The organism is Xanthomonas sp. NCPPB 901, assembly GCF_056725085.1.
Genome location: NZ_CM161511.1, coordinates 3,601,083 through 3,824,885, shown reverse-complemented (window position 1 = coordinate 3,824,885; position 223,803 = coordinate 3,601,083). Strand labels below are relative to the sequence as shown.

Sequence of the window (223,803 nt, the reverse complement as noted above, 5' to 3'; positions counted from 1 at the left end):
GGTACTGCTGGTCGACCAGTTGCGCGGCGCGGTCGTGGATGGAGGTGAGGATAGCGCTGGGGCTCATCCCGTCCGGCGCCGGCGGCAGCCCGAATTCCTGCGCGTGGCGCACGGTGGCGGCGCGGATCTCGAAGAACTCGTCCAGGTTGGTGCAGGAGATGCACAGGAAGCGCAGCCGCTCCAGCAACGGCACCTGCGGGTCCTGCGCCTGCGCCAGGACCCGGAAATTGAAGTCCAGTTGCGACAGTTCGCGGTTGATGTACAGCGCCGGATCGCGCAGCGGATCGCTGGGAATGTCTGGTGGCGGCGTGGGCGGCAGGGCGGGGACGCGGCGGGGCATGGCGGTACTCGTTAGACGGGGGTCAGGGTGGCATGGTCGTGCCGCGGATGCACGCGCCCGGCGCCGAAATGGCAGGAGAAGGTGCTGCCCTTGCCGACTTCGCTCTCGATCTCCAGTCGCGCCTGGTGCAGGCCGAGCACGTGCTTGACGATCGACAGGCCCAGGCCGGTCCCGCCGCTCTCGCGCGAGCGGCTGCTGGAGACGCGGTAGAAGCGCTCGGTGATCCGCGGCAGGTGGTGCGCGGGAATGCCGTAGCCGCTGTCGCGCACCGACAGCACCGCGCCGTCGCCCTCGCGGGCGAAGCTGATGCGGATGGTGCCGCCGGCCGCGGTGTAGCGCACCGCGTTGGTGACCAGGTTGGAGAAGGCGCTGTGCAGTTCCTTGTTCGATCCGACCAGGTCGCAATCGGCGTCGTCGTGGACCTCGATGCGGTGCCGGCCCTGGCTGTGCGCCTCGGCCTCGCGGCGCAGCGTGGCCAGCATCGGCGCCATCGCGATCGACTCCTCGTTGGCGTGCTCCTGCGATTCCAGCCGCGATAGGGTCAGCAGGTCCTCGACCAGTTGGGTCATGCGCTGCGACTGCTTGCGCATCTCGGCGATCATCGGCCCCGAGTCCGGGAAATCCTCCGGATCGAGCATGTCCAGGTAGCCGTGGACCACGGTCAGCGGCGTGCGCAGTTCGTGCGAGACGTTGGCGACGAAGTCGCGGCGCACCTGCTCCAGTTGCAGCAGCTTGCTGACGTCGCGCGCGACCAGCAGCCAGTGGTCCTCGGAGTAGGGAATCAGGCGCAGGTTCAGGCGCAGGCGGTCGTCGACCGGCGAGGGCATGTCCAGCATCGGCTCGGCGTTGCGCCCGCCGCTGAGCCAGTGCGCCAGCGGCATCGGCTGCAGCCGCTCGACCACTGGCGCGCCGAGATCGCCAGGATGGCGCAGGCCGAGCAGGGTGCCGGCGGCCTCGTTGAACCACTGGATGCGCTGGCTGTTGCGGTCCACCACCACCACCGCGTCCGGCAGCGCCGCGGCGGCGGCGCGGTAGGCGCGCAGCATGTCCAGCAGGCGCCGCTTGCGCACGCGCATTTCTGCCTGGCTGCGGTACAGCAACCGGTCCAGTTCGTTCCACACTCCGGTGCCGGCCGGCGGCTCCCAGCGCTGGCGCGCGGTCAGTCGCCGCAGCACCCGCCGCAGGCGCCAGTAATGCCAGCCCATCACCCCCAGCGACATCAGGGTCAGCGCCATCCACACGTGGCCGCCGATCCAGCCGATCAACAAGGCCAGCAACAGCAGGCCGGCGAGCGTGCCGAGGGTCTTCAACCAGGCGGAGCGGATGTGGCGGGGCATCGGGAACGCACTCTGTCGCAAAGGATCGTGATCCGTCCGCCGTTATAGCAGGCCAAGCCGGCGGTCAGATGGACGCAGAGAAGCGATAGCCGGAACCGCGGACGGTCTGCACCATGTTTTCCACCGCGAACGGCTCCAGCGTCTTGCGTAGGCGGCGGATGTGCACGTCGATGGTGCGCTCTTCCACGTAGACGCTGCCGCCCCAGACGTGGTCGAGCAGCTGCGCGCGGCTGTACACGCGCTCGGGATGGGTCATGAAGAAGTGCAGCAGGCGGTACTCGGTCGGGCCGATCGGCACCGGCGCCTCGCCGGCGAACACCCGGTGCGCGGCGCCGTCGATGCGCAGGCTGCCGACCGAGACGCTGCCGTCCTCGTCGTCGTCGCGGGTGCGGCGCATCACCGCGCGGATCCGCGCCAGCAGCTCGCGCGCGGAGAACGGCTTGACCACGTAGTCGTCGACGCCGGCCTCCAGGCCGCCGACGCGGTCGTTCTCCTCGCCGCGGGCGGTGAGCATGATGATCGGCACTTCGCGGGTCATGGCATCCTTGCGCCAGCGCCGGGCCAGTTCCAGGCCGCTGGTGCCGGGCAGCATCCAGTCCAGCAGGATCAGGTCCGGGACCCGGTCGGCGATCGAAGTCTGCGCTTCGCGGGCATCGCCGGCATGCACCGGCTCGAAGTCGCCCTTGCGCAGGGCGAAGGCGACCATGTCGCGGATGGCCGGCTCGTCGTCGACGATCAGGATGCGTTTCTGCACAACGGCACCGTGGAACTGGGGAGGAAGGTCGCCAGTAGACTACGGTTTTATTACGTTTAAGTGACGCCTGCCATGGGCGCGTTTCAGCGCCGTTGCATGTCCGGGTCCTGCACGCCCTGGCGGCGCAGTTCCAGCACCGTCGGCGTGATCGCGGCGATGCGCGCGTCGATGCGCGCGCGCGCCACGTAGTCCAGGTCGCTGCGCTTTTTCAGGTTGTTGAGCTGGATCAGGGCCTGCTCCGGGTGTCCGTTCAGGTAGGCCGCCTCGGCATAGGCCTCGCCGGCGCGGGTGTCGTCGCCGGCCAGTTCGCAGGCGCGGGCGAAGGTGCGCTGGAACACCGGATCCTCCGCCGCCGCCCCGAGCAGCGGCCGCAGCACCGCCTGGGCGCGCTGGCCGGCCTGGCGGCCGCCCTGTTCGTTGAGGGCGCCGGCATAGCTCAGCGCCACCGCGCGGTTGCTGGGCATGCGCTTGACCAGCGCCTCGAAGCGCTGGTCGGCGGCCTGGTTGTGGCCGGCCTTGGCCTCGGCCTCGGCCACCGCCACGGTCAGCCACCAGTTGTCCGGGTGCGCCTGCAGCAGCCCCTCCAGCGTCTGCGCGACGTCCTGCGCGCTGCCGCCGGCGCGCAGCCGGGCCAGCGCCAGGCCGTAGCGCTGGGCATCGCTCAGGCCCTGCTTGCTGCCCTGGCGCAGGCCTTCGTACTCGCGGATCGCATCGGCCGGGGTGTTGGCGCTGAACACGCGCAGCCGCTCGCGGGCCCACTCGAACTGGCCGCTGGGGCCGCGCGCGTAGTTGGCGAACGGCAACTGCAGGCCGCCCGGCAGCAGCGGGTTGCTGGGCGCGCCCAGCGGCTGGCTCAGCGACACGTCGTTGGGATCGACCCGCTCCTGCAAGCTGCCGCCGGGCACGCTGGTGGTCAGGGTCAGGGTGTTCTTCTTCATCTGCTCGGCGCGCTCGCGCGCCTCGCTGATGCGGGTGGTGGTGACCGGGTGGGTCATCAGGAAGTCCGGGGTGCTGTAGCCGCCCTGGTTGCCGCGCATCGCCAGCGACATGCGCTCGAAGAACCCGGCCATCGCATCCACGTCGTAGCCGCTGCGCGCCAGGGTGCGGATGCCCAGGCGGTCGGCTTCCGACTCGTTGGAGCGGGTGTAGTCGATCTGCCGCTGCTGCATCAGCCCCAGGCCGCTGGCGATCGCTGCCTGGGTGGCGTCGCCGCTGGAGCGCCCGCCGGCCTGTTGCGCCGCGACCACCGCGGCGAGCATGCCGAGCAGGATCGGGATCTGGTCGCGCTGCGCCCGCTCCACCCCGCGCAGCACGTGCTGCTGGGTGACGTGGGCGATCTCGTGCGACAGCACCGCGGCCACCTCGTCCTCGCGCTCGGCGGTCAGCACCAGGCCGGCGTTGACCGCGACGTAGCCGCCGAGGGTGGCGAAGGCGTTGATCTGGCGGTCGCGCAGCATGAAGAAGGTGAACTTCTGCTGCGGCTGGTCGCTGTTGGCGCCGAGCCGGGTGCCCATGGTCTGCAGCCAGTCGTCGATCAGCGGGTCCTCGAGCACGTAGCCGTAGCTGCGCAGCTCGGCCAGCATCATCTTGCCGTACTCGGCCTGGCGTGCCGGGGTCAGCAGCTCGCCGGCCGAAGAGCCGATGTCCGGTAGCTTGTTCTCCTGGGCCGGCGCCACGGCGCAGGCGGTGGCCAGGGTGATCGCGAAGGCGAGCGGCGGCAGGCGCAAGACGGGCTCCAGGAGGGCAGGCGGACGCCGGGGGGCGTCCGGGACGACGGTGAATCCGGAATGGTTCGCAGTGTTGCGGCAGCGGCCTCGAAAATCCACCCGGCCGCTACCATAGTCACTTGGACCCTCGACATCGCCCGGAGTTTCCCGTGGACAACCCAACTGCCGACACCGGCCACGCCGGCGGCGCGCCGATCACCCTCTATTCCACCGCGATCTGCCCGTATTGCGTGGCGGCCAAGAACTTCCTCAAGAGCAAGGGCCGTACCTGGAACGAGGTGCGGATCGACCTGGACCCGGCCGAGCGCGAGAAGATGGTCGCGCTGGCGCGGCGCACCAGCGTGCCGCAGATCTTCGTCGGCGACGTCCATGTGGGCGGCTACGACGACATGATGGCGCTGCACCGCGCCGGCAAGCTGGAGCCGCTGCTCGACGGCCGCGCCCCGGAGGCGCAGGCATGAGCGGCGCCGCGACGGGCGAGGGCGGCGCCTCCGGCCAGGACCGGGTGCGCGAGTTCACCGAGTTCCGCCAGCGCATGAACCAGCGCATCCTGGCCGAGCCGAACCAGGTGGTGCGGCGCTTCTTCGCGCTCGACACCCAGACCTATCAGGCCGGCGCGCTGGACGTGAAGACCAAGGAGCTGCTCGGCCTGGTCGCCTCGCTGGTGCTGCGCTGCGACGACTGCATCAGCTACCACGTGGCCCAGTGCAAGGAGGCCGGGGTCGGCCGCGAGGAGTTCTTCGAGACCTTCTCGGTCGGCCTGGTGGTCGGCGGCTCGATCGTGATCCCGCACCTGCGCCGTGCCGTGGACTTCCTCGACACGCTGGAGGCCGGCGAGGCCGCCGCCCCGGCGCAGCACGCGCACGACTGACGGACACATCTGGCCACTCCGGGAGGCGTCCTGTGGGAGCGGCGTCAGCCGCGACGGGGCGTTCCCGGTCAAGCCTGTCGCAGCTGAGGCCGCCCCTGCAGGGCAAGCTGGATCCGGCTTGCGTGTCGCCGAAGCGGGCGGTTCCAGGTGCCCTCCACCCGCCGCGGCCTGCCGCCGGCGGCGGCCCGGTTTTGGGCGCCTTCACCGGCTTCGGGCATAATTACCGCTGAAACCTCCTTGCGCCTGCAGCCCCGGTTCCCGGGTGGCGCTCCCCCCTCTTGTACGGAAACCGCAACCCTATGACGCAGACAATCACGGTCATCCGTGGCGATGGCATCGGCCCGGAGATCATGGACGCCACGCTGTTCGTGCTCGACGCGCTGAACGCCGGCCTCACCTACGAATACGCCGACGCGGGCCTGGTGGCGCTGGAGAAGCACGGCGACCTGCTGCCGGCCGCCACGCTGGAGTCGATCCGCAAGAACAAGGTGGCGCTGAAGAGCCCGCTGACCACGCCGGTGGGCGAGGGCTTCAGCTCGATCAACGTGGCCATGCGCCGCCAGTTCGACCTGTACGCCAACGTGCGTCCGGCCAAGTCGTTCCCGAACACCAAGTCGCGCTTCGGCGCCGGCGTGGACCTGATCACCGTGCGCGAGAACACCGAAGGCGCCTACCTGAGCGAAGGCCAGGAAGTGTCCGCCGACGGCGAGACCGCGGTGTCGATGGCCAAGGTGACCCGCAAGGGCTCCGAGCGCATCGTCCGCTACGCCTTCGACCTGGCCCGCGCGACCGGCCGCAAGAAGGTCACCGCGGTGCACAAGGCCAACATCATCAAGTCCACCTCGGGCCTGTTCCTGAAGGTGGCGCGCGAGGTGGCGGCGCATTACCCGGAAATCGAATTCCAGGAAATGATCGTCGACAACGCCTGCATGCAGCTGGTGATGCGTCCGGAGCAGTTCGACGTCATCGTCACCACCAACCTGTTCGGCGACATCCTGTCGGACCTGTGCGCCGGCCTGGTCGGCGGCCTGGGCCTGGCTCCGGGCGCCAATATCGGCGTGGACGCGGCGATCTTCGAAGCCGTGCACGGCTCGGCCCCGGACATCGCCGGCCAGGGCAAGGCCAATCCGTGCGCGCTGCTGCTGGGCGCGGCGCAGCTGCTGGACCATATCGGCCAGCCGCAGAACGCCGAGCGCCTGCGCAACGCCATCGTCGCCACCCTGGAAGCCAAGGACGGGCTGACCCCGGACCTGGGTGGCAGCGGCAACACCATGGGCTTCGCCAAGGCCATCGCCGGCCGCCTCTGAGCCCGCCGGAAGATCGCACAAAAAGAAAGGGCGCCCTAGGCGCCCTTTCTTTTGCTGGGAAATCGGAACGTTGCCCGAAGCCACTCCCGCTCATCGATCGTGGGGCGCCGCTGTTGCGATTCCCCAATCCCCAATCCCCGATTCCCGACTCCCGGCTCAGTTCCGCGACTGCAGCTTCGACAGCAGCCGCAAGAACTCCACATACAGCCACACCAGGGTCACCATCAGGCCGAACGCGCCGTACCACTCCATGTACTTGGGCGCGCCCTGTTCGACGCCGCTCTCGATGAAGTCGAAGTCCAGCACCAGGTTCAGCGCCGCTACCACCACCACGAACAGGCTGAACACGATGCCGACCGTGCCGGAGGCGTGGATGTAGGGGATCTGGATGTTGAACAGGCCCAGCACCATGGTTGCCAGGTACACCAGGGCGATGCCGCCGGTGGCCGCGAACACGCCCAGCTTGAAGTTCTCGGTGGCCTTGACCAGGCCGCTGCGGTAAGCGAACAGCATCGCGAACAGGGTGCCGAAGGTCAGCAGCACCGCCTGCAGCACGATGCCGTTGAAACGTTGCTCGTAGACCGCAGAGATCGACCCCAGGAAGAAGCCTTCCACCAGCGCGTACAGCGGGGCGGTGATCGGCGACCATTCCTTCTTGAAGATCGTGATCAGGGCCAGGATGAGGCCGCCGATGGCGCCGCCCAACGCGTAGCCGGCCACGCCCGGGGCAATCGTCGCGTTGCCCGCGGCGTCGACCGAGAGCGACTGGCTCCAGGCGAACACCGCGGTGAGCACGGTCAGCATCAGCAGGATGCCGGTCTTGTTGGCGGTACCGTTCAGTGTCATCGCGCCGCTGTCGCGCGCGGCGACCGCGCTGCTCCCGGGCGAGACCACGGTGCCGCTGCGCAGGTCGAGGAAGGTGGATTCCTTCAGGGCGGGATTGCCGCTGCGAAGCATGCTGTTTTCTCCTTCAAAATGGCGCTCGGCCGATGCCGATGGCAAGGCGTGAGCATAACGCAGGCGATGTTGCGGACATGCGACGTTGACAGCGGGCCGCAAGCTTCCCACAATAGCCGACCTTTCCGGCCTCGGCCGCGAGGGATGTTCCGCCGGGGTATAGCGCAGTCTGGTAGCGCGCCTGCTTTGGGAGCAGGATGTCGGGGGTTCGAATCCCTCTACCCCGACCAATCCGATGTCCAACGGCGGAAAGGAATGCGACAATCCAGCCAGGGCGCCCGTAGCTCAACTGGATAGAGCACCGGCCTTCTAAGCCGGCGGTTACAGGTTCGATTCCTGTCGGGCGCGCCAACACCGGCGCCAGGCGGGAGATGCAAGGTTTCAATGGTGGCTGTAGCTCAGTTGGTTAGAGTACTGGATTGTGATTCCAGATGTCGGGGGTTCGAGTCCCCTCAGCCACCCCATTGATCGCGTGACCCGATGCTTCGCGGGGTGTTGCAACGAAGCAAAAAAGCACATAGAATGTGCGACTCAGTTTCAGGGCCGTTAGCTCAGTTGGTAGAGCAGTTGACTCTTAATCAATAGGTCCAAGGTTCGAATCCTTGACGGCCCACCAAAACGAAAGGCACCTGCTCCGGCAGGTGCCTTTTTCTTTGCCGGCCGGCCTGCAACAATGTGCCGGCGGGCGCCTTCCGGCGCCGCAGCGCGAAAGTGGCGGAATTGGTAGACGCCCTGGTTTTAGGTACCAGTGCCGCAAGGCGTAGGGGTTCGAGTCCCCTCTTTCGCACCATCCAGCCCCCTGCGGCCCCTGGCGCCGACGGTGGGTTCGGCGTCGCCACGGCGGCCTCCCGACCCTGCGCTGGCAGGCGCCGCGGGAATAGGCGAAACTATCCGGCTGCGGCGGCTGTCCCGTGCCCGCGCCAACCCGTACTTTTCTACATCGTGCCGAGAGCCGTGGGCTCCCGGTGGCAGGAGTCCACATGCAAGCTTCGATCGAAACCACCGGTACCCTGGAACGGCGTCTGACCTTCACCCTGCCGGAGGATCGCCTGGAAAACCACGTCGGCGGCCGCCTGCGCGAAGTCGCGCGCACCGCGCGGATCAAGGGCTTCCGTCCGGGCAAGATTCCGGCCAAGGTGATCGAGCAGCGCTTCGGGCCGCAGATCCGCGCCGAGGCGCTGGACGGCCTGCTGCGCGAGACCTTCGACTCGGCCGTGCGCGAGCACGAACTGCGCCTGGCCGGCAACCCGCGCATCGACCGCGCCGGCGACAACGAACTGCAGTTCGTGGCCACCTTCGAAGTGGTGCCGGACTTCGGCGACATCGACGTGTCCACGCTGCAGGTGATCCGCCACACCGCCGAGGTCACCGACGCCGACATCGAGCAGATGATCGAGAACCTGCGCCTGCAGCGCCGCACCTGGCAGCCTGCCGCGCGTTCGGCGCAGGAAGGCGACCTGGTGACCCTGGAGACCTGGTCGCAGGTCGGCGACGAGCGTCTGCCGGCCGAGGGCGTGGAGAAGGGCAGCAGCGTGATCGGCTCGGGCGTCATGTTCCCGGCGATCGAGCAGGGCCTGGTCGGCCTGTCCAAGGGCGAGGAGAAGACGCTGACGGTCGACTTCCCGGCCGACTGGCGCGTGCCGCAGTTCGCCGGCAAGCAGGTCCAGGTCCACGTGAAGGCGGTCGACGTGGCCGCGCCGGTGCTGCCGGAGGTGGACAAGGAGTTCATCAAGAGCTTCGGCGTGAAGAGCGGCGACGCCGAGCAGTTCCGCAAGGACATCCGCATCAACCTGGAGCGCGAGCTGAAGGGCGCGCTGATGAATCGCCTGCGCCGCGAGGTCGGCGAGCAGCTGATCGCCGCCTACGCGGCGGTGGAAATGCCGCCGCGCCTGGTCGAGAACGAGGCGCGTGCCATGCTGGCGCAGCAGGTCGAGCAACTGCGCCGGTCCGGCCGCGACCCGGGCCAGGTGCCGGACGACGCCCACCAGGGCTTCCTGGACGCCGCGCGCAAGCGCGTGCTGGTCGGCCTGCTGGTCGGTGAGGTCGCCCGCCGCAACGAGCTGCGCCTGGACCCGAAGCGGGTCTCGGAGACGCTGCGCCTGATCGCCTCGACCTACGAAGAGCCGGAGCAGGTCATTGAGATGTACCGCAACGATCCCCAATTGATGGGAGGACTGCAGAGCCGTGTGATGGAAGAGCAGGTGATCGACTGGATCGCCGAGCGCGCCCAGCACACCGAACAGGCGATGTCGTTCCAGGACGCGATCCGTCAATAAAACGACGCGTCGCCGCCCCGCGCATCCCGGCATGCGCGCGGCGGATCCGGTTCCACCTCCCCGCGGCGGCGGGGCGCAAGACGATGCCAAGCCCTGTACATCCCCGTACAGGCACGACCCCGAGCAGCAGGAGATCACCGCGTGGACAATGTGACCAAGGCCTTGAATCTGGTTCCGATGGTGGTCGAGCAGACCAGCCGCGGCGAGCGCGCCTACGACATCTATTCGCGCCTGTTGAAGGAGCGCCTGATCTTCCTGGTGGGCCCGATCGACGACCACATGGCCAATGTGATCGTGGCCCAGCTGCTGTTCCTGGAAGCGGACAATCCGGAAAAGGACATCAGCATCTACATCAATTCGCCGGGCGGCGTGGTCACCGCTGGCATGGCGATCTACGACACCATGCAGTACATCAAGCCGGACGTGAGCACCATCTGCGTCGGCCAGGCCGCCTCGATGGGCGCGCTGCTGCTGGCGTCGGGCGCGGCCGGCAAGCGCTATGCGCTGCCGAACTCGCGGGTGATGATCCACCAGCCGCTGGGCGGCTTCCAGGGCCAGGCCACCGATATCGACATCCACGCCCGCGAGATCCTGACCCTGCGTGCGCGGCTGAACGAGATCCTGGCCAAGCACACCGGCCAGTCGCTGGAAACCATCGCCCGCGACACCGAGCGCGACAACTTCAAGAGCGCCGTCGACGCGCAGGCCTACGGCCTGGTCGACCAGGTGCTGGAGCGTCGCCCGGACGAGTCCATCCAGCCGGCATAAGGCTTGCATGTACTGCAAAACGCAGCGTATTCCGCAGGGCCGGGGTCGGGCTAGCGTCCTCCCGGCCCTGTGCTATTCTCGAAATCGAACCCCCGTTCATCGGGTGGGGTAACTGGGTAAGCGAAGCAATGAGCGAAGACCGGCAAGGCCGTTCCGGCGACAGCAACAAGATCCTGTACTGCTCGTTCTGCGGCAAGAGTCAACACGAGGTCCGTAAGCTGATCGCCGGGCCCAGCGTGTTCATCTGCGACGAATGCGTCGAGTTGTGCAACGACATCATCCGCGAGGAGCTTGAGGAGAAGGCGCAGTCGGCACGCAGCAGCCTGCCCAAGCCGCGCGAGATCCTGGAAGTGCTCGACCAGTACGTGATCGGCCAGCAGCGCGCCAAGCGCACGCTCGCCGTGGCCGTGTACAACCACTACAAGCGCATCGAGAGCCGGCAGAAGAACGACGAGGTCGAACTGGCCAAGTCCAACATCCTGCTGGTCGGTCCGACCGGTTCGGGCAAGACGCTGCTGGCCGAGACGCTGGCGCGCCTGCTCAACGTGCCGTTCACCATCGCTGACGCGACCACGCTGACCGAAGCCGGCTACGTCGGCGAGGACGTGGAAAACATCATCCAGAAGCTGCTGCAGAAGTGCGACTACGACGTCGACAAGGCGCAGCAGGGCATCGTCTATATCGACGAGATCGACAAGATCTCGCGCAAGAGCGAGAACCCGTCGATCACCCGCGACGTGTCCGGCGAAGGCGTGCAGCAGGCGCTGCTGAAGCTGATCGAAGGTACGGTCGCCTCGGTGCCGCCGCAGGGCGGACGCAAGCATCCGCAGCAGGAATTCCTGCAGGTGGACACCAAGAACATCCTGTTCATCTGCGGCGGCGCGTTCGCCGGCCTGGACAAGGTGATCCAGCAGCGCTCCAACGATGCCGGCGGCATCGGCTTCGGCGCCAAGGTCAAGAGCGCCGAGCGCAAGCGCGAGGTGGGCAAGATCCTGGCCGAGGTGGAGCCGGAAGACCTGATCAAGTTCGGCCTGATCCCCGAGTTCGTCGGCCGCCTGCCGGTGGTCGCCACGCTCGAGGAGCTGGACGAGCCGGCGCTGATCAAGATCCTCACCGAGCCCAAGAACGCCATCACCAAGCAGTTCAAGAAGCTGTTCGAGATGGAAGGCGTGGAGCTGGAGTTCCGCCAGGACGCGCTGCTGGCCATCGCCAAGAAGGCGCTCAAGCGCAAGACCGGCGCGCGTGGCCTGCGCACCATCGTCGAGTCGGTGCTGCTGGACACGATGTACGAGCTGCCGTCGCAGGAGAACGTCAGCAAGGTGGTGGTGGACGAGTCGGTGATCGAGCACAAGTCCGAGCCGTACCTGATCTACCAGACCCCACCGGCGCCGCCCAAGGTCGCCTCCGCGGAGTGACCCCAGGCCGGCGGTGCGCGGCGCCCCCGTCGCGCGCCCCGTGCCTGCCGGTAAGTCGCTGAAACATAAAGGGGTTCTGCGCTCCCCTTGCATCGTCCAGCCGATGGCCCCATAACGGGGCCATCGGCGTTTTTATGGCCGCCCGCACTGCGTTCCCGCCTCCCAAATCGGAATCCTCATGGCCCAGTCCCAATCCGAAGTCCTCGACCTGCCGGTCCTGCCGTTGCGCGACGTCGTGGTCTTCCCGCACATGGTCATCCCGCTGTTCGTCGGTCGCGACAAATCCATGCGCGCGCTCGAGCACGCGATGGAGGCCGACAAGCGCATCCTCCTGGTCGCGCAGAAATCCGCCGAGACCGACGACCCGGCGGCGGCCGACCTCTACACCGTCGGCACGCTGGCGCAGGTGCTGCAACTGCTGAAACTGCCCGACGGCACCATCAAGGTGCTGGTCGAGGGCCTGTCGCGGGTCAGCGTCGACAAGGTCGCCGAGCGCGACGGCGCGCTGCAGGGCGAGGGCCGCGAGATCGACGCCGCCGAATCGCGCGAGGAGCGCGAGGTGGAGGCGATCGCGCGCTCGCTGATGTCGCTGTTCGAGCAGTACGTCAAGACCAACCGCAAGCTGCCGCCGGAACTGCTGCAGACCCTGTCCGGCATCGATGAGCCCGGCCGCCTGGCCGACACCATCGCCGCGCACATCGGCGTGCGCCTGGCCGACAAACAGCGCCTGCTAGAAACCCTGGAAGTGGGCGAGCGCCTGGAGACGCTGGTCGGCTTGGTCGACGGCGAGATCGACGTGCAGCAGTTGGAGAAGCGCATCCGCGGCCGGGTCAAGTCGCAGATGGAGAAGAGCCAGCGCGAGTACTACCTCAACGAGCAGATGAAGGCGATCCAGAAGGAGCTGGGCGACCTCGACGACGCGCCGGGCGAGCTGGAGGAACTGGCGCGCAAGATCGCCGAGGCCGGCATGCCCAAGCCGGTGGAGACCAAGGCCAAGGCCGAACTCAACAAGCTCAAGCAGATGTCGCCGATGTCGGCCGAGGCGGCGGTGGTGCGCAACTACCTCGATTGGCTGCTGGGCGTGCCGTGGAAGAAGCGTAGCAAGGTGCGCAAGGACCTGAAGGTCGCGCAGGAAACCCTGGACGCCGACCACTACGGCCTGGAGAAGGTCAAGGACCGCATCCTCGAGTACCTGGCGGTGCAGTCGCGGGTGAAGCAGATGAAGGGGCCGATCCTGTGCCTGGTCGGGCCGCCGGGCGTGGGCAAGACCTCGCTGGGCCAGTCGATCGCCAAGGCCACCAACCGCAAGTTCGTGCGCATGTCGCTGGGCGGCGTGCGCGACGAGGCGGAGATCCGCGGCCATCGCCGGACCTACGTCGGTTCGATGCCCGGGCGCATCGTGCAGAACCTCAACAAGGTCGGCAGCAAGAACCCGCTGTTCGTGCTCGACGAGATCGACAAGATGTCGATGGACTTCCGTGGCGATCCGTCCTCGGCCTTGCTGGAAGTGCTCGACCCCGAGCAGAACAACGCCTTCAACGACCACTACCTGGAAGTGGACCTGGACTTGTCCGAAGTGATGTTCGTGGCGACCTCCAATTCGCTGAACATTCCCGGCCCGCTGCTGGACCGCATGGAAGTGATCCGCATCCCCGGCTACACCGAGGACGAGAAGCTCAACATCGCCACCCGCTACCTGCTGCCCAAGCAGCTCAAGGCCAATGGCCTGAAGCAGGACGAGCTGGAAATCACCGCCGATGCGATCCGCGACATCGTGCGCTACTACACGCGCGAATCCGGCGTGCGCAACCTCGAGCGCGAAGTCGCCAAGATCTGCCGCAAGGTGGTCAAGGAAATCGCGCTGGCCGGTCCGCAGCCGCCGGCGCCGGCGAAGAAGGCCGCGGCGAAGAAGGGCGCCGCGCGCAAGGACAAGGCGCGGGTCAGCGTCGGCTCGAAGAACCTGGACAAGTACCTGGGCGTGCGCCGCTACGACTTCGGTCGTGCCGAGGAGCAGAACGAGATCGGCCTGGTGACCGGCCTGGCCTGGACCGAGGTCGGCGGCGATCTGCTGCAGATCGAATCGACCCTGGTCCCGGGCAAGGGCGCGGTGATCCTGACCGGCCAGCTCGGCGACGTGATGAAGGAGTCCGCGTCGGCGGCGCTGTCGGTGGTGCGTTCGCGCGCCGAGCGGCTCGGCATCGAGGCGGACTTCCTGCAGAAGCACGACGTGCATTTGCACGTGCCCGATGGCGCCACGCCGAAGGACGGCCCCAGCGCCGGCATCGCGATGGTGACCTCGCTGGTGTCGATGCTGACCAAGGTGCCGGTGAAGGCGGACGTGGCGATGACCGGCGAAATCACCCTGCGCGGCCGCGTCTCGGCGATCGGCGGGCTCAAGGAGAAGCTGCTGGCCGCGCTGCGCGGCGGCATCCGCACCGTGCTGATCCCCGAGGAGAACCGCAAGGACCTGGCCGACATCCCGGACAACGTGACCCGCGACCTGAAGATCGTGCCGGTGAAGTGGATCGACGAAGTGCTGGATCTGGCACTGGAGCGTCCGCTCGCGCCCAAGCCCGCCGCCGACGCCGAACAGGCACCGTCGCGGCGCAAGCAGAAAGCATCCTCGAACGCGCGCGTCAAGCACTGACGCGCGCTGAACCGCACCCGCGCAAACGGCTCAAACCCGCGCCGTTGTTGGCTTTTCGGCTTGCGCGGGTATGGGCCCGCTGGTATAAATGCAGCGCTTGCGAGCACCGCGAACGGGCGTGCTTGGTAGAGTGCAAAACATATCCATCGGGGTCTCGCTCAAGCGAGGCAGGCCACGCCGACACCCGATCCTCAATCCGCGGTCTTCTGCCGCACATGGAGTCATCAAGAAATGAATAAAGCCGAACTGAACGACGCGATCGCCGCTGCCGCCGATATCTCCAAGGCCGAAGCCGGTCGTGCCATCGACGCCTTCGTGTCGGAAGTGACCAAGGCCCTGAAGAAGGGCGACAGCGTCACGCTCGTGGGCTTCGGCACCTTCCAGGTGCGCGACCGTGCCGAGCGCACCGGCCGCAACCCGAAGACCGGCGACTCCATCAAGATCGCCGCGTCGAAGAATCCGACGTTCAAGGCTGGTAAAGCGCTGAAGGATGCCGTAAACTAATCGACTCGCTAGGGTGCTTAGCTCAGCGGTAGAGCGTCTCCTTTACACGGAGAGGGTCGGGGGTTCGAAACCCTCAGCACCCACCAGAGCACCGAGCGACAGGTTTCAAAAGCGGAGTGGTAGTTCAGTCGGTTAGAATGCTGGCCTGTCACGCCGGAGGTCGCGGGTTCGAGTCCCGTCCACTCCGCCAGTTGTACCGAAGCCCCCGAGCGATCGGGGGTTTCGTTTCTCGCAGTCGCCGCCGCGCTATCGCGTCGGAATGGCGGCTCCGGGAAAGCGGGCCTCGCGCCCGCCTCCGTTCAAACGCGGAGTGGTAGTTCAGTCGGTTAGAATGCTGGCCTGTCACGCCGGAGGTCGCGGGTTCGAGTCCCGTCCACTCCGCCATTTGCACGCGAAACCCCCGAGTGATCGGGGGTTTCTTTTTTTCCGCTTTCCCCCCGTTTTCGCCCCTGTTCTTGCCGCCGATGCGCCGCCGCGGCGCATGCGCGGCGCGGGCCGCGGGGCCGCCGGTTCTGCCGCAGGCCGTGAAGCGGGTTAAACTGCGCGGCTCGCCAATAGGCCGTCGGTTCCCAATGCTGCAGAAACTTCGCGAAAAGACCTCGGGCTGGATCGCCACCGCGATCATCGGCTTGTTGATGATTCCGTTCCTGTTCGTCATCGACAACAGCTACCTCGGTGGCGTCGGTGCCAACAATGTCGCCAAGGTGCAGGCGCCGCCGTCGTGGTGGTCCTCGGCGCCGTCGTGGTGGCCGGTGTCGCTGCTGTGGCAGCACCACGAAGTGAGCACGGAACAGTTCCGTACCCGCTTCGAGCAGGCGCGCATCCAGGCGCGCGAGCAGCAGGGCGAGGATTTCGATCCGCGCGCCTTCGAAAGCATCGACAACAAGCGCAAGGTGCTCGATCAGCTGATCGACGAGCAGGTGGTGAAGCTGTCGGCCGAACGCGCCGGCGTGGTCATCGGCGATGCCGCGGTGCGCGATTACATCAGCACCATTCCGGCCTTCCAGAACGACGGCAAGTTCGATCCGGAGCGTTACCGCCTGGCCCTGGCCTCGGGCACGCCGCCGCGCACGCCGACCATGTTCCAGCAGCTGGTGCGCGATGCGCTGCAGCAGTCGGTGATTCCGACCGGCCTGGCCGAATCGGCGTTCGCCACCAAGCAGGAAACCGACCGCCTGCTGAAGATGCTCGGCGAGACCCGCGACGTGGAGATGGTGCTGTTGCCGGAAGTGCCGGCCGACACCGCGCCGGTCAGCGACGCGCAGGTGCAGCAGTGGTACGACACGCACAAGTCCGACTTCAAGCAGCCGGAAACGGTGACGATCGAGTACGTCGACCTCAACGCAGCCAACCTGCCGCCGGCCAAGCCGGCTGACGAGGCCACGCTGCGCAAGCGCTACGACGACGAGAAGGCGCGCTTCGTCGAGCCCGACCAACGGTTGGCCTCGCACATCCTGATCAGCGCCGGCAAGGACGCCGCTTCGCAGAAGGCGGCCGAGGCCAAGGCGGCCAAGCTGGCGGCCGAAGCCAAGCAGCCCGGCGCCGATTTCGCCGCGCTGGCTCGCGCCAACTCCGACGATCCCGGCTCCAAGAACGCCGGCGGCGATCTGGGCTGGGTGGAGAAGGGCGTGATGGTGAAGCCGTTCGAGGACGCGCTGTTCGCGATGAAGCCCGGCGAGATCGTCGGGCCGGTGAAGAGCGAATTCGGTTACCACGTGATCCAGCTGCGCCAGGTCAAGGGTGGCGAGGGCAAGTCGTTCGAGCAGGTCCGCGATCAGCTCGCCAGCGAGCAACTGAAGGCTGACAACGAGAAGGCCTTCAGCGAACTGAGCGGCAAGCTGGTGGACCTGGTCTACAAGAACCCGACCGCGCTGGCCTCGGCGGCGAAGGAAGTGGGGCTGCCGGTGCAGACGCTGGGGCCGTTCTCGCGCGCCACCGCCAGCGGCATCGCCGCGCAGCCGGCGGTGCTGCGCGCCGCCTTCTCCGACACCCTGGTGCAGGACGGCACGGTCAGCGACCCGATCAACCTGGGGCCGAACCACAGCGTGCTGATCCGCGTGACCCAGCACCAGCCGGAGCAGATCCAGCCGCTGGCCAAGGTGCACGAGCAAGTGGTGGCCGCGGTGCACGCCGACCGTACCGCCAAGGCCGCTGCGGCCAAGGCCGACGCGCTGCTGGCGCGCCTGCGCAAGGGCGAGACCCTGCAGGCCCTGGCCGCGCAGGAGAAGCTGCAGATCAACCCGATGCCGGGGTTGCCGCGCAACGTGCCGATGCCGAGCGCGCAGGCCAGCCAGGCGATCTTCAGCGCGCCGCAGCCGGTCGACGGCAAGCCGTCGGTGGGCAAGGTCGAGCTGCCTGCGGCGCCGGGCACGGTCGGCAAGCGCTATGCGCTGTTCGCGGTCACCAAGGTGACGCCGGGCGACCTGAGCAAGGTGCCGGCCGAGCAGCGGACCATGTTCGAGCAGCAGCTGGCGCGGATCTATGGCGACGCCGATGCCAAGGCCTACGTCGATGCGATGCGCAAGCTTTACAAGATCAGCGTGCAGGAATCGCAGCTGTAACGGCGGCGTGCCCGCGCAGCGTCATGCAACAGGCCCGGCATTGCCGGGCCTGTTGCGTTTCCGGAACTGCGTGTCGTTGCGGGCGTGATGCCGGCGGCGACGGCACGCCTGCGCGTGAGGTGCCACGTCCGGAGCAGGGGGGGGGGGGGCGTGCTGGCCCGTAGGAAGCAGCGCCGTGTGCCGGCGCGGGCAGCCGGCGTGTGCGTGCTCATGCAGCGTGCGCCCATACGCCCGCGGTCGCGCGTCGCTGCAGACGTGGTGCCTGTAGCGGCGGCGTGCGCGTGGTGCATGGAGCAGGACAAGAGCGTGCTGGCCGGCGGAGGGCAGCGCCGGCGATGGGCACGGGCAGCCGGCATGTGTGCGCTCGCGCAGCGTGCCGCCGCACGACCCGTTGTCTTCGACCATGGATCACGCATTCCCGCCGTCGCGGGATGCGTCAGTCCTCGTAGCTCAGCACCATGCCGGGGCGCAGCACGCTGCGCGCGGACAGGCCGTTCTTCATCAACAGCGCCTGCACGGTGATGCCGTAGCGCTTGGCGATGTTCCAGGCGGTGTCGCCGTCGCGCACGGTGTGCGTGTGGCGGGAGCGGGCGCCGGTGCGCACGCTGCGGCTCGGTGCGGGGCTGTCGTCGGTGCTGGCCACGGTGGCGACGACCGGGGCGTCGTCCTGCACCGGCGGCGCGCTGTCCTGGGCCAGCACGGGGCCCCCCGCGCCGCGCGGCGCCAGCACCGGCAGCGCGCGCTTGGCGCTACGGCCACTGCCCAGCGCCGGATTCAGTCGCGCGAGCTCATTGCCCTGCAGCGCCTGGCGCCGTGCCCAGTCGTCCAGCGCCATCCCGGCGGGCAGGGTCTGCGCCTGCAGGATCGGCACGTCGCGGTCCAGCGAGGCCATCCATTCGTCGCGGGTCTGCGCCTGTTCCAGCACGCAGGCCAGCGCATGCAGCTTCTCGACGTAGGCGTAGGTGACCGAGGACAGCCCGGGCAGCTTGTCCGGCTGCGCGTTCTGCGCATTCATGCCGGCGCGGCGCATGGACTGCAGCACACGGTACTCGCCGGCGTTGTAGGCCATGATCGCCAGGCGCCAGTCGCCGCCGAACATGCCGTGCAGGGTCTTGAGGTAGCGTACCGCGGCGCGGGTGGAGTCCACCGCGGACAGGCGGCCGTCGTAGCCGTTCTCCAGCGGGACATCGTGGTTGCGCGCGGTGCCGGGGATGAATTGCCACAGGCCGGCCGGGCCGCCGCTGTTGCGCGCGGCCGGGCGGTAGCCGCTCTCCACGAACGGGATCAGCGCGAACTCGGTCGGCAGGTTGGCCGCGCGCAACTCGTCGACCACGTAGCCGAACAGCGGCAGCACGTCCTCGTCCTCGTCGGCCAGGCGCGACGGCGCGCGCGAGAACTGCTGCTGCCAGCGCGCATCGGTGGCGCCGGCATCGCAGCGCGCATCCGCCAGGCCCTCGCGGAAGCGGGCAAGGATGTCGTGGCCGTTACGCGTGGTCGGCGGCGGCAGCGCCGCCGCATCGGTCGGCAGGCCGTTGAGGCCGGCCACGGTTTGTTCCAGTGCCGCCGCGAGCGGGGTCGCGGCCGCCGCGGGGGGCGCCGCCGACGCCATCGCCAGCGTCAGCGCCGCCGTCAACGCCAGCGCCCTCATGCGCGGAAATCGTCTTTCCAGCGCCTCAGTTCGGCGAAGACTTCCACCTCGTCGGACACCCCCCGGCCGAGCCGGGCGCCGATCGCCTGCTGGATCGCCGCCGAGGCGGTGCGCAGGAACGGGTTGGTCGCCAGTTCGCTGGCGAGTGTGACGGGAACGGTGGGACGGGCAGCATGACGCATGGCCTGGGCTTCCTGATGGCGCTGCCGCAGGGCAGCGTTGGTGGGATCGACCGTGACGGCGAATGCCGCATTGGCCAAGGTGTATTCGTGTCCGCAGCACACCAGCGTCTGCCCCGGGAGGGCGGACAGGCGCTGCAGCGAACCCAACATCTGGGAGGGCGTACCTTCGAACATGCGCCCACAGCCCAGGCTGAACAGCGTATCCCCGCTGAACAGATGACCGTGGCCGACATAGGCCAGGTGCGAGCGGGTATGGCCGGGCACGGCCAGGGTATCGAACTGCCAGTCCAGCACCTTCACGACATCGCCGTCGCCGATCCGGTCGCACGCGAATCCGGCGATCCGCGGGTCGTCCGGCGCGTACACCGGCAGGTCGGGCCAGCGCTCGCGCAGCGCGGCGACGCCGCCGATATGGTCGTCGTGATGGTGGGTGAGCAGGATGGCGGCCGGCTGCAGGCCTTGCGCCGCCGCTTGCAGCACCGGCTCGGCCTGGCCGGGGTCGACCAGCAGCGCACGCCCGCCGTCCGTGGCGATCGCCCAGATGTAGTTATCCTGGAATGCGGGCAGGGCGATCAGTCGCATAGAATTGGCACCATGCCTGCCGTGTCGCTCCCTCGTCAAGCCAACGTCTCATCCTGGTTTGATACAGCCGGGGCGCAGGCGCTGCTCCAGGCCGAGCAGCCGTTGATCCTCGACGCCTTGCTCAAGCGTCCCGCGCAGCCCTGGCTGTGGCTGGCGCCGGTGCCGCTACCGCCGCCGGGACGCGAGCTGCCGGGGCGGGGCGTGCGTCTGCACCGCAGCGCCCGCGGCTATGCCGGCGACCTGGTGTGCACGCTGCCGCTGCCGCTGCCCTCCGAGAGCGTCAATGCCATCGTCCTGCAGCACGTGCTGGCCGCCGATGCGGCGATGCTGCTGGAGGAATGCGAGCGCATCCTGATGCCGGGCGGGCGCCTGTGGCTGTTCGCGCTCAATGCGATGAGCCCGTACCGGCTGCGCTGGCGCCGGCAGGGCCTGGTGGCGCGTCCGCCGGGCAGCTGGCGCGGCCTGCTGGAGCAGGTCGGCCTGCCGTGCATCGAGCAACTGCGCTATCTCGGGCCGGTGTGGCCGACCCGTGGCGGCGTCGGCCCGGCCACCTCCACCGCACCGCTGCGCGCGGTGTGCCTGCTGCAGGCGGAAAAACGTACCGCTGCCGGCATCGGCCCCATTCCATTGCGCGCGCCGGTCCGCTGGCGCGGCTCGGTCGCTTCCATCTGATTCGCGGAGTTTCATGAAGACTGTCGATATCCATACCGATGGCGCCTGCCTCGGCAACCCCGGCCCCGGCGGCTGGGCCGCGCTGCTGCGCTACAAGGGACTGGAGCGCGAGGTGGCCGGCGCCGAGGCGCACACCACCAACAACCGCATGGAGCTGATGGCCGCGATCATGGCCCTGGAGACGCTCACCGAGCCGTGCCAGATCGTGCTGCACACCGATTCGCAGTACGTGCGCCAGGGCATCACCGAATGGATGCCCGGCTGGGTGCGGCGGCAGTGGAAGACCGCCGGCGGCGATCCGGTCAAGAACCGCGACCTGTGGGAACGGCTGCATGCCGCGGCGCAGCGGCATACGATCGACTGGCGCTGGGTCAAGGGCCACAACGGCGACCCGGACAACGAGCGGGTCGACCAGCTGGCGCGCAACCAGGCCCTGCACGTGCGCGCCGGCGGCGCCGCGGTCGCGTCCTGATGTCGTCTTCCTTTTCCGCTGCGAGTCCCATGCGCCAGATCATCCTCGATACCGAAACCACCGGCCTGGAATGGAAGAAGGGCAACCGCGTCGTTGAAATCGGCGCGGTGGAGCTGCTCGAACGCCGCCCCAGCGGGCGCAACTTCCACCGCTACCTGCGCCCGGACTGCGATTTCGAGCCCGGCGCGCAGGAAGTCACCGGCCTGACCCTGGAGTTCCTCGCCGACAAGCCGGAGTTCCACGAGGTCGTCGACGAATTCCTGGAGTTCATCGACGGCGCCGAGCTGATCATCCACAACGCCTCGTTCGACCTGGGCTTCCTGGACTACGAGCTGTCGCGGCTGGGCGCGTCCTACGGCCGCATCCTCGACCGCGCCACGGTGATCGACACCCTGCTGCTGGCGCGCGAGCGCTTCCCCGGCCAGCGCAATTCGCTGGACGCGCTGTGCAAGCGGCTGGGCGTGGACAACTCGCACCGGCAACTGCATGGCGCGCTGCTCGATGCGCAGATCCTCAGCGACGTGTACATCGCGCTGACCTCCGGCCAGGAGGAGATCGGCTTCGCCCTGGCCGAGGACGGCGCCGGGCACGCGGCGGCGCAGGGGCCGGCGTTCGACATGACGATGCTGCTGCCGCGGCCGCGGGTCGTGGCGACCGCATCGGAGCTGGAGGCGCACCAGGCGCGGCTGGAAAAGCTGCGCAAGAAGGCCGGCCGCGCGCTGTGGGATGACGTCGAACCGGTCGTGGCGGAAGCGGTGGCCGCCGGCTGAAGGGTACCTCCAATAACGGCGCGACGGATGGCGTAGGAGCGGCTTCAGCCGCGAGGGGACGTTCCCCGTAAGGCCCCGTCGCGGCTGAAGCCGCTCCCACAGGGCAACCTGGAGCCGGCTCGCGTGTGGCGAAACCGCTGATTCGAGGCGCCCTGGAGTCGTTTGCGCGGACGCCAGCGGCGGCCGCGCCGCACCGCCCTAGTGGCAGCGCACCAGGATCGCGGTGATGTTGTCCGAGCCGCCTTCGTCGAGCGCGGCGGCGACCAGCATGTCCACGCACTCCTGCGCGCTGCAGTCGTCGTGGCTCAGCGCGTTGGCCAGGCCGGCGTCGTCCACTTCCTCGGTCAGCCCGTCGCTGCACAGCAGCAGGCGCATGCCCGGGCGCAGCTCGCCGGTCATCGTGGCCACGTTCAGGTGCTGCGGATCGGTGACGCCCAATGCCTGGGTGACCACGTTGCGGTGCGGATGCGCGCGCGCCTGCTCGGCGGTGAGCGCGCCCTGCGCGATCAGTTCCTGCACGTAGCTGTGGTCCTGGCTGAGCTGGGCCAGCTTGCCGTCGCGCCACAGGTAGGCGCGGCTGTCGCCGACCCAGGCTACCTCGAAGCGGTTGCCCTGCACCCGCGCGGCCACCACCGTGGTGCCCATCGGCAGGGTGTCGTTGCGGCGCTGCGAGGCGCGGATGATCTCCTCGTCGGCGATGCGGATGGCCTGCGCCAGCGCGGTGCCGCCGCGCACTTCGCGCACGATGGCCTCGCGCGCCAGGGCGCTGGCGACCTCGCCGCAGGCGTGGCCGCCCATGCCGTCGGCGACCAGCCACAGCCCCAGCTCGTGGTCGCCGTAGTAGGTGTCCTCGTTGAGGTCGCGGCGCAGGCCGACGTGGGTGAGGTGTCCGAATTCGATCATTGCGCGCCTGCGGCCGGCCGGTGTCTTTCTGGGGTCGAAGGGCATCATCGCGGTCGCGCGCGGATCAGGCAATCGCCAGCCGCGGCGCGGCGCAGGCGGGGTTCATCGCCCAGCGCCGCCGGGCGCGCGCGGGGCGCTGGCGGCGGGCCGCTTGTCCGCGCGCGGCGGGAACCGTATGATGCACGCCCCCGGTCCGCCGGGGACCACCCGGGAAGGTGGCAGAGTGGTTGAATGTACCTGACTCGAAATCAGGCAGGCGTTTATAGCGCCTCGGGGGTTCGAATCCCCCCCTTCCCGCCAGTTTCGCATCGGGCCCCGTCAGGGGCCTTTTGCTTTTCGGCGCTCGCGACAGCGTGCCGACGCCGGCTTAAGGCGTGGCCGTTACACTTTCCCTTCTCTCGTTTGTGGTGTCTGCCATGTCGGAAATCCTGGTGCCCGTGTCCTTCGGCGAACTGCTCGACAAGATCGCCATCCTGCAGATCAAGTCCGAGCGCATCGAGGATGCCGGCAAGCTGGCCAACGTGCGTGCCGAGCTGTCGGCGCTGGAAAAGACCTGGATGGCGCATCCGGCGGCCGGCGGCGACGTGGCGCGCCTGCGCGCGGACCTGAAGGCGGTCAACGAGCGCCTGTGGGTGATCGAGGATGAGATCCGGATCAAGGAGAAGGCGCAGGCCTTCGACGAGGAGTTCATCAAGCTGGCGCGCAGCGTGTACTACGAAAACGACGAGCGCGCGCGGCTCAAAAAGGAAATCAACCTGGCGCTGGGCTCCAGCTACGTGGAAGAGAAGTCCTACCAGGACTACCGCAACGCCTCGGCGTGAGGGCGGTGCCCGGGACGCGCAGTGCGCTCCCGGGCACCGGACGAACTCAGTCGCGCGCGACCAGCAGGCCGGTCAGGCGCCGCACCATCGGCAGCACCAGCAGCAGGGTAGGGAAGGCGACCAGCCAGGACAGTGCCCAGGCGCCGAGCCAGAGCGCGCCGACGCCAGGCGCAAGCCCGACGCTGCGCAGGGTGCTGATCATCGAGACGATGCAGGTCATCAGCACCGACAGCAGCAGCGGGCTCACCCAGGCAGCATGGCGCGGGGACAGCTTGCGGGAAAACAGCGGGGAACGTGACATTGCGGGACTCTCCGTAAGCCGGTCGATCGAAGGCGCCACCCACCGCGGCCTGCCAGGCCTGGGCGGGAAACAGCCCCGGACGGATCCGGCGCAGTTGGCGCGTTGATTGACGTAAACGCTTACGGCGGCTCCTGCGGGCCGGGGTGGGCGGCAGGACGCGCGGCGGATGGTAGGGCGGCGGCGCGCGCGGCGCAAGCGGTCTCAGTGGCCGTGGTCGGCGCGGTAGCGCTCGAAGGCGGCGATCGCGTCGTCCACGGCGATCAGTTCCATCACCCCGTCGAATTCGATCTTGCTGCCCCATTTCAGCTGCTCGGCCGGCTTGCCGAGGTACTTGCGCGCGGCGGCGTCGTACTTGTCCACGCAGTAGCGCAGGTCCGAATACGGCCCGCTGCGGCGCGGGTTGCTGGCCGCATGCAGGCCCAGCACCTTGGTCCCAATCGCGTTGGCGATGTGCATGGGACCCGAATCCGGGGTCATGACCAGCGCCGCGCGCTGCAGCAGCGCCGGCAGTTGCTTGAGCGTGTCGCGGCCGACCAGGTCGAGCACCGGCGTGCGCGCCGCGGCGACGATGGCGTCGGCGGTGCTGCGCTCCAGCTCGCTGCGGCCGCCGCACAGCACCACCCGCCAGCCCTGCGCGGCGGCGTGGTCGGCCACCGCGGCGTAGCGCTCGGCATACCAGTTGCGGCGCTGGTGGCTGGAGCACGGCGAGATCAGCAGCGCCGGGCGGCCGTCGTCGGGCCATTGCGCGCGCGCCCAGGCGTGGGCGTCGTCGGGCACCGGCAGGTCCCAGCGCACCTCGGTCTGGCGCAGCCCCAGCGGCTCGCAGAAACTGCCGATCGCATCCAGCACGTGGATGCCGGGCCGATCGGGGATGCGTTCGTTGACGAACAGGCCGTGCAGATCCTTGGAGCGGCTGCGGTCGTAGCCGATGCGCCGGCGTGCCGGCACGAACGCCGACAGCACGTTGGCGCGCAGCGCCACCTGCATCTGCAGCAGCGCGTCGAAGCCCTGCGCCGGCAGCGCGCGGCGCAAGGCGCGCATGCCGGCCAGGCCGCTGCGCTTGTCGTAGGGATGGAACACCACCCCCGGCAGGCCGTCCAGCAGCTTGTGTCCGGCCTTGTCGATGATCCAGTGCAACGCTGGCGCCTGCGGCCAGGCGCGCTGCAGGGTCCGCACCAGCGGCACCACGTGGGTCACGTCCCCCAGCGCCGACAGGCGCAACAGGCACAACGAAGGGAGCGTTGCCGGCATGGTGTTGTTAGACTCGCTGGATGGTTGCATTCGACGCCACCGAAGCGCTGACGCCGTACCGCGAGGGCCGCGGCTACGGGGCCATTCTGTTCGACCGCGAACGACTGCGGCAAGCCGAACCGACGCTGTTCTCCGCCGTCGCCTGGGGCGACCGCGCCCGCCCGGTGGATGCCGGCGGCCGCGGCGGCGCCTGGTTCGTCGAAGCGCCGTTCGGCAGTTGCGTGCTGCGCCAGTACCGCCGCGGCGGGCTGGTGGCCAGGCTGGTGCGCGACCGTTATCTGTGGACCGGCGCCGACCGCACCCGCAGCTTTGCCGAGTTCCGGCTGATGCGTGCGCTGATCGCGCGCAAGCTGCCGGTGCCGCGGCCGCTGGCGGCCTGCTATCTGCGCCAGGGGCTGCGCTACCGCGCGGCGATCCTGATGGAGCGGCTGGAGGGCGTGCGCTCGCTGGCCGACCGCGCGCATCTGGCCGGGCGCGGCGCGCCGTGGGAAGAGGCGGGACGGCTGATCGCGCGCTTCCATCGCGCCGGCCTCGACCACGCCGACCTCAATGCCCACAACATCCTGTTCGACGGCAACGGCCGCGGCTGGCTGATCGACTTCGACCGCGGCGTGCTGCGCATTCCCGCCACCCGCTGGCGCGAGCGCAACCTCAAGCGGCTGCGTCGTTCGCTGCTGAAGCTGCGCGGCGAGCGCAGCGTCGACGCGGTGGAGAAGGACTACGCGCGCCTGCGTCGTGCCTACGACCTGGCCTGGGAGCGCGGCTACTGATGACGGACTGGGCGCTGCGCTTCCAGGGCGTGGGCAACGCCTCGGCGGTGGCGTTGGGTTCGCCGATGGCCACCATCGAGCGCGATGGCCGGCCGTGGCTGACCATCGACTGCGGCGGCGAGGGGCTGACCGCCTACCAGGCGCACTACGGCGCCATGCCGCAGGCGCTGTTCGTCACCCACGTGCATCTGGACCACGTCGCCGGCTTCGAGCGGCTGTTCGTGGACAGCTATTTCTCCGCGCGCCGCGGCAAGGTGCGGCTGTACGTGCCGGCGACGGTGCTGCCGCTGCTGCACCGCCGGGTAGCCGACTACCCGAATGTGCTGGCCGAGGGCGGCGCCAATTTCTGGGATGCCTTCCAGTTGATCGCCGTGGGCGATGCGTTCTGGCACGAGGGCGTGCGCCTGGAGGTGTTCCCGGTGCGCCACCACTGGCCGGAGACCGCCTACGGCCTGCGCCTGCAGGGCGCGCTGGTGTGGAGCGGGGACACCCGGCCGATCCCGGAAATGCTGAACCGGTATGCCGACGACGGCGAACTGGTGGCGCACGACTGCGGTCTTCACGGCAACCCGTCGCATACTGGGGTCGACGATCTGGAGCGGGAGTACCCCGCCGAACTGCTGCGACGGACCATGCTCTATCACTATGCCAGCGCCGAAGATGCCCAGGCCCTGCGCGCGCGCGGTCACCGCGTGGCGCAGCCGGGCGAGCGCGTGGCGCTGGCCGCGCCGCGCGCGCCGCAGGTGCCGACGGGATGAACGCGCTGCCGCGCCCGCCGCTCGCGTCGGCGACGCCGGCGGACCGGCGCGGGCGACCGTTGCGCGACCTGCGCCTGTCGGTGATCGAGGCCTGCAACTTCCGCTGCGGCTACTGCATGCCGGCCGACAAGGTGCCGGACGATTATGGCTTCGACGCCGCATCGCGGTTGTCGTTCGCGCAGCTCGAGACGATGGCCCGTGCCTTCGTCCGCAACGGCGTGAACAAGCTGCGCCTGACCGGCGGCGAACCGCTGCTGCGCCGCGACCTGCCCGAGCTGGTGCGGCGGCTGGCGCGCATCCCCGGCGTGGACGATCTGGCCATGACCACCAACGGCACGCTGCTGGCGCGGCATGCGCAGGCCTTGCGCGAGGCCGGCCTGCGCCGGGTCACGGTCAGCCTCGACGCGATCGAGCCGGCCCTGTTCCGGCAGCTGTCCGGCGGACGCGGCGAGATCGCGCAGGTGCTGGAGGGCATCGAGGCGGCGGTCGCGGTCGGGCTGGGGCCGGTCAAGCTCAACTGCGTGGTCCAGCGCGGCATCAACGACGACCAGGTGTTGCCGTTGCTGGCGCATTTCCGCGGCAGCGGCCACGTGCTGCGCTTCATCGAGTACATGGACGTGGGCACCTGCAACGCCTGGCGTCGCGAGCGGGTGGTGCCTGCCGCCGAACTGCGCGACCGCATCGCTGCGCGCTGGCCGTTGCAGGCGCTGGCGCCGCACTACCCGGGCGAGGTCGCCGCGCGTTACGCCTTCGCCGACGGCGGCGGCGAGATCGGTTTCGTCACCTCGGTCAGCACGCCGTTCTGCGGCGATTGCCATCGCGCCCGGGTCTCGGCCGATGGCCATCTCTACACCTGCCTGTTCGCGGGCGAGGGCACCGATCTGCGCCCGGCGCTGGCCGGCGGCGAGGATGCGCTGGCCGAGCGCGTGCGTGCGCTGTGGCAGCGCCGCGACGATCGCTACAGCGAACTGCGCGGCGCGGCGCCGGCCACGCGCGGCAAGCACGTCGAAATGTTCCTGATCGGCGGTTGAGCGATGGACGCCGCGTTGCAAGGCGCCCTGGTCGCGCTGGAGCTGGAATTGCTGGAGCCGGCGGTGCGCGCCTCGGCCGAGCGTGTGGCCGCGCTGCTCGACGACGGTTTCGTCGAGTTCGGCGCCTCCGGCCGCCGTTTCGACAAGCCGGCAGTGCTGCGGGCGCTACCGGCCGAGTCGGGAGCCTTTCGTTACCGCGCCTTCGACATCCAGGTGCAGTCGCTGGCACCGGATCTTGCGCAGGTGCGCTATCGCAGCGAGCGCCGCGCTGGCGACGAACCGCCGCGGCAGGCGCTGCGCAGTTCGCTGTGGCAGCGCCGCGACGGCCGATGGCGCATGCTGTTCCATCAAGGTACGCCGATCTCCGGCAATGCCTGAACATCGCGCCGTGGGAGCGGCAGCGCAGTCCATGACCAAGAAAACCTCCGCCACGTCCGCGCGCGTCGCCGCGCCGGCGCTGACCCACCTGGACCCGCAGGGGCTGCCGACCATGGTCGACGTCTCCGCCAAGGCCGCCACCGCGCGCGTGGCGGTGGCGCAGGCGCAGGTGCGCTTTCCCGCGGCGGTGGCCGCGCAGTTGCGCGCCGATGCGTTGCGCAGCGCCAAGGGCGGCATCGTCGACACCGCGGTGATCGCCGGGACCATGGCGGTCAAGCGCACCCACGAACTGATCCCGTTCTGCCACCCGCTGCCGATCGACGGCTGCCGCTTCGCCATCGACTGGGCCTCGCCGCAGGTGCTGGGCATCGAATGCACGGTGCGCACCGTGCACCGCACCGGCGTGGAAATGGAGGCGCTGACCGGCGCCAGCGTCGCCGCGCTGACGGTCTACGACATGTGCAAGGCGCTGACCCACGCGATGACCATCGGCCCGGTGCGGCTGGTCGGCAAGCGCGGCGGCAAGCGCGACGTCGGGAGCGTGGCATGAGCGCCGCGGTGACCGTGCTGTATTTCGCCAGCCTGCGCGAGGCCGCGGGCATGGAGCGCGAACAGGTGCGTACCGCCGCGCCCGACCTGCGCGCCCTGTACGCCGAACTTGATGCCCGCCATGGCCTGCGCTGGCCGGCGCAGCGGTTGCGGGTGGCGGTGGACGGCGCCTTCGCCAGCTGGGACGACGCGGTGCGCGACGGCAGCGAAGTGGTGTTCATTCCGCCGGTCTCGGGAGGCTGAACCATGTCCACCGAACCGCGTTTCCGGCTGGCCGACCGGCCGCTCGACATCGCCACGTTGCGCGCCCCGCTGGCGCACGCCCAGGCCGGCGCCTATGCCAGCTTCGAAGGCTGGGTGCGCGACCACAACGACGGCCGTGCGGTCGACGGCCTGCACTACGAGGCCTACGCCGCACTGGCCGAGGCCGAGGGCCAGCGCATCGTCGACGAAGCCTTGGCCCGCTTCGCCATTCTCGACCTGCGCTGCGTGCACCGCATCGGCGAACTGGCGATCGGCGACCTGGCGGTGTGGGTTGGCGTGGTCGCCGCGCACCGCGACGCCGCCTTCGGCGCCTGCCGCTACGTCATCGACGAGGTCAAGGCGCGCGTGCCGATCTGGAAGCGCGAGCGCTATCGCGAGGGCGATGCGGGCTGGCTGCACCCGGAGACGCCAGCGCCGTCGCGCGAATAGCGGTGCGCACGATCAGGCCTTGATCGCGGTCTTCGTAGGAGAGGGTGGTAACCCCGCCGGCTGACCTCGGCGCCCGCGTCGATCGATACCGTTGCTGCCTTCCGGCCCTGGCGGGGTTTTCGACCTAGCGTCGCGAGGGGCCGACGGGGCCACCATAGAGACGAAACCGCGCCAGTGGCGCGGTCTTTCCCTTTGAGTTCTTGCGCCAGCGGCGAAGCGACTCTGCGAGGGAAGCGCAATTCGAATCTGGCGGAGAGAGGGGGATTCGAACCCCCGAAGCGCGGTTTAGACGCTTACACACTTTCCAGGCGTGCTCCTTCAACCACTCGGACACCTCTCCGGGTCTTGCGCGGGCCATGCGGTCCGGGCAAGGGCGGGAATTCTAGCCGTCATGGCCGCCGTTCACAAGGCGAGCCACCGCCGTTGCGTGAACTGCGCTCATCTTCGCCCTGTTCATCGTCGCAGGCAGCCCTGCGCCGAAGGCGGCGCGCGCGTGACGGCGGCTGACCGGATGACTGAACGATCGCGGTGGCCCGGCGTGGCACAATGGTGGTTCAGATGAAGACGGTCGCCTGATGTCCTATCTCGTTCTCGCCCGCAAGTGGCGCCCCAAGCGTTTCGCCGAGCTGGTGGGGCAGGAGCATGTGGTCCGCGCGCTCACCAACGCGCTGGACAGCGGCCGGGTGCACCACGCGTTCCTGTTCACCGGCACCCGCGGCGTCGGCAAGACCACCATCGCGCGCATCTTCGCCAAGTCGCTGAACTGCGAGCAGGGCACCAGTGCCGATCCGTGCGGCCAGTGCGCGGCCTGCCTGGACATCGACGCCGGCCGCTACATCGACCTGCTGGAGATCGATGCCGCGTCCAACACCGGCGTGGACGACGTGCGCGAGGTGATCGAGAACGCGCAGTACATGCCCTCGCGCGGCAAGTTCAAGGTCTACCTGATCGACGAAGTGCACATGCTCTCCAAGGCGGCGTTCAACGCGCTGCTGAAGACGCTGGAAGAGCCGCCGGAACACGTGAAGTTCCTGCTGGCCACCACCGACCCGCAGAAGCTGCCGGTGACGGTGCTGTCGCGCTGCCTGCAGTTCAACCTCAAGCGCCTGGACGAGGAGCAGATCCAGGGGCAGATGACCAAGATCCTGGCCGCCGAGCAGATCGAGGTGGATGCCTCGGCGATCGTGCAACTGGCCAAGGCCGCCGACGGCAGCCTGCGCGATGGCCTGTCGCTGCTCGACCAGGCCATCGCCTACGCCGGCGGCGCGCTGCGCGACGACGTGGTACGGACGATGCTGGGCACGGTCGACCGCACCCAGGTCGGGGCGATGCTGGAGGCGCTGGCCGATGCCGACGGGCAGCGCTTGCTGCAGGTGGTGGCCGGCCTGGCCGAGTTCTCGCCCGACTGGGGCGGGGTGTTGGAGGCGCTGGCCGAGGCCCTGCACCGCATCCAGGTGCGGCAGCTGGTGCCGGGCGCGGCCACGCCCGCGCTGGACGGACTGGATCCGGCGCCGTTGGCCGAGCGCCTGCGGCCGGAGATCGTGCAGCTGTGGTACCAGATGGCGCTGAACGGGCGCCGCGATCTTTACCTGGCGCCGAGCCCGCGCGCCGGGTTCGAGATGGCGGTGCTGCGCATGCTGGCGTTCCGTCCGATGGGCGCTGCGGCGCTGCCGGCCGGCAGCGCGACCGGTGCGGCCACGCAGGGGCAGGGCAATGCCTCGGCGGCGTCCGCCAGTGCGCCCGCCGCGGCGATGGCCGCACCTGCCGCGGTCGCGCCCGCTGCCCCTGTCGCGCCCGTGGTCGCCGCGCCTGTGCCGGCGCCCGCCGCACCCGCGACGGCCGCGACGGCCTCGCCCAGTGCGGCGGCGGCCCCGTTGGATCCGCCCTGGGATCCGCCGGCACCGCCGGCGGCGCGTCCTGCGCCGTCCGTGTCGGTCGCGGCGCCGGCGCCCACGGTCGTACAGGCCGCGGCCGCCGAACCGGAAATGGCGATGGTGCCGCCGCTGGCGCAGACGCCGCGCACGCATGCCGCCGTGTCCGACCTGCCGCGCGCGCTGCACAGCGCCGAGGACTGGCTGGAACTGGTCGCCGATTGCGGCCTGACCGGCCCGTCGCGGCAGCTCGCGGCCAATGCCGCCTTCGTCAGCCATGCCGAGGGCGTGCTGCGCCTGTCGCTGTCGCCGGGCTTCGAGTACCTGCAGTCCGAGCGCTCGCTCGGCGAACTGGCCGGCGCCCTGGCCGAGGCGCTGGGCCAGCGTCCGAAGATCGTCATCGAAAGCGGCATCGCGGTCGATGCCGAAACCCTGCACGAGCGCTCGCACCGGCAACGCGGCGAGCGCCAGAACGCGGCCGAGGTCGCGTTCATGAACGACCCGGCGGTGCAGGCGCTGATCCAGCAGCAAGGCGCGCGGGTCGTTCCCGATTCCATCCGTCCCTACGATGAGTGAACCACGATGCGCGGCAATATCGCCCAATTGATGCAACAGGCGCAGAAGATGCAGGAAAACCTGCAGCGCGCCCAGGAAGAACTGGCCAAGCTGGAAGTCACCGGCAGCGCCGGCGGCGGCATGGTCAACGTGACCCTGACCGGCGCCAAGGAGTGCCGCAAGGTGCGGATCGATCCGAGCATCCTGGCCGACCAGGAAATGGCCGAGGACCTGATCGCCGCCGCCTTCAACGACGCCTCCAACAAGATCGACGCCGAATCCAAGGCGCGCATGGGCGCGGCCACCGCCGGCATGCCGATCCCGCCGGGCATGAAGCTGCCGTTCTGAGGGGCTGGGATTCGGGATTCGGGAGTGGGGATTCGCGGTTTTCGCCAGTGCGCTGCCTCTCCTGCCTCGGTGAATTCCCTGCGTAGGAGCGGCTTCAGCCGCGACGGGGCTTTACTGGTAACGCCCGTCGCGGCTGAAGCCGCTCCTACAAGAACATCGCGTGACAGCGATGTTCCCCCTACGAATCCCCACTCCCGAATCCCGAATCCCCAGCCACATGAGTTCGCCGCTGCTCGAACAACTCATCGATGCGTTCCGCGTGCTGCCTGGCGTCGGCCAGAAGACCGCGCAGCGCATGGCCTACCACGTGCTCGAGCGCGAGCGCGAAGGTGGGCTGCGCCTGGCCGAGCGCCTGCACGAGGCGATCGAGCGCATCGGCCATTGCGCGCAGTGCCGCGATTTCAGCGAAACCGAGGTCTGTGCGATCTGCGCCAGTCCTGCCCGCGACCGCCAGCAACTGTGCGCGGTGGAATCGCCGGCCGACCGCCTGGCGATCGAGCACGCCACCGGCTACCGCGGCCTGTACTTCATCCTGCAGGGCCGGTTGTCGCCGCTGGACGGGATCGGTCCGCGCGAACTGGGCCTGGACCGGCTGGGCGCGCGGCTGGCGCAGGGCGAGGTGACCGAACTGATCATCGCCACCAATTCCACGGTCGAAGGCGAGGCCACCGCGCATTACCTGGCGCAACTGGCGCGCCAGCACGGCGTGCGGCCGAGCCGGCTGGCGCAGGGCCTGCCGCTGGGCGGGGAGCTGGAGTACGTGGATCGCGGCACGCTGTCGCATGCCTTCGGCAGCCGCAGCGAAGTGCCGCGCGCCGGCAGCGGCGAGTAGCCGCCGCACGCGGCTGCGGGGCGACGCCGAATTGGGCTATAACGGCGGCCCCTTCTTTCGTTCCGGGCGCGCTCCATGGACACCATCTTCGGCAAGATCATCCGTCGCGAAATTCCGGCCAGCATCGTCTACGAGGACGACGCCGTGCTCGGCTTCAAGGACATCGCGCCGCAGGCGCCGGTGCATGTGCTCTTCATCCCCAAGCAGGTGGAGATTCCGACCCTGGACGACCTGGCGCCGGAGCAGGCGACCCTGGTCGGCCGGCTGGTGCTGGCCGCGGCCAGCTACGCGCGCGAGCAGGGCCTGGCCCAGGACGGCTACCGGGTGGTGATCAACTGCCGCGAGCACGCCGGGCAGACCGTGTTCCATCTGCACCTGCATCTGCTCGCCGGCGCGCCGCTGGGGCGTTTCGGCACGCCCTGACGCGATGGCGGTCGGCGCCGTGCAGCCATAAAAAAACGCCGCTGGATCAGCGGCGTTTTTCGTTGCGGCAAAACCGCAGGGCTTACCACCAGCCCCAGCGCGGGCCCCACGGACCCCAGGGGCCGCCCCACGGACCGTACGGGTAGGCCGGCACCACTTCGACCTGGCGCACCACCGGCCACAGGTAGACCACGTCCGCGTCCATCTTCGGCAGGCGGTAGTCGTAGTCGCCGATGCGGGTGTTGTCGTAGCCGGACACGTGGCCGATGAAGGTCACCTCGCGGCCGGGTTCGAACACCGCCGGGTCGTAGAAGCCGGCGCGGCAGGCGATGAAACGGCCATCGCTGGCGTCGGCCGAGTCGCTGTCCGGGCGGCCGCTGGCATTGAGCGGGCGCGACAGCATCTGGAAGCAGGTCTGGCCCTGGCCGGGCGTGGTCTTGATGATCTTGCCGCCCCAGCGCACCGGCGCGCCGGGCTGCTGGCCGGCGACCGAGTCGCGCGGGCTGATGGGCGCGAACTGGCCCTGCAGCGGCTTGGGGGCAGTGGCGCAGGCGCCGAGCGCCAACGCAGCGATCACGGGGAACAGCAGGCGAATCTTCATCGGGATGCTCCAGTGGGCGGACGGTGCCTGCGCAGGTCGCGCAACAGTGAAGCGCTGTCCGAATCCGCGCCAGCGTAGCGCGCATCGGCGAAACGCTGGCTGAGTGAAATCAGGCTCGCATCGCCGGTTTCCCGCTGCACGCGCGCCGCCCACGCCAGTGCCGGTTCGTGCGGTTCGCGGCCCTGGCCGCGCTTGGCGTAGCGCCGGCCCAGGCCGCGCCAGGCACGCAGCAACGGATCGCGCTCGCGCTCGCCACGGGCCAGCCACCACGCCATCGCGCCCAGCAGCAGCGCCGCGAATCCGGCGAACAGCGCCACCAACTGGCCGGGGTCCAGCCGGGCGATGCCGAACTGGCTGAGCAGGCGCTGCTGGCGGTTGGCATCGAAGGACAGTACCAGGTCGTTCCAGCCGCGCCGCGCCCAGTCGGCGAGGTCGCGCCAGCGCCAGTCGGCGTCGCCGCCCTGTGCGCCGGCGCCGCTGCCCAGGCGGTCCTCCAGGGTGTCGTAGATGCGTTCCGGGGCCACCGCCGCGGTCGGGTCCACCCGCACCCAGCCGCGTTGCGGCAGCCACACCTCGGCCCAGGCGTGCGCGTCCATGCGCCGCACCACCCAGTAGTTGCCGAACGGATTGCGGGTGCCGCCGGCATAGCCGGTGACCACCCGCGCGGGAATGCCGGCACCGCGCATCAGCACCACGAACGCCGAGCTGAAGTGCTCGCAGAACCCGGCCTTCTGCTGGAACAGGAATTCGTCCACGCCGTCGCGGCCGGGCAGCGGCGTCTGCAGGGTGTAGGCGAAGTCGCGGCGGATCCATTGCAGGGCGCGGGCGACGATCGCCGCATCGTCGGCGCCGGCCTGTTGCCGCCACTGCCGGGCCAGCGCCAGGGTGCGCGGGTTGTAGCCCGGCGGCAGCGCCAACGCACGCTGCCGCTGCGCCGGGCCGAGATCGGCCTCGACTCGCTGCGGCGGTGCCGAGCGCAGCCGCCAGCGGGTCAGTGCGCTGAGCGGGCGCTCGGTCTGCAGCACCGCGTCGGCGCTGAGCCGGGTGCCGGCCGGCGCTTGCAGCGGCAGGTCCAGCGCGACCAGTTGCCGGCGGTCGGTCGGCTCCACTTCGAGTTGGTAGTCCCAGCCGCCCGGCGCGAACTGCACCGCCGGTGCCGGCGCCCAGGCGTTGCTGCGCAGTGCGCGCCAGGTGCGGCCGTCGAAATCCCACAGCACCGGGCCGCGCCAGTAGCGCTGCGCCGGTGCCGGCACCGGGCCGAAGAACTGCACGCGCAGCGCCGGGGTGTCGTCGGCCATCAGGTCCAGCCATTGCCCCGGGCTCATCGTGTCCGACAGGCCGGGGCGGCCCATGGCGCGTTCCGGCACGCCCCACAGCGGCGAGCCCAGCCGCGGGAACAGCCAGAACGCGGCCAGGGCCAGCGGCAGGCCCAGCGCCAGCAGGCGGCCGACGCCGCGCAGTTGCCCGCGCAAGGGACGGCGCATGCTGTGTCCTTCCTGGTCGGCCAGGCGCTGCATGCACAGCAGCGCCGCGATCACCGCGGCCAGCCCCAGCGCCATCGTCAGCGGCCCCTGGTCGAGCAGGAACGCGGCGAACGGCGCGAACAGGGCGAAGCCGAGCAGGCTGCGCGCATCGCGCAGGCTCTTCAGTTCCGAGGGCTTGATCGCCAGCATCGCCGCCAGCAGCGCACAGCCGGTATCGCGGCCGAAGCGCAGGCCGACCTGCCAGTACAGCGCCGCGAGCATCGCCGCGACCAGGGCCAGGCGCAGCAGCGCCGGCATCGGCCGCCACGCCGAACTGGCGCCGACCAGCAGCGCGGACAGCGCGATCAGCCAGGCCAGCGTGGCGGGCAACTGCAGCAGCAGCGGCAGCAACGCCAGCAGCGCCGCGCCCAGCGCCCAGGCGCGGCTGGCGGTGTGCAGCGCGGGCGAACGCGGCTCAGTCATGCGGCAGCAGCGCCAGCGCGCGCAGGCACAGATGCCGGTGCTGCGGGCCGCGGCCCGGCCCCAGCGCCGGCTGCCCCGGCAGCAGCAGGCGGTAGCGGCGGCCGTCGCGCTCGGCGTCCTCGACCCAGCGCGCCAGCCGCGCGATGCGGCGTTCGTGCGGCAACCCCGGCAGCGCGCGCCAGTCCAGCACCACGTCCACCCCGATCGGGCGTTCGTACTCGCGCACCAGCAAGGTGTCGCGGCGTGCCGAGTGCTTCCAGGCGATCGCCCGCGGCGCGTCGCCGGCGCGGTAGGGACGCAATTGGTGCAGTTCCTCGCCGAGCGCGTGCAGGCGGGTCTGGGTCGGGGTGCCGGCACCGGTCGGCAGCGGCGGACCGTCGGCTTCCGGTTGCGGGTAGACCAGCAGCGGGGTGTCCGGCCAGAACCAGGCCCAGGCGCGCAGCAGTCCCAGCGGCTGGGTGGTGGAGACCTGCACGCGCTGCAGGTCGAGCCAGCCGCGGCGTTCGGTGGGCACCTCCAGGTCGGCCTCGTTGCGGTCGTCGCGGTGCAGGTCCAGGTAGGTGTGCGCGGCGCCGTGGCGCACGCGCAGGCCGCGCCGGCGGCGGCCGTCGGCGGTGGCCAGCGCCAACCGCAGGCGCAGCGGTTGTCCGGCCGGGACCGGCTCGGCCGACAGCGCCTCCAGCCGCAACCCGGACAACTGCAGGTGGGCGACGATGGCGCTGGCCATCGCCGCTGCGCCGAGCAGCATCGCCAGCAGCAGCGCCGGGTTGTTGTTGTAGTTCAGCGCGCCGAGCAGCATCGCCGCCAGCAGCAGCGCCAGGAAGCCGCCGAACGGAGTCGGCAGGATGTAGATGCGGCGCCGATCCAGATGGATCGGCAGCGCTTCCGGCGCGCGCGGCGCGGCGAGTTGCGCCAGTCGCTGCCGCCAGCCCGGCATGCGCGTCAGTCCACCGCGACGCTGTGCAGGATCGCCTTGGCCAGGGCCTGGCCGGAGGCCGATTCCTGTTCCGCCACCAGGCGGTGCTCGGCGACGGCGACGAACAGCGCCTGCACGTCGTCGGGCAGCACGTGGCCGCGGCCGAGCAGCAGCGCATGCGCCTTGGCCGCGCGCAGCAGGGCGATGCCGGCGCGCGGCGACAGGCCCACGCGCACGCCCGGATGCTGGCGGCTGCGCGCCAGCAGCGCCTGCACGTAGCCGACCAGCGCCGCGCTGGCATGGATCTGCTCCACGCTCTGGCGCAGCGTGGCCATGTCGGCCTCGCCGAGCAGCGGCTGCGCCTGCGCGATCAGGTCGCGGCGGTCGCTGCCGCTGAGCAGCGCGCGTTCGGCCTCGGCATTGGGATAGCCCAGCGCCAGGCGCAGCAGGAAGCGGTCCAGTTGCGAGTCGGGCAACGGGAAGGTGCCGGACAGGTCCACCGGATTCTGCGTGGCGATGACGAAGAACGGCGACGGCAGCGGATGGGTGGTGCCGTCGAGGGTGACCTGCTGCTCGGCCATCGCTTCCAGCAGTGCGCTCTGCGTGCGCGGCGGCGCGCGGTTGATCTCGTCGGCGAGCAGCACGTGGGTGAACACCGGGCCCGGATGGAATTGGAACTGGCGCGACTGCGCGTCGTACACCGATACGCCGAGCACATCCGCCGGCAGCAGATCGGAGGTGAACTGCACGCGCTGGAAGCCCAGCCCCAGGCTCGCCGCCAGCGCATGCGCCAGCGTGGTCTTGCCCAGGCCGGGCAGATCCTCGATCAGCAGATGTCCGCCGGACAGCAGGGCGACAAAGGCCATGCGCACCTGTTGCGGCTTGCCCAGCACCAGCGCGTTGACCTGCTGCTGGGCGCGCGTGAGCGCCTCGCGCAGGGGATCGGTTAGCATTTCCGGCAAGCGGGGCGGACTGGACATCGCATTCTCGCAACGGTTTCAGGGAGTTTACGGGCAATGCAAGGGGAACAACGTGCACGCGGCGTCTTCATCGTGCTGTGGACGCTCGTCACCGCCGCCAAACTGCTGGTCGCCGCGCGCCTGCCGTTGTTCGTCGACGAGGCATTCTATTGGCAGGAAGGCCAGCACCTGGCGCTGGCCTACTCGGACCTGCCCGGGCTGACCGCGTGGCTGGCGCGGCTGGGCGTGGCGCTGGGCGGCGATCACCTGCTGGCGCTGCGGGCGCCGTTCCTGCTGCTGGGCGCCGCGCTGCCCTGGTTGATCGCACGCATCGCCACGCGCTGGTTCGGTGCGGTAGCCGGCTGGCGCGCCGGCAGCCTGGCGTTGCTGATGCCGCTGTCCGGCACCCTGGGCATCCTGGCGCTGCCGGACGTGCCGATGGCGCTGGCGACGATCCTGTGCATCGACGCCACGGCGCGGCTGCTGCGCCAGACCGAGGCGCTGAGCGCGGTGGAACTGGCGTTGGGCCTGGTGATCGGCGCACTGAGCCATTACCGCTTCGTCGGCGTGATCGGCGTCGGCGCGATCGCGCTGCTGCTGATCCCGCAGGGCCGGCGCATGCTGCGCGATCCGCAGGTGTGGGTCGCGCTGGCGCTGGGCATGGTCGCCTGGCTGCCGCTGCTGGCCTGGAATGCGGACAACGGCGAGGCCGGGCTCAAGTTCCAACTGGTCGATCGGCATCCCTGGAGTTTCCAGCCTGCCGGCATCGCCTTCGTGCTGATCCAGGTGGTGCTGGTCACGCCGCTGCTGGCGGTGGCGATGACCAAGGTGGCGCTGATGGCCACGCGCGTCGGCGGCAGCGGCGGCACCCGGGTGCAGTGGCGCTATTTCGGCCTGCTCGGCGGCGTGTCGACGCTGGGCATCTTCCTGCTCGGCTTCTTCACCGATGCCGAGCGGGTCAGTTTCCACTGGCCGCTGCCGGGCTATCTGGCGCTGCTGATCGCTACGCCGGTGATCCTCAACGGCTGGAGCAAGCCGCTGCGCCGCGCCACCTGGCTGCTGGCCGGGCTCGGCCTGATCGGTGCGTTCGGCTACTACCTGGCGGTGTCGGTGCCGGCGGTGCGCGAGCACACCGCTGGCGACAAGTACTACCCGCGCAACTTCGCCGGGTGGCGGCCGCTGGCGGCGGCGGTGCGCCGCGAACTGGCGACGCTGCCGGCCGGTACCCAGGTGCTGGCGGACAACTTCAAGGTCGGCGCCGAACTCGGCTTCGAACTGCGCGACCCGAACATCCAGGTGCTGCCGCATCCGTTGAACGACAAGCACGGGCGCAGCGCGCAGCTGCAGCAGTGGGGGCTGCTCAGCGACGGCCGCCGCGACGGCCCGCGCCTGCTGGTGCTCTCGCCCAGCGACATGAAGTACCGCTTGCTGCTGCAGCGCTACCACGCGGTGTGCGACCTGGTCGGGCCGCTGCCGCCGCCGCGGGTGGTGTCCAGCGACCATGGCAGCCAGCGCTTCCTGCTGTTCGTGCTGCCGGCGCAGCGTGCCTCCGGTCCTTGCACCACGCCGGCGATGGCCTGGTTCAACACGCCGGACGTGGACGCCACCGTCGGCCGCCGCTTCGACGTCTCTGGCTGGGCGTTCAAGGACGGCGTGGGCCTGGACCGGGTCGAGGTGCTGCTCGACGGCAAGGTCGTGGCGCAGGCGCACTACGGCGACGTCTACGACGTGACCAAGTTCTGGAAGATCTCCACCGACCCGCGGCATCCGAACATCGGCTTCCGCGCCACCGTCGACGCCAGTGGCCTGGCGCCGGGGACGCATTGGCTGGGCCTGCGCTTGCATGGCCGCGACGGCAGCGTCGAGGACTGGTGGGAACAACCGATCGTGCTGCGCCCGCAGTGAGCTAGGATGGCGCGCCCTTCCACGCCGTCGCGCAGGACCGCACGCCGCCCATGTCCAGTTCCCCTTTCGACCGTCCCGCCGCCGCGCCACGGATCGCGGTGCTGGTGCCCTGCCACAACGAGGCGGCCACCATCGGCCGGGTCGTGGCCGAGTTCGCCGCGCACCTGCCCGGCGCGCAGGTCCACGTGTTCGACAACAATTCCAGCGACGCCACCATCGCGCAGGCACGCGCGGCCGGCGCGTCGGTGCGCGAGGTCGCGCTGCAGGGCAAGGGCAACGTGGTGCGGCGCCTGTTCGCCGACGTCGAGGCCGACGTCTACGTGCTGGTGGACGGCGATGCGACCTACGACGCGGCGATGGCGCCGGCGCTGGTCGAGCGCCTGCTGCGCGACGGGCTGGACATGGTGGTCGGCGCGCGCCGCAGCGACGAGGCGGCGGCCTACCGCGCCGGGCACCGCACCGGCAACGTGCTGCTGACCCGCTGCGTGGGCTTCCTGTTCGGGCGCAGTTTCGACGACATGCTGTCCGGCTACCGGGTGTTCTCGCGGCGCTACGTGAAGTCGTTTCCCGCGCATGCCGCCGGTTTCGAGACCGAGACCGAGCTGGCGGTGCACGCGCTGCAACTGCGCATGCCGGTGGCGGAGGTCGACACCGCCTATGGCGCGCGTCCGGAAGGGTCGCAGAGCAAGCTGCGCACCTGGCACGACGGCGCCCGCATCCTGTTGACCATCCTGCGCCTGTTCAAGACCGAGCGGCCGTTGCTGTTCTTCTCGCTGGGCTTCGGCGCCTGCGTGCTGCTGGCGCTGGCGCTGGCGGTGCCGTTGCTGCAGACCTACCTGCAAACCGGCCTGGTGCCGCGGTTTCCCACCGCGATCCTGTGCTCGGCGCTGGTCCTGCTCGGCGTGCTGCTGCTGGCCTGCGGGCTGATCCTGGACACGGTCACGCGCGGCCGCATCGAGGCCAAGCGCCTGGCCTACCTGGCGATCCCGGCCTGGCCTGCGCATGCGCAGGGTGCGCAGCGGGGTGACGCCGCATGAGCGCGACCATTTCTGCTGCCGCAGTGCCGCGTCCGACCCGCCGCCAGCGCCTGCTGGCCGCGCTGGATCGCCGCTTCGCCTTCCACAGCCGCGGCAACGTGGTCGCCGCCGGCGTGGCGGTCGCGGTGCTGGGCGGACTGTTGTCGCTGTGGCTGGGCCAGGACGCCAACTGGGACCTGCGCAACTACCACCTGTACAACGGCTACGCCGCGCTGCACGGCCGCCTCGGCGTGGACCTGGCGCCGGCGCAGATGCAGAGCTACTTCAATCCGCTGCTGGACGTGCTGCATTACGCGCTGTTCACCGGCTTGCCGGCGCCGCTGGCCGGGTTCGCGATGGGCGTGCTGCATGCGCTGGCGTTCCTGCTGCTGGCCGGCATCCTCTGGCAGGTGCTGGACCCGCGACTGGACCGCGCGCGGCTGGTGCCGTGGCTGGCGCTGGCCGGGCTGTGCAGCGCCGCGTTCCTGTCCGAGTTCGCCGTGACCATGGCCGACAACACCAGTGCCTTGCCGGTGTTGGGCGCGCTGCTCGCCGCACTGCACGCGCAACGCCGCCAACAGGCCGCGGGGCAGGGCGTGGCGTTGGGCTGGTGGACGCTGGCCGGCGCCCTGCTCGGGCTGGCGATGGCCTGCAAGCTGACCAATGCCCTGTTCGCGCTGGCTCTTGGCGTGGCCGCGCTGGTCGCCGGCGGGCGCGCGCGGCAGCGCATCGGCGGTGCCGCGGTGCTGACCGCGGCCGCGCTGCTCAGCTTCGCGCTGCTGGCCGGGCCGTGGCTGCTGCGGGTGTGGCAGACCTTCGGCAATCCGCTGTTCCCGCAGTTCAACAGCCACTTCCTGGCGCCGCTGGCGCAACCGGGGGCGCTCAGCGACACGCGCTGGTTGCCGAAGACGCTGTGGGAATGGCTGACCTGGCCGGTGCAGTTCTCGCTGGCGCCGAACCGGGTCAGCGAGGTGCGCCTGCGGCAACTGGTGTGGCCGCTGCTGTATCTGCTGGGCCTGGCCGCGCTGCTGCGCTGGGGACTGCGGCGTCCGCGCGCCTCCGCGCCGGCGGAGGTGGTCGCGCCGGCGTGGCGCGCGGTGCTGGTGTTCGTGCTGGTCGGGTTCCTCGCCTGGCAAGCGGTGTTCAGCATCCAGCGCTACCTGGTGGTGCCGGAGCTGCTGGCGCCGCTGCTGCTGTGGGTGGGGCTGCGGCGGTTGCTGCCGGCGCGGATCGCCGCCCCGGCGGCGCGCTGGACCCTGATCGCCTGCGCGGCCTTCGCGCTGTACGGCTGGGGCGACTGGGGCCACGAGCGCTGGGCGCGCGAGGCGTTCCGGGTACAGGCGCCGCCGCTGTCGCAGCCCGAGCGCAGCCTGGTGCTGCTGGTCGGCGATGCGCCGGAGTCCTGGCGCATTCCGTTCCTGCCCGGGCAGGCGGCGTACGCGTCGGTCGCCTCCAATTTCCCGGAAACGCCGGCCTACGCCGCGCGGGTCCGCCAGATGCTGGCCGCGCGCGGGCAGGGCTATGCGCTGCTGCCGGCGGAGGTGGATCGCAATGTCGAGCGCCTGCAGCGGCTCAATGCGGTGGCCGCGCGCCTGGGCCTGGACCGAGGCCCCGACTGTGCGCTGATGCGGCGCCTGGCGCACCGCCCGGTGCGTGCGGGCGTGGACGTGGAGGCCGGCCGCTGCCGTTGGGTGCTGCTGCCGGAACGGGCCGTGGATGTCGCCGCCGCGGACCGCCAGACCCAGGCGCTGGCCGCGCAGCAACTGGCCCGCTACGGCCTGGCCCTGCAGCCGGGGTCCTGCCAGCTGTACCAGTCCTGGGTCGGGCAGGCGCGCTTCCCGTACCAGTGGTGCCGGTTGCAGTGAGTTAGGGCAGGGTGTAGCCGGCCTCGCGCAGCAACTCGGACAGCGCGATCAACGGCAGGCCGATCAGCGCGGTCGGATCCTGGGTGTGGATCGCGCGGAACAGGCTGATGCCCAGGCCTTCGCACTTGAAGCTGCCGGCGCAGTCCAGCGGCTGCTCGGCGGCGACGTAGCGGGCGATGGCGTCGGCGTGCAGGTCGCGGAACCGCACTTCGGTGAGGTCGCAGGCGTGCAGGGTGCGCGCGCCGCGTTGCAGGCACACCGCGGTGTGGAAGCGCACGCTGCGCCCGGACATGGCCGCCAGCTGCGCATGCGCCGCGGCGACATCGCCGGGCTTGCCCAACGGTTGGCCGTCCAGTTCGGCGACCTGGTCCGCGCCGATCACCCAGGCCTGCGCCGCGGCGGCCGCGACCGCCGCGGCCTTGGCCGCCGCCAGCCGTTGCGCCAGCGCCAGCGGCGCCTCGCCGGGCAGCGGGGTTTCGTCGACCTGCGGGCGCACGCACTCGAAGGGCAGACGCAGCCGTTGCAGCAGGTCGCGGCGGTAGGCGGAGGTGGAAGCCAGGATCAGCGGCGGCATCGGCGGTGGGGCGGGGCGGCGGCGGGCCGGGGCCGGCAGTCTGCGGCGGCCGGCGCGGCCCGGCAAGCCGGCCCGGCGCCGCGCTGGGGGCGGTTTGACAGCGGCGCCGGCAGTCCTTAACATTCTGCGGCTTATGTCCGCGAACGTGCCCGAACTGTTGGATGCCTGGCGGATGGTCGCAGCGCGCAGGGTCTTCGAAGACCGCCTGCCGCTCTCGGCGATGACCCGTCTGCAAGGCAGCCTGGCCGACACCGAAGGCGAATGCCGCTACACGCTGGAATTCGGCCGCGACGCTGTACTGCAAGTGTCCTACGTCGAACTGAAGATCGAAACCGAGCTGCCGCTGATCTGTCAGCGCAGCCTGCAGCGCTTCCTGCTGCCGGTGTCGAGCGTGCAGCGGCTGGGGCTGATCCGCAGCGAGGAAGAAGAAGCCGCGCTGCCGCCGGATCACGAGGCCTTGCTGGTGCCGGACGACGGCATGCTGCGGCCGGCCGATCTGGTCGAGGACGAGTTGGTGCTGGCGGTGCCGCTGGTGCCGGTGGCGCCCGGAAGCGAGGCGGTCGATCGCGACTGGCCGGCGACCGAGGAAGAAACGAGCAAGGCCAGCCCGTTCGCGGCGCTGGCGGCGCTGAAGAAACAGTAGCGGTCGGTCCGCCTGCCGCTGCCTGAGGTTGTTGCCGGACGCGCGCGTCCTGCGCGACGTAATGACGACAGATGTAAACGAACCGAGTTTGGAGCAATCCCATGGCTGTGCAGAAATCCCGTGTCACCCCGTCCCGCCGCGGCCAGCGCCGTTCGCACGACGCCCTCAGCGCCAAGCAGTTGTCGACCGATCCGACCAGCGGCGAGATCCACCTGCGCCACCACGTCACCGCCGACGGTTACTACCGTGGCAAGAAGGTGATCGCCACCAAGACCGCGCAGGTCGAAGAAGATTGATCCGTGCCCGTTCGCCGCGCTGCGGCGGACGGAGTCACCCATCTTCACAGGCCGCGCCGCACCGGGGCGGCCTGCGTAACAGGCAACAGGAACCAGCATGAGCAAGCGGATCTATTCCAGGATCGCGGGCACCGGCAGCTATTTGCCTGAAAAGGTGTTGACCAACGACGATCTCGCGCAGATGGTCGACACCAGCGACGAATGGATCCGCAGCCGTACCGGCATCCGCGAGCGGCACATCGCCGCGCCCGGCCAGACCGCCGGCGACCTGGGCTACGAGGCCGCGCTGAAGGCGATCGAAGCCGCCGGCATCGAGGTCGCCGAGCTGGACATGATCGTGGTCGGCACCACCACGCCGGATCTGATCTTCCCGTCCACTGCCTGCCTGATCCAGGCGCGGCTGGGCGCGGTCGGCTGCCCGGCGATGGATGTCAACGCCGCCTGCTCGGGCTTCGTCTACGCGCTCAGCGTGGCCGACAAGTTCATCCGCAGCGGCGACGCCAAGACCGTGCTGGTGATCGGCGCCGAAACCCTCAGCCGCATCGTCGACTGGACCGAGCGCACCACCTGCGTGCTGTTCGGCGATGGTGCCGGCGCGGTGGTCCTGCGCGCCGACACCGACACCGGCATCCTCAGCACCCATCTGCATGCCGACGGCAGCAAGAAGGAGTTGCTGTGGAACCCGGTCGGCATCTCCACCGGACTGGGCGACGGCACCGGCGACCCGGCCGTCGGTGGCATCCAGATGAAGGGCAGCGAGGTGTTCAAGTACGCGGTCAAGGCGCTGGACGCGGTGGTCGACGAGACCCTGGATGCCAATGGCCTGGACAAGCACGACCTGGACTGGCTGATCCCGCACCAGGCCAACCTGCGCATCATCGAAGCCACCGCCAAGCGCCTGGACCTGCCGATGGAGCAGGTGGTGGTGACGGTGGACATCCACGGCAACACCTCCTCCGCCTCGGTGCCGATGGCGCTGGACGTGGCGGTGCGCTCGGGCCGCGTGCAGCGCGGCCACCTGCTGCTGCTGGAAGCCTTCGGCGGCGGCTTCACCTGGGGCTCGGCGCTGCTGCGCTACTGAGCCTGTTGCCGGCGCCTGCGCGGTAGGTGTCTTCGCGACACGCTGCGCTGGCCGACCGCAGCCTGCATGCCACCAGCGCGTCCGCCGCACTTGCGACGGCGCGCTGTCGCGTGCCTGCTCGGGTGCGGCCTGTGCGCTGCCTGGACATCGGCATTCGCGCGCTGCCATCTCCCGTCGGCGACCACGCCCGGACGCGAGCCGCGGTTCGACCCGGGCGGCTGCTGGTGCATGCGCGCGTGGCGCTGCCAGATCCGTGCCGATCCCGTATCCTTCGCGCTGCAGTGCCGCCGGCCTGCGCCATCTCCGCATCGCCCCGCCTTGCCCAGTGGCATCGCCTTCCGTCGTGTGCGTGTGGCCCGCCAGCCATGCTGTCGGCGTGACGTCGGGCATGGCGGAGCGGGGGGTGTTGCGGGTGCCGCGCGGCGCGCCAGCCGCCATGTCACATACGCCCGGGTACAGACGCCCGACCGGTTTCGCCCGTATCATCGCCGCTCGATTTTCGCAGGGCCAACCGCGTGACCGATTCCACACTCGCCTTCGTCTTCCCCGGCCAGGGTTCGCAATCGCTGGGCATGCTGGCCGAACTGGCCGAGTTGCATCCGCAACTGCGCGACAGCTTCGCCGAAGCCTCCGACGGCGCCGGCGTGGACCTGTGGGCGCTGAGCCAGGGCGGCCCGGAAGAGATGCTCAACCGCACCGAGTACACCCAGCCGGCGCTGCTGGCCGCGAGCGTGGCGCTGTGGCGGCTGTGGCTGGCCGAGGGCGGGGCGCGTCCGGCGCAGCTGGCCGGGCACAGCCTGGGCGAATACAGCGCGCTGGTCGCCGCCGGCGCCCTGTCGCTGCACGACGGCGCGCACCTGGTGCGGCTGCGCGGGCAACTGATGCAGGACGCCGCGCCGGCCGGCGTGGGCGCGATGGCCGCCGTGCTCGGCGCCGAGGACGCGCTGGTCGAAGAGGTCTGCGCGCAGGCCGCCGGCAGCCAGGTGGTGGTGCCGGCCAACTACAACTCGCCGGGGCAGGTGGTGATCGGCGGCGATGCCGCGGCGGTCGACCGCGCGCTGGCGTTGCTGGCCGAGCGCGGCGTGCGCAAGGCGGTGAAGCTGGCGGTCAGCGTGCCCTCGCACACCCCGCTGATGCGCGATGCGGCCAACCGCCTGGCCGAGGCGATGCGCGGGCTGGCCTGGCATGCGCCGCAGCTGCCGGTGGTGCAGAACGCCGATGTGCAGGTGCACAAGGGTGTGGAGGCGATCCGCCAGGCGCTGGTCGAACAGTTGTACCTGCCGGTGCGCTGGACCGGCTGCGTGCAGGCGCTGGCCGCCGGCGGCGCCACCCGCCTGGCCGAGTGCGGCCCGGGCAAGGTGCTGACCGGGCTGGTCAAGCGCATCGACAAGTCGCTGGACGGTCGTGCCCTGGGCACGCCTGCCGAGTTCGCCGGCGCGCGCGAGGCCTGGGCCTCCTGATCGCCGGCCGCCGCGCGGTGCGTGTCGCGTCCGCGCCGGCCTCCCTCCTTCCCCGCGGCGCCATGCGCCGTCCGTTTCCAAGGAAAAGCAGATGAGCAAGCCATTGCAGGGCGAGATCGCGCTGGTCACCGGCGCCAGCCGCGGGATCGGCGCGGCCATCGCCGACATGCTGGCCGCGCAGGGCGCGACCGTGATCGGCACCGCCACCTCCGACACCGGCGCGCAGGCGATCGGCGCGCGCCTGGCCGACCATGGTGGCCATGGCCGCGCGCTGGACGTCACCGACGCCGCCGCGGTCGAGGCGCTGGTCGAGGCGATCGCCAAGGAATTCGGTGCGGTCTCGATCCTGGTCAACAACGCCGGCATCACCCGCGACAACCTGCTGATGCGGATGAAGGACGACGATTGGCAGGCGATCATCGACACCAACCTGACCAGCGTGTTCCGCACCTCCAAGGCGGTGCTGCGCGGCATGATGAAGGCGCGCAAGGGCCGCATCGTCAACATCGCCTCGGTGGTCGGCGTGACCGGCAACCCGGGCCAGACCAACTACGCCGCGGCCAAGGCCGGCATCATCGCCTTCTCCAAGTCGATGGCCAAGGAGATCGGATCGCGCGGCATCACCGTCAACGTGGTGGCGCCCGGTTTCATCGATACCGACATGACCAAGACGCTGCCGGAGGCGCAGCGCGCAGCGCTGATGCAACAGATCGCGCTCGGCCAGTTCGGCCAGCCGTCGGACATCGCCAATGCCGTTGCGTTCCTGGCCGGCCCCGGCGCCGGCTACATCACCGGCGAAACCCTGCACGTGAACGGCGGGATGTACATGCCGTGAGCCTGTGGCGCAGCGGACGCGCCTAAGTGGCTGATCGGCCGGCATTTGTACAGCGCTGCAAGGGCCAGTCGGTTTCCACTACACTATCCAACGCGGCCATCGCAGCCCGATGGCGTTTTTGAACCACCACTACTCCATCTGGAGCGATATCCCAATGAGCACCATCGAAGAACGCGTCAAGAAAATCGTCGTCGAACAGCTCGGCGTCAAGGAAGAAGAAGTCACCAACAACGCATCGTTCGTCGATGACCTGGGTGCCGACTCGCTGGACACCGTCGAGCTGGTGATGGCCCTGGAAGAAGAGTTCGAGTGCGAGATTCCGGACGAAGAAGCCGAGAAGATCACCTCGGTGCAGCAGGCCATCGACTACGTCAAGGCGCACGTCAAGAGCTGATGCGGCGTTCTCGATCGCCATCGGCGCCTGCGTGGGCACGATGCGCGTGACAATCCCATGGGGCCGCGCATGCGGCCCTGTGTTTTTACAGCGTCAAGGCCGCGCGTATCGCGGTGAGGAGATTTCGCAATGAGCCGTCGTGTCGTCGTAACCGGCATGGGCCTGGTGTCGCCGTTGGGCAATGACCTGGCCAGCAGTTGGGAAGGGATCGTCAACGGACGCTCCGGCATCGGCCCGATCACCCAGATCGATGCGTCTCAGTTCACCACCAAGATCGCCGGCGAGATCAAGGATTTCGATCCGACCAAGTTCATTTCGTCCAAGGACGCGCGCAAGATGGATTCGTTCATCCATTACGGCGTCGGCGCCTCGTTCATGGCGCTGGACGATTCCGGCCTGGAGATCACCGAGGCCAATGCCGAACGCATCGGCGCGATCCTCGGCTCCGGCATCGGCGGCCTGCTCGGCATCGAGGAGCAGACCATCAAATTCCACGAGGGCGGCGCGCGCAAGATCTCGCCGTTCTACGTGCCCAGCACCATCATCAACATGCTGCCGGGCCAGGTGAGCCTGATCAAAGGGCTGAAGGGGCCGACCTTCTCCGCGGTCTCGGCCTGCGCCACCTCCAACCATTCCATCGGCACCGCGATGCGCATGATCCAGCACGGCGACGCCGACGTGATGCTGGCCGGCGGCGCCGAGCGCGGTTCGTCGCCGACCTCGGTGGGCGGCTTCTGCTCGATGAAGGCGATGTCCACCCGCAACGACGACCCCGCCGCGGCCTCGCGGCCGTGGGACAAGGAGCGCGACGGCTTCGTGCTGGGCGACGGCGCCGGCGTGCTGGTGCTGGAAGAGTACGAACACGCCAAGGCGCGCGGTGCGCGCATCTATGCCGAGCTGGTCGGTTTCGGCGCCAGCTCCGACGCCTTCCACATGACCGCTCCGAGCGAGGACGGCGAAGGCGCCGCGCGCAGCATGGTGGCGGCGATGAAGGACGCCAAGCTCAATCCGGACCAGGTCGATTACCTCAACGCGCACGGCACCTCCACGCCGCTGGGCGATCTGGCCGAGACCCTGGCGATGAAGCGCGCGCTCGGCGATCACGCCTACAAGACCATGGTCAGCTCCACCAAGTCGATGACCGGTCACCTGCTCGGCGCCGCCGGCGGTGCCGAGGCGATCTTCTCGGTGATGGCGATCCACGCCGGCATCATTCCGCCGACCATCAACCTGCACGAACCGGGCGAAGGGTGCGATCTGGACTACGTGCCGAACGTGGCGCGCGAGAAGAAGATCGACGTGGCCATGTCCAATGGGTTCGGCTTCGGCGGGACCAATGGCACGCTGCTGTTCAAGCGGGTCTAGGAGCCGGGATTCGGGAATCGGGATTCGGGAATCGTCACAGCCGGCGCCTCACTCCCGTCGCGCGCGTCCATCCATCGAGCGGAGATCGAGCGGCGCGCGTGAGGTCCGCGCGCGTTGCTGCGGTGTCGCTTAGAGCGCGTCTGGCGACGCCTCCCGTTCCCTGACGTTTCTTTCAATCTTCCAGCGGATCTTCGATGCTGCGTACCGTTCCCTTGCCGGCCGAGGTCGATCTGCTGGCGCTGCATCGCCTGGCGCCGCAGCGGTATCCGGTGCTGCTGGAATCGGCGGCCTCGGGCACCGCGCAGGGGCGCTGGGATCTGTTGCTGGTCGCCGACGGGCAGGGCCTGCGGCTGGATCGCGATGGCGTCACCCGCGAGCTGGAGGGTGCGGCGGTCGCCGGGGATTTCCTGAGCGCGCTGGACGCGCACTGGCAGGCCGAACGCTGCGAACGCGACGAACCGCGCTGGCCGTTCCGCGGCGGCTGGGCGCTGCTGCTGGACTACGAACTGGCCGCCCAGGTGGAGCCGGTGCTGCGCTTGCCGCAGTCCGCCGCGGCCACGCCAACGGCACTGGCCCTGCGCTGCCCTGCAGCGCTGCTGCGCGACCATGTCAGCGGCGACTGCGTGGCGCTGACCGAGCCCGCGCATGCGGCATTGCTGGACAGTGTGCTCGCCGATCTGCAGGCGCTGCCTGCCGCGGCGCCAGCGCCGGCCTGGCAGGCGCCGACAGCGATCGAGGAAGACCCGCCGCAGCGCTTCGTCGACGGCGTGCGCCGCATCCTCGATTACCTGCGCGCCGGCGACGTGTTCCAGGTCAACCTGTCGCGGCGCTGGTCGGCGCGCTTCGCCGCGCCGCTGGCGCCGGCGGCGCTGTACGCGCAGCTGCGCCGCGCCAACCCGGCGCCGTTCGCCGGCCTGTTCGTCGGCCACGGCCGCGCCGTGGTCAGTTCCTCGCCGGAACGGCTGGTATCGGTGCGCGGCGACGTGGTCGAGACCCGGCCGATCGCCGGCACCCGCGCGCGCGCGCCGGGCGACGACGAGGCCGCGCGCATCCGCGAACTGGTCGGGCACCCCAAGGAGCGCGCCGAGCACGTGATGCTGATCGACCTGGAGCGCAACGACCTGGGGCGGATCTGCGCGCCGGGCAGCGTCGAGGTCGACGAGTTGATGACGGTGGAGAGCTACGCCCACGTGCACCACATCGTCAGCAACGTGCGCGGCCGGCTGCGCGCCGGCACCACCCCCGGCGAGACGATCCGCGCCACCTTCCCCGGCGGCACCATTACCGGTTGCCCCAAGGTGCGCTGCATGCAGATCATCGCCGAGCTGGAGCAGACGCCGCGCGGCGCCTACACCGGCGCGTTCGGCTGGCTCAACCGCGACGGCGACATGGACCTGAACATCCTCATCCGCACCGCCGAGGTGGAGGGCGCGCAGGTGCAGTTCCGCACCGGCGCCGGCATCGTGTTCGACTCCGACCCGGAGCGCGAACTCGACGAGACCCGGGCCAAGGCGCGCGGCCTGCTGCGCGCGCTGGAGCCATGAGCCAGCCGCGCCGATACCGGGCGATGCCGGCCGCGCGGTATCCTGCATGCCATTGAATTCGCTTCGAGGTGGCCGTGGCTTGGGCTAAACGCGGGTGTCTGACCCTGCTGGCGATCGTGCTGGTGCTGGCGCTGCTGTTGGCCGCGGCCGGCGCCTGGTGGTGGCACGGGTATCGCGCCTTCGCCGAGCAGCCGCTGCAGGCGACCCAGCCCAGCGTGGAGGTGGCGCGCGGCGCCTCGCTCAATGGCGTGCTGCGCAAGCTGCGCGCCGCCGGCGTCACCCAGGGCAGCGACCTGCAATGGCAGGTGCTGGCGCGCGAGCTGGGCGTGGCCGGCAAGCTCAAGTTCGGCGAGTACGCCCTGCAGCCGGCGCTGAGTCCGCGCGAGCTGCTGCTGCGCATGCGCAAGGGCCAGGTGATCCAGTACCGCTTCACCATCGTCGAAGGCTGGAACGTGCGCCAGTTGCGCAGCGCCCTAAACGCGGCCACGCCGCTGGTGCACACCACCACCGACCTCAGCGACAGCGAACTGATGGCCAAGCTCGGCCAGCCCGGCCAGCACCCGGAAGGCCGCTTCCTGCCCGAGACCTACCTCTACCAGCGCGGCGATACCGACCTGCAGCTGCTGCGCCGCGCGCATGCGGCGATGGACAAGGCGCTGGCCGAGGCCTGGGACACGCGCGCCAGCGACCTGCCGCTGCAGTCGCCGGAGCAGGCGCTGACCCTGGCCTCGATCGTGGAGAAGGAGACCGGGCTGGCCGCCGAGCGCCCGCAGATCGCCGGCGTGTTCGTGCGCCGCCTGCAACTGGGCATGAAACTGCAGACCGACCCGAGCGTGATCTACGGCATCGGCAGCGCCTACGACGGCAACATCCGCAAACGCGACCTGGAGACCGATACGCCGTACAACACCTACACCCGCACCGGCCTGACCCCGACCCCGATCGCCATGCCCGGGCGCGACGCGCTGCGCGCGGCCACCCATCCGGCGCCGGGCGACAGCCTGTACTTCGTGGCCATCGGCGACGGCAGCGGCGCGCATGCGTTCTCCTCCAGCTACGCCGAGCACACCGCCGCGGTGGCGCGCTACCTGCAGCGCCTGCGCCAGGCGCGCAGCGACGCGGCGGTGACGCCATGAGCGAGGCCGTGCTGCGCCACCATCGCTTGGTCAGCCTGGAAGGCGGCGAGGGCGCCGGCAAGACCACTGCGATCAACGCGATCCGCGACTGGCTGCAGGCGCAGGGCCACGAAGTGGTACTGACCCGCGAGCCGGGCGGCACGCCGCTGGCCGAGCGCATCCGCGCGCTGCTGCTGGACAGGACGCCCGGCGAGATTGCCGAGCCGCTGGCCGCCGAGACCGAACTGCTGCTGGTGTTCGCCGCGCGTGCCCAGCACGTGCGCGAGGTGATCCGCCCGGCGCTGCAGCGCGGTGCCTACGTGGTCAGCGACCGCTTCACCGATTCCAGCTATGCCTACCAGGGCGAGGGCCGTGGCTTGGACCGCGCCTGGATCGCCGACCTGGAGCGGCGCGCGGTCGGCCTGCAGCCGGGGCTGACCCTGCTGCTGGACCTGGACGTGCAGATCGGCCGCGCCCGCACCAGCGGCCGCGACCTGTGGCCGGACCGGATCGAGAGCGAGCAGGACGATTTCTTCCAGCGCGTGCGCGCCGGCTTCCGCCAACGCGCCGCGCAGGACCCGCAACGCTTCCGCGTCATCGACGCCAGCCAGCCGCCGCAGGCGGTGGCGCAGGCGGTCGCCGCCGCGCTGGCGGCGTGGGTGCAGCAGCAACAGGAGCCGACCCCATGAGCGATCTGCCGTTTTCGCCGTGGCAGCAGCGCGCCTACGACCAGACCGTGGCCGCGCTCGATGCCGGCCGCCTCGGCCACGGCCTGCTGATCTGCGGGCCGGAAGGCCTGGGCAAGCGCGCGGTGGCGCTGAAGCTGGCCGCGCACGTGCTGGGCCAGGGCGAACCGGCCGCGGCCCTGCGCAGCGCACAGCTGATCGCCGCCGGCACCCATCCCGACCTGCAGTTGATCTCGTTCATTCCCAACCGTACCGGCGACAAGCTGCGCACCGAGATCGTCATCGAGCAGGTGCGCGAGATCTCGCAGAAGCTGGCGCTGACCCCGCAGTACGGCGTGGCCCAGGTGGTGGTGGTGGACCCGGCCGACGCGATCAACCGCGCCGCCTGCAACGCGCTGCTGAAGACCCTGGAGGAGCCGCAGCCCGGCCGCTACCTGTGGCTGATCAGCGCGCAGCCGGCGCGCCTGCCGGCGACCATCCGCAGCCGCTGCCAGCGCCTGGAATTCAAGCTGCCGCCGGCCGAGGAAGCGATCGCCTGGCTGCTGGCCCAGGACTTCCCGGAGAAGACCGCGCGCGAAGCGCTGGACGCCGCGCGCGGCCATCCCGGCCTGGCTGCGCACTGGCTGCGCGAGGACGGATTGAAGCTGCGCCGGCAGGTGGCCGCCGACCTGGAGCAGGTCGCCGCCGGCAAGCTCGGCACGCTGGAGGCCGCGCAACGCTGGAGCGGCGACGCCCTCGCCGAGCAGCGCCTGGGCCATGCCGCCGACCTGGCGCTGGCGCAGGCCTCGCAGGCCGGCTTGACCGACCCGGCGCGATTGCACAAGCTGGCCGCGTGGTTCGACGCCGCCAATCGCACCCGCGACCTGCTGCGGACCACCGTGCGCGCCGACCTGGCGATCGCGGAACTGTTGCTGGCCTGGCGCGATGGCGATCGCCCGGCCCGGAGAGGGGCACAACGATGAGCGCGATGAGCGGACGCCAGGGCATCCTGTCGCTGGCGGTGAAGGACAAGGCGGCGCTGTACAACGCCTACATGCCGTTCGTGAAGAACGGCGGCATCTTCGTGCCCACGCCCAAGCGCTACTTCCTCGGCGACGAGGTGTTCCTGCTGCTGACCCTGCCCGATTCCAGCGAGCGCCTGCCGGTGGCCGGCAAGGTGATCTGGGTGACCCCGGTCGGCGCCCAGGGCAACCGCGCCGCCGGCATCGGCGTGCAGCTGCCGGACAACAGCGAAGGCGAGACCATCCGCACCAAGATCGAGACCCAGCTGGCCGGCATCCTCAACGCCGACAAGCCCACCCAGACCATGTAGTGGCCGCGTGGCGGCGTCGCGCCAGGGACCTCGCAAGGACCCATTGACGCCGCGCGCCACAGCCCTATAATGTGCGGCTCGCGACACGGGCGGTTAGCTCAGCGGTAGAGCATTGCCTTCACACGGCAAGGGTCGCAGGTTCGAACCCTGCACCGCCCACCACGAATTTGAGCGTCAACGAAAAAGCCGGCCTAGTGCCGGCTTTTTTTGTGGCTGTGTGGTGGCAGTTGCCTAACGGGCGTGGCAACGCCGAATTGGTCAGAAAATAGCCTAATCCTTGCTATTGAGTTTGCTCATCTCGTGCCTCACAGGGCAGTCTTCACCTGGGGCGTTTGGCACGTCACTCTCTTCTTGCAGTAGTCTCTAGGTGACAACTGCGGCTTCTCGATTAGCTCTCATTGGATGGGGTCAGGGGGTACTGTGGAAGTAAAGTCTGGGGAAGATCAGTTTTCGGGTGAGTCCGGGGATACGGCGAAGCCAAATTTTACGGAAGAACAGTTCGCCGAAAAGCTGCTTTGGCTAGCAGCTCCTAAGATTGCAAAACAGAACGAATCTTTTAGTGAAAAATGGGCCTTAGGCACAGCAGCAACGCTAGGACTCATAGTCTCCCAAGTGGCAGTTTTGAAGGACATTACCAGCTTAGGAAACGTGATCATCTTTGCGCTGATAGTCCTCGCATCTTTAGTTTGCTACATGGTCGTCAGGTATTCAGCCAATGCCGTGGAGGTCTTGGCTGATGTGCAACCAAAACAGGAAGGAATGATCCATGTCATGGGACAGGCAGGCCTTTTCGCGGAATTTGATATGGGTAGGCTGAACAAAGCCTTTGTGGATATATCAATTGCGCCTGTTAGTTGGTTTATAAAATTTAAATTAAGCAAAGAAGAAAAGCCGACTCTTGCAAGATCAATAATTAATAGTGCTCAGAAGGCAGCGCGCTGGATGATTTTTCAGATACTGCTTTCGTTTGTTGGACTTGTCTTCTTTTTTGCAACTCTGGATATTAATAAGCCTCAAAATCAAATAAATTCAACTACGCCTGCGCGATGTGATGGCCCGCAGCTCTTGCAATTCATAAAAAAATCTGATTAGCACATATTTAGTTGTACGCATTTAATATTGCGTAGGCCTCGTGCTAATTAGGTTGCTAATTCGTCAGCCCTCACGCCTCGCCGCATCCGCCTTGAATTGGGCGATGGATTCCAGTACGCGCTGCGCATTCTTAGTGCTGTGCAGTAGATATACGGTTTCTTGAATCGATTTGTAGTTCTCCAGCGACAGCACGACCACAGCTTGCTTGCGGCTGCGCGTGATGATCACTGGCTCGTGGCTGTTGGCCACGCGTTCCATGATGTCCGCAAGAAACGAACGTGCGGCGCTGTAGCGGATGGTGTCCATTTTTTGCTCGGTGTCGTACAAGAATTTGTACGCTTGTTCGGAGGGCTATCAACGGACATTATCAAACGGACAATGTTTTTTGGCTGGCGATCTTCGGTGGATCGAATATTGCTGTAGTTGGGCGCGTTAGGCTCACAGCCTGCTCACGGCAGCGCTCGATACTGGGCCATGCCCGAAGGCCCCTCAATTGTCATCCTCAAGGAAGAAGCCGCCGCGTTTGCCGGGCGCAAGGTGTTGCGGGTGTCCGGCAACAGCAAGCTGGACCTGGGGCGGATGCGTAATCGCAAAATTCTGTCGCTGCGCAGTTGGGGCAAGCATTTTCTGATCGAGTTCGATGCGTTCAGTGTGCGCATCCATTTCCTGCTGTTCGGCAGCTACCGGATCAATGCGCGCAAGGACGCGTCGGCGCGCTTGAGCCTGGGCTTCGCCAAGGGTGAGGAGCTGAATTTCTACGCATGTTCGATCAAGTTCATCGAGGGTCCGCTGGATACGGCCTACGACTGGACCGCGGATGTCATGAACCCCGATTGGGATGCGGCGCAGGCGCGGCGCAAGTTGCGGCTGCGGCCGCATCTGCTCGCCGCCGATGCCTTGCTGGATCAGGATGTGTTCGCCGGGGTCGGCAACATCATCAAGAACGAGGTGTTGCACCGGATCCGTGTGCACCCCGAGAGCGAAATCGGGGCGTTGCCGCCGCGCAAGCTGGGCGAACTGGTGGCGCAGGCGCGCGAGTACAGCTTCGATTTCTATCGCTGGAAGAAAGCCTGCGAACTGAAGAAGCACTACCAGGTGCACACCAAGACGGTCTGTCCGCGCGATGGTCAGTTGCTGACCTATCGCAAGCAGCTCGGCAAGGCGCAGCGGCGTGCGTTCTTCTGCGAGCATTGCCAGCGGCGGTACGTGATGGACGAGACAGCGGCGTAGCTCGGCGTCGGCGTACGGCGCGTTGCGCCAGGCGGTGCGATAAGGCGCTTGCGTCCGCGATGCGCATTGCTGGCGATGCCGCCATGCATGTGGCTTGGCTTTAGGGTTCCAGCGCCACCGCTTCGTCTTCGCACCGGCGAATGCCCAGTTCGGCGAGCAGGCCGGCCCAGCCGAGATCGGTGACTACCAGTGCACGCGAGCCGTCGACGCGGCGTAGCCAGTGGCGGGCGGAGAGCTGGTCGAGCAGGGCGGCGCCCAGCGCGCCGGCGAGGTGGTGGCGACGTTCGGTCCAGTCCAGGCAGCGCCGGGCCAGGGCGCGGCGGCCTTGGGCGAGGTGCGGCAGATCCACGCCCATGCGCGCGAACCATGCCGCGCCTGCGGGGGAAACGGCGTAGCGGCTGGCGTCGTGGGCGGTGAGCCATGCGCGCTGTTCCAGCGCCTCGGCGACCGCCACGCCGAGGCGTCCGGCGAGGTGGTCGTAGCAGCAGCGCGCCAGGCGCAGCGGCTGGATGCCGCGCTGCGGGCTGCGGACCCGGGATGCCTGCGGCGGTGTCAGAGTGGCCAGGGTTTCGAGCACGGCGGCGACGTGCGCGCTGGCCAGGCGGTAGTAGCGGTGGCGGCCCTGGATCTCGACCGCGAGCAGGCCGCCGTCCAGCAGCTTGGCCAGGTGCGCGCTCGCGGTCTGCGGGGTGACGCCGCCGGCGAAGGCCAGTTCGCCGGCCGGCAGTGCACGCCCGTCGACCAGCGCCATCAGCATGGCCGCGCGGGCGGGGTCGGCGATCAGGAAGGCGGTCGCTGCCAGCTTGGGTCGTTCCAGATGCATCGCCGCGCTCCCGATGGACGTGGCCATCATAGGACCGCCCATGCCGCGACGTTTCGCTGCGTATCGAAACGATGCGACAGGCGGATTCCTAGACTGCGCGGATTCCCACCGGAGCCTGCCGATGCAGACGAACGAAACGTCATCGACCCCCGCCGAGCGCGATGCGCATGTCGTGTTCGAACGCTGGCATCAATATGTAGTCGCGCGCGATCTGCCGGGGTTGATGGCGCTGTATGCGTCGGATGCCCAGTTGGAATCGCCGTTGGCCTATGTGGCCTCGGCGCCACGGCAGGATGGGCGGCTGCAGGGCCGCGACGCCATCGCGGCGTTCTTCGCCGCGTCCTTCGCCCAGCCAGAGAACGGCCTGGGGCGCTGGTATCGCAGCGGCCACTGTCATGTCGCCGGGCGGCAACTGGTCTGGGAGTATCCGCGCGACACGCCGCAGGGCGATCAGGTCGATCTGGTGGAAGTGATGGACCTGGACGCGGCCGGATTGATCGCCTGCCACCGCGTGTACTGGGGCTGGAAAGGCGTGCAGACGTTGTTGGCTGCGCTTGGCAAACAGCCCTGAACTTGCGAAGGTCGCGGTCGGCGGCAGCGAGCGTGACGGCATGCGCGCAGGCGTCGCATCGAGCTGCGCGTCGCCGCGGCGCCACCTCAATGAAAATCCCGGCTGCGGATATCCAGGCCGAGCAGCATGGGCGTCAGGTCTTCGAGATGGCCGGCGATCAGGTGGCGCACGCCATCGGCGGTTTCCATGCGGCCGCGTACCAGCAGCAGCCGCGATTCGAGCAGCGCCTGGCGCTGGCGGTCGGCCAGGCGTCGCCACACCACCACGTTGACCAGGCCGTGCTCGTCCTCGAGGGTGACGAAGGTGACGCCGCTGGCGGTCTGCGGGCGCTGGCGCATGGTCACCAGGCCGGCGATGGCGACCGCGCTGGCATGCGGCAGCGTGCGCAGTTCGCCGGAATGGCGGTAGCGGCGCGCACGCAGTTGCGCGCGCAGCAAGGTCAGTGGGTGCTTGCCCAGGGTGGTTCCGATCGTGGCGTAGTCGGCGCGGATGTCTTCGCCCTGGCTGGGTAGCGGCAGCGCGACCTGCTGCTCGGGCGTGGCCGCGAGCGCTTCGAACAGCGGTCGCTGCGCTTCGACCCCGGCCACTGCCCAGCGTGCGCGGTGGCGATGGCCGGCCAGCGCTTTCAACGCGCCGGCATCGGCGAGCGCGGCGCGGGCCTTGTCGTCGAGCGCGGCGCGGTGGCACAGGTCGGCGAGGTCGTGGAACGGGGCCTGCGCGCGCGCTTGTTGCAGGCGCAGCGCGGCATCCTCGGCCAGGCCGCGGACCAGGCGCAGGCCCAGGCGGATCGCCGGCTGCACCTGCGGATCGGGGCTGTACGCTTCCAGGCTGCAGTCCCAGTCGCTGTAGCGCACGTCCACCGGCCGCACCTGCAGGCCGTGGCGGCGCGCGTCCTGCAGCAACTGGTCGGGGCTGTAGAACCCCATCGGCCAACTGTTGATCAGGGCGCAGGTGAACGCCGCCGGTTCGTGGCACTTGAGCCAGCAACTGGCATAGGTGAGCAGGGCGAAACTGGCGGCATGGCTTTCGGGAAACCCGTAGCTGCCGAAGCCCTTGATCTGTTCGAAGATGCGTGCGGCGAATTCGGCGCTGTAGCCTCGCTCGAGCATGCCCTCTAACAATTTCTCGCGATGCGGTTCCAGCCCGCCGTGGCGTTTCCAGGCCGCCATCGAGCGGCGCAACTGGTCGGCCTGGCCCGGCGTGTAGCCGGCGGCGACCACCGCGAGTTGCATCACCTGCTCCTGGAACAGGGGCACGCCAAGCGTGCGCTTGAATACCTCGCGCAGCTCTTCAGGCAGATCGTCGGTGGCTTCCTCGCCGCTGCGCCGGCGCAGATACGGATGCACCATGCCGCCCTGGATCGGCCCGGGGCGCACGATCGCCACCTGGATGACCAGGTCGTAGAACTCGCGCGGCTGCAGCCGCGGCAGCATCGCCATCTGCGCGCGCGATTCGATCTGGAACACGCCGATGGTGTCGGCGCGCTGGATCATCGCGTAGGTCTGCGGGTCTTCGGCGGGAATGGTGGCGAGCGTGTAGGCGCGGCCGCGATGCGCGCGCAGCAGGTCGAGGGTGCGCCGCAGCGCGCTGAGCATGCCCAGCGCGAGCACGTCGACCTTCATCAGCCCGACCAGTTCCAGGTCGTCCTTGTCCCACTGGATCACCGTGCGCTCGGCCATGGTCGCGTTCTCCACCGGCACCAGGGTGTGCAGCGCATGCTCGGAGATGACAAAGCCGCCAGGGTGCTGCGACAGGTGCCGCGGGAAGCCGATCAGTTGGCTGGCGAGCACCAGCAGCCGGCGCATCACCGGCGTGTCCGGATCGAAGCCGCGTTCGCGCAGCAGCTCCTGCGCCGACTCCACCGGATCGCGCTGGCCCAGCGCGGAGGACAGCGCATCGACGGTGTCGCTGGGCAGGCCCAGTGCGCGCGCCACGTCGCGCACCGCGCTGCGCGTGTGGTAGCTGATCGCCACCGCCGCCAGCGCGGCGCGCTCGCGGCCGTAGTGGCGGAAGATGTACTGGATCACTTCCTCGCGGCGGTCGTGCTCGAAATCGATGTCGATGTCCGGCCGCTCCTTGCGCTCTTCGGAGATGAAGCGTTCGAACAGCATGCCGATGCGGTCCGGATCGATCGCGGTGATGCCCAGCGCGTAGCACACCGCCGAGTTCGCCGCCGAGCCGCGGCCCTGGCACAGGATGTCCTTGGAGCGCGCGAAGCGCACCAGGTCGTACACGGTGAGGAAGTAGGACTCGTACTGCAGCCGCTCGATCACCCCGAGTTCGTGCTCGATCAGGCGCCGCGCCTTGTCCGGCACGCCCTGCGGCCAGCGCTCGGCCGCGCCGCGCTCGGTGAGCAGGCGCAGCCATTGCGTGGGCGTGTGCCCGGGCGGCACCAGTTCGTGCGGGTATTCGTATTGCAGTTGGCCGAGGTTGAAGTCGCAACGCTGGGCGATGCGCACCGTCTCGGCCAGCAGCGCGGGTGGATACAGCGCCGCCAGCGTGGCGCGCGGGCGCAGGTGGCGCTCGCCGTTGGGATACAGGTGGGCGCCGGCTTCGTGCAGCGGCAGGCGCTGGCGGATCGCGGTCAAGGTGTCCTGCAGCGCGCGGCGGCCGCGTGCGTGCATGTGCACGTCGCCGCTGGCCACGGCGGGCAGGTGCAGGCGCTGCGCCAGTTGCAGGCGCGCCTGCAGCAGCGCGGCGTCGTCGGGGCCGCGCAGCAGTTCCACCGCCAGCCACAGCCGCTGCGGGAAGCGCGCCTGCAGCCAGGCGCCGTCTGCCGCGTCGTCGCCGGCGCCGCGTGGCAGCCACAGGCACAGCAGGCCGGCGCCGTCGTCGGCGCTGGCCAGGTCCTCGCGCAGCGCGCGATAGGTCCCTTTGTCGGCGCGGCGCCGGGCCAGGGTGATCAGCCGGCACAGCCGCTGGTAGCCGTGCAGGGTCTCGGCCAGCAGCACCAGCTTGGGGCCGTGCTCGAACTGGATCTCGCTGCCGACGATGAGGTGCAGGCCCATGTCCCGGGCCGCCTGCCACGCGCGCACGATGCCGGCCAGGCTGCATTCGTCGGTGATCGCCAGGGCGCGGTAGCCGTGGCGCAGCGCACGTTCGCACAGTTCCCACGGGTGCGAGGCGCCGCGTTGGAAGCTGAAGTTGGACAGGCAGTGCAGTTCGGCGTAGTCGGGCAGCGTGGGGTCCGCCGGCGCGGGCGGCGCGCTGGTGGCGGGTGCGTTGGTTTGTGCAGGGGCCGGCGTCGGCAGCAGCCGCAGGCGCGGCGGCATGCGCGGATGCGGCGGGGTGTGGCTCATGCGAACCAGCCGTGCAGCATCAGCGCGTCCGGCGCGTCGGCCGGGGCGAAGGCCCAGGCGCGCTGGCCCTGGCGGGTGCGCACGACGTAGTAGTCGCGGCGCACGTCGCCGTCGTCCCACCAGCCGCTCTCGATGCGTTCCGGCCCGGCCAGGCGCTCGGGCGCGCGTTCGCGCAGCGGCACCGGCCGCGGCAGCAGCCAGCCGGGGCGTGGCGGTGCCGCGGCGGCGGGCGCGGCGGTGCTGCGGGTGGCGGCGGATTCAGCGCGCCAGGCCAGTTCCGGGCGATGGTCGGCGTGCGCGCGCAGGCCGTGCACGGCGTCGTCGCCCAGGCGCGCGCGCAGGCGTTCGCGCAGTTGCTCCCAGGGCAGGGCCTGCTGCGCGCGCTCGTCGAACAGTTCGCGCGCGGCCGGCACGAACGGCGGCAGTTCGTCGGCGCACAGGCGCAGCGCCTGCACCGGTGCCGGCACGCTGGCTTGCTGCAGGCGCCCGCGCGCCAGTTCGAACAGCATCGCCGCATCGCGCTCGGCGGCGAGCAATCCCACCGGCACCACGCTGGGCTCCAGGTCCTCGTGTTCGAGCAGCAGGCGGAAGCGCTGCACGCCGCCGTCGCGTCCGGCCAGGAACGCCGCCAGGTCCTGGGTCAGCCGGCGCAGCGGGAACAGCAGCGCCTGGTTGGATTCGGTCACATAGCCCAGTTCCACACGTGCATCGAAGCGGTCCGGCGGCAGGTAGTACTGCAGCGGCAGCGGCACCTGCCCGCGCAACGCGTCCAGGTGCTGCAGCAGGGCCGGCGGATAGCGCCGTGCCAGCGCGGTGCGCGGCAGTGCGAACAGCTGCTGCAGGCGGCGCAGGCCCATCCGCGCGAAGCCGTCGGCCAGCGCCAGCGGCAGCCCGGCGCGGGCGATCGGCAACTGCCCCAGCGCGCGCTGCAGTGCGGCGTTGTCGAGCAGGGCGATGCCGTCGTGCGCATTGACCAGCGCACGCGCGGCCAGCGGATGCGGCGCGACCACTAGGCGGTGGCGGAAGCCCAGCGCGGTCAGTTCCTCGCGCAGCCGCGCCTCGAAGCGCGGCCATGGCCCGAACAGGCCGAGGCTGGCCTCGATCTCCAGCAGCAGCGCGCCGGGGTAGTCGGTGCTGACCAGCGAACTGAAGCGGTACGCCCACGCCGCGAGGAACTGCTGGCTGCGGCGGCTTTCTTCGGCATCGTGCAGGGCGGTGGCGAAGCGGTCGCACAGCGCCTGCGCGGTGACCAGCGATTGCCCGGGACGCAGGCCGCGGGCGCGCGCGGCGGCGTTGACCGCCTTCAGCGTGCGCCGCTGCGGCGGGCCGTCGAGCAGCGCCAGCGGCTCGTCCGGCGTCGGCCAGCGGCGCAGGACGGTGTCCAGCGCCAGTTGCGGCAACAGGATGCAGGCCCAGCGCATGGGGCGGCCTCACCCGGCCGCCAGGGCGGACAGGGCGATCGGCTGCGCCGGCGGCAGGCCACCGCGGCACTTGAGCACGCGCAGTTGCGCCGGTGCGGCGTCGATGGCCAGGCGCAGCGCGGCCGGCGACGGATTGGCCGCGGCCTTCAGCGGCCGGTAGGCGAAGCCCAGGGTGCGCCCGGTCTCGGCCGCTACCTGCAGCCGGCGCAGGGTCTTGTCGGCGGCCAGTCCCGGCCAGCACAGCACCGCCGCGCAACTGCCCGCGCGCAGGCATTGCTCGGCGGCCCAGGCCGCGTCCGCGCCGGCGCGGACGATCTGCACCTGCGCCAGCGCCACCCCGGCCTGGGCCCAGGCGGCGGGGTAGGGCAGGTACGGCGGATCGACCAGCACGATGCGCCCGCCGCCTTGCGACAGCCGCGCCAGGGTCGGCCACAGCACCTGCAGTTCGCCGATGCCGTCGGCGGCGTGCAGCAGTTCGGTCAGCGCCATCTCCGGCCAGCCGCGCGCCGGCAGCACCGCGTCCAGCGCGGCGTGCCCGGTGGGCTGCGCGCTGGGCGGCAGCGCGGTCGGCTGGCCGCGCCAGACCCGGCGCTCGGCCAGCAGGCGGTCGAGGGCGACGACGGCGGCCATCAGCCGGGCCGGATCAGGCCGCAGTAATGCCCTTCGATGGCGAAGTCCTGCCCGGGGCCGACCACGATCGGCGCATAGGCAGGATTGCGCGGCAGCAGCGCGATGCCGTCGCCATCGGCGCGATAGCGCTTGATGGTGAGTTCGCCGTCCAGCCGCGCCACCACGATCTGGCCGTTGCGCGCGTCAGCGGCGCGACGCACGCCGACCAGGTCGCCGTCGAGGATGCCGTCGTCGATCATCGAGTCGCCCTGCACCCGCAGCAGGTAGTCTGGACGTAGCGCGAACACCGCACGGTCCAGGCGCAACTGCTGGTCCAGGCCGATGTCGGCGCCGATCGGCGCACCGGCGGCGACCCGGCCCAGCACCGGCAATTGCAGCAGTTCGCTGCGGTTGCCGGCTTGCGCGGGGCGCAGGCTGCGCGCCTGCTGCGGCACCTGCGCCAGCAGCCCGGCCTCGACCAGCGCCTGCACGTGCTTGCGCGCGGCATTGCGCGAGGCGAAGCCGAAGCGTTCGGCGATCTCGGCCAGGCTCGGCGGCCGCCCGTCCTGCTCGATGCAGGCGTGGACGTAGGCGAGGATGGCGGCGCGCTGCGAGGACAGGGGGAGCATGGTGTACATTTGTACACCGCGAGCAAGGCCTTGGCGAGGTGGCCTTGCTGAACGTGTTGGATGGCGCGGTTCTTCCGATGCGCCGGCGCAATCCGTTGGTCAGGCTGGCTCGTTCACGTGGCATTGGGAGGGCGGCGACTGCGCTCAGGTGCCGATGCCGGCCGAGGTCTTGGTCTTTGCCGTTGGCGGTTTTTAGATACACCTGCAGGCCGTACCTGTCTACTTGTCGCCGAAGCGCGTTTGGCGTGTCCCGGCCGTTGTCTCAGTCGCGCGCGCCACCATCCTCCGGCATCGCCCCGGTGTAGCGCGCCCGTGGCCGGATCAGCTTGCCCAGGGCCTGTTGTTCCAGGGCGTGCGCCAGCCAGCCGGCCTGGCGGGCGGCGGCGAACAGCACCAGGGCGTGCACGGCGGGCAGGTCGTGGACGAAGCAGAGCGCGGCCAGCAGGCAGTCGATGTTCGGGCGCTGGCCGCTGCAGTCCTGGGCGGCGGCGATCACCGCTTCCACGTGCTGCATGCGCGCGCTGCCGGCGCAGCGTGCGCGCAGCAGGCGCAGCACTTCGGCCGCGCGCGGATCGCCGTCCGGGTACAGGGCGTGGTGGAAGCCGGGCAGGTCGTCGCCGCGCTGCCAGCGTTCGGCGATCAGGGCGGCGGCGCTGGGCGCGTCCTGGGCGTCGCGCAGCAGGGCGTGGGCACGTGCGGTGGCGCCGCCGTGGCGCGGGCCGGACAGCGCGGCCAGGCCGGCGCTGACGGTGGCGTGCAGCGGCGCGCCGGTGGAGGCGACCACGCGGGCGGCGAAGGCGGAGACGTTGAGTTCGTGGTCGGCGCACAGCAGCAGCGCGGCGCGTACCAGTTCGGCGAAGCCGGCGTCGCCGGGACGCCAATGGTCGGCGATCAGGCGATGCACCGGGCGCGCGTCCGCTGCGGTGCCGACCAGCAGCGCGGCGGTCTGCAGCAGCAGGGTGGCGGCGCTCTCGCGGCGCACGCCGGGGGCGGCGTTGAGCGACTGGCGCAGGTGCAGGGCCAGCAGCGGGATGCAGGCCATGGCGCGTTCCAGCGGCGGCAGCGCGGCATGCCCGGCCAGCGGCGCCACCACCGCCGGCCACGGCGCGACCGGTGCGCTGGCGAACGGGTCTTCGCCCTCCGGGCAGTCCCACAGCAGCCGCGCGACGTCCTCCAGGCTGGCGCCGGCGCGGACCATGGCCACCGCCGAGCGTCCGCGGTAGTAGGGGCCGTCGGGGCGGATCAGCGAGATCCGCGTCTCCAGTACCGGCAGGCCGCGGTCCAGGCTCTGCGCGGCGCCACGCGCGGCGCCGCGGCCGGCGCGCTTGCGCTGCGCCAGCCGCTCCACTTCCGCGCGCAGGTAGGCGCGGCTGCGGTGGTCGGCGCCGGCGCGCGAACTCAGCAGGCCGCGGCTGACGTAGGCGTACAGGGTGGCGCTGCTGATGCCGAGCAGGGCGCAGGCCTCCGCGGCGGAGATCAGGTTGCGGTCGGGGCTGTCGGACATGAAGGGATGATAGGTTGATTCATTGAATCAAGATTGATCCGTGCCGGCGAGAGTGCCAGATTGGCGCCCATCGCGGAACGCCCGGCGGGCGCCGCCGCCTCTTCGTCAGGAGCCGTCCATGTCCCTCGTTTCCCCCGGCGCCGGTTTCCGCGCCGCCCTGGCCGCCGAAGCGCCGTTGCAGGTGATCGGCGCGATCAACGCCAACCATGCGCTGCTGGCGCAGCGTGCCGGCTACAAGGCGATCTACCTGTCCGGCGGCGGCGTCGCCGCCGGCTCGTTGGGCCTGCCGGACCTGGGCATCAACACCCTGGACGACGTGCTGATCGACGTGCGCCGCATCACCGACGTGTGCCCGCTGCCGCTGCTGGTGGACATCGACACCGGCTTCGGGCCGAGCGCGTTCAACATCGAGCGCACGATCAAGGCACTGATCAAGGCCGGCGCGGCCGCTTGCCACATCGAGGACCAGGTCGGCGCCAAGCGCTGCGGTCACCGTCCGGGCAAGGAGATCGTCAGCCAGGGCGAGATGGTCGACCGGGTCAAGGCCGCGGCCGACGCCAAGACCGATCCGGACTTCTTCCTGATCGCGCGCACCGACGCGATCCAGGCAGAGGGCGTGGACGCGGCGATCGAACGCGCCATCGCCTGCGTGGAAGCCGGCGCCGACGGCATCTTCGCCGAGGCCGCCTACGACCTGGACACCTACCGCCGCTTCGTCGACGCGGTGAAGGTGCCGGTGCTGGCCAACATCACCGAGTTCGGCAAGACCCCGCTGTTCACCCGCGACGAACTGGCCGCGGCCGGCGTGGCGATCCAGCTGTTCCCGCTGTCGGCGTTCCGCGCCGCCAACAAGGCCGCCGAGGACGTGTACACGGCGATCCGTCGCGACGGCCACCAGCAGGCGGTGCTGGAGCGCATGCAGACCCGCGAGGAGCTGTACGAGCGCATCGGCTACCACGCCTTCGAGCAGCGCCTGGATGCGCTGTTCGCCGGCAAGGGCGCATGATCGGCGGCGATTTTCCTGCCCGAGTGCGTCCATGAATACCCAAGCCAGCGCGTCTGCATTCCTGCGCAGCCGCATCGACCGCCGCCAGACCGCGCGGCACCTGCTGCAGACCGAACTGGACACGCTGTCCGAGGCCGAGCGCGAGGTGGTGGAGCGCTTCATCGCCAAGCGCCACGTGGCCCGCGACATCGTCAAGCAGGCCGACCGCGAGCGTTCGCTGGGCGAGCGCATCGCCGACCGCGTCGCCGCGATCGGCGGCAGCTGGGGCTTCATCATCGGCTTCGGCGTGGTGCTGCTGGGCTGGATCGCGCTCAACAGCCTGGTGCTGGCGCACGCCTTCGATCCGTATCCCTACATCCTGCTCAACCTGTGCCTGTCGTGCCTGGCGGCGATCCAGGCGCCGGTGATCATGATGAGCCAGAACCGCCAGGCGGCGGTGGACCGCCTGCACGCGCAGAACGACTACGAAGTGAACATCAAGGCCGAGCTGGAGATCCTGCAGGTGCACGAGAAGCTCAACCAACTGCGCGAGCAGGACTGGGCGACGCTGGTGGACCTGCAGAACCGCCAGATCGCCATGCTGCAGCAACTGCTCGAGCGCGCCGGGGCCTGGCCGCCGGCGCCGCACGCCCCCTGATCCACTGCGTCCATCCGACCGCAACACCGGGAGATTCGCCATGAACGACACCGCTTCGCAGACCGCCCCTGCCTTCAAGCCGAAGAAATCGGTGGCCCTGTCCGGCACCGCCGCCGGCAACACCGCGCTGTGCACGGTGGGCCGCAGCGGCAACGATCTGCACTACCGCGGCTACGACATCCTGGACCTGGCGCGCAGCAGCCAGTTCGAGGAGATCGCCTACCTGCTGGTGCACGGCAAGCTGCCCAGCAACAGCGAACTGCGCGGCTACAAGGCCAAGCTGCGCTCGCTGCGCGGCATTCCGGCCGCGGTCAAGGCCGCGCTGGAGCAGTTGCCGCCGTCGGCGCATCCGATGGACGTGATGCGCACCGGCGTGTCGGTGCTGGGTTGCGTGCAGCCGGAGAAGGACGACCACAACCATCCCGGCGCGCGCGACATCGCCGACAAGCTGATGGCCAGCCTCGGTTCGATGCTGCTGTACTGGTACCACTACAGCCACAACGGCCGGCGCATCGAGGTGGAAACCGACGACGACTCGATCGGCGGGCACTTCCTGCGCCTGCTGCACGGCTTCAAGCCGCACGAGGAATGGGTGCAGGCGATGCACACCAGCCTGATCCTGTACGCCGAGCACGAGTTCAACGCCTCCACCTTCGCCTGCCGGGTCATCGCCGGCACCGGCAGCGACATGTACAGCGCCATCGCCGGCGGCATCGGCGCGCTGCGCGGGCCCAAGCACGGCGGCGCCAACGAGGTCGCCTTCGAGGTGCAGAAGCGCTACGACACCCCGGACGAGGCCGAGGCCGACATCCGCGCGCGGGTCGAGCGCAAGGAAGTCATCATCGGCTTCGGCCACCCGGTGTACACGGTGTCCGACCCGCGCAACCAGATCATCAAGGACGTGGCGCGCGAGCTGTCCGAGGCGCAGGGCAGCCGCAAGATGTACGACATCGCCGAGCGCCTGGAAACGGTGATGTGGGACATCAAGAAGATGTTCCCCAACCTGGACTGGTTCAGTGCGGTCAGCTACCACATGATGGGCGTGCCGACGGCGATGTTCACCCCGCTGTTCGTGATCGCCCGCACCGCCGGCTGGAGCGCGCACATCATCGAACAGCGCGTCGACGGCAAGATCATCCGCCCCAGCGCGAACTACGTGGGGCCGGAGGATCAGGCGTTCGTGCCGATCGACCAGCGCAAGTGATGCGCCGACACGCCCTCTACTCCGAGTGACACTCCCCTCTCCCTCCGGGAGAGGGGGCGGGGGTGAGGGTACGAGCGCAGCCTCGTGGTGTTCGAGGCTGCGCTCGTGGCCTCATCCGCCCTCATGAAGGATCTGACGGCATTAGGCTTCGCCCGTACCCTCATCCGCCCTCATGAAGGATCCGACGGCACCAGGCTTCGCCCGTACCCTCATCCGCCCCTTCGGGGCACCTTCTCCCGGTGGGAGAAGGGTCCTGTCTTCGCTTTTTCTACTGTAGCCAGCCATGAACAGCCACTACCGTAAATCCCTTCCGGGGACCTCGCTGGACTACTTCGACGCGCGCGCCGCGGTCGATGCGATCAGTCCAGGCGCCTACGCCGGCTTGCCCTATGTCTCGCGCGTGTTCGCCGAGAACCTGGTGCGCCGCTGCGATCCGGACCTGCTGCACGCTGCGCTGCTGCAACTGATCGAGCGCCGCCGCGACCTGGATTTCCCGTGGTTTCCGGCGCGCGTGGTGTGCCACGACATCCTCGGCCAGACCGCGCTGGTGGACCTGGCCGGGCTGCGCGATGCCATCGCCGAGCAGGGCGGCGACCCGGCCAAGGTCAATCCGGTGGTGCCGGTGCAGTTGATCGTCGACCACTCGCTGGCGGTGGAGTGCGGCGGCGACGATCCGCAGGCCTTCGCCAAGAACCGCGCGATCGAGGATCGCCGCAACGAGGACCGCTTCCACTTCATCGACTGGAGCAAGCGCGCGTTCCGCAACGTGGACGTGATCCCGCCGGGCAACGGCATCATGCACCAGATCAATCTGGAGAAGATGTCGCCGGTGATCTACGTGCACGACGGCGTCGCCTTCCCCGATACCTGCGTGGGCACCGATAGCCACACCCCGCACGTGGACGCGCTGGGCGTGATCGCGATCGGCGTCGGTGGGCTCGAAGCCGAGAGCGTGATGCTCGGCCGCGCCTCGTGGATGCGCCTGCCGGACATCGTCGGCGTGGAGCTGAGCGGCAGGCCGCAGCCGGGCATCACCGCCACCGACGTGGTGCTGGCGCTGACCGAGTTCCTGCGCCAGGAGCGCGTGGTCGGCGCGTACCTGGAATTCTTCGGTGAAGGCGCCGCCGCGCTGACCATCGGCGACCGCGCCACCATCTCCAACATGTGTCCGGAATACGGCGCCACCGCGGCGATGTTCTACATCGACCAGCAGACCCTGGACTACCTGCGCCTGACCGGGCGCGAGGAACCGCAGGTGGCGCTGGTGGAGCAGTACGCGCGCACCACCGGGCTGTGGGCCGAGGCGCTGGCCACCGCGCAATACGAGCGCGTGCTGCGCTTCGACCTGTCGCAGGTGGTGCGCAACATGGCCGGCCCCAGCAACCCGCACAAGCGCGTGGCGACCAGCGAGCTGGCCGCACGCGGCATCGCCGACGCCGCCAAGCTGGCCGCCGGCCAGGCCGATCAGGCGCAGGGGCGCATGCCCGACGGTGCGGTGATCATCGCCGCCATCACCAGTTGCACGAATACTTCCAACCCGCGCAATGTCATCGCCGCCGGCCTGCTGGCGCGCAATGCGCGCGCGCGCGGCCTGGCTCGCAAGCCATGGGTGAAGACCTCGCTGGCGCCCGGGTCCAAGGCGGTGCAGCTGTATCTGGAGGAAGCCGGCCTGCTGCCGGACCTGGAGGCGCTGGGCTTCGGCATCGTCGCCTTCGCCTGCACCACCTGCAACGGCATGAGCGGCGCGCTGGATCCGCGCATCCAGCAGGAGATCGTGCAGCGCGACCTGTACGCCACCGCGGTGCTGTCGGGCAACCGCAACTTCGACGGGCGCATCCATCCCTACGCCAAGCAGGCGTTCCTGGCGTCACCGCCGCTGGTGATCGCCTACGCCATCGCCGGCAGCGTGCGCTTCGACATCGAGAAGGACGTGCTGGGCACCGACGCCGACGGGCGCGAGGTGCGGCTGAAGGACATCTGGCCCAGCGATGCCGAGATCGACGCGGCGGTGCGCGCGGCGGTGAAGCCGGAACAGTTCCGCCGCGTCTATGCGCCGATGTTCAACGTGCGCGTGGAGCAGGGCGCGCCGGCGGCGCCGCTGTACGCCTGGCGCCCGCGCAGCACCTACATCCGCCGCCCGCCGTACTGGGAAGGCGCGCTGGCCGGCGAACGCACGCTGCGCGGCATGCGCGCGCTGGCGGTGCTCGGCGACAACATCACCACCGATCACCTGTCCCCGTCCAACGCGATCCTGGCCGACAGCGCCGCCGGCGAATACCTGGCACACATGGGCGTGCCGGAAGAGGACTTCAATTCCTACGCCACCCATCGCGGCGACCACCTCACCGCGCAGCGCGCTACCTTCGCCAACCCGAAGCTCATCAACGAAATGGCGGTGGTCGACGGCCAGGTGCAGCAGGGCTCGCTGACCCGGCTGGAGCCGGACGGGCAGGTGTTGCGCATGTGGGAGGCGATCGAGACCTACATGGCGCGCAAGCAGCCGCTGATCGTGATCGCCGGCGCCGACTACGGCCAGGGCTCCTCGCGCGACTGGGCGGCCAAGGGCGTGCGCCTGGCCGGGGTCGAGGCGATCGTCGCCGAGGGCTTCGAGCGCATCCATCGCACCAACCTGATCGGCATGGGCGTGCTGCCGCTGCAGTTCCTGCCGGGCACCACGCGCAAGACCCTGGGCATCGACGGCAGCGAGACCTTCGACGTGGTCGGCACGCGCACCCCGGGCGCCACGCTGACCCTGCGCATCGTGCGCAAGGACGGCGCCGTGGTGGACGTGCCGGTGCTGTGCCGGCTGGACAGCAACGAGGAAGTGTCCATCTACGAGGCCGGCGGCGTGCTGCAGCGCTTCGCCCAGGATTTCCTCGAGGAGGCCCGTAGCGCCTGAGCCGGCTGCCGCTGTCATCGGGGGCGTGCCATGCTGGCCGCGCCCGCCACCGCCGAGGAGACCGCCATGCCCACATCCGTCGCCACCACCGGGACCGTCCATTTGCAACGCGTGCTGCGCGCGCCTGCCGAGCGCATCTACCGTGCCTTCCTGGAACCGGCGGCGTTGGTCAAATGGCTGCCGCCGCACGGCTTCATCGCCACCGTGCACGCGCTGGACGCATGGGTGGGCGGAAGCTACCGCATGCGCTTCACCAACCTCGGCACCGGCACCAGCAGCGTCTTCGGCGGCACCTACCTCGAACTGGTGCCCGGCCAGTTGATCCGCCACACCGACCGCTTCGACAACCCGGACCTGCCCGGCGAGATGATCGTGACCGTGCGGCTGCGCCCGATGGCCTGCGGCACCGCGTTGGAGATCGTGCAGGAGGGCATCCCGCCGCAGATCCCGGTGGCGGGATGCCATCTGGGCTGGCAGGAGTCGCTGACCCTGCTGACGCAGCTGGTCGAGCCCGAGATTCCCGATTTGCCCTGATCCACCGTCCTTTCTTCGCACACGCACCGGAACCGCCATGGCCCACGCTCCGCAACTCCGCATCCCTGCCACCTACATGCGCGGCGGCACTTCCAAGGGCGTGTTCTTCCGCCTGCAGGACCTGCCCGCGGCGGCGCAGACGCCGGGCCCGGCGCGCGATGCGCTGCTGCAGCGGGTGATCGGCAGCCCCGATCCCTACGCCAAGCAGATCGACGGCATGGGCGGGGCCACCTCCAGCACCAGCAAGACCGTGATCGTGGCGCCGAGCACGCGCCCCGGGCACGACGTGGACTACCTGTTCGGCCAGGTGGCGATCGAGCGCGCGTTCGTGGACTGGAGCGGCAACTGCGGCAACCTCTCCGCGGCGGTGGGGCCGTTCGCGATCGCCGCAGGGCTGGTGGATCCGGCACGGATTCCGCGCGATGGCGTCGCCACGGTGCGGATCTGGCAGGCCAACATCGGCAAGACCATCGTCGCGCAGGTGCCGATGACCGACGGCGCGGTGCAGGAGACCGGCGATTTCGAGTTGGACGGAGTGACCTTTCCGGCGGCGGAGATCGCGCTGGAATTCCTCGACCCCGCCGCCGACGAGGACGGCGCCGGCGGCGCCATGTTCCCCACCGGCAATCTGGTCGACACGCTGGAGGTACCGGGCGTCGGCACGTTCCAGGCGACCCTGATCAACGCCGGCATTCCCACCATCTTCCTCGAGGCGCAGGCGCTGGGGTATCGCGGCACCGAACTGCAGGACGCGATCAACGGCGATGCGCAGGCGCTGCAGCGCTTCGAGACGATCCGCACCTACGGCGCGCTGCGCATGGGCCTGATCGACACGCTGGAGCAGGCGGCGACGCGCCAGCACACGCCCAAGGTCGCCTTCGTCGCGCCGCCGGCCGACTACACCGCCTCCAGCGGCAAGCCGGTGGCGGCCGCCGACATCGACCTGCTGGTGCGGGCGATGTCGATGGGCAAGCTGCACCACGCGATGATGGGCACCGCGGCGGTGGCGATCGGCACCGCTGCGGCGATCCCCGGCACCCTGGTCAACCGCGCCGCTGGCGGCGGCGAACGCACGGCGGTGCGCTTCGGCCACCCCTCCGGCACCTTGCGGGTCGGCGCCGAGGCGCGCCAGGTGGACGGCCAGTGGACCGTCACCAAGGCCTTGATGAGCCGCAGCGCGCGCGTGTTGATGGAAGGCTGGGTGCGAGTGCCAGAGACTGCGGCCGGCTGAGGCGAGTGCCTCGGTCTTGAGTGTCTCAGGGCTGGAGTGGCGGCCCGCATCGCGCGTCGCGGCTGAAGCCGCTCCCACAAGTGGGCAGCGCGTCAGCGGATGCGTCACGCGCAGGCAAACATTGTGGGAGGGACTTCAGTCCCGACGCGACGACAGGCGGCTGCCGCAATGCGGGGCAATCGTCTCAAGGAGGCGGCGAGGCCATCGCATCCCGCGTCGCGGCTGAAGCCGCTCCCACAAGTGGGCATTGCGCCAGCGGATGCGTCACGCGCAGGCAAACATTGTGGGAGGGACTTCAGTCCCGACGCGACGACAGGCAGTTGCCGCAATGCCGGGGAGGAAAGTTGGTCCCAGGGGCAGATACGGCGCCAGCGCCAGCCCCCGCTGTTGCCAATCCCGAATCCCCAATCCCAAATCCCGCCACCCCAACGTGACGCCAGTCGCCACAGGATGTATATTTTGTGTTAATTATGCTGCGGCGCGGCAAGGACTCGGCGCGCTCCCGACTACGTCCACCCACCCCGGAGTTCCCATGTCTGCCAGTTGGTCGTTGCGCGCCAGTGCGCTTGCCATCGCCGTCGTTTCCGCGCTTTCGTTCCCCGCCGTCGCCCAGCAGGCGGACAGCACCGACGGGGTCGCCCGTCTGGACACGGTCAAGGTCACCGCCGAGCGCCGTGCGGAAGACTCCAAGGACGTGCCGGTGTCGGCCAGCGTGCTGCGCCCGGAATACCTGGACGCCATCGCCACCAGCGGCTCGGACGTGCGCGTGCTGGCCGGCAAGGCGCCCAGCCTCAACGTCGAGTCGTCCAACGGCCGCGTGTTCCCGCGCTTCTACATCCGCGGCTACGGCAACACCGACTTCAACACCTACGCCTCGCAGCCGGTGTCGCTGATCTATGACGACGTGGTCGCCGAGAACGCGTTCCTGAAGGGCTTCCCGATCTTCGACCTGCAGAGCCTGGAAGTGCTGCGCGGTCCGCAGGGCACGCTGTTCGGCCGCAACACCCCCGCCGGCGTGGTCAAGTTCAACTCGGTCAAGCCGACCATCGGCGCCAACGACGGCTATGCCAGCCTGTCCTACGGCACCTACGGCACCATGACCATGGAAACCGGCCTGAGCGTGGCCATGGGCGACAAGTGGGCCGCGCGCCTGTCGGCGCTGGGTCAGCGCCGCGGCGACTGGGTCGACAACACCATCGACAACCGCTCCTTCGAAGGCTACATGGACTCGGCGGTGCGCCTGCAGTTGCTGTTCCAGCCGGGCGAGGACTTCAGCGCGCTGTTCAACGCCCACGCGCGCCACCTCGACGGCACCGCGCGGCTGTTCCGCGCCAACATCTTCCAGCCGGGCACCAACCAGCTGGTCGCCGGCTTCGATCCGGACAAGGTGTCCATCGACGGCAAGAACACCCAGGAACTGCAGACCTACGGCGGCAGCGCCAACCTGACCTGGGACCTGGGCGACATCGTGCTGCACTCGATCACCGGCTACGAGGGCATCGGCAAGTACTACAGCCGCGGCGACATCGACGGCGGCTACGGCGCGGTGTTCGCGCCGCCGTCCGGCCCCGGGGTGATCCCGTTCCCGGTGGAGACCGCCGGCGGCATCAAGAACCTGGACCAGTACTCGCAGGAACTGCGCGCCGAGTCGCAGTACACCGGTCCGCTGAACTGGCAGGCGGGCCTGTACTACTTCCACGATTCGGTGGAAGGCGAGAACTACACCTACAACACCCTGGCCGGCGGCACCCTGTCCAGCTACCAGCTGACCCGCCAGCGCAACACCTCGTGGGCGGCGTTCGGCTCGCTGAACTACGCGGCCACCGAGCGCCTGGACCTGCGCGCCGGCCTCCGCTACACCTACGACAAGAAGACCTTCGACGTGCTCGCGCTGGACCGGGTGACCCTGCAGCAGCCCTCCACCGGCAGCACCGACAACTCCAAGGTCACCGGCGACCTCAGCGCCACCTACACGATCAACGACGACGTCAACGTCTATGCGCGCGCCGCCCGCGGCTTCCGCGGCGCCAGCTTCGGCGTGCCGTCGGCCACCGCGCCGCTGACCGTGGCCGCGCCGGAGACCGTGGACTCCTACGAGATCGGCATCAAGTCCGACCTGTTCGACAAGCGCGCGCGCCTGAGCTTCGACGTCTACGACTTCCGGGTGAAGAACCAGCAGCTGACCGCGGTCGGCGGCGCCTCCAACGACGTGCGCCTGCTCAACGCCAAGGCCTCCAAGGCGCGCGGCGCCGAGTTCGACTTCGAAGCGCTGCTGAGCCAGAACCTGCGCGTGACCCTGGGCGGCGCCTACAACTGGACCCGCATCGAGGATCCGACGCTGTCGGTGGGCGTGTGCCGCACCTGCACCGTGACCGATCCGATCAACGCCTCCGGCCGCGCGCTGATCGACGGCAACGTGCTGCCGCAGGCGGCCAAGTGGATGGGCAACGCGACCCTGCGCTACGGCATCCCGGTCGGCGACGACGCCGAGTTCTTCTTCTTCACCGACTGGTCCTACCGCAGCGAGATCAACTTCTTCCTGTACGACTCGCGCGAGTTCGTCGGCCAGCCGCTGTTCGAGGGCGGTGCCAAGATCGGCTACAACTGGGGCGCCGGCGCGTACGAGGTCTCGGTGTTCTGCCGCAACTGCACCAACCAGATCCGCGCCACCGGTGCGATCGACTTCAACAACCTCACCGGCTTCATCAACGATCCGCGCATCGTCGGCGCGCAGTTCCGCGCCAACTTCTGATCCGCGGCCTCGCCGTTGCAAGACCGACCGCCGGCTATCATGCCGGCGGTTCTTTTTTTGGGAGACGCGCATGCGGACTCTGAAGCAATGGGCGGCGTTGGCGCTGCTGGCCGCGGCCGTGTGGACCACCGATGCGATGGCGGCGCCAGCGGCAGCGGCGCCGGTGCAGAAGGTGGTGGTGTCCACCGACGTCGGCGACGACATCGACGACGCGTTCGCGCTGGCCTTGCTGTTGCGCAGCCCGGAGCTGCAGGTGCTGGGTATCGCCTCGGCCTGGGGCGACACCGGCCTGCGCGCGCAACTGCTGCAGCGCCTGCTGCAGCAGGCCGGGCGCGACGACATCCCGCTGGCGGTCGGGCAGCGCACCACCAGCACGATTCCCTTCAGTCAGGCGCGTTGGGCGGCGAAGGGCCGCCTGCCCGCGGCGGCGCCGGAGGCGGCCGATTTCATCCTGACGCAGGCGCGGCGTCATCCCGGCGAGGTCACCCTGCTGGTGCTCGGCCCGCTGACCGATGCGGCGCGTGCGCAGCAGCGCGACCCGGCCGGATTCGCCCAGCTCAAGCAGGTGGTGCTGATGGGCGGCTCGGTACGGGTGGGCTACGGCAAGTCGCGCTACCGTCCGCCGAACCCGCCGGCGGCCGAGTACAACATTGCCGCCGATATCCCTGCCGCGCAGCGCGTGTTCGGCGCTGGCGTGCCGATCGTGATGCTGCCGCTGGACGCCACCCAGGTGACCCTGGAGGAGCCGGAGCGGGTGGCGCTGTTCGCCCATGGCGAGCCGCTGACCGACGCGCTGGCGCAGCTCTATTACCAGTGGCGCGACACCGACCAGCCCTGGGCCAGCGCCACCCCGACCCTGTTCGACGTGGTGCCGGTGGCGCAGTTGCTCGACCCGGGCCTGTGCCCCACCGTGCCGCTGCGCATCGTGGTCGACGACAAGGGTTATACCCGCGAGGCGCCGGCGGCGGACGCGGCGGGCGCTGCGCCCAACGCGCAGGTGTGCCTGGCGCTGGACCGGCCGCGGCTGATCGCGTTGTACATGCAGCGGTTGTTGCGCTGAGACCAGCGTGCCGACATCGGGGTATGTAGGGCGGCTTCGCCATGAGGCCATCGCATCGCCGCGGTGAAGGAGATTTTTAGCCGCGGCGAGCGGAGCCACTGGCCCATCCGTTGCCCTGCAGTCGGGACTGAAGTCCCTCCCACAAGAGGCCTCGCGCCGTCGGTGCTGTCTGCCAGGCCATCGGATTGCCCCCTGTGGGAGCGACTTTGGCTGCGATGAGTGGAGCCACTGGTCCATCTATTGCCCTGCAGTCGGGACTGAAGTCCCTCCCACAAGATGCCTCGTGCCGTCGGGGTTGTCGGCATGGGCATCGGAGTGCCCCGTGTGGGAGCGACTTTGGTTGCGATGAGTGGAGCCACTGGTCCATCTATTGCCCTGCAGTCGGGACTGAAGTCCCTCCCACAAGAGGCCTCGCGCCGTCGGGGTTGTCGGCATGGGCATCGGAGTGCCCCGTGTGGGAGCGACTTTGGTTGCGATGAGTGGAGCCACTGGTCCATCTATTGCCCTGCAGTCGGGACTGAAGTCCCTCCCACAAGAGGCCTCGTGCCGTCGGGGTTGTCGGCATGGGCATCGGAGTGCCCCGTGTGGGAGCGACTTTGGTTGCGATGAGTGGAGCCACTGGTCTATCTATTGCCCTGCAGTCGGGACTGAAGTCCCTCCCACAAGATGCCTCGTGCCGTCGGGGTTGTCGGCATGGGCATCGGAGTGCCCACTGTGGGAGCGACTTCAGTCGCGACGAGTGGAGCCACTGGCCGTCCGTTCTCCTTGCAGTCGAGACTGAAGTCCCTCCCACATGACCTCGCGCTGGCGAAGGCGCGCAGGGACGCAGGAGGTAGGGGTAGGAGCGGCTTCAGCCGCGACGGGCTTTCCCGGGAAATCCTGTCGCGGCTGAAGCCGCTCCTACGGGACGCCACGACGGTCGGCGGCACGGTTGTGAAAGCGGGTTCCACCCCGACGGTTGCCTTCCGCGGAAACGCCGGCTGACGGCGCGCGTTCGCCCTCCCGCCTTCGCGCCGGCGCTTTATACTCGCGCCACATTCACGGAGCGAACGCATGCACACGGATTCGAAGTGGCGCTGGACGGGCCTGCGCGCCGGGCTGATGGGGGCTTTCCTGTTGCTGGGCCTGGCGGTGGCGCTGGGCGGCTGCAAGCGCAACGAGTCCGGGCAGTTGCCCGAGGCCAGCGGCGAGCCGGTGAAGGGGCAGAAGGAAGCGATGAAGGGCTTCGGCCTGGTCCGCGCCTATCCCGACCAGAAGGGCGACGGGTTGTCGCTGGCGCTGGAGTTCTCGCGGCCGCTGGTCGGCACCCAGGATTTCGACAAGCTGCTGCGCTTCGAGGAGAAGGTCGGCACCGACGACAGCGCCTGGTCGCTGTCCGACGACGGCAAGACCCTGCGCTACCCTTACGTGGAGGCGGCCAAGGACTACACCGTGCTGATCTCGGCCGACCTGCTGGCCGCCGACGGCAGCCGCCTGGGCAAGCCGCTCAAGCAGAAGGTCTACACCGGCGAACTGACCCCGGCGGTCGGCTTCGCCTCGCAGGGCAGCGTGCTGCCGGCGCGCGAGAGCCGTGGCCTGCCGGTGGTGTCGCTCAACGTGCCGGAAGTGGACGTGGAGTTCATGCGGGTCAAGGAGGGCGCGCTGCCGACGTTCTTCGCCCAGTACCAGCGCGGCGGCCGCCGCGGCACCTGGGAGCTGGACAGCGAATACGGCGAGCACACCCCGATCTCGCAGATGGCCGACTCGGTCTACGTCAACCGCTTCGTCCTCGGCGGCGACAAGAACGAGCGCGCGCTGACCTACCTGCCGATCCAGGAGATCAAGGAACTGCAGGCGCCGGGCCTGTACTTCGCGGTGCTGCGCCGCCCCGGCAAGTTCGACAACGAATACGACACCGCGTTCTTCACCGTCAGCGACATCGGCCTGCACGCGCGCGCCTACAAGGACAAGCTGTTCGTGCACACCGCCTCGCTGCAGAGCGGCGAGCCGCTGAAGAAGGTGGAGCTGCGTGTGCTCAACGCCGACGGCGAGCTGTTCCTCAAGGGCCAGACCGACGACAACGGCAACGCGCTGCTGAACTACACGCTCGACGCCGGCCAGGTGCTGGTCGCGCGCAGCGGTACCGATCTGTCGATGCTGCCGTTCAACCAGCCGGCGCTGGACTTGAGCGAGTTCGCGGTGGCCGGGCGCGAGAACGCCTGGTTCGACGTGTTCGCCTGGTCCGGCCGCGACCTGTACCGCCCCGGCGAGACCGTGCGGGTGTCGGCGCTGCTGCGCGACAACGACGGCAAGCCGGTGCCGACCACCGGCAAGGGCGCGCAACCCGTGTTCCTGCGGCTGAAGCAGCCGGACGGCAAGATCTTCCGCGAGACCCGGCTGCAGCCGGGCGAGCAGGGCTATTTCAGCTTCGAGCAACCGATCCCCGCCGATGCGCCGACCGGGCGCTGGCAGGTGGAGTTCCGCACCGACCCGACCAGCAAGGAAGCGGTGCAGGGCATGACCCTGCGCATCGAGGAGTTCCTGCCCGAGCGCATGAAGCTGGACCTGGACAGCGCGCAGAAGACGCTCAAGCCGGGCGAGCCGTTCAAGCTGCAGGCCACTGCCGCCTATCTGTACGGCGCGCCGGCCGCCGGCAACCGCTTCACCGCCAAGCTGGCGGTGGCGGTCGAGCAGCATCCGGTGGAGGCGCTGCCGGGTTACTTCTTCGGCGACCCGACCCTGCAGTTGCCGCGCGAGGCCAAGGACGTGGTCGACACCGAGTTCGGCGCCGACGGCAAGCTCAGCGAGGATCTGGCGCTGCCCGACGAGGCCAAGCCGACCAGCACCATCGCCGCGCTGGTCTCGGCCAGCGTCTACGAGACCGGCGGCCGCACCGTCACCCGCACGCTCAAGCGCGTGCTGTGGCCGGCGCCGGCGCTGGTCGGCGTGCGCCCGCTGTTCGACGACAAGGACGGCGCCGACGCCAATGCCAACGCGCGCTTCGAACTGATGCGGGTGGATGCGCAGGGCAAGCCGCAGCCGGCCAAGGGCCTGAAGGTGACCCTGGTGCGCGAGCTGCGCGACTACCACTGGGCGTTCACCGACAACCGCTGGGACTACGATTTCACCCGCCGCTTCGAGAACAAGCAGACCCTCACCGTCGATGCCGGCAGCAGCGCGGCCAAGTTCGATTTCCCGGTGGAGTGGGGCGAGTACCGGGTGGACGTGTTCGACCCGGCCACCGGCCTGACCACGCGCTATCCGTTCCATGCCGGCTGGAGCTGGAACGACGACAACCGGGGCCTGGACGCGCGCCCGGACAAGGTCAAGCTGGCGCTGGACAAGACCGGCTACAAGGCCGGCGACACGCTCAAGGTCACCCTGACCCCGCCGCATGCAGGCCCCGGCCTGCTGATGGTCGAGAGCGACCGCATGCTCTACGTGCAGGACATCGACGTGAAGCCGGGCAGCCGCTTCGAGATCCCGGTGACCAAGGACTGGGAGCGCCACGACGTCTACGTCACCGCGCTGGTGTTCCGCGGCGGCTCGGCGCCGAGCAAGATCACCCCGGCGCGCGCGGTCGGCGTGGCCTACGTGCCGATGGACCGCAAGGCGCGGCGCGTGGCGGTGGGCCTGGTCGCGCCCAAGCAGATGCGCCCGGAGCAGCCGCTGCCGGTGACGGTGAGCGTGCCGGAGCTGGCCGGCAAGCAGGCGCACGTGACCATCTCCGCGGTGGACGTGGGCATCCTCAACATCACCCGCTTCCCGGTACCCGACGCCAACGCGCAGTTCTTCGCGCAGCGGCGCCTGGGCGTGGACGCCTACGACATCTACGGCCGGGTCATCGAGAGCTTCGAGGGCGGCACCGGCAAGCTGCGCTTCGGCGGCGACATGGCGCTGGCGGCGTTGCCGCAGGCCAAGCGCCCGACCGCGCGGGTGCAGACCGTGGACCTGTTCTCCGGCCCGGTGCAGCTCGATGCCAAGGGCAACGCCCGCGTGCAGCTGCCGGTGCCGGACTTCAACGGCACCCTGCGCGTGTCGGCGCTGGTCTATTCGGACGAGCGCTACGGCAACCGCGACGTGGAGACCCTGGTGCGCGCGCCGATCGTGGCCGAGGCCAGCATGCCGCGGGTGATGGCGCCGGGCGACCGCAGCACGGTGACCCTGGACGTGCAGAACTTCACCGGCCAGCCGGGCGAGTTCAAGGTGCGGGTCGACGGCGAAGGCCCGCTGGCGATCGCCGACAACGCGCGCAGCGCCAAGCTGGGCAAGGACGGCAAGGCCACCCTGAGCTTCCCGTTGGTGGCGCAGGAGGGCTACACCGTGGCCAAGGTGCGGGTGCGGGTGGAGGGCAATGGCTATGCCGCCGACCGTCGCTACGACCTGCCGGTGCGCGCGGCGTGGCCGTCGGTGCTGCGCACGCAGACCCGCGTGCTCGATCAACTGGCGCCGGTGACCCTGGGGGCCAGCGATGCCGAGGGCCTGATGGCCGGTTCGGTCAGCGCGCGCATGCTGGTCAGCGCGTTGCCGCCGATCCCGTTCGCCAGTGCCCTGCAGGGCGCGCTGCAGTACCCCTACGGCTGCGCCGAACAGACCACCAGCAAGGGCTACGCCGCGCTGTTGCTCGACGACGCCACCGCGCGCCTGCTCGGGGTCAAGGGCCTGGATGCGGCCACCCGTCGCGCGCGCATGGAAGGCGCATTCGGGCGGCTGGCCTCGATGCAGGTCTCCAGCGGGCACTTCTCGATGTGGGGCGACGACGGCTACGTCAATCCGGGCCTGACCCCGTACATCGCCGAGTTTCTGCTCGATGCCAAGGACGCCGGCTTCGCGGTGCCCGACACCGTGCTGCAGAAGGCCTTGAACCGGCTCAGCGAGGACCTGCTGTCCGGCGGCAACAACTTCTACGGCCAGGACCGCCGCGAGAACCTGAAGTTCGCCAACCAGGCCTGGTCCGGCTACGTGCTGGCGCGGGTCAACCGTGCGCCGCTGGGCACGCTGCGCGCGCTGTACGACAACGACCGCGGCAAGGCGCTGACCGGCCTGTCGCTGGTGCACCTGGGCGTGGCGCTGTCGCTGCAGGGCGACAAGAAGCGCGGCGAGGCGGCGATCGCCGCCGGTTTCGCCAAGGACAGCGCCGACCGGCCGCGCTACTTCGGCGACTACGGCAGCGTGGTCCGCGACGATGCGCTGATGGTCGCGCTGCTGCACGAGCGCGGCCTGGCCAAGCCCGAGTACGACGCGCGGGTGGTGGCGCTGGGCCGCGAGATCGACGCGCGCCGCCGCGGCGGTTGGTTGTGGTTGAGCACGCAGGAGCAGGTGGCGCTGGCGCGCATGGGCAAGGCGCTGCTCAACAGCCAGACCGCGCAGGTGTCCGGACAGTTGAGCATCGGCGACAACAGCGAAGCGATCGCTCCGGCCAAGGCCTTCGGCCGCCAGTTCGGCGAGGCCGAACTGGCGCGCGGCGTGCACTTCATGCCGCAGGGCCAGCCGCCGCTGTACGCCAGCCTGGAAATCGCCGGCGTGCCGCGCACCCCGCCGCTGGCCGACGACAGCACGCTGAAGGTGGAACGCAGCTTCTACGGCACCGACGGCAAGCCGTGGACGCCGCGGCCGCTGAAGGAGGGCGAGGCGTTGATCGTGCGCGTCACCATCACCGCCGACACCAGCATGCCCGACGCGCTGCTGACCGACCTGCTGCCGGCCGGCCTGGAGATCGAGAACTTCAACCTGGGCGATGCCAAGCAGTGGGCCGACGTGGTGGTGGACGGCATCGAGATCAGCGACCGCTCCAACGCCGCCGACGTCAAGCACGAGGAGTTCCGCGACGACCGCTACGTGGCCGCGTTGAGCCTGTCGGCGGGCAGCAAGGCGCAGGTGTTCTACCTGGTCCGCGCGGTGACCCCGGGCACCTACACGGTGCCGCCGTCGCTGGTCGAGGACATGTACCGCCCCGACCTGCGCGGGGTGGGGCGCAGCAGCCCCGGCACGATCAACGTCGTGCAGCCCTGACAGTTCACCCCTCTCCCCCCGGGAGAGGGGCTGGGGGTGAGGGTCCGGCGGAGACCGCCGCGCCCACCGCCCCGCGGATACCTTCCCGCGTTCGCAATGCCCAGACAGGACCCGGCCGGGTCCTGTTTTCGTTTCGGGATCAACACCTGACAGGCGACGCGCCCACCCAAGCCCGGCCGCAGCATCCCCTAATCGCAGACACGATCGCCACCGCAATACGCGGATGTCGATTTATGCACGTTTTTGCATGATTATGCGTGTTCCTTTAAGCTGGCCCGGCCTTCGATCGCCAGGTTCCCGCATGTCCTCCGCTCCGGCTCCGTCTCCCGCGCCCACCGTGTCTCGCGCCGTCGCCGCCACCCGCGGCATGTTCCTGCTGTCGGGCATGGCGATGGCCGCCTGGGCGCCGATGGTCCCCTACGTCAAGGCACGCTTCGCGCTGGACGACGCGCGGCTGGGCATGGTGCTGCTGGCCTTCGGCGCCGGCTCGGTGCTGGCGATGCCGCTGGGCGGGGTGCTCAGCCATCGCTTCGGCAGCCGCGCGGTCATCCTCGCCAGCGCGCTGGCGCTGTCCCTCGCGCTGCCGGCGCTGGCGCTGGCCTCCAGCGTGCCGCTGCTGGTCGCGGCACTGCTGTACTTCAGCGTGGCGCTGGGCGCGCTGGACGTGTCGATGAACGCGCATGCGGTGGAGGTGGAGCGGCGCCTGCAGCGGGCGGCGATGTCCGGCTTCCACGGCCTGTTCAGCGTCGGCGGGCTGATCGGTGCGGCCGGCATGAGCGCCTTGCTCGGTACCGGCCTGCCGTTGCTGGCCGGCGCCGTGCTGGTTGCCGCGTTGCTGCTGGGCGTGTTGCTGTGGCAGCGCGGCGGCCTGCTGCGGCAAGCGCCATCCGCCAGCGAGGCGGTGCCGCTGCGGCTGCCGCGCGGCCCGGTGCTGCTGCTCGGCGCGTTGTGCTTCGTCTGCCTGCTGGCCGAGGGCGCCATGCTCGACTGGAGCGCGGTGCTGCTGCGCGAGCACCACGGCCTGGCGCCGAGCGCGGCGGGCATGGGCTACGCCGCGTTCTCGGTGGCGATGGCGCTGGGCCGGCTCGGCGGCGACCGCCTGGTGGCCTGGCTGGGGCCGGTGCGCACCGTCGCCTTCGGCGCGGTGCTGGCCGCCGCCGGGCTGGCGCTGGCCAGCATCGGGACGTGGCCGGGCAGCGGCCTGCTGGGTTGCGTGCTGGTCGGACTGGGCGCCTCCAACCTGGTGCCGGTGATGTTCGGCGCGGCCGGGCGCATGCCGGGCACGTCGCCGGCGCTGGCGCTGGCGACCTTGACCACGCTCGGGTATACCGGCCTGCTCGCCGGACCGGCGCTGATCGGGTTCCTGGCCCACGCCATCGGCCTGCCGCTGGCGCTGGCCACGGTGGCGGCGCTGCTGCTGCTGGTCGCCGCCGGTGCACGCCTGGTCCGCCGCTGAATGTCCTCGTCTCGTTGCCTGGAGCCTGTCATGCCCGCGTCCTCCCCGCCCGCCGCGCCCCGCCTGGACACCGTGGTGTTCGATCTCGGCGGCGTCCTGATCGACTGGAACCCGCGCCATCTGTACCGCCGCCTGTTCGACGACGAGGCGGCGATGGAAACCTTCCTGCGCGAGGTGTGCAGCCCGCAGTGGAACGAGCGCCAGGACGCCGGGCGGCCCTGGCACGAGGCGGTGGCCGAACTCAGCGCGCTGCATCCGGCGCATGCGCCGATGATCGCCGCCTACCACGCGCGCTGGCCGGAGATGCTGGGCGGGGCGCTGGAGGCCACCGTGGCGGTGCTGGAGGAACTGCGCGGGCAGGGCGTGCGGCTGTACGCGTTGACCAACTGGTCGCACGAGACCTTCCCGATCGCGCGCGAACGCTACCCGTTCCTGCAGTGGTTCGAGGGCGTGCTGGTGTCGGGCGAAGAGCGCCTGGTCAAGCCGGATCCGGCGATCTTCGCGCTGCTGTGCGAGCGCTACGCGATCGCGCCGGCGCGGGCGGTGTTCATCGACGATGCGCCGCGCAACGTGCAGGCCGCGGCCGCCACCGGCATGCACGCACTGCAGTTCCGCGACGCCGCGACGCTGCGCGAGGCGCTGGTCGCGCTGGGCCTGCTGCCGCCGCGCGCCGCCGCCGTGGCGCCATGAGCGGCGAACGCGACGCGCTGCCGCAGGAGCGGCAGCAGGCGATCCTGCAGCGCCTGCGCGAGCACGGCCGGGTGGTGGCGGCGGACCTGGCCGAGCGCTTCGCCGTGTCCGAGGATTCGATCCGCCGCGACCTGCGCGAACTCGCCGCGCAGGGCCTGTGCCGGCGCGTCTACGGCGGGGCGCTGCTGCCGACGCCGGCGTCGGCGCCGCTGCCGCAGCGCCAGGCCGAACACACCGAGCGCAAGCGTGCGCTGGCGCTGGCCGCGGTCGCGCTGGTCAAGCCCGGGCAGCGGCTGCTGATCGATGCCGGCTCCACCAACAGCGCCATCGCCGCCGCGCTGCCGGCGCGGCTCGGGCTCAGCGTGGTCACCAATGCGCCGGACATCGCGCAACTCCTGCTGCGCCGCGAGGGCATCGAGATCCTGCTGATCGGCGGCCGCCTGGACCCGCGCAGCGGCGCCGCGGTGGGCGCCCAGGCGCTGCAGCAGCTACGGCAACTACGCGCCGACCTGTGCTTTCCCGGCGCCTGCGCGATCGACCCCGAACGCGGCCTGTGGGGCGTGGACGACGAGGAAAGCCTGTTCAAGCGGGCGATGGTCGAGGCCAGTGCCGAGACCGTGGCGGTGGTGACCAGCGACAAGCTCGGTACCCTGGCCGCGCACCGCGTGGTCGGCGTGGAGGCGATCGACCGGCTGGTGGTGGAGCACGACGCCCCGGACGGCGTGCTCGCCGCCTTCGCCGCGCAGGCGGTGCAGGTGCATCGCGCCGCGCCGGCGGCCGCGGACTGAGCCATCGGCCGCCACCGCGCGGCCGCCGCACGCCACCAGGCGCCAGCGGGCGCGGCGCCGACCCCGCAGGCATCGTGATTCCAAGGCAGCGCGTGCAGCCATCCGCGTCGGTCGGGACACGGTGTCTTCGGTCTTTCCGCGGGCCGCCATCGCGTCGTCATCTCCCTGGGATTAAATAACGAACTTTAAGTTATTTAATTCAGTCAACCAGGGGACATCGCCATGCAACCACTCACCCATCGGCGCCGGGCGCTGATCGTCTGCGCGCTCGCGGCCAGCTGCCAGGCCGCGCTGGCGCAGGACGCCGCGTCCACCGCGGCGACGGCCACCGCCGACGCCAGCGCCATTGCCGCCAGCACCGTGCCGGCCGGCGGCGAGACCGCGCCCAACGGCGCCGCCAGCGCCGACGGCACCACCACGCTGTCCAGCGTGATGGTCACCGGCGTGCGCAAGGCCAACGCCGCGGCGATCGAGAGCAAGCGCGCGGCCACCAACATCACCGACGTGGTCAGTTCCACCGACGTGCGCGCGCTGCCGGACACCACCATCGTCGAGGCGCTGCGCCGGATTCCCGGGCTGTCGGTGCTGCCGGCTACCGACAACGAGCATCCGCGCGACGAGGCCGCCACCCCGGTGCTGCGCGGTTTGGGCCCGTCCTACAACAACGTCACCATCGACGGCCTGACCGTGGCCTCGCCGGGCACGCCCAACGGCACGCTGGGCTCGATCACCCGCGGCGTGCGTCTGGACATCCTGCCGGCCTCGATGGTCAGCGAACTGCAGGTGATCAAGACCTTCACCCCGGACCTGGACCCCAACGCCACCGGCGGCGCCATCAACCTCAAGACCCGCAGCGCGTTCGAGAACGGCGGCAAGCCGTTCTTCACCGCCGAAGCTTCGCTGGGCCACGCCAACGACGTGGGCAAGCCGCGCGACCAGGACGACCCGGGCTACCGTCTGCTCGCCACCGGCAGCCGCACCTTCGGCAGCGACGGCCAGTACGGCCTGACCCTGTCCGGCAACTACCAGACGCTGAGCAGCTACACCGAAACCCACATGACCACCGACACGGTGCACTACGGGTTCTACGACAGCACCGGCGCGCTGCAGAGCGGCACCAACCTGGGCAACGGCTGGGCCGTGCCGCAGCAGGACAAGTACTGGTACGTGATGGACAAACGCGACCGCTACGGCCTCACCGGCAAGTTCGAGGCGCGCCTGAGCGAGGCGCTGCAGGCCTACGCCATGGCCGGCTACTACTACTTCCGCGACAACATGGAGCGCAACGAGATCATCATCGATCCGCGCAACCGCAATCGCGTCTACAACCAGACCGCCACCAGCGGCAGCTACCCGGTCGGCGACGTGGAAGTGGGCTACTCCAACCAGATCACCACCACCCGCACCAAGCTCGGCCAGACCGGTTTCGAATGGCGCCCGGACGACCGGCAGCTGCTGTCGGCGCGCGCCTCCTGGTCCGACGCCACCTATGCCGAGCCGATCAAGATGATCAAGTACGTCACCGGCGCGCAGCGCCCGGCGGCAGTGCCCACCGGGCAGACCGGCCCCGGCGTCACCGTGGTGCCGAATGCGGCATACGCGTTCAACTACGACACCTCCGCGCTCAACCAGCGCTTCCCGATCTCGGCGCAGTCGTACTACGACTACGACAACTACAGCCTGCTGTACTGGCGCCCGGACTACCAGCGCAACGCGCGCGACAAGGTGCTCACCGGACGCCTGGACTACGCCTTCAACCGCGGCGAGATGGACCGCGGCGTCGGCTTCGGCGGCGGCCTGAGCTACACCCGCGACGAACCCGGCTTCGACATCTACCGCGTGGAATACCAGCCCAACCGCAGCGCGCCGCCGCTGAAGATCGCCGATGTGCTGGCGCCGTCCAATGCGCCGATGCGCTACCTGGGCCTGAACCTGATCGCGATCGATCCAAACAAGGCCAACCAGGTGCTGGGCGCCACGCCGCTGAGCGCGTTCAACCGCACCGACCAGAGCGCCTTCAGCAACCAGGACAACTTCAGCCACCGCGAGGAGATCTTCGGCGCCTACGGCCTGGTCGGCTACCACACCGACGCGTTCGACGTGGAGGCCGGCCTGCACTACGACCACACCGACCAGGCCACGGTCGGCCGCCAGCGGCAACTGGACGCGACCACCGGCACCTATGTCTACGTCGATGCGCCGACCGAGTCGCGCTACGCCAAGGTGTTGCCGTCGGCGGTGATGACCTACCACGTCAACGACCGCCTCGACCTGCGTGCCGGCGCCAGCCGCACGCTCGGCCGCCCGCCTTACGACGCCTATGCCGCGCGCACCTCGATCGGCTTCGTCAACAGCAGCGACATGGGCAATCCGAATGCGCAGGGTGTGACCGTCACCATCGGCAACCCGGACATCAAGCCGCGCGTGTCCACCAACCTGGACCTGTCGCTGGAATGGCGCCTGCCCGACGACGTCGACGGCATGCTCGCCGCGGCGCTGTTCGACAAGCGCATCCAGGACGAGATCTTCACCCTCTCGCGCACCGACCAGTTCAGCTTCAACGGCACCACCTATTCCAACGTGCTGATCAGCACCCCGGCCAACGCCGCCAAGGCGCATGTACGCGGGCTGGAGCTGAGCGCCGTGTTCAACACCTTGTTCCCGGGCGTGCCGGCGCTGTCCGGCCTGGGCGCCAGCGCCAACCTGGCCCTGCTCGATGGCGGCATGGACGTGCCGTTCACCAGCGGCAGCGCACCCAACGTGGTGCAGAGCCAGCGCACCGTCGATCGCCTGGTCGGGCAGCCGGACTACACCGCCAACGCCTCGCTGTTCTACACCGTCGGCGGCGTCGAACTGCGCGCGGCCTACAACCGCCAGGGCAAGGCGCTGCGCGCCATCGTCAGCAACATCGCCTGGCAGGACCTGTACTGGGCGCCGCGCTCGCAGCTGGACCTGTCGGCGACCTGGGCGGTGAGCAAGCAGCTCAGCGTGGTCGGCCAGATCAGCAACGTCACCCACAGCCGCCTCACCAGCCTCACCGGCCCCGGCGAGAACCTGCTGAAGGACAGTTATTCGATGCCGACCACCTACTGGCTCGGCCTGCGCTTCACCCCGTCGCTGTAACTGCCGGAGACGTCCCATGTACTTCGTTCTTTCGCGCGGCGCCATCCTCGCCGCGCTGCTGACCGCGACGGCCCCGGCCGTCGCCGCCATCGCCCCGATCCAGGCGCGACTGGCCGCACCCGACGGCGGCATCTTCGTCGTCGCCCACCGCGGCTGCCACAACCCCGCGCCCGCGCACGGCTTTTCCGGGCATGCCCCGGAGAACTCGCTGCTGGGCCTGGAGCGCTGCGTGGCGCTGGGCGTGGACATGCTGGAAACCGACATCCGCCGCGCCGGCGACGGCACCCTGGTGATGTTCCATGACGCCACCGTCGACCGCACCACCGACGGCACCGGCAAGGTCGCCGACCTGACCTGGCCGCAACTGGCACGGCTGCGCCTGCGCGACGACGAGGGCGGTGCCGACGCGCCGCTCACCGACCAGCATCCCATGACCCTGGCGCAGATGCTGGCCGCGGCCAAGGGCCGGATCATGCTCAACCTCGACGTCAAGGCGCCGATCTACGCCGAGGTGGTCGACGCGGTGCGCCGCGCGGGCATGGAACGCCAGGTGGTGGTCAAGACCGAGGTCGGCGTCGCCAGCCAGGACCTGGCGTCGATGCCGCCGTTCGACCAGGTGAATTTCACCCCGGTGCTGCTCAACCCGCCGGGCACCGACGACCTGGTGCAGACCGTGCGCACCCAGACCGGCGGCAGGGTTCGGCCGGTGGCGATCGAACTGCCGCGGATGCGCCTGGCCCAATTGCCGGCGGTGGCGGCCGAGGCCAAGCAGCGGCAGGTGCGGCTGCTGGTCAATACGCTGTGGGACGGCTTCGTCGCCGACGTCGGCGGCGATGCCGATGCGGTGCGCGATCCGGAAGCGGTGTGGGGGCGGCTGTACCGCGCAGGCATCGGCGCGTTCCAGACCGACGAACCGGAAGCGCTGCTGCGCTATCGCGCGTCGCTGGAAAAGCCCTGACCTGCGCCTGGTCGCGCCACTGTCCGTAATTGGTGCTGTCGCGGCAGCCTGAGTCTGGAGGCGCGCACGGATGCGCCCGGCAGCGTGGCGACGTTGCGCCTGCCGCTGGCGTAGGGTGGGGCAGGGATGTTCGGCGGGATCTGGCCCTTGCTCCACGTGCTGGCATTGCGCGTCTTCGGGACGCTCCATGCCGTTGTAAGAGCGGCCTTCGCCGCGACGGGCGTTCCCGATAACGCCCGTCGCGGCGAAGGCCGCTCCTACAAAACGGCAGCGCGTCCAAGCGTGTCGCGGCAACCGCGAACGGTTGGCGGTGTTCCGACGCCAATCCCGCGTATCGCCGTGACACCCTGCGCACCGGCTTGACCCCGCTCGCCGCGCCGCCAGTACAACAGGCAAAATGGCCGCTTCCATCGGGAGCCTGCATGCCACTGGACGACACCGTCGCCCCGCACACCGCGCGGCGCCCCCGGCGCTGGACGCGCCTGCTGCCGTGGCTGCGCTGGGGCGCGGTAGCGCTGCTGTCGACCTTGCTGCTGCTGGACCTGGCGTTCCCGCTGCCGCTGCCGAAGTCGCGCGACACCTCGACCCTGGTGGTGGCCGCCGACGGCACGCCGCTGCGCGCCTTCGCCGACGGCAACGGCGTCTGGCGCTATCCGGCCACGCCGGACAGCGTTTCGCCGCTGTACCTGCAGGCGCTGCTGAACTACGAGGACCGCTGGTTCTGGCAACACCCCGGGGTCAATCCCTGGGCGCTGCTGCGCGCGGCCAAGCAGTGGCTGTTCTCGCGTCACATCGTCTCCGGCGGCTCCACCCTGACCATGCAGGTGGCGCGCATCCTGATGCCGCCGGAGGTCAGCACGCGCACGCCGTGGGGCAAGGCGCAGCAGGCCCTGCGCGCCTTGCAGCTGGAAGCGCACCTGAGCAAGCGGCAGATCCTGCAGCTGTACCTGGAACGCGCGCCCTACGGCGGCACCATCGAGGGCGTGGAGGCGGCGAGCTGGGCCTACCTGGGCAAGCCGGCCGCGCGCCTGTCGCAGGCCGAGGCGGCGCTGCTGGCGGTGCTGCCGCAGGCGCCGAGCCGGCTGCGTCCCGACCGGCATCCGGAGGCCGCGCGCGCGGCGCGCGACAAGGTGCTCGAACGCATGGTCGCGTTGCATGTGTGGCCGCGCGCGCAGGTCGACGACGCGCGCATCGAACCGGTGGTGGTGCGCTCGCTGCAAACGCCGCTGCACGCCGCGCTGCTGGCCGAGCGCCTGCGCCAGCAACGTCCCCACGCCGCGCACATCGTCTCCACGCTCGATGCCGATCTGCAGCGCACCCTGGAGGACCGGGTCAGCGCCTACTTTTCGCAACTGCCCGAGCGCACCTCCGCCGCCTTGCTGGTGGTGGATAACCGCGACCTGCAGGCGCGCGCCTACATCGGCTCGGTGCAGTTCGGCGACCGCTGCCGGCTCGGCGACGTGGACATGGTGCAGGCCTGGCGCTCGCCTGGCTCCACGCTCAAGCCGTTCCTGTACGGCATGGCCCTGGACGACGGCCTGATCCATTCGGAGAGCCTGCTGGTCGACGCGCCGCAGAGTTTCGGCGACTACCGCCCGGGCAATTTCGACGAAGCCTTCAACGGCCCGATCGGCGCCGCCAGCGCGCTGCGCCTGTCGCTCAACGTGCCGGCGGTGGACCTGCTCGACCGGGTCGGTCCGGCGCGCTTCGCCGCGCGCCTGAGCAACGCCGGCATCGGCCTGCGGTTCCCGCGCGGCAGTACGCCCAACCTGGCGTTGATCCTCGGCGGCACCGGCGCGAAACTGGAGGAACTGGTGGGCGCCTTCTCTGCGCTCAACCGCGACGGCATCGCCGGCCACGTGCGTTACAGCGCGACCGACGAACGCATCGAGCGGCGGCTGATGTCGCCCGGCGCGGCCTGGATCGTGCGCGAGATGCTCGAGGCCAATCCGCGTCCGGGCTACGGCATCGGCACCTTCGACGTCGGCACGCGCCCGCGGGTGGCCTGGAAGACCGGCACCAGCTACGGCTACCGCGACGCCTGGGCGATCGGCAGCACCCGCCGCTACACCGTCGGCGTGTGGGTGGGTCGCCCGGACGGCACGCCGCTGCCCGGCCAGTACGGCGCGGTGACCGCGTTGCCGCTGATGTTCGAGACCATCGACAGCCTGCCGCGCCTGCGCGGCGACAACGCCCCGCGGCCGATGCCGGCGACGGTGCAGCAGGTGGAGGTGTGCTGGCCGCTGGGCATCGCCGCCGCGCAGACGCCGCCGTCGCTGTGCCAACGCCGCTTCTCGGCCTATGCGCTGGACGGCGCGGTGCCACCGACCTTCGCCGAGCGCGACGCGCGGCTGTGGAGCGCCGGCCGCGAGACCGTGCAGGTGGACGCGCACAGCGGCCTGCGGCTGTCGCCGGACTGCGCGCAGCCGCACGTGGCCGTGACGCGCGAACTGGCGCGCTGGCCGGCGTTGCTGACGCCGTGGTTGCACGCCAGCGAGCGCCAGGGCGGGCAGCTGCCGGCGCTGGCGCCGGATTGCCGCGACGACGGCCGCGGCCGCAGCGACGTGCTGCGCATCGAAGGCCTCAACGACCGCGCCACCCTGGCGCGTGCGCCGGGCAGCGCCAGCGTGCGCCTGCAGGTGCGCGCGCTGGGCACGAGCACGCCGGTGGACTGGCTGCTGGACGGCCGCTGGATCGCCCGTACCGAAGGCGCGCGCACCTTCCAGCGCGACTTCGCCGACGCTGGCGACCACACCCTGACGGCGCTGGCCAGCAACGGCGCCTGGACCCAGGTGCGGTTCCGGGTGTTGCGTTGAGCGGGGACCGGAACGAAGCGACTTCGGTTGAAATCAGCGTTCCCGGTACCACGTGTCGCGACTGAAGTCGCTCCCCAGGGGCTTGCGACGCCGGGTTCACTGTGGGAGGGACTTCAGTCCCGACGCATTGCGCCATCGGCAGGCACGCCACTTCGCGCGTCGCGGCTGCATGCCAGTTCATCACTCCCACAAAAGGCCATGCCATGGCTGGCGGACGCCAATGTGCGCCACGCGCGCGAGACCCCGGCCAGAAACGACGCAGGAGCGGCTTCAGCCGCGACAGGCGCCATCGAGACGGCCTGTCGCGGCTGAAGCCGCTCCCGCGAGAGGAGTGAAAGCCTGTCCGGCTTACTTGCCGATCCAGCCTTCCAGCATGTCCGAGAACTCGTCGGCGTGCTCTTCTTCCTGGGCCAGGATCTCTTCCAGGATGCGCTTGGTGGTGGTGTCCTTGTCGCCGACGAAGTTGATCATCTCGCGATAGCTGTCGATGGCGATGCGCTCGGCGATCAGGTTTTCCTTGACCATGTCGCGCAGGTCCTCGCCTTCCTTGTATTCGGCATGCGAGCGCGCGGTCAGCGTGTCCGGATTGAGGTCCGGCTCGCCGCCCAGCTGCACGATGCGCTCGGCCAGCTTGTGCGCGTGCGCCTGCTCCTGCTGCGCGTGTTCCAGGAACTCGGACTTGACCGCGTCGGCGAGCATGCCGGCGGCCATGAAGTAATGGCGGTAGTAACGCAGCACGCACACGTACTCGGTGGCGAGCGCGTCGTTGAGCATCTTGATCACCGTTTCGCGATCGGCGCTGTAGCTCTTGGTGATCGCGCCGTCCTCGATGCTCTGGCGGGCGTTGGCGCGCAGCGTGGCGGTGTCGGTGAGGCCGGCGGTGTGCTGCAGCGGCTTGGCGTCGGTCTTCGGGGAGGCTGGCTTGTTGGACATGGCTGGCCGTTTCCTGTGGTGGGTAAGGGATAAGGGAGTCAGTCGGGAAGATGTTGCAGGACGTAGTCGGCGGCGGAGACCTTGAATTCGCCGGGCGCCTCGACGAACAGCACGCGGACCACGCCGTCGTCGGCATACAGGGCGAAGCGCCGTGCCCGCACGCCCATGCCGTAGCTGCTGGCGTCCAGTTCCAGGCCCAGCGCCTTGGCGAAGTCGCCGTTGCCGTCGGACAACATCTGCAGGCCGTCCGGCACCAACTGGCTCTTGCCCCAGGCCTGCATCACGAACGGGTCGTTGACCGCCATGCAGTAGACCTCGATGCCGCGCTTGCGGAATTCCTCGAAGTGTTCCACGTAGCCGGGCAGGTGTTTCTCCGAGCAGGTCGGGGTGAAGGCGCCGGGGACCGCGAACAGCAGCACGCGGCGGCCGTCGAACAGGGTGCGCGTGTCCACGGCTTCCACGCCGTCGCGGATGCGCTGCAGCACCACTTCGGGAATGCGTTCGCCGGTCTGGATGGGCATGTCGGGCTCCTTGGATGAATCGAGTCTAGAAACGGAAATGGGAAGGCGGCGTCAACGCCTTGAAAAGCGCCGCGGCAGGCCTATGTGGGAGGCATGCGCGGCGGGCCGGCCCCGCCGCCGCGAACCGTCCCCTCGGGGATGTACCTCATTCACGTTTCAGGAGACCACGATGAGCATCGTCCGTTATCGCCAGTGGCCGGCCCAGGCCGCATTCCAGAACGAGATCAAGCAGGTGTTCGACCGTTTCTTCGACCCCAACGGCGGCACCGACGAATCGGCCGTCGTCACCGCGCAGTGGGTGCCGCGCGTGGACATCAAGGAGGAGCCGGAGCGCTTCGTGCTGTACGCCGACCTGCCGGGCATCGACCCGTCGGAGATCGAGGTGTCGATGGACAAGGGCATCCTGTCGATCAAGGGCGAGCGCAAGAGCGAATCGGCCGCCGACAGCGAGCGGTTCTCGCGCATCGAGCGCCGTTACGGCAGCTTCCACCGCCGCTTCGCGCTGCCCGACAGCGCCGATCCGGACGGCATTTCCGCGACCGGCTACCATGGGGTGCTGGAAGTGCGCATTCCCAAGCGTCCGGCGAGCACGCCGCGCCGCATTCAGGTCGACACCGGAACCACGATCGTGCAGTAAGCGCCCGCTCGCAGGGGCGTCGCCCTCGCGACGCCGCGCCCTTGCGGTCGGCCGTAGAATGGCCGGGCGATGGCGCAGCGCATGCAACCGGCCCGTTGCCGCAAGGCGGCGGGCCGACTCTTTTTTGAGGTGATGGATGGAATTCAAGGATTACTACGCGACCCTGGGCGTGGAACCCAGCGCCGGCGATGCCGAGATCAAGACCGCGTACCGGCGGCTGGCGCGCAAGTACCATCCCGACGTCAGCAAGGAGCCTGGGGCCGAGGAGAAGTTCAAGGCCGTCAACGAGGCCTACGAGGCCCTGCGCGACCCGCCCAAGCGCGCCGCCTACGACCAGTTGCGCGCGCAGGGTTACCGCCCGGGCGAGGAGTTCCACGCGCCGCCCAACTACGGCGGGGCGCAGGGCTTCGATTTCGAGGAGGTGTTCGGCAACGGCGGCGCCGGTGGCGGCTTCAGCGATTTCTTCGAGAGCCTGTTCGCCCACCAGCAGCGCGCCCGCCAGGGCGGCGCCGGCCCGGGACCGGGCGCGCCGCGCGGCGACACCCGCGCCAAGCTGGCGGTGCCGCTGGAGGCGGTGTACGCCGGCGACAGCGTGCGCATCACCATCAACGGCAAGCAACTGGACGTGCGCGTGCCCAAGGGCGTGCGCCCCGGCCAGGTGATCCGGTTGAACGGGCAGGGCAACGGCGGTGGCAACCTGCTGCTGGAGATCGAGTACGCCGCGCACCCCCAGTTCGAGGTCGATGGCCGCAATATCCTCTACACCCTGCAGGTGACGCCGTGGCAGGCGGCGCTGGGTACCAGCATCAGCGTGCCGACGTTGGGCGGGCCGGTGGAACTGAAGATCCCGCCGGAATCGGACGCCGGCCGCAAGCTGCGCCTGCGCGGCCGCGGCCTGCCCGGCACCCCGCCGGGCGACCAGATCGTCGAACTGGAAGTGCTGGCGCCCGCGCCGGAAACCGAAGCGCAGCGCAAGGCGTATCGCGGGTTGGCCAAGGCGTTTGGCGAAGTTGTTTGATTGCGGGGATTGGGGAGTCGGGATTGGGGATTCGCAAGAGCGGCGTCCCTTCGCACTGTGGCGTTGTAGGGGCGGCTTCAGCCGCCATGCCGGCCCGATAAAGCGGCCATACCCGCTTGCGCGGCCCGGGCTCGTCCTGCGCCTGCGAGCGTGACTGCGCTAGAGCCGCTGCGGCGCACGGCCGCAGCGGCATCGCCGATCAGCGTACGCGCTTCGCAAGTCTGCAGCTGTGCTGCTTTTCTGTGGGAGGGGCTTCAGCCCCGACGCCTCGACCTTTGAAGCGTCGGGGCTGAAGCCCCTCCCACAAGAGACGCCACCTGCTCTTCTTTTGGTTCCATCCATTGCCCGGCTTGTCGTAGGAGCGGATTCAGCCGCGACGGGCGTTACCGGTAACGCCTGTCGCGGCTGAAGCCGCTCCTACACGGGTCGCCGATTGCAATGCGGCCTTACGCCGCGCGCGCAAACGCCGCCCGGAAACCCGTTCTTACGAATCCCCAATCCCCAATCCCCAATCCCGGCTTCTACGGCACATCCTCGCCGCTGAACACGCGCTCGATCACCTCGTGCAGCTCGTCCTCGGAGAACGGCTTGGTGATGTAGGCGCGGGCACCCTGGCGCATGCCCCACATGCGGTCGGTGTCCTGGTCCTTGGTGGTGACCAGGATCACCGGAATGTTCTGCGTGGTCGGCTCGCGGCGCAGGGTGCGGGTGGCCTGGAAGCCGTTGAGGTTGGGCATCACCACGTCCATCAGCACCAGGTCCGGCAAGGCCGCCTTGGCCGCTTCCACGCCGGCGGCGCCGTCGGTGGCAGTGATCGTTTCGTGCCCCAGTTTTTCCACGATGCGCTGGATGCCCAGCAACTGCGACGGCGAATCGTCGACGATCAGAATGCGTGCCATGTGCTTCCCCCTAGGAGGTTCCGAGTGTAGTGGCAGCGGCGCGAAGGCGGAAAGCGTTGCGTGTCACAAAGCGTCGGCGTGGCTACGCGCCCGGATCCAGCCGCACCACGGTGCGCCCGAACGACTGCCCGGCCAGCATCGTCGCGAACACCTCCGGCAGGCCGGCCAGGTCCACCTCGCGGGTGCAGATCGTGTCCAGGTGGCGCGGCTTCCAATCGCTGCCCAGGTGCTGCCAGATGCGGTCGCGCAGGTCGCGGGCGGTGCCGGCCGAGCCGATGCCCAGCAGCGACACTCCGCGCAGGATGAACGGCATCACCGTCATGTCCAGCTCCGCGGTCGCCGCCAGCCCGGCGCTGGCGACGTTGCCGTACGGTGCCGTCTGCGCCAGCAGGCTGGTCAGCATCGTCCCGCCGACGTTGTCCAGGCCGCCGCCGAAGCGCACCGAGTCCAGCGGCCGCGTGGTCTGCAGGGCCTCGCGGCCCAGCACCTGGGTGGCGCCCCAGGCCTTGAGCTGCTCGGCGCGCTCGGCCTTGCCGCTGACCGCATGCACCTCGAAACCGGCGCGGCTGAAGATGTCGATCGCCAGCGAGCCGACCCCGCCGGTGGCGCCGGTCACGCACAGCGGGCCGTGCGCCGGGGTCTGGCGGTTGTCGAGCAGGCGCAGCAGCGCCAGCGCCGCGGTGAAGCCGGCGGTGCCCAGCACCATGCTCTCGCGCAGGCTCAGCCCGGCCGGCAGCGGCACCACCCACTTCGACTCCAGGCGCACGTACTCGCTGTAGCCGCCGTCGCGGGTCTCGCTGAGGCCGCAGCCGGTGACCAGCACCGCATCGCCCTCCTTGAACGCCGGGTCGCTGGAGGCGACCACGTGCCCGGCCACGTCGATGCCGCCGACCAGCGGGAAGCGGCGCAGGATCTTGCCCTGGCCGGTGCCGGCCAGCGCGTCCTTGAAGTTCACCGAGGACCAGGCCGCGCGGATCACCACCTCGCCGTCGTTGAGCTGGTCCAGCGACAGCGGGGCGATGCCGGCGTGATAGCCGTTGGTGTCCTGGTGGATGCGGAAGGCGGAGAACTGGGCGGGAACGGACATGGAACACCTTGGTCGGCACGCAGGAATGCACCAAGATACCCTTTCGAAACGGCGGGTCTGCCCCATCTTGTAGAATCGGCGACTCACTATCCGGTGACCGGCGCGTGACCGACGCGTCGCCACCTTCCTTCTTGGAGCATGCATGGCCTGGAATACACCTGGCGGCAAGGGCGGAGACGGCCCGGACAATCACGGGCGCGGTCCCTGGGCGCCTCGTGGCGGCAATGGGGGAGGAAAGTGGGGCGGGTTGCCCGGTCCGTTGAAGGACCTGTTCGGCGACGGCGGCGGCATCGGCCGCTGGGTCCTGGGCGCGGTGGTCCTGCTGCTGCTGTTCAGCAGCTTCCAGTTGATCGGTGAGCAGCAGCGCGGCGTGGTCCTGCGCTTCGGCCAGTTCTCGCGGATCCTGCAGCCCGGCCCGAACTTCAAGCTGCCGTGGCCGATCGAGACCGTGCGCAAGGTCGATGCGACCCGCATCAAGACCTTCGACAGCCAGTTGCCGGTGCTGACCGGCGACGAGAACATCGTCAACGTCTCACTCAACGTGCAGTACCGCGTCGAGGATCCGCGCACCTACGTGTTCGGCACGCGCAATCCCGACCTGGTGCTGGAACAGGCCGCGCAGAGCGCGGTGCGCGAGCAGATCGGCCGGTCGGATCTCAATACGGTGCTCAACAACCGCGGGCCGATGGCGGTGGCCGCGCGCGAGCGCCTGCAGGCCGCGCTGAAGGCCTACCACACCGGCCTGATCGTGACCGGCCTGACCCTGCCCGACGCGCGGCCGCCGGAAGAGGTGAAGTCGGCCTTCGACGAGGTCAACGGCGCCCAGCAGGTCAAGGAGCGGCTGATCAACGAGGCCCAGGCCTACGCTGCCAAGGTGGTGCCGGAGGCGCGCGGCCAGGCGGCGCGCACCCGCACCGTGGCCGAGGGCTACAAGGAAGCGGCGATCGCCCGCGCGCAGGGCGACGCCGAGCGCTTCACCCTGCTGCAGCAGCAGTACCAGAACGCGCCGGAGGTCACCCGCAAGCGGCTGTGGCTGGAGACCGTGCAGCAGGTGCTGGCGCAGAACCGCAAGGTCATCGGCGGCGATGGCCGCCAGCTGATCTACGTGCCGATGCCGGCCGAGGGCAAGGCGCCGGCCGCGTCGACCCCGCCGACCTCGCCGACCACCGGCGGATCGTTGCCGACGGTGCCGCAGGAGGTGTTGATGCCGGCGTTGAACAGCAGTTCGGCCGAGAGTGTCCGCAACCCGGAGCGCACGCCGCGCCCGACCGGCCGTGAGGAGATCCAGCGATGAAAATGTCATTGTGGGCGGGCATCGCCGTGGTCGCGCTGTTCGCGCTGCTCAGCTCGGTGTTCGTGGTGCCCGAGGACAAGGCGGCGATGGTGCTGAACCTGGGCCGCGTGGTGCGGGCCGACCTCAAGCCGGGCCTGCACTTCAAGGTGCCGCTGGTCGAGTCGGTGCGCATGTTCGACCGCCGCTTCCAGGTGATCGACACCAACCCGGCGCGCTACTTCACCGCCGAGCAGAAGGACGTCAGCGTCAGCTTCTTCGCGATCGGCTACATCTCCGACGTGCGGGCCTTCTACCGCGCCACCACCGGCGGCGACGAGAAGGTGGCCAACAGCCTGCTGGCGCCGATCATCACCGATTCGCTGCGCAACCAGATCAACTCGCGCACCCTGCAGCAGTTGGTGTCCGGCGACCGCAGCGAACTGATCGCCAAGCAGCTGGTGGCGATCAACGCGGCCAGCAAGACCCTGGGCATGCAGATCGTCGACCTGCGCATCAAGCAGATCGACCTGCCGACCGACAGCCAGGTGATCACCGACGTGTACGAGCGCATGCGCGCGCAGCGCAAGCAGGAAGCGGCCAAGCTGCGCGCCGAGGGCGAGGAGCAGGCGCTGACCATTCGCGCCCAGGCCGACCGCGAGAGCACGGTGCTGGTCGCCGAAGCCGAGCGCGACGCGCAGAAGCTGCGCGGCGAGGGCGATGCCGAGGCCGCCAGCGTCTACGGCAAGGCCGGCGCCGCCGACCCGTCGTTCTACGCCTTCTACCGCAGCCTGGAGGCCTACCGCGGCGCCATGGCCGACGGCAACGCCGTGATCGTGCTCGACAAGAACGATCCGTTCCTGCAGTACCTCAAGAGCGATCGCTGAGGGGTGGAATTGGGGAGTTGGGATTGGGGATTCGCAAGAGCGGGTTCCCGGTCCCTGGCGATGTATAGGGTTGGCGGCTGCATGCGGCTGGTCCCCGGCGTTGCAAGCCTTTTGTAGGAGCGACTTCAGTCGCGACGGGCTTTACCGAAAACGCCGGTCGCGGCTGAAGCCGCTCCTACAGGACGCCTCCCGGCGTTACTAGAAGTGCCCTGAAGTCGCTCCCACAAGATCACGGTGCTTCGGTGCCGAAGCGCTCCGCCCACCCCTGCTTGCCGAGACCCCCATGCACGATCTGATCGCCGCGGTGTGCCTGGTCGTCGTCTTCGAAGGCCTGGTCCTGCTGGTGGCGCCGGAGGCCTGGAAGCGCTTGGTGCAGCAGATGCTGGCCATGCCGACCACGCAGCTGCGGATCGCCGGTGGCGTGGCCTTGGCGTTGGGTTTGCTCGCCTTGCTGTGGGTGTGCGCCTGACCGCGCCCTGATCGCGGCCGTCGGGCGGGTCGCTGAACGCGGCAGCGGAAGGGGTGGTGACCGCCACCCAAAACCCGGATAATGCACAAAAGCCGGCCGGGCCCGCTCCACGCGAGCGTCTCGACTGGCTTTTTCCGTGTATGGGTCCTGCCGCCGCCTGGACGCTCCCCGATGGAGCGGCCGCCTCGGTGCCGGCCGGCGCCCCTGCATGGCCACCACATCCGCGTGGCCCCGACGGTCGCGCAGCAAACCAGGAGTTACCCAGCCATGGGTCAGTCAGTTGTCGTGCTCGGCGCCCAGTGGGGCGATGAAGGCAAAGGCAAGATCGTCGATCTGCTCACCGAGGAAATCGGCGCCGTCGTCCGTTTCCAGGGCGGCCACAATGCCGGCCACACCCTCGTCATCAACGGCAAGAAGACCGTCCTGCACCTGATCCCGTCCGGCATCCTGCGCGCCGACGCGCTGTGCCTGATCGGCAACGGCGTGGTGATCTCCCCGGCGGCGCTGCGCAAGGAAATCGAGGAGCTGGAAACCTCCGGCGTGGAAGTGCGTTCGCGCCTGAAGATCTCGCCGGCCGCGCCGCTGATCATGCCGTACCACATCGCCCTGGATCAGGCCCGCGAGAAGGCCGCCGGCGGCAAGGCCATCGGCACCACCGGCCGCGGCATCGGCCCGGCCTACGAAGACAAGGTGGCGCGCCGCGGCATCCGCGTCGCCGACCTGCATTACCCGCCGCAGCTGGAAGAGCTGCTGCGCACCGCGCTGGACTACCACAACTTCGTGCTGACCAAGTACCTGGGCGTGGAGGCGGTCGACTTCCAGAAGACCTTCGACGAAGCGCTGGCCTTCGGCGAGTACGTGCAGCCGATGAAATTCGACGTCGCCGGCATCCTTCACGACCTGCGCAAGCAGGGCAAGCGCGTGCTGTTCGAAGGCGCGCAGGGTGCGCTGCTGGACATCGACCACGGCACCTACCCCTACGTCACCAGCTCCAACACCACCGTCGGCGGCGCGCTGGCCGGCACCGGCGTGGGCGCGCAGGACATCGACTACGTGCTGGGCATCGCCAAGGCCTACGCGACCCGCGTCGGCGGCGGCCCGTTCCCGACCGAACTGGACGACGAGATCGGCCAGGGCATCCGCGACCGCGGCGCCGAGTACGGCGCCTCCACCGGGCGTCCGCGCCGCTGCGGCTGGATGGACATCGTCGCGCTCAAGCGCGCCGTGGCCATCAACGGCATCTCTGGCCTGTGCATCACCAAGCTCGACGTGCTCGACGGCATGGAGAAGCTGAAGGTGTGCATCGCCTACGAATACCGCGGCAAGCGCACCGAATACGCGCCGCTGGACGCGCAGGGCTGGGAAGAGTGCACCCCCGTGTACCTCGAGTTCCCGGGCTGGAGCGAGAACACCCACGGCATCACCGTGTGGGACGAACTGCCGCCGGCCGCCCGCGCCTACCTGCGCGCGCTGGAGGAACTGGCCGGCTGCCCGATCTCGATCGTCTCCACCGGTCCGGACCGCGAGCACACCATGGTGCTGCAGGATCCGTTCGCCTGATCCTGGCGCGCGCTGCGGCGTTCAGCGAAAGCCCCGCCTCGGCGGGGCTTTTTTGCGAGAGGATGGCGGGCTAGCGACCGTCCGCGCGCTCCGCCTGCGGCCGGATGTCGCGCCCAGCTCACTCCAAGGAAGTGCCGATGTTCAATGGCCTGTTCGACAAGCTGTTCAACCGCAAGCCGCCCAGCCCGGACGCATTCGCCCGGCTGTTCCTGGAGACGCTGCAGGCGCGCGGCTATGCCGAGCCGCTGACGTACCGGCCGGACGAGTTCCGCCTGGTCGGCCAGAGCGGCCGCACCATCCACCTGCACAACGCCTACCGCTCCTATACCCAGGCCGACCGGCGCCGGCGCGACGAGGCGCTGCACAGCTACGTCGCCGCCTTCCTCGACGACCAGGAGGAAAGCCGCCAGCAACGTAGCTTCGAGGAACTGCGCGCCACACTGATGCCGGTGATCCGCAATCGCGGCATGTTCGAAGACCTGCGCCTGGAGCAGCAGTGCGAGAAGGGCATGGACGTGCCGTTTCCCTATGCCTGCCGCGACATCGCCGAGGATTGCGTCGAACTGCTGGCGCTGGACCTGCCCGATTCGACGTCCACCCTGATCGGCGGGCCGCGGCCGGAATGGGGGATCTCCCTGGACGAGGGCCTGTCCATCGCCCGCGACAATCTCCGCGATGTCACCGAGGACCGCTTCGCCGAAGTCGCCCCCGGCGTGTTCCGTGGCGCCTGGCACGACGCCTACGACACCAGTCGCGCCTTGCTGCCGGATGTCCTGCATCGCGCGCCGGTGGCGGGGCGCCCGGTGTTCATGCTGCCCACGCGCGATTGCCTGCTGGTGGTCGGCGACCGCGACACTGCGGCCATGGCCGCCATGCTGGAGCTGAGCCTGGAAGCGATCGAGCACGGCCGTTGCATCTCCTGGCTGGTCTTCACCTATGACGACGCGCGGCGCATCGTGCCGTTCGCGCTGCCGGCGCCCGCGCTTCGGCAGCGCCAGGCCGATCTGCGGCGGATGCTGGATACGCAGGCCTACGCCGGTCAGAAGGTGCTGCTCGACAAGCTGCACGAGGCCAACGACGTGGATGTGTTCGTCGCTTCGTTCCACGTCTACCAGGACCGCAACGACAGCACACGGCAGGTCTCGGTCGGCACCTGGACCGATGGTGTGGACACCTTGCTGCCCAGGACCGACCACATCGCCTTCGTCGTCCCGCGTGACGACGGCGAAGCGGACGTGACGATCGCCGAGTGGGAGCCGGCGGTCGCCCTGCTCGGCGACATGATGGAATTGCAGCCGTCGCTGTATCCGCCGCGGTACCGCGTGCGGACCTTCCCCAGTGCGGAGCGGTTGCGGCAATTGCCGCCGGTGTGAATGCCGGCGCGCGATGCCAGGACGGAGAGGGCACGTGCGCATGTTGCGCCGTATCGCAACGCCACGCTTCTCGCGCCTGAGTGCCCTCAGTTGGTGCGTCCTGTGCACCAAGTAGCTTCCAGGATGGGATGGAATTCAAGAACTCTGCCGCGCAGCCGATAGCAGGGCATGGGTCGGCGTCGCTGCACATGGGCAGCGGCACGCGGGGAACCAGATTGCGCCGGCAGCTGCCGCGCCCAGGACTCCGGCGTGCGCCGCGGCATCTTGGGGGAGAAGGCAGTGCGCAGTCGCTTGGTTTGGCAGTCGCTCGGTGCGCTGCTGTGGTGGGGTGTGCTCGCGCCGTGCGCGGCGGCACAGACGACGTCGGCGCCCGCGTGCGCGCCAGCGCAGGCGTTGCCGGCCTGCGTGGCGGCCGTGCGCGTCGACGATCCGGCGGCCGCGCTGCGCATGGGCTTGCCGGCCTGGGACGCCGCGGCCGACAAGCAGGGCCTGGTTCCCCTCGGCCTGGAACTGGTGGATGCGGCGTCCGCCGCCGGCAAGCCGGAGACGGTGGTCGCCCTCGGCTCGGCCCTGCTCACCCAGCCGTTGTCGCCGCCGCAGCGGCTACGCCTGTTCAAGCAGCTCAACGGCGCCGTCTGGCAGCCGCGCGACGCCACCCGCATCGCCGAACTCGAAGCCGACATGCGGCGGCTGGAGACGGAACTGCCTGGCGACCCGCACATTGCCGAACTGTGGCGGCAGTTGGCCGCGTCCTACTACCGGATGGGTGCGCAGGACGATGCCTGGCGCGTGGCCCGCATCGCCCTGTCCAAGGTGCGCAAGCATCCCGACCTGGTGGAGTACAACGCCAACCAGATCATCTTCATCGTGGCCTCGCAGCAGGGACGCATGCCCGATGCCATCGCTGCCCTGCTCGAGGTGGAGCGGGTGGGCAAGGCGCTGGGCAAACCGGACGATGCCGCCATGCTGCACAACGCCACCGCGGTGTTCATTTACGCCCACGAATGGGAGAAGGCGATCGCCTACGGCCAGCGCGCCCTTGCGGCGTACGACGCCAAGCCGCGCAAAGGACTGCCGCGCGCAGCCGTGCTCGGCAATCTGGGGTCGGCCTACGAAGGCGCCGACGAACTGCAGCGGGCCGAGGCCATCTATCGGCAGGCGCTGGCGGCGGCGCGCGCCGACGGCAATGCCTCGCTGATCGGGCCGCTCAACAACCTCGCAAACGTGCTGTCCCGTCAGCGTCGCCCGCAGGAAGCGTTGCCCTTGCTGCGCGAAGCGGCCGCACTGCTGGAGAATGCGGCGCACACTGGCGATCATGGCGACAACGGCGAAGGCGCCATCGTCTATTCCACCCTCGGCGCTGCCCTGGCCGACCTCGGCCAGCGCGAAGCCGCCGCCGCCGCGTTCGCGCGTTCGCGGCAATTGTTCGCGCAGTCGGACAACGTGACGCGGCGGCTGGAACTGTACCCGCGCATGATCGACAACCTCGATGCGCTCGGCCGCGATCGCGAGGCGCTGGCGCTGATGCGCGAATACAAGGCGGTCAACGACGAGGCGGTGAACGTCGAGTCCAAGACCCGCATCGCGCAGCTCGAATCGGCGGTGGACCTGGCGCGCAAGAACAGCGAACTGGCTGCGCTCGGCCGCACCCGCGCCGCCGAACAGGCCGCCTACGCGCAACTGCAGGCGCGCGAACAGCGCCAGCGCAGCGTGCTCTACGGCCTGTTGGCTGCGCTGCTGGCGCTGGCCGGCTTCTTCCTGCTCAAGGTGCGCGAAGGCCGCGTGCGCCGGCGCATCAACGCCGAACTGGCGCGCAAGAACGACGAGATCCAGACCCAGCACCACGAACTGGAACAGCTCACCGCCACCATCCGCCGCCAGAGCGAAGAGGACGCGCTCACCGGCCTGCGCAACCGCCGCTACGTCACCGCCTGGCTGCAGGCGCGCGAGGCCGCCGCGACGCCGGAGCGCACGCAGGAACCGCTGCTGATCGCGCTGCTGGATGTCGACCATTTCAAGCGCGTCAACGACCTGCACGGCCATGAAGGCGGCGACCACGCCCTGATGCACCTGGGCGATTTGCTGCGCGAGTGCGCGCGCAGCACCGACATCATCGCCCGCTGGGGCGGCGAAGAATTCCTGTGGATCTGCCCCGGCGGCACCCTGGCCGACGCCCCGCGCCTGTTCCGCCGCCTGCGCGAACGCCTGCAGGCCGACCCGCTGGTGCGCCCGAGCGGGCGCATCACCCTCACCGTCTCGATGGGCGTGAGCCTGTTCCCCGCCCACCCCGGCGGCGACTGGCCGCTGAGCCTGCGCATCGCCGACGCCGCGCTGTACCGCGCCAAGCATGCCGGCCGCGACCGGTGGGTTGGGTTGACGTTGGAAGGTGTGGCGACTGACCTAGGTGCCGATGTGTCGCTGGAGGCGCTGGAGGCAGAGGGGCGGCTGCGGCAGAGTGGGGGTGGGGGTGATGGGGTGGTGTTTGTGGCGGGGCAGGGGGTGGTGTGAGTTAGCGCTTGGAGGGATGCAAGATCAAAGCGGATCAAGTGACTAAATTTACCCAAAAAAGGTAAATAACTACCCATAATGGGAAGAAAGTTGTCCATCTGAGTAGTAAGCTGCACCTCATGGTCAACAACCTGCTCAATTCCTCAGGCGTGAACGAGGCGCCGCGCTCTTCTCCAGCGCTGACGTTGGGCATGGCAGATGCCTTGTTCACTCGCACCCAGCAACGCGTGTTAGGCCTGTTGTACGGTCAGCCTCAGCGCAGCTTCGGTGTCGGCGAACTGATCGCCGCTGCCAGCGGCGGCTCCGGCGCCGTGCAGCGCGAATTGGCCAAACTGGCCGACGCCGGCTTGCTCACGGTACAGCGCATCGGCAACCAGAAGCGCTACCAGCCCAATCCGCACTCGCCCATCCACGACGAGTTGCTCGGCATCGTGCAGAAGACCATCGGCCTGGCCGGCCCGCTCGGCGAGGCCTTGCAGCCCATCGCCGCAGACATCGTGGCCGCCTTCGTCTACGGCTCGGTTGCCAAGCGCAGCGACACCGCGCGCAGCGACATCGACCTGATGGTGATCTCCGATACGCTGGGCTATGCCGACCTGATGCGCGCGCTGGATGGCATGCAGGCGCGGCTGGGCCGCCCGGTCAATCCCACGCTTTACACCCGCGCCGACTACGCCAAGCGCCTGCGCGACGAAAACGCATTCCTGCAGCGGGTGCTGCAGCAACCCAAGATCTGGGTGATCGGAGGAATGGATGACCTCGCCGCTTGAAAACCTGTCTGGCCCCGGCAAGCAACTCAGCGTCGAACCGACTGGCCCGCGCGAACTGGTAGGCCTGACGCGCTCAGGCCTGTCCTGCCTGGGCGACGCCAAGAACGCTAGAAAATCCCCCATTCTGACAGGTAAATCATAAGCCATAGATTATTTTTGCAAATTGCTGATCGCAGCTAATAGTTGCCGGGACTGCTGAAACGTGGGGTGCCACGCATTGCAATTATTGAGAAAATGTATTTTAATCAAAATGCAGAAATCCTTTAAGAAAAAATACTGTGAATAATTGATTTTTCACTAAGTTCACTGGAGGTTCTAAGTAGATCTCTAGGCAGCCTTGGAAATTTGAGAAAAGACTCTATCCTCGATAGTTTGGAACAGTCGGTGGCCCGATAATTGATCAGCGTCGAAGTTCATCCGAACCAGCTCTTCTACGTCCTTAGATGATCGATTGTTGGAGGCTCCTACCCGTGTACCAATCTCTTTCAATACATCCCATAATGTATGGTCGTTAATAAGTGAGAACTTGCGAGGATTCTTTTCCATAAGTACTTGTCGGGATACTTCAACCTGCGTCAGAACGTCTTCCAGATGTTCAATTAGCTGTGATGCATATAGACAGCGTTCTATGTATTCGCGGCTATTCAGGTTGAAGCCGTCGACCTTGTTGCCCTCAATGAGATCGTTAGGTGCCAATATGCGGATGCCACATCCTAATATCTTGGCGGCTGCTCTAAGTAAGTAAATTTCGGTACAAATTGATGTTACCGATATTTTCAATACAGCGCGATCGATTTTTTTTCCGTAAATCAAGTCTGCAAATTTTCTCTCAGCATTGTTGTCGAAAAGATGCACTGGCAGAGCACCTGAGTCTGTAAGTTCAATACCTTCAATTAAAGGCGTTGTGCAAAGATCTTCTGTGTCTCGGTCCACAAGGAAAAGGTGTTGTTCAACATCGATTCCTTCATCTTTGAGGAATTTCCTGAGAGCAATAACGCTACTCCTTGCTGACGGCGCTGGTAAGCCTAATGCCTGAAAGTCGACCCCGGCGAAGTCTATCGTGTCCATGGTATAAACTGGACAGGAAGTAATGTGGCGAGAAGTAATGTAATTGTCTAAAAGTAGTTTGTCATCGATCCCCTCTACAAAGAAGTCTATAGCCCCAAGAGGTGCGGCCTGCTTATAGTAGAAAGCAAGCTCATTTAATGTGCGCTTAGGAATTTTCGCCATATTAAATAATGACTACCTCATTTTGATACTGGCTACAGATCTCAAGGGAATGGGATGCGACAAAAAGTTGGCATGGGCCGCCGCCAAAACCTTCAAGCAGGGATTTTATCAGATTCCTCTGCCAGCCAGAGTTCAGCGAGAGTTCTGGCTCGTCAACAATCATTATGCCGCCTGAAGTGCGTATCAGAAATGCGCGAGTCATTAGCATAAGGAGATGTCGTTCCCCAGATGACAAGACATGCGGGGAGATTGAAGTGCCTGATTCTTTTTTTATATCGAAACCATCACTAATTCGAAAAAACAAATTTTTCGGGGCGATGAAGGTATTAATATTTTTGACCCAAGAATCAAGTTGCTTGTGTAGTGCCTCAATTGCAGCGAGTCTCGCGGACAGGCTCTCAACGTAAGGGCTGAGAACAGCGCGAACTAGGGGGAGTGTTATCTCGTTCGCTTGGTCTAGAGCGGCGAGGAGTTCGGAGTGTTCGGCTACGGCTACTAGCCCATATGCGGAAAGTACACGGCTGCTCTCTTCTAGTTCGATCATTCGCTCTCTGAGGATACTACTTGAACTTGGCTCCCTTTCAGGAAATGAAGATACGCCCTTGACAAGAGATGTATAGATTGTTTGAGCGTTCTGGTTGCCGCGATTGGATAGTAGGATTGCCTCGCGCCGAACGGAATTTGCGACGGCCTTCAATCCCATGTTTACTGGGTCATTTTCAAGTTCTTCAACGTCCTCTCCGCTGACGTCTCGTCCTCCGATATGCACCCGCGCGTTGCGTGCATGTCTATAGTCTTGTTCCCGATAGAAGGTGCGTTTGTCGTCAAGAAAAATAACCTCATGATTCAACGACTGAAGCTCGCGTGTAATCTGATTGTATCGCTGCTGCGTTGTGAGATCCCAGTCTTCTGCCATGATCCTGTCTCGACGAGGACGCATGAGTATATGGAGGGACTCTGGTGAATTTGGTCGCTTAATGGACCAATCGAAGGCGCCAAGTGAGCCCTCTTTCCTTTTTGCTTCGATGACGGCGCCGCCATCCAGATGGACACTGGCTCGAGTGAATGGGAGCTTTGCAAGGCGTGTGCGATGGCCCGCATTGTCCTCGGCGGAGAGTAGGCTTGTCAGAATTTTTAGGATGGTTGTCTTGCCGCTACCATTTTTTCCATAGATAACGAAAACACGTGGGTCAGAATCGCGGTCTTTTTCTATTAGAATATCCTGTTCGCCAAAAAGTCCGTCAATCTCAATTCGGCGCACATAATTTGCCGGTGGAAAATTGATCATTAGGCTTTCTCTTTTTATTGGAAATTGTTCATTGAATGTCTCCGTTGGTACCATAATTTCTATGGCGGATCTTTTTTGTAGCTATTGGTTTTATTATTTTTTACTAATAAATAGTTTTATGATATGGGGTTGAGTCTTCAGGCTGATGGGCCGAATTGGATGATTTTGCGCTTTATTCCTTGTTGCAGATATAAATATAGCATCCCATCATGCCCCTACTCATTAGAGTCTTGTACGTATTCCGGATGATCAGACCTGCGCGGTCGTGAACCTTAGAATTGTGTTTGGACTGCGATTTATACCCGCGGATCGAGCGATCCTGCTTTGAACGTCGGCTTGGATCAGTGAGCAACTCGCCCCCACGCCATGCAAGGTCTGGCCCGATGATCACGCCCACGTAGTCCAGTTCCAGTCCCTGGCATGTATGGATGCACCCGACCTGCTCGACGGAGTTCTCGGCCACAGCCCACAAGCTGCCATCGCTTCCCAGGTTCCACTGTGCGCGATAGTCATGTTCCGGAATTTGGATATCCCAGGCATCCGGGTTGTTCTTGCTCTTCCAGTCCCAGCAGTATCCGGCCACTACGCGTGCCTTGTTGTTGATCTTGTTTTTCTCGCGAATCAGGTCGTGCAGTTCCTTCGGCGAGTCGACAATGCGGAAGTCGAAGGCATCGCGATCGAAATCGGCGTTGGCGGTCTCGCGGATGCCCAGGAAGTTGTCCAGCCAAGCGATGTAGCCGTCGGAGCCGGCGCAGCGGAATTGCGAGGCAAGTTCCAGCTCGGTGACGTTTGCGTCGAGTTGGGCGGCCCAGCGGCGTAACTCGTTGGTTTGGCCGATGTCGGCGAGGGTGACGATCTGGTCGTCGTCGACGAAGAAAATGGTGCAGTGGGCGCTACGGATCAGTTCCATCACCTGGTTCTGGCCGAGGTTGCCGTACAGGCCGCTCTTCTCGTTGAGGCGATGCGCCTCGTCCACCACCAATGCGCCGAACACGTTCGGTTCGGTCTGGTGGAAGTTGCCCGAACCGGAGAACAGATTGCCGATCTCGATCTTGCGTACGTGCCCGGCCAACTTCTGCGCGTACACCGCACGTGGTGCTGCATTCTTGGAGACGTACTTGGTGGTGGTGCCGCGCTTGGTCAGTTCGACCAGCAGGTTAATGGCCACCACTGATTTGCCGGTGCCGGGACCGCCTTTGACGATCACCACCTGCTTGCGTTCGGCGCTGGCCTGGGCGGCGCGCGCCAGGCAGGTTTCGTAGACCAGCTTCTGTTCGTCGATCAGCACGAACTCTTGGTTGCCCTTGAGCATGCCGACCACGCTGTCGGCAAGCATCTTGGACGGTCGGATGCGACCGTGCTCGATCTTGTAGAGCAGTTCGCCGTTGTCGCCCTGGCGTACATGTTGACGGATGAAGTCGCGCAGCTTGCGCTTCTCTTCCACGCCGCGCAGGAACAGTGGCGCCTTATCGGTGTAGGGGGTGTAGCGTGGGTCGTCGATGGTCCCATCGCGGAAGTGGTTATGCAGGTAGGCGCATGGCCGCAGCTGCACGCCGCCTTCGTGCACTGCTTCGTTGAAGCCTTGCAGCAGAGCCGCATAGGACCAGGCTTGGTAGGACGGGTGCGGGCCTTCGGTCTCGGTCGGCCCGCCGCGTTGCGCGCGGACGATGCCGTCCTTGTCGGTGACAGCGGAGGACGACCATTGTTTGAGTTCGACGATGATTGCACGCGGCTCTTCGGCCTCGCCAAGCCCGCTCAGGATGAAGTCAATGCGCTTGGCGGTCTGGGGGATGCCGAACTCGATGCCCACCCCCATATCCGCGGGTAGGCTGTCGTCGCTGAGGACATCGGCCATCTGGGTCAGCGAGTGGCGCCAAGCGCGGAACTCGCTGTCCGGCGCGTAGCGCCCTGTCTTTTGAATGAAAGCGGTGGCGATGATGTCCTCGATCGCCTGCCGCTCAGAGTCGTGCAAGAAAGCGGCACGTGTGGACTGATATACGATCACGCTTGTGTTCCCCTGAATCCCTTCCACAGCTCGACGGGACTTTGAACCGATGCGATGTGGCTGACAAGTCTTGATGTTTGCGCGCGCGCCCTCGTCAGCTATGTCGCAGCGAACTTGGAGCATTTCGTATACAAGGCCCAGCCTTTATATGTTGCTAGCGCCGTGCATAAATGTTGTTCGATAGTCGACTTGACGCGTTGCATTGTTGGTAGCAAAGTTACTAAACGGAGCCTCGAAACTCCTCAGACAGCGGTACCCACCTCCGATAAGCCGGTGGGTTTTTTGTGCCTGTACGTTTGCAGGTGCAACCGGCACGACGTCTGTGTCGGGAGGGCGGTGAATACAACACCCGCAAGGGAAATAAGCCCGCCGGCTGTCTGCGGTTTCGAGCCTCCCGACTTCCCGTCCGTCGCGTCGCGGCGGACGGCCACTTCATGGATGGAGGCGGCGACGATGTCGGACGACAACGTGGATTTCGAGGCGACGGGCTATTTTCTGCCGGAAGAGAGTCAGTTCCGGCTGGTGCGGTTGGGCGAGCACATTCGGTTCCTGGCTCGGCTGGCGCGCCCGCGAAGCGCGGACGAGGAACGCGAGATCGCGGCGATTGCGCGGACCGGCGAGTTGTCGGCGTGCATGGAGCTACTGGCCGAGCAGGTGGAACTGGTGTTGCGCGAGATCTCGTGGCCGGGACTGCCGCAGTCGTCTTACTCGCGGAAGACACGGCGATAGCCGGTCTTTACAGATCTTTATCTGGCGTTGGTGCCTCGCTCACCACCGTCAGTTCAGAGCGCGTGCGCCATCGGCCGTATCTGCTGTTCCTGTTCGTCCGGTGCGTGATACCGCAGTTCCTCGGCGCGTTCCGGCGACAGCATGCGATTGCCTATGCCAGGTTCGAGGCGTCCGCGAAACCCCGGCACCGGCACGTCCATTAGTTCGCCGAAGGTGCGGTAGGCGGAGTTGCTGTTGACGGTCTTGCCGAAGACCTTGAAGCCGTAGTTCGGATAGTCGCGGTCCTGCGCGTTGAGTTCCGGCACGGCGCGCACCGCGGTACTCCAGCGCTCCATGATTTCGTGCTTGTCGCCTGTGGCGACCGTGCGCGACGGTTGGTCGTCGCGGATGTAGGTGGTGCTGTCGACCTTCTCGCCGAGGGAGCGCGCATAAGCAGGATCGTGCGGGTAGTGCCAGGCGCGCAGTGAGTGCCGAGTGGCGTCGGTGCCTATGGGGATGGTTTGTCCGGTCTGGCGATCGGTGGCCAGGCCATGCAATTCCGCCAATGCCTTGCCGTGTTCGTCGCGCAGCACCCAGAAGGCGTGGCCGGCGATGCCGACCACGCCGAGCGAGCGGGCTTCGATGGCGTAATGGCGCATGGCGGTGTCCTTCCTTGGTCGATGTGAATGGCGTGGGGATCAGAACGGCCGTGTTGCGTTCGTCGCACTTACTGCGGTTGCGTGGCGACGCAGCGGTCCAATGCGGTCTTGAGGTCCCGCATCGCCTGGTCGACGCCCAGGTCGACGAAAAAGGCACCGGCCCCCTTGAGGGCGAGTTTGGCCTGGTTCGCCCCCGGCGGCCGCTCCAGGCGCAGGCGAAAGCCGCTGCGGTTCGTTTCGGGGAAGTCGCCCGATTCCAGGATGCCCTGCGCCGGGTCGTCGCGGGTGATCTTGGGCCAGGAGCTGCTGGTCTCGGACAGGGTGGCGATGCTGGACTCGGCGCAGTCGAACAGGCGCTGGTTGGGCAGGTCGGCCGGTACGCTGAGGACCGCCGAGGCCATGGGCGTCCTGTGGGCGGCAGCGGGCAGGCTGCATGCGCTGGCGAGGAGCGCCAGGCCGGCGAATTGGGCGATGCGGCGCCATCGCGTCATGGGGACGTTCCTTGCGTGGGCGGCGGCGAGCTTCCTGCTCGGCACACTAGAAGGCCGAATGCGCCTTGTATCGTTGCGCCGTCAGCGCCGTGCGCGGCGCCAGGCGATCAGCGCCACTGCGGCTAAGGCGGTGACAGTACCGACCGCAGCGACCTGCGCCGCGCGCTTGGTGCGTTGTTCGCGCAGGCGCAGCGCTTCGTCGCCTACTTCGGCTTCGGCCAGCGGTGAGCGGTACACGCTATGCGCGGCGGCGCGGCCGGAGATGGCGGCGCGGCGTGCCGGCGGGGTGGGGGCGCTGTCGGTGGCGGTATCGTCCACGGCGTGGGCGGTGCGGGTGGTCATGGCGGTTAGCATCCTCGGCGCTGCGTTCATGCGTGTCTGTCGATCGAGCGGTCGGTTTGGGACAGGCCGCTCCATCTTTCCAAGCACCACGTTAACGCGGTGCGGGGGAAAAGTAATGTGCAGGCGCTGCGGCATGGCGCCGTGCCAGGCAAGCGCTCGGATGCGGCACGTCGGCTGCGTGCGTGGGTTGCCAGCGGTGTGGTGCGTACAGGCGGCCGTTCAGCGCCAGCTCCGGCACGTCGGCCATGGCGTGGCCGATCGAGCGGCCCGCGCCGCCGTGTCGGGGGCGGGAACACTTGAACGGGCGCCATGCCCGCGATCGCCTCCACGCCCGCAGTTCGGCCAGTTTGGCGATAATGCCGGCCTGTTCCGTCAGGATCGCCGCATGACCGCTCTTACCGAACGTTACGCGCGCGCCGTGGACTACGCGCGCATCGCCCACGCCGGCCAGTTCCGCAAGGGCGGCACGGTGCCGTATCTGAGCCACGTGCTGGGCGTGTCGACGCTGGTGCTGGAGGCCGGCGGCGACGAGGAGCAGGCGATCGCGGCGCTGCTGCACGATGTGGTGGAGGATTGCGGCGCCGGCCACGAGGCGGTGATCCGCGCGCAGTTCGGCGAGGCGGTGGCGGACATGGTGATGGCCTGTACCGATGCCACGGCCGAGCGCAAGGCCGCGCAGACCGACGTGCCGGCCAAACGCCGCGACTGGCGCATCCGCAAGCAGGCGTATCTGGCGCATCTTGCCGAGGCGCCGGACGCGGTGCTGCTGGTGTCGGCCTGCGACAAGCTCTACAACGCGCGCAGCATCGTCGCCGACCTGGAAGACCCCGAGGTCGGCACGGCGGTGTTCGATCGCTTCACTGCCGGCCGCGACGGTACGCTGTGGTACTACCAGGCGCTGCATGCGATCTACGCCGAGCGCGGCGTGGCGGTGTTGCGCGCTTTCACCAGCGCGGTGACGCGGATGCAGACACTGGCTGCGCGCGACGAGGACACCGACACGCTGGCGGCGCCTGCGTTGGGCTAAGCCTATCTCAGCGGCTGCGGCGCGCCATTCGTGCGCCGACGGCGGGCCGTACACGCCGCAGCGTAGCCGCCGCGACGCGCCCATGCCGGCCGACCGGCTAAGCTTGCGCGCTCCTTTGCGTTGCCGGTCCTGCCCATGTCCACGCCTTCCGCTTCCGCCGCTTCCGGCTTCGTGCGCGTCCGCGGCGCGCGCGAGCACAACCTCAAGGACGTGGACGTGGAGCTGCCGCGCGATGCGCTGGTGGTGTTCACCGGGGTGTCCGGCTCGGGCAAGTCGTCGCTGGCGTTCGGCACGCTGTTCGCCGAGGCGCAGCGCCGCTACCTGGATTCGATCTCGCCGTATGCGCGGCGCCTGATCGACCAGGCCGGCGTGGCCGACGTGGACGCCATCGACGGCCTGCCGCCGGCGGTGGCGCTGCAGCAGCATCGCGGCGCGCCGAGCACGCGTTCGTCGGTGGGCAGCGTCACCACCATCTCCAACTCGCTGCGCATGCTGTACTCGCGCGCCGGCACATATCCGCCGGGGCAGGGCATCATCCACGCCGACGGTTTCTCGCCGAACACACCGGCCGGCGCCTGCCCCACCTGCCACGGGCTGGGACGCATCTACGACGCCACCGAGGCGTCGATGGTGCCGGACCGTTCGCTGAGCATCCGCGAGCGCGCGGTGGCGGCGTGGCCGCCGGCCTGGCATGGGCAGAACCTGCGCGACATCCTCACCACGCTCGGCCACGATGTCGACGTGCCGTGGGCGAAGCTGCCGAAGAAGACCCGCGACTGGATCCTGTACACCGACGAGCAGCCGACCGTTCCGGTGTATCCCGGCTTCAGCCTGGCCGAGACCCAGCGCGCGCTCAAGCGCAAGCAGGAGCCGGCGTACATGGGTACCTTCAGCAGCGCGCGTCGCTACGTGCTGCACACCTTCGCCAGCACGCAAAGCGCGCTGATCAAGAAGCGCGTGGCCCAGTACCTGATCAGCACCGCTTGCCCCAGCTGCGACGGCAAGCGGCTGCGCCGCGAGGCGCTGGCGGTGACCTTCGCCGGCCTGGACATCGGCGCACTGTCGCAGCGCCCGCTCGGCGAGGTGGCCGACCTGTTGCGGCCCGCGGCGGAAGGCCGCATGCAGGGCCGTTCGCGACATCCGGAGCAGGCGCTGGCCGCGCAGCGCATCGCCCAGGATCTGCTGGCGCGGATCCAGGTGGTGGAGGCGCTGGGGCTGGGCTACCTGACGCTGGAGCGCAGCACGCCGACGCTGTCGCCCGGCGAGCTGCAGCGGCTGCGCCTGGCCACGCAGATCCGTTCGCAACTGTTCGGCGTGGTCTACGTGATGGACGAGCCGTCGGCGGGCCTGCATCCGGCCGACACGCAGGCGCTGCTGGGCGCGTTGGACCAGCTCAAGGGCGCGGGCAATTCGCTGTTCGTGGTGGAGCACGAGATCGACGTGATCCGTCATGCCGACTGGATCGTCGATGTCGGCCCCGGTGCCGGCGAACACGGCGGGCAGGTGCTGTACAGCGGTCCGCCTGCGGGACTGGCGCAGGTGCAGGCCTCGTCCACGCGCCGCTACCTGTTCGCCGAGCCGCAGGCCGCCGCGCATGCGCCGCGCATGCCCGAGGGCTGGCTGCAGTTGCGCGAGGTCAGCCGCAACAACGTGGTCGCGCTGGACGTGGACATCCCGTTGGGCGTGTTCACCACCGTCACCGGTGTGTCCGGCTCGGGCAAGTCCTCGCTGGTCAGCCAGGCGCTGGTGGAGTTGCTGGGCACGCAATTGGGGCAAGCGCCGGCCGAGGCGGAGGAAGAACTGGATCCGCTGGAGCGCGGCGCGCGCGTCGCCACCGATGGCTACATCGCCGATGGCCTGCAGCATGTGCGACGGTTGGTGCAGGTGGACCAGGCGCCGATCGGGCGCACGCCGCGCTCCAACCTGGCGACCTACACCGGCCTGTTCGACCACGTGCGCAAGCGCTTTGCCGCCACCCCGGCGGCGCGCAAGCGCAAGTACGACGCGGGGCGCTTTTCGTTCAACGTGGCCAAGGGCCGCTGCGACACCTGCGAAGGCGAGGGCGCGGTGAGCGTGGAATTGCTGTTCATGCCCAGCGTGTATGCGCCGTGCCCGACCTGTCATGGCGCACGCTACAACGCCAAGACGCTGGAGATCGAACTGCACGGCCATAACATCGCGCAGGTGCTGCGCATGACCGTGGCGCAGGCGCTGGACTTCTTCGCCGACGACGCGGCGATCGCGCGGCCGCTGCAGGTGCTGGTGGATGTGGGCCTGGGTTATCTGCGGCTGGGCCAGCCGGCCACCGAGCTGTCCGGCGGCGAGGCGCAGCGCATCAAGCTGGCCACCGAACTGCAGCGCGCGCAGCGCCGTGGGACGGTGTACGTATTGGACGAGCCCACCACCGGCCTGCATCCGGCCGACGTGGACACGCTGTTGCGGCAGTTGCACGGGCTGGTGGAGGCGGGCAACACGGTGGTGGCGGTGGAGCACGACATGCGCGTGGCCGCGGCCAGCGACTGGATCATCGACATGGGGCCGGGAGCGGGCGGGGCGGGTGGCAAGGTGGTTGCAGCCGGTGTGCCGGAAGCGGTGGCAGCGCAGGCGGACAGTCGCACGGCGCCGTTCCTGGCGGCGGAGTTGGTGGGGTGATGGCCGATGCGCGATTGCCCATGGCCTTTGCCTGGTCCGATGCCACGAGGCGTATGCAGGATCAACTGTCATACCGCGACGAACAAGGCCTTCCGTGTCCCTGACCTAGTGAGGCGTCGGGACTGAAGTCCCTGCCACAGTGCACCCAGGCAACGCAGCGCAGGTTTCTGCAGGAGCGGCTCCGGATGGCCGCAAGGCCACGTAGAATCGCTCCCACATGAGGCCTCATGTCGCATCGATCATCGGCACCTCAACCCACGTTGCCGCGGCCGCCGACGCTGCTGAACACGCTGCCGGTGGTGAAGCTGGATTCCTGCGAGGCGAGCAGCACGTAGATCGGGGCGATCTCCGCCGGCTGCCCGGGGCGGCCGGTGGGGCCGTCGGCGCCGAAGGTCTTGAGCTTGTCCATGAACTGCCCGCCGCTGGGCTGCAGCGGCGTCCAGTACGGCCCCGGCGCGACCGCGTTGACGCGGATGCCCTTGGGCGCCAGTTGCTTGGCCAGGCTCTTGGTGAAGCTGACGATGCCGCCCTTGGTGGTGGCGTAGTCGAGCAGCGATTCGGGCGGATCGTCGGCGACGATCGAGGCGGTGTTGATGATCGCCGCGCCCGCCGGCAGGTGCGGCAAGGCGGCACGGGTCACCCAGAACAGCGCGTAGAGGTTGGTCTTGAGCGTGTCGTCCAGTTGCTGGTCGTCGATGTCCAGCAGGGATTTTTGCGCGGTCTGGCGCGCGGCGTTGTTGACCAGGATGTCCAGGCCGCCGAGCTGTTGCACCGCCTGCGCGACCAGTTGCTTGCAGAATGCGGCATCGCGCAGGTCGCCGGGGATGGCCACCGCCTTGCGCCCGGCCGCGCGGATCAGCGCGACCACCTCGCGCGCGTCGGGTTCTTCCTGCGGCAGGTAGTTGATCGCCACGTCCGCGCCCTCGCGGGCGAAGGCGATCGCCGCGGCGCGGCCGATGCCCGAGTCGCCGCCGGTGACCAGCGCCTTGCGCCCGGTCAGGCGCCCGGAGCCGACATAGCTGCGCTCGCCATGGTCGGGCACCGGCACCATCTTCGAGGCCAGTCCAGGCCATTCCTGCTTCGGCGTATCGAACGGCGGGCGCGAGTACTGCGTGCGCGGGTTCTGCATCGGCGGGCGGGCGGCGCCGGTGCCGGTGGCGCCCGCGGGCTGCGCGCTGGCGCCGGCAGACATGGCCAGTGCGCCGCCGGCGGCCAGGCCGCTGCCGAGGGCGCCGAGCGCGCGACGGCGGCCGGCGGAGTGGTCGGGATCGTGATCGTGCATGGCGCGGCTCCTGATAGGGGGGAGGACGCGGTGGCGCGCTTCGCGGGCGCCGCCGGTGCGGCGTCGTCTGCGCATGCGATGGATCGAGCGCGCGCAGCGCGAGGTCGCGGCAGACGACGTCCCCATCTGAGCGTTGCGCGCGGCAGCAGCGCGTGAGCGCGCAGTGCCGATGACGTGAAGCGCCGGCTGGGTGTCTGCCGCTCAGACTGCGATGGCGGCCATCGCGGTCGCCATCGTCACCCGCCGCGCTGCCGATCAGCCAAGCAGTTCGAAACTGGCCGACAGCCCCGGCGCTTGCGCCGAAGGCGCCACCCACAGGTCGAACTGCCCCGGCTCCACCGTCGGCTTGAGCGCCTGGCCAATAAACAGCAGGTCCTCGCGGCGCAGCACGAATTCCACGCTGGCGCTGCCACCGGCCGGTACCGCGACCTTGCGGAAATCCTTCAGCTCGCGCACCGGGCGGGTGATGCTGGCGCTGCGGTCGCGCACGTACAGCTGCACCACTTCCTCGGCGTCGCGCTGGCCGCGGTTGTGGATGCGCGCGGCGATCTTCAGCGTGCCGCCGGCGGCCAGCCGCGGCGCACTCAAGGTCAGCTCGCCGTACTCGATGCGGCCATAGGTGAGGCCATGGCCGAACGGGAACAGCGCGGTGTTGGAGACCGTGCGGTAGTGGGTGGTGAACGGGGTCAGCGCGTTCGGGCGCGGATCCGGGCGGCCGGTGGGCTTGTGCGCGTAGTAGTACGGCGACTGCCCCGATTCGTGCGGGAAGCTCACCGGCAGGCGCCCGGAGGGGCCGTGCACGCCGAACAGGATGTCGGCCAGGGCCGGGCCGGAGGCCGAGCCGAGGAACCAGCTGACCAGGATCGCGGGCGCGTCCAGCACCGCGCCGTCCAGCACCAGTGCGCGGCCATTGCTGAGCACCACCACCACCGGCGTGCCGGTGGCCGCCACCGCCGCCAGCAGCGACTGCTGCACGCCGGGGATGACGATCTCGGTGCGCGACTGCGCTTCGCCGGAGTAGCGCAGCGGTTCGCCGATCGCCAGGATCGCCACGTCGGCGGCGGTCGCCGCCGCCACCGCGGCCTGCACGCCGCCCGGCAATGCATGCTCGAACGCGCAGCCTTCCACCACCTGCAACGTGGTCGGATCGGCCAGTTGCGCGCGCAGCGCGGTGGCCAGGTCGTTGCCGCTGTCGTCGCCGCCGAACAAGGTCCATGGGCCGGCGCTGTCCACCCAGTTGTTGGCCATCGGCCCGATCAGCGCGATGCGCTGGCCCTGGCGCTTGAGCGGCAGCAGCTCGCCCTCGTTCTTCAGCAGCACCACCGATTTGCGCGCGGCCTCGTGCGCCAGCGCCAGCGTCTCCGGGCGCCGCTGCCGCGCCTGCGCGCGCTCGGGCACGATGCGCAGGAACGGATCGTCGAACAGGCCCAGCGCGGCCTTGAAGCGCAGCACGCGGCGCACCGCAGCGTCCAGCCGCGCCATCGGCACCGCGCCGGCGGCGACCAGGCCGGGCAGGTGCTGCAGGTATAGCCCGCTCTGCATGCTGATATCCACCCCGGCCAGGAACGCCAGCCGCGCCGCGTCGCGCGCATCGCGGGCGTAGCCGTGCGCGACCAGTTCGAGGTCGCCGGTGTAGTCGGACACCACCAGGCCGCTGTAGTTCCATTCGCCGCGCAGCACCTGGCTCAACAGCCAGGTATTGGCGGTGGCAGGAACGCCGGACAACTCGTTGAAGGAGGCCATGGTGGTCACCGCGCCGGCCGCGAACGCGGACTGGAACGGCGGGAAATACACCTCGCGCAGGGTGCGTTCGGAGATGTCGACGGTGTTGTAGTCCAGGCCGGCCTCGGCGGCGCCGTAGGCGGCGAAGTGCTTGGCGCAGGCGGCCAATGCGTCGGCGTGGTCGATGCCCTCGCCCTGGAAGCCGCGCACGCGTGCTTCGGCGAAACGCCGGCCCAGCAGCACGTCCTCGCCGCTGCCTTCCACGCCGCGGCCCCAGCGCGCATCGCGGGCGATGTCGACCATCGGTGCGAAGGTCCAGTCGATGCCGACCGCGCTGGCCTCCAGCGCGGCGGCGCGCGCGGTGCGCTGCGCCAGCTCCGGCTCGAAGCTGGCGGCTTCGCCCAGCGGCACCGGGAACACGGTGGTGAAGCCGTGGATCACGTCGGCGGCGAACAGTAGCGGGATCTGCAGCCGGCTCTCCAGCGCGGCCTGTTGCAGCTGCTGGTGCCAGCGCACGTTGGAGCCGTTGAAGATGCCGGTCAGGCGCCCGGCGCGCGCGGCAGCCAACTGGCCCTCGGCGGTGGGCCGCACGCTGACCGGGTTGGCCGCGGCGGCCGCGTCGGTCTGCTGCGCCGAACCGAACAGGGTCAGTTGCCCGGCCTTTTCTTCCGGCGTCATCCGCGCGATCAGCGCATCGATGAAGGCCGGTGTCTTCGCCGACGCACGCGGCAGGGCCAGACCCATCGGCACCTGCGACAGCAACGCGAACGAACCGGCGCCGAGCAACAGCCCGCGCCGCGTGGTACGAAACGCCATAGCAAAGCTCCCCTTCCGCCCTGCGGTAACGCTACCCCATGGCGCTCGGAAAGCTGTGACGCAGTGCACGATGGTGGGCAGGCCGATGCGTCCTGCAGTCGGGGCTGAAGCGCCTCCCACAATGCCTCTCTCTGCGTCTTTAGGAGCGGCGTCAGCCGCGACGGGCGTGACCGATCAAGTACGGTCACGCCGATTCGACATGTCTTGCGCATCGCCCAGCACTGAACCGCTCAGCCTGCGTCCGCCCGCCGGCTCGCGCGGTGAGACCGGCACTGGCTACCCTGGTGCACCGCCCTTCTCGGAGCCCCCATGAGCCGACGTTCCGGCAGCGCCGATCTGCCCCTGCACGGTGGCCGTGTGCCGCACTGGCTGGGCGAGCGGATGACCCGGCTCGGTGCGGTGATGTGCCAGGCCATCGTGCACAGTTACGGCCGCGACGAGCTGCTGCGGCGGCTGGCGCATCCGTTCTGGTTCCAGTCGCTGGGCGCGGTGATGGGCATGGACTGGCATTCCTCCGGCATCACCACCAGCGTGCTGGGTGCGCTCAAGCGCGGCCTGGCGCCGCTGTCCGGCGAACTGGGCATCCATGTCTGCGGCGGCCGCGGGCGGCATTCGCGGGCCACGCCGGACGAACTGCAGGCGGTGGGCGAGCGCACCGGTCTGGACGGTGCGGACCTGGCGCGGGTCAGCCGCCTGGTAGCCAAGGTCGACAGCGCCGCGGTGCAGGATGGTTTCGATTTGTATCTGCACGGCTTCATCGTCAGCGACGACGGGCGCTGGGTGGTGGTGCAGCAGGGCATGCACGGCGCGCGCAAGCAGGCGCGGCGCTACCACTGGCTGTCTGAGGGCCTGAGCAGCTTCGTCGACGCGCCGCATGCGGCGATCGACGGCCCGCGCCAGGGCCGCATCGTCAATCTCGCCGATCATCGCGCCGCGGCGGCGCGGGCGGCGCAGGTGGACCTGCTGCAGACGCTGGCGCCGGAGCGTATCGCCCGCGAATACGCCGCGCTGGAGGCCGCGCAGACACCGGTGGCGGCTGCGCCGGCCCGCGCCACGCCGCGTTGTGGCGACACCGCCTCGGCCGCCGATGCCTTGTTCGCGGAGACCGGCGACCTGTTCGCGCCGGCCGCCGCCGCGCTGCCCGAGCGCCGGCCCGCCGACCTGCCGCATCTGTCGCTGCCCGACCATCACGACGTGCGCGGCAGCGACGTCGTGGTGCGGCGGCTGCATGGCGCGCTGGCCGCTGCCGCCGACTGCGGACCGCGCGACTTCGCCGACCTGCTGCAGGTGCCGGGCGTCGGCGCGCGCACCGTGCGCGCACTGGCGCTGGTCGCCGAGGTGCTGCACGGCGCGCCGTGCCGTTTCAGCGATCCGGCGCGGTTCTCGCTGGCCCACGGCGGCAAGGACCGCCATCCGTTCCCGGTGCCGACACGGGTCTACGACCACACCATCAGCGTGCTCAAGACCGCCGTGGCGCAAGCCAAGCTGGGCCGCGAGGAGAAGCTGCAGGCGATCCGCCGCCTGGACGCGCAAGCGCGCCTGCTCGAACCGACCGCGCGCGGTCCATCGGTGGAGGACTACATCGCCGAGGAGCGCGCGCAGTCGCACGCCTTTGGCGGGCGCAGCGTGTTCGGCTGGGAGCCGGCGCCGGCGCCGGCGGCTGTCGCAGAGCGGGGCGCCGCACGCGCAACTTGAGGAGCGCTCCAACGCGCTGCGTTCGCCGCACCTGAGCAGGTGTGGGTGGTCCTGCAGAAGCGGCATCAGGGCACCGCTGATGACGCCGGGACGTGTGCTGTAGGAGCGGCTTCAGCCGCGACGGGCTGTACCGGGAAGGCTTGTCGCGGCGGAAGCCGCTTGTGTCAAATGAGAGTCTATCGTTGTAAGTGAGAGCGGAGTGCGGCAGGCCGTTTAGCCGCAGTGCCAGCAAGCACGAGTAGGAGTCAGCGCCGCCGCACCCCGTATCTCCTGCCTCATCAGCCCGAACAGTTGCCCGAGTCGCGAGCTCGAACTCCACAAGCATGGGCATCGGCAGGAGTGCTCTCGTTCCTGAGTCTACTGCGGAGAACGTCTATGCGGCGCTATGTCGGGATCGATGTATCCAAGGCCGAACTGGTCATTCATGTCCTGCCGGACGAGCAGGCCTGGACCCAACCCAATACGCCACAGGGGCAGCGTGTGCTGGCCCAACGCCTGGTGGAGCTGGGCTGCGAGCGGATCTTGCTGGAAGCCAGTGGCGGCTACGAACATGCCGTGCTGCGGGTGCTCCGAGAGGCGGCCCTGCCGGCAGTGCGGATGGCCGCCGATCGTCCGCGCAAGCTAGCCCAAGCCTTGGGCCTGCAGGCCAAGACCGACGCCCTGGACGCGCGCCTGCTGGCCATCGCCGCCCAGCACATCCCGACCACGCCCACGACCGTGGTGCCCGAGCACCAGCAGTCTCTTCGCGAACTGTTGGACCTGCGTGCCACCCTGGTGGGCCAGCGCGATGCCCATCGGCGGCGCCTGGAACACATCACCAGCGCCAAGGTGCAACACCGCTGCCGAGAGGTGATCGCCCTGCTGAACCAGCAGATCCAGACATTGACGCAGGAGATCGAGCAGCAGGGCAAGACCTGCTCGAGCTTGCCCAAGGTACCTGGGCTCGGCACGATCCTGCGCGCAGTGCTGGCCGCGCGGTTGCCAGAGCTGGGCACGCTGCCGCCACGCAAGCTCGCCGCCCTGGTCGGGCTGGCCCCGTTCAATCACGACAGCGGCTGCTGGAAAGGCCAACGTCGCATCAAAGGCGGCCGTGCCGACGTGCGAGGCGTGCTGTACATGGCCACCTGGGCCAGCATCCGCGCCAAATCCCCCTTGGCCAACACCTACGCGCGCTTGCGCGCGGCCGGCAAGCCGGCCAAGGTCGCCATCGTCGCCTGCATGCACAAGTTCCTGCGCTGGCTCAATGCCATCGCGCGCGATCAGGCACCGTACGCTCCTCCGGTTATCGCTGGGGCATGACAGTTGACTCCTACAGGAACGCTGCATCCGGCGTGAGCGTGGCGGATGCAGGTGATTGGAAATGCCCTTCAGACGCGATGGGCGTTCGCGGTGGAGCCTGTCGCGGCCGAAGCCGTTTCTACAAGGCGCTGTTGTGGTCGATGGGGATGCCGGTGAGCGCGTGCCGAGGGGGCGGCTGGAGCAGGGGCGGGATCTCTTGTCTCCCATGGGGCGCTGGCTCGCCCGGGCTGGACCGCGCTTGCCGTCGCCTTCGCTTGCGCTCCGCCTCGGCGCTGCGCCCCGCGGTCCGCCCGTTCGACGGTTCGCCCGTATCATGGCAGCCACGGCGCACTGCGTCGGTGGCCCCAAACGACGCGTACGCCGAAGGACGTTCCTCCCAGCATGTGGTCCGACATCAGCAACTTCGGCGACGCGGCGATGACGCTGCCGCTGGCGCTCGTCTGCGCCCTGTGGCTGGCATTGGGTGGCGGCGGTTGGCGCGCCGCCGGCACCTGGCTGGGCCTGCTGGCGACCGCCGCGGTCCTGGTCGGGGCGACCAAGATTCTCTACGCCGGCTGCGGCGTGGAGTTGCGCGCGCTGCAGTTCCGGGTGATCAGCGGGCACACGATGCTTGCTGCCTGCGTGTGGCCGATGGCGTGCATGCTGTGCCTGCGCGCCCGCCCGCGGCCGCGATTGGCGGTCGCCTGCGGGTTCGCCATCGCCAGCGTGATCGCCGTCGCCCGCGTCTACGCGCAGGCGCACAGCCTGTCCGAGGTCGTGGCCGGCGTGCTCGTCGGGGCCGTGACCACGATCTGCTATCTGCAATGGCGCGGCGCGCCGCAGCTGCCGGCGCGCCTGCGCCTCTACGCCCTCGTTTCGGTGGCGCTGGTGTGCGCGCTGCTGTACGGACGCCACGTGCCGATCCAGCACGCCATCCAGACCTACTCGCCGGCGCTGTGCGGTCGCGACGGCTGATCGCGCCCTCGCCGGCGTGCAGGCCTATGCACGTGCGCTTCGCCTGTCGTATGCCTGCTCTTGACCTGCGCATTGCTACACCCGGTGCCGATGGCCGTCGTGGCCGCTTTCAGGAGATGCAACGATGCCGGAGCAATCCACCACCACCCGCGCGCGTCGCGCAAAACGCGAGGGCAAGGCCGACTCCACCCAGGCCGGCGAGTTCGTGCGCGAGGAAATCGATCGCGTGCGCGACGGCAAGACGCAGGTGAAGTCGACCAAGCAGGCGATCGCCATCGGCCTGTCCAAGGCGCGCCGGGCCGGGGTCAAGACCGGCGCCTCGAAGACGGCGTCGAAGGCCACCAAGAAGAAGGTCGCGCAGGAGGAAGCCAAGGGCGGCAAGCCGGCCAAGCCGTCGCCGACGCGTTCGCGCGGCGCCAAGAAGGCGCTCAAGACCGCCAGCAAGGGCAAGACGGCGCGGCAGACCGTGGGCAGCGAGGCGCTGTCGACCCAGACCAAGCGCGCGGCGAAGAAGCGTAGCGCCAGTAGCCGCTCGGCGGCCGCGAAGAAGGCCGCACAGAGCAAGGGCACGACGGTGCGCAAGGCCGCGGCGAAGAAGGCGGCGCAGACCCGGGCGAAAAAGGCCGGCACGCGCACGTCCGCCGCGAAGCAGCGCGCCGCCAAGACCGCGTCGGCCCGGAAGACGACGGCCAACAAGGCCGCAAGCAAGACCGTTTCGGCAAAGAAGACGGCGACGAACAGGACGGCGTCGAAGAAGGTCGCATCGAAGAAGGTCGCATCGAAGAAGGCTGCGTCGAAGAAGGCCGCGTCGAAGAAGACGGCATCCAAGCGAGCGACGGCCAGGAAGACGCCAGCGAAGAAGAGCGCCACGCGCGCGAGCAGCAAGCGCGCCAGCAAGACGACGTCCGCGCGCAAGGGCAGTCCGCGCACCCGCGCCTAGCCGCCATATGCCGCGCCGTGGCGCATGCCGGGCACCTCTCATCGCGCAGGGACGTGCCGTGTGGGAGCGGCTTCAGGACACCTCTAATCCCTAGGAGACGCATCCTGTAGGAGCGGCTTCAGCCGCGACCGCGACGTTCCCCGTAAGCCCGTCGCGGCTGCAGCCGCGCCCACAGCGCAACCCGCATCCGGCGCGTTGTCGCGGACCCAGGTGATGGGCGCTGGCCTGTCGTCGCCGCGCATCAGCCGCCGCCGCGCGCGGCCGCGCGCCTACAGTTCGGTGTACTTGGTGATGCGGCCCTTGGCGCGCTCCACCGGGTACTTGGCGGCATTGACCTGCATCTTGCGCTGCGCGGCCTCGATCGGATCGATGCCCAGCTTGTCGCACAACTGCACCAGATACAGCAGCACGTCGGCGATCTCGCTGCCGACCTGCTGCGTCTTGTCCGCGGACAGTTGCCGGCTCTGCGCATCGTCCAGCCACTGGAAATGTTCCAGCAGTTCCGCCGCTTCCACCGACAGCGCCGCGGCGAGGTTGCGCGGGCTGTGGAACTGGCCCCAGTCGCGCGCCTCGGCGAAGGCGCGCTGGGCGGTCTGCAGCTCGTGGAGGCTGTCGGGCATGGCATCGGCTCGCAGTGGGGACGACGCATGGTAATGCAGCGGCCGCAGGTGCACGCAAGGCGCTGCCTGCAAGGTACGCAGCGCAGTCGCGACATCAGACTCACGGCATGGTCACCGCCGCTGTACGCCGCGCATCGCAACACTGCCCGTACGCATTCGTAGACGAGGACAACGCCCATGCAAGCTCTGACCTACCACGGCACCCGGGACGTGCGCGTGGAAACCGTTCCCGATCCGGTGCTGGTCGAGGCGGACGACATCATTCTGCGCGTCACCGCCACCGCGATCTGCGGCTCGGACCTGCATCTGTACCGCGGCAAGATCCCCGAGCTGCACAATGGCGACGTGCTCGGGCACGAGTTCATGGGCGTGGTGGAGGAGGTCGGCCCGGACGTGCAGCGGGTGAAGAAGGGCGACCGCGTGGTGATCCCGTTCGTGATCGCCTGCGGCGAATGCTTCCATTGTCGGCTGACCGAATACGCCGCCTGCGAGACCACCAACACCGGCAAGGGCGCGGCGCTGAACCAGAAGGGCATCCGCCCGCCGGCGGCGCTGTTCGGCTACAGCCATCTGTACGGCGGCGTGGCCGGCGGCCAGGCCGAGTACGTGCGCGTGCCCAAGGCCAATGTCGGCCCGCTGGTGGTGCCGGACGTGCTGCACGACGAGCAGGTGCTGTTCCTCTCCGACATCCTGCCCACCGGCTACCAGGCCGCGGTCAATGCAGGCGTACACCAGGGCAGTACGGTGGCGATCTTCGGTGCCGGCCCGGTCGGGCTGATGACCGCGGCCTGCTGCCGCATGCTCGGCGCCGAGCGCATCTTCATGGTCGATCGCTATCCGTACCGGCTGGACTTCGCCCAGCGCACCTACGGGGTGATTCCGTTGAACTTCGAGGAGATCGAGGATCCGGCCGACGTCATCGTCGGCCAGACCGACGGCCGCGGCGTGGACGCCAGCATCGACGCGGTGGGCTTCGAGGCCAAGGGCAGCACGGTGGAGACGGTGATGGCCACGCTGAAGCTGGAAGGCAGCAGCGGCACCGCGCTGCGCCAGTGCATCGCCGCCACCCGCCGCGGCGGTACCGTCAGCGTGCCCGGCGTGTATGCCGGCTTCATCCACGGCTTCCTGTTCGGCGACGCCTTCGACAAGGGGCTCAGCTTCAAGATGGGCCAGACCCACGTGCAGCGCTTCATGCCGGAACTGCTGGAGCACATCGGCGAGGGCCGGCTGCGCCCGAACGAGATCATCACCCATCGCCTGAGCTTGGCCGAGGCGGCGCAGGGCTACGCGATCTTCGACAAGAAGGAGCAGGACTGCCGCAAGGTGATCCTGACGCCGTAACCGGTGCGTCACGCCACCGCTCCTGTGCACTGGGGCGTGGCGCACAACAGGCCGGATGCATGAATGCTTAGAGGAGGCGCGCCAAGGCGGCATGCACACACGGTGCACGCGCGTGCTGCTGTGATGGCCCCATTCCTCGCAACGCCTTCCACGTTCCACAGCACGGCCAGTGTCCGTGCTGCCTTACGCCTTGCAGAGAGGATTCGATTGGCCGCATTGCTTTCCCCCACTGCCCTCGGCGATGCCGACGACCTGCGCGGCGCCGCGCTGCAGGCGCTCGTGCGCTATCCGCAGCTGCCGTTCCCGGGGGGCGGCGACACCCTGGATCGCTGGCGGATCCTGGCCGAGATCGCCGCGACCGACGTGTGCCTGGCCAAGGTGCTGGAGGCGCATTACGACGCACAGGCGATCCTGGCCGAACTCGGCGCGGCGGCGCCGCCGCCGGGGCAATTGTTCGCGGTGTGGGCCGCGGAGGCGCCGGATGCGCGCCTGGCCTATCGTGGCGCTGCGCAGCGTGGCGAGGTCTCTGGCCGCAAGGCGTGGTGCTCCGGTGCCGGCTTCGTCGACCACGCCCTGCTCACCGCGCATGCGGCCGAACGCCCGCAGCTGGTTCAGGTGCATCTGCGAGATCCCGGCATCGCCATCGATACGCAGGCCTGGGCGGCGGTCGGCATGGCCCGCGTGGTCAGCGGGCCGGTGACGTTCGAGGCGGTGCCGGCGATTGCAGTCGGCGCGCCGGACCAATACCTGCAACGCCCCGGGTTCTGGCATGGCGGCGCCGGCATCGCGGCCTGCTGGTACGGCGCCGCGTGCGCAGTGGCCGAGCGCCTGCGCGCGCATCCCAAGCTGCAGCGCGATGCGCACGCGGCGATGCACCTGGGCGTGATCGATCAGCAGCTCGGCGCGGCGCGCGCTCTGCTGCGCGAACTGGCCGCGGCCATCGACGCCGCGCCCGAACAGGCGCATCGGCACGCGGTGATCCGGCTGCGTTCGTTCGTGGAGCGCGCGGCCACCGACGTGCTCGATCGCGTCGGCCGCGCGCTCGGGCCGGCGCCGCTGTGCAGCGACCGCGAACACGCGATGCGTTGCGCCGATCTGGCGGTGTTCGTGCGGCAGAGCCATGCCGAGCACGACTGGGCCGCACTCGGCCAGGCGCTGGGCGAGCAGGTGCGGCAATGGCGGCTGTGAGCGCGGCGCGGCCGCAGATCCATGGCGACGGCACGCCGGAGTCGGCATGGCGGCGCTCGCCATGGTTGGCGTCCCTGCCGCAGCGCCCGGTCGAGGATCTGATCGCCGGCGCAGCACGGTTGGTGGTGGTGTCGCCGCATCCGGACGACGAGGCGCTGGGCTGCGGTGGCGTGGTCGCCTGCGCGCGCCGCTTGGGCCTGCCGGTACGCCTGATCGCGGTCACCGACGGCGAAGCCTGCTATCCGCACGACCCGCACTGGACGCCACAGCGCCTGCGCACCGTGCGCCGCGCCGAGCTGGCCGCCGCGGCGCGCTGCCTGGGCGTGGATCCCGCCACGATCCAGCATCTGGGCCTGCCCGACGGCCAGGTCGGCCGGCATGCGTCGGTGCTGGCCGAGCGTCTGCAGGAACGGTTGCAGCCAGGCGACCTGGTGCTGACCACCTGGCGCCACGACGGCCATCCCGATCACGAGGCTTGCGCCGGGGCGGTGCGCGGTGCGGTGGCCGCCAGCGCATCGCGCATGGCCGAGTTCCCGGTCTGGGCCTGGCACTGGCTGCAGCCCGACGCGCCGCCGGCCCTGCACGGTGCGGTCCGCTACGGTCTCGGCGACGCCGACTGGCGCGCCAAGCAACAGGCGCTGCAGTGCTTCGCCTCGCAACTGGGCACCGCACTGCCGCCGGTGCCGGCGCCGATCCTGCCGCCGCAGGTCCTGCAACGTTTCGCTCGCCGCTTCGAGGTGGTCGTCGCATGAATGCGCTGCAGGCCTATTTCGGTGCGATCTACCGCGACGACGACCCGTTCGGCTATCGCGAGCGCTGGTACGAGGCGCGCAAGCGTGCGTTGTTGCTGGCCAGCCTGCCGCGCGCACGCTTCGCTCGGGCCTGGGAACTCGGCTGCTCCAACGGCGAACTGACCGCGGCGCTGGCGCCGCGCTGCGATGCGCTGCTGGCCACCGACCTGTCCGAGCGCGCGGTGGCCCTGGCGACCCAGCGCACGGCCGGCCTGCCGCAGGTGCAGGTGCGGCAGGCCGAGCACCCGCGTAGTTGGCCGGCGGGCCGTTTCGATCTGATCGTGTTCAGCGAAGTCGGCTACTACCTGCCGTTGCCGCAGTTGCAGGACTGCGCCCGGCGCCTGCGCGCCTCGCTGAGCGAGCAGGGCGTGCTGGTCGCCTGCCACTGGCTGCACCCGTTCGCACAGGCCTGCATGGACGGACGCGCCGTGCAGGCCTGTCTGGCGCAGGCCCTGGAATTGCCGCGCCTGTTCCGCTACGAGGACGACGACGTGCTGCTCGAAGCCTGGAGCGCCACGCCGTATTCGGTGGCCGCGGCGGAGCGGCTGCGGTGATCGCCGTACTGATTCCGGCGCACGACGAGGAGGTGCTGATCGGCGCCTGCCTGCGTTCGGTGGCGGTGGCCGCGCAATGCGTCGGTCTGCATGGCGAGGCGGTGCAGGTCTTCGTCGCCCTGGACCGCTGCCGCGACGGTACCGCCGAGATCGTCGCCGCCCATGGCGCGCACGCCATCGCGCTGCAGAGCGGCAATGTGGGCAGCGCGCGCGCGGCCGCGGCACAGGCGGCGCTGGCCGCCGGCGCGCGCTGGCTGGCCTGCACCGATGCCGATTCCGTGGTGCCGGCGAACTGGCTGTCGGCGCAGCTGGAATGCGCCAGCGATGCGTTTTGCGGCATCGTCACGGTCACCGACTGGGACGACTACGGCACGCCCTTGCGCGAGGCCTATCTGGCCGGCGAATGCCGTCGCGACGACCACCCGCACGTGCACGGCGCCAATCTGGGCTTTAGCGCCGAGCTGTACCTGCGCTGCGGCGGCTTCCTGCCGCTGGCCGCGCACGAGGACGTGGCGCTGGTGGAGGCGATGGTGCGCGCGCAGGCGCGGATCGCGCGGCGTGCGCAGCCGGTGGTGATCACCAGCGCGCGGCGCGTGGCGCGGGCCCGGGGGGGCTTCAGCGACTACCTCAAGCAGATGGAGCGCCGCCTGGCCGACTCGTTGCTGCCGGCGGCCGACGGCGACGTCCTGGTGTGAGCCCCCACGCGCCTGACCGCACAGGCGACGGGATAGGCGGTGGGGCACCGGTGCGTAATGCGCCTACCGCTGCGGCGCCGCTTCAGGCGGGCGGTGCGGCGGCCCCGCGCGCGGGGGAGCGGGGGGGCCGGACCTTGCGGAAGTGTTGCGGCGCACCATCGACGCGGTGGCCATGTTCTCCCGGGCCGGGGATGCCGGCCGGTGCGACAACGCTGCCGGGAAACCGGCGTACCGTCCGTCGCGTACCCGTCAAAATTCACGCCCGCTTCACCTGGGATGACGCTGGACGGGCCACGCTCGGGTTCGGGATAAGTTTTTGCCGCCGTGCGCGCCGGGCGGCCGCGCAGAAGCCGCTTCCCTGCTTCTTGTCAAGTGCGTGACATTCCTTTTTGTTCTGAATCAATTACTTGGCTGTCTGGCCGAGGTGAGGACCGCCGTGCGCCGTTGTCCACAGGGGGTGTGGATGACTTCTGCATAAAGGTGTGGATAACCCCGACGCCGGCCCGTGACACAACAGTGTCAAGAGGGGTGGCGAAAAATTGACCAGGCCGTTGTCGGCAGCCTGCCGAGGGGCCGATGGCCCGCCTCGATCGGTGGCCGCGCGCGTGGGGCGAGCCGGGCCAACGAGGGCGCGCCGGTGCCGGGGCGGGGGGCATCCCCGCACCGCCCTGATGCCATGGCAGCGTTCGATTCTCGAGGGGTCGGCCAGCATGGCAGTGCGGCCCGGGATGCGCCGCGACGCTGCCCGGCAGCATCGCCGGGGCAGGATGTCGCGGCGCGGCCACGCCCGCGGAGTACGGGCGTGGGGCGGGGCGCAGCGCCCCTCAGGCGAGCAGGCGCAGCTTCGGTTCGCGGTTCCACTGGCGGGTCTTGGCGGCGGCAATGAAGCCCTTGCTGTCGCCGGCGTCGACCACTCCGGCATCCTTCTGCACGTTGCCGGCCTTCAGCAGTGGCTGCGCGCCGGCGTCGGCGGCGATCGCCTTGAGGTGGGCGAAGGCGTTGCTGACGAAGTCGATGGCCGCCGACTCCTTGCTCAGCCGCTTGCCGGCCTCGGCCGACAGCACCACCGCCACCGCGTCGAACACGAACGACGGCGTGCCGGCCAGCTGGCCGTCGGCGGCCAGGCGCTTGCCGTCGCTGAGAGTGGCGCCGCCCAGCTTCGGCGCGACGATCTTGACCGCCGCACCGGCATCGGTGGCGGCCTTGCGCAGGTCGCGCACCAGTTTTGCGTCCGAGCCATCGTCGATCAGGATGCCGATCGCACGCCCCTGCAGGGTGGGCTTCATCCGCCCGATCAACTGCAGCGCCGGCGACAGCGGCAGGTCCTGCGGCGCGACGGCGGCCGGCGGGGCCGGCGGCAGCGTGTCCAGGCCCAGGCCATCGGCGACGCGCTGCGCCAGCTTGGGGTCGACGTGGCGCAGGTGCCCGACCACGGCCTCGCGCACGTGCGCGGTGTCGACCTTGGACAATTCGAACACCAGCGCCGAGGCCACGTGCGCCTGCTCCGGAGGCGTCTGGCTGCGGTAGAACAGCCGCGCCTGGCTGTAGTGGTCGGCGAAGCTCTCGGCCCGCACGCGGCCCTTGGCGCCGTCGTCGGGCTGGGTGCGGTGGCTGACGAAGCCGCGCGCGGTCTCGCGCGGGCTGTCGGCCTGCAGCGAGCTGGGTTCGTAGGCGACGCGGCCCTTGGGCACGCCCATCTGCATGTGCCCGTCGCGCTGCATGTTGGCGAACGGGCACTTGGGCGCGTTGATCGGCAACTGGTGGAAGTTGGGCCCGCCGAGGCGGCTGAGCTGGGTGTCCAGGTACGAGAACAGGCGGCCCTGCAGCAGCGGGTCGTTGGAGAAGTCGATGCCGGGCACGATGTTGGCCGGGCAGAACGCCACCTGCTCGGTCTCGGCGAAGAAGTTGTCCGGCCAGCGGTCCAGCACCATGCGCCCGACGATCTGCAGCGGCACCAGCTCTTCGGGGATCAGCTTGGTGGAATCCAGGTGGTCGAACGGGAAGGCGTCGGCCTGCTCCTCGGTGAACAGTTGCACGCCCAGTTCCCATTCCGGGAAGTCGCCGCGCTGGATCGCCTCGAACAGGTCGCGGCGGTGGAAGTCCGGATCGGCGCCGGCCAGCTTCACCGCCTCGTCCCAGATCGTGGATTGCAGGCCGAGCTTGGGGCGCCAGTGGAACTTGACGAAGGTGCTGCGCCCTTCCGCGTCGAGCAGGCGGAAGCTGTGGATGCCGAAGCCTTCCATCATGCGCAGCGATCGCGGGATGGTGCGGTCGCTCATCGCCCACATGATCATGTGCAGCGACTCGGGCATCAGCGACACGAAATCCCAGAACGTGTCGTGTGCGCTGGCCGCCTGCGGGAAGCCGCGGTCCGGTTCCATCTTCACCGCGTGGATCAGGTCGGGGAACTTCAACGCGTCCTGGATGAAGAACACCGGGATGTTGTTGCCGACCAGGTCCCAGTTGCCTTCCTTGGTGTAGAACTTGACCGCGAAGCCGCGCACGTCGCGCGGCGTGTCCACCGAGCCGGCGCCGCCGGCGACGGTGGAGAATCGGGTGAACACCGGGGTCTTCACCCCGACCTCGGTGAGCAGCTTGGCGGTGGTGTACTTGGCCAGCGAGGTGGTCAACTCGAAGTAGCCGTGCGCGGCGCTGCCGCGCGCGTGCACGATGCGTTCGGGGATGCGCTCGTGGTCGAAGTGGGTGATCTTCTCGCGCAGGATGAAGTCTTCCAGCAGGGTCGGCCCGCGCGGCGTGGCGCGCAGCGAGTTCTGGTTGTCGGCGACCGGGATGCCCTGGTTGGTGGTCAGTGGCGGATGCGTGCCGCCGGCCTGCTGGTGCAGTTCGTCGCCGTGGCCGCGCTGGTCGGCGGTGGCGGTGGTGGAAACGGAATCGCTGGGCTTGCGCTTGCTGCTGGCCATGGAAGATCGCTCCGATGCGGTGGCGGAAGAGACGTCGCGGTGCCATCGCAGTGCGCGTCGGCACCGTCAGCGACGGAAGTCCCGATCCTGGGCGGCGCGGCGTTAACGAGCCGTGCAACGCGACCAATTGTCTACCGACGGCAGACACGCAGGTTGCCGGCGCATGGTGGCCGGGAACACGGCGTGAATCGCTATTGCGCGACGCATGCCGGTGCAATGATGTGGACACGCAGGCGTGCCGATTGACGCACACGGACAACGGCGGGAAGGGGCTGGCACGGTGCGAAACGCGGCACGGCGGGCGCCGCATGCCATCGCCACTGCGCGGCCGGCGCCGTGGCGCGCTCCACCGGTCGCGCCCGGCGGAGGTTGCTCTCAGGGCGCCGCGATGGCGGTCGCGTCCAGGTGGTGCGGATCTTCCGCGCGCGGCCAGATCGGACGCGTCAGCTTGCGATAGTCGGTGCGGCGCGGATCGGAGGGATACGGGGCGCCGGCGTCGATGTAGATCACCTTGGCGGCGATGGGGGCGAACGCCGCATGGAAGTGATTGGTCGACTTGACCAGCAGCAGCGACTTGCCGGCGACGTCCACGCCCTGGTTGGAGAAGACGTCCGGCGAATAGGTCTGGGCGCGATGCGAGGTCAGCACCACGTCGATCCGGCTGCCGCACAGGCGCACGGTGGCCGAGCTGCCGAGCGGCACGCGGCTGTCGCCGAAGCTCTGCCAGGCATCCTGGGACAGCGCGATGACCTGCACGTCCGCATCGATGGGGGCGCCGGCGGTGGCGCCGCACTTGCCGCCGAAGCGCAGCGTCAACTGCGCGCCGACGCCGGCGGCGTGGCAGAACGACACGGCGATCGGATCCCACAACGGCGCCAGCGCCAGGTCGTCGATGCCGCGTTCGAGCATGCGGTGCAGGATCAAGGTGCCGTCGCCGGCCACGCCGCCGCCCGGGTTGTCCCAGACATCGGCGACCACCACCGGACGGCCGGATCCCGCGGCGACGGCCTGCAACGCCAGGTCGAGGCCTTGGTCGATGCCGTACTGGCGCACCATGGTGCGCCCGCGCAGCGCGAACAGTTCCTCGCCCAGCGTCCGCGCCAGTGCCAGCCCCTGCGCCTGCGCATCGTCGGTCACGACCAGCACCTGGGTTCCCATGTCGGGGACGTCGCCGGCCATGAAGCCGTGGATCACCGAGATCGACAGGATCCGGTCGTGGCCCTGCAAGCGCTTGAGCCGGTCCACGAAGCCGCGCATCGGCTCGATGCTGGTGGGGAACACGTCGATCATCCGGCAGTCGAACACGGCCTGGCGCGGACGGATGCTGCCGGCCACGGCCTGCAGGGTCAGCTCGACCAGATGCTCGGCGCGTTCGACGAAGTCGGTATGGGGAAATTCGAGGAAGGCGGCCAGCAGATCGGCGCTGCGCACGCGCAGCGGCGTCAGGTGGCTGTGCGGGTCGAGTTCGGCGGCCACGATGGTGTCGGCGCCGACCAGCGCCCGGACCCGTTGCAGCAGATCGCCTTCGCAATCGTCATAGCCCTGCGCCACCATCGCGCCATGCAGCCCGAGCACCACGGCCTGTACCGGCAGTGCCTGCCGCAGTTGCTCGAGGATCTCGTCGCGCAGGTGTTCGTAGGTGGCGCGTTGCACCATGCCGCCGGGTTCGGCCCATGCGGCGGTGCCTTCGATCAGCTCGAAGCCCTCCGCGCGCGCGCGCTGCCGCAACACGGTGATGGGGGCCGAACACAGGGTCGGGGTCGGCGGGTGCTGGCCCGGCCCGGCGTACAGGCCGGCGCGGAAGCTGGCCATGTCGGTGGGCACCGGCGAGAACGTGTTGGTCTCGGTCGCCAGCATCGCGGTGAAGATGCGCATGGTGCTCACTCCTGCGGAGCGTAGGCGATCGCCTCGATCTCGACCTTCGCATCGATCATCAGTTGCGCCGCCAGCGTGGTGCGGGCCGGCGGCAGCTGCGGGAAGTACTCGCGGTAGGCGGCGTTGAACGCGGCGAAGTCGGCGGCGTCGGTCAGCACCACCAGGGTCTTGACCACCTGCTGCAGGCCGCAACCGGCGGTGGCCAGCACCGCCGCGAGATTCTCCAGCACCTGCCGGGTCTGCACCTGCACGTCGCCTTGCACCAGGTGCCCGGCGGCATCCACCGGCACCTGGCCGGAGGCGAACACGAAGTCGCCGGCGCGTACCGCCGGGGTGAGTGGAACGTGGGATTGACCGTAGTGGGCGATAGACATGGCGGACGCTGTGGGGAGAGGGCGACGGCGCATCCTACAACGTCTTTTGCAAAAAAGTAAAATATGGAAATTGTCTACGCTGAAAGCCCGAAATTATTGATTCGTATCTTGTAAAAAATTAAAATTCAGAGGGGCGCCGTGTCCCGGCGGCGCGCTGCCGCGTGGCGCTCGCATATGCTGCTCGCCCTGGCTTCACAGAAGGATCGGATCGTGGCGGAACCCCTGTCGGACATCATCGTGCAATTGCGCCATGTGGCGACCTCCGGAAGCCGGGCCGAGCGGCGCCTGGCCGAGCTCTGTCTGGCGGACATGCGGTTCGTGTCGATGGCCTCGATCGTCGACCTGGCGGCGCGCGCCGACGTCAGTCTGCCCAGCGTGACCCGGTTTTGCCGCAACCTGGGATGCGCCGGCGTCCGCGAGTTCAAGTTTCGCCTGGCGCAGGCCGAGGCGATCGGCGGCGTCTACCTGGACAGCCAGGCGCAAGCGGCGCCGGCCGCGCCCGGCGACGCCGGGGAGATCGCCGGCAGGGTCGCCGCTGCCGCGGTGGCGGCGATCGAGATGGTGGCCGAGCGGGTCGACGGCGCGTTGCTGGAGCAGGCCGCCGCCAGGCTCGCCGCGGCGCGTTCGATCCTGGTGTTCGGTTCCGGCGGTTCGTCGTCGATGGCCGCGGTCGAGCTGCAGAACCGGCTGTTCCGGCTGGGGCTGGCGGTCACCGCGCAGAGCGATGGCGAACTGCAGAGCATGAACGCGGCGATGGCCGATGCGCAGACCGTGGCGGTGGCGTTCTCCATCTCCGGCCATGCGCGCTCGGTCAACGAGGCCCTGGCGATCGCGCGCCACTACGGCGCCTTCACCCTGGCGGTCACCGCGCCCGGTTCGCCGCTGGCCGAACACGCCGAAATGGCGCTGACCTTCGAAGGACCGCTCGATCCGGATCTGTACAAGCCATCGCCGACGCGCTACGCGCTGCTGGCGCTGGTCGACATGCTGGCCACCGCGACCGCCGAGGCCTGCGGGCCGCGCGTGTTCGAAGGCCTGCGGCGCATCAAGCAGACCGTCAACACGCTCAAGATCAACGACCCCCGATTGCCCATCGGCGACTGAAACAGGATCGCATGAACCGCTCCGAAGAGACCCTCGATCGCCTCGAGACCCCCTGCGTGCTGATCGACGTCGACCGCGTCCGCGCCAACCTGGCGCGGGCGCAGGACTACGCGGACCGGCATGGCTTGAAGCTGCGCCCGCACATCAAGACCCACAAGCTGCCGCTGTTCGCGCAATGGCAGTTGCAGCTCGGCGCGGTCGGCATCACCTGTCAGAAGCTCGGCGAGGCCGAGGTGATGGCCGATGCCGGCATCACCGACATCCTGTTGAGCTACAACGTGCTGGGCGCGGCCAAGCTGCAGCGGCTGCGGCGCCTGGCCGCGCGGGTGCGGCTGAAGACGGTGGCCGACAGCGTGCCGGTGGTCGATGGCTACGCCGCGATCTTCGCCGGCGCGCCGGCGCCATTGCCGGTGATGGTGGAGTGCGACACCGGCGGCAAGCGCTGCGGTGTGCAGGATCCGGCCGCGGCGCTGGCCTTGGCGCGGCACATTGCGGCGCAGCCGGGGCTGACGTTCGCGGGGCTGATGACCTATCCGGCGGCGGGGGCGGATGCCGGCGCGCACGCGGCGCAGTGGTTGCGCGAGGCCGTCGATCTGCTCGAGCAGGCGGGACTGCCGCCGCCGGACGTTTCCAGCGGCGGCACCCCGGACGTGTGGTCGGCGCATTGCGGCGGCGTGCTCAGCGAGTATCGCCCGGGCACCTACATCTATCTCGACCGCTACCAGGTGGCCCGTGGTGTCGGCACGCTGGAGGATTGCGCGCTGAGCGTGCTGACCACCGTGGTCAGCATCCCGGTGCCGGAACGGGTGATCGTCGATGCCGGTTCCAAGGCCTTGACCAGCGACCTGCTGGGGATGGACGGCTACGGCTGCGTCGATGGCTATCCCGATGCCCGCATCGCCGCCCTGAGCGAGGAGCACGGCATCCTGGATTTCAGCGCCTGCGCGCGCCGGCCGGTGCTCGGCGACACCTTGCGCATCTATCCCAACCACGCCTGCCCGGTGTCCAACCTGTTCGACGAGGTGCAGTTGATCAGCGGCGGGCGCTGGCTCAGCAGCGTGGCGGTGGCCGCGCGCGGGCGGGTCGACTAGAGGCCCGGCGCCGAACGGGGCGGCAGCGGCTGCTGCGGCCCTGCGGGCCGCGCATGCCGGCGGTGGCGTCGGCATGCGCGGAGGTCTCCGTGGGACCTCGTCAGAACTTGAAGCGCAGGTTGGCGTCGTAGACGCGGCCACTCTTGTAGATGAGCATCGGTTCGCTGGGGGAGCCGTTGTAGTTGTAGTACTGCTCGTCGAGCAAGTTGCTGGCGTTGAAGTCCAGTTGCAGCGCCGGGGTCAACTGGTAGGACACGGACACGCCCAGGTTGGTGTAGGCGTCGGTCATCAGTTTCGCGCCGACGCGGCCGATGCCGGTGAAGTACTTCGAGCGCCAGCTGCCGGTCACGCGCACGCTCCACGGGCCCTGCTCCCAGTACGGGGTCACGTTGATCGCATTGCGCGAGTTGTAGGGCAGGTTGTAGTCCACCGAGGCCTTGGCGTCGGAGAAGGTGTAGTTGGCCATCATGCCGAAGCCGTAGCCGAACGTGCCCTGCCAGGCCACGGACAGGCCCTTCACGGTGGCATCGGCGGCGTTGTACGGACGGGTGGTGGTATAGGTGTTGTAGCCGCCGCTGGTGGTGTTGTAGAGCACTTCGCTGGAGGTGCGGGTCACCACGTAGGACGCGATGTCCTTGTAGAACATGTCCACCGACAGCAGCGCATCGTCGGCGTAGTACCACTCCAGCGAGGCGTTGAAGTTGTTGGACTGGTACGGCTTCAGGTTCGGGTTGCCGCCGCTGGCCGACAGCACGGTGTCGTTCTGCGAGACGCTGGGGGCCAGGTCCTGGTAGCGGGGCCGGGCGATGGTCTTGGCGGCGGCCAGGCGCAGCAGCAGGTCCTCGCGCAGGTCGTAGACGAAGTTGGCGCTCGGCAGCCATTTGCCATAGCCCTGGCTGACCGCGACCGGTGTCGCCGAGCCGCTGGTGAGAACGGTATAGCCCGCCATGTCGTCGGTGGTGCGCGCGTAGCGCACGCCGATGTTGCCGCGATAGCGTTCGCCGGAGAAATTGCCCTGCAGGTAGGCGGACGTGTTGATCTCGTGGATCGCGTAGGAGGACGCGTAGTTCTGCTTGTAGGCGCCGCCGGCGGCGGCCTGGTCCAGGCGGGCGATCATCGCCTGGCGGTCGATCAGCGTCCAGTTGCGCATGTCCGGGCTGGCGCTGATTCCGGACAGGTAGTCGCCGTCGGTCATGCCGGAGGCGACGTCCGCCAGCGAGACGGTGCCGGTGGCGCGCAGGTTCTGCGACCACACCGTCTGCGTGTTGCGGTGGTCCTCGCGCTTGGCGCCCCACAGCAGCTGGTAGAACGGCCCGAGCTGGAGATTGCGGGTAAAGTCCAGTTGCAGGTACTTCTCCTGGTCGCTCAGCGGGGTCCTGCCGATCCCGCCGAGGTAGCTGCCGTTGCCGACCTTGATCGCCGACGGCACGCTCGGTGTCGCGTAGTCCAGGCTGACCTTGTCGCCATCGATGGCGTAGCGGTAGCCGTTGTACTCGGGCAGTTCCATGAAGTACTGCTTCTGCACGCCGCCAGTGGACTTGGTGGTGCCGACCACGGCGCTCATGGTCCACGCGTCGCCGTGGAAGTCCATCTGCCCGGTGACCGCGCTGGTCTTGACGCGGGTCATCTTGTTGGTGGCGTCGTGCTCGGTGACGGCGCTGTTGCCGAAGCTGCCGCTGGTGGCCACGCCGTCTTCGATGCCCAGCGCGGTGGCCGCGCCGGGGCTGGCGGCGGCATAGGAGTAGCGGCTGTTGTTGAAGTAGGTGTAGTCGGCATCCACGTAGAGCGCGTTCACGTTGAATTCCAGCTGGTCGCTGGGCTTGAACTGCAGGTCCACGCTGCCGGTGTCGCGCTTGCGGTGCTGCTTGATCAGGCCGGTGCTCACCGAGTTGGGGTAGACGGCGTTGCCGGCATTGGCGGCCAGGTTGGCGGGGAAGCCGGCGCCTGCCACCTTGGGGTAGCCGTAGACGTCGATGCCTTCGCGCTGGATCCACTCGTCGCGATGCATGTAGGAGGCGAGCACGCCGAAGGTCCCGGCCTCGTTCTTCCAGGAGTACAGCGCCGAACCGTTGGGCCGGAAGCGGTCGGAGCGGTCGTTGTAGCCGACCCCGGCCGAGCCGGTGACGGTGTTGGCGTCCATGTCCAGCGGCTTGCGCGTGTGCAGGATCACCGTGCCGCCGACGCTGCCTTCGACGATGCGCGCCTCCGGCGTCTTGTACACCTCGGCGGCGGCCAGCAGTTCCGGCGCCAGCGTCGAGTAGTTGAACGTGCGCGTCTGCGAATAGCTCGCGCCACCCCAGTCGGTGGAGGCGACGGTCTGTCCATTGAGCAGCGTGCGGTTCAGTGCCGGGTCGGTGCCCTGGATCGAGACCTTCTCGCCTTCGCCGTAGGCATAGTCGACGGTCACCCCGGGCACGTGCGACAGCGATTCGGCGACGTTGGCGTCGGGGAACTTGCCGATGTCTTCGGCATTGATCGAATCGACGATAGCATCGGCGCTGCGCTTGTTGTCGATCGCCTTCATGAGGCTGCCGCGATAGCCGCTGACCTGGATGGTGTCCAGCGTTTGCGGCGCCGCGGGGGTGGCATCGGGCGAGGCGCCGGCTGAAGGGGTCACCGTCTGGGCGTGGCCACTTTGGTGGGAAAGGGCCAGCGCAGTGGCCAGGGCAAGCGGAGCGATACGAGGTGGCATAGCGGCTTCCAGGAAGGACGACGGAGGGTGGAGGGGCTTCGGCCGCGGGGCCGAGGCGGGGTGCGCTGCAGGGCGGGCCCTGCAGCGGCATGCGGGGTGGGCAGGCGGTCGGCGTCAGTCGGGGGTGGGGTGGACCTGTGGCGGTGCCGGTCGGCGGCGCGCGGGGCCGATCAGGCTGGCGCCGATGCCGGCGGCGCTGGCGACGGCCAGGCCGGGGATGCAGGGGTTGCCCCAGAACGCGTTCCAGGCCGGATGCAGGCCGATCGCGATCGAGGCCAGCGAGCCGCCCAGCAGGCACGCGACCGCGCCCTGCCAGGTGAAGCGGCGCCAGAAGCGGCCGAGCACGGCGCACACGCACAAGCCGCTCATGACCGTGGCGATCATCGTGCCGATGTAGCCGATGATGTCGTTGGACAGCAGCGCCAGCAGCAGCGCGAGCGCGATCGTGGCGACCAGCCCGACGCGCGAGGCGGCCACCGTCCGCTCCTGCGCGAGCGGCCGCCCGCGCACCATCGCGTACAGGTCGCGGGTGAGCACCGCCACGCCGGCGATGGCATCGGAACTGGCGCTGGACATGGTCGCCGACAGCCCGGCCACCAGCAGCGTCAGTCCCAGCGCCAGCGGCAGGACGTCGGTGGCCAGCGACGGGAAGGCGAAGCCGGGATCGGTCAGGCCGGGCACCAGTTGCCGCGCCGCCACGCCGACCATGGCCGGGATCGCCGAGAACACCAGGTACAGCCCGCCGGTGAGCAGGAACGAATGCCGCACTGCGGAGACCGAGCGCGCCGCATAGATGCGCTGGCGGAACGCCGGCGATGCCAGCACTCCGACCGCGATCACGCAGACCAGCGACAGCGCCGGCAGTGCGCCGATCCGCCGCCAGCCCAGCAGGCTGGCCGCGGCCGGGTCCAGCCCGGCACCGAGCGCGTCCATCCCGCCGATCCGGGCCAGGACGTAGATCGCCATCAGGACGAAACCGCAGAACACGATCAGCGCCTGCAAGGTATCGGTCCAGGCCACGGCGACGTAGCCGCCGATCACGCAGTAGGCGCCGAAGCCGAACGCCACCAGCAGCTTGGCCAGGGTCAGGTCGATGCCGGCCATCCAGGCCAGGTAGACGCCGCCGCCAAGGATCTGCGCGCCGAGCCAGCCCACGCAGGCGACATAGGTCAGCACTGCGACCAGGCGCGCCACCAGTGGATGGTCGTCGACGTAGTGCGCCAGTTCCTGGCTCATCGTGGCGAAGCGCTGCGCGCGCGCCGGCGCGAACCACTGCGCCAGCGCCAGGATGCCGAGTGCGCCGCCGATGCCGTACAGCGCGCCAGCCCAGCCGTTGGCGTAGGCGTAGCCCACCGCGCCCATGCTCGAGCCGGTGCCGACCATGGTGCCGACCGTCGAGCCGATGGTCAGCAGCGGAGACATCCGGCGCCCGCCCAGCAGGAAGTCTTCGCCGCTGCCGCGATGATGGCGCGAGATCCAGACGCCGAACGCCAGGGTCACCAGCAGGTAGGCGAGGAACGTGGCGAGGAACAGGCTGTGGTTCATTCGGCGGCTCCGGCGTGGTCGGCCCCGGCGCGCGGGGAAGGGCGGGCGGCCGGTTCGATACGGACCCGGTCGATGCCATAGAGCGGGCCATCCAGCGGCGCGGCGACGATCAGGCACACGTCCGTCTCCGCCGCAGTGGCCGGCAGCGGCGCATCCAGGGAGAAGCGCACGCCGGGCGCGCTCCCCTTCGGCAGCGGCAGGCTGGCCAGCAGCGGGCCGTCGCAGGCGTGGGCGCGTGCGCGCACCAGCAGGCGATTGCCCGAGGTGCCGGGCGGGTGGGCGGTGCGCCGCGCCAGCTGCGGCTTGGTCAGTCCGAAATTGCGCGCCAGTCGCGCCAGTTCCACATGCAGGCGGGCAGGGTCGCGCAGCGCGGCGCCGGGATAGATCCAGCACGCATCGAACAGGTCCACGTCGTAGACCGGCGTGCCGGGCGCGCCCAGGTCGGGCAGCAGCGGCAGGCGCAGGCGCAGGCCATCGTCGCGACAGGGCAGCAGGCGGTTGCTGGCGCGGGTGTACAGCCAGTCGCGGTCCAGCCGGAACGTGCGCGGCGCCGACAGCGGTGTGCCATCGTCGGCGAAGGCGGCCGCGCGGACCTCACTGCCCCAGGCGAGCCGCAGCGGTCCGGTCGCGCGCGGCGAGGCCGGGCCGGGCGCACTGCCGTCGAGCGTGTAGCGCACCTGGCCGAAATCGGCCTGGTTGCCCAGCTGCAGGGTTGCCGGCAGGCCGGCATGGACGCGCGCGGTCTCCGGGACGGGGGCGGCGACCGCGAAGGCGCTGTCCGCGGCCTCGATCCCCAGCAGGCGGTAACGCCGCAACTGCACGACCAGGCGTTGCAGGAAATCCGGCCAGTCGCGCGTGGAGGCGGGCGACCACAGCACTTCGGACAGCGCATCGATGCGCGGATACAGCGCGTGCTCGAGCTGCCAGGGCTCTACCAGGTACTCGCTCCACAGCTGCGCCTGGGCGCCGAGGATGTGGGCGGCGGTCTGCGCATCCAGCGTGGCGGGCAGCGGATCGAACGCATACACCTTGGCCAGCGGCTGGATCTTCAGGCGGCCGGCCGGCTCGTCCGCGAGATTGCTCTGCAGGTTGTCGAAGTACAGGTCCGGCGAGGGCGCCAGCACGGCGTCGTGGCCCATGCGCGCGGCCTGGAGCGCGCCGTCGACGCCATGCCAGGACATGACCGTGGCGTCCTTGGGCAGTGCGCCCTGCAGGATCTCGTCCCAGCCGATCAGGCGCTTGCCGTGCGCGTGCAGATACTGCCCGACCTGGTCGATGAACCAGGATTGCAACTGGTCCTCGTTGGTGATGCCGAGCTGGCGCATGCGCGCCTGCACCGACGCCGAGCGCTCCCAGCGATACTTCAGCGCCTCGTCGCCGCCGACATGCACGTAGCGGCTGGGGAACAGCGCCATCACCTCGTCGAGGATGTTGCGGACGAAGTCCAGGTCGGCGTCGTCGACCCCGTAGAGATAGTCGTGGATGCCCCAGGTGTTGGCCACGCCGGGCGCCTCGCCGCCGCCCACGTGTTGCGGGTACGCCGCGGCGGCGGCCTGGGCGTGCCCGGGCATGTCCAGTTCCGGCACCACCTGGATGTGGCGGGCCTGCGCATACGCCACCACGTGGCGCACCTGTTGCTGGGTGTAGAAACCGCCGTAGCGGCGACCGGTGCCGGCGTCGCCGGGTGGGACGCGCCAGGCGCCGATGTCGGTGAGCGCGGGATAGCGCAGGATCTGCAGGCGCCAGCCCTGGTCGTCGGTCAGGTGCCAGTGCAGCACATTGAGCTTGTGCAGCGCCATCTGGTCGAGCAGGCGTTCGATCGTGGCCACGTCCTGGATGTGGCGGGCCGAGTCGAGCATCACGCCGCGCCAGCGCAGGCGTGGCCAGTCGCGCAGCTCGAGGCTGGCCAGGGTGATGCTGCCATCGGCCGCGGGCGGGTTGGCGCTCAGCAACTGCCACAACGACACGGCGGCATAGAACAGGCCGGTTTCGCTGCGCGCGCTCAGCGTCGCGCCCTGCGGGTCGATGCGCAGGCAATAGCCTTCCGGCTGCGCGACCGTGCAGGCGGGATCCAGGCGCAGGCGGATCTGCGCCGCGGCGCTGGTGTCCGCGCCGGCGCGTTGCGGCAGCGGCGGGCGCTGCGTGCGCTGCAGCAGTCCCCGCAGAAAGCCGGCGACCCGTGCGGCCGCCGGATCGGTGGGGTCGACCTGCAGCGCGGTCGCGTCGTGGATCCGGAGGCTGCCGGGCAGGGGTGTCGACTGCGCGGGCGCGGGCAGCACGGCGGGCGCGGCGGCCTGCGCCGCCAGCGGCAGCGCGGCGGCCAGCCACAGCGCGGCATTGCGCAGGGCGCGCAGCATCCGCACGGCCGGGTGGTGGCGCGGCGGTGCAGCGGTCGGAACACACAAGCCCTTGCCAGTCATCGTGAACCCCCTTGGGTTGATCGGCGCAGCGGCGCTTCCTCCGGAAGGCGCCGCCGCGCATCGCGAATCCGCCGCGATGCGTCCTGGTGCGATGTCTCACTCCCTCGTCCCCGTTGCTGATGCCGTGCGACCGGCAACAACTCCCCCTGCTGGCCGGCTTGCGCCGTCCCGCTGCGCCCGTTCCGGGCGTGTCCATTGCGTTCTTTGCCGGTGTCTCCCACAGCCGGCAACCCGAGTCTGTAAGAGCCGCGTGAAGCTGTCAATAGTTATTTTAAAAATTTACATGAAAGTGGTGCTTTCCTCTCGGGATGGCCGGAACCACTGGAAAAACGCCGAAATTTTGACGTTTGCAGCAGGGGTGGTAGCGGTTCCGTTACTTTCAATTATTCTCTTTTCTGCGCTTGCGAGAGGCCGCGCCGGCGCGTTGCCTTGGCTGTGCCGGGGCCGCGCGGGTGGCGTCGCGGCGATGGTCGAAACGTGCCGGGCGCGGCGTGCTGTCGCTACCGGGCGGGGATGGCGACCACGTCCCCGTAGAGGCTCAGCAGCGGATGCTTCAGCAGCGCGCGGAACTCGTATGCGTGGCCCTTCTGTGGCGAGAAGCGCGCGCTGTAGGTTCCGGGGGCATCGGCCGGTATCAGGTCGAGCGCGTGCCAGCCCTCCTGGCGGCTCTCGGTGTCCTCGCCGGTGATGTCGCGATAGTCGAATCCGAACTGCGCGCCGTGCGCCGCCTGCGCATCGCGCCATGCGCCGCGCAGCGTCGTGGTGCCGTCGGCATGCACGATGGGCGCAAGCGTCGTCACCACCGGTGGCACGAATGCCTCTTCCACCTCGGTGAGCTTGATCACCGACGGGTATTCCCAGGTGTCGCTGTCGCGCAGCCGCTGCGCGCGCATCACGCGGATGTGCAGGCCGTCGGCCGCCTGCCGGTACGTGCTGCGCGGCTGCAGCTCCGGCCGATACTCCACCAGCCTGTCGCTCTGGCCCAGCACGCTGACCGTGGTCTTGGCCGTCGCGCGCACGGTCTTCAGCACGAATTCCCGCCACGTTCCGCGACGCCAGGGCTGCGCGCCCTCCTTCCCGTCGTCGACGATCACATAGAGGGCGTGCCGGTCCTTCGAGCGCGTGTACCAGAGGTCGCCTTCGTTGGTCACCGTCCACGGCCGAACGCCGTAGATGGCATCGCCGTTGATGAAGAGCCATGCGCCCAGCGTGCGCAGGTTCTGCTCCTGTTCGATCGGCAGCGCGCCGTCCGCGCGCGGGGCGATGTTCAGCAGCAGGTTGCCGCCGCGCGCCCGGGTCTGTACCAGCAGGCGGATCAACTCGCCTGGCGATTTGTAGCGTTCGTCGCTCGGCTGCCAGCCCCAGGCCGTGCCCATCGTCATGCACGATTCCCAGGCCCCCGGCAGTGCGGCGCCGGGAACGTTCTGCTCCGGCGTCTCGATCGCGCCGCGGGTGACGATGCTGTCCGGCTGCGCGTTCCAGACGATGTCCTTGAGCGCCTTGGATTCGCCATCGAAGAACACCGTGGCGATCGGCCCGTACTGCGTCATCAGTTCGGTCATCTGCGCCCGGTCCAGTTGCAGCAGCCCGGGGTTGTTGCTCGGCTGCACCGCATCCACGCGCCGGTTGATGTCCTTCCCGTTCTGATAGAGCCAGTGGAAATCGTCGGGCGAGAAGTAGATGCCCGGCGGCACTCCCTGCTTGCGGAAGGCATCGAACAGCTGCCGCGTCGTGTCCTGCGCATACGGCGTGTGCATGATCGAGAAGTCGGTGGTGGGGGTGTCCCACATCGCGAATCCGTTGTGGTGCTTGGTGGTGAACACCATGTAGCGGAAGCCTGTCAGCCTGGCCAGGCGGGCGAGGGCGTCGGGTTCGAAGTGGGTCGGGTCGAAGGTCGCGGGCAGTTCCCGGTAGAACCGGTCCTGGTACTCCTTGCTCGAGCCGGCCAGCGAGTGCGAGATGATCAGCCCGAGCTGGGCGTCCACGCTCCAGTGGATGAACAGGCCCAGCCCCTGGTCGCGAAACCACTCCAGGCGTTCGGGTTTGTTGCCAGGCGGCTCGCCAGCGGCGGCGGGTGCCGCCAGTAGGGCGGCGAGGGCAAGGCATGCAACGAGACGGATGGACACGTGCGTTCTCCTGGCGGGCCGGGCGACGCGCCCTTGCGGGAGCGCCGCCGCATGTCGCGGACTTGCCGCGGTGGGTGCCGCTGCGATGTGTCGATCCGCGCTCCCTTGCGGCCAACGCAGCGGCCACGGCGCCCCGTGCCGGCCGGCATGCGCCGTCCTGCTGGACCCTGCCAGGGTCGCCTCCATCCGGGTGCCGGGCCTCCTCCATGCCCGGTGCATCCGAGTCTGTCGCGGGCGCGCGGCGGCTGTCAACTTTTTTTTAAAAGTTTACATTCCGGATGGGGCGTTCAGTCGTTTGCCGGGCTGGGCTTCTAGCGGTTGTATGCCCTGCTTGGAGAGGGGGCGGGCAGCGCTTGCAGGATGGATTTTGCTTTTTTTACATTTCTCGCAGGCGTGGGAGCGTGACCTCCCATCAACGAAAAACCCCGCCGAAGCGGGGTTTTCGAAAGGGCGAGCCGCGGTTCCGGTCAGGCTTCGGTCGCTTCCTTGTACGCGTCCACCGGGATGCACGCGCACATCACGTTCTTGTCGCCGTAGACGTTGTCCACGCGCGCCACCGGCGGCCAGTACTTCTGCTGCTTCAGGGTCGGCAGCGGGAACGCGGCCAGCTCGCGCGGATAGGCGTGGGTCCACTCGCTGGCGGTGACTTGCGCGGCGGTGTGCGGGGCGTGCTTGAGCGGGTTGTCCTCGCGGTCCAGGCGGCCGTCCTCGATCGCGGCGATCTCCTCGCGGATCTGGATCATCGCGTCGATGAAGCGGTCCAGCTCGTGCTGCGATTCGCTCTCGGTCGGCTCCACCATCAGCGTGCCGGCGACCGGGAAGCTCAGCGTCGGCGCGTGGAAGCCGAAGTCGATCAGGCGCTTGGCGATGTCCTCGGCGCCGATGCCGCTGCTCTTCTCCAGCGGGCGCACGTCGAGGATGCACTCGTGCGCGACCAGGCCGTTGCGGCCGGTGTACAGGGTCTTGTAGTACGGCGCCAGGCGCTTGGCGATGTAGTTGGCGTTGAGCAGCGCGACCTGGGTGGCCTTGCGCAGCCCGCGGTTGCCCATCATGGTGATGTACATCCAGCTGATCGGCAGGATCGAGGCGCTGCCGAAGCTGGCGGCGCTGACCATGCCGACCTCGCCGTCGCCGCCCAGGGTCTTGGGCAGGTACGGCGCCAGGTGCGCCTTCACCGCGCACGGGCCGACGCCGGGGCCGCCGCCGCCATGCGGGATGCAGAAGGTCTTGTGCAGGTTCAGGTGCGACACGTCCGAGCCCCACTTGCCGGGCTTGGCCAGGCCGACCAGGGCGTTCATGTTGGCGCCGTCGGTGTAGACCTGGCCGCCGTGCGCATGCACCGCCTCGCAGATCGCCACCACGTCTTCCTCGAACACGCCGTGGGTGGACGGGTAGGTGATCATCAGCGCGGCCAGGCGCTCGGAATACTTCTCGGCCTTGGCGCGGATGTCGGCGACGTCGACGTTGCCGTTGCTGTCGCACTTGGTCACCACCACGGTCATGCCGCACATCTGCGCCGAGGCCGGATTGGTGCCGTGCGCCGATTCGGGGATCAGGCAGATGTCGCGGTGGCCTTCGCCGCGGGCGCGGTGGTAGGCGCGGATCGCCAGCAGGCCGGCGTACTCGCCCTGCGCGCCGGAGTTGGGCTGCAGGCTGACCGCGTCGTAGCCGGTGCACTCCACCAGCATCGCTTCCAGTTCGTCGATCAGCTGCTTGTAGCCCACGCTCTGCTCGGCCGGGGCCAGCGGATGGATCGCGCCGAACTGCGGCCAGGTCACCGGGATCATCTCGGCGGTGGCGTTGAGCTTCATGGTGCAGCTGCCCAGCGGGATCATGGTGCGATCCATCGCCAGGTCCTTGTCGGCCAGCGCGCGCATGTAGCGCAGCAGCTCGTGCTCGCTGTGGTGGGTGTTGAACACCGGGTGCTGCAGGAACGCGCTGTGCCGCAGCAGCTGCGGCGGCAGCGCGTCGGCGGTGGCGGCGTCGAGCGCGTCGATGTCGGCCTGGGCGCCGAACAGCTGCGCCAGCGCGACCACGTCGGCGCGGGTGGCGGTTTCGTCCAGGCTGATGCCCAGCGCGGTGCTGTCGATCGCGCGCAGGTTGATGCCGGCCGCACGCGCCTTGGCGTGGATGGCCGCGGCGTCCACGCCGGTGACGTGCAGGGTGTCGAAGAAGCGTTCGCCGACGGCGACGCCGGCGCCGCGCAGCGCCGCGGCCAGGATCGCGGCCAGGCGGTGGGTGCGGCGGGCGATGCGGACCAGGCCCTCGGGGCCGTGGTACACCGCGTACATCGAGGCCATCACCGCCAGCAGCACCTGCGCGGTGCAGATGTTGGAGGTGGCCTTCTCGCGGCGGATGTGCTGCTCGCGGGTCTGCAGGGTGAGGCGGTAGGCGGGGTTGCCGGCAGCGTCGATCGACACGCCGATCAGGCGGCCCGGCATCGAGCGCTTGTAGGCGTCGCGGCAGGCCATGAACGCGGCGTGCGGGCCGCCGAAGCCGAACGGCACGCCGAAGCGCTGCGAGTTGCCGACCACGATGTCCGCGCCCCATTCGCCGGGCGCGGCGATCAGGGTCAGCGCGAGCAGGTCGGTGGCCACCGCGACCAGGCCGCCTTGCGCATGTACCGCGTCGGCCAGCGCCTTGTGATCGCCGATGTGGCCGAAGCTGTCCGGATACTGCAGCAGCACGCCGAAGCACTCGGCCTGCAGCGCTTCTTCCGGCGTGCCCACGCGCAGCACGATGCCCAGCGGCTCGGCGCGGGTGCGCAGCAGTTCCAGGGTCTGCGGGTGCACCGCGTCGTGCACGAAGAACGTGTCGGACTTGGACTTGGCCGAGCGCTTGGCCAGGGTCATCGCCTCGGCCGCGGCAGTGGCTTCGTCCAGCAGCGAGGCGTTGGCGATCTCCATGCCGGTGAGGTCGGCGCACATGGTCTGGAAGTTGATCAGCGCCTCCATGCGGCCCTGCGAGATCTCCGCCTGGTATGGCGTATAGGCGGTGTACCAGGCTGGGTTCTCGAGGATGTTGCGCAGGATCACCTTGGGCGTGTGGGTGCCGTAGTAACCCTGGCCGATGAAGCTGCGGAACACGGTGTTCCTGTCGGCGATGGCACGGATCTTGGCCAGCGCCTCCTCCTCGGTGATGGCGTCGGGCAGCGCCAGCGCGGCCGGCGACTTGATGTTGCCGGGCACGATGGCGTCGGTCATCGCCTCCAGCGAGTCGTGGCCGACGGTGCGCAGCATGTGCGCGATCTCGGCGTCGTTCGGGCCGATGTGGCGCTCGATGAAGGCCGAGTGGTGTTCGAGGTCGCGCAGCGAAGAGGTGTGAGACATGGCAGTCGTCCGGCTGAGGAAGGCACGAGGAGGCGGGGACATGCGCAATGCCGTCGTCGGACCGCGGCGGCGGGCACGATCGACGGGAAGCGCATGTCCTCCCAATGCCCCTCTGTCCTTTTGCCTGAGAGTTTGGAAGCGGCGGCTGACGCCGCGCTTCGTGCCCCTTCGGCGCCGGGTTTGACCGGTCTCTCCAGAGTCTTGGTGCGGGTGGTATCGGGCCTGAGCGATTACGGGCGTTTGCGCCTTCGGCAGCGGGTCGCCCCGCTTCTCCCACCTTGCTGCATGGCGATTATAGCGTGGCCGGGGGCGCGCACGGCGGAGCCCCGGCACCGACGCCAGGCTGAATGGGCAGCTGCGGCGGATGTGCCCAGGCGGCTGCAGCGCGTATCATGGCCGCACTCCCTTCCTTTCGCGCCTGTCCATGCCGGACGGCCTCGTCGCGTGTGCGTCCGTCCTGCGGCCGCCGCGGCCGGTTTTTCAGGACGATGTCCCCATGACGCTCCCATCCGTGTCCACACGCCGCATGGCCCTGCTGCTTGCCGGGCTGGCGATGTTCGGCCCGTTCTCCATCGACACCATCTTCCCGGCGTTCCCGCAGCTGGCGCAGCGCCTGCACGCCGATCCGGTGGCGATCCAGCAGACGGTGAGCGTGTACCTGCTGGCCTATGCGCTGATGGGCCTGGCGCATGGGCCGCTGTCCGACGCGCTGGGGCGGCGGCGGGTGATCGTCGCCGGGCTGATCGTGTTCATCCTGGCCTCGGCCGGCTGCGCGCTGTCGCGCGACCTGCCGACCCTGCTGGCGTTCCGCGCGCTGCAGGGCGTCTCGGCCGGCGTCGGCATGATCGTCGGCCGCGCGGTGATCCGCGACCTGTTCCACGGCGACGATGCGCAGCGGCTGATGAGCCAGGTCTCGATGCTGTTCGGCATCGCCCCGGCGATCGCGCCGATCATCGGCGGCTGGATCCTCGGCAGCGGCCGCGGCTGGCCGATGATCTTCTGGTTCCTGGTCGGCTTTTCCTCGCTGCTGCTGGTGGCGACCCTGCGCTGGATGCCGGAGACGCATCCGCCGCAGGCGCGCACGCCGCTGGCGCCGCGCAGGCTGCTGCGCGACTACGTCGGCATCGCGCTCAATCCGCGCTTCCAGCGCCTGGCCGCGGCCGGTGCGTTCAATTTCGGCGGGGTGTTCCTGTACATCGCCTCGGCGCCGGTGTTCATGATCGACCTGCTGGGCAAGACCGAGCGCGACTTCGCCTGGCTGTTCCTGCCCACCATCGGCGGCATGACCCTGGGCGCGTTCCTGTCCGGGCGCATGGCCGGGCGGCTCGGGCCGATGCGGCAGGTGCGCATCGGCTTCGTCTGCTGCGGCCTGTCGATGGTCGGCAACATCGCCTACACCGCGCTGGCCCCGGCCATCGCGTTGCCGTGGGCGGTGCTGCCGATCTTCTTCGCCGGCCTGGGCACGGCGCTGATCTTCCCGATCCTGGCGCTGGCGGTGCTGGACATGTATCCGCGCCAGCGCGGGCTGGCCTCGTCGCTGCAGGCCTTCACCCAGTTGATGGTCACCGTGCTGGTGGCCGGGGTGCTGTCGCCGCTGCTCAGCGGCCATGCCCTGCACCTGGCGCTGGGCTCGGGCGGGTTCTTCCTGCTCGGCTGGGGGTTCTGGCGCTGGGAACGGCGCAGCGGCAAGCGCTTGCCGCGGCCGGATGCGCAGGTGCCGCGGCTGGAACCGGCCGACCCGCTGTGAGCCGCGCCGCGGTTGGGCTATCGTCGTCGGGTCATCGTTGAGGAAACCGCATGTCCATCCAGTCCAAGCCGCGCCGCGACCTGCGCAAGAAGCTGGCCGAGCGCCTGCGTCACCGCGCCGAGGGCGTCGCACCGGCCGCGCCCATCGAACCGCATGCGGAACTGCGCGACCAGCAGCGCACGCTGCTGGCCGGCATCGTGCGCCGCGACGGCGAGTGGGTGCTGGGCATGGACGGACGTATCGCCGGGCAGAGCGAGAGCGCCGCGCAGGTGCTGTCGCTGATCATGCAGGCGGCAGAGCTGCACGAGCGCGCCGGTACGCCGGTGCGGCTGATGTACTCGGACGCGTTGAAGGATGCCGCGCAGGCCGACGCGCAGGCGCAGGGCCTGAGCTTCGAGGAGTTCAAGACACGCCACGCCCAGGCCATGCGCCGCGACGACGGCGGCGCGGCGGCCCCGGCCTGAGACCATGGGCCAGAGCGCCGGCCAGGCTGCGCAGGAGGCGGTGTCGCTGGCACGGGTGCGGCGCCGCGACGGCGTCGCGCTGATCCAGGCGCACCGCGCCAGCGTCGCCCTGCATCATCCCTGGAGCTATCCGTTCACCGACGTGCCCGGGTTCGAGGCGTGGTACAAGCAGACCCTGGACGGCAGCAACATCGCGCTGCTGGCACGCGAACGCAGCAGCGGCGCGCTGGCCGGCCTGTTCACCTTCAGCCAGGTGGTCGGCGGCTGCTTCCAGAGCGCCTACCTGGGCTACCACGCCATGGCCGGCTGCGAAGGCCGCGGGCTGATGACGCATGCGCTGCGCCTGTGCGTGGGCTACGCCTTCGCCGAGCTGGGCCTGCACCGGGTGGAAGCCAACATCCAGCCGGACAACACCCGCTCGCTGGCCCTGGCGCAGCGTGCCGGCTTTCGCCGTGAAGGCTACTCGCCGCGCTACCTGCGCATCGGCGGGGTATGGCGCGACCACGAGCGCTGGGCGCGGCTGGCGGACGACTGATCCGGTAGTGGGGCGCGTGGCTGCTTAGCGCTGGCGCGGTGGCGTCGTCGGCGCTGGCGTGGGCGCGGATGCAGCGGGGGTGGCCTGCGCCGACGCCTGCGCCGCGGGATCCCACCCGCACATCCGCCCCTGGTTCTGCTGCTTGAGCCACTCCTGCATCGGCGCGAAGTACTCCAGCAATGGGCCGGCGTCGATGCGCTCGCTGCCGGTCAGCTCCTTGAGCGTGGCCTGCCACGGCTGGCTGGCGCCGCGCTGCAGCATCGACCAGAACTTCTGCCCGGCTTCCTTGTTGCCGTAGAAGGTGCACTCGTACAGCGGCCCCTTGTAGCCGGCGGCGTCGCACAGGCTCTTGTAGAACTGGAACTGCAGGATGTGCGAGAGGAAGTAACGGGTGTAGGGGGTGTTGGCCGGCACGTGGTACTTGGCGCCGGGGTCGAAGAACGCCTCGCCGCGCGGCGTCGCCGGCGCCACGCCCTGGTACTTGGCCTTCAGTTCCCACCAGGCCTGGTTGTAGCGGTCCGGGGCGATCGAGCCGTCGAACACGCCCCAGCGCCAGCGGTCGATCATCAGCCCGAACGGCAGGAACGCGACCTTGCTCAGGGCCATGCGCATCTGCGCGTTGATCAACGCCTCGCGTCCGACCTGCGGTGCGTCGACCAGGCCGATCGAATGCAGGTACTGCGGGGTCATCGCCAGCACCACGGTGTCGCCGATGGCTTCGTGGAAGCCGTCGTTGGCACCGGCCTGGAACAGCGGCGGCAACGGGTTGTAGGCGAGGTCGTAATAGAGGTGGCCGAGCTCGTGGTAGATGGTGGTGAAGTCCGCTTCGTTCGGCTTCACGCACATCTTGGTGCGCACGTCGCCGGCCATGTCCATGTCCCAGGCGCTGGCGTGGCAGACCACGTCGCGGTCCAGCGGCTTGATGAACTGGCTGCGCGTCCAGTAGCTGTCCGGCAGCTTGGGCATCGCCAGCGAGGTGTAGAAGTCCTGTGCGCGCTCGGTCATCTGCCGCGCGCTGAGCAGTTGCGCCTCGCGCTGGGCCATGAACCGCGCTTCCGCCGAGGTATCGCCGTTGCGCCGCGCCAGCGCCGCGCTCAGGTCGCCCTGGTACTGCCGTTCCAGCGCGTCGGTGATGTCCAGGCTGCCGGCGCCGGGATAGGGCTGCAGCAGGTCCCACAGGTTGCTCCAGTCCTGCTGCCACATGTTGCCGAGCAGGTGCGCCGGCAGCAGGCCGCCGGCGAGCTCGCCCTTGTCCTTGCCGTACTCGGCGTCGAGCTTGCCGCGCGCGTAGCAGTGCAGCTGTTCGTAGAGCGGCTTGACCTGGGTCCACAGCCGGTCGGTCTCGGCGGCCAGTTGCGCCGGCGGCATGTCGTAGCCGCTGCGCCACAGCGCGCCGGTGTCGGCGTAGCCCATGTCGCGCGCGCCTTCGTTGACCAGTTCGACGAAGCGCTGGTAGTCCTTGCGCATCGGCTGCACGGCGGCGTGCCAGCCCTGCCAGGCATCCAGTTGCTGGTCGTAGTCGCGGCTGCGGCGCAGCACGTCCTCCAGTTCGCCCAACTGTCGGCAGCGGCGCGCATCGCCTTCGCCGGTGCAGTAGGAGGCGGCGCCGTAGGCGCCTTCCATCTTCGTCGCCAGCGCGGCCAGTTCGGTCAGCCGCGCCGGATCGCGCGGCGCCGGCATCGCGGTCATCTGCTGCAGCAGGCGCAGCGCGCGGGCGCTGTCGGCCGACATCGGCGTGCCGTCGTAGCGCCGCGCCTGCGCGATCCAGCCGTTGAGGGTGGTCAGCCAGCGTGCGTTGGCCCTGGCCGCCAGCCGCTCGCTGTCGCCGTTGATGTAGGTCGCCGACAGCCATTGCGCCGCGGTCAGTTCCGGCAGCAGCGCGCGGTACTCCTCGTTGATGCGGGCCACGAACTGGTCGGCGCTCTCGCCCTGGGGCTGGGCCGCGGCGGGGGCGGCGGTCTCGGCCGCGGGTTCCTTGCGGCAGGAAGACAGCGTCAGCAGGCTCGCGCCGAGACACAGCGCGAGCAGCGGAGAGCGGTGGTTCACGGCGAATCCTTGCAGGGCGATTGCCCGGAAGGCTAGTGGCCCGCCCGCACCGCCGCAAGTTCGGGCGGCGCGCCGTTGGCCGCGCCGCCGTGGCCGATCAGGCGACGACCGCGCGTGGGCGGGCGGTCACTGCGGCTTGGCGCACTGCGCGAACAGGTCGCGCGTGTGGTCGTAGACGCCGGTCCGCACCTGCATCAGCCCCAGCACCGACGGGAACAGGTTGTCCTGGTCGGCATAGCGTCGCGAACGCGCCTGCAGGCAGGCCAGGTCCAGGCCGCGCGCGCTGGCGAAACCCGGCGAGAACCACATCACCATCGGCACGTGGGTCTGCTCCTGCGGCGCGATCGCGTAGGGCACGCCATGCAGGTACAGGCCCTTCTCGCCCAGCGACTCGCCGTGGTCGGAGAGGTAGATCATCGCCGTGTCGTAGTCGGGCATGGCCTGCAGCGTGTCGATGGTGCGCGCCAGCAGGTGGTCGGTGTACAGCAGCGAATTGTCGTAGGCGTTGGTGATCAGTTCGCGGCTGCAGTTGCCCAGGTCGGCGGTGTCGCAGGTCGGGGTGAAGCGGCGGAACGCGGCCGGGTAGCGCTCGAAATAGCTGGGACCGTGGCTGCCGAGCTGGTGCAGCACCACCACGCGGTCGCCGGGCTTGGCGCGCACCTGCGCGGCCAGGTCCTGCAGCAGGATCTCGTCCATGCAGCGCCCGTCCTTGCACAACTGCGGGTCCTTGGCATCGTCCAGGTGCTGGATCTGCAGGCCGTCGCACACGCCCTTGCAGCCGGACTGGTTGTCGCGCCACAGCGTGCTGATGCCGGCATGTTCGAGCACGTGCAGCAGCGACTGGTGCTTGCGGATGTTGCTCTCGTTGTAGTCGTGGCGGCCGAACGGCGAGAACATGCACGGCACCGAGACCTCGGTGCTGGTGCCGCAGGAATGCATGTCGGGGAAGTTGATCACGTCGCGCTTGGCCAGTTCCGGCGTGGTCTGCCGGGCGTAGCCGTTGAGGCCCCAGTTCTGCGCGCGCGCGGTCTCGCCCAGCACCACCACCAGCAGCCGCGGCTTGCTGCCCGGCGCGCGCGCGGTGGCTTTGGCGTCGTGTTCCAGCGGCAGCTTCGGCGCCTTGCGCGTGGGGCTGTCGGACTTGAAGTTCTGCCGCAGCGCGACCAGGTAGTTGATCGGCGTGGCCAGGTAGCGGATCTCGCGATGGTTGCGCATCATCGCCGACAGGTCCTGGAACGACAGCATCGCGCCGATGCCGCCCAGCGCCAGCATGCCGACCAGGAAGCCGGCGCGGATCGCCAGCGCCTTCAGCGGCGAACGCCGGATCAGCCGCACCCGCCACAGCACCAGGATCGGCAGCGCCGCGTAGAACAGCAGCGGCGCGATCAGCGCCGAGGTCATCAGCTCACGCGATTCCTTGTGGTCGGTGGCCAGCACGTTGCGCAGCATGTCCGCGTCCAGGTAGACGCTGTAGCTGTTCATGTAGTGCGCGGCGAACGCGGTGGTGATCAGCAGCACGGTCAGCACCGGCTTGGCGATGCCGCGCCACAGCAGCAGGCCCAGCAGCAGACCGTGCACCGCCAGCAGCAGCAGGAACAGCGACAGCGCCAGCTTCACGTCGCCGGCGTGGCCGCTCATCGCGCTGCGCCAGAACATGCCGTTGCAGGCCAGGGCGAAGAACGCGCTGGCCGCCAGCGCCAGCGTCTCGTTGCTCAGTTGCGGGCGCCAGGCCCACCAGCGGGCACGGGACGCGGTGGACGGCGAGGGCGGGGCGTCGGAACGGCTCATGCGGCGGCATCGTTGAAGGTGGACGGGTGGTGGTCGGCCTGCAGCGATATCGCGCGCGGCCACAACATCGTCCGGTACAGGCCCAGTGCCACGCCCCAGCACAAGGCCAGCGTCCACAGGTCGTGCGACAGGAAATGCGCGCCGCGCAACTGCTGACCAACCCCGAACAGCAGGCCTCCCCCGAGGCCGATCGCCAGCGCCGGCCAGCGCCAGGCCGGCTTGAGCGCCAACGCGACGAAGTACAGCGCCACCCAGGCGTAGCCGGCACTGGAATGACCGGCGGGGAAGCATACCCCGCGCGGCATGTCGGCTGGGCGGGTTTCGAACAGGCCCACGAAGATCCGCTCGCCGCCGTAGCGGGTCAGGTCCCAGGGACAGTCCATATGGGTCACCGACTTCAGCAACGACACCGCGCCGGTGCTCAGCGCCACCGCCAGCAGCAGGTACAGCAGCGGCTGCCGGTAGTGGCGGCCGTCGGGACGGCGCCAGACCCACACCGTCAGCGTGGCGGTGACCGCCCACGCCGCAGCGCTCAGCAGCTTGCCGTCGTGGTGGATCAGGCTACGGGTCAGCGCCGCATCCTTCAGCGCCCACTGCCCGCCTTCCCAGCGATACAGCAGGTCGGCGATCCAGAAATCGCCGCCCAGGCCCATCAACACGGTGCTGGCCAGCAGCACCAGCGCCAGCGGCACCCACAGATGGGAGAGATAGAAGTGCCGGCGTGCGCCGAGGTGGGGCGCCGCCGCAGCGGACAATCGCAGGGGCGTACTGAGCATGGTCGACGAAGGCGGCCAGGGGCGGCGGGAAAGTGGGGGCATGGTCGGGTTGCGGGTGTCGGATAGCTGTCGGAACTGCGGGATGAGCGGGCCGAGGCTTCAGCGCAGGTTGCGCACCGCCGCTGGCATGCAAGCGGCGGGCCACGGCGTAGCGGAGAGGGGGGTACGAGGGGAGGGGCGGTTAGCACTGGGCGGCGGCGGGCGGGACGGGCAGCCTGATGCCACTGTGTTGGGAACGTCTCTAGGTTTTATCGAGATTCGATCAAGACGCGCGGCCGTTCTGACGGCGTTCCGACACGCTTCCGCTAGCATGGGCGGGTCCGTCCCACGAATTCGAGCGCCCCCATGCGGCTGCTGGTCATAGAAGACAACCGGAACCTGGTCGCCAACCTGTTCGACTACTTCGAGGTGCGCGGCCACACCCTGGATGCGGCGCCGGATGGCGTCACCGGGCTGCACCTGGCCACCACCCAGCGCTACGACGCGCTGATCCTGGACTGGATGCTGCCGCGCCTGGACGGGCAGCAGGTGCTGCGCGCGTTGCGCGAGGAGCACCATGCCGACGTGCCGGTGATCATGCTGACCGCGCGCGACGAGCTGCCGGACAAGATCGCCGGCTTCCGCGCCGGTGCCGACGACTATCTGACCAAGCCGTTCGCGCTGCCGGAACTGGAAGTGCGGCTGGAAGCGTTGCTGGTGCGCGCCAGCGGCCGCGGCCGCAGCAAGCTGCTGCGCGTGGGCGACCTGCAGCTGGACCTGTCCACGCTGGAAGTGACCCGCGGCGGGCGCACCCTGCACCTGTACCCGGCCTGCCGCAAGCTGCTGGAGGTGCTGATGCAGGCCAGCCCGGCCGCGGTCACCCGCGACCGCCTGGAGCAGGCGCTGTGGGGCGACGAGCCGCCGGACGGGGACATGCTGCGTTCGCACATCTACGACCTGCGCCGCAGCGTCGACGGCCCGTTCGCGGCCAAGCTGATCCACACCCTGCCGCGCATCGGCTACCGCCTGGCGGTGGTCGGCCCCCACGAGGGCGAGCATGCCGACTAGGGCCGGGCTGCGGCAGCGGCTGACCCTGTGGCTGGTGGGCTACGCGGCGCTGCTGTCGCTGGCGGTGTTCGTGCACGGCTACATCGTCAACGACCAGGCCGAGCAGCTCACCTGGCGGTCGCTGCTGACCTCCGAACTGGACCACTTCCTGGCGCGCAGCGCCGCCGACCCGGACTATCGCTGGATCGACACCCGCACCGTGAGCCTGTACGGCGACGAGGGCGGTGCGCCGCTGCCGCCGGCGGTGGCGGCACTGGGCCCCGGGCTGCACGACGAGGTGCAGCTGGAAGGCAGCGAGAAGGTGGTGCTGGTGCAGGACGTGCGCGGGCGCCGCCTGGCGCTGGCGCTGGACATCACCGAACTGCACGACCACGAGGACAACCTGGCGCTGTGGATGCTGGTGTCCAACGCGGTGGCGGTGCTGCTGCTCGGCGCCCTGGTGGCCTGGGGCATGGGCCGGGTGGTGCAGCCGCTGATCGACATGGCCCAGCGCATCGGCAGCCTGCGTCCGGACCGGCCCGGGCAGCGCATCGAGGTGCATCCGCGCGCCAGCGCCGAGCAGGTGGTGATCGCCGAGGCGCTGAACGACTACCTGGCGCGCAACGACCTGTTCGTGGAGCGCGAGCGCGCCTTCATCGACAGCACCAGCCACGAGTTGCGCACGCCGGTGGCGGTGATCGGCGGCGCCGCCGAACTGGCGCTGGAGCAGCACGACGTGCCGCCCAGCGTGCGCAACCAGTTGCTGCGCATCCGCCGTACCGCCAGCGGCGTCGGCCAGTTGGTCTCGCTGCTGCTGGTGCTGGCCAAGGACCCGGCGCGGCTGGCGCGCGGCAGCGACCTGGTGCGGCTGGACCAGTTGCTGCCGGAGATCGTCGAGGACCACCGCCACCTGTGCGCGGACAAGCGCCTGGAACTGGTGCTGGCGCCGCTGCCGCCGTGCGAGGTGCTCGCTCCGCTGGCGATCGTGCAGGTGGCGATCGGCAACCTGCTGCGCAATGCCATCGAGAGCAGCGACAAGGGCCGGATCGAGATCACCATGCCGGCGCCGGGCGTGGTCTGCATCGACGATCCCGGCCACGGCATGAGCCCGGAAGAGATCAGCGCGATCTACATGCGCATGGCGCGCGGCGGCGGCAGCCGCGAGGGCAGCGGCATCGGCCTGGACCTGATCGCGCGACTGTGCGAGCACCTGGGCTGGGCGCTGCACCTGGATTCGCTGGCCGGCAGGGGCACCCGCGCGACCCTGGACCTGAGCAGCGCCTTGAAGCGCCCTGCGACGTCGTCGCCGTCGCCAGCGCCGTAGGAACGCCCCTAGGCCTGCGCCGGCAGCAGGCCGCGTTGCGCCAGCCAGGCGCGTGCGTCGTCGGCGTCCTGTTCGAACCAGGCGCGGGTGGAGCCGAGCCGGTAGGTGTAGCCCCAGGCGTCCATGTCCGCCATCAGCCGCGCGCGGCCCACGCCCGGCAGGGCGTCGGCCAGCACGATCTGCAGGTAGCAGGTGGCGTCTTCCTCTTCCACCGAGTCGGTGGCGTCGGTATGCACCTGCGCGCGCCGCTGCGGCGGCAGCACGATCAGGTGGCAGGCCTCGTGCAGCAGCGAATGCACCGGCGTGTCGTCGCGCACGTAGACGTCGCTGGCGATCACCCCGGCTTCCGGCTCGCCCCAGTAGCTGCCGGGAATGGCGGCGCCGTCGGCGACGCGGTGCAGGGTCAGCCCGTAACCGGCCAGCAGCGCGCGCGGCGCGTCCAGGCCGATGGCGCCCACGGTCAGCACCTGGGCGGCGGCAGCGGGAAGGGCGGCGTCGGTCGGCATCGTGTGAAGTTCGCTTGGGCGGAGAGGGCGCGGCAGCCGCACCCGATAAACGGCAGGCACGGCCCGTCGCCGCGCCGGCGCGACCGCTGCGTCAGCCGCGGCGCCGGCCGCAGCCGACGCGCGGCCTCAGGGCGTCGGCCCTTCCGGCAGGGCCACGGAGATGTCGAGCACGTCGTGCTCGCCGTCCTTGACCAGGTCCACCTTGACCGCGTCGGCGTCGATGTTGACGTACTTCTTGATCACTTCCAGCAGCTCGCGCTGCAGCAGCGGCAGGTAGTCCGGGCCGCCGCGCTGGCTGCGTTCCTGCGCGATGATGATCTGCAGGCGGTTCTTCGCGGTCTCGGCGGTGTTCTTCTTGGTCTTGAGGAAATCGAATAGTCCCATGCTCACCCTCCGAACAACTTGGTGAAGAAGCCCTTCTTCTCCACGGAGATGAAGCGCATCGGACGTTCCTCGCCGAGGATGCGCGCCACGGCGTCCTCGTAGGCCTGGCCGGCCGGGGATTCGGCATCCAGGATCACCGGTTCGCCCTTGTTGGAGGCGTTGAGCACGTCGCCGGATCCGGGGATCACGCCGATCGCCTTCAGGCCGAGCACTTCCTCCACATCGGCGATGCTGAGCATCTCGCCGGTTTCCACGCGCGCCGGGCTGTAGCGGGTCAGCAGCAGGAATGCGGGCAGGCTCTTGCCGTTCTCGGCTTTGTGGGTCTTGGAGTCGAGCAGGCCGAGGATGCGGTCGGAGTCGCGCACCGAGGACACTTCCGGATTGACCACCACCACCGCGCGGTCGGCGAAGTACATCGCCAGGAACGCGCCCTTCTCGATGCCGGCCGGCGAATCGCAGACGATGTAGTCGAAGCCGTCGGCGGCCAGGTCCTTGAGCACCTTCTCCACGCCTTCCTGGGTCAGCGCGTCCTTGTCGCGGGTCTGCGAGGCGGCCAGCACGAACAGGTTGTCGAAGCGCTTGTCCTTGATCAGCGCCTGCTTCAGCGTGGCTTCGTTGTGCACCACGTTGACGAAGTCGTACACCACGCGGCGTTCGCAGCCCATGATCAGGTCGAGGTTGCGCAGGCCCACGTCGAAGTCGATCACGGCGACCTTCTTGCCGCGTCGCGCCAGCCCGCAGGCCAGGCTCGCGCTGGTGGTGGTCTTGCCGACGCCGCCCTTGCCGGAGGTGACAACGATAATTTCAGCCAAAGGACTATCTCCTGATACGTTCGTGGTTGGGCCGCGTCAGTCTTGCGCGGCGATCTTGATCTGGTCCTGCTCCAGCCAGACCTGGACGGCCTTGCCACGCAGTTCCTTGGGAATATCGTCCAGCACCTTGTAGTGGCCGGCAATGGCGACCAGTTCGGCGTGGAAATCGCGGCAGAAGATCCGCGCCTCGGTGTTGCCCTGGGCGCCGGCCAGGGCGCGGCCGCGCAGGGTGCCGTAGATGTGGATGCTGCCGTCGGAGATCACCTCGGCGCCGGCGCCGACGGTGGCCATCACGGTCAGGTCGCAGTTCTCCGCATACAGCTGCTGCCCGGAACGCACCGCGTTCTTCTGCATGCGCCCGGGTTGCGGCCGCGCCGCCGGCGCGGGAGGCGGCGGAGGCGGGGGCGGCGAGACCGGCGCCGGTGCGGCGGCGGGTGCGCCGCCATCGAAACGCTCGTACTGCGCGCGGAACTTGGCCAGCAGCGGCAGGCCCAGCGCCACCGACAGCTCCTCGATCTCGCGGGTGCCGTAGGCCAGCGCCACCGGCAGCACGCCGGCGTCGCGCAGGCCGTTCAGCAACGCCTGCGCGGTGGCCACGTCCGGGGTCTGCGCCAGGCCGCCGAAATCGATGATCACCGCGGCACGGCCGAACAGCTTGGGCGCGCGCTGCACGCGCTCGCGCATCTCCTGGCTCAGCCGCGCCACGTCCAGCGTGCGCACGCGCAGGTTGGCGATGCCGACCTGGCCGATCTTCAGTTCGCCGGCCTGCTCGAAATCCAGATTCACCGACGACACGCTCAGGTCCCGGTCGGGCGCTGCGCCCGCTGCAGGCGATGGGCGTGGCCGGCCCAGGGCAGGTCGGGCAGGGTGTCGCCATAGGTTTCGCGCACCCAGGCGTAACTGCACAGATCCTTCAACAGCATGCTCGCACGCACCTCCACTTCGTTCATCGTGTTCTGGCCCACTTCGCGAAAACCGAAGCTGCCATGGAACAGCAGCGCCGCATCGGCGCCGTGATCCAGAAAAACCTCGCACGCCAGTTGCGGGTAGCGCAACTCGGCGTAGCTCTGCACGTCGGCGTAGAACGCCCGGCCGACGCCGCCGCCGCGGCGGCGGCTGGCCACCACGATGCGGTCGATGTAGAAAAACTGCGGATAGCGCTCGCGGAACCAGGCGAAATTGCTGCTGTCGTGGTCGCTGTCGCTGCCGAAGCCGACCAGGAAGCCGGCCAGGTTGCCGTCGCGCTCGGCGACGCGGAAGTACTCTGCGGTTTCGTAGAAGCGGTGCAGCTTGGCCGAATCCAGCGGCAGGATCGCCAGTCCGGCGTTGTTGTTCAGGGCCAGGACCGAATCGAGCTCGTGCTCGCGCACGTCGCGGATGACGATCGACATTGAGACTCCATTGCTGATGCGCGCGCGGCCCCGTGCGAGCCGCCAGGCCGGATTATCGCACGCGCGACCCGGGGCGGCGAGCCGCGCCGGCATGACTTCCGTGGGAGTGCAATGCGCGCCGTTCATCCTAAGATGCGGGCATGTTGGGATATCTCAGCCATACCCGCGTCCTGCGCTATGCCGGCCTGTTCACCTGGGCGGTCATCTGCATGCCGTTGCTGTACCTGTACTGGGAGCCGGTCGAGGAATCGGGACGGATGCCCAGCGGCGAGGTGTGGCTGCTGCTGGCCAGCTACCTGGGCTTCGGCGTGGTCTATTTCCTGCTGACCCGGCGCCTGCACAGCGGCGACGGCGTGCGCTGGTACGACCGCGGCATGCTGGTGCTGCTGACCATCTGCGCGCTGGCGGTCGGCTACCTGCATCGCTCCGGGCTGGGCAGCATCCTGATGATGGTGGCGGCCGGGGTGATCCCCTGGCTGCTGCCGGTGCGCGCCGGGGTGGCCTGGCTGCTGCTGAGCCAGCTGGCGGTGCTGCCGGTCTACCTGACCATCGGCTTCCCGCCGTTCGAGGCGCTGATGCAGTCGCTGCTGTACGGCGGCTTCTCCATGTTCATCTTCGTCACCAGCCTGGTCGCGCGGCAGCAGACCCAGGCCCGCGAGGAACAGCGCCAGCTCAACGCCGAGCTGCGCGCCACCCGCGCGCTGCTGGCCGAGAGCGCCCGGGTCAACGAGCGCACGCGCATCTCGCGCGAACTGCACGACCTGCTCGGCCACCACCTGACCGCGCTGAGCCTGAACCTGGAGGTGGCCGGCCACATCACCGAGGGCCGCGCGCAGGAGCACGTGCAGCAGGCGCATACCCTGGCCAAGCTGCTGCTGACCGACGTGCGCGAGGCGGTCAGCCAGTTGCGCGACAGCGGCGCGATCGACCTGGCGGCGGCGCTGCGGCCGCTGGCCGAGCGCGTGCCGTCGCTGCAGATCCACCTGCAGGTGGAGGAGCCGCTGACCGTCGAGGATCCCGAGCGCGCGCACGTGTTGCTGCGCTGCACCCAGGAAATCATCACCAACGCGGTACGCCACGCCCAGGCCGACAATCTGTGGATCGAGGTGCGCCGCGACGGTCCGCAGGTGGTGATCCAGGCGCGCGACGATGGCCGCGGTTGCGAGACCCTGGCCCCCGGCAACGGCCTGCGCGGCATGCGCGAGCGCCTGAGCCAGTACGGCGGCAGCCTGGACGTGGCCGCCGCGCCCGGCGCGGGCTTCCGCCTGCGCGCCGCGGTTCCCGGCGCCGCCACCCTGCTGTCGCCCGCCGTTTCCCAAGGAGTGTTGTGATGATCCGTGTGTGTCTGGTCGACGATCAAACCCTGGTGCGGCAGGGCATCCGCTCGCTGTTGGCGCTGGACGGCGGCATCGAGGTGGTGGCCGAGGCCAGCGACGGCCGCCAGGCGGTGGAACTGATCCCGCAGGTGGTCCCCGACGTGGTGCTGATGGACATGCGCATGCCGTCGATGTCCGGGCTGGAGGCGCTGCAGGTGCTGTCGCGTGCCGCCGCGCTGCCGCCGACCATCATCCTGACCACCTTCGACGACGACCAGCTGGTGCTGGCCGGGCTCAAGGCCGGGGCCAAGGGCTATCTGCTCAAGGACGTGTCGCTGGAACAACTGGTCGGCGCGATCCGCACCGTGGCCGGCGGCGGCTCGCTGGTGCAGCCGGCGGTGACCCAGCGCCTGCTCTCCGGGTTGGAGCACATGCGCAACGACTTCGTCAGCCTGGACCGGCCCGATCCGCTGACCGACCGCGAGACCGAGATCCTGCGGCTGATGGCCAGCGGCTTCTCCAACAAGGAGATCGCCAACTCGCTGGGCGTGGCCGAGGGCACGATCAAGAACCACGTTTCCAACATCCTGTCCAAGCTCGGCGTGCGCGACCGCACCCGCGCGGTGCTGAAGGCGTTCGAACTGCAACTGGTCTGACGGGACAGGATGCCCGGCCCGGCCCGGCCCGGCCCGGCGCAGCGCGCCGGGCGTTTGCGCGCGGGTGGTCTGAACGGGACAGGTTGACCGGTCTGACGGGACCGATCGCGCGCGGCCCGGCCGGGTCCTGGACGACGGCGCGGCTCGGGTGAGGGGCGGCGTGAGCGCGCCGAGCCCGCGCACCGCAATGCAATGGTCTGGCCCGGGGCGCGGGTCGGCAGGTCGTGCTTGCGCCCGCCGCGGGGCCGCCGGGACTGGCTCCGATGCGGTGAAGGGCGGGGTGCGTGCGCCTGTCCGGTGCCGTCGCCAGGACAATGGTCTGGTCGCCCTTGGCCCGGTGCGCACCGCCGTTGCCGGCATGGCGCCAGGCCGTTGCGGCACGGGGCGATGCGGCATTCCGTGATGTGCTGACCACGGACGGCGAAGCCTGCTAGGATGGGCGCTTCGCTTCATCAACCCGGCCGTGGGATCGGCCCCGGAGACCTCCTGAATGACCCGTATTATCGAGTTCCTGATCGCCCTGGGGATCGTGGTTGGCCTGTTCGTCATTGTTGGCCTGGTGCTGCCCTCGGAGCGTCACATGTCCGAAAGCGTCGAGACCAATCGGCGCATGACCATCGTCTATGACACGGTCAACAGCCTGCGTCGGTTCAAGGACTGGAACCCCCTGGTGCTGCGCGACCCGCGCATCGAGCTGAAGCTCTCCGGCCCGGAATCCGGCGTCGGCGCGCGCCTGGACTACAGCTCCAAGGAGGGCTACATCGGCAAGGGTAGCTGGACCATCACCTCGACCGAGAAGAACAAGGACGTGGTCATCGCCATCGAGGACGAGACCAAGGGCAAGGACAAGACCACCACCTTCAAGCTGGAGCCGACCGGCAAGAACGGCCGCAACGTGAAGATCACCCAGGACTACTCCGTCAAGTACGGTTGGGACCTGCTGGGTCGTTACGCCGGCCTGTACGTCAGCCGCCATGTCGGCGACGACATCAAGCTGGGCCTGTCGCGCCTGGCCAACGTGCTGGCCACCGTGCCGAACGTGGACTACCGCTCCGACGATACCCCGCTGAAGGACCTGAAGGTCGTCGAGGTCCCGGCCGAGGACCTGCTGGTGGTCAACGCCGGCAACATCGACCGCGACAACGACTCCATCAAGAAGTCCATCAAGGACAACCAGGAGTGGATCAAGCGGGTGATGGACGCCAACGGCCTGGAAGCGGCCGGTCCGGTGCGCATCGTCACCACCGACTTCGGCGCCGACAAGTATGCGTTCGACGTCGCCCAGCCGGTGCGCAAGCGTGCCGGCGGCGCGAAGGACGACGCCAAGAAGGATGAGAAGAAGGACGACGCCGCGGCCGCCGCGCCGGCCGATGCCACCCCGGTTGCCGCCGCTGGCGAGCCGCTGAAGGTGACCATCCCGCAGGGCGCCCCGGTGACCTACGTGCGCACCCAGGCGCACCGCTCCGCCTTCGCCAGCTACACCGGCCACATGGCGGGCCTGGATGCGGCGCGCAACGCGCTGCGTGCCTGGGCCGCCACCAGCGGCTACGACGTGACCGACCGTCCGTACGAAGCCTGGAAGGGCGGGGTGGACAAGGCGTTCACGCCGGAAGGCACCTACGACATCTACTGGGCGATCAAGTAAGTCCTGCCCCGTGGTGGACGTGTAAACCGGAACGCGCCGCATCTTGCGGCGCGTTCTGTTTATGGGGCGGCAAACCTTGCCGCGTCCCGGAGGAAACGCACATGCTGACCTTCGATCGCCGTACGCGCGGGCCGTTCTGGCTGTGCAGCGCCGGCGCACTGCTCGCGGCCGTGTCCATCGGCCTGTCCGCCTATGCCTCGCACGGCGTGGCCGAGCCCTTGGCGCAATCGCACCTGCAGACCGCGGCGCTGTACGCCTTCGGCCACGGCGTGGCGCTGGCGGCGCTGGGCCGCCGCAGCGAGCGCCTGCTGGGGCGCAGCGGGCTGTGGCTGTTGCTGCTGGGCACGCTGCTGTTCTCCGGCAGCCTGGCCGGCAATGCGCTGGCGCAGTGGCCGACCCGGCTGGCGCCGATCGGCGGCACCACGCTGATGCTGGGCTGGCTGCTGTGGGCGATGGATGCGCTGCGGCGCTGAGTCCCGGTCGCGTCAGCGCAGCACAACAGTGGGCGAAGCGTAGCGGCGAGCGCGCGTAGGCGGCGGTGTCGCCATGCGCTGCGGTGCGCACCTGCCCTGGCGCGTGGCGCCGGGGGCCGGCGCGGTCGTGTCCGCGGTGGTGGGGCGGGGCGCGCGGACGTCCCTGAGGCCGCGCGGAACAGCGGGCCGTCGCTCAGTCGGGGCGGTGCGCCGCCGGGAAGCGCCGCTCCTGCTGCAGCCAGCGGTGGTACTGGAAGGTGCCCCACGCTGCGCTCAGATAGGCCAAGGCGACCAGCGCGGCGATGCCCAGGCCATCGGCGTTGCCGGCAACGAGATGGACGATGCGTGCGAGAACGTAGGAGGCGAGCAGCAGGCATGCGGCGATGCGGCTCTTGCGGTAGGTGCCGTACGCGAGCGCCCCTATCATCAGCATGCTGGTGCAGTGGATCAGGGCTTTGACGGAATCGCCGGCAGCAACGGCGCGGATGCTCAGCAGGAGGTTGAACGTGGTCATCAGGCCGCCGACGATCCAGCCGGCGGCGATCTTGCGCAGGATGGGAGAGGGCGCCTGCGCGGGACGCAGTGCGGTCTGTGCGCTCTGCGCCTGCGGCGTGGCATAGGGGTTTTCGGACATTGCAGCCTCCATGTGTCGGTGAAACATCCCTGACGGCGTGTGCTGCCGAAACGTCGTGGCGCACAGCGCGGGCGGCCGGGTGTGGCCGCGGCCAACGCCCACCCGGTCATCCGCAGGCGGCTCAGTCGCTGTCGACCAGCTCCACCTGCGTCCGCAGGCGCACCCAGGCGTCCTGGCTGGGATCGTTGACCGTGACCTGCACGGTGTAGGTGCCGAGCGGGTCGCTGTCCTCGAAGCGCAGCTGCACCGACAGCGGCGCCAGTTCCAGCAGGCCGGCGGCGGCCGGTGGGCCGCCCATGCCCAGCGGTCGCATCGGATCCTGCAGGGTGGTGCCGCCATCGGGGCCCAGCACGCGCAGGCTCATCTGCGCATCGCAGGCGCCGCCGTTGTTGGGGCTGGGCGCGCAGCCGGAATACAGCAGTGCCACCCGCAGCATCTGGCCGCGACGCGCACGCGCGATCGTGCGCAGGGTGGGCGCATGCGCCGGTTCGGTCTGCCCCCATTCCTGCGCGAACGCGGCGAAGTCGGCATCGTCGGCGATCTGCAGTGCGGCGGCGAAGGCCTTGTCGTGCCCGCGTTCGGCGCTGTCGGGCCAGGCCTGGCCCTGCGGATCGTGCCATTGCGCAGCGGCGCAGGCCGGCAGCGCCAGCGCCAGCACGGCCAGTGCCCGCCAGGCGGCGATGCCGGCGCGCGGCCGGGGTATGTCGGAACGGATCATGCGCAAGCGGCCTCCTGCCAGCACCAGTGCCAGGGTTCGTAGACGATGCCATGCGGGTTGTCGCGCGGATAGCTCATCCGGTAACCGAAGCCGGCGGCGTGCTCGCGCAGCCAGGCGAAGGCGGGCGTGCGCTCGAAGCTTTCCTCGGCCGGCGCCTCGCCGGGCGTGCCGATGTCCAGCGCGTGCCCGCTGTGGTGCTCGCTGAAGCCCGGCGCGGCGTTGATCGCAAGGATCTGCTCCAGGGTCTGCCCGCGGGCGAACTTGCGCGCGAAGATGCCCAGTTGATACGCGTGGCTGCGATAGCCGGAGATCGCCTCCAGCACCACGCCATCGCGCGCGGCGGCATGGCGCAGCGCGTGCCAGGCGCGTGCGGCGCCGGCGCTCAGCCACAGCGGGCGCCGGTAGCGGTCGTCGCCGGCCGCGTGCAGGGTGGCCGGTTCCGGCTGCAGCGGCAGCCCGGTGCGCTGTGCGTAGCTGTCGGCGGCCAGGCCCAGCAGCGCCAACCGCTCATGCAGCGCGTGCAGCGGCAACCAGGCCGCGGCGCCGTCCGGTGTGCCGCGTGCGGGCAGCGCGTCGAGCCGATCCAGTGCGGCGTCGATGCCGGGTTCGTGCATCAGCCGTGGCACTAGCGCCTGCATCCCGTGCGCATTCGCCGTCGCCAGATAGCGCCCGTCGTGCTTGCGCCGCAGCAGCCAGGTGGCCTGCGCGAGCTGGCGCGCGTCGGCGTTGCTGCGCGCGCGCAGCCGCGCGGCCGGCAGCAGTTCGATGGTCTCGGTGTTGAGCAGCAGGCGGGGAACGGTGCGCATCGGCACAGGGTAGAGCCAAGCCGCGCGGGCGGCCAGTCGCGTGGGCGATCCGGCCGGCGCCGGCGTCGGCCGTGCCACACACGATGCGCCGGGGGCGGACGCGATTCAGAAAAACTCGTCGAGCAACTGGTGGAACTGCAGCCGCTGCGGGTCCGGCGTGGCGATGCCGTACGCGGCGAAGAAGGGGGCGTTGAGTTCCGGGCCGAACTCGTCCAGGCAGTTGGCCAGGATCGCCAGGTCCTGGTACGGATCGGCGACCCCGGCGCGGCCGAGATCGATCACCCCGACGACGCGGTCCGGCGCGTCGAGCAGGATGTTGTCCAGCGAATAGTCGCCGTGGCACAGCACGCGTTCGCTGGCCAGCGGCAACAGCGCGTTCATCGCCTGCCAGACCGCCTCCGCCGACCAGCCGGCACGCGCCGCGTCGAAGTCCTCGGTGTCGACCAGGCCCGCCCGCAGCCGGCGATGCGCCGCGGACAGGCGCAGCGGGTGGCGGGTGTCGAACGGACAGGTATCGATCGGGGTGGCGTGGAAGCGGCGCAGGAAACCGCCCAGCGCCTGCACGATGCGCTCCGCTTGTGCGGGCGCCTCCTGCAACCACTGGTAGGCGGTCTTGCCCGGCAGCGCTTCGCTCAGCAGCCAGGCGCCGGCGGCGTCGGCCTCGAAATGCAGCACGCGCGGCACGTCGCCCGTCGCGCGTAGCCAGTGCAGCCGGGCGAATTCGTCGACCACCTCGTCGTGCGCGGCGCCGGTGCCGCGCTTGAGATACAGATCCGGCGTGCCGACGCCGCCGAGCCGGTAGACCTGGGCGCCGGCTTCGCCGACCAGATTGCGGTGCCAGTGCAGGCCGTGCAGCCGCGCCGCCAGCGTCGGCGGCAGCGCCGGTGCGCTGGTGGGAATCTCGCGTGGCGTCGTGTCGTCCATCGGATCTTCCTGGAGGTCGCATGGTGGAGCGGGCGAGGTCGCCGCCCTCGTCGTCGCTGTACCTGTCACTGACGGCGACGGCAAGGGGCGCTGCTGTTCGGCCCATCGCCTGTGCATGCCGGAACGCGCGGCCTTGCGGTCGGGGCACGGGCTCGTGCCGACCGACAGAACGTACCGCACCGCGCGCAGCGTGTCGTGCCCTGTGCGATGGCCGGTCGCGACGGCGACCGACGCGGCGGCGCACGCCGGACTCACGCCCTGCGGCGGGCCGCGCTGCGCGTGTCTGCGTCGCCACGCTCCTGCGCGCGCGTTTGCCATTCCTGCAGCACCTGCCGGGGATGTTCGACGCTGAGCAGCAGCCAGCCGCCGTCGTCCAGCGGAACGGCCAGGACGCGATCGCCGGTGATCAGGCAGAACGCCTTGTGCCCGTCGCGGGTCCGGTAGTCGCCGGCGTGGAAGCCCGGATAGCCGAAGCCGAGCAGCTTCAACGCCGGCTTGAAGCCGGTGTGCTCGGACAGCGCGAGCACGCGCGCGGCCTCCAGGCGCAGTGCGGCCAGCGGTACGCGGCGGGTCAGGAAGGTGGCGCGCACCTCCAGCAGGCCGTCGTGCAGCAGCACGCGCTGCCGCGCGAAGGTGGCGGTGCCGGCCACGCCGATCGATGCCAGCAGCCCGACATGCCACCAGCGCGCGCCGGGCCGCGCCGAATGCAGTGCGAAGGCGCCGATCACCACGGCCACGAGCAGCAGTGGCAGCCACAGCCATAGCGCCAGGCCCAGCCGATGCGCCGGCGACACCGGATACTGTCGTGCCGGGCAGGGCGATGTGGATCGCCGCCGGCTCATGGCGCGGCGCCCCGGCTGGCGGGCAAGGCGCGGACCCAGGCGACGACATCGGCGATCAAGGCCGGGTCGACGTGGCCGGGCGTCGCGTACTCGCCCGGTCCCGGCGCACCGCTGCCAGCGATGCCCAGGTGGTTCAGTGCGGGGTAGCGGTGCAGGGTGGCATGCGGATCGTGCGCCAACGCCTGTTGCCACCGCTGCCAGTCCGGCGCGGTGACCTGGAAATCGCGCTCGCCCTGCAGCCACAGCACCGGCTGCGCGAGCGCGCTGACGTCGGCGACCGGATCGATCCGGTCGAACGCGCGCCAGTAGGCGGCGGGCACGTCCAACGGCGAATCGCTGCGCGCGACCTCGCCATCGCCGCGCACCTTGGCCACGCGGCGCTCGATCTCGGCCAGCGCGGCCTGCCGCTGCGGCGACGGCGGATGCTCCTGGCGCAGCAGGTAGCGGTTCTGCTCGATCAGCAGGTCCAGCAGCGGCCGCGCCGGGGCCGCCCACAGGACGATGCCGGCGGTCTTGCCGGAGCGGCGTGCGATGCGGGCCGCGAGCATTCCGCCCTGGCTGTGGCCCATCACCACGATGCGCGCAGGGTCGATGCCGGGCGTGCGTGCCAGCGCCGCCACCGCGGCGACGGCGTCGTCGGTGGTCTCGTCGTCCATGGTGAAACCATCGTCCATGCGTCCGGCAACGCTCTGCGGCAGCGCGAAGGTGCGTTTGTCGTAACGCAGCACCGCGATGCCCTGGGCGGCCAGGCCACGGGCGATGTCCAGGAACGGCCGGTTCGGGCCGATGGTCTCGTCGCGATCCTGCGGGCCCGAGCCGTGCACCAGCACCACGGCCGGGAACCGGCCCTTGCCCGCCGGTCGTGCCAGCGTGCCCGGCAGTGGCCCGACCGCGAATGCCTGTTCGGTGAAGCCGGCGTCGGCGGGAGGCGCTGGCGCGGCCGGCGGTGGCGCGGGGGTGAACAGCAGGCCCGCGATCTTGCCGTCCGCATCGATCGAGACATGCGCCAGCAGCGCGCCGCGCTCGAACTGCAGGCGCTGTTCGATCACGCGCAGCCCTTGCTGCTGGCGTTCGCTGACCGGGCCGCGCTGCTGCAGCGGGCCCAGTTGCGCGGACAGCGTGCGCCAAGCCGCGGCCAGCGTTTCGGGCGGCAGCGCCTTGGCCATCGCCGGCGTGAACTCGGCTTCGACAGCGGCGAGGTCGCCGGCCTGCAGGCGATCCAGCAGTGCGCTGGCGGTCTGTTGTGGCGCCGCCGCCAGCGCCGCCAGTGCAACTGCGAGGCACTGATGCGGATGCATCTCAGAGCTCGCGCTTGAACATCAGCAGCGGCTTGGTGCCCGGCAGCGCGAGGACGTTGACCAGTTCCCAGCCGAGCTTCCCGTGCTTGTTCAAGTCGGCCTGCAGCTCGTCCAGTTTCAGGCCGAGCATCAGCGTGGTCTTCGCTTCAAGGGTGAGGTATTCCCAGCGCTTGCTCATGATTCGGGCTCCTTGTCGTCACGCGGCTTGGGCAGCCGCCCGGCCTTGCGCAGCGCGTCGCGCAGCACGTATTCGATCTGCGCGTTGAGGCTGCGCAGCTCGTCGTCGGCCCAGCGCTGCGCCGCCGCCAGTACGTCGGCGTTGATCCGCAGCGGATAGGCCTTCTTCTCGCTCATGGCCGCTCCCGCCGCGCGGCGTCGCTGCGCCGCAGGTGCAGCAGCATCGACACGATCAGCGCGTTCACCGTCAGCAGCAGTGCGATCGCCACCGCATAGACGCCGGCGCGCTGGCCGCCGGTCCAGTACAGCGCCGCCGCGCCGAGCAGGATCGCCAGGCCGATCAGCGCCCAGCGCAGGCCCAGCCCGCGCGCGCGCGCGTCGTCCTTGCCGCCGACCCAGGCGGCGATGACCAGGGCCGGCAGGCCGGAGAGGGCGAGCGCCAGCGGCGCGATGGCGGCATGCAGGCTCATCGACACCTCAGTACAGCGAGCCGGCGTTGACGATCGGCTGGGTGCCGCGGTCCGAGCACAGCACGGTCAGCAGGTTGCTGACCATGTGCGCCTTGCGCTCCTCGTCCAGCGCGACCACGCCGTTCTTCTGCAGTTCGGCCAGGGCCATCTCGACCATGCCCACCGCGCCGGCGACGATGCGGGTGCGCGCGGCGATCACCGCGTTGGCCTGCTGCCGCTGCAGCATCGCCTGGGCGATTTCCGGGGCGTAGGCGAGGTGGCTGATGCGCGCCTCGATGACGTCCACGCCGGCCTGGGTCAGGCGCTCGTCGAGGTGGCGCTTGAGCTGTTCGCTGATCTCGTTGGGATGGCTGCGCAGCGAGATCTGCCCGTCCTCGTGCTGATCGTAGGGATAGCTGGTGGCCATCGCGCGCAGCGCCGCCTCGGACTGGATGTGCACGAAGCTCTCGTAGTCGTCGACGTTGTAGACCGCCTCCGACGCATCCATCACCTGCCACACGATCACCGCGGCGATCTCGATCGGGCTGCCGTCCAGCTCGTTGACCTTGAGCCGGCCACTCTCGAAGTTGCGCACGCGCTGGCTGACCTTGCGCTTGGCGTAGAAGGGGTTGTTCCAGCGCAGGCCCGGGTCCTTGACCGTGCCGACGTAGCGGCCGAACAGGCTCAGCACCGCGGCCTGGTTCGGTTCCAGCGCGTACAGGCCGACCACCAGGAACAGCGCGACGGCCAGCACCGGGATCGCGACCAGCAGGGTCCACGGCATCGCCGACGGCTGCAGCGCGCCGGTGGCGATGATCGCGCCGGCGCCGGCCACGAACACCAGGACCAGGCCCACGATCATCGGAATGCCGGGCAGGGAGGGGCGGGGCTGCTCTTTCATGGCGGGACGTCCTTGGGTGGTTGGACTAAACGATATCAAATTGATATCAGGTTGCAAGGGGCGGGGAGTGGGGAATCGGGAATGGGAAATCGTGGAAGCGGGTCCATGGGTCGGATTGCTTCAAGGAGAGCTTTGTGAATCCGTGCTTCCATTCCGGTGGCTGCGCGCGTCAGCCGCTGTCGAGGAGCAGGAGGGGGGGGCGCGAGAGATGGGAACGTCATGCGGCTGCGGCCGGGATGTCGGCTTGGCGGGCGTCGGCCGGTGCGAATGCATCGGCCGCGCGCTGTCACGCCGGCGCCGATCCAGCGCTTTTGCGATTCCCCAATCCCGATTCCCCAATCCCGGCCGCTGCAAGCGGCCCACTCAGCCGTTGACGATGAGCACCGGCGTGCGGAAGCCGCTGAGATGGTGGGTGCCGGTGGCGATGTCGCTGCGGTAGCGGCCGGGGATCTCGATCTGGCAGCGTTTGCCGATGCGCACGCCGGGGCCGATGTCCACCTGCCGGCCGAGCGTGGCCTGGGCGCCGATCTGCGCCTCCGCGCCGAGCGTCACGCCGGCCTCGATCCACGCCGAGGCGCCGACCTTGACCGCCGATTCCAGCACCGCCGCCGCGCCGATCCAGGCGTTGAAGCCGATCTCGCAGTGCGCATCGACGAGGGCGCCGGCGCCGATCGCGCAGTTCTCGCCGACGCGCGCGCTGGCCGCCACCTGCGCGCCGCGGCAGATCAGCGGCGGCATCTTGAAGCCGCGCGCCTTGAGTTCGCCCATCAGTTCCTGGCGGCGGAAGTTGAGGAACTGCGCGCCCCAGGCGACGAAGGCGGTGGCGCCGCTGTCGGCCAGCGCGTGCAGCGCGTCCAGGTCGAAGCGGTAGTCCTTGCCCTGGGCCACGTCCACCGGATGCAGCACACACTCCGGCGCCGCCTCGGCCCAGGCCGCCAGCGCCCAGCGCAGCAGCGCACCGCTGCCGACCACATACTTCTCAGAGGACATGGCGGCCCTCCATGACGTCCATGTACCAGCGTTCGATCTGCATGTTGGCGTGCTCGTAGTCGCCCAGCACCGCGCGCGGGGCGCCGGCGCGCAGGCCCGACTGCACTTGCTCCATGATCTCGATGTCCTCGCGCAGCACCTTCTCGGCGCCATGGAGGTGTCCCAGCAACACCGCGTCGGAGCCGGGGTAGCGGTGCTTCTTGCGCGCGGTGACGTAGTAGACCAGCAGGTCGGTGCGCTGCGCCGACACCGGCTGGTGGTGCTCGATGATGAAGGAGTAGCCGCCCGAGCCCGAGGCGATGTGCAGGTTCGGGTACAGCAGCCAGTTCAGATACCAGTCGTCGTTGCCGAAACGCTCCACGTGCGCATGCCAGGGGTAGTGCGCCATCGCCAGCAGCGGCTCGTTGAGGCCGCCGCTGCTGAAATCGCGCAGGCGCGCCAGATGCGCCTCGCGCGAGGCGCTGCCCTCGGCGTGGTAGCGGCGCGCCTCGGCGATGCCGGCATCGTCCATCTGCACCTGGAACTTGACCTGCTGCGCCAGCGTGCGCGGGTGCACGAAGCGCGGGTGCAGCGCGTCGCGCAGGTTCTCGTAGGCCAGCTTCCAGTTGAAGTCGGCCTCGAAGGTCGCCACCAGCACTTCGTCGTCGAACTGCTCGGAGGCGGCGCGCAGCATCTCCAGCGCCTCCAGCGAGAACTGCGTCTCCAGCGGCATCGGCGCGTCCGACAGGTTCACGAACACCAGCTTGCCGATGCAGGCCACCGCGAAGCGGCGCAGCCGCAGGCAGGCGCGCGCCTCCGGGGCCAGGCGGTAGGCGTCGTCATGGAACGGGATGTTGTCCACGCCGCCGTCGGCGCCGTAGCGCCAGCCGTGGTAGCTGCAGACCAGCGGGCGCACGCCCTGCGGTTGTTGCTGCAGCGGGTTCTGCCGGTGCAGGCACAGGTTGTCGAAGGCGCGCAGTTCGCCGTCGATGTTCTGCACCACCACGTCCACCCCGCACACCGAGCGCCGCACGAAGGCATTGGGCTTGTCCAGCAGCATGCGCGGCGCCACGAACTGCCACAGCGGGCGCAGCAACTGCTCGCGCTCGCGGGCGAACCAGGTTTCGTCGATATAAGCCTCGGCCGGCATCAGCGAGTGCATGCAGGCGCCTCTGGCTGGCGGCGGCAGGCGCCGTGGCGGTGTTTGGCAGTGTGTCGGTGCATGGCGACATCCCCAGGGTCGCCGCAGAAGATAGCACCTCGCTGCGCGCCGGCGATGGCACGGCCGCCCCGATGCCGGCGCGGGGCGGCGGCCGCTAGAATACGCTCCCCTCTTCGCGCAGGCGCCGCCGCCATGGTCACTCTGGGAACTCCGTTGTCCGCTTCCGCCACCCGCGTGCTGCTGCTCGGCTCCGGCGAGCTGGGCAAGGAAGTGGCGATCGAACTGCAGCGCTTCGGCGTGGAGGTGATCGCGGTGGACCGCTATGCCGACGCGCCGGCGATGCAGGTCGCGCACCGCAGTCACGTGGTCGACATGCTCGACGCGATGGCGCTGCGCGAGCTGATCGCGCGCGAACAGCCGCACCTGATCGTGCCGGAGATCGAGGCGATCCACACCGAGACGCTGGTGGCGCTGGAGCGCGACCTCGGCCAACGGGTGATCCCGACCGCGCGCGCGGCGCGGCTGACCATGGACCGCGAAGGCATCCGCCGCCTGGCCGCCGAGACCCTGGGCCTGCCGACCTCGCCGTACCGTTTCGTCGACACGCCCGAGCAGTACCGCGAGGCGATCGCCGCGGTGGGCCTGCCGTGCGTGGTCAAGCCGGTGATGTCCTCCTCCGGCAAGGGCCAGAGCACGCTGCGCAGCGCCGCCGACATCGATGCGGCCTGGGAATACGCGCAGACCGGTGGCCGCGCCGGCGCCGGCCGCTGCATCGTCGAGGGTTTCATCGACTTCGACTACGAAATCACCCTGCTGACCGTGCGCCATGCCGGCGGCACCGCGTTCTGCGATCCGATCGGGCATTGGCAGAAGGACGGCGACTACCGCGAGAGCTGGCAGCCGCAGCCGATGTCGGCGCTGGCCCTGCAGCGCGCGCAGGACATCGCCCGCGCGGTCACCGACGACCTCGGCGGCTGGGGCCTGTTCGGCGTGGAACTGTTCGTCAAGGGCGACGAGGTCTGGTTCAGCGAAGTGTCGCCGCGGCCGCATGACACCGGCCTGGTCACCCTGGTGTCGCAGGAACTGAGCGAGTTCGCCCTGCATGCGCGCGCGATCCTCGGTTTGCCGGTTCCGGCGATCCGCCAGAACGGCCCGTCGGCCTCGTGCGCGCTGCTGGCGCACGGCGAGGGCGTGCCGCGCTTCGGCAACGTCGACGCCGCGCTGCAGGCCCCGGACACCGCCTTGCGCCTGTTCGGCAAGCCCAGCGTGCACGGCCACCGCCGCGTCGGCGTGACCCTGGCCCGCGGCGCCGACATCGAACAGGCACGCCAGACCGCCCGCGACGCCGCCGCGGCGCTCACCATCGACCTGGACGCCTAGAAGGTCGGGCATCGGGAACGCGGGTCCAAGCGCGGACCCGCTTCCCCATTCCCCATTCCCGTTTCCCCACTCCCAGCCTTCGCGTCGGCGTGACCCTGGCCCGCGGTGCCGACATCGAACAGGCACGCCAGACCGCCCGCGACGCCGCCGCGGCGCTCACCATCGACCTGGACGCCTAGAAGGTCGGGCATCGGGAACGCGGGTCCAAGCGCGGACCCGCTTCCCCATTCCCCATTCCCGTTTCCCCACTCCCAGCCTTCGCGTCGGCGTGACCCTGGCCCGCGGCGCCGACATCGAACAGGCACGCCAGACCGCCCGCGACGCCGCCGCGGCGCTCATCATCGACCTGGACGCCTAGAAGGTCGGGCATCGGGAACGCGGGTCCAAGCGCGGACCCGCTTCCCATTCCCCATTCCCGTTTCCCCATTCCCAGCTTTTAGGCCGGCGGCGCAAACCGTGCCGCCGCCAGGCGGATGCTCCACACCAGTTCCACCATCGCCAGGTTGTTGAGCAGGGCCTCGCCGCCCAGCACCAGCCAGTAGCCGGCGCCGTCGACCCAGAACGGCACGAACGACCAGTCCGGCAGCAGCAGCTGCGGCTCGCTGTAGAACGCCACGTAGCGCTGCGCGCCGTGCCAGCCGCGCGCGGCCTGGCGCTGGGCGAAACCGGAAAAGTCGGCGGCGGCCACGCTCAGCGTCTCGGCCTGTTCCTGGTCCAGGCCGGCATGGCCCAGGCAGAAGCCGCTGTCGGAGGCCAGTACCGCGCGGCGTTCGGCCGAGAGCGGGGCGATCACGTGCTGGGCGAAATCGTCCAGGCGGATCTCCGGGCCGGGGACGGCGCGCCGCAGCAGTTGCACCCACTGCTGTTCGCGCGCTTCCTGCAGCAGTCGCGGCGCGTCGCCGCCCACGCGCTGGCGCCATTCCTGCAGCGACAGCGCGCCGTGCGCGCCGAGCAGCAGTTGCAGCGCGCGCTGCATGCGGTCGGGGGTGGCGCTGGCGAAGCCATGCAGCACGCCGTGCGGGGTCGGCATCAGCCAGGTCGGTTCGGCGGTCGGGTCGGGGGCGGTCATCGCGGTGCGCTCGCGCTGGAAAAGGACAGGGCGTCGACGCTGCGGCCGCCCAGCGGCTCGCGCTGCTGCAGCCAGCGCGCGGTGCGGTCCCAGCAGTCGCCCAGGGCCAGCGCATGGCGGCGCAGTTCGCGGGTGGCGAGCATGAAGGCGAGTTTGTCCTGGCAACTGATGCAGTAGTCGAGGAATTCGCGTTCGCAGCGTGCCGCGGCGAGCGGCGTGCCGTCGCACAGCGCGTCCACCACCTCGCGCACCATCCGCCGCGAATGGTCCGGGCTGGCCCGGCGCACCCGCGCCGGCACGTCGGCGGACGGCCGCGCCAGCACGCTCCAGCGCGTGGCCAGGGCGTTGATCGGCAGCAGCGCGTGGCCCTGGCTGTGGCGCTGGAAGGCTTCGGCCACGTGCGGCGCCAGGTGCGCTGCGGCCATCTGCAACGCCAACTGGCGCAGGGCGGTGTCGTGCCGCGGCAGGGCCACGAACAGGTCGGCGAGCACGCCCTGGGTCGGCTCGTTGTCGTGCAGCTGCAGTGCCGCGTGCAGCCGCGCCAGGTGCGCGGCGGCGTCGCGCGGGTCGCGCAGCAGGGCGCGGGCATGGGTGCGCATCACCAGGCGGGCGGGATCGCAGGCGGCAGGCGTGGGCATGGGCGCCTCAGTCCAGCAAGGTGTCGATCAGGTCGATCATGAATTCGGCGTCCTCGGTGGCCATCGCCTCGAAGCCGTGTTCCAGGCCCAGCGCGTCCAGCACCGCCTGGTCGTCGCGGTGCGCGGCATCGCCCAGCGTCAGCAGGGCATCGCGCAACGCCGGCAGTTGCGGGCCCAGGCGCGGATGCGCCAGCAGCACGTGGCCGATGTCGCACAGCGCGCTTTCCACCAGCGGGCGCAAGCGTTCGCGGGTCAGCCGCGACAGGCCGTGGTAGGCGGCGGCCAGGAACAGGCCGGCGTCGGCCTCGCCCTCCAGCAGTCGCCGCGCCACCGCCGCGTAGCTGCTGGCCGGGCGCCAGGCGATGCGTTCCGGCTCCAGGTCGGCCGGTTCCAGCAGGCGCAGGCCGATCAGGCGCACGTCGTGGTTGCCGGTCAAGGCGATGCGGCAGCCGTAGGGCAGGTCTTCCACGCAGCGCGCCGGCGCCTCGGCCGCGGTCGCGATCACCACCTCGTCGGCGCGTCCGCGCGGCCGCACCAACGGCAGGTAGCCGCGTTCGCGGATCAAGGCGCTGGCGTCGAAGGGACTGGCGTACACCAGGTCGACGCCGCCGCCGTCCAGCCACTGCCGCTGTTCGGCGGCATCGGCCGGCATCAGCAGGCGCAGGCCGATGCCGGCCCGTCGTTGCAGCACCGTGCTGAGCAGGTACCAGCCGCCGAAGCATTCGGGCGCGAAGTCCGGCGCGATCAGGAACGTGCAGCTCATGCCGGCGGCTCCGCGCGTTCGTCCTGCAGCCATTGCGCGTACAGCGGCTGCAATGCCTCGATGCGCCGCAGCGAGGGCTTGCGCCGCACCGAGGTGAAGCCGACCACGCGGCCGCCGCGCACGTTCGGCAAGGCGGTGGCGTAGACCCAGTAGCAGGCGCCGTCGCGGCGCAGGTTCTTGACGTAGCCGTGCCACTTCTCGCCGGCCAGCACGGTGTCCCACAGCGTGCGGAACGCGCGCCGCGGCATGTCCGGGTGGCGCAGGATGCAGTGCGGCGCGCCGATCAGCACCTCCCGCGGCCAGCCGCTGAGTTCGACGAAGGCGTCGTTGGCGTGGGTGATGACGCCGTCCAGGTCGGTACGCGAGACGATCAGGCGCCCGTCCGGATAGGCCACCTCGCGCTCGCTCCAGTACACCATGCGGCGGCTGCCGTCGTGGTAGCGCAGCTCGGTGCTGCGGTGCGGCTCGTGCGGTGGATCCATCGGCGGCAGCGGCATGGCGGCCCCCTACAGGATCTGCTGCAGCGCCTGCGCGGCGCGCTTGATGTCCAGGAACACCAGGCCGAGCTTGGCGCTGGGCTTGGCGAGTACGGTGAGCACCGCCTCGCGGCCGGCCGCGCTCATGATCACGTAGCCGAGTTCGCCCTGCACCAGCACCCGTTCCAGCGCGCCGCGCGCCAGTTCGCGCGCGCTGCGCTCGCCCAGCGCGAGCAGCGCCGCGGACATCGCGCCGACCCGGTCCTCGTCCATGCCCTGCGGCATCGCCGAGGCGATCATCAGCCCGTCCAGGGAGATCAGCGCCGAGGCCTCGATATCGGCCGTGGCGCCGTTGAGTCCCTCCAGTGCCTGTTGCAACTGTTGCGTTCGCATGCTCGCCTTCCGCTTGCGCATCCCCAGTGGGTGCGGGAGGCATTGGACCGCGTCGGCGCGGGCTTGCCCTTGATCTGGATCAAGGCCGTGGCCGGCGCTGGCCCGGCTGCGGGCGTTCGGCGGAGGTCAGCGGTGGGCAGGCGCTTCGGTTCCGAGGATGGCCGAGGCACTGCGTGCCGGGGTGAAGCCCCTGCCGTGATGGGAGCAAGCCCCTGCGCGTGCTGTCGCGCCGTGCGCGGTAGCGGGCGACGGGTGCGGTGCGTACCGGCCGGTCGAAAAAAACGCGGCGGTCGATGGGCCGCCGCTGGTGTGCTGCACTGGCCGCGGCGCGATGCGCGCGGCGATTTTTTGCCTGCGCTTACGGCCCTGCGGCGACGTCGACCCAGACCAGGTGATGGTCGCTGCCGTCGGCAATGGCCGCGGCGGGATCGCTGGACGCCGGCCAGAACACGCCGCTGTCCAGGTAGCGGAAGTTGCGCGACGGCAACACGTAATCCAGGCGCATGGTGCCGGACTTGGGACCGAAATCGCCGGTGACCTGCTGCGGCGGGCCGCGGTGGGCGATGCCGTTGGCCGCATAGGCGCGCGTGGTCTCCTCGCCGCCGGTACTGCGCGGGGCGGGGGACTGCAGCACGCGCGGGTGCGTCACCAGGGCGCGGATCGCATCGTGGCGGCCGTCGCCGTCGATGACGTCGTTGTTGAGGTCGCCGAGGATCACGAACTGCGCATCGGCGGCCAGCCCGCCGCAGCGGCCGGCGTCGTCGCACAGCCAGCGCGCCGTGCCGCTGCCGGCGTCGTCCAGATACTCGCGCCACACGCGCAGTTCGTCGTGGTTGCGCGCCGCATTGCGCTTCTCCGCGCCGTCGAACACCGGCGGGGTCGGGTGCGCCACCAGCGCATGCAGCACGCCCAGCGGGGTGCGCACCGGCACGTCCCAGTGCGACTTCGACGACAACCGCAACTGCGCCCACACCGCGTCGCTGTGGAAGAAGCGGCCGGTGGCCGGATCGACCGGGCGCAGCGCGTCGGGCATCGCGCTCCACTTCAGCAGGCGGAAGCTGCGCACCGCCGCGGTGTCGATCGGATACCTGGACAGCAGCAGCATGCCGTACTGGCCGGGATGCAGGCCGTAGCCCCAGGCGTCGTTGCCGCGCGCGCGGCCTTCGCCGCCGACGTGGCCGTCGTTGTCCAGGTCCAGGCCGCTGGGCACGCCGGTGTTGACCGGCGCCAGGTAGCGGTAGGGGTAGCGCAGCGCCGCGCCGCCGTGCGGTTGCGGCACCGCGAGGTAGCGCTGCTCGAACAGGTCGGCGGCGCGGTGCGCCTCGTCGTAGTCGAACTCGTTGAGCAGCACCAGGTCCGGGCGCACCTGTTGCAGCACCGCGGCGATCTTGCGCGCCTGTGCGCTGTCGCCCTGCAGCGCGGCGATCAGCCCGCCGGGTTCGTCGGAATTGAGCGAGGTGTTGTAGGTGGCCAGCCGCAGCGTCGTGGCGGCTGGCGCGGCGGCGTCGGTCATCGGGTGAGCGGTAGGAGCAGTGTGCGCGCAGGCGCCGCACAGCAGGGTCAGGGCGAGCAGGAGCAGGTGGGGTTTCATCCGCCCAGTTTCGCACGTGCGGCATGTCCGCACGATGGCGGCCCGGGCCGGATCGGCGCCCCGGGGGGGGCGCCGCCGCGCGGGCCGCACTTCCCGCGTCATGCCCAGTGACGCCGGTGGCAGAGGCAGGCGTCGGCGGTGGCGCGGAATGCCTGCGCGCAGTAATCGACGATGGCGGCATCGGTGACCTGCGCGTCCAGGTCCGCGTGCTGGCGATAGTCCTCCAGCGTCCGCTGCAGCGCCGGCCGCAATGCGGCGAAGAACGCATCGTCCATGGCCGCATTGCTCATGTACTTTCCCGGGTAGCCGGCATAGATGCCGTGCTTCAGACACGCGTGGGCGAACAGCCTGCCGTGCGCGCGCGACGGCAGCACGACATCGAACATGGCTTCGTTGCCCAGCACCCGAGCGGCCACGCCGCAACTGTCGAAGCCAGCCTGCACGTGTCTCTTGAGGGTTGCGCCATTGTCGGCGATGCGGGCGATGACGTCCGCCTCCTCGAAGATGTCCTGGGTCAGGTTGCCCGCCACGAAGGCCCGGTTCTCGCGCAGGAACGTGTTGCCGAGATAGGCCCGGTCCGCGCCCCGCATCGCATCCTCGGTGCCGACCACGGCGGAAAGACCCATGCCTTGCGCGAGTCCCTTGGCGATGGTGATGAGATCGGCGTTCACCGCATGCCGGCGACAATACCCGCCATCGGCGTAGCGCAGTCCGCACAGCACTTCGTCGACCATCAGCAATGCCCCGTGCGACCGCGCCATCGCGGCGACGTCCTGGAGCAGTTGCGGAGGGAACGCCGACGGTTCGGGGGTGAAGAAAACGCCCGCGACAGTGCCCGCGTTGTCGGCAAGCTGCCGCGCCAGCAGGTCGAGGTCGTACTGGAAGTCGTGGATGTGCGGATCGACGACCGGCGTTTCGTCTGCCCACGGGCGTTGCTGGAAGCTGTCGTGCCAGCCGTGGAAACCGGCGCTGAGGATCAGCGGCTTGCCGGTGCGATGCCGGGCGATCCGGATCGCGGCCTCGGTCGCGCAGGACCCGGTTCTGAGGAAGAACGCCCTGGGCGTGTCGGGAAACATGGCGGAGATCCTGCGGGCGAGCAGCTGCCTTTGCTCGCTCACCGGCGACGGCAGGATGTCGGTGTGCCGCTCCATCGCGCGGGCGAACCTGGTCCTGAACGTTGCATGGTTACTCCCCAACGGCGATGCGCCGCTGCAGGAGGTCATGTCCAGGTAGATCTTGCCGTTGATGTCCTCCGCCATCGCCCCGGTCGCGGAGCGGAACACGATGGACGATCGGGTTTCGCGCTCCCATTCGGCAAGATGCGCGGCAGTGCTGCGAGTGGACATGCGATGTTTCTCCTTAGCAGAGCGACTGCGCCATGCGCCTGGCGTTGGCCATGATGGTGTGGGTCGGGTTGCTGTTGCCGGGGAAGTTCATGACCGAACCGTCCATCACGTGGATATTGGTGAATCCATGGACCTTGCCGTTGCTGTCCACGACGGAAGTCCGCGCGTCGTGACCAGCGCGCAGGGTGCCGTGCAAATGTGCGCGCCCTTTCCTGTTGAGAAACAGCTCGCGCTCGATACGGGCGGCGCCGCTGCGCCGCAGGATGTCTTCCGCGCGTTCAGCCAGGAACTTGATGCGTGCGCAGTCGTTCTCGGAATTCTCGTAGCTGAAACGGATGTACGGGATGCCGTCGGCGTCGACGGTGTCGTCGAGCAAGACCCGGTTGTACGACCACGGCTCGTCTCCGGCGATGTAGTGCAGGCGGATGAGGCCGACGTTCTTGTTCGGGGGCGAATAGTTCGATTCGTAAATGATGCCGCCGAATCCGCAGGGCGCGGCGTCGTGCTCGTAGAACGCATCGGTATAGACGGTCGCATGCGGCCCGCGGTGGGGCGCGAACGCGCAGGGCGCCGTGCTCTCGCGCATGAATCCCACGGAATAGCCGCTGACCTTGAACGAGAGTCCGCGGCCGGCGAGTCCTGCGTCGTTGCCGATTCCCTCCGGCGAGTGCCGGCTCCTCGAGCGCAGCAGCAGCGCCGTGGTCTGGATCGCGTTGGCGCAGACGATGACCCGGGCGACGGGGATGCGGATCAGCTCGGACGACAGCGGAACATAGCATTCGATGGCGTTGGCGCGGCCATCGCCGAGAACCTCGATCCGGTTGGCGAAACATCCGTACAGGACCGAGATGCTTCCCGGCAGCCCGGTGTCGTCGAGGATGTCTCGCGCCAGCACGGATGCCCTGGCATCCGTCGGGCAGGTCAACTCGTCGCATGCCGAGCATTCGACGCATCCTCTGCTGGTCCCCGGTGGGCGGATCGCCAGCGGTACGCTCTTCGAGCGGATGCCGAGATCCTGCATCGCCTGGCTCAGCATCAGCCCGCGCGGGCTGGCGGGGTAGGGCGAGAACCCGTCGGTGCCGCAGATGCCCAGCAGCCTCTCGATCTCGCGATAGTGGGGCTCCAGATCCTGGATCGTGATGGGCCAATCGACCTGCATGTCCGTCGTCAGATACTGCGAGGCGGCCAGGTCCGACGGTCGGTAGCGGAGCATGATCGCGTCATAGAACTGCATCCCGCCGCCGACGCAGCAGGCGGTCCAGGGATTGCCGTCGGCGCAGTCGTCTGAGGTCAACGCCTTGCTGTAGGCGGCCTGATACGGCCTGAGCATGGTGCCCGGGGACACCAGGCCGCCATATTCCAGGATCGCCACCCGCCAGCCTCGTTCCGCCAGCGTTCTGGCCACGATCGAGCCGGACGGGCCCGAACCGACGATCACCGCGTCGAAACTCGAGTACTGGGTGCGCGCTGCAGCGATGTGTCTGATGTCGACCACGGGCAAGCTCTCCTGCCGGGATGGTGATGCTGGGTTAGTGCGTGGTATCGGCCACGCAGGCGAGAATGCGTTTGCTGCGGGCTACGTAGTCGGCGACGATGGCGTCCGCCGCTGCGTTGGCTGGATGGCGGTAGCTGATGTTGAGGCCGTCGTGGGTGCGCATGATCCACAGGCAGACCTCCTCGGGGTCCGTGATGCGGCTGCGCAGCGCGACGGCGTTCCACGCGTTCCAGTGACGGGCGCCGCCGATCAGGCGCAGATCCATGTAGGACACCATGAAGGGATCGCGCAACGGCTGGCCCAGCAGTTCCATCACGCGCGGGATCGGAATCTGCGCCAGCGCCTTGATGCCGTCGAGGGCCGCCGCCGCGCAGCGCACGGCCTGCTCGAAGCCGCCGGCCGGCTCCAGGGCGAACGTCACCGGGCCCATGCCCACATACCAGCCCAGGGACGGACGCCGCGGCGGCGGCTGCGTGTTGAAGGGCAGCATGGTGCTGAATTCGGGCGAGCCGGCGATTTCCAGGTTGGCTAGCGCCAGACAGGCGAGCACGCCGGAGAAGGAATCGCCTCCTGCTGTTCGGCAAGCGCATTCGAATGCGCGCGTGGATGCGGCGTCCAGCAGGTCGGCGTATCCGCTGGGCTGTGCGGCGGCGCAGCCGTCCGGATTGCGCACGGGCAGCGGGAACGCGGGTAGCGCCCCTTTGCCGTCGGTCACGAACCGCCGCCAGCGCAGGATGTGGGGATGGTCAACGGTCAAGGCGTCGGCCGCCGCCCGTTCGGCCTCGGCGAAATCCAGGTAGCTCGGCAAGGGGGCGCCTGCAGCGACGGTGGAGGCTTCGCGGGTAGCGCAGGCTGCGGCATAAAGCGTGTGGATTTCCTGGGGAATCTGCAAAAGTGAGTAGCCATCCACCAGGGTGTGGTCCAGGGCGATGCAGACGGTGGTGGACGCCGCGTGCGCGATGCTGGTGGCGAGGTAGCCGGGCCACGCGAGCGGACCGACCTCGCTGTCGAACAACTGCTCCAGGTACTGCCCCAGTGCCGCGGCGTCCGCGAACATGCCGGCCTCGCTGGCGTGCACGCGGGCGTTCCCGACCGGCAGCGTGGTGCGTTGCAGGTCGCAGCCCGCGGCAGTGCGGGAACGCGGGCCGAGCTGGCTGCGGAGGACTTCGTGGCGGTCGATCCATGCGCGCAGCGCCGCCGCGAAGGCGCGCAGATCGAGTGCGGCGGGAAGATCGAAGAGGCAGCCCAGCCATGACGGCGGTCGCCTGCCCTGGCTGGCTTCCTCGCGCATGTACCTGATGGCCGCTTCCTGCGCGTGCGAAGCGCGGCGCGGGTCGTGCGTCCATGCGTTTCGAGGCGCCGTGCCGTCGCACACCCGCCAGACGGTGAGGTGGCCCGCAGGGAGTCGCATGGAGGGCAGGTCGATGATCCGCATGGCGATCGGACGGTTGTCTATCTGCGGGAAGCGGCGGTGGACGGGACGGCGGCATGCCCCTGCCCGAGTTGGGGAACGCGCACCGCCCAGAGGGGGGAGGCGACGATCCAGCCGGCCGCCGCCGCCATCAGCGCGCCGCTGAGAAGCAAGGTGGTTCTCGGCGTCGACCACATGCCGCATGCACCACCGAGCAGGGCGCCGAGCGGCGCCAGGCTCCAGACCACGGTGCGGATGCTCGCGTTCACCCGTCCATGCAGGTGCACGGGCGCCAGGGCGTAGCGGATCGGTACCTGGTGGACGTTGTAGACCTGCTGTCCTGCCCAGATCAGCACCTGCGACAATCCCAACGCGAGCCAGCCCGCCCCATGCAGGCTTGGGCCCAGTACCGCGCCGATCGCGCTGGTCAGCAATGCCGCGGTCAGCGTGCGGCCCAGCCCCAGCGCCTGCGCCACTCGGCGGGCGATCAGGGCACCAAGCACGCTGCCTGTCGCGGCGATGCCGGTGACGGTGCCGATCATGCCGGCGCTCAATCCCAGATCCCGGGACAGGTACAGCAGGAACACCGCGGAATAGGCGCTGTAGCAGAAAACGAACGTACCCGTGGCAAGCGTCACGGCGCGTAACGAGGGGCTGCGCAGCGTGAACAGGACGCCGTCGGCGGCCTCTCCCAGCAGGCGCCAGATTGCGCCGCCTGCCTGGCGCGCGTGGCGATCGGCCAACGCCGGCGCGTTGCGCGCCGAACGCAGCGCCGCATGTGGGAGCAGGGCAACCGCCAACAGGAAGGACGCCGAGTCGGCCAGGATCGCGACGGGCGCGGAGAACGTGGCGACCAGCCAGCCTGCCAGTGGCAGCCCAACCACCAAGGCTGCCGACTGCGCCAGTTCCATCCTGCTTTGCGCCTGCACCAGTTGCTGCGGACCGACGACCGTCGGCACGCAAGCCAGGAAGGCGATATCGGCGACGACCGCGGCCGCTCCCACCAGGGTCGCGACGAGGTAAAGATGCGCCATGCCGATATGCCCATCGAGCAATGCGGTCAGCGGCAGCGTGGCAAGCGTGAGCGCCATGGCCGCGTTGGCGACGACCAGCAGCATCCAGTGCGCGACCCGATCTGCCGCTACACCGGCAAGCAGGCCCAGCAGCAGATAGGGCGCACGTCCGCAGGCAAGCAGAACGCCGGTTTCGAATGACTGCGCGTTGTTCAATTGGATTGCGATCAACGGCAAGGCCAGGAGGGTCACCTGCGACCCGATCAGGGACAGCGCTTGGCCGGCGACGAGGAGGCGGAAACTGCGCGGCAGCCGCTGCCGGGATGCGCGACATGGCGGCAGCGGCCGCGTCATGGCGTACGGCCGGGTTCCGGCGCGCTCAAGCCGTAACCGAGATTCAGCAGTTCCTTCCCGGCGATACGTTCGAATGCTGCGATCTGGTCAGGCGTCAGATCCTGCAGATAGCGCCCGCGACGCGAGGCGGACAAGGGTTTGCGCGTCGCGGCTGCCGCGGGGTGACCCCAGGGCGTCTCGAACAGCGAATGCGCCTGCTCGCTGTGGTGAAGCATCGCCTCGTCCCAGGCGACGCCAAGGTAGTGCAGTACCCGTTCCAGGGTCGCGCGTGGCTGGGTGACGAGATCTTCGTAGCGAATTTCCAGATAGCGTCCTGGCGGCGCGCCATGGCGCGGCCCGGTGACGACTTCGAGCCAACCGTGGGCCGCGTCGGCAATCGTTCGGTAACCCCAGTCCGGGACCGTTCCGAGATGCGAGGCTGCCAGGTCGCGACCGTCGCGGATAATCTGGATGAAGTGCGCGTTCGGCCAGATTCTTGAATACGTTTCGATGTCCTTTATCTTGCGTTGCAGTTTTAATCCCCAGCGCTTCTTTTGGGTGTTCTTGCGGCGAAATTCGCCAATGGATTCAATGACCAGGCAGCGTTCTTCCAGCGTGGAAAGCGTGCTGTCATGTTCAGCCATCAGTCCGCCGATCAACGCGCGTACATCTTCGCGGCGCAGGCCGAAACGCTCGCACTGTATGACGAAGTGCATGCCGTCGTACCATTCCGGATCGATGGTGTCCTTGCTGTTGCCGGCCACTCGCCGGTCGCCGCAATCCATTAATTCGCACACTGCGAGAATATGGGGGCCGAGGTTTTCGGGTTCGATGAAGTCGATCTCCGGTCCGACCACCAGGTCGGGGTGCGAGTCGAGCAGGATGCTGAGTAGCGTCGTTCCTGAGCGATTTTCGCCTCCGATCATGATTGGCGGCGAAAGCGGCGTGGTGAATGAGGGCGATTGGCGGGAGATAGACATAATGATTCCGCGTGTTGCGCACTTTATATCACCGGGTAAATCGTGGGGTTAGCGTATTTTGTAGACGTCCGGGAGATTCCGGACATGCTGCACATTAGTGGGTTAATCGCGGTCGCAGTGCTTGGGCCGTATGCCGAAACCGCGGTGGCAATTCGCCTTGATTCGCCAGAGACGCCGCCTGCGCTCGATCTTCAGGCGGTCGCGAATGTGGGCGGCGACCGCATTGCGTAGACGTCGAGCTCGCTGCGACGTAGCGCGTGCCGATCGAACAATCGCGACGTCGCGGTCCGGTGGCGTACTGAAGGCGCGGCCGTGGCACTCCATCGCCTTGCAGGGCAATGCCGCCGCATCTGTATTGCGGTCTTCCGGCGGTCGCGAATCTCGCCGCCCTGTGGCCGGGTTTTGTGGACGCCTCGCGCTTTGCGAAGGTCGTGCACGCTACTGGGTCAATCGCGATCGCCGTGTTCGGGATGGGCGTCGAAGTCGCGCCAGTGGCGGCCGTCGTAGGCCTGCAGCGGCCGGAAGCGGCGCTTGTAGTCCATCTTCTGGTGGCCGCGGATCCAGTAGCCCAGGTACAGGTGGCGCAGACCCTCGCGCCGGGCCCAGGCGAGCTGCTGCAGGATCGCCAGCGTGCCCAGGCCGCGCGCGCTGGCCTCCGGATCGTAGAAGGTATAGACCGCCGACAGCGCCTGCGCGGTGATGTCGGTGACCGCCACCGCCAGCAGCGGCCCGCGGCGTCCGTCCGGCATGCGCTGGCGCAGTTCCAGGAAACGCCCATGCGACCAGCGGCCGATCAGGAACTGGTCGAACTCGTGCGCGCCGTGATCGTCCATGCCGCCGCCGGGATGGCGATGGCGCAGGTAGCGCTGGTACAGCGCCAACTGTTCCTCGTTGCGCTCGGCGGCGACGATGCGCACCTCGATGTCGGCATTGCGCGCCAGGCAGCGGCGCTGGCTGCGATCGGGCACGAAGTCCTCGACCGGAATGCGCACCGCCACGCAGGCGCGGCAGTGGTCGCAGTGCGGGCGATAGACCAGGTCGCCGGAACGGCGGAAGCCCCAGCTCAACGCCAGCGGATACAGCGCGCCCAGGCGCGGATCGTGCGGGTCCAGCACCAGGTCGCGGGCCTGACGCTCCGGCCAATAGCCGCACGCGTGCTGGCCGGTCTGGAACAGCCGCAGGTCGTCGCTGGCGTCGGAATGGATGGCCATGCGCCGAGCATAGCGCTTCGCCATCGCAGGGGCCGCGACTGTCCCCTCCATGAACAGGTCAGGTCGCGGGTCAACCGTGGCGGCGACGAGGCGTTGTCTGCAGGGAAGGCGCGCTGCGCCGGTCCGCTGTTCGGGCCGCCCATCGCGCCGACGCCTGCCGTTGCGGCAGGTTCCTCATCATCCTCAGGGAGTGACCCATGAAGTATCGCAACCCGCTGCTCGCCCTGGCCGTGCTGGCCGTGCTGTCCGGTGCCGCCTACGCCGTTCCGCCGCCGCCGGCCGATCCCGCCGCGCCAGCCGCTGCCGGCGGCATCGCCGCGCTCGACAAGAACGGCGATGGCGTCATCGACCGCAGCGAAGCCGCCGCCGATCCGCGCCTGGCCGCGCATTTCGATGCGCTGGACAAGAACCACGACGGCAAGCTCAGCCGCGACGAGTGGCCGCGGCACGGCCGCCACGGCGGCCCGGGCGAACACGGCGTGCCCGGCGCGATGATGGCCAAGCTGGACACCAACAAGGACGGCCGCATCAGCCGCGCCGAAGCGCAGGCCGATCCCAGGCTCGCCGCGCGCTTCGACAAGATGGACGTGAACAAGGACGGCTACATCGACCGTGCCGACTTCGAGCTGCGCGCCAAGCAGCATCGCGATGCCTGGTTCGCTGCGGCCGATACCAACAAGGACGGCATGCTCAGCCGCGCCGAGTTCGATGCGGCGCAGGTCAAGCGCTGGGCGCATCGCCCGGGCGGTCCGCGCGGCGGCGACGCGCCGCCGCCGATGCCGGCGCCGGACAGCAACTGAGTCAGCCGCCGCAGCACCGCTTCACTGCATCAAGGCGCCGATCGACCGCGCCCCTGTACCGCAAGGTGCAGGGGCGTTTTGCTGTGGGAGACGCGGGAGGTACGCGCTGTCGCGACGTGGCGTCGCGACAGCACAGCAGTGAGGTGTCACGCGCTGTGCGGCGCAGGCATGTAGAAACCTGCAGCAGCAAGCGCAATGCCACAGCCGATGCACGCGACAGGGCGCCGCGCGCAATGTCCTCAGTTGCCGCGCGGCGCCGGTTGCACGCGCACGCGCACTTCGTCGCTGCCGGTGTCTTGCGCCGGAGGCCTGGCCGGCTGCGTCGCGGGCGCCGCGGCGGGGGCAGGGTTCGGTCCGCGGTTGTCGCGGTGGCGCAGCACCGTGACCAGCGCCACCGCAGCGATCGCCAGCAGCAGGGCGATGCGGATGCGCCAGGCCCAGCGCTTGCCGCTGTCCGCTTCCACCTGCGAGCGGAACTCGTTCAAGTACGGCGCGCGGCCCTGTTCCGGATCGCGCCGGGTACTGTCGAGCAGTCCGGCTTCGCGCAGCAGTTCGCGCGCGCGTGGCTGGTCGTTGGCGTGCACCACCCACACCGTGGGCTGCGCCTGCGCCGCCACCGGATCGAGATAGCTGAACTGGCCGCTGCGGCGGCTGCGGTAGGAGCGGCCGTTGCTCAGCCGCACCGCGATGCCGGCTGCGCGCAGCAGTGCGGCCACGCCTTCGGCGGTTTCCACGCGCTGGCTGCTGAAGATCTGACGCATGCGGGGTGCCCTCAGCTTTTCGCCGGAACCTGCGCCGCGGCGCCGGCGTCGGGGACCACGCGGATCAGGCCTTCCTGCGCGGTACTGGCGACCAGGGTGCCGTCGCGGGTGAAGAACTGCCCGCGCGCCAGGCCGCGCGCACCCTGCGCGCTGGGGCTGTCCAGCGAATACAGCAGCCAGTCGTCGGCGCGAAACGGGCGGTGGAACCACAGCGCATGGTCGAGCGAGGCCATCTGCACGTTCGGCGTGTAGTAGCTGATGCCGTGCGGGAAGGTGGCGGTGCCGAGCAGGTGGAAGTCCGAGGCGTAGGCGAGCAGTGCCTGGTGCAGTTCCGGCGCATCGCCGACCGGCTCGCTCAGGCGCAGCCACATCTGCTGGAACGGCGGGCGCTTGGGCGGGTTCAGCTCGTCGCGCGGATACACGTGGCGGAACTCGAACGGGCCGCCGCGCGAGAGCCAGCGCTGCACCTTGGTCGGCAGCGTCGCCAGCACTTCCGGGCGTGCCGCCGGGGTCGGCTCGATGTCTTCCGGCTGCGGCACTTCCGGCATCTTCAGCTGGTGGGTGGCGCCGTCTTCCTGTTCCTGGAACGAGGCCGCGCAGAAGAAGATCACCTTGCCGTGCTGGATCGCGGTGACCCGCCGCACCGAGAAGCTGCCGCCGTCGCGGGTGCGGTCCACGTCGTAGACGATGGGGTGGTCGATGTTGCCGGCGCGCAGGAAGTAGGCGTGCAGCGAGTGCACGCGGCGCGCGTTCTCCACCGTGGCCTGCGCCGCCGACAGCGCCTGGCCCAGCACCTGGCCGCCGAACACGTACTTGGTGCCGATATCGCGGCTCTGGCCGCGAAACAGGTTGTCCTCCAGCCGCTCCAGCGACAGCAGTTCGATCAGTTCGGACACGACGGGGGCGGGCTTGGCGGACAAGAGGCGAGGCCTGGCGACGGACGTGTGCCCAGTATACCGGGCCGTCCGCGCCGCTCAGCCCTTGCCCAGCCGCGCCGCCAGCGCGCGCAGCGCGGCCTGGGTGTCCGGCGCCTGCCAGTCGTCGATCAGCCGCTCCAGCCCGATGTGCTCGTCGGCCAGCGCCGCGCGCAGGTCGGCGCGGGCGATGGCGCGGGTCTGCAGCATCGGCTGCCGTGGCCGCTTCAGCAGGTCCAGCAGCCAGGCCAGCGCGCGCGCCACCACCAGGTCGGCGTCGACCAGTTCGTCGACCAGGCCGATCTCCAGCGCGCGCTCGGCACTGACCAGGTCGCCGCCGATCAGCAGGCGCTCGGCGCGGTGCGCACCGACCACCCGCCGCAGCAGGCGCTGGATGCCCTCCGGGGCGACCAGGCCGACCTGGGTCTCGTTGAGTCCGATGGTGACCGGACGCGCCGGCTCGGGGCTGCGCGCCATCACCCGGTAGTCGCAGCACAGCGCCAGCACGCAGCCGCCGGCCGGGGCGTGGCCGGTCAGCGCCGCCACCACCGGGATCGGGCTGGCGGCCAGCGCGCGCGCCGCGCCGAAGAACTGCTGCCAGCTGCCGAGCAGCTTGGCGCGGTCGTCGCCGTGGCCGAGCAGGTGCGGCACGTCCATGCCGGCGGAGAAGAGGCGTTCATTGCCCGACAGCACGATGCCGTGCGCGCCCTCGGCGCTGGCCTGTTCGACGGCCTGGATCAGCTGTCCGCACAGGGCGGTGTCCAGCGCGTTGACCGGCGGGCGCGCCAGGCGCAGTTCGCGGATGGGGCCGTGGTTGATCACGTCGATGAGCGTCGTCATGCTGCGGTCTGCTCTGGAAGAAGGAATCTCGGCGATGATAACCAAACCATTCGCTGGCGTACTGTGCGTGCTGTGCGCGGCCGCCGCCTCGGCGTCGGCCGCCGAACCGGCCTGCGTGACCCTGGAGCAGGGCTGGGCGCGGCTGCCGCCGAATCCGGCGATGCCGATGACCGCCGGCTACGGCACGCTCCATAACGGGTGCGGCAAGGCGGTGGCGGTCATCGGTGCCAGCAGCCCCCGCTTCGGCGATGTGTCGCTGCACGAGACCACGCTGGTGGCCGGCGTCAGCCGGATGCGCGCGGTCGAGCGTGTGCCGCTGGCTCCCGGCGCGCGCGTCGAACTCAAGCCCGGCGGCATGCACCTGATGCTGATGCAGGGCAAGGGCGCGCTGACCGAAGGCCAGGCCGTGCCGCTGCAACTGCAGCTGGACGGTGGCGGCAAGGTCGATGCGACGCTGACCGTGCGCAAGCAGGCGATGTAAGGCAGCCTCGCGTCACGAGGCGAGCCTGCCGCAGGAGCGGCGCACGACCTGTCGCGCCGGGCCGCGGCAAACGCCAGCGATGGGGCGGTCAGGCGCCACGGCGAAATCGGGTGTCTCCGCCGCAGCGTGCTCTGCGGTGGCGCCGCGCGCTTAGGTCCAGTCGTATGAGAACAGCACGGTGCGGCTGTGCGGCTCGTACAGCATCACGATCGCGTCGGCGCCAGCGGCGCACCAGTTGTAGCCGGCGACCTCGGCCACGGCGAGGAACGGGTTGCCGTCGCGCGTGATGACCACTCGCTCCGCATCGTCCGCTGCGTGCGGATCCTGCGCCGCATCGGTGAACGTCAGCGCGAAGGCCGACGGGATCGGTGCCGTCACCACCCAGTTGCCGTACCCGATCTGGCCGCCCAGCGTATCCAGGTAGGCGTGTTCGATGACGGTGTCCGGGGCGTAGGCCGAGCCGCTGGCCAGCCGGCCATGCGCGGCATGGTCGTCGCGCGCCTTCGCATAGCGCTCGCGCATCTGTGCGATGTGCTCCCGCGCGTCGGCGTCCTCGGTCTGGTCGCCGAGGAAGTAGCCGGGATTGCCGAGAAAACGCATGCGGTTGTCGGCGCTCAGTTCGAAGGCGATCCAGTTGCTGCCGGTGAACGCGTTGTGGTGCGCGCCGGTCTCGTCGCCGATGCAGCCCTCGTAGGGTTCGATCGGGCACAGCAGGGTCGGCGCGCAGCCGGCCAGTTCCGGCCGCAGCACGCCCAGGTCGATCTGCAGCAGCGGCAGCAGGTGCTGGCCGAGCCAGTCCTGGTCGACGGGGAAGACGTCGCGGGGAAACGCGACCATACCGGGTAGCAGGTCGCGCAGTTCGGTGCGATGGAGCATGGCGGTCCTTGGCAGGGTGCCGGCCGTGGCCGGCGTCCGTTGGCGTGGGTGCCGGCCAGTGGCGGGTACGCCGGCGCGGCGGGTGCCCTCGCCCCTGGCCCTTGCCCGCAGGCGTCAGCTCGACGCTTTGCGCACGGCGTCCGGCAGCGGCGCGCTCTTGCCGGTCTGGGTGTCCATCCACACCACCACCACGTTGCCGTCGGAGTACAGCTTGCCCTCGTCCTGCTGGTCGACGATGCGGTGGCCGATGGTGATACTGCTGGTGCCCAGGCGCTCGACGAACAGTTCGACCAGGATGTCGTTGGGCCACACGATCGGTGCGCGGTAGTTGACGTTGGTCGCCGCCACCACCGGCGCGATGCGGTCGCGCATGGACACGCCGTCCACGCCGAGCATCCAGCGCACCCGCGCCTCTTCCAGGTAGGAGATGTACTTGGCGTTGTTGACGTGGCCCATGCTGTCCATGTCGCGCCAGCGCACGCTGATCGGGATGCGCGCCAGGGTCTTGTGTTCGCTGCTCATCAGGCGTCCTTCTTCTTCTTGGTGCCGGTACTGGTGGTGCTCTTGCTGGCCTTGTCGCTCTTTGCCGCCACCGCCTGCTTCTTCGCCGGCTTTTCCGGCTTGACCTTGCGCGGCGGGCGCGCATCGGGCTTGTTGGCCATCGCCGCCGGCTGCTCCGGGCGCGCGCTGGTGGAAGGCAGCATCCGCGCCAGGAACTGGCCGGTGTACGACTGCGGGCAGGCGGCCACGTCTTCCGGCGTGCCGGTGACCAGGATGGTGCCGCCGCGATGGCCGCCTTCCGGGCCCAGGTCGACGATCCAGTCCGCGGTCTTGATCACGTCCAGGTTGTGTTCGATCACCACCACGGTGTTGCCCTCGTCGCGCAGCTTGTGCAGCACCCCCAGCAGCGCCTCGATGTCGTGGAAGTGCAGGCCGGTGGTCGGCTCGTCGAGGATGTACAGGGTGCGGCCGGTATCGCGCCGCGACAGTTCCTTGGACAGCTTCACGCGCTGCGCCTCGCCGCCGGACAGGGTGGTCGCGCTCTGCCCGAGCTTGATGTAGCTCAGGCCCACGTCGACCAGGGTCTCCAGCTTGCGCGCGATCGACGGCACCGGCTCGAACAGCTTCAGCGCATCCTCGACGGTCATTTCCAGCACGTCGTTGATGTTGAAGCCCTTGTACAGGATCTCCAGCGTCTCGCGGTTGTAGCGCTTGCCGTGGCAGACGTCGCAGGGCACGTACACGTCCGGCAGGAAGTGCATCTCCACCTTGATCAGGCCATCGCCCTGGCAGGCCTCGCAGCGGCCGCCGCGCACGTTGAAGCTGAAGCGACCCGGCGAGTAGCCGCGCGAGCGCGCTTCCGGCACCTGCGCGAACAGTTCGCGCAGCGGCGTGAACAGCCCGGTGTAGGTGGCCGGATTGGAGCGCGGGGTGCGTCCGATCGGCGACTGGTCGATGTCCACGACCTTGTCGAACAGGTCCAGGTGCTCGATCTCGCGGTACGGTGCCACGCTGTGCGAGGCGCCGTTGATCTCGTTGGCCGCCAGGGTGAACAGGGTGTCGTTGATCAGCGTCGACTTGCCCGAGCCGGACACGCCGGTGATGCAGGTCAGCAGCCCGGCCGGGATGTCCAGGTCGACGTTCTTGAGGTTGTTGCCGGTGGCCCCGCGCAGGTGCAGGGTCATCTTCGGATTGGCCTTGTGGCGCTTGGCCGGGATCTCGATGCGGCGCTTGCCCGACAGGTACTGGCCGGTCAGCGAGCGCGGCGCCTTCAGCAGGTCCTGCACGCTGCCCTGGCCGACCACCTCGCCGCCGTGGACGCCGGCGCCGGGGCCGATGTCCAGCACGTAGTCGGCCAGGCGGATCGCGTCCTCGTCGTGCTCGACCACGATCACCGTGTTGCCGAGGTCGCGCAGGCGGGTGAGGGTGCCGAGCAGGCGCTCGTTGTCGCGCTGGTGCAGGCCGATCGACGGCTCGTCGAGCACGTACATCACCCCGACCAGGCCGGCGCCGATCTGGCTGGCCAGGCGGATGCGCTGCGCCTCGCCGCCGGACAGGGTGTCGGCCTTGCGCTCGAGGGTCAGGTAATCCAGGCCGACGTCGACCAGGAAGCCCAGCCGCTCGGCGATCTCCTTGACGATCTTGCTGGCGATCTCGCCGCGCCAGCCGGGCAGGTCGAGCTGGCGGAAGAAGCTCAGCGCGTCGTCGATCGGCAGCACCACCAGGTCCGGCAGCGGACGGTCGGCGACGAACACGTTGCGCGCAGCCTTGTTCAGACGCGCGCCCTTGCAGTCCGGGCACGGCCGTTCGCTGATGTACTTGGCCAGTTCCTCGCGCACCGCCGGCGATTCGGTCTCGCGGTAGCGGCGTTCCAGGTTGGGGATGATGCCTTCGAAGCGATGCTTGCGCTGGGTGCGGCCGCCGGCGTCGGTGAAGTAGGTGAAGGTGATGGTCTCGTCGCCGCTGCCGTACAGCACCGCCTGGCGCACGCTCGCCGGCAGCGACTGCCAGGGCGCGTCGACGTCGAACTTGTAGTGCTTGGCCAGCGAGGCGATCAGCTGGAAGTAGTACGCGTTGCGCCGGTCCCAGCCGCGCACCGCGCCGGCCGACAGCGACAGCTCCGGATGCACCACCACCCGCTCCGGATCGAAGAACTCGGCCACGCCCAGGCCGTCGCAGCTCGGGCAGGCGCCCATCGGCGCGTTGAACGAGAACAGGCGCGGCTCCAGCTCCGGCAGCGAGTAGTCGCAGACCGGGCAGCTGTACTTGGAGGAGAACAGGTGCGGCGCGGCCGCGGCGTCGTCCAGCGACTGCACCGACACCATGCCGTCGGCCAGCTTCAGCGCGGTCTCGAAGCTCTCGGCCAGGCGCTGCTTGATGTCCTCGCGCGGGCGGAAGCGGTCGATCACCGCCTCGATGGTGTGCTTCTGGCGCAGCGCCAGCGCCGGCACCGCGTCGATCTCGTACAGCTCGCCGTCCACGCGCACGCGCACGAAGCCCTGCGCGCGCAGTTGCTCGAACACCTGCGCATGCTCGCCCTTGCGCTCGCGGATCACCGGTGCCAGCAGCATGTAGCGCTGTTCCGGGTCCAGGGTCAGCACCTGGTCGACCATCTGGCTGACCGTCTGCGCCTCCAGCGGGTAGCCGTGGTCGGGGCAGCGCGGCTGGCCCACCCGCGCGTACAGCAGGCGCAGGTAGTCGTAGATTTCGGTGATGGTGCCCACGGTGGAGCGCGGGTTGTGCGAGGTCGACTTCTGCTCGATCGCGATCGCCGGCGACAGGCCTTCGATGTGATCGATGTCGGGCTTTTCCATCACGCTGAGGAACTGCCGCGCGTACGCCGACAGCGATTCCACGTAGCGGCGCTGGCCTTCGGCGTAGATGGTGTCGAACGCCAGCGAGGACTTGCCGGACCCGGACAGGCCGGTGATCACGATCAGCTTGTCGCGCGGCAGGTCGAGGTCGAGGTTCTTGAGGTTATGCGTCCGCGCGCCGCGGATGCGGATGTAATCCATCGCCATGAAGAGATTCCGGAGTGTGCCGGCCGCGGCGGTGCTGCTGGCCAGTGTGGGGGCGGAAAGGGGACGGCAATCGATCAGCGTACCCAGCTTGTCAGGTGGGGGCAATTGCCGCAGATCCCAGCGCCGCCGGGCGCCGGCGGCTGGCTGGTTCAGGCAGCCGTGCCGGCCCGCGGGGCTTGACAGTCCGGGCCTGGGTGGGCTTGACCCTGCCGCGCGCGGCGGCTTACAATCCCGCTCCTGTCTGCCCGAAACGGCACGACGGGAACGACCACAATAACTACAGAGGAAGTCTGGTCATGTACGCAGTACTGGTCACCGGCGGTAAGCAATACCGCGTCGCGCAGGGCGAAACGCTCCGCGTGGAAAAGCTCGAAGTCGAAGCCGGCAACGAGATCACGTTCGACAACATCCTGATGCTGGGCGACAGCGACGGCATCAAGATCGGCGACGCGCTGAAGGGCGCCGCCGTCACCGCCAAGGTCGTGGCCCACGGCCGCGCCGACAAGGTGCGCATCATCAAGTTCCGCCGCCGCAAGCACCACATGAAGCGTCAGGGTCATCGGCAGCACTACACCGAAATCGAGATCACCGGCATTGCCGGTGGCGACAAGAAGTAAGGAGCAGCAGTCATGGCACACAAAAAAGGCGTAGGTTCCTCGCGCAACGGCCGCGACTCCAACCCGAAGTACCTGGGCGTGAAGATGTTCGGCGGCCAGGCCATCGAAGCCGGCAACATCATCGTGCGTCAGCGCGGCACCCAGTTCCACCCGGGCGCCGGCGTCGGCCTGGGTCGCGACCACACCCTGTTCGCGCTGGTCGACGGCAAGGTCGAGTTCTCGGTGAAGGGCGCCAAGAAGCGCCGCACCGTGAGCGTGGTCACCGAGGCGTAAGTCGCCGGTGTCCAGGGCCTGCGCCATGGCGCGGGCTTGCTGACGAAAGCCCCGCTTCGGCGGGGTTTTTGTTTTGCGGCTGGGAATGGGGAGTAGGGAATCGGGAGTGGCAAAGGCGCCTCCCGTGAACTCGCCCTGTCCTGGCTGCGCTAGGCAATGCAGTGATGGATTTTGCCGATCTGTGGCTGCGACTTAGAATCGACGTCGCGGCGACGGCTCGCTTTTTCCATTCCCGATTCACCATTCCCCATTCCCGGTTGTTATCCATGAAACTCGTAGACGAAGCGGAAATCCAGGTCACTGCCGGTAATGGCGGCAATGGCTGCGTCGGCTTTCGCCGCGAGAAGTTCATCCCGCTGGGCGGGCCCGATGGCGGCGATGGCGGCAACGGCGGCAGCGTGTGGCTGGTCGCCGACGAAAATCTCAACACCCTGGTCGACTTCCGTCACCAGCGCGCGTTCCGCGCGCAGCGCGGCGAGAACGGCATGGGCCGGCAGATGTACGGCAAGGCCGGCGAGGACCTGACCATCACCGTGCCGGTCGGTACCGTGGTGGTCAACGTCGAGACCGACGAGGTCATCGGCGACCTGGTCGCGCACGGCGACCGCCTGCTGGTCGCGCAGGGCGGCAAGGGCGGCCTGGGCAACATGCACTTCAAAAGTTCGGTGACGCGCGCGCCGCGCAAGGCGACGCCGGGCGAGGAGGGCGAGGAGCGAACGCTCAAGCTGGAGCTGAAGCTGCTGGCCGACGTCGGCCTGCTCGGCTTCCCCAATGCCGGCAAGAGCACCTTCATCCGCGCGGTCTCCGCGGCCACGCCGAAGGTCGCCGACTACCCGTTCACCACGCTGTACCCGAACCTGGGCGTGGTCAGCGTCGAGGCCTACCGCAGTTTCGTGATCGCCGACATTCCCGGGCTGATCGAGGGCGCCGCCGACGGCGCCGGCCTCGGTGCGCAGTTCCTGCGCCACCTGCAGCGCACCCGCCTGCTGCTGCACCTGGTGGATCTGGCGCCGATGGAGGGCGGTGTGGACGGCGTGTCGCCGACCGAGCAGGTACGGGCGATCGAGCGCGAACTGCAGAAGCACGACCCGGAGCTGCTGGCCAAGCCGCGCTGGCTGGTGCTGAACAAGGCCGACCTGATGTTCGAGGACGAGGCGCGTGCGCTGGCCGAGCAGGTCGTCGCCGAGCTGGGCTGGACCCAGCCCTGGTATCTGGTGTCGGCCCTGGGCCGCGAAGGCACCTGGCCGATCATGAAGGACGTGATGGCGTTCTTCGACCGCCAGCGCGAGGACGCGCTGGATGCGGCTGCCGATGCTTCCTGAGTCCCGCGCCGTGCGACGGCGTGCAGAGTGGGGTGGTACGCACACGAAAAACCCGGCCGAGGCCGGGCTTTTTCGTGGTGCTGCCGGAAGCGTGGGTGCTTCCGGCGTCGACGGCAGCCGATCAGGCGGCGGTCTTGATCGCCTTGATGCGGGCGCTCAGGCGGCTCTTGTGACGGGCCGCCTTGTTCTTGTGGATCAGGCCGCGCGAGCTGAAACGGTCGAGGATCGGCTGGGCGATGGCGAAAGCGGCTTCGGCGCCGGCTGCGTCGTTGGCGTCCAGGGCCTTGATGACCTTCTTGACGGCGGTGCGCAGCATCGAACGCTGAGCCGTGTTGCGCGCGTTGCGCACGACGGTCTGCTTGGCGCGCTTCTTGGCGGACTTGATATTGGCCACGGTGGTGGTTTCCTGGAAAGCTGTGTGGTGGATAAAAACAAGCGGGAGAGTATGAAGCGTCCAAACATTCGCGTCAAGCCAATTGTCAAGAGGGCCGTCGCATGAGCACGCCGCGCATGCTCCGCGGGCTGCTCTCGTTCAGCAGCATGACCATGGTCTCGCGCGTGCTGGGGCTGGTGCGCGACCAGGCCATCACCATTTCCTTCGGCGCCAACGCGACCACCGATGCGTTCTGGGTGGCGTTCCGCATTCCCAACTTCCTGCGCCGGCTGTTCGCTGAAGGCTCGTTCGCCACCGCCTTCGTGCCGGTGTTCACCGAAGTGAAGGAGACCCGCCCGCATGCCGACCTGCGCGCGCTGATGTCGCGGGTGTCCGGCACCCTGGGCGGGGTGCTGCTGCTGGTCACCGCGCTGGGCCTGATCTTCACCCCGCAGGTGGCGATGCTGTTCAACCCGGGCGCCACGGACGATCCGGCCAAGTTCGGGCTGATCGTCGACCTGTTGCGGCTGACCTTTCCGTTCCTGCTGTTTGTGTCGCTGACCGCGTTGGCCGGCGGCGCGCTCAACAGCTTCCACCGCTTCGGCCTGCCGGCGCTGACCCCGGTGATCCTCAACCTGTGCATGATCGCCGGTGCGCTGTGGCTGGCGCCGCGGCTGCAGGTGCCGATCCTGGCGATGGGCTGGGCGGTGCTGGTGGCCGGCGTGCTGCAGTTGCTGTTCCAGTTGCCGGCCTTGCGCGGCATCGACCTGCTGACCCTGCCGCGCTGGGGCTGGCGGCATCCGGACGTGCGCCGGGTGCTGACCCTGATGGTGCCGACCCTGTTCGGCTCCTCGATCGCGCAGATCAACCTGCTGCTGGACACGGTGATCGCCTCGTTCCTGTATGCCGGCTCGCAGAGCTGGCTGTCGCAGGCCGACCGCTTCCTGGAGCTGCCGCTGGGCGTGTTCGGCGTGGCCCTGGGCACGGTGATCCTGCCGGCGCTGTCGCGGCACCACGTCAAGACCGACCGCGCCGGCTTCTCCAGCGCGCTGGACTGGGGGCTGCGCACCACCTTGCTGATCGCGGTGCCGGCGATGCTGGGGCTGATGCTGCTGAGCCAGCCGCTGGTGGCGACCCTGTTCCAGTACGGCAAGTTCACCGCCTTCGACACGCGCATGGCGGCGATGTCGGTGTTCGGGCTGAGCTTCGGCCTGCCGGCGTTCGCCCTGCTCAAGGTGCTGCTGCCGGCGTTCTATTCGCGCCAGGACACGCGCACGCCGGTGCGCGCCGGCGTCGCCGCGCTGGTCGCCAACATGGTGCTGAACCTGCTGTTCCTGGCGATCCTGTACCAGCTGTGGGTGCCGGCGGAGCTGCGCGCGCAGGGCGTGCGCGCGGCGCTGGCCGCGGTGCCGGGCCTGCACCTGGCGCTGGGCCTGGCCAGCGCGGTGGCCAGCTATCTCAACCTGTCGCTGCTGTGGCGCTGGCTGCGCCGCGACCAGGTCTACCAGCCCAAGCCGGGCTGGAGCGGCTACCTGCTGCGCCTGGGCGTGGCCTGCGCGGCGATGGCCGCGGTGCTGGCGCTGGGCCTGCACTGGCTGCCGGCGTTCACCACCATGGACAAGTGGCACCGCATCGGCAGCCTGCTGCTGCTGGTCGGCGGTGGCGGCGCGGTGTATCTGCTGGCGTTGCTGGCGCTGGGGTTCCGGCCGCGGGATCTGCGGGAGCATTGAGGTCGGGACCCGGGACCCGGGACCCGGCATTCCCGCGAGTGCGGGGCGGTTGCGATTGCACTGTGGGAGGGGCTTCAGCCCCGACGGGCTCTACCGGTAGAGCCCGTCGGGGCTGAAGCCCCTCCCACATAAAGCGGTCACTCTGTTTTTGCGGGATCGCTTCGCAGTAGTTTGGTCTTGGGCGCGATGCTGCCGTCCCGGGTCCCGGGTCCCGGGTCCCGGGTCCCGAGCCCCGAGCCCCGAGCCCCGAGCCCCGAGCCCCGAGCCCCGAGCCCCGAGCCCAGCCCCCAACCGCTATACTCGACGGTTACGCATCATCGACCGGCGCCTCCTGCGCCGGCGCTTCGGACCGAGGAATGAGCAGGCTGTTTAGAGACGTCGAGGGCGGGACCCTGTTCCCGCAGGGAAGCGTGGTCTGCATCGGCGCCTTCGATGGCCTGCACCTGGGCCACCGCGCGCTGGTGCGGCAGGCGATCGCGCGCGCGCGCGCGGCGGACGTGCCGGCGGTGGCGCTGAGCTTCGAGCCGCTGCCGCGGGAGTTCTTCGCCCCGGCCGCGCCGCCGCCGCGGCTGACCCTGGCCCGGGCCAAGGTGCAGGGCCTGCTCCAACTCGGCATCGACAGCGTCGGCCTGCTGCGCTTCGACCGACGCATGGCGTCGATGAGCGCGGAAGACTTCGTGCAGCGCGTGCTGGTCGAGCGCCTGCGCGCGCGCGAGGTCTGGATCGGCCCGGCGTTCCGCTTCGGCCACAAGCGTGGCGGCGACATCGCGCTGCTGCGCGCGCTGGGCGCGCGGCACGGCTTCGCCGCCGACGAGATCGCGCCGGTGCACCTGCGCGAGGAGCGCATTTCCAGCACCCGCATCCGCGAGCTGCTGGTGGCCGGCGCGTTCGCCCATGCCGCCGAACTGCTCGGCCGCCCGTACGCGATCGGCGGCCGCGTGGTACGCGGCAAGCAGCTCGGGCGCACGCTCGGCTATCCCACCGCCAACCTCCGGTTCGCCCGCACCCCGGCGCTGTCCGGCATCTACGCCACCTGGGTGCACGGGGTGGCGGCGCAGCCGTGGCCGTCGGTGTCCAGTTTCGGCACCCGCCCGACCGTGCAGGGCGTGGAGCCGCTGCTGGAAGCGCACCTGTTCGATTTCCAGGGCGACCTGTACGGTCGCCACATCGAGGTGGAGTTCGTCGCCAAGCTGCGCGACGAGGAAACCTTCGCCGATCTGCCGGCGCTGACCGCGCAGATGCACCGCGACGCCGCGCTGGCGCGGCAACTGCTCGCCGCGCCGGCCGCCACGGGCCTGCCGCCCGTGTCCGCCGCCCCGCGCGCGGACCTCCCCCTGAAGACCACCGACCGGTAACTGCCCGTGACCCAGGACTACAAAGCCACCCTCCATCTGCCGGCGACCGAGTTCCCGATGCGCGGCGACCTGCCCAAGCGCGAGCCGGACATCCTGGCGCGCTGGGAGAGCGAGGGCCTGTATACGCGGCTGCGCGACAACGCCCAGGGCCGGCCGCTGTTCGTGCTGCACGACGGCCCGCCCTACGCCAACGGCGCGATCCACCTCGGGCATGCGGTCAACAAGATCCTCAAGGACATCATCGTCAAGTCCAAGTACCTGTCCGGCTATGACGCGCCGTACATCCCGGGCTGGGACTGCCACGGCCTGCCGATCGAGATCGCGATCGAGAAGAAGTTCGGCAAGGTCGGGGTCAAGCTGGATGCGGTGGAGTTCCGGCAGAAGTGCCGCGAGTACGCCAACGAGCAGATCGACCTGCAGCGCCGCGACTTCAAGCGCCTGGGCGTGATCGGCGACTGGGACAATCCCTACCGCACGCTGGACTTCCATTTCGAGGCCAACGAGATCCGCGCGCTGGCCCGGATCGTCGAGAACGGCCACCTGACCCGCGGCGTGAAGCCGGTGCACTGGTGCTTCGATTGCGGCTCGGCGTTGGCCGAGGCCGAGATCGAGTACGCCGACAAGCAGTCGCCGACGGTGGACGTGGCCTACACGGCCCGCGACGGCGCGGCGCTGGCCGCCGCGTTCGGCGCGACCCTGCCGGACGGTGCCGAAGTGGCGGTGCCGATCTGGACCACCACGCCGTGGACGCTGCCGGCCTCGCTGGCGGTGTCGCTGGGGCCGGAGCTGGTCTACGCGCTGGTCGAAGGCCCGGCCCGCGACGGCCGCCGCCGCTGGCTGGTGCTGGCCGATGCGCTGGCCGAGCGCGCACTGCAGCGCTACGGCGTCGATGAGGTGGTGGTGCACGGCCGCGTCGCCGGCGCGGCACTGGAACACCAGGTGCTGGCGCATCCGTTCTACGACGAACGCGACGTGCCGGTGATCCTCGGCACCCACGTGTCCGACACCGACGGTACCGGCGCGGTGCACACCGCACCCGGCCACGGCCAGGAGGACTACGCGGCGGTCAAGCCGTACGGGCTGCTGGAGCGCTACAGCGCCGCGCAGATCAACCCGGTGGACGCGCGCGGCGTGTACCTGCCCTCGACCCCCGCGGCCGATGGCACGGAACTGGCCGGGCTGCACATCTGGAAGGCCAGCGACGTCATCGCCGACCTGCTGGCCGCGCGCGGGCTGCTGCTGGCGCGCGCCAGCATGGTCCACAGTTATCCGCATTGCTGGCGGCACAAGACCCCGATCGCGTTCCGCGCCACGCCGCAGTGGTTCATCTCGATGGAGCAGGCCAACCTGCGCGCCGACGCGCTCAAGGCGATCGAGGGCGTGCACTGGTACCCGACCTGGGGCCAGGCGCGTATCGCCGGCATGGTCGCCGGGCGCCCGGACTGGACGATCTCGCGCCAGCGCACCTGGGGCGTGCCGATCGCGCTGTTCGTGCACCGCGAGACCGGCGAGCCGCATCCGCGCAGCACCGAGCTGATGCGCCAGGTCGCCGACCGGGTCGAGGAGGGCGGGGTGGATGTGTGGTACGCGCTCGACGCCGCCGAGCTGCTCGGCGACGAGGCCGCCGACTACGAGAAGATCACCGACATCCTCGACGTCTGGTTCGATTCCGGCGTCACCCACGAGGCGGTGCTGACCGAGCGCGGCCTGCCCAAGCCGGCCGACCTGTACCTGGAGGGCTCCGACCAGCACCGCGGCTGGTTCCAGTCCTCGCTGCTGACCGGCGTGGCGCTGGACCACGCCGCCCCGTACCGGCAGTGCCTGACCCACGGCTTCACCGTGGACGAGCACGGCCGCAAGATGTCCAAGTCGCTGGGCAACGGCATCGAGCCGCAGGACATCATGAAGACGCTGGGCGCGGACATCCTGCGCCTGTGGATCGCCTCGGCCGACTACAGCAACGAGATGTCGCTGTCGCAGGAGATCCTCAAGCGCAACGCCGACGCCTACCGGCGCCTGCGCAACACCGCGCGCTTCCTGCTCGGCAACCTGCACGGCTTCAATCCGGCCATGCACCTGCGGCCGCTGCCGGAGCTGGTGGCGCTGGACCGCTGGATCGTGCACCGCGCCTACGAGGTGCAGGAGCAGATCAAGGCCGCCTATGCGCGCTACGACTTCGCCGCCATCGTGCAGGCGCTGCTCAACTTCTGCAGCGTGGACCTGGGGTCGCTGTACCTGGACGTGACCAAGGACCGGCTGTACACGATGGCCGAGGACTCGCACGGCCGGCGCTCGGCGCAGACCGCGATGTTCCATGTGGCCGAGGCCTTCGTGCGCTGGATCGCGCCGATCCTGAGCTTCACCGCCGACGAACTGTGGGGCTACCTGCCGGGCGCGCACCTGGGCAACGTGCTGTTCGCGACCTGGTACGAAGGCCTGGCGCCGTTGCCGGAAGACGCGGCGCTGAGCGCGGCCGACTTCGAACAGTTGCTGGCGCTGCGCGAGCAGGTGGCCAAGGTGCTGGAGCCGATGCGCGGCAACGGCGTGATCGGCGCGGCGCTGGAGGCGGAGATCACCGTCGCCGCCGCCGCGGCCACGGCGGCCAAGCTGCAGCCGCTGCAGGAGGAACTGCGCTTCCTGTTCATCAGCGGTGACGTGGTGGTGCGCGAGGCCAGCACCGACGAGATCTTCGTCAGCGCCCAGGCCACCGGCAAGCCCAAGTGCGTGCGGTGCTGGCACTACCGCGCCGACGTCGGCGCCGACCCGGCGCACCCGGAGCTGTGCGGCCGCTGCGTCAGCAACATCGAAGGACCGGGCGAGGAGCGCCGCTGGTTCTGAGTCCCGTCCCCGGCCGCGCGGCCTGCGCGCCGCCGGGGCCGGCGGCGGCGCCGTGGCTGTGGCGCCGGCCGTCCTTCCTTTCTTCATTCGCCCAAGGCGGACTTCCCGCATGACCGCACGACCCAATCCCTCCGCCCTGATCTGGCTGCTGCTGTCGGCCGTGGTGATCGGCCTGGACCAGTGGAGCAAGGCCTGGGTGCTGTCCAGCCTGCCCGAGTTCACCGCGGTGCCGGTGATTCCCGGTTTCTGGAACTGGTACCGGACCTACAACACCGGCGCGGCGTTCAGTTTCCTGAGCCAGGCCGGCGGCTGGCAGCTATGGCTGTTCACCGCGCTGGCGGTGGGCATCAGCGGCCTGCTGGCCTGGTGGCTGGCGCGCACCCCGCGCGGCGAGTGGCGCAGCGCGCTGCCGTACGCGCTGGTGATCGGCGGGGCGATCGGCAACGTGATCGACCGGCTGATGCACGGCCACGTGGTCGATTTCATCCAGTGGTACGTGGGCGAGCACTACTGGCCCTCGTTCAACATCGCCGACTCGGCGATCGTCGCCGGCGCCATCGGCATCGCCCTGTTCGGCGTGTTCGACGGCAAGGCGAAGCGAAAAGCGGGATAATCGGTGCCACTCTCCCTGTCGAAGCGCCTGGCCCCCTGCGGCCGGCGGATCTAGCTATGGATGTCCTGCTCGCCAACCCCCGCGGCTTCTGCGCCGGCGTCGATCGCGCGATCGAGATCGTCAAGCGCGCCATCGAGACCCTGGGCGCGCCGATCTACGTGCGCCACGAGGTGGTGCACAACCGCTTCGTGGTCGACGACCTCAAGCAGCGCGGCGCGATCTTCGTCGAGGAACTGGACGAGGTGCCCGACGGCAACACGGTGATCTTCAGCGCCCACGGCGTGGCCCAGGCGGTGCGCCAGGAGGCCGAGCGGCGCGGCTTGAAGGTGTTCGATGCGACCTGCCCGCTGGTCACCAAGGTGCATTTCGAGGTGGCCCGGCACTGCCGCGCCGGCCGCGACGTGGTGCTGATCGGCCACGCCGGCCATCCGGAGGTGGAAGGCACGATGGGGCAGTGGGACCGCGAATGCGGCACCGGCCGCATCTACCTGGTCGAGGACATCGAGCAGGTCGCCACGCTGGACGTGCAGCAGCCGGAGAACCTGGCCTACACCACCCAGACCACGCTGTCGGTGGACGATACCCGCGGCATCATCGAGGCGCTGCGCGCGCGCTACCCGGCGATGCAGGGACCGAAGAACGACGACATCTGCTACGCCACCCAGAACCGCCAGGACGCGGTGCGCGACCTGGCCAGGGAGTGCGACCTGGTGCTGGTGGTCGGCTCGCCGAACAGCTCCAATTCCAACCGGCTCAGCGAGCTGGCGCGGCGCGACGGGGTGGAGTCCTACCTGATCGACGGCGCCGACGAGATCGATCCGGCCTGGGTCGCCGGCAAGCGCCGGGTCGGCCTCACCGCCGGCGCCTCGGCGCCGCAGGTGCTGGTGGACGGGGTGATCGCGCGGCTGCGCGAACTCGGCGCCGACGGCGTGTCCGAACTGGCGGGCGAACCGGAGTCGATGGTGTTCGCCCTGCCCAAGGAACTGCGCCTGCGCCTGGTCGACTAGCGGGCATATCCACTCGCGGGTTTTTGCAGGATTGGCGGGCGTTTGCGTCGCGATCGCAGGTGCGGTTGCAGCCGCGACGAGGCGTTCCCGGGAAAGCCCGTCGCGGCTGAAGCCGCTCCTACGGGACAGTCGAGGCGGTGCGGTGCGCGGCAACCGCCGGGTATCGGAGGTGCCCCGAAGCCGGATCTGCACATGAACCCAAGCGTCCTGGCGGCGGTGCCGGCATCGACGGTCCTGGCGTCCAGCGCTTCGGTCGCGCCGCCGCCGCGGCTCAGTGGCGCTGCACGCCGTGCGGCCGCCCCTGTGCATCGAAGTCGATGCCCACGGTGACGCGATCGCCTTGCACGCCGTCCGGCATCCAGCGCAGGTGCCCGCGACGACCCACCAGCACGTACACGTGATCCACTTCCTTGGGGGCGGCCTGCAGTGCCTCGCCCTGTTCCTTCAGGGCCGTGGCCACCCGGTAGGCGCCCTCGAAGGCGATGTCCTGCAACGCGGCGGTGTCGGTGGCCGGCTTCAGGAATGGCCCGAACATGCGCGGATTCACGGGCTTTTCCTTGTGCCAGCCAGCGTGGTCGAAGCGGTATTCGTCCACGTGGTCCGGCTGTGCGGGATCCAGCAGTTCGAGTCCGATCCGGTCGTCGTAGAAGTGCACGGCATGGAACACGCGCAGGTCGTGGCCCTGCAGCCCGGGCAGAGCCGCCAGCGCCTGCCGCGCGGCGCGTAGCCGCGCCGGGTCGAACAGCAGGTTGCCATGCGGTGCTGGCGGCTCCGGTTCGGGGCCGGCGGTGGCAGGAGCGGCCGGGGGGACCGCCAGCGACTGCGGCTTGGCGGTGGCCTGCAGGGCGGCCGCCGGGTCCGCCGCCTGCAGACGCGGTCCCGCCTGCAGGGTGGCGCGGATGGTGTCCCAAGCGCCCCCGGCGCAGGCGATGCCGCCGAGCAGCAGGACGACACCGGCGAAGACCAGTGGGGTGGGCGGCGTCTTCATGGCAGCTCCAGGTCGGCGCGGGCGGGGTGTTGCGGGTCGTACAGCACCGACACCGTCTCGCGCGGCAGCCGGCCGATGTCGAGCAGCGGCACGAACCGCCGTACCGTCGCCTCGTGGCTGTTGCCGGACGCGTCCTCGAACGCCACGCGAAACTCGACCTGCGGCTGCTCGTTGAGGGTGGTGCCGGTCTGGCGCACGTCCAGCACCCGCGCGCGGGCGCGCAGGCCGCGGTAGGTCAAGGTCTGGTCAGTCGTGTTGCTGCGGATCACGCGCAGGATCACGCGCAAGGCCAGCAGGTAGCCGTTGAGCACCAGCGCGCACGTCAGCAGCGGGTGGTTGAAGGTCAGGAAGGTCCAGCCCAGGCCCTGGTTCTGCAGGCGCCAGGCCACGCCATAGGCGGCGCCGACCAGGACCACCAGCAGCACCGCGCCGGCCGCGCGGCGCCACAGGCTGGCGCGGTCCAGGGCCGGCTCGGCGTCCTCCAGCACCAGGTTCGGGGCGGCGCCCGGCGTGGTGCTTAGCCGCAGCGGCACGGTTCGCCCGCTCTCGAAGCGGCGTTGCGCCGGCTTGCGGTCCACGATCGTCAGGGTGTCGCGGATGCGCGTGCCGGACAGGTTGTCGAAGGCCAGGGTCAGCGACCACTGCGGCCATCCCTGCACCTCGACGCCGGTCGGCGCGGCGCGTTCGATCAGCGCCTCGCGGCGCACGCCGTGGGCGAGGATGTGGCGCACGCGCCGCAGTGCGCGTCCGGGCATCAGCAGCAAGCTGTCCAGGTAGGCATAGAGCAGGTGCAGCCACAGGCCCAGCGACAGCGCCAGCAGGGTCAGCGCCCACCCGGGCGGGTTGCGCTGGGCCAGCGGCAGCGGCCATGTGCTGCCGACGTAGAGGATGCAGGGGAAGGGAAGGGCGAAGAACAGCAGAAAGGCCAGCCAGAACCAGGCGAACGACTTCACGAGTGCGGGGCATGCGAACAACGGGTCGGCAAGGGTAGCGCATCGTCCGCGGCGCCCCCGCCAAGGCGCCCGGGCGCAATTGACCGCGGCCCGGGCCGACGCCTAGAATTGCCAGTTCCGCCGGAATAGCTCAGTCGGTAGAGCGGCGCATTCGTAATGCGTAGGTCGCAGGTTCGACTCCTGTTTCCGGCACCAGTTGCACCAGAAGGCAGCCGCGAGGCTGCCTTCGTGGTATCTGCGGCACCGGTTTCTGCGACCGAGGTCCGTGCGTGCGGTCGCCTGCGGCGCCGCGGCGCAGCCGGGTGCGGCAATGTGTCGCAGGTAAAAACGTGGCCTGGCGCCCGCCCGGGCTTGTCAATGACTTCCGGAGTTGCCGCACGGCAGCATAAAATGCGTCGTTGATCGCGCATGCCGGCCCGGATGCCGCGGCGGAGGCGGGACGGCCCCTAGCGGCGCCCCGCCTCCCGCTCCCGCGCGGTCCGCATCCCCTACGCAATTGGATCGTTCGATGATTCCGTTGAAACAACTCCGGCGCTCGCTGCGCTCCGGTCTGTTGCTGCTTGCCGCGCTGCTGCTGGCCGGCTGCAACTCGGCCATCCTCAACCCCAAGGGTCAGATCGGCCACGACGAGAAGACGCTGCTGATCACCTCGGTGGTGCTGATGCTGCTGGTGGTGATCCCGGTCATCGTGATGACCCTGGCCTTCGCCTGGCGCTACCGCGCCTCCAACACCAAGGCCCGCTACGAGCCGAACTGGTCGCACTCCACCGCGATCGAGGTGGTGGTGTGGTCGATCCCGTGCATGATCATCCTGGTCCTGGCGGTGCTGACCTGGCGCTCCTCGCATGCGCTGGATCCGTACAAGCCGCTGGACTCCAAGATCAAGCCGATCACCATCGAGGCGGTGGCGCTGGACTGGAAGTGGCTGTTCATCTATCCGGAGCAGGGCATCGCCACGGTCAACGAGATCGCGTTCCCGGTCGACACGCCGCTGAACTTCAAGATCACCTCCGACACGGTGATGAACTCGTTCTTCATCCCGCAACTGGGCACGCAGATCTATGCGATGGCCGGCATGCAGACCAAGCTGCATCTGATCGCCAACGAGCCGGGCGAGATGTTCGGCCTGTCGGCGAACTACAGCGGCCACGGCTTCGCCAAGATGGGCTTTGCCGCGCACGCCACCGACCGCGCCGGCTTCGATGCCTGGGTGGCCAAGGTCAAGGCCTCGCAGAAGACCCTGGGCCAGACCGAGTACCAGGTGCTGGCGGCCAACCGTAACGACAAGGCGGCCTACCCGGTGACGTACTACGCCTCGGTGCAGGACGGCCTGTTCAAGTCGTTGATCGACAAATACATGATGGGCAAGGGCCACAAGATGGAAGGCCACGACGCTCATCCGGCATCGGCTGCTGAGCCGGTCGCCATGTGCACTTCTGGAGACAAGTGATGCTAGGTAAACTCACGCTCGAGGCGATTCCGTATCACGAGCCGATCGCCATGGTGGCCGTCATCGGCACCGTCCTGGCCGGCCTGCTGGTGCTGGCATTGGTCACCAAGTTCAAGTTGTGGGGCTACCTGTGGCGCGAATGGCTGACCTCGGTCGACCACAAGCGCATCGGCGTCATGTACATCGTGGTGGCGCTGGTGATGCTGCTGCGCGGCTTCAGCGATGCGGCGCTGATGCGCGCCCAGCAGGCGATCGCGCATGGCGGCAACGAGGGCTTCCTGCCGCCGCATCACTACGATCAGATCTTCACCGCGCATGGCGTGATCATGATCTTCTTCATGGCCATGCCGTTCATGACCGGCCTGCTGAACCTGATCGTGCCGCTGCAGATCGGCGCGCGCGACGTGGCGTTCCCGTTCCTGAACTCGCTGAGCTTCTGGCTGTTCGTGGCCGGCGCGACGCTGATCATGCTGTCGCTGGGCGTGGGCGAGTTCGCGCAGACCGGCTGGCTGGCCTATCCGCCGCTGTCCGGGCTGGAATACAGTCCAGGCGTCGGTGTCGACTACTACATCTGGGCATTGCAGATCTCGGGCCTGGGCACATTGCTCACCGGCATCAACTTCTTCGTGACGATCATGCGCATGCGCGCGCCGGGCATGACCCTGATGCGCATGCCGATCTTCACCTGGACCGCGCTGATCACCAACATCCTGATCATCGCCGCGTTCCCGATCCTGACCGTGGCGCTGGCGCTGCTGGGCGCCGACCGCTACCTGGGCACGCACTTCTTCACCAATGACGGTGGCGGCAACGCCATGATGTACGTCAACCTGATCTGGATCTGGGGCCACCCGGAGGTCTACATCCTGATCCTGCCGGCGTTCGGCATCTTCTCCGAGCTGATCGCCACCTTCAGCCGCAAGCGCCTGTTCGGCTACACCTCGATGGTGTACGCCACCTCGTGCATCGGCGTGCTGTCGTTCATCGTGTGGTTGCACCACTTCTTCACGATGGGCTCGGGCGCCAACGTCAATGCCTTCTTCGGCATCACGACGATGATCATCTCGATCCCCACCGGCGTGAAGATCTTCAACTGGCTGTTCACCATGTTCCGTGGCCGCGTGCACATGACCGCGCCGGTGCTGTGGACCATCGGCTTCATGATCACCTTCACCATCGGCGGCATGACCGGCGTAATGCTGGCGATCCCGGCGGTGGACTTCGTGCTGCACAACAGCCTGTTCCTGATCGCGCACTTCCACAACGTGATCATCGGCGGCGTGGTGTTCGGCTACCTGGCGGGCCTGACCTACTGGTTCCCGAAGGCGTTCGGCTTCAAGCTCAACGAGACGTTGGGCAAGGCCTCGTTCTGGTGCTGGATCATCGGCTTCTTCATCGCCTTCATGCCGCTGTACGTGCTCGGCTTCATGGGCATGACCCGGCGCATGAACAGCTACAACCACCCGGAGTGGGCGCCGTGGCTGATGGTGGCCGCGGTGGGTGCGGCGATCATCGGCACCGGCATCTTCCTGAACCTGGTGCAGATCGGCTACAGCATCTGGAAGCGCAAGGAGAACATGGACCTGACCGGCGACCCGTGGGACGGCCGGACCCTGGAGTGGGCGACCTCCTCGCCGCCGCCGTTCTACAACTTCGCGGTGCTGCCGCACATCGACGACCGCGACCAGTTCTGGGAAGACAAGCTCAAGGGCAAGGGCTGGGCGCGTCCGGCCAAGTACGAACCGATCCACATGCCGCGCAACACGGCGGCGGGGTTCTGGATCGGCGCCTTCAGCATCGTGCTGGGGTTCGGCCTGATCTGGCACATCTGGTGGATGGCGGTGATCGGCCTGGTCGGCATGATCGGCAGCTTCATCGCGCGCACCTTCGATGACGACATCGATTACTGGGTCCCGGCGGAGGAAGTGGAACGCATCGAGAACGCGCGTTTCGCCCTGCTGGAACAGCAACACGCGGCCAACGCCGCAAAGGCGGTCTGAACCATGGCTTCCACGACGCTCGATTCCCACGCCGCCCACGCGGGCGGCCACGACCACGACCACGAACATCACGACGCGGGCGGCAACACCGTCTTCGGGTTCTGGGTCTACCTGATGAGCGACTGCCTCATCTTCGCCGGCCTGTTCGCCACCTATGCGGTGCTGGCCGGCGCCACGGTGGACGGCCCGACCGCCAAGGAACTGTTCGACCTGAAGTTCGTGCTGGTGGAAACCTTCCTGCTGCTGTTCAGCAGCCTGGGCTTCGGCCTGGCGATGATCGCGGCGAACAAGCGCAGCATGGGCGGCCTGTACGGCTGGCTGGCGGTCACCGCGGCGCTGGGCCTGGGCTTTCTGGGCATGGAACTCTACGAGTTCCACCACCTGATCGAGGAAGGCGCCGGCCCCGGTCGCAGCGCGTTCCTGTCGGCCTTCTTCACCCTGGTCGGCACCCACGGTCTGCACGTGACCTCGGGCCTGCTGTGGATGGCGGTGCTGGTGATCCAGATCGCCAAGAACGGCCTGACCCCGCGCAACATGACCCGCCTGGCGTGCCTGAGCCTGTTCTGGCACTTCCTGGACGTGATCTGGATCGGCGTGTTCACCATCGTCTACCTGCTGGGAGCGCTGTAATGGCCAACCATCATTCCTCCGACGCGCACGCCGAGCACGGCCATGGCGGCGGCCTGAAGTCCTACCTGGTCGGTTTCGTGCTGGCGGTGATCCTGACCGTGATCCCGTTCGGCATGGTGATGAGCGGGGCGTTCCCGCGCGGCGTCACCGTCATCGTCATCGCGGTGCTGGCCGCGGTGCAGATGCTGGTGCACCTGATCTACTTCCTGCACATGGACCGCTCGGCCGAGCAGCGCTCCAACGTGCACGTGGGCCTGTTCTCGCTGCTGATCATCGGCATCGTGGTGGTCGGCTCGCTGTGGGTCATGCACAACCTCAACGTCAACATGATGCATTGAGGCGCGCACCGCCGCAGGTTCGCGAAGGCCGCCTCCGGGCGGCCTTTTGCGTTCTACGGGCCGCCTGCCCGGCAGCGCGGCAAGCGCAGGCCCATCGCCCCGACATCGGCGTGGCTGACCGGCACGTGCGCGACCCGCGATCGGCGTGCAAGGCGACGCTCGCATGCATCGACGCAGTGCGATCTGCCGCGGCGACGCGGCGCACCGAGGTCAGCTCCGGTCTGCCCCGAGCGTCGCGGAGAGTTTCAGGAGGACCTGCGCGTCTTCCGCGCTGAGGCGATCGAGCAGCCGGGTTCTTACCGCCGCGGCATGGACCGGTCGCGCCGCGGCGATCTTTTCCCGGCCCAGGGCGGTGATGGCGACCGTCACCACGCGCGGTTCGGCATCGCTGCGGCGGATCAGGCCGCGCGCCTGCATGCGCGTGAGCTGATGCGACAGCCGGCTCTTGTGCCAGCCCATGGAATCGGCGAGCGCCTGTTGGCGCAGCTCGCCCTTGCCCAGATCCACCAGCCGCGACAGCACGCCGAAGTCGCTGCCGGTCAGGCCGACACCGGCGGCCAGGTCCTTTTCGACGGCCGCCATCACCGTCTGGCCCATCTGCTTGAAGGCGTGCCAGATCGCCAGCTCGCGGGTGGAAAGTTGCGCGTGTTTCATGCGGGCACCATAGACCGCGGCGGTTGACATGACAACCCGATCGGCGTACTCCTGGGTTGACATGACAACTTGTGCGCGACCGCCGGCAGGCATGCGATGCCGGCCCAGGGTGCCCGCATCCAATGGAGACGATGACGATGTCCGCAACGACGTTCGCAGGCGTGGAGGTGTTGATGACCGGCGGCAGCGACGGCATCGGGTTCGGCCTCGCGCGGCGCTTCCTGGCCGCGGGCGCAAACGTGCTGGTCACCGGCCGCGATGCAGGCAGGCTCGACCGCGCGGCCGCGGCCGCGCCCGGCCTGCAGACCCTGGTCAACGACATCGGGGTCGCCGAAGAACGCGAGCGACTCGCGCAGTACCTGCAGGTGCGGCATCCCGGGCTGCGCGTGGTCGTCAACAATGCCGGGATCCAGCGACGCGTCGCGCTCGCCGACGACCAGGCGCCCTGGGCCGAGCGCCAACGCGAGATCGATATTCTGTTTTCTGCCGTCGTGCATCTGAACCATTTGCTGGTCCCGCTGTTGCTGCAGCATGGCAAGCCCGCGCTCATCGCCAATGTCTCCTCCGGCGGCGCCCTCGTTCCGCAGCCGTTCGCCCCGGTCTACAGCGCCTGCAAGGCCGCGATCCACAGCTATACGGCCAACCTCCGGTTCGCGCTCGCCGCGACGCCGGTCAGGGTCGTGGAAATCATTCCGCCTGCCGTCCGCACCGGGTTGGCGGGCTCTGGCGTGGCCCATGGCGCGGACGTGGAGGACTTCTGCGACGCCGTCTTCGCCGGGCTCGCGGCGGGGCAGGCCGATGAACTCTGCTTCGGGATGACCGCTTCGGCGGAGTTTCGGCATCGCCTCGACGTCGAGCGTGCCGTGTTCGATGGGTTCTCCGAGCGCTTTGCCGTGCGCAGGTACTGACGCGAGGGACGCCGGTGCGACTGGCGCGCCGGCGTGTGCCGTGCTCACGCCAGGCAGGGCGCCTCGGCGAGTTCGCACAACGGCAGCCAAGTCAGCACGCCGTCGCCGTTGCGGATCAGCAGGCCCAGTTGCCCGTGCTGCTGCAGCGGCTGCACGTAGACCGGCGCGGGGCTGGGCGCGGCGTGCGCCGAGGCCGACACCGACCAGGCGCTGGCCAGCAGGGCCTGCGGCCGCGCCGCGCGCAAGGTGGCGACCAGCCCGGCCGGATCGCCGTGCCGCAAGGCATGGCGGCACAGCGCCAGCAGGCAGGCGTCGTCGTGCGGGTCGGCGGTCTCCGGCGCGGGGGCGTCCGCCATCGCCGCACGCGCGCGCTGCAACAGGCGCCGCAGATGCTGGCGCGAGGCGCTTTCGCTGCGCGCCGCCAGCGCCGCCAACTCGGCATGGCTGAAGTCGAAGGCCTCGGCGAGCAGCAGCATCGCCACGTCGCCGGCCGGCAGTGTGCGCACCAGCGCGGCGAGGGCCTGCGCGACCGCCGCGCTGTGGAGGGCGTACCGCAGCGGCCCGTCCGCGTCGTCGGCCACGGGCGGTGCGTGTTCCTGCGCCATGCGCTCCAACAAGGCCCGGTAGCGGCCGCGGCGACGCTGGCGGTCGATGCACAGATGGCGCAGCACGGTGGTCAGCCAGGCGTCGCGGCCGCCCCCCGGCAGCGGCCCCTGGGCCGCCCGCAGATAGGTCTCCTGCACCAGATCCTCGGCGTCCTCGCCCTGGCCGACCCAGCGTCGCGCCAGGGCCAGCAACTGGGGGCGCAGCGCGTCGTCGCCGCTGGCAGCCTGCGCGTCGGTCGGGAATGTCACGTCGCGGCCCCGTCGTTCGTTGGGAGGGAAACCCACCATACATGGAGACAGGCCGATGCTGCGTTCCGACGAAACCTCTCCCGCCGCGCCCGCCGCGCTCGCCGCGCTCGCGCCGTCCGGCGCCTTCCTGGAGGAGAAGGCGTTCCGTGCGCGGACCCTGCTGCTGTTCGGCACCATCACCGACGCCAGCGCCTATCAGGCGGTGCGCCACCTGCTGGCGCTGGATGCCGAATCCGACGCGCCGATCGCGATGATCGTGTCCTCGCCCGGCGGCCATCTCGAATCCGGCGACGCCATCCACGATGCGCTGCGCTTCATTTCCGCGCCGGTCGACATGATCGGCTCGGGCTGGGTCGGCAGCGCGGCCACGCACGTGTTCCTGGGCGTGCCGCGCGAACGCCGGGTGTGCCTGCCGCAGACCCGGTTCCTGATCCATCAGCCCAGCGGTGGCGCCGGCGGCCCGGCCAGCGACATCGCCATCCAGGCCAGCGAGATCCTCAAGGCGCGCGCCCGCATCGCCCGGGTCATCGCCCGCGAGACCGGCCAGCCGCTGCAACGCGTGGAAGCCGACATCGAGCGCGACTGCTGGATGTCGGCGCAGGAGGCGATGGACTACGGCCTGGTGTCGCGCATCGTCGAGCGGCGCAGCCAGTTGGCCGGGCGTTGAGCGGAGGGGCGGCGCAACGGCGCCCGCCCATGCCGCTTGCGCAGTGCGCCGCGATCGCCGTGGGCATGACCTATGGCATGGCACGCGGCGGCGGCGCAGGCATAGCATGGGGGTTTGCTTGTCCGCTGTCGTTCGCCCCCTGGAGACCCCATGAGAAAGTCCACTGCCTGGATGGCGCCGTTGCTGCTGGCCGCCACTGTCGCGTTCCAGGCTTCGGCGCAGACCGCGCCGCCGCGCGACGTGCCCTTCGCCGGCACGCTGAAGATCGCTGTCGACGCCACCGACCTGGCCCACCGCATCTTCCGCGTGCGCACCACCATCCCGGCCACGCCGGGGCCGATGACCCTGCTGTATCCGCAGTGGATCCCCGGCAACCATTCGCCGACCGGCCCGATCGACAAGCTGGCCGGGCTGGTGATCAAGGCCAACGGCAAGGTGCTGCCGTGGACGCGCGACCAGTACGACGTCTATGCGTTCAAGATCGACGTGCCCGCCGGCGCCAGCGAGATCGTCGCCGAGTACCAGTTCCTGTCCTCGCAGGGCGACGGCCAGGGCCGGGTGATGATGACCCCGGAGATGCTCAACCTGCAGTGGAACACCACCGCGCTGTATCCGGCCGGGGTGTATGCGCGCAACATCAAGGCGCAGGCCAGCGTGACGTTGCCGGCCGGCTGGGATTACGCCACCGCGCTGGAGACCGCCACGCGGAGCGGCGACACGGTGACGTTCAAGCCGATCGATTTCGACGACCTGGTCGATTCGCCGATGTTCGCCGGCAAGTACTACAAGCGCATCGTACTGGACGCCAAGGACAAGGCGCCGGTGGCGCTGAACGTGTTCGCCGACAAGCCCAAGGCGCTGGAGGCCAAGCCCGAGCAGGTCAAGGCGCACGTGGCCCTGGTGCAGCAGATGGACAAGTTGTACGGCGCGCGCCACTTCGACCACTACGAGTTCCTGCTGGCGCTGACCGACAAGCTCGGCGGCATCGGTCTGGAGCACCACCGTTCCAGCGAGAACAGCGGCCCACTCGACTACTTCACCGAATGGGACAAGAGCTGGGAGATGCGCGACCTGCTCGCGCACGAGTTCAACCACTCCTGGAACGGCAAGTACCGCCGCGGCGCCGACCTGGCCACGCCCAACTTCAACGTGCCGATGGGCGACAGCCTGCTGTGGCTGTACGAGGGCCAGACCCAGTTCTGGGGCGAGGTGATCGCCGCGCGCGCCGGGCTGTGGACGCAGGACCAGGCCCGCGACATGCTGGCCAATGTCGCCGCGACCTACCAGCGCGGCCGGCCCGGCCTGGCCTGGCGCGCGCTGCAGGACACCACCAACGATCCCACCATGTCGATGCGCCGTCCGCGCGCCTACCGCAGCTACCAGCTGAGCGAGGACTACTATTCCGGCGGGCAGATGCTGTGGCTGGAGGTCAACGCCAAGCTGCGCGAACTCAGCGGCGGCAAGCGCTCGCTGGACGACTTCGCCAAGGCCTTCTTCGGCATGCACGACGGCGCCTGGGACGTGAACACCTATACCTTCGACGACATCGTCGCCACGCTCGACGGGATCGCCAAGTACGACTGGGCGACCCTGCTGCGCAGCCGTCTCGACGACCACGGTTCGCTGGTCGGCGGCATCGAGGCCAGCGGCTGGAAGCTGGTCTATACCGACCAGCCGAACGCGGCCAACAAGACCAGCGAGGCGCGCAACAAGAGCCTGGACCTGACCTATTCGCTGGGCCTGAGCCTGGACCAGCAGGGCCAGGTGCAGTCCGTGCTGTGGGACAGCCCGGCGTTCAACGCCGGCCTCATCACCGGCAACCGCGTGGTCGCGGTCGGCGGCCGCGAGTACAGCGCCGAAGCGCTCAAGGACGCGATCACCGCGGCCAAGGGCGGCAGCGCCCCGATCGAACTGCTGGTCAAGCGCGGCGACCGCTACGACACCTTGCGCATCGCCTACGCCGGCGGCCTGCAGTATCCGCACCTGGAGCGCATCGCCGGCACGCCGGATCGCCTGAGCGAGTTGTACAAGGCGCGCTGAGTCGGCGAATGCCCCCCGCCCGGCGTCGTCTGCCGGGTGGCGGGGAACGGCGTCCGCGTCGCGCTGTACGGCGAGGGATCGATCGCCGCCGCAGCGTCGAGGAGGCGGGCGCTGCGTCTGTCGTAGGAGCGGCTTCAGCCGCGACGGGGCATGACCGGTAAAGCCCGTTCGCGGCTGAAGCCGCTCCTACGAAATGCGTGGTTTGCCGGCCCGCCGAGGTCGCTAGAGGAGCGTGGCGCCTCGCCGTCGCGGACCTTGAGACCGCCAGCCACTATGCTGGCGCATTGTCTGAGCGGACCAGAAGCAGATGGCGAAAGCGAAAACGGCCTATGTCTGCGGCGAATGCGGCGCCGAGTACACCAAATGGCAGGGCCAGTGCACCGAATGCGGCGCCTGGAACACGCTGAGCGAGATCGTGCTGGAGAGCGCGGCCACGGCCAAGGCGCCGGCCGCGGCGCGGCGCAGCGGCTGGGCCGGCAAGGCCGAGACGCCGAAGATCACCGCGCTCAAGGACGTGGAGCATCGCGACCAGGCGCGCGTGTCCACCGGCATCGGCGAGTTCGACCGGGTGCTCGGCGGCGGCCTGGTCGAGGGCGCGGTGGTGCTGATCGGCGGCGATCCGGGCATCGGCAAGTCGACCCTGCTGCTGCAGGCGCTGGCGAAGATGGCCGGCACCCTGCCGGTGCTGTACGTGACCGGCGAGGAATCGCTGGGCCAGGTCGCCGGGCGCGCGGTGCGCCTGGACCTGCCGCTGGACGGCCTCAATGCGCTGGCCGAGACCGGCATCGAACACATCCTGCAGCACGCCAGCGCGGCGCGGCCCAAGCTGATCGTCGCCGACTCGGTGCAGACCCTGTGGACCGAGGCGCTGACCGCCGCGCCCGGCTCGGTCAGCCAGGTGCGCGAGAGTGCGGCGCGGCTGGTGCGCTACGCCAAGGAGACCGGCACCGCGGTGTTCCTGGTCGGCCACGTCACCAAGGAGGGCGGCATCGCCGGCCCGCGCGTGCTCGAGCACATGGTCGATGCGGTGTTGTACTTCGAGGGCGAGAGCGGCAGCCGCTTCCGCCTGCTGCGCGCCTTCAAGAACCGCTTCGGCGCGGTCAACGAGCTGGGCGTGTTCGCGATGGGCGAGAAGGGGCTGAAGGAAGTCTCCAATCCGTCGGCGATCTTCCTCTCCGGCGGCAGTGCGCACCAGCCCGGCAGTTGCGTGATGGTCACCCGCGAAGGCACGCGGCCGCTGATGGTGGAAGTGCAGGCGCTGGTCGATGCCTCGCCGCTGTCCAATCCGCGACGCGTGGCGGTGGGCCTGGAGCAGAACCGGCTGGCGATGCTGCTGGCCGTGCTGCACCGCCATGGCGGCATCGTGGTCGGCGACCAGGACGTGTTCGTCAACGTGGTCGGCGGCATCCGCGTGCAGGAGACCGCGGCCGACCTGCCGGTGCTGCTGGCGGTGCTGTCGTCGCTGCGCGACCGGCCGCTGGCGGAGAAGACCATCGCCTTCGGCGAGGTCGGCCTGTCCGGCGAGATCCGCCCGGTGCCCAACGGCGAGGACCGACTGCGCGAGGCCGCGACGCACGGCTTCAAGCGCGCCATCGTGTCCAAGGCCAATGCGCCCAAGACCGGCACGGTCAAGGGCATGGAGGTGATCGCGGTGGAGCGCCTGGCGCAGGCGCTGGAAGCGGCGAGCGAATAGGCTGCGCCGCCGGCAGGCTGCGTCTTCGTTGTTCGTGCAGGCTGTGTCCCTGCGAAGCGCGGCGCAGTGGTGCGGGTGATGCGGCGATCGGCGTAGCTGCGCCGCCGCATCGAGGGGCCTGGCATGCGGTTTACCGCGCGCGTCGTCGGCTGCGACGCAGCCGTTCGCTGCACACCGATGCGCACACCCGGCGATGGGCCCCGCCTGCGTATGGCGGTTCCAGCATGGCGAACGGCGCGCGTCGCCACGCGCGCCGTTGCCGTTGCGTTGCCGCGGGCGCGATCGCACCCGCGTTTCCGTCAGTCCTTGCGATAGATCGCGCCGAGCTTGTCGATCTCGTCGCCGTCGCGGCCGGTGAAGCCGGCGATGTGCCAGCCGCTGGGCGCGGTGAGCGTGTAGGTCTCGGCGGTCGGCGTGCCGGCGCTGAGGCTGCGGCCCTGGTTGGTGCGCAGGCTCAGCGAGAACAGCCGGGTGTGGCCGTTGTACTGGCCCACGCTCAGCGTGGCCGAGGTCAGCCGTTCGTTGCTGCCCAGGCGCAGCGTGACCGGATCGCCGCCGCTGCCGCCGTGGGCCAGGGTGCTGCCGTTGTCCAGGCCCAGTGCGATGCCGTCCAGGCGCGAGGCGCCGCGCAGGGTCACGCTGGCGATGGTGCGCTGCTCGGCGCCCTTGGCGATGTCGTTGAACGGGGTGCCGTGCGGGCCGCCGAACTGGTCGCTGGTGCGCACGGTGGCACCGACCGCCCAGCCGAACTGCGCGGCCAGCGGGTAGTGGTCGGACAGCGGCTTGCCGTCGCTGTCGTAGAAGTTGCCGTCGTCGAGCTTGTAGCGGTTGGCGACCAGGGTCAGTTGCGGCGCGTCGCGGTACAGGATCTTGTCCACCACCTCGCACTCATTGGTCGGCGGGGTGCCGCACAGCAGCGGCGCCGCGCCGGCGGCCGGGGCGTTGCCCTTGACCAGCTCGACCCAGGTATCGGTCAGGCCGTTGGCGGCGATCAGCTCGCGGATGTTGTCGTCGGCGCGGGTGTAGCGGGTGTTGGAGTCCATCATCACCAGCACCGCGTTGCCGGCCGACCAGGTCTGGATGAACTGCGAGAGCTGGCTGATGTTGGCGCGCCGCGCGGCCAGGTCGGCGCTCTCGGTGCCGGCGTTGGGGTGCGCGTTGTACACATCCAGCAGCACGCCGTCGTCCAGGCGCACGCGCATGTAGCTGAAGCCCTTGGGAGTCAGGCAGTCGGTGCCGTTGCACTTGTCCCACTTGACGCGGGTGAAGTCGTCGAAGCGGTAGTTGCTCAGCGTGTTGAGGCCGTCGCCGATTGCCGCGCCGCCGCTGGTGGGGGTGCGGTAGGGATGGTTGTCGCCCGCGTACAGGGTGGCGTGGTAGTTGAAGTCTTCCTGCACGTTGATCAGGCCGTAGGGCGCCAGCTTCGGTGCGATCTGGGCGGTGTTGGCGGCCGGGTTGCTGCTGGAAATGCCCTGCGGCAGGCCGGCGACGTTGTAGGTGAGCACGTCGAGCACGCCGACGTCCGATTGCGCGTGGACCACGCCGGCGCAGGCCAGGCTCAATCCGATGCCGTAGCTCACGAGGGTGCGTAGATGCTGGATCATGAATCGCCTCTTTGCGGGTTGGGAGGAACAGCGGGTGGCGCGAGGGCCAGGGGACGGTGCCGGAAGCACCGATGCCGCCGCGCGACCGGCCGGGGCCGGCGCGCGTGGCGTCATGGGGTCAGGAACTGCGGGTCGATCGCGGCCTCGACCGCGGTCGCGAAAGCGGCCAGTGGGCAGTCGTACTCGCCATCGGCGCGGCTGCAGCGCGGGATGAACACCGCCGACGCCAGCGGCGGCGCCTGCACGGTCAGCGCACGGCGTTCGCGCAACTGCGCCAGGCTCTGCGCGGTGTAGCGCAGGCGGATCACCCGCTCGCCGTCGGCGCGGCGCCAGCGCTCGAACACCAGCGCGCCGCCGGGCACGGTCTGGTCGGGCTGGTAGCCGGGCAGTTGCCAGTGCAAGTCGAGCATGCCGGCGAGCAGGGTCAGGGTGCCGTCGTGGCCGGACAGCACCACCAGCCGCGCCGCGCCGCCGATCGGCGCGGCGTGCGTGGCCTGGCCGCTGCCGTCCAGCAGCGTCGCCAGCAGCCGCGCCGCCAGCGGCGAGGCGGCCATGCGCGCCACCGCCGGTGCGCGCAGGCGCAGCGCGAACTCGGCCTGGTGCGGGGCGAAGGCGCGCAACAGGCTGGCCTCGTCGACGCCGCGCCAGCCCAGCGCGGCGAAGTCCTGGCCGTCGGCCCAGCCCATCAGCAGGCTTTCGCTGAGGCCGGAGGCGGCCGCGGCCGGGCCTTCGATGGCGGGGATCGCCTCGCCGGCGTCGCCCAGCCGTGCCGGCACCGCATCCAGGCGCAATTTGCCGCTGCCGGCGTCGGCCGGGCAGGGCCGTTGCGCGCACTGCAGCAGCAGTTGCTGCAGGCTGTCGATGGCATCGGCCTGCGCCGCGTTCCAGGCGGGCGCATCGCCGCCGATGCGGCCGGCGATGGCCGCGCGCATCTGCGCCACCGCGGCGGGATCGCGCAGGGCGGGCGCGCCGTCGAACAGCGGATCGGAGGCGCCGTCGGCGACGCTGCGCACCGGA

Annotated in this window: 196 protein-coding genes, 12 tRNA genes, 1 other RNA gene, 1 pseudogene and 1 riboswitch (2 of these 211 running past the window's edge); of the genes and pseudogenes, 120 read left to right on the top strand and 90 right to left on the bottom strand. The window is 69.4% G+C overall.

The genetic code is table 11. From position 1 onward, the window contains the following. From ppk1 to AC1PME_RS16090, 4 genes are all read right to left on the bottom strand, one after another. Nucleotides 1-340, bottom strand: the 5' end (the start) of a protein-coding gene (ppk1, locus tag AC1PME_RS16105; RefSeq protein ID WP_254458910.1) for a polyphosphate kinase 1. It extends 1,760 nt beyond the left edge of the window; 340 of the gene's 2,100 nt are visible here — the first part of the coding sequence; it begins with the start codon at nucleotides 338-340; the stop codon falls past the left edge of the window. An 11-nt stretch (nucleotides 341-351) separates the two neighbouring features. Continuing rightward, nucleotides 352-1,677, bottom strand: a complete 1,326-nt coding sequence (gene phoR, locus AC1PME_RS16100) for a phosphate regulon sensor histidine kinase PhoR (RefSeq protein ID WP_307551979.1) — start codon at nucleotides 1,675-1,677, stop codon at nucleotides 352-354. Between the two features lie 64 nt (nucleotides 1,678-1,741). Then, the gene (gene phoB / locus AC1PME_RS16095; protein ID WP_254458908.1) at nucleotides 1,742-2,431 is read right to left on the bottom strand and encodes a phosphate regulon transcriptional regulator PhoB; all 690 of its coding nucleotides are present in this window, start codon (nucleotides 2,429-2,431) and stop codon (nucleotides 1,742-1,744) included. 83 nt (nucleotides 2,432-2,514) lie between these two features. Further along, on the bottom strand, nucleotides 2,515-4,158 hold the full coding sequence (locus AC1PME_RS16090; protein WP_481096419.1) for a M48 family metalloprotease: 1,644 nt from the start codon (nucleotides 4,156-4,158) through the stop codon (nucleotides 2,515-2,517). Between the two features lie 149 nt (nucleotides 4,159-4,307). Here AC1PME_RS16090 and grxC point away from each other — a divergent pair, with 149 nt between their 5' ends. The 3 genes from grxC to AC1PME_RS16075 all read left to right on the top strand — a co-directional run bounded on the left by grxC (nucleotide 4,308) and on the right by AC1PME_RS16075 (nucleotide 6,336). Continuing rightward, nucleotides 4,308-4,619, top strand: a complete 312-nt coding sequence (gene grxC, locus AC1PME_RS16085) for a glutaredoxin 3 (protein ID WP_254458906.1) — start codon at nucleotides 4,308-4,310, stop codon at nucleotides 4,617-4,619. After that, nucleotides 4,616-5,029 carry a carboxymuconolactone decarboxylase family protein gene (locus AC1PME_RS16080; protein ID WP_307551976.1) on the top strand — a complete coding sequence of 138 codons (414 nt, stop codon included), beginning with the start codon at nucleotides 4,616-4,618 and terminating at the stop codon, nucleotides 5,027-5,029. Before grxC ends, AC1PME_RS16080 begins: the two co-directional genes overlap by 4 nt. Before the next feature lie 299 nt (nucleotides 5,030-5,328). Next, nucleotides 5,329-6,336, top strand: coding sequence for an isocitrate dehydrogenase (locus AC1PME_RS16075; protein WP_254458904.1), 1,008 nt, complete (start codon nucleotides 5,329-5,331; stop codon nucleotides 6,334-6,336). 156 nt (nucleotides 6,337-6,492) lie between these two features. On the opposite strand, the gene AC1PME_RS16070 is transcribed toward AC1PME_RS16075, so the two are convergent. Further along, on the bottom strand, nucleotides 6,493-7,293 hold the full coding sequence (locus tag AC1PME_RS16070) for a Bax inhibitor-1/YccA family protein (protein WP_254458903.1): 801 nt from the start codon (nucleotides 7,291-7,293) through the stop codon (nucleotides 6,493-6,495). A gap of 153 nt (nucleotides 7,294-7,446) precedes the next feature. Here AC1PME_RS16070 and AC1PME_RS16065 point away from each other — a divergent pair. The 14 genes from AC1PME_RS16065 to AC1PME_RS16000 all read left to right on the top strand — a co-directional run bounded on the left by AC1PME_RS16065 (nucleotide 7,447) and on the right by AC1PME_RS16000 (nucleotide 17,464). Then, a tRNA-Pro gene (locus AC1PME_RS16065) sits at nucleotides 7,447-7,523 on the top strand. 44 nt (nucleotides 7,524-7,567) lie between these two features. Further along, nucleotides 7,568-7,644, top strand: a tRNA-Arg gene (locus AC1PME_RS16060). Nucleotides 7,645-7,680: 36 nt separating this feature from the next. Continuing rightward, nucleotides 7,681-7,757, top strand: a tRNA-His gene (locus AC1PME_RS16055). Between the two features lie 76 nt (nucleotides 7,758-7,833). Further along, nucleotides 7,834-7,909 (top strand) — tRNA-Lys (locus tag AC1PME_RS16050). A gap of 89 nt (nucleotides 7,910-7,998) precedes the next feature. Then, nucleotides 7,999-8,083 (top strand) — tRNA-Leu (locus AC1PME_RS16045). Between the two features lie 190 nt (nucleotides 8,084-8,273). Then, entirely contained in the window at nucleotides 8,274-9,569 is a 1,296-nt protein-coding gene (gene tig / locus AC1PME_RS16040) for a trigger factor (protein WP_481096418.1), read from the top strand. A gap of 141 nt (nucleotides 9,570-9,710) precedes the next feature. Then, nucleotides 9,711-10,337: an ATP-dependent Clp endopeptidase proteolytic subunit ClpP gene (clpP, locus tag AC1PME_RS16035; protein ID WP_017907831.1), complete on the top strand. Its 627-nt coding sequence runs from the start codon at nucleotides 9,711-9,713 to the stop codon at nucleotides 10,335-10,337. Between the two features lie 128 nt (nucleotides 10,338-10,465). Then, entirely contained in the window at nucleotides 10,466-11,752 is a 1,287-nt protein-coding gene (gene clpX, locus AC1PME_RS16030; protein ID WP_254458901.1) for an ATP-dependent Clp protease ATP-binding subunit ClpX, read from the top strand. Nucleotides 11,753-11,930: 178 nt separating this feature from the next. Continuing rightward, on the top strand, nucleotides 11,931-14,399 hold the full coding sequence (lon, locus tag AC1PME_RS16025) for an endopeptidase La (protein ID WP_481096417.1): 2,469 nt from the start codon (nucleotides 11,931-11,933) through the stop codon (nucleotides 14,397-14,399). Nucleotides 14,400-14,630: 231 nt separating this feature from the next. Beyond that, nucleotides 14,631-14,903: an HU family DNA-binding protein gene (locus AC1PME_RS16020; RefSeq protein ID WP_010341124.1), complete on the top strand. Its 273-nt coding sequence runs from the start codon at nucleotides 14,631-14,633 to the stop codon at nucleotides 14,901-14,903. 11 nt (nucleotides 14,904-14,914) lie between these two features. Beyond that, a tRNA-Val gene (locus AC1PME_RS16015) sits at nucleotides 14,915-14,989 on the top strand. Nucleotides 14,990-15,016: 27 nt separating this feature from the next. Further along, nucleotides 15,017-15,093: transfer RNA gene (locus AC1PME_RS16010), tRNA-Asp, on the top strand. A gap of 117 nt (nucleotides 15,094-15,210) precedes the next feature. Further along, nucleotides 15,211-15,287: transfer RNA gene (locus AC1PME_RS16005), tRNA-Asp, on the top strand. 188 nt (nucleotides 15,288-15,475) lie between these two features. Next, a complete protein-coding gene (locus AC1PME_RS16000; protein WP_254458899.1) occupies nucleotides 15,476-17,464 on the top strand; it encodes a peptidylprolyl isomerase in 1,989 nt (662 codons plus the stop codon). A 436-nt stretch (nucleotides 17,465-17,900) separates the two neighbouring features. Here AC1PME_RS16000 and AC1PME_RS15995 read toward each other — a convergent pair whose 3' ends face one another. Both AC1PME_RS15995 and gloB read right to left on the bottom strand, forming a co-directional pair. Continuing rightward, nucleotides 17,901-19,112, bottom strand: a complete 1,212-nt coding sequence (locus tag AC1PME_RS15995; protein ID WP_254458898.1) for a lytic transglycosylase domain-containing protein — start codon at nucleotides 19,110-19,112, stop codon at nucleotides 17,901-17,903. Continuing rightward, a complete protein-coding gene (gene gloB / locus AC1PME_RS15990) occupies nucleotides 19,109-19,876 on the bottom strand; it encodes a hydroxyacylglutathione hydrolase (protein WP_481096416.1) in 768 nt (255 codons plus the stop codon). Before gloB ends, AC1PME_RS15995 begins: the two co-directional genes overlap by 4 nt. 12 nt (nucleotides 19,877-19,888) lie before the next feature. On the opposite strand from gloB, the gene AC1PME_RS15985 reads away from it, so the two are divergent. Genes AC1PME_RS15985 through dnaQ form a run of 3 tightly spaced genes read left to right on the top strand, consistent with a single transcriptional unit; the run spans nucleotide 19,889 to nucleotide 21,790 of the window. Further along, nucleotides 19,889-20,548, top strand: coding sequence for a class I SAM-dependent methyltransferase (locus AC1PME_RS15985; RefSeq protein ID WP_307551962.1), 660 nt, complete (start codon nucleotides 19,889-19,891; stop codon nucleotides 20,546-20,548). A 13-nt stretch (nucleotides 20,549-20,561) separates the two neighbouring features. Beyond that, the gene (gene rnhA, locus AC1PME_RS15980; RefSeq protein ID WP_254458895.1) at nucleotides 20,562-21,020 is read left to right on the top strand and encodes a ribonuclease HI; all 459 of its coding nucleotides are present in this window, start codon (nucleotides 20,562-20,564) and stop codon (nucleotides 21,018-21,020) included. Nucleotides 21,021-21,049: 29 nt separating this feature from the next. Further along, on the top strand, nucleotides 21,050-21,790 hold the full coding sequence (gene dnaQ / locus AC1PME_RS15975; RefSeq protein WP_307551960.1) for a DNA polymerase III subunit epsilon: 741 nt from the start codon (nucleotides 21,050-21,052) through the stop codon (nucleotides 21,788-21,790). A gap of 198 nt (nucleotides 21,791-21,988) precedes the next feature. Here the strand turns inward: dnaQ and AC1PME_RS15970 are convergent, their stop codons facing one another. Next, a complete protein-coding gene (locus tag AC1PME_RS15970; RefSeq protein WP_254458893.1) occupies nucleotides 21,989-22,693 on the bottom strand; it encodes a PP2C family protein-serine/threonine phosphatase in 705 nt (234 codons plus the stop codon). A gap of 209 nt (nucleotides 22,694-22,902) precedes the next feature. Here AC1PME_RS15970 and AC1PME_RS15965 point away from each other — a divergent pair. Together AC1PME_RS15965 and AC1PME_RS15960 are read left to right on the top strand one after the other, a co-directional pair. Continuing rightward, nucleotides 22,903-22,993: transfer RNA gene (locus tag AC1PME_RS15965), tRNA-Ser, on the top strand. 116 nt (nucleotides 22,994-23,109) lie between these two features. Continuing rightward, nucleotides 23,110-23,514, top strand: a complete 405-nt coding sequence (locus tag AC1PME_RS15960; RefSeq protein ID WP_254458892.1) for a DUF6165 family protein — start codon at nucleotides 23,110-23,112, stop codon at nucleotides 23,512-23,514. A gap of 46 nt (nucleotides 23,515-23,560) precedes the next feature. On the opposite strand, the gene AC1PME_RS15955 is transcribed toward AC1PME_RS15960, so the two are convergent. Together AC1PME_RS15955 and AC1PME_RS15950 are read right to left on the bottom strand one after the other, a co-directional pair. Beyond that, complete coding sequence (locus tag AC1PME_RS15955) at nucleotides 23,561-23,815, bottom strand: DUF2798 domain-containing protein (RefSeq protein WP_254458891.1); 255 nt, start codon at nucleotides 23,813-23,815, stop codon at nucleotides 23,561-23,563. 201 nt (nucleotides 23,816-24,016) lie between these two features. Beyond that, nucleotides 24,017-25,066, bottom strand: a complete 1,050-nt coding sequence (locus AC1PME_RS15950; protein WP_481096415.1) for a glycosyltransferase family 9 protein — start codon at nucleotides 25,064-25,066, stop codon at nucleotides 24,017-24,019. Between the two features lie 20 nt (nucleotides 25,067-25,086). Between AC1PME_RS15950 and AC1PME_RS15945 the strand changes: the two genes are divergently transcribed. From AC1PME_RS15945 to AC1PME_RS15915, 7 genes are read left to right on the top strand one after another with little or no spacing between them, the layout of a single operon-like run. Continuing rightward, a complete protein-coding gene (locus AC1PME_RS15945) occupies nucleotides 25,087-25,836 on the top strand; it encodes a 3-deoxy-D-manno-octulosonic acid kinase (protein WP_307551955.1) in 750 nt (249 codons plus the stop codon). Then, complete coding sequence (locus AC1PME_RS15940; protein ID WP_481096414.1) at nucleotides 25,836-26,594, top strand: MBL fold metallo-hydrolase; 759 nt, start codon at nucleotides 25,836-25,838, stop codon at nucleotides 26,592-26,594. The genes AC1PME_RS15945 and AC1PME_RS15940 overlap by 1 nt, the downstream gene beginning before the upstream one ends. Next, nucleotides 26,591-27,625 (top strand): GTP 3',8-cyclase MoaA, encoded by a 1,035-nt coding sequence (gene moaA / locus AC1PME_RS15935; protein WP_481096413.1) that lies wholly within the window; start codon nucleotides 26,591-26,593, stop codon nucleotides 27,623-27,625. Before AC1PME_RS15940 ends, moaA begins: the two co-directional genes overlap by 4 nt. 3 nt (nucleotides 27,626-27,628) lie before the next feature. Beyond that, nucleotides 27,629-28,003 carry a nuclear transport factor 2 family protein gene (locus tag AC1PME_RS15930; protein WP_481096412.1) on the top strand — a complete coding sequence of 125 codons (375 nt, stop codon included), beginning with the start codon at nucleotides 27,629-27,631 and terminating at the stop codon, nucleotides 28,001-28,003. A gap of 31 nt (nucleotides 28,004-28,034) precedes the next feature. Continuing rightward, nucleotides 28,035-28,553, top strand: coding sequence for a cyclic pyranopterin monophosphate synthase MoaC (moaC, locus tag AC1PME_RS15925; protein WP_481096411.1), 519 nt, complete (start codon nucleotides 28,035-28,037; stop codon nucleotides 28,551-28,553). Next, the gene (locus tag AC1PME_RS15920; protein ID WP_481096410.1) at nucleotides 28,550-28,795 is read left to right on the top strand and encodes a MoaD/ThiS family protein; all 246 of its coding nucleotides are present in this window, start codon (nucleotides 28,550-28,552) and stop codon (nucleotides 28,793-28,795) included. The genes moaC and AC1PME_RS15920 overlap by 4 nt, the downstream gene beginning before the upstream one ends. Nucleotides 28,796-28,798: 3 nt before the next feature. Then, nucleotides 28,799-29,245: a molybdenum cofactor biosynthesis protein MoaE gene (locus tag AC1PME_RS15915; protein WP_481096409.1), complete on the top strand. Its 447-nt coding sequence runs from the start codon at nucleotides 28,799-28,801 to the stop codon at nucleotides 29,243-29,245. 50 nt (nucleotides 29,246-29,295) lie between these two features. Here the strand turns inward: AC1PME_RS15915 and ffs are convergent. Continuing rightward, an RNA gene (gene ffs, locus AC1PME_RS15910) (signal recognition particle sRNA small type) lies at nucleotides 29,296-29,392 on the bottom strand. Nucleotides 29,393-29,492: 100 nt separating this feature from the next. Further along, nucleotides 29,493-29,585 (bottom strand) — tRNA-Ser (locus tag AC1PME_RS15905). 235 nt (nucleotides 29,586-29,820) lie between these two features. On the opposite strand from AC1PME_RS15905, the gene dnaX reads away from it, so the two are divergent. The 4 genes from dnaX (at nucleotide 29,821) to AC1PME_RS15885 (ending at nucleotide 33,274) form a co-directional block, all read left to right on the top strand. Continuing rightward, nucleotides 29,821-31,692 (top strand): DNA polymerase III subunit gamma/tau, encoded by a 1,872-nt coding sequence (gene dnaX, locus AC1PME_RS15900; RefSeq protein WP_481096408.1) that lies wholly within the window; start codon nucleotides 29,821-29,823, stop codon nucleotides 31,690-31,692. A 6-nt stretch (nucleotides 31,693-31,698) separates the two neighbouring features. Beyond that, nucleotides 31,699-32,019 carry a YbaB/EbfC family nucleoid-associated protein gene (locus AC1PME_RS15895; RefSeq protein ID WP_017909282.1) on the top strand — a complete coding sequence of 107 codons (321 nt, stop codon included), beginning with the start codon at nucleotides 31,699-31,701 and terminating at the stop codon, nucleotides 32,017-32,019. 217 nt (nucleotides 32,020-32,236) lie between these two features. Then, nucleotides 32,237-32,851 (top strand): recombination mediator RecR, encoded by a 615-nt coding sequence (gene recR / locus AC1PME_RS15890; protein WP_307551943.1) that lies wholly within the window; start codon nucleotides 32,237-32,239, stop codon nucleotides 32,849-32,851. A 75-nt stretch (nucleotides 32,852-32,926) separates the two neighbouring features. Then, a complete protein-coding gene (locus tag AC1PME_RS15885; protein ID WP_010342491.1) occupies nucleotides 32,927-33,274 on the top strand; it encodes a histidine triad nucleotide-binding protein in 348 nt (115 codons plus the stop codon). Nucleotides 33,275-33,356: 82 nt separating this feature from the next. Here AC1PME_RS15885 and AC1PME_RS15880 read toward each other — a convergent pair whose 3' ends face one another. From AC1PME_RS15880 to AC1PME_RS15865, 4 genes are read right to left on the bottom strand one after another with little or no spacing between them, the layout of a single operon-like run. Beyond that, nucleotides 33,357-33,875: a Slp family lipoprotein gene (locus tag AC1PME_RS15880; RefSeq protein ID WP_481096407.1), complete on the bottom strand. Its 519-nt coding sequence runs from the start codon at nucleotides 33,873-33,875 to the stop codon at nucleotides 33,357-33,359. Further along, nucleotides 33,872-35,821 carry a transglutaminase TgpA family protein gene (locus AC1PME_RS15875; RefSeq protein ID WP_481096406.1) on the bottom strand — a complete coding sequence of 650 codons (1,950 nt, stop codon included), beginning with the start codon at nucleotides 35,819-35,821 and terminating at the stop codon, nucleotides 33,872-33,874. The genes AC1PME_RS15880 and AC1PME_RS15875 overlap by 4 nt, the downstream gene beginning before the upstream one ends. Beyond that, nucleotides 35,814-36,758 (bottom strand): DUF58 domain-containing protein, encoded by a 945-nt coding sequence (locus tag AC1PME_RS15870; RefSeq protein WP_307551938.1) that lies wholly within the window; start codon nucleotides 36,756-36,758, stop codon nucleotides 35,814-35,816. The genes AC1PME_RS15875 and AC1PME_RS15870 overlap by 8 nt, the downstream gene beginning before the upstream one ends. A gap of 5 nt (nucleotides 36,759-36,763) precedes the next feature. Beyond that, the gene (locus AC1PME_RS15865; protein ID WP_307551936.1) at nucleotides 36,764-37,717 is read right to left on the bottom strand and encodes an AAA family ATPase; all 954 of its coding nucleotides are present in this window, start codon (nucleotides 37,715-37,717) and stop codon (nucleotides 36,764-36,766) included. 36 nt (nucleotides 37,718-37,753) lie between these two features. Between AC1PME_RS15865 and AC1PME_RS15860 the strand changes: the two genes are divergently transcribed. Genes AC1PME_RS15860 through AC1PME_RS15850 form a run of 3 tightly spaced genes read left to right on the top strand, consistent with a single transcriptional unit; the run spans nucleotide 37,754 to nucleotide 42,482 of the window. Then, nucleotides 37,754-39,601 (top strand): ArnT family glycosyltransferase, encoded by a 1,848-nt coding sequence (locus tag AC1PME_RS15860; protein ID WP_481096405.1) that lies wholly within the window; start codon nucleotides 37,754-37,756, stop codon nucleotides 39,599-39,601. 50 nt (nucleotides 39,602-39,651) lie between these two features. Then, the gene (locus AC1PME_RS15855; protein ID WP_254458875.1) at nucleotides 39,652-40,638 is read left to right on the top strand and encodes a glycosyltransferase family 2 protein; all 987 of its coding nucleotides are present in this window, start codon (nucleotides 39,652-39,654) and stop codon (nucleotides 40,636-40,638) included. Then, the gene (locus AC1PME_RS15850) at nucleotides 40,635-42,482 is read left to right on the top strand and encodes a hypothetical protein (RefSeq protein WP_481096404.1); all 1,848 of its coding nucleotides are present in this window, start codon (nucleotides 40,635-40,637) and stop codon (nucleotides 42,480-42,482) included. The genes AC1PME_RS15855 and AC1PME_RS15850 overlap by 4 nt, the downstream gene beginning before the upstream one ends. A gap of 1 nt (nucleotide 42,483) precedes the next feature. Here the strand turns inward: AC1PME_RS15850 and AC1PME_RS15845 are convergent, their stop codons facing one another. Further along, complete coding sequence (locus tag AC1PME_RS15845; RefSeq protein ID WP_254458873.1) at nucleotides 42,484-43,056, bottom strand: Maf family protein; 573 nt, start codon at nucleotides 43,054-43,056, stop codon at nucleotides 42,484-42,486. A 133-nt stretch (nucleotides 43,057-43,189) separates the two neighbouring features. On the opposite strand from AC1PME_RS15845, the gene AC1PME_RS15840 reads away from it, so the two are divergent. The 14 genes from AC1PME_RS15840 (at nucleotide 43,190) to AC1PME_RS15775 (ending at nucleotide 54,879) form a co-directional block, all read left to right on the top strand. Beyond that, the gene (locus AC1PME_RS15840) at nucleotides 43,190-43,699 is read left to right on the top strand and encodes a YceD family protein (RefSeq protein ID WP_254461450.1); all 510 of its coding nucleotides are present in this window, start codon (nucleotides 43,190-43,192) and stop codon (nucleotides 43,697-43,699) included. Between the two features lie 101 nt (nucleotides 43,700-43,800). Beyond that, nucleotides 43,801-43,995: a 50S ribosomal protein L32 gene (gene rpmF, locus AC1PME_RS15835; protein WP_010342479.1), complete on the top strand. Its 195-nt coding sequence runs from the start codon at nucleotides 43,801-43,803 to the stop codon at nucleotides 43,993-43,995. A gap of 97 nt (nucleotides 43,996-44,092) precedes the next feature. Continuing rightward, the gene (locus tag AC1PME_RS15830; protein ID WP_254458872.1) at nucleotides 44,093-45,076 is read left to right on the top strand and encodes a beta-ketoacyl-ACP synthase III; all 984 of its coding nucleotides are present in this window, start codon (nucleotides 44,093-44,095) and stop codon (nucleotides 45,074-45,076) included. Nucleotides 45,077-45,591: 515 nt separating this feature from the next. Further along, nucleotides 45,592-46,536 (top strand): ACP S-malonyltransferase, encoded by a 945-nt coding sequence (fabD, locus tag AC1PME_RS15825; protein WP_307551926.1) that lies wholly within the window; start codon nucleotides 45,592-45,594, stop codon nucleotides 46,534-46,536. 91 nt (nucleotides 46,537-46,627) lie between these two features. After that, nucleotides 46,628-47,371, top strand: coding sequence for a 3-oxoacyl-ACP reductase FabG (fabG, locus tag AC1PME_RS15820; RefSeq protein ID WP_254458870.1), 744 nt, complete (start codon nucleotides 46,628-46,630; stop codon nucleotides 47,369-47,371). A 154-nt stretch (nucleotides 47,372-47,525) separates the two neighbouring features. Further along, nucleotides 47,526-47,765, top strand: coding sequence for an acyl carrier protein (gene acpP / locus AC1PME_RS15815; protein ID WP_010342475.1), 240 nt, complete (start codon nucleotides 47,526-47,528; stop codon nucleotides 47,763-47,765). 129 nt (nucleotides 47,766-47,894) lie between these two features. Continuing rightward, complete coding sequence (gene fabF, locus AC1PME_RS15810; RefSeq protein WP_254458869.1) at nucleotides 47,895-49,130, top strand: beta-ketoacyl-ACP synthase II; 1,236 nt, start codon at nucleotides 47,895-47,897, stop codon at nucleotides 49,128-49,130. A gap of 194 nt (nucleotides 49,131-49,324) precedes the next feature. Continuing rightward, nucleotides 49,325-50,674, top strand: coding sequence for an aminodeoxychorismate synthase component I (locus AC1PME_RS15805; protein ID WP_481096403.1), 1,350 nt, complete (start codon nucleotides 49,325-49,327; stop codon nucleotides 50,672-50,674). Nucleotides 50,675-50,748: 74 nt separating this feature from the next. Continuing rightward, a complete protein-coding gene (gene mltG / locus AC1PME_RS15800) occupies nucleotides 50,749-51,810 on the top strand; it encodes an endolytic transglycosylase MltG (protein ID WP_430543977.1) in 1,062 nt (353 codons plus the stop codon). Next, entirely contained in the window at nucleotides 51,807-52,478 is a 672-nt protein-coding gene (gene tmk, locus AC1PME_RS15795) for a dTMP kinase (protein WP_481096402.1), read from the top strand. The genes mltG and tmk overlap by 4 nt, the downstream gene beginning before the upstream one ends. Beyond that, the gene (locus AC1PME_RS15790) at nucleotides 52,475-53,437 is read left to right on the top strand and encodes a DNA polymerase III subunit delta' (RefSeq protein WP_307551918.1); all 963 of its coding nucleotides are present in this window, start codon (nucleotides 52,475-52,477) and stop codon (nucleotides 53,435-53,437) included. The genes tmk and AC1PME_RS15790 overlap by 4 nt, the downstream gene beginning before the upstream one ends. Beyond that, complete coding sequence (locus AC1PME_RS15785; protein WP_010342469.1) at nucleotides 53,434-53,787, top strand: PilZ domain-containing protein; 354 nt, start codon at nucleotides 53,434-53,436, stop codon at nucleotides 53,785-53,787. Before AC1PME_RS15790 ends, AC1PME_RS15785 begins: the two co-directional genes overlap by 4 nt. Before the next feature lie 87 nt (nucleotides 53,788-53,874). Continuing rightward, nucleotides 53,875-53,949, top strand: a tRNA-Val gene (locus AC1PME_RS15780). Nucleotides 53,950-54,207: 258 nt separating this feature from the next. Further along, entirely contained in the window at nucleotides 54,208-54,879 is a 672-nt protein-coding gene (locus tag AC1PME_RS15775) for a hypothetical protein (RefSeq protein ID WP_481096401.1), read from the top strand. 63 nt (nucleotides 54,880-54,942) lie between these two features. Here the strand turns inward: AC1PME_RS15775 and AC1PME_RS15770 are convergent, their stop codons facing one another. After that, nucleotides 54,943-55,185: a type II toxin-antitoxin system Phd/YefM family antitoxin gene (locus AC1PME_RS15770; RefSeq protein ID WP_481096400.1), complete on the bottom strand. Its 243-nt coding sequence runs from the start codon at nucleotides 55,183-55,185 to the stop codon at nucleotides 54,943-54,945. Between the two features lie 168 nt (nucleotides 55,186-55,353). Here AC1PME_RS15770 and AC1PME_RS15765 point away from each other — a divergent pair, with 168 nt between their 5' ends. Then, on the top strand, nucleotides 55,354-56,109 hold the full coding sequence (locus tag AC1PME_RS15765; RefSeq protein ID WP_481096399.1) for a DNA-formamidopyrimidine glycosylase family protein: 756 nt from the start codon (nucleotides 55,354-55,356) through the stop codon (nucleotides 56,107-56,109). 100 nt (nucleotides 56,110-56,209) lie between these two features. On the opposite strand, the gene AC1PME_RS15760 is transcribed toward AC1PME_RS15765, so the two are convergent. After that, complete coding sequence (locus AC1PME_RS15760) at nucleotides 56,210-56,932, bottom strand: ArsR/SmtB family transcription factor (RefSeq protein WP_481096398.1); 723 nt, start codon at nucleotides 56,930-56,932, stop codon at nucleotides 56,210-56,212. A 40-nt stretch (nucleotides 56,933-56,972) separates the two neighbouring features. Here AC1PME_RS15760 and AC1PME_RS15755 point away from each other — a divergent pair, with 40 nt between their 5' ends. Further along, nucleotides 56,973-57,503 carry a nuclear transport factor 2 family protein gene (locus AC1PME_RS15755; RefSeq protein WP_481096397.1) on the top strand — a complete coding sequence of 177 codons (531 nt, stop codon included), beginning with the start codon at nucleotides 56,973-56,975 and terminating at the stop codon, nucleotides 57,501-57,503. A gap of 86 nt (nucleotides 57,504-57,589) precedes the next feature. On the opposite strand, the gene AC1PME_RS15750 is transcribed toward AC1PME_RS15755, so the two are convergent. The 5 genes from AC1PME_RS15750 to AC1PME_RS15730 all read right to left on the bottom strand — a co-directional run bounded on the left by AC1PME_RS15750 (nucleotide 57,590) and on the right by AC1PME_RS15730 (nucleotide 64,965). Next, a complete protein-coding gene (locus AC1PME_RS15750) occupies nucleotides 57,590-60,802 on the bottom strand; it encodes an error-prone DNA polymerase (protein WP_481096396.1) in 3,213 nt (1,070 codons plus the stop codon). Continuing rightward, nucleotides 60,799-62,223 carry a Y-family DNA polymerase gene (locus AC1PME_RS15745; protein WP_481096395.1) on the bottom strand — a complete coding sequence of 475 codons (1,425 nt, stop codon included), beginning with the start codon at nucleotides 62,221-62,223 and terminating at the stop codon, nucleotides 60,799-60,801. Before AC1PME_RS15745 ends, AC1PME_RS15750 begins: the two co-directional genes overlap by 4 nt. A 9-nt stretch (nucleotides 62,224-62,232) precedes the next feature. After that, nucleotides 62,233-62,853, bottom strand: a complete 621-nt coding sequence (gene imuA / locus AC1PME_RS15740; protein ID WP_254458859.1) for a translesion DNA synthesis-associated protein ImuA — start codon at nucleotides 62,851-62,853, stop codon at nucleotides 62,233-62,235. Further along, nucleotides 62,853-63,461 (bottom strand): transcriptional repressor LexA, encoded by a 609-nt coding sequence (lexA, locus tag AC1PME_RS15735; RefSeq protein WP_481096394.1) that lies wholly within the window; start codon nucleotides 63,459-63,461, stop codon nucleotides 62,853-62,855. The genes imuA and lexA overlap by 1 nt, the downstream gene beginning before the upstream one ends. Before the next feature lie 262 nt (nucleotides 63,462-63,723). After that, nucleotides 63,724-64,965, bottom strand: a complete 1,242-nt coding sequence (locus AC1PME_RS15730) for a citrate/2-methylcitrate synthase (RefSeq protein ID WP_481096393.1) — start codon at nucleotides 64,963-64,965, stop codon at nucleotides 63,724-63,726. Between the two features lie 118 nt (nucleotides 64,966-65,083). Between AC1PME_RS15730 and prpB the strand changes: the two genes are divergently transcribed. From prpB to pbpC, 15 genes are all read left to right on the top strand, one after another. Beyond that, nucleotides 65,084-65,971, top strand: coding sequence for a methylisocitrate lyase (prpB, locus tag AC1PME_RS15725; protein ID WP_481096392.1), 888 nt, complete (start codon nucleotides 65,084-65,086; stop codon nucleotides 65,969-65,971). 31 nt (nucleotides 65,972-66,002) lie between these two features. Continuing rightward, the gene (locus tag AC1PME_RS15720; RefSeq protein WP_481096391.1) at nucleotides 66,003-66,608 is read left to right on the top strand and encodes a DUF1003 domain-containing protein; all 606 of its coding nucleotides are present in this window, start codon (nucleotides 66,003-66,005) and stop codon (nucleotides 66,606-66,608) included. A gap of 40 nt (nucleotides 66,609-66,648) precedes the next feature. After that, nucleotides 66,649-67,812, top strand: coding sequence for a bifunctional 2-methylcitrate synthase/citrate synthase (gene prpC / locus AC1PME_RS15715; RefSeq protein ID WP_254458856.1), 1,164 nt, complete (start codon nucleotides 66,649-66,651; stop codon nucleotides 67,810-67,812). Nucleotides 67,813-68,095: 283 nt separating this feature from the next. Beyond that, the gene (gene acnD, locus AC1PME_RS15710) at nucleotides 68,096-70,711 is read left to right on the top strand and encodes a Fe/S-dependent 2-methylisocitrate dehydratase AcnD (protein ID WP_481096390.1); all 2,616 of its coding nucleotides are present in this window, start codon (nucleotides 68,096-68,098) and stop codon (nucleotides 70,709-70,711) included. A 30-nt stretch (nucleotides 70,712-70,741) separates the two neighbouring features. Beyond that, nucleotides 70,742-71,245 (top strand): SRPBCC family protein, encoded by a 504-nt coding sequence (locus AC1PME_RS15705; protein WP_481096389.1) that lies wholly within the window; start codon nucleotides 70,742-70,744, stop codon nucleotides 71,243-71,245. Between the two features lie 37 nt (nucleotides 71,246-71,282). Then, on the top strand, nucleotides 71,283-72,476 hold the full coding sequence (prpF, locus tag AC1PME_RS15700) for a 2-methylaconitate cis-trans isomerase PrpF (RefSeq protein ID WP_254458853.1): 1,194 nt from the start codon (nucleotides 71,283-71,285) through the stop codon (nucleotides 72,474-72,476). 532 nt (nucleotides 72,477-73,008) lie between these two features. Then, nucleotides 73,009-75,228 (top strand): TonB-dependent receptor, encoded by a 2,220-nt coding sequence (locus AC1PME_RS15695; RefSeq protein WP_307551887.1) that lies wholly within the window; start codon nucleotides 73,009-73,011, stop codon nucleotides 75,226-75,228. Between the two features lie 70 nt (nucleotides 75,229-75,298). Further along, nucleotides 75,299-76,288, top strand: a complete 990-nt coding sequence (locus AC1PME_RS15690; RefSeq protein WP_481096388.1) for a nucleoside hydrolase — start codon at nucleotides 75,299-75,301, stop codon at nucleotides 76,286-76,288. 1,101 nt (nucleotides 76,289-77,389) lie between these two features. After that, nucleotides 77,390-82,279 carry an alpha-2-macroglobulin family protein gene (locus AC1PME_RS15685; protein WP_481098130.1) on the top strand — a complete coding sequence of 1,630 codons (4,890 nt, stop codon included), beginning with the start codon at nucleotides 77,390-77,392 and terminating at the stop codon, nucleotides 82,277-82,279. Nucleotides 82,280-82,580: 301 nt separating this feature from the next. Then, on the top strand, nucleotides 82,581-83,735 hold the full coding sequence (locus AC1PME_RS15680; RefSeq protein WP_481096387.1) for an MFS transporter: 1,155 nt from the start codon (nucleotides 82,581-82,583) through the stop codon (nucleotides 83,733-83,735). 30 nt (nucleotides 83,736-83,765) lie between these two features. Then, nucleotides 83,766-84,425 carry an HAD family hydrolase gene (locus tag AC1PME_RS15675; protein ID WP_481096386.1) on the top strand — a complete coding sequence of 220 codons (660 nt, stop codon included), beginning with the start codon at nucleotides 83,766-83,768 and terminating at the stop codon, nucleotides 84,423-84,425. Then, nucleotides 84,422-85,213 carry a DeoR/GlpR family DNA-binding transcription regulator gene (locus tag AC1PME_RS15670; RefSeq protein ID WP_307551878.1) on the top strand — a complete coding sequence of 264 codons (792 nt, stop codon included), beginning with the start codon at nucleotides 84,422-84,424 and terminating at the stop codon, nucleotides 85,211-85,213. The genes AC1PME_RS15675 and AC1PME_RS15670 overlap by 4 nt, the downstream gene beginning before the upstream one ends. Nucleotides 85,214-85,435: 222 nt before the next feature. Beyond that, on the top strand, nucleotides 85,436-88,336 hold the full coding sequence (locus tag AC1PME_RS15665; protein WP_481096385.1) for a TonB-dependent receptor: 2,901 nt from the start codon (nucleotides 85,436-85,438) through the stop codon (nucleotides 88,334-88,336). A gap of 16 nt (nucleotides 88,337-88,352) precedes the next feature. Continuing rightward, nucleotides 88,353-89,294 (top strand): glycerophosphodiester phosphodiesterase family protein, encoded by a 942-nt coding sequence (locus AC1PME_RS15660; RefSeq protein WP_481096384.1) that lies wholly within the window; start codon nucleotides 88,353-88,355, stop codon nucleotides 89,292-89,294. A 422-nt stretch (nucleotides 89,295-89,716) separates the two neighbouring features. Then, nucleotides 89,717-92,110, top strand: coding sequence for a penicillin-binding protein 1C (gene pbpC, locus AC1PME_RS15655; protein ID WP_481096383.1), 2,394 nt, complete (start codon nucleotides 89,717-89,719; stop codon nucleotides 92,108-92,110). Nucleotides 92,111-92,458: 348 nt separating this feature from the next. Here pbpC and AC1PME_RS15650 read toward each other — a convergent pair whose 3' ends face one another. Both AC1PME_RS15650 and AC1PME_RS15645 read right to left on the bottom strand, forming a co-directional pair. Then, a complete protein-coding gene (locus tag AC1PME_RS15650; RefSeq protein WP_481096382.1) occupies nucleotides 92,459-93,043 on the bottom strand; it encodes a ferritin-like domain-containing protein in 585 nt (194 codons plus the stop codon). Nucleotides 93,044-93,081: 38 nt separating this feature from the next. Then, nucleotides 93,082-93,564, bottom strand: a complete 483-nt coding sequence (locus tag AC1PME_RS15645) for a redoxin family protein (protein ID WP_481096381.1) — start codon at nucleotides 93,562-93,564, stop codon at nucleotides 93,082-93,084. A 169-nt stretch (nucleotides 93,565-93,733) separates the two neighbouring features. On the opposite strand from AC1PME_RS15645, the gene AC1PME_RS15640 reads away from it, so the two are divergent. Then, nucleotides 93,734-94,201: an Hsp20/alpha crystallin family protein gene (locus AC1PME_RS15640; RefSeq protein ID WP_254458842.1), complete on the top strand. Its 468-nt coding sequence runs from the start codon at nucleotides 93,734-93,736 to the stop codon at nucleotides 94,199-94,201. 136 nt (nucleotides 94,202-94,337) lie between these two features. Beyond that, nucleotides 94,338-95,219 (top strand): DnaJ C-terminal domain-containing protein, encoded by an 882-nt coding sequence (locus tag AC1PME_RS15635; RefSeq protein WP_254458841.1) that lies wholly within the window; start codon nucleotides 94,338-94,340, stop codon nucleotides 95,217-95,219. A 521-nt stretch (nucleotides 95,220-95,740) separates the two neighbouring features. On the opposite strand, the gene pilH is transcribed toward AC1PME_RS15635, so the two are convergent. After that, nucleotides 95,741-96,118, bottom strand: a complete 378-nt coding sequence (gene pilH / locus AC1PME_RS15630; RefSeq protein WP_307551869.1) for a twitching motility response regulator PilH — start codon at nucleotides 96,116-96,118, stop codon at nucleotides 95,741-95,743. Between the two features lie 82 nt (nucleotides 96,119-96,200). Next, entirely contained in the window at nucleotides 96,201-97,205 is a 1,005-nt protein-coding gene (locus AC1PME_RS15625; RefSeq protein ID WP_481096380.1) for an acrylyl-CoA reductase family protein, read from the bottom strand. A 142-nt stretch (nucleotides 97,206-97,347) separates the two neighbouring features. Here AC1PME_RS15625 and hflK point away from each other — a divergent pair, with 142 nt between their 5' ends. From hflK to AC1PME_RS15590, 7 genes are all read left to right on the top strand, one after another. Further along, a complete protein-coding gene (hflK, locus tag AC1PME_RS15620; protein ID WP_254458838.1) occupies nucleotides 97,348-98,499 on the top strand; it encodes an FtsH protease activity modulator HflK in 1,152 nt (383 codons plus the stop codon). Further along, nucleotides 98,496-99,362 (top strand): protease modulator HflC, encoded by an 867-nt coding sequence (hflC, locus tag AC1PME_RS15615; RefSeq protein ID WP_254458837.1) that lies wholly within the window; start codon nucleotides 98,496-98,498, stop codon nucleotides 99,360-99,362. The genes hflK and hflC overlap by 4 nt, the downstream gene beginning before the upstream one ends. 283 nt (nucleotides 99,363-99,645) lie before the next feature. Continuing rightward, nucleotides 99,646-99,831, top strand: coding sequence for a DUF2065 domain-containing protein (locus AC1PME_RS15610; protein WP_481096379.1), 186 nt, complete (start codon nucleotides 99,646-99,648; stop codon nucleotides 99,829-99,831). A gap of 267 nt (nucleotides 99,832-100,098) precedes the next feature. Continuing rightward, on the top strand, nucleotides 100,099-101,391 hold the full coding sequence (locus tag AC1PME_RS15605; RefSeq protein ID WP_152237701.1) for an adenylosuccinate synthase: 1,293 nt from the start codon (nucleotides 100,099-100,101) through the stop codon (nucleotides 101,389-101,391). A gap of 137 nt (nucleotides 101,392-101,528) precedes the next feature. Next, complete coding sequence (locus AC1PME_RS15600; RefSeq protein ID WP_481096378.1) at nucleotides 101,529-102,764, top strand: DUF1444 domain-containing protein; 1,236 nt, start codon at nucleotides 101,529-101,531, stop codon at nucleotides 102,762-102,764. Between the two features lie 279 nt (nucleotides 102,765-103,043). Beyond that, a complete protein-coding gene (locus tag AC1PME_RS15595; protein WP_481096377.1) occupies nucleotides 103,044-105,272 on the top strand; it encodes a tetratricopeptide repeat-containing diguanylate cyclase in 2,229 nt (742 codons plus the stop codon). 119 nt (nucleotides 105,273-105,391) lie between these two features. Further along, nucleotides 105,392-106,042 carry a transcriptional regulator gene (locus AC1PME_RS15590; protein ID WP_481096376.1) on the top strand — a complete coding sequence of 217 codons (651 nt, stop codon included), beginning with the start codon at nucleotides 105,392-105,394 and terminating at the stop codon, nucleotides 106,040-106,042. Between the two features lie 327 nt (nucleotides 106,043-106,369). Here AC1PME_RS15590 and AC1PME_RS15585 read toward each other — a convergent pair whose 3' ends face one another. The 3 genes from AC1PME_RS15585 to AC1PME_RS15575 form a co-directional block, all read right to left on the bottom strand. Next, nucleotides 106,370-107,272, bottom strand: a complete 903-nt coding sequence (locus AC1PME_RS15585) for a hypothetical protein (RefSeq protein ID WP_481096375.1) — start codon at nucleotides 107,270-107,272, stop codon at nucleotides 106,370-106,372. 1 nt (nucleotide 107,273) lies between these two features. Next, entirely contained in the window at nucleotides 107,274-108,560 is a 1,287-nt protein-coding gene (locus tag AC1PME_RS15580) for an AAA family ATPase (RefSeq protein ID WP_481096374.1), read from the bottom strand. A 172-nt stretch (nucleotides 108,561-108,732) separates the two neighbouring features. Next, the gene (locus AC1PME_RS15575; RefSeq protein WP_481096373.1) at nucleotides 108,733-110,532 is read right to left on the bottom strand and encodes a DNA/RNA helicase domain-containing protein; all 1,800 of its coding nucleotides are present in this window, start codon (nucleotides 110,530-110,532) and stop codon (nucleotides 108,733-108,735) included. Between the two features lie 486 nt (nucleotides 110,533-111,018). Here AC1PME_RS15575 and AC1PME_RS15570 point away from each other — a divergent pair, with 486 nt between their 5' ends. Next, nucleotides 111,019-111,294, top strand: coding sequence for an XAC0095 family protein (locus AC1PME_RS15570; protein ID WP_355495854.1), 276 nt, complete (start codon nucleotides 111,019-111,021; stop codon nucleotides 111,292-111,294). Between the two features lie 53 nt (nucleotides 111,295-111,347). Here AC1PME_RS15570 and AC1PME_RS15565 read toward each other — a convergent pair whose 3' ends face one another. The 3 genes from AC1PME_RS15565 to AC1PME_RS15555 all read right to left on the bottom strand — a co-directional run bounded on the left by AC1PME_RS15565 (nucleotide 111,348) and on the right by AC1PME_RS15555 (nucleotide 112,765). After that, on the bottom strand, nucleotides 111,348-111,932 hold the full coding sequence (locus AC1PME_RS15565) for a hypothetical protein (protein ID WP_481096372.1): 585 nt from the start codon (nucleotides 111,930-111,932) through the stop codon (nucleotides 111,348-111,350). A gap of 68 nt (nucleotides 111,933-112,000) precedes the next feature. Further along, nucleotides 112,001-112,333, bottom strand: a complete 333-nt coding sequence (locus tag AC1PME_RS15560; RefSeq protein ID WP_481096371.1) for a hypothetical protein — start codon at nucleotides 112,331-112,333, stop codon at nucleotides 112,001-112,003. Nucleotides 112,334-112,504: 171 nt separating this feature from the next. Then, nucleotides 112,505-112,765, bottom strand: coding sequence for a hypothetical protein (locus AC1PME_RS15555; protein WP_481096370.1), 261 nt, complete (start codon nucleotides 112,763-112,765; stop codon nucleotides 112,505-112,507). 385 nt (nucleotides 112,766-113,150) lie between these two features. On the opposite strand from AC1PME_RS15555, the gene AC1PME_RS15550 reads away from it, so the two are divergent. Both AC1PME_RS15550 and AC1PME_RS15545 read left to right on the top strand, forming a co-directional pair. Then, nucleotides 113,151-113,792, top strand: coding sequence for an HD domain-containing protein (locus tag AC1PME_RS15550; protein WP_481096369.1), 642 nt, complete (start codon nucleotides 113,151-113,153; stop codon nucleotides 113,790-113,792). Nucleotides 113,793-113,927: 135 nt separating this feature from the next. Next, nucleotides 113,928-116,444, top strand: coding sequence for an excinuclease ABC subunit UvrA (locus AC1PME_RS15545; protein WP_481096368.1), 2,517 nt, complete (start codon nucleotides 113,928-113,930; stop codon nucleotides 116,442-116,444). Between the two features lie 250 nt (nucleotides 116,445-116,694). Here the strand turns inward: AC1PME_RS15545 and AC1PME_RS15540 are convergent, their stop codons facing one another. Beyond that, a complete protein-coding gene (locus tag AC1PME_RS15540; protein WP_481098129.1) occupies nucleotides 116,695-117,573 on the bottom strand; it encodes an SDR family oxidoreductase in 879 nt (292 codons plus the stop codon). 408 nt (nucleotides 117,574-117,981) lie between these two features. Next, the gene (locus AC1PME_RS15535) at nucleotides 117,982-120,264 is read right to left on the bottom strand and encodes a glycoside hydrolase family 3 N-terminal domain-containing protein (protein WP_481096367.1); all 2,283 of its coding nucleotides are present in this window, start codon (nucleotides 120,262-120,264) and stop codon (nucleotides 117,982-117,984) included. A gap of 309 nt (nucleotides 120,265-120,573) precedes the next feature. On the opposite strand from AC1PME_RS15535, the gene AC1PME_RS15530 reads away from it, so the two are divergent. The 4 genes and pseudogenes from AC1PME_RS15530 to AC1PME_RS15515 form a co-directional block, all read left to right on the top strand. Further along, entirely contained in the window at nucleotides 120,574-121,959 is a 1,386-nt protein-coding gene (locus AC1PME_RS15530) for a DUF763 domain-containing protein (RefSeq protein ID WP_481096366.1), read from the top strand. Between the two features lie 375 nt (nucleotides 121,960-122,334). Then, nucleotides 122,335-123,258, top strand: coding sequence for an IS110 family transposase (locus tag AC1PME_RS15525; protein ID WP_254460678.1), 924 nt, complete (start codon nucleotides 122,335-122,337; stop codon nucleotides 123,256-123,258). 381 nt (nucleotides 123,259-123,639) lie between these two features. After that, nucleotides 123,640-124,212 (top strand): phosphatase PAP2 family protein, encoded by a 573-nt coding sequence (locus AC1PME_RS15520; protein WP_481096365.1) that lies wholly within the window; start codon nucleotides 123,640-123,642, stop codon nucleotides 124,210-124,212. A gap of 124 nt (nucleotides 124,213-124,336) precedes the next feature. Further along, nucleotides 124,337-124,831, top strand: a pseudogene (locus AC1PME_RS15515) (DUF6496 domain-containing protein); the annotation flags it as partial. A 590-nt stretch (nucleotides 124,832-125,421) separates the two neighbouring features. Here AC1PME_RS15515 and AC1PME_RS15510 read toward each other — a convergent pair. Then, the gene (locus AC1PME_RS15510; RefSeq protein WP_254458821.1) at nucleotides 125,422-125,772 is read right to left on the bottom strand and encodes a nucleotide pyrophosphohydrolase; all 351 of its coding nucleotides are present in this window, start codon (nucleotides 125,770-125,772) and stop codon (nucleotides 125,422-125,424) included. A gap of 177 nt (nucleotides 125,773-125,949) precedes the next feature. Here AC1PME_RS15510 and AC1PME_RS15505 point away from each other — a divergent pair, with 177 nt between their 5' ends. From AC1PME_RS15505 to AC1PME_RS15485, 5 genes are all read left to right on the top strand, one after another. After that, nucleotides 125,950-127,113: a zinc-dependent alcohol dehydrogenase gene (locus AC1PME_RS15505; protein ID WP_481096364.1), complete on the top strand. Its 1,164-nt coding sequence runs from the start codon at nucleotides 125,950-125,952 to the stop codon at nucleotides 127,111-127,113. A 207-nt stretch (nucleotides 127,114-127,320) separates the two neighbouring features. Next, nucleotides 127,321-128,301, top strand: coding sequence for an acyl-CoA dehydrogenase (locus AC1PME_RS15500; protein WP_481096363.1), 981 nt, complete (start codon nucleotides 127,321-127,323; stop codon nucleotides 128,299-128,301). Then, nucleotides 128,289-129,053: a PIG-L deacetylase family protein gene (locus AC1PME_RS15495; protein WP_481096362.1), complete on the top strand. Its 765-nt coding sequence runs from the start codon at nucleotides 128,289-128,291 to the stop codon at nucleotides 129,051-129,053. Before AC1PME_RS15500 ends, AC1PME_RS15495 begins: the two co-directional genes overlap by 13 nt. Further along, on the top strand, nucleotides 129,050-129,646 hold the full coding sequence (locus AC1PME_RS15490) for a class I SAM-dependent DNA methyltransferase (RefSeq protein ID WP_481096361.1): 597 nt from the start codon (nucleotides 129,050-129,052) through the stop codon (nucleotides 129,644-129,646). The genes AC1PME_RS15495 and AC1PME_RS15490 overlap by 4 nt, the downstream gene beginning before the upstream one ends. Beyond that, the gene (locus AC1PME_RS15485) at nucleotides 129,643-130,341 is read left to right on the top strand and encodes a glycosyltransferase family 2 protein (RefSeq protein WP_481096360.1); all 699 of its coding nucleotides are present in this window, start codon (nucleotides 129,643-129,645) and stop codon (nucleotides 130,339-130,341) included. The genes AC1PME_RS15490 and AC1PME_RS15485 overlap by 4 nt, the downstream gene beginning before the upstream one ends. Nucleotides 130,342-131,165: 824 nt before the next feature. Here AC1PME_RS15485 and AC1PME_RS15480 read toward each other — a convergent pair. The 3 genes from AC1PME_RS15480 to AC1PME_RS15470 form a co-directional block, all read right to left on the bottom strand. After that, nucleotides 131,166-133,262 (bottom strand): catalase, encoded by a 2,097-nt coding sequence (locus AC1PME_RS15480; RefSeq protein WP_481096359.1) that lies wholly within the window; start codon nucleotides 133,260-133,262, stop codon nucleotides 131,166-131,168. A gap of 375 nt (nucleotides 133,263-133,637) precedes the next feature. Continuing rightward, the gene (locus AC1PME_RS15475; RefSeq protein WP_481096358.1) at nucleotides 133,638-135,137 is read right to left on the bottom strand and encodes a M81 family metallopeptidase; all 1,500 of its coding nucleotides are present in this window, start codon (nucleotides 135,135-135,137) and stop codon (nucleotides 133,638-133,640) included. A 5-nt stretch (nucleotides 135,138-135,142) separates the two neighbouring features. Continuing rightward, nucleotides 135,143-135,511 carry a RidA family protein gene (locus tag AC1PME_RS15470; RefSeq protein WP_307551815.1) on the bottom strand — a complete coding sequence of 123 codons (369 nt, stop codon included), beginning with the start codon at nucleotides 135,509-135,511 and terminating at the stop codon, nucleotides 135,143-135,145. Nucleotides 135,512-135,721: 210 nt separating this feature from the next. Here AC1PME_RS15470 and AC1PME_RS15465 point away from each other — a divergent pair, with 210 nt between their 5' ends. Next, nucleotides 135,722-136,615, top strand: coding sequence for a MurR/RpiR family transcriptional regulator (locus AC1PME_RS15465; protein ID WP_307551813.1), 894 nt, complete (start codon nucleotides 135,722-135,724; stop codon nucleotides 136,613-136,615). Between the two features lie 11 nt (nucleotides 136,616-136,626). Next, nucleotides 136,627-137,706: a D-TA family PLP-dependent enzyme gene (locus AC1PME_RS15460; protein WP_481096357.1), complete on the top strand. Its 1,080-nt coding sequence runs from the start codon at nucleotides 136,627-136,629 to the stop codon at nucleotides 137,704-137,706. 100 nt (nucleotides 137,707-137,806) lie between these two features. Here AC1PME_RS15460 and AC1PME_RS15455 read toward each other — a convergent pair whose 3' ends face one another. The 5 genes from AC1PME_RS15455 to gcvP all read right to left on the bottom strand — a co-directional run bounded on the left by AC1PME_RS15455 (nucleotide 137,807) and on the right by gcvP (nucleotide 149,818). Next, a complete protein-coding gene (locus AC1PME_RS15455) occupies nucleotides 137,807-140,323 on the bottom strand; it encodes a TonB-dependent receptor (RefSeq protein ID WP_481096356.1) in 2,517 nt (838 codons plus the stop codon). A gap of 189 nt (nucleotides 140,324-140,512) precedes the next feature. Next, on the bottom strand, nucleotides 140,513-141,943 hold the full coding sequence (locus AC1PME_RS15450; RefSeq protein WP_481096355.1) for a sodium:solute symporter family protein: 1,431 nt from the start codon (nucleotides 141,941-141,943) through the stop codon (nucleotides 140,513-140,515). Then, nucleotides 141,940-144,363 (bottom strand): beta-N-acetylhexosaminidase, encoded by a 2,424-nt coding sequence (locus AC1PME_RS15445; protein WP_481096354.1) that lies wholly within the window; start codon nucleotides 144,361-144,363, stop codon nucleotides 141,940-141,942. The genes AC1PME_RS15450 and AC1PME_RS15445 overlap by 4 nt, the downstream gene beginning before the upstream one ends. Nucleotides 144,364-144,863: 500 nt before the next feature. Beyond that, a complete protein-coding gene (locus AC1PME_RS15440) occupies nucleotides 144,864-146,489 on the bottom strand; it encodes an alpha-L-fucosidase (RefSeq protein WP_481096353.1) in 1,626 nt (541 codons plus the stop codon). A gap of 467 nt (nucleotides 146,490-146,956) precedes the next feature. After that, the gene (gcvP, locus tag AC1PME_RS15435; protein WP_481096352.1) at nucleotides 146,957-149,818 is read right to left on the bottom strand and encodes an aminomethyl-transferring glycine dehydrogenase; all 2,862 of its coding nucleotides are present in this window, start codon (nucleotides 149,816-149,818) and stop codon (nucleotides 146,957-146,959) included. Nucleotides 149,819-149,920: 102 nt separating this feature from the next. Next, nucleotides 149,921-150,025: riboswitch (glycine riboswitch) on the bottom strand. Between the two features lie 289 nt (nucleotides 150,026-150,314). Here gcvP and AC1PME_RS15430 point away from each other — a divergent pair. The 3 genes from AC1PME_RS15430 to AC1PME_RS15420 are packed head-to-tail and all read left to right on the top strand — an operon-like array spanning nucleotide 150,315 to nucleotide 152,564. After that, entirely contained in the window at nucleotides 150,315-151,565 is a 1,251-nt protein-coding gene (locus AC1PME_RS15430) for a multidrug effflux MFS transporter (RefSeq protein ID WP_307551801.1), read from the top strand. Nucleotides 151,566-151,615: 50 nt separating this feature from the next. Beyond that, nucleotides 151,616-152,029 (top strand): hypothetical protein, encoded by a 414-nt coding sequence (locus AC1PME_RS15425; protein WP_254458804.1) that lies wholly within the window; start codon nucleotides 151,616-151,618, stop codon nucleotides 152,027-152,029. 4 nt (nucleotides 152,030-152,033) lie between these two features. Then, nucleotides 152,034-152,564: a GNAT family N-acetyltransferase gene (locus tag AC1PME_RS15420; protein ID WP_254458803.1), complete on the top strand. Its 531-nt coding sequence runs from the start codon at nucleotides 152,034-152,036 to the stop codon at nucleotides 152,562-152,564. Nucleotides 152,565-152,588: 24 nt separating this feature from the next. Here AC1PME_RS15420 and AC1PME_RS15415 read toward each other — a convergent pair whose 3' ends face one another. The 3 genes from AC1PME_RS15415 to AC1PME_RS15405 form a co-directional block, all read right to left on the bottom strand. After that, nucleotides 152,589-154,610: a M2 family metallopeptidase gene (locus AC1PME_RS15415; RefSeq protein ID WP_481096351.1), complete on the bottom strand. Its 2,022-nt coding sequence runs from the start codon at nucleotides 154,608-154,610 to the stop codon at nucleotides 152,589-152,591. A gap of 126 nt (nucleotides 154,611-154,736) precedes the next feature. Continuing rightward, complete coding sequence (locus AC1PME_RS15410; protein WP_481096350.1) at nucleotides 154,737-156,398, bottom strand: phosphoethanolamine transferase; 1,662 nt, start codon at nucleotides 156,396-156,398, stop codon at nucleotides 154,737-154,739. Further along, nucleotides 156,395-157,174, bottom strand: a complete 780-nt coding sequence (locus tag AC1PME_RS15405; RefSeq protein ID WP_307551795.1) for a phosphatase PAP2 family protein — start codon at nucleotides 157,172-157,174, stop codon at nucleotides 156,395-156,397. The genes AC1PME_RS15410 and AC1PME_RS15405 overlap by 4 nt, the downstream gene beginning before the upstream one ends. 345 nt (nucleotides 157,175-157,519) lie before the next feature. Here AC1PME_RS15405 and AC1PME_RS15400 point away from each other — a divergent pair, with 345 nt between their 5' ends. Together AC1PME_RS15400 and AC1PME_RS15395 are read left to right on the top strand one after the other, a co-directional pair. Beyond that, nucleotides 157,520-158,221: a response regulator transcription factor gene (locus tag AC1PME_RS15400; RefSeq protein WP_010340248.1), complete on the top strand. Its 702-nt coding sequence runs from the start codon at nucleotides 157,520-157,522 to the stop codon at nucleotides 158,219-158,221. Beyond that, a complete protein-coding gene (locus tag AC1PME_RS15395; RefSeq protein WP_481096349.1) occupies nucleotides 158,211-159,524 on the top strand; it encodes a sensor histidine kinase in 1,314 nt (437 codons plus the stop codon). The genes AC1PME_RS15400 and AC1PME_RS15395 overlap by 11 nt, the downstream gene beginning before the upstream one ends. 8 nt (nucleotides 159,525-159,532) lie before the next feature. Here AC1PME_RS15395 and AC1PME_RS15390 read toward each other — a convergent pair whose 3' ends face one another. The 5 genes from AC1PME_RS15390 to AC1PME_RS15370 all read right to left on the bottom strand — a co-directional run bounded on the left by AC1PME_RS15390 (nucleotide 159,533) and on the right by AC1PME_RS15370 (nucleotide 162,617). Then, on the bottom strand, nucleotides 159,533-160,030 hold the full coding sequence (locus AC1PME_RS15390) for a hypothetical protein (RefSeq protein ID WP_481096348.1): 498 nt from the start codon (nucleotides 160,028-160,030) through the stop codon (nucleotides 159,533-159,535). Nucleotides 160,031-160,156: 126 nt separating this feature from the next. Next, nucleotides 160,157-160,414: a cell division topological specificity factor MinE gene (gene minE / locus AC1PME_RS15385; protein WP_017910131.1), complete on the bottom strand. Its 258-nt coding sequence runs from the start codon at nucleotides 160,412-160,414 to the stop codon at nucleotides 160,157-160,159. A 2-nt stretch (nucleotides 160,415-160,416) separates the two neighbouring features. Beyond that, nucleotides 160,417-161,226, bottom strand: a complete 810-nt coding sequence (minD, locus tag AC1PME_RS15380; protein WP_481096347.1) for a septum site-determining protein MinD — start codon at nucleotides 161,224-161,226, stop codon at nucleotides 160,417-160,419. 36 nt (nucleotides 161,227-161,262) lie between these two features. Then, complete coding sequence (minC, locus tag AC1PME_RS15375; protein WP_307551789.1) at nucleotides 161,263-162,021, bottom strand: septum site-determining protein MinC; 759 nt, start codon at nucleotides 162,019-162,021, stop codon at nucleotides 161,263-161,265. A 2-nt stretch (nucleotides 162,022-162,023) separates the two neighbouring features. Beyond that, nucleotides 162,024-162,617 (bottom strand): GNAT family N-acetyltransferase, encoded by a 594-nt coding sequence (locus tag AC1PME_RS15370; RefSeq protein ID WP_010341204.1) that lies wholly within the window; start codon nucleotides 162,615-162,617, stop codon nucleotides 162,024-162,026. A gap of 140 nt (nucleotides 162,618-162,757) precedes the next feature. On the opposite strand from AC1PME_RS15370, the gene AC1PME_RS15365 reads away from it, so the two are divergent. The 4 genes from AC1PME_RS15365 to AC1PME_RS15350 all read left to right on the top strand — a co-directional run bounded on the left by AC1PME_RS15365 (nucleotide 162,758) and on the right by AC1PME_RS15350 (nucleotide 166,707). Next, nucleotides 162,758-163,948 carry a sensor histidine kinase gene (locus tag AC1PME_RS15365; protein ID WP_307551785.1) on the top strand — a complete coding sequence of 397 codons (1,191 nt, stop codon included), beginning with the start codon at nucleotides 162,758-162,760 and terminating at the stop codon, nucleotides 163,946-163,948. After that, nucleotides 163,948-164,589, top strand: coding sequence for a response regulator (locus AC1PME_RS15360; RefSeq protein ID WP_254458794.1), 642 nt, complete (start codon nucleotides 163,948-163,950; stop codon nucleotides 164,587-164,589). The genes AC1PME_RS15365 and AC1PME_RS15360 overlap by 1 nt, the downstream gene beginning before the upstream one ends. A 490-nt stretch (nucleotides 164,590-165,079) precedes the next feature. Next, complete coding sequence (locus AC1PME_RS15355) at nucleotides 165,080-166,234, top strand: polyketide cyclase (RefSeq protein WP_307551782.1); 1,155 nt, start codon at nucleotides 165,080-165,082, stop codon at nucleotides 166,232-166,234. Nucleotides 166,235-166,335: 101 nt separating this feature from the next. After that, nucleotides 166,336-166,707 carry a DUF423 domain-containing protein gene (locus tag AC1PME_RS15350; RefSeq protein ID WP_481096346.1) on the top strand — a complete coding sequence of 124 codons (372 nt, stop codon included), beginning with the start codon at nucleotides 166,336-166,338 and terminating at the stop codon, nucleotides 166,705-166,707. A gap of 193 nt (nucleotides 166,708-166,900) precedes the next feature. Here the strand turns inward: AC1PME_RS15350 and AC1PME_RS15345 are convergent, their stop codons facing one another. From AC1PME_RS15345 to AC1PME_RS15290, 12 genes are all read right to left on the bottom strand, one after another. Next, nucleotides 166,901-167,341: a hypothetical protein gene (locus AC1PME_RS15345; RefSeq protein ID WP_307551780.1), complete on the bottom strand. Its 441-nt coding sequence runs from the start codon at nucleotides 167,339-167,341 to the stop codon at nucleotides 166,901-166,903. A 121-nt stretch (nucleotides 167,342-167,462) separates the two neighbouring features. Next, nucleotides 167,463-168,059: a hypothetical protein gene (locus AC1PME_RS15340; RefSeq protein ID WP_481096345.1), complete on the bottom strand. Its 597-nt coding sequence runs from the start codon at nucleotides 168,057-168,059 to the stop codon at nucleotides 167,463-167,465. After that, a complete protein-coding gene (locus AC1PME_RS15335) occupies nucleotides 168,056-168,865 on the bottom strand; it encodes a M15 family metallopeptidase (RefSeq protein WP_481096344.1) in 810 nt (269 codons plus the stop codon). The genes AC1PME_RS15340 and AC1PME_RS15335 overlap by 4 nt, the downstream gene beginning before the upstream one ends. A 105-nt stretch (nucleotides 168,866-168,970) precedes the next feature. Beyond that, nucleotides 168,971-169,789, bottom strand: coding sequence for an APH(3') family aminoglycoside O-phosphotransferase (locus AC1PME_RS15330; RefSeq protein ID WP_481096343.1), 819 nt, complete (start codon nucleotides 169,787-169,789; stop codon nucleotides 168,971-168,973). 251 nt (nucleotides 169,790-170,040) lie between these two features. Next, nucleotides 170,041-170,583 carry a hypothetical protein gene (locus AC1PME_RS15325; protein WP_481096342.1) on the bottom strand — a complete coding sequence of 181 codons (543 nt, stop codon included), beginning with the start codon at nucleotides 170,581-170,583 and terminating at the stop codon, nucleotides 170,041-170,043. A gap of 44 nt (nucleotides 170,584-170,627) precedes the next feature. Beyond that, nucleotides 170,628-171,929 (bottom strand): alpha/beta hydrolase, encoded by a 1,302-nt coding sequence (locus tag AC1PME_RS15320; protein WP_481096341.1) that lies wholly within the window; start codon nucleotides 171,927-171,929, stop codon nucleotides 170,628-170,630. A gap of 1 nt (nucleotide 171,930) precedes the next feature. Then, a complete protein-coding gene (locus AC1PME_RS15315; RefSeq protein ID WP_254458785.1) occupies nucleotides 171,931-172,107 on the bottom strand; it encodes a DUF4177 domain-containing protein in 177 nt (58 codons plus the stop codon). Continuing rightward, nucleotides 172,104-172,283 carry a type II toxin-antitoxin system antitoxin gene (locus AC1PME_RS15310; RefSeq protein ID WP_160962812.1) on the bottom strand — a complete coding sequence of 60 codons (180 nt, stop codon included), beginning with the start codon at nucleotides 172,281-172,283 and terminating at the stop codon, nucleotides 172,104-172,106. The genes AC1PME_RS15315 and AC1PME_RS15310 overlap by 4 nt, the downstream gene beginning before the upstream one ends. Next, nucleotides 172,280-172,576, bottom strand: a complete 297-nt coding sequence (locus AC1PME_RS15305) for a hypothetical protein (protein WP_254458784.1) — start codon at nucleotides 172,574-172,576, stop codon at nucleotides 172,280-172,282. The genes AC1PME_RS15310 and AC1PME_RS15305 overlap by 4 nt, the downstream gene beginning before the upstream one ends. Before the next feature lie 7 nt (nucleotides 172,577-172,583). After that, nucleotides 172,584-173,456, bottom strand: a complete 873-nt coding sequence (locus AC1PME_RS15300; RefSeq protein WP_254458783.1) for an SPFH domain-containing protein — start codon at nucleotides 173,454-173,456, stop codon at nucleotides 172,584-172,586. A 363-nt stretch (nucleotides 173,457-173,819) separates the two neighbouring features. Continuing rightward, a complete protein-coding gene (locus AC1PME_RS15295; protein WP_481096340.1) occupies nucleotides 173,820-174,446 on the bottom strand; it encodes a DapH/DapD/GlmU-related protein in 627 nt (208 codons plus the stop codon). After that, the gene (locus tag AC1PME_RS15290) at nucleotides 174,436-175,587 is read right to left on the bottom strand and encodes an aromatic ring-hydroxylating oxygenase subunit alpha (protein WP_481096339.1); all 1,152 of its coding nucleotides are present in this window, start codon (nucleotides 175,585-175,587) and stop codon (nucleotides 174,436-174,438) included. Before AC1PME_RS15290 ends, AC1PME_RS15295 begins: the two co-directional genes overlap by 11 nt. 192 nt (nucleotides 175,588-175,779) lie before the next feature. On the opposite strand from AC1PME_RS15290, the gene purT reads away from it, so the two are divergent. After that, nucleotides 175,780-176,967 carry a formate-dependent phosphoribosylglycinamide formyltransferase gene (gene purT / locus AC1PME_RS15285; protein ID WP_481096338.1) on the top strand — a complete coding sequence of 396 codons (1,188 nt, stop codon included), beginning with the start codon at nucleotides 175,780-175,782 and terminating at the stop codon, nucleotides 176,965-176,967. Nucleotides 176,968-177,403: 436 nt separating this feature from the next. Here the strand turns inward: purT and AC1PME_RS15280 are convergent, their stop codons facing one another. The 11 genes from AC1PME_RS15280 to AC1PME_RS15230 form a co-directional block, all read right to left on the bottom strand. After that, nucleotides 177,404-178,036 carry a hypothetical protein gene (locus tag AC1PME_RS15280; RefSeq protein ID WP_481096337.1) on the bottom strand — a complete coding sequence of 211 codons (633 nt, stop codon included), beginning with the start codon at nucleotides 178,034-178,036 and terminating at the stop codon, nucleotides 177,404-177,406. Continuing rightward, on the bottom strand, nucleotides 178,033-178,674 hold the full coding sequence (locus AC1PME_RS15275) for a hypothetical protein (protein ID WP_481096336.1): 642 nt from the start codon (nucleotides 178,672-178,674) through the stop codon (nucleotides 178,033-178,035). The genes AC1PME_RS15280 and AC1PME_RS15275 overlap by 4 nt, the downstream gene beginning before the upstream one ends. 7 nt (nucleotides 178,675-178,681) lie before the next feature. Then, complete coding sequence (locus AC1PME_RS15270; RefSeq protein WP_481096335.1) at nucleotides 178,682-179,437, bottom strand: PhnD/SsuA/transferrin family substrate-binding protein; 756 nt, start codon at nucleotides 179,435-179,437, stop codon at nucleotides 178,682-178,684. Then, on the bottom strand, nucleotides 179,434-179,934 hold the full coding sequence (locus AC1PME_RS15265) for a PAS domain-containing protein (RefSeq protein WP_481096334.1): 501 nt from the start codon (nucleotides 179,932-179,934) through the stop codon (nucleotides 179,434-179,436). Before AC1PME_RS15265 ends, AC1PME_RS15270 begins: the two co-directional genes overlap by 4 nt. A gap of 9 nt (nucleotides 179,935-179,943) precedes the next feature. Continuing rightward, nucleotides 179,944-180,306 (bottom strand): roadblock/LC7 domain-containing protein, encoded by a 363-nt coding sequence (locus AC1PME_RS15260; protein WP_254458776.1) that lies wholly within the window; start codon nucleotides 180,304-180,306, stop codon nucleotides 179,944-179,946. A 358-nt stretch (nucleotides 180,307-180,664) separates the two neighbouring features. After that, complete coding sequence (locus tag AC1PME_RS15255; protein ID WP_481096333.1) at nucleotides 180,665-181,999, bottom strand: endonuclease/exonuclease/phosphatase family protein; 1,335 nt, start codon at nucleotides 181,997-181,999, stop codon at nucleotides 180,665-180,667. Further along, complete coding sequence (locus tag AC1PME_RS15250; RefSeq protein WP_481096332.1) at nucleotides 181,996-183,243, bottom strand: aminotransferase class III-fold pyridoxal phosphate-dependent enzyme; 1,248 nt, start codon at nucleotides 183,241-183,243, stop codon at nucleotides 181,996-181,998. The genes AC1PME_RS15255 and AC1PME_RS15250 overlap by 4 nt, the downstream gene beginning before the upstream one ends. 13 nt (nucleotides 183,244-183,256) lie before the next feature. Further along, nucleotides 183,257-184,738 carry a GMC oxidoreductase gene (locus tag AC1PME_RS15245; protein ID WP_481096331.1) on the bottom strand — a complete coding sequence of 494 codons (1,482 nt, stop codon included), beginning with the start codon at nucleotides 184,736-184,738 and terminating at the stop codon, nucleotides 183,257-183,259. Nucleotides 184,739-184,772: 34 nt separating this feature from the next. After that, entirely contained in the window at nucleotides 184,773-186,173 is a 1,401-nt protein-coding gene (locus tag AC1PME_RS15240) for a condensation domain-containing protein (protein ID WP_481096330.1), read from the bottom strand. Between the two features lie 17 nt (nucleotides 186,174-186,190). Next, entirely contained in the window at nucleotides 186,191-187,516 is a 1,326-nt protein-coding gene (locus tag AC1PME_RS15235) for an MFS transporter (protein WP_254458771.1), read from the bottom strand. After that, the gene (locus tag AC1PME_RS15230; RefSeq protein ID WP_481096329.1) at nucleotides 187,513-188,475 is read right to left on the bottom strand and encodes a sulfotransferase family protein; all 963 of its coding nucleotides are present in this window, start codon (nucleotides 188,473-188,475) and stop codon (nucleotides 187,513-187,515) included. The genes AC1PME_RS15235 and AC1PME_RS15230 overlap by 4 nt, the downstream gene beginning before the upstream one ends. Before the next feature lie 84 nt (nucleotides 188,476-188,559). Between AC1PME_RS15230 and AC1PME_RS15225 the strand changes: the two genes are divergently transcribed. Next, nucleotides 188,560-188,706, top strand: coding sequence for a hypothetical protein (locus AC1PME_RS15225; protein WP_481096328.1), 147 nt, complete (start codon nucleotides 188,560-188,562; stop codon nucleotides 188,704-188,706). A gap of 215 nt (nucleotides 188,707-188,921) precedes the next feature. Here AC1PME_RS15225 and AC1PME_RS15220 read toward each other — a convergent pair whose 3' ends face one another. Further along, nucleotides 188,922-189,743 carry an arginyltransferase gene (locus AC1PME_RS15220; RefSeq protein WP_429002544.1) on the bottom strand — a complete coding sequence of 274 codons (822 nt, stop codon included), beginning with the start codon at nucleotides 189,741-189,743 and terminating at the stop codon, nucleotides 188,922-188,924. A 140-nt stretch (nucleotides 189,744-189,883) separates the two neighbouring features. On the opposite strand from AC1PME_RS15220, the gene AC1PME_RS15215 reads away from it, so the two are divergent. Next, nucleotides 189,884-190,486 carry an EF-hand domain-containing protein gene (locus AC1PME_RS15215; RefSeq protein WP_307551741.1) on the top strand — a complete coding sequence of 201 codons (603 nt, stop codon included), beginning with the start codon at nucleotides 189,884-189,886 and terminating at the stop codon, nucleotides 190,484-190,486. A 239-nt stretch (nucleotides 190,487-190,725) separates the two neighbouring features. On the opposite strand, the gene AC1PME_RS15210 is transcribed toward AC1PME_RS15215, so the two are convergent. From AC1PME_RS15210 to AC1PME_RS15200, 3 genes are read right to left on the bottom strand one after another with little or no spacing between them, the layout of a single operon-like run. After that, nucleotides 190,726-191,247, bottom strand: coding sequence for a putative signal transducing protein (locus AC1PME_RS15210; RefSeq protein WP_481096327.1), 522 nt, complete (start codon nucleotides 191,245-191,247; stop codon nucleotides 190,726-190,728). A gap of 11 nt (nucleotides 191,248-191,258) precedes the next feature. Next, nucleotides 191,259-192,167 carry an acyl-CoA thioesterase II gene (tesB, locus tag AC1PME_RS15205; protein ID WP_254458766.1) on the bottom strand — a complete coding sequence of 303 codons (909 nt, stop codon included), beginning with the start codon at nucleotides 192,165-192,167 and terminating at the stop codon, nucleotides 191,259-191,261. A gap of 54 nt (nucleotides 192,168-192,221) precedes the next feature. After that, a complete protein-coding gene (locus AC1PME_RS15200) occupies nucleotides 192,222-193,001 on the bottom strand; it encodes an enoyl-CoA hydratase/isomerase family protein (protein ID WP_481096326.1) in 780 nt (259 codons plus the stop codon). A gap of 34 nt (nucleotides 193,002-193,035) precedes the next feature. Between AC1PME_RS15200 and AC1PME_RS15195 the strand changes: the two genes are divergently transcribed. Further along, the gene (locus AC1PME_RS15195; RefSeq protein ID WP_481096325.1) at nucleotides 193,036-193,482 is read left to right on the top strand and encodes a copper chaperone PCu(A)C; all 447 of its coding nucleotides are present in this window, start codon (nucleotides 193,036-193,038) and stop codon (nucleotides 193,480-193,482) included. Nucleotides 193,483-193,632: 150 nt separating this feature from the next. Here the strand turns inward: AC1PME_RS15195 and AC1PME_RS15190 are convergent, their stop codons facing one another. The 3 genes from AC1PME_RS15190 to uvrA all read right to left on the bottom strand — a co-directional run bounded on the left by AC1PME_RS15190 (nucleotide 193,633) and on the right by uvrA (nucleotide 197,879). Further along, nucleotides 193,633-194,358, bottom strand: coding sequence for an enolase (locus AC1PME_RS15190; protein ID WP_481096324.1), 726 nt, complete (start codon nucleotides 194,356-194,358; stop codon nucleotides 193,633-193,635). A 114-nt stretch (nucleotides 194,359-194,472) separates the two neighbouring features. Continuing rightward, nucleotides 194,473-194,880, bottom strand: a complete 408-nt coding sequence (locus tag AC1PME_RS15185; protein WP_254458762.1) for an acyl-CoA thioesterase — start codon at nucleotides 194,878-194,880, stop codon at nucleotides 194,473-194,475. Then, nucleotides 194,880-197,879, bottom strand: a complete 3,000-nt coding sequence (gene uvrA, locus AC1PME_RS15180) for an excinuclease ABC subunit UvrA (RefSeq protein ID WP_481096323.1) — start codon at nucleotides 197,877-197,879, stop codon at nucleotides 194,880-194,882. Before uvrA ends, AC1PME_RS15185 begins: the two co-directional genes overlap by 1 nt. A gap of 296 nt (nucleotides 197,880-198,175) precedes the next feature. Between uvrA and rplU the strand changes: the two genes are divergently transcribed. From rplU to cgtA, 3 genes are all read left to right on the top strand, one after another. Further along, nucleotides 198,176-198,496 carry a 50S ribosomal protein L21 gene (rplU, locus tag AC1PME_RS15175; protein ID WP_010341170.1) on the top strand — a complete coding sequence of 107 codons (321 nt, stop codon included), beginning with the start codon at nucleotides 198,176-198,178 and terminating at the stop codon, nucleotides 198,494-198,496. 12 nt (nucleotides 198,497-198,508) lie between these two features. Next, entirely contained in the window at nucleotides 198,509-198,769 is a 261-nt protein-coding gene (rpmA, locus tag AC1PME_RS15170; protein WP_010341169.1) for a 50S ribosomal protein L27, read from the top strand. A 266-nt stretch (nucleotides 198,770-199,035) separates the two neighbouring features. Next, nucleotides 199,036-200,091 (top strand): Obg family GTPase CgtA, encoded by a 1,056-nt coding sequence (cgtA, locus tag AC1PME_RS15165; RefSeq protein ID WP_254458760.1) that lies wholly within the window; start codon nucleotides 199,036-199,038, stop codon nucleotides 200,089-200,091. A 121-nt stretch (nucleotides 200,092-200,212) separates the two neighbouring features. Here cgtA and rpsT read toward each other — a convergent pair whose 3' ends face one another. Continuing rightward, nucleotides 200,213-200,485 (bottom strand): 30S ribosomal protein S20, encoded by a 273-nt coding sequence (rpsT, locus tag AC1PME_RS15160; protein ID WP_010341167.1) that lies wholly within the window; start codon nucleotides 200,483-200,485, stop codon nucleotides 200,213-200,215. Between the two features lie 116 nt (nucleotides 200,486-200,601). Between rpsT and murJ the strand changes: the two genes are divergently transcribed. From murJ to ispH, 5 genes are all read left to right on the top strand, one after another. Next, nucleotides 200,602-202,194: a murein biosynthesis integral membrane protein MurJ gene (gene murJ / locus AC1PME_RS15155; RefSeq protein ID WP_481098128.1), complete on the top strand. Its 1,593-nt coding sequence runs from the start codon at nucleotides 200,602-200,604 to the stop codon at nucleotides 202,192-202,194. Nucleotides 202,195-202,550: 356 nt separating this feature from the next. Beyond that, a complete protein-coding gene (locus AC1PME_RS15150) occupies nucleotides 202,551-203,549 on the top strand; it encodes a bifunctional riboflavin kinase/FAD synthetase (RefSeq protein ID WP_481096322.1) in 999 nt (332 codons plus the stop codon). A gap of 6 nt (nucleotides 203,550-203,555) precedes the next feature. After that, on the top strand, nucleotides 203,556-206,387 hold the full coding sequence (gene ileS / locus AC1PME_RS15145; protein WP_481096321.1) for an isoleucine--tRNA ligase: 2,832 nt from the start codon (nucleotides 203,556-203,558) through the stop codon (nucleotides 206,385-206,387). A gap of 109 nt (nucleotides 206,388-206,496) precedes the next feature. Beyond that, complete coding sequence (gene lspA, locus AC1PME_RS15140; protein ID WP_254458755.1) at nucleotides 206,497-207,000, top strand: signal peptidase II; 504 nt, start codon at nucleotides 206,497-206,499, stop codon at nucleotides 206,998-207,000. 56 nt (nucleotides 207,001-207,056) lie between these two features. Further along, nucleotides 207,057-208,007 carry a 4-hydroxy-3-methylbut-2-enyl diphosphate reductase gene (gene ispH / locus AC1PME_RS15135; RefSeq protein WP_254458754.1) on the top strand — a complete coding sequence of 317 codons (951 nt, stop codon included), beginning with the start codon at nucleotides 207,057-207,059 and terminating at the stop codon, nucleotides 208,005-208,007. Between the two features lie 271 nt (nucleotides 208,008-208,278). On the opposite strand, the gene AC1PME_RS15130 is transcribed toward ispH, so the two are convergent. Together AC1PME_RS15130 and AC1PME_RS15125 are read right to left on the bottom strand one after the other, a co-directional pair. After that, nucleotides 208,279-208,995, bottom strand: a complete 717-nt coding sequence (locus AC1PME_RS15130) for a hypothetical protein (RefSeq protein ID WP_481096320.1) — start codon at nucleotides 208,993-208,995, stop codon at nucleotides 208,279-208,281. Further along, on the bottom strand, nucleotides 208,992-209,948 hold the full coding sequence (locus AC1PME_RS15125) for a hypothetical protein (protein ID WP_481096319.1): 957 nt from the start codon (nucleotides 209,946-209,948) through the stop codon (nucleotides 208,992-208,994). The genes AC1PME_RS15130 and AC1PME_RS15125 overlap by 4 nt, the downstream gene beginning before the upstream one ends. Nucleotides 209,949-210,067: 119 nt before the next feature. On the opposite strand from AC1PME_RS15125, the gene AC1PME_RS15120 reads away from it, so the two are divergent. From AC1PME_RS15120 to cyoD, 5 genes are all read left to right on the top strand, one after another. Then, a tRNA-Thr gene (locus AC1PME_RS15120) sits at nucleotides 210,068-210,143 on the top strand. A gap of 313 nt (nucleotides 210,144-210,456) precedes the next feature. Beyond that, nucleotides 210,457-211,398, top strand: coding sequence for a ubiquinol oxidase subunit II (gene cyoA, locus AC1PME_RS15115; RefSeq protein WP_254458751.1), 942 nt, complete (start codon nucleotides 210,457-210,459; stop codon nucleotides 211,396-211,398). Beyond that, nucleotides 211,398-213,398 carry a cytochrome o ubiquinol oxidase subunit I gene (cyoB, locus tag AC1PME_RS15110; RefSeq protein WP_254458750.1) on the top strand — a complete coding sequence of 667 codons (2,001 nt, stop codon included), beginning with the start codon at nucleotides 211,398-211,400 and terminating at the stop codon, nucleotides 213,396-213,398. The genes cyoA and cyoB overlap by 1 nt, the downstream gene beginning before the upstream one ends. 3 nt (nucleotides 213,399-213,401) lie before the next feature. After that, entirely contained in the window at nucleotides 213,402-214,028 is a 627-nt protein-coding gene (cyoC, locus tag AC1PME_RS15105) for a cytochrome o ubiquinol oxidase subunit III (RefSeq protein WP_307551712.1), read from the top strand. Further along, on the top strand, nucleotides 214,028-214,366 hold the full coding sequence (gene cyoD / locus AC1PME_RS15100) for a cytochrome o ubiquinol oxidase subunit IV (protein WP_048492118.1): 339 nt from the start codon (nucleotides 214,028-214,030) through the stop codon (nucleotides 214,364-214,366). Before cyoC ends, cyoD begins: the two co-directional genes overlap by 1 nt. Before the next feature lie 210 nt (nucleotides 214,367-214,576). Here the strand turns inward: cyoD and AC1PME_RS15095 are convergent, their stop codons facing one another. Next, nucleotides 214,577-215,020 carry a MarR family winged helix-turn-helix transcriptional regulator gene (locus AC1PME_RS15095; RefSeq protein ID WP_481096318.1) on the bottom strand — a complete coding sequence of 148 codons (444 nt, stop codon included), beginning with the start codon at nucleotides 215,018-215,020 and terminating at the stop codon, nucleotides 214,577-214,579. 122 nt (nucleotides 215,021-215,142) lie between these two features. Between AC1PME_RS15095 and AC1PME_RS15090 the strand changes: the two genes are divergently transcribed. Further along, nucleotides 215,143-215,928 (top strand): SDR family NAD(P)-dependent oxidoreductase, encoded by a 786-nt coding sequence (locus tag AC1PME_RS15090; RefSeq protein ID WP_481096317.1) that lies wholly within the window; start codon nucleotides 215,143-215,145, stop codon nucleotides 215,926-215,928. Between the two features lie 44 nt (nucleotides 215,929-215,972). Here AC1PME_RS15090 and AC1PME_RS15085 read toward each other — a convergent pair whose 3' ends face one another. After that, nucleotides 215,973-216,782 (bottom strand): RNA polymerase sigma factor, encoded by an 810-nt coding sequence (locus AC1PME_RS15085; RefSeq protein WP_481096316.1) that lies wholly within the window; start codon nucleotides 216,780-216,782, stop codon nucleotides 215,973-215,975. A gap of 55 nt (nucleotides 216,783-216,837) precedes the next feature. Between AC1PME_RS15085 and AC1PME_RS15080 the strand changes: the two genes are divergently transcribed. The 3 genes from AC1PME_RS15080 (at nucleotide 216,838) to radA (ending at nucleotide 221,182) form a co-directional block, all read left to right on the top strand. Then, nucleotides 216,838-217,449, top strand: coding sequence for an ATP-dependent Clp protease proteolytic subunit (locus tag AC1PME_RS15080; RefSeq protein WP_481096315.1), 612 nt, complete (start codon nucleotides 216,838-216,840; stop codon nucleotides 217,447-217,449). Between the two features lie 150 nt (nucleotides 217,450-217,599). Next, nucleotides 217,600-219,489: a M61 family metallopeptidase gene (locus tag AC1PME_RS15075; protein WP_481096314.1), complete on the top strand. Its 1,890-nt coding sequence runs from the start codon at nucleotides 217,600-217,602 to the stop codon at nucleotides 219,487-219,489. 307 nt (nucleotides 219,490-219,796) lie between these two features. Continuing rightward, nucleotides 219,797-221,182, top strand: a complete 1,386-nt coding sequence (radA, locus tag AC1PME_RS15070; protein WP_481096313.1) for a DNA repair protein RadA — start codon at nucleotides 219,797-219,799, stop codon at nucleotides 221,180-221,182. A 299-nt stretch (nucleotides 221,183-221,481) separates the two neighbouring features. On the opposite strand, the gene AC1PME_RS15065 is transcribed toward radA, so the two are convergent. Both AC1PME_RS15065 and AC1PME_RS15060 read right to left on the bottom strand, forming a co-directional pair. After that, nucleotides 221,482-222,786, bottom strand: coding sequence for a jacalin-like lectin (locus AC1PME_RS15065; RefSeq protein ID WP_254458743.1), 1,305 nt, complete (start codon nucleotides 222,784-222,786; stop codon nucleotides 221,482-221,484). Nucleotides 222,787-222,896: 110 nt separating this feature from the next. Then, nucleotides 222,897-223,803: the 3' portion of a histidine-type phosphatase gene (locus AC1PME_RS15060; protein WP_481096312.1), read on the bottom strand. The gene runs 395 nt beyond the window's last position; only the last 907 of its 1,302 coding nucleotides appear in the window; its start codon lies beyond the right edge, outside the window; its stop codon occupies nucleotides 222,897-222,899.

Excerpts from the sequence above, each read along its gene's own strand:
- AC1PME_RS15660 (WP_481096384.1), top strand. The coding sequence starts at position 88,353 with ATGTACTTCGTTCTTTCGCGCGGCGCCATCCTCGCCGCGCTGCTGACC.
- AC1PME_RS15330 (WP_481096343.1), bottom strand. The coding sequence starts at position 169,789 with ATGGACGACACGACGCCACGCGAGATTCCCACCAGCGCACCGGCGCTG.
- AC1PME_RS15320 (WP_481096341.1), bottom strand. The coding sequence starts at position 171,929 with ATGCATCCGCATCAGTGCCTCGCAGTTGCACTGGCGGCGCTGGCGGCG.
- AC1PME_RS15985 (WP_307551962.1), top strand. The coding sequence starts at position 19,889 with ATGCCTGCCGTGTCGCTCCCTCGTCAAGCCAACGTCTCATCCTGGTTT.
- AC1PME_RS15695 (WP_307551887.1), top strand. The coding sequence starts at position 73,009 with ATGTCTGCCAGTTGGTCGTTGCGCGCCAGTGCGCTTGCCATCGCCGTC.
- phoR (WP_307551979.1), bottom strand. The coding sequence starts at position 1,677 with ATGCCCCGCCACATCCGCTCCGCCTGGTTGAAGACCCTCGGCACGCTC.
- AC1PME_RS15290 (WP_481096339.1), bottom strand. The coding sequence starts at position 175,587 with ATGCACTCGCTGATGCCGGCCGAGGCTTATATCGACGAAACCTGGTTC.
- AC1PME_RS15305 (WP_254458784.1), bottom strand. The coding sequence starts at position 172,576 with ATGAGCCTGCATGCCGCCATCGCGCCGCTGGCGCTCGCCCTCTCCGGC.
- AC1PME_RS15185 (WP_254458762.1), bottom strand. The coding sequence starts at position 194,880 with ATGAGCAGCGAACACAAGACCCTGGCGCGCATCCCGATCAGCGTGCGC.
- AC1PME_RS15915 (WP_481096409.1), top strand. The coding sequence starts at position 28,799 with ATGTCCACCGAACCGCGTTTCCGGCTGGCCGACCGGCCGCTCGACATC.
- AC1PME_RS15635 (WP_254458841.1), top strand. The coding sequence starts at position 94,338 with ATGGAATTCAAGGATTACTACGCGACCCTGGGCGTGGAACCCAGCGCC.
- radA (WP_481096313.1), top strand. The coding sequence starts at position 219,797 with ATGGCGAAAGCGAAAACGGCCTATGTCTGCGGCGAATGCGGCGCCGAG.
- AC1PME_RS15745 (WP_481096395.1), bottom strand. The coding sequence starts at position 62,223 with ATGCGCTGGGCCTGCATCCTGTTGCCGCAACTGGCGCTGGACACCGTC.
- hflK (WP_254458838.1), top strand. The coding sequence starts at position 97,348 with ATGGCCTGGAATACACCTGGCGGCAAGGGCGGAGACGGCCCGGACAAT.
- gloB (WP_481096416.1), bottom strand. The coding sequence starts at position 19,876 with ATGCGACTGATCGCCCTGCCCGCATTCCAGGATAACTACATCTGGGCG.
- AC1PME_RS15880 (WP_481096407.1), bottom strand. The coding sequence starts at position 33,875 with ATGAAGATTCGCCTGCTGTTCCCCGTGATCGCTGCGTTGGCGCTCGGC.
- acpP (WP_010342475.1), top strand. The coding sequence starts at position 47,526 with ATGAGCACCATCGAAGAACGCGTCAAGAAAATCGTCGTCGAACAGCTC.
- ispH (WP_254458754.1), top strand. The coding sequence starts at position 207,057 with ATGGATGTCCTGCTCGCCAACCCCCGCGGCTTCTGCGCCGGCGTCGAT.
- AC1PME_RS15275 (WP_481096336.1), bottom strand. The coding sequence starts at position 178,674 with ATGCCCACGCCTGCCGCCTGCGATCCCGCCCGCCTGGTGATGCGCACC.
- AC1PME_RS15390 (WP_481096348.1), bottom strand. The coding sequence starts at position 160,030 with ATGCCGACCGACGCCGCCCTTCCCGCTGCCGCCGCCCAGGTGCTGACC.
- AC1PME_RS15605 (WP_152237701.1), top strand. The coding sequence starts at position 100,099 with ATGGGTCAGTCAGTTGTCGTGCTCGGCGCCCAGTGGGGCGATGAAGGC.
- AC1PME_RS16000 (WP_254458899.1), top strand. The coding sequence starts at position 15,476 with ATGCTGCAGAAACTTCGCGAAAAGACCTCGGGCTGGATCGCCACCGCG.
- AC1PME_RS15845 (WP_254458873.1), bottom strand. The coding sequence starts at position 43,056 with ATGCCGCCGCTGATCCTGGCTTCCACCTCCGCCTACCGCCGCGACCTG.
- AC1PME_RS15090 (WP_481096317.1), top strand. The coding sequence starts at position 215,143 with ATGGAGACGATGACGATGTCCGCAACGACGTTCGCAGGCGTGGAGGTG.
- AC1PME_RS15525 (WP_254460678.1), top strand. The coding sequence starts at position 122,335 with ATGCGGCGCTATGTCGGGATCGATGTATCCAAGGCCGAACTGGTCATT.
- AC1PME_RS15520 (WP_481096365.1), top strand. The coding sequence starts at position 123,640 with ATGTGGTCCGACATCAGCAACTTCGGCGACGCGGCGATGACGCTGCCG.
- tmk (WP_481096402.1), top strand. The coding sequence starts at position 51,807 with ATGAGCGAGGCCGTGCTGCGCCACCATCGCTTGGTCAGCCTGGAAGGC.
- AC1PME_RS15675 (WP_481096386.1), top strand. The coding sequence starts at position 83,766 with ATGCCCGCGTCCTCCCCGCCCGCCGCGCCCCGCCTGGACACCGTGGTG.
- AC1PME_RS15855 (WP_254458875.1), top strand. The coding sequence starts at position 39,652 with ATGTCCAGTTCCCCTTTCGACCGTCCCGCCGCCGCGCCACGGATCGCG.
- AC1PME_RS15355 (WP_307551782.1), top strand. The coding sequence starts at position 165,080 with ATGACCCGTATTATCGAGTTCCTGATCGCCCTGGGGATCGTGGTTGGC.
- AC1PME_RS15765 (WP_481096399.1), top strand. The coding sequence starts at position 55,354 with ATGCCCGAAGGCCCCTCAATTGTCATCCTCAAGGAAGAAGCCGCCGCG.
- AC1PME_RS15300 (WP_254458783.1), bottom strand. The coding sequence starts at position 173,456 with ATGAAAGAGCAGCCCCGCCCCTCCCTGCCCGGCATTCCGATGATCGTG.
- AC1PME_RS15755 (WP_481096397.1), top strand. The coding sequence starts at position 56,973 with ATGCCGCGACGTTTCGCTGCGTATCGAAACGATGCGACAGGCGGATTC.
- AC1PME_RS15945 (WP_307551955.1), top strand. The coding sequence starts at position 25,087 with ATGGTTGCATTCGACGCCACCGAAGCGCTGACGCCGTACCGCGAGGGC.
- AC1PME_RS15505 (WP_481096364.1), top strand. The coding sequence starts at position 125,950 with ATGCAAGCTCTGACCTACCACGGCACCCGGGACGTGCGCGTGGAAACC.
- AC1PME_RS15640 (WP_254458842.1), top strand. The coding sequence starts at position 93,734 with ATGAGCATCGTCCGTTATCGCCAGTGGCCGGCCCAGGCCGCATTCCAG.
- AC1PME_RS15395 (WP_481096349.1), top strand. The coding sequence starts at position 158,211 with ATGCCGACTAGGGCCGGGCTGCGGCAGCGGCTGACCCTGTGGCTGGTG.
- AC1PME_RS15770 (WP_481096400.1), bottom strand. The coding sequence starts at position 55,185 with ATGGACACCATCCGCTACAGCGCCGCACGTTCGTTTCTTGCGGACATC.
- AC1PME_RS15350 (WP_481096346.1), top strand. The coding sequence starts at position 166,336 with ATGCTGACCTTCGATCGCCGTACGCGCGGGCCGTTCTGGCTGTGCAGC.
- lexA (WP_481096394.1), bottom strand. The coding sequence starts at position 63,461 with ATGCTCCCCCTGTCCTCGCAGCGCGCCGCCATCCTCGCCTACGTCCAC.
- imuA (WP_254458859.1), bottom strand. The coding sequence starts at position 62,853 with ATGGCCGCCGTCGTCGCCCTCGACCGCCTGCTGGCCGAGCGCCGGGTC.
- AC1PME_RS15560 (WP_481096371.1), bottom strand. The coding sequence starts at position 112,333 with ATGGCCTCGGCGGTCCTCAGCGTACCGGCCGACCTGCCCAACCAGCGC.
- AC1PME_RS15805 (WP_481096403.1), top strand. The coding sequence starts at position 49,325 with ATGCTGCGTACCGTTCCCTTGCCGGCCGAGGTCGATCTGCTGGCGCTG.
- AC1PME_RS15230 (WP_481096329.1), bottom strand. The coding sequence starts at position 188,475 with ATGTCTATCTCCCGCCAATCGCCCTCATTCACCACGCCGCTTTCGCCG.
- AC1PME_RS15750 (WP_481096396.1), bottom strand. The coding sequence starts at position 60,802 with ATGAGCCACACCCCGCCGCATCCGCGCATGCCGCCGCGCCTGCGGCTG.
- AC1PME_RS15450 (WP_481096355.1), bottom strand. The coding sequence starts at position 141,943 with ATGAACCACAGCCTGTTCCTCGCCACGTTCCTCGCCTACCTGCTGGTG.
- AC1PME_RS15270 (WP_481096335.1), bottom strand. The coding sequence starts at position 179,437 with ATGAGCTGCACGTTCCTGATCGCGCCGGACTTCGCGCCCGAATGCTTC.
- AC1PME_RS16080 (WP_307551976.1), top strand. The coding sequence starts at position 4,616 with ATGAGCGGCGCCGCGACGGGCGAGGGCGGCGCCTCCGGCCAGGACCGG.
- AC1PME_RS15585 (WP_481096375.1), bottom strand. The coding sequence starts at position 107,272 with ATGGCGAAAATTCCTAAGCGCACATTAAATGAGCTTGCTTTCTACTAT.
- fabF (WP_254458869.1), top strand. The coding sequence starts at position 47,895 with ATGAGCCGTCGTGTCGTCGTAACCGGCATGGGCCTGGTGTCGCCGTTG.
- AC1PME_RS15650 (WP_481096382.1), bottom strand. The coding sequence starts at position 93,043 with ATGTCCAACAAGCCAGCCTCCCCGAAGACCGACGCCAAGCCGCTGCAG.
- AC1PME_RS15235 (WP_254458771.1), bottom strand. The coding sequence starts at position 187,516 with ATGACGCGGCCGCTGCCGCCATGTCGCGCATCCCGGCAGCGGCTGCCG.
- cyoB (WP_254458750.1), top strand. The coding sequence starts at position 211,398 with ATGCTAGGTAAACTCACGCTCGAGGCGATTCCGTATCACGAGCCGATC.
- AC1PME_RS15460 (WP_481096357.1), top strand. The coding sequence starts at position 136,627 with ATGAACCGCTCCGAAGAGACCCTCGATCGCCTCGAGACCCCCTGCGTG.
- AC1PME_RS15865 (WP_307551936.1), bottom strand. The coding sequence starts at position 37,717 with ATGTCCAGTCCGCCCCGCTTGCCGGAAATGCTAACCGATCCCCTGCGC.
- AC1PME_RS15550 (WP_481096369.1), top strand. The coding sequence starts at position 113,151 with ATGACCGCTCTTACCGAACGTTACGCGCGCGCCGTGGACTACGCGCGC.
- cyoA (WP_254458751.1), top strand. The coding sequence starts at position 210,457 with ATGATTCCGTTGAAACAACTCCGGCGCTCGCTGCGCTCCGGTCTGTTG.
- AC1PME_RS15470 (WP_307551815.1), bottom strand. The coding sequence starts at position 135,511 with ATGTCTATCGCCCACTACGGTCAATCCCACGTTCCACTCACCCCGGCG.
- AC1PME_RS15405 (WP_307551795.1), bottom strand. The coding sequence starts at position 157,174 with ATGCTCAGTACGCCCCTGCGATTGTCCGCTGCGGCGGCGCCCCACCTC.
- AC1PME_RS15095 (WP_481096318.1), bottom strand. The coding sequence starts at position 215,020 with ATGAAACACGCGCAACTTTCCACCCGCGAGCTGGCGATCTGGCACGCC.
- fabG (WP_254458870.1), top strand. The coding sequence starts at position 46,628 with ATGAGCAAGCCATTGCAGGGCGAGATCGCGCTGGTCACCGGCGCCAGC.
- AC1PME_RS15225 (WP_481096328.1), top strand. The coding sequence starts at position 188,560 with ATGCTGCACATTAGTGGGTTAATCGCGGTCGCAGTGCTTGGGCCGTAT.
- AC1PME_RS15895 (WP_017909282.1), top strand. The coding sequence starts at position 31,699 with ATGCGCGGCAATATCGCCCAATTGATGCAACAGGCGCAGAAGATGCAG.
- AC1PME_RS15310 (WP_160962812.1), bottom strand. The coding sequence starts at position 172,283 with ATGAGCGAGAAGAAGGCCTATCCGCTGCGGATCAACGCCGACGTACTG.
- AC1PME_RS15295 (WP_481096340.1), bottom strand. The coding sequence starts at position 174,446 with ATGTCCTCTGAGAAGTATGTGGTCGGCAGCGGTGCGCTGCTGCGCTGG.
- AC1PME_RS15645 (WP_481096381.1), bottom strand. The coding sequence starts at position 93,564 with ATGCCCATCCAGACCGGCGAACGCATTCCCGAAGTGGTGCTGCAGCGC.
- AC1PME_RS15280 (WP_481096337.1), bottom strand. The coding sequence starts at position 178,036 with ATGACCGCCCCCGACCCGACCGCCGAACCGACCTGGCTGATGCCGACC.
- prpF (WP_254458853.1), top strand. The coding sequence starts at position 71,283 with ATGGCCCACGCTCCGCAACTCCGCATCCCTGCCACCTACATGCGCGGC.
- AC1PME_RS15610 (WP_481096379.1), top strand. The coding sequence starts at position 99,646 with ATGCACGATCTGATCGCCGCGGTGTGCCTGGTCGTCGTCTTCGAAGGC.
- AC1PME_RS15210 (WP_481096327.1), bottom strand. The coding sequence starts at position 191,247 with ATGCGTCAGATCTTCAGCAGCCAGCGCGTGGAAACCGCCGAAGGCGTG.
- AC1PME_RS16075 (WP_254458904.1), top strand. The coding sequence starts at position 5,329 with ATGACGCAGACAATCACGGTCATCCGTGGCGATGGCATCGGCCCGGAG.
- pilH (WP_307551869.1), bottom strand. The coding sequence starts at position 96,118 with ATGGCACGCATTCTGATCGTCGACGATTCGCCGTCGCAGTTGCTGGGC.
- tig (WP_481096418.1), top strand. The coding sequence starts at position 8,274 with ATGCAAGCTTCGATCGAAACCACCGGTACCCTGGAACGGCGTCTGACC.
- AC1PME_RS15665 (WP_481096385.1), top strand. The coding sequence starts at position 85,436 with ATGCAACCACTCACCCATCGGCGCCGGGCGCTGATCGTCTGCGCGCTC.
- lon (WP_481096417.1), top strand. The coding sequence starts at position 11,931 with ATGGCCCAGTCCCAATCCGAAGTCCTCGACCTGCCGGTCCTGCCGTTG.
- acnD (WP_481096390.1), top strand. The coding sequence starts at position 68,096 with ATGAACAGCCACTACCGTAAATCCCTTCCGGGGACCTCGCTGGACTAC.
- rplU (WP_010341170.1), top strand. The coding sequence starts at position 198,176 with ATGTACGCAGTACTGGTCACCGGCGGTAAGCAATACCGCGTCGCGCAG.
- rpmA (WP_010341169.1), top strand. The coding sequence starts at position 198,509 with ATGGCACACAAAAAAGGCGTAGGTTCCTCGCGCAACGGCCGCGACTCC.
- AC1PME_RS15730 (WP_481096393.1), bottom strand. The coding sequence starts at position 64,965 with ATGTCCGACAGCCCCGACCGCAACCTGATCTCCGCCGCGGAGGCCTGC.
- AC1PME_RS15940 (WP_481096414.1), top strand. The coding sequence starts at position 25,836 with ATGACGGACTGGGCGCTGCGCTTCCAGGGCGTGGGCAACGCCTCGGCG.
- prpB (WP_481096392.1), top strand. The coding sequence starts at position 65,084 with ATGTCCCTCGTTTCCCCCGGCGCCGGTTTCCGCGCCGCCCTGGCCGCC.
- AC1PME_RS15530 (WP_481096366.1), top strand. The coding sequence starts at position 120,574 with ATGAGCCGACGTTCCGGCAGCGCCGATCTGCCCCTGCACGGTGGCCGT.
- AC1PME_RS15365 (WP_307551785.1), top strand. The coding sequence starts at position 162,758 with ATGTTGGGATATCTCAGCCATACCCGCGTCCTGCGCTATGCCGGCCTG.
- AC1PME_RS15680 (WP_481096387.1), top strand. The coding sequence starts at position 82,581 with ATGTCCTCCGCTCCGGCTCCGTCTCCCGCGCCCACCGTGTCTCGCGCC.
- dnaQ (WP_307551960.1), top strand. The coding sequence starts at position 21,050 with ATGCGCCAGATCATCCTCGATACCGAAACCACCGGCCTGGAATGGAAG.
- AC1PME_RS15930 (WP_481096412.1), top strand. The coding sequence starts at position 27,629 with ATGGACGCCGCGTTGCAAGGCGCCCTGGTCGCGCTGGAGCTGGAATTG.
- AC1PME_RS15315 (WP_254458785.1), bottom strand. The coding sequence starts at position 172,107 with ATGAGCAAGCGCTGGGAATACCTCACCCTTGAAGCGAAGACCACGCTG.
- cyoD (WP_048492118.1), top strand. The coding sequence starts at position 214,028 with ATGGCCAACCATCATTCCTCCGACGCGCACGCCGAGCACGGCCATGGC.
- AC1PME_RS15370 (WP_010341204.1), bottom strand. The coding sequence starts at position 162,617 with ATGTCGATCGTCATCCGCGACGTGCGCGAGCACGAGCTCGATTCGGTC.
- AC1PME_RS15200 (WP_481096326.1), bottom strand. The coding sequence starts at position 193,001 with ATGACGACGCTCATCGACGTGATCAACCACGGCCCCATCCGCGAACTG.
- AC1PME_RS15195 (WP_481096325.1), top strand. The coding sequence starts at position 193,036 with ATGATAACCAAACCATTCGCTGGCGTACTGTGCGTGCTGTGCGCGGCC.
- AC1PME_RS15785 (WP_010342469.1), top strand. The coding sequence starts at position 53,434 with ATGAGCGCGATGAGCGGACGCCAGGGCATCCTGTCGCTGGCGGTGAAG.
- cyoC (WP_307551712.1), top strand. The coding sequence starts at position 213,402 with ATGGCTTCCACGACGCTCGATTCCCACGCCGCCCACGCGGGCGGCCAC.
- AC1PME_RS15150 (WP_481096322.1), top strand. The coding sequence starts at position 202,551 with ATGAGCAGGCTGTTTAGAGACGTCGAGGGCGGGACCCTGTTCCCGCAG.
- gcvP (WP_481096352.1), bottom strand. The coding sequence starts at position 149,818 with ATGTCTCACACCTCTTCGCTGCGCGACCTCGAACACCACTCGGCCTTC.
- AC1PME_RS15920 (WP_481096410.1), top strand. The coding sequence starts at position 28,550 with ATGAGCGCCGCGGTGACCGTGCTGTATTTCGCCAGCCTGCGCGAGGCC.
- murJ (WP_481098128.1), top strand. The coding sequence starts at position 200,602 with ATGCTCCGCGGGCTGCTCTCGTTCAGCAGCATGACCATGGTCTCGCGC.
- AC1PME_RS15720 (WP_481096391.1), top strand. The coding sequence starts at position 66,003 with ATGAATACCCAAGCCAGCGCGTCTGCATTCCTGCGCAGCCGCATCGAC.
- AC1PME_RS15420 (WP_254458803.1), top strand. The coding sequence starts at position 152,034 with ATGGGCCAGAGCGCCGGCCAGGCTGCGCAGGAGGCGGTGTCGCTGGCA.
- moaC (WP_481096411.1), top strand. The coding sequence starts at position 28,035 with ATGACCAAGAAAACCTCCGCCACGTCCGCGCGCGTCGCCGCGCCGGCG.
- AC1PME_RS15705 (WP_481096389.1), top strand. The coding sequence starts at position 70,742 with ATGCTGGCCGCGCCCGCCACCGCCGAGGAGACCGCCATGCCCACATCC.
- AC1PME_RS15970 (WP_254458893.1), bottom strand. The coding sequence starts at position 22,693 with ATGATCGAATTCGGACACCTCACCCACGTCGGCCTGCGCCGCGACCTC.
- rnhA (WP_254458895.1), top strand. The coding sequence starts at position 20,562 with ATGAAGACTGTCGATATCCATACCGATGGCGCCTGCCTCGGCAACCCC.
- AC1PME_RS15790 (WP_307551918.1), top strand. The coding sequence starts at position 52,475 with ATGAGCGATCTGCCGTTTTCGCCGTGGCAGCAGCGCGCCTACGACCAG.
- AC1PME_RS15410 (WP_481096350.1), bottom strand. The coding sequence starts at position 156,398 with ATGAGCCGTTCCGACGCCCCGCCCTCGCCGTCCACCGCGTCCCGTGCC.
- AC1PME_RS15250 (WP_481096332.1), bottom strand. The coding sequence starts at position 183,243 with ATGTCCACTCGCAGCACTGCCGCGCATCTTGCCGAATGGGAGCGCGAA.
- AC1PME_RS15340 (WP_481096345.1), bottom strand. The coding sequence starts at position 168,059 with ATGATCCGTTCCGACATACCCCGGCCGCGCGCCGGCATCGCCGCCTGG.
- AC1PME_RS15565 (WP_481096372.1), bottom strand. The coding sequence starts at position 111,932 with ATGCGCCATTACGCCATCGAAGCCCGCTCGCTCGGCGTGGTCGGCATC.
- prpC (WP_254458856.1), top strand. The coding sequence starts at position 66,649 with ATGAACGACACCGCTTCGCAGACCGCCCCTGCCTTCAAGCCGAAGAAA.
- AC1PME_RS15400 (WP_010340248.1), top strand. The coding sequence starts at position 157,520 with ATGCGGCTGCTGGTCATAGAAGACAACCGGAACCTGGTCGCCAACCTG.
- AC1PME_RS15885 (WP_010342491.1), top strand. The coding sequence starts at position 32,927 with ATGGACACCATCTTCGGCAAGATCATCCGTCGCGAAATTCCGGCCAGC.
- AC1PME_RS16070 (WP_254458903.1), bottom strand. The coding sequence starts at position 7,293 with ATGCTTCGCAGCGGCAATCCCGCCCTGAAGGAATCCACCTTCCTCGAC.
- hflC (WP_254458837.1), top strand. The coding sequence starts at position 98,496 with ATGAAAATGTCATTGTGGGCGGGCATCGCCGTGGTCGCGCTGTTCGCG.
- AC1PME_RS15430 (WP_307551801.1), top strand. The coding sequence starts at position 150,315 with ATGACGCTCCCATCCGTGTCCACACGCCGCATGGCCCTGCTGCTTGCC.
- AC1PME_RS15685 (WP_481098130.1), top strand. The coding sequence starts at position 77,390 with ATGGGGGCTTTCCTGTTGCTGGGCCTGGCGGTGGCGCTGGGCGGCTGC.
- AC1PME_RS15840 (WP_254461450.1), top strand. The coding sequence starts at position 43,190 with ATGTCCGCGAACGTGCCCGAACTGTTGGATGCCTGGCGGATGGTCGCA.
- AC1PME_RS15335 (WP_481096344.1), bottom strand. The coding sequence starts at position 168,865 with ATGCGCACCGTTCCCCGCCTGCTGCTCAACACCGAGACCATCGAACTG.
- AC1PME_RS15570 (WP_355495854.1), top strand. The coding sequence starts at position 111,019 with ATGTCGGACGACAACGTGGATTTCGAGGCGACGGGCTATTTTCTGCCG.
- AC1PME_RS15130 (WP_481096320.1), bottom strand. The coding sequence starts at position 208,995 with ATGAAGACGCCGCCCACCCCACTGGTCTTCGCCGGTGTCGTCCTGCTG.
- AC1PME_RS15870 (WP_307551938.1), bottom strand. The coding sequence starts at position 36,758 with ATGCCGGGCTGGCGGCAGCGACTGGCGCAACTCGCCGCGCCGCGCGCG.
- moaA (WP_481096413.1), top strand. The coding sequence starts at position 26,591 with ATGAACGCGCTGCCGCGCCCGCCGCTCGCGTCGGCGACGCCGGCGGAC.
- AC1PME_RS15075 (WP_481096314.1), top strand. The coding sequence starts at position 217,600 with ATGAGAAAGTCCACTGCCTGGATGGCGCCGTTGCTGCTGGCCGCCACT.
- AC1PME_RS15760 (WP_481096398.1), bottom strand. The coding sequence starts at position 56,932 with ATGCATCTGGAACGACCCAAGCTGGCAGCGACCGCCTTCCTGATCGCC.
- AC1PME_RS15670 (WP_307551878.1), top strand. The coding sequence starts at position 84,422 with ATGAGCGGCGAACGCGACGCGCTGCCGCAGGAGCGGCAGCAGGCGATC.
- AC1PME_RS15255 (WP_481096333.1), bottom strand. The coding sequence starts at position 181,999 with ATGACGCGGGAAGTGCGGCCCGCGCGGCGGCGCCCCCCCCGGGGCGCC.
- AC1PME_RS15540 (WP_481098129.1), bottom strand. The coding sequence starts at position 117,573 with ATGCAGAACCCGCGCACGCAGTACTCGCGCCCGCCGTTCGATACGCCG.
- AC1PME_RS15215 (WP_307551741.1), top strand. The coding sequence starts at position 189,884 with ATGAAGTATCGCAACCCGCTGCTCGCCCTGGCCGTGCTGGCCGTGCTG.
- AC1PME_RS15425 (WP_254458804.1), top strand. The coding sequence starts at position 151,616 with ATGTCCATCCAGTCCAAGCCGCGCCGCGACCTGCGCAAGAAGCTGGCC.
- AC1PME_RS15950 (WP_481096415.1), bottom strand. The coding sequence starts at position 25,066 with ATGCCGGCAACGCTCCCTTCGTTGTGCCTGTTGCGCCTGTCGGCGCTG.
- AC1PME_RS15080 (WP_481096315.1), top strand. The coding sequence starts at position 216,838 with ATGCTGCGTTCCGACGAAACCTCTCCCGCCGCGCCCGCCGCGCTCGCC.
- AC1PME_RS15495 (WP_481096362.1), top strand. The coding sequence starts at position 128,289 with ATGGCGGCTGTGAGCGCGGCGCGGCCGCAGATCCATGGCGACGGCACG.
- AC1PME_RS15545 (WP_481096368.1), top strand. The coding sequence starts at position 113,928 with ATGTCCACGCCTTCCGCTTCCGCCGCTTCCGGCTTCGTGCGCGTCCGC.
- AC1PME_RS15625 (WP_481096380.1), bottom strand. The coding sequence starts at position 97,205 with ATGTCCGTTCCCGCCCAGTTCTCCGCCTTCCGCATCCACCAGGACACC.
- pbpC (WP_481096383.1), top strand. The coding sequence starts at position 89,717 with ATGCCACTGGACGACACCGTCGCCCCGCACACCGCGCGGCGCCCCCGG.
- lspA (WP_254458755.1), top strand. The coding sequence starts at position 206,497 with ATGACCGCACGACCCAATCCCTCCGCCCTGATCTGGCTGCTGCTGTCG.
- rpmF (WP_010342479.1), top strand. The coding sequence starts at position 43,801 with ATGGCTGTGCAGAAATCCCGTGTCACCCCGTCCCGCCGCGGCCAGCGC.
- AC1PME_RS15875 (WP_481096406.1), bottom strand. The coding sequence starts at position 35,821 with ATGACTGAGCCGCGTTCGCCCGCGCTGCACACCGCCAGCCGCGCCTGG.
- AC1PME_RS15995 (WP_254458898.1), bottom strand. The coding sequence starts at position 19,112 with ATGAGGGCGCTGGCGTTGACGGCGGCGCTGACGCTGGCGATGGCGTCG.
- clpX (WP_254458901.1), top strand. The coding sequence starts at position 10,466 with ATGAGCGAAGACCGGCAAGGCCGTTCCGGCGACAGCAACAAGATCCTG.
- AC1PME_RS15190 (WP_481096324.1), bottom strand. The coding sequence starts at position 194,358 with ATGCTCCATCGCACCGAACTGCGCGACCTGCTACCCGGTATGGTCGCG.
- AC1PME_RS15555 (WP_481096370.1), bottom strand. The coding sequence starts at position 112,765 with ATGACCACCCGCACCGCCCACGCCGTGGACGATACCGCCACCGACAGC.
- AC1PME_RS15360 (WP_254458794.1), top strand. The coding sequence starts at position 163,948 with ATGATCCGTGTGTGTCTGGTCGACGATCAAACCCTGGTGCGGCAGGGC.
- AC1PME_RS15850 (WP_481096404.1), top strand. The coding sequence starts at position 40,635 with ATGAGCGCGACCATTTCTGCTGCCGCAGTGCCGCGTCCGACCCGCCGC.
- uvrA (WP_481096323.1), bottom strand. The coding sequence starts at position 197,879 with ATGGCGATGGATTACATCCGCATCCGCGGCGCGCGGACGCATAACCTC.
- AC1PME_RS15860 (WP_481096405.1), top strand. The coding sequence starts at position 37,754 with ATGCAAGGGGAACAACGTGCACGCGGCGTCTTCATCGTGCTGTGGACG.
- AC1PME_RS15475 (WP_481096358.1), bottom strand. The coding sequence starts at position 135,137 with ATGCGCATCTTCACCGCGATGCTGGCGACCGAGACCAACACGTTCTCG.
- AC1PME_RS15260 (WP_254458776.1), bottom strand. The coding sequence starts at position 180,306 with ATGCGAACGCAACAGTTGCAACAGGCACTGGAGGGACTCAACGGCGCC.
- purT (WP_481096338.1), top strand. The coding sequence starts at position 175,780 with ATGGTCACTCTGGGAACTCCGTTGTCCGCTTCCGCCACCCGCGTGCTG.
- AC1PME_RS15490 (WP_481096361.1), top strand. The coding sequence starts at position 129,050 with ATGAATGCGCTGCAGGCCTATTTCGGTGCGATCTACCGCGACGACGAC.
- AC1PME_RS15580 (WP_481096374.1), bottom strand. The coding sequence starts at position 108,560 with ATGATCAATTTTCCACCGGCAAATTATGTGCGCCGAATTGAGATTGAC.
- AC1PME_RS15535 (WP_481096367.1), bottom strand. The coding sequence starts at position 120,264 with ATGGCGTTTCGTACCACGCGGCGCGGGCTGTTGCTCGGCGCCGGTTCG.
- AC1PME_RS15240 (WP_481096330.1), bottom strand. The coding sequence starts at position 186,173 with ATGCGGATCATCGACCTGCCCTCCATGCGACTCCCTGCGGGCCACCTC.
- AC1PME_RS15690 (WP_481096388.1), top strand. The coding sequence starts at position 75,299 with ATGCGGACTCTGAAGCAATGGGCGGCGTTGGCGCTGCTGGCCGCGGCC.
- AC1PME_RS15510 (WP_254458821.1), bottom strand. The coding sequence starts at position 125,772 with ATGCCCGACAGCCTCCACGAGCTGCAGACCGCCCAGCGCGCCTTCGCC.
- AC1PME_RS15065 (WP_254458743.1), bottom strand. The coding sequence starts at position 222,786 with ATGATCCAGCATCTACGCACCCTCGTGAGCTACGGCATCGGATTGAGC.
- AC1PME_RS15830 (WP_254458872.1), top strand. The coding sequence starts at position 44,093 with ATGAGCAAGCGGATCTATTCCAGGATCGCGGGCACCGGCAGCTATTTG.
- dnaX (WP_481096408.1), top strand. The coding sequence starts at position 29,821 with ATGTCCTATCTCGTTCTCGCCCGCAAGTGGCGCCCCAAGCGTTTCGCC.
- AC1PME_RS16020 (WP_010341124.1), top strand. The coding sequence starts at position 14,631 with ATGAATAAAGCCGAACTGAACGACGCGATCGCCGCTGCCGCCGATATC.
- AC1PME_RS15600 (WP_481096378.1), top strand. The coding sequence starts at position 101,529 with ATGTTCAATGGCCTGTTCGACAAGCTGTTCAACCGCAAGCCGCCCAGC.
- AC1PME_RS15955 (WP_254458891.1), bottom strand. The coding sequence starts at position 23,815 with ATGTCACGTTCCCCGCTGTTTTCCCGCAAGCTGTCCCCGCGCCATGCT.
- AC1PME_RS15265 (WP_481096334.1), bottom strand. The coding sequence starts at position 179,934 with ATGCCGCTGCCGCCGATGGATCCACCGCACGAGCCGCACCGCAGCACC.
- AC1PME_RS15445 (WP_481096354.1), bottom strand. The coding sequence starts at position 144,363 with ATGACTGGCAAGGGCTTGTGTGTTCCGACCGCTGCACCGCCGCGCCAC.
- AC1PME_RS15345 (WP_307551780.1), bottom strand. The coding sequence starts at position 167,341 with ATGTCCGAAAACCCCTATGCCACGCCGCAGGCGCAGAGCGCACAGACC.
- cgtA (WP_254458760.1), top strand. The coding sequence starts at position 199,036 with ATGAAACTCGTAGACGAAGCGGAAATCCAGGTCACTGCCGGTAATGGC.
- AC1PME_RS15480 (WP_481096359.1), bottom strand. The coding sequence starts at position 133,262 with ATGGCCAGCAGCAAGCGCAAGCCCAGCGATTCCGTTTCCACCACCGCC.
- recR (WP_307551943.1), top strand. The coding sequence starts at position 32,237 with ATGAGTTCGCCGCTGCTCGAACAACTCATCGATGCGTTCCGCGTGCTG.
- AC1PME_RS15960 (WP_254458892.1), top strand. The coding sequence starts at position 23,110 with ATGTCGGAAATCCTGGTGCCCGTGTCCTTCGGCGAACTGCTCGACAAG.
- AC1PME_RS15590 (WP_481096376.1), top strand. The coding sequence starts at position 105,392 with ATGGTCAACAACCTGCTCAATTCCTCAGGCGTGAACGAGGCGCCGCGC.
- minE (WP_017910131.1), bottom strand. The coding sequence starts at position 160,414 with ATGGGACTATTCGATTTCCTCAAGACCAAGAAGAACACCGCCGAGACC.